Origin of the sequence: Caballeronia concitans (assembly GCF_001544615.1) — a bacterium.
Classification (GTDB): domain Bacteria; phylum Pseudomonadota; class Gammaproteobacteria; order Burkholderiales; family Burkholderiaceae; genus Caballeronia; species Caballeronia concitans.
Map to the genome: position 1 here is coordinate 229,914 of NZ_FCNV02000004.1, position 195,808 is coordinate 425,721.

Genomic DNA, 195,808 nt, shown 5'->3' on the forward strand with positions numbered 1-195,808 from the left:
GACTGGCCCGCGGATATTCGCGCCCGCATTCTCGAAGTACAGGAAAAGGCCGGCTTCGTGCCTAACGTTTTCTTGACGCTCGCGCACAGGCCCGATGAATTCCGCGCGTTTTTCGCGTATCACGATGCGCTCATGCTCAAGGAAGGCGGGCTCACCAAAGGCGAACGCGAGATGATCGTCGTGGCGACGAGCGCAGTGAACGACTGCCTTTATTGCGTGGTCGCGCATGGTGCGATTCTGCGCATCTATGAAAAGAATGCGCTTCTTGCGGACCAGGTGGCGGTGAATCATCGCAAGGCGGATATCACGCCGCGTCAAAAGGCCATGCTCGATTTTGCGCTCAAGGTGTGCCGCGCGTCGGGCAGTATCGGCGATGCCGACTTCGCCGCACTACGCGAGCACGGCTTCAGCGATGAAGACGCGTGGGACATCGCCGCCATTACCGCATTCTTCGGCTTATCGAATCGCATGGCCAATGTCATGTCGATGCGGCCGAATGACGAGTTCTATCTGATGGGGCGGCTGCCCAAAGAGGCGAAGTAAAACCCTCCTCTGCCTGAAAGACTGAATTGTTAAAGAGACTTATGCGTCACTGCAATTCGTCGGCGCGATGCGCGACTGACCGTTAGCTGCGTTTCGCCAAGATACGCGCTCTTTCCGCGATAAACTGCTCCAGCCGACACCGATATAAAACAACTCGAATGCGCCTGCCTCCGCTCAAATCGATCATCGCGTTCGAAAGCGTCGCGCGGACCAAGAGCGTCAACCGCGCCGCCGACGAACTCGGCCTGACGCCATCGGCGGTCAGCCATCAGCTTGCGAATCTCGAAGGCATCGTGGGCCGCCCGCTCTTCACGCGGCTCGGCCGCGGCCTCGTACTGACGCCCACAGGCACGCAATATCTCGCGGACGTGACCGGCGCGCTGGCTGAACTCAATCGCGCGACGGAACGTGCATCGAGCGAAACGTCCGTTGAAATTCTGCGCATTCATTCGAGCCCGAGCTTCGGCCTCATGTGGCTGCTGCCGCGCCTCGCAGCGTTTCAGGAGGCCAACGGCGATATTCAGATGAACCTCGCGTGTTCGTATGAAGACGTGTCGTTCACATCGGGCTTTTACGATGTCGATGTCCGTCACGGCTATGCGCACTGGACCGACGTCGAAATCAAGACGCTGCGCCATGAAACCATCGCGCCGCTCGCGTCGCGTGAATATCTCGAGCGCTTTCCGGTTGCATCACCGGACGACCTGCTCGAACGACGACTGATCTTCTCGGAGTCGCCGCTCGTGCAATGGCAGCAGTGGTTCGGCAAGTTCGGTGTCGCCGCGAAACGCAAGGCGTTCGACTTCACGTTCGATCGTTCTTACATGTCAATTGAAGCCGCCGCGCTCGGACACGGCATCGCGCTCGAAAGCACCATGCTCGCCTCAGTGCATCTCGAACGCGGCTCGCTCGTGCCGGTATTCGGCCGCGAGTTCGCGATGGACGTCGGCGCGCATCATCTGGTTTACCCGAGCCAGAACGCGCAATTACCGCGCGTCGCGAAGTTTCTTGCGTGGATGGACGAGCAGATTGGCCGCCGCGCCGTCTGATAGCTGAAAAATTCTCAGCAATAGTTGAGGCGAACTGCGTTGATCGTCAGGTCGAAGCCAACGACACTGCGTCTACACCAGACAATCAACGGAGACAGCCATGTTGTTAGAGAATCGTGTAGTGATCGTCACAGGCGCGGCTTCGGCGCGCGGCATCGGCAAGGCCACGGCCAAGGCGCTCGCTGCACAGGGCGCGCGCATCGTCATTCTGGATCTGCGTGAAGCCGACGCTCACGCCGCCGCACGCGATATCGGCGAAGGCCACCTCGGCCTTGCCTGCGATGTCACCGACAAAGCCGCTTGCGTTGCCGCCGCGAACGCAGCCATCGAAAAGTACGGGCGCATCGATGCCCTCATCAACAACGCAGGCATCACGCAGCCCATCAAGACGCTTGAAATCAGCAGCGATAACTTCGATGCCGTCATCGACGTGAATCTGCGCGGGACGCTCTACATGTCGCAAGCAGTCATCGCACAGATGAAGAAGCAGCAGAGCGGTAGCATCGTGTGCATGTCGTCGGTATCGGCGCAGCGCGGCGGCGGCATCTTCGGCGGACCGCATTACAGCGCGGCGAAAGCAGGCGTGCTCGGCCTCGCCCGCGCGATGGCGCGTGAGTTCGGCGGCGACCATATCCGCGTCAATTCCATCACCCCCGGCCTCATTCAAACCGACATCACCGGCGACAAGCTCACGCCCGAGATGCGCGCGGACATCATCAAGGGCATTCCGCTCGGCCGGCTCGGCGATGCAGCGGATATCGCCAATGCATGCCTGTTCCTCGCAAGCGATCTGTCGGGCTATCTCACCGGCGTCACGCTCGACGTGAACGGCGGCATGCTGATTCATTGATGTTGCCCGGGCCCCTCGCTCGGGCGTTTCACGCGCACCCGGATGAACCGGGGCGCAACCCGCCGCATCATGGTAGGAGACACGCATGAAAACCAGACTCAACGCGCCGCATATCGCGGCCGAGCGTTCATCGTCGACAGACACCGCGACCTTCGAAGCGCAGACTTACGCAAAGGTTGGACGACGCCTCATTCCCTTTCTGATGCTGTGCTATCTCGGCGCGTATCTGGATCGCGTGAACGTGGGCTTCGCGAAACTGCAAATGCTGAACGACTTGCGCTTCTCGGAGACCGTGTACGGCATCGGCGCGGGCATCTTCTTTCTCGGCTATTTCCTGTTCGAAGTGCCGAGCAACGTCATTCTTCATAAGGTCGGCGCGCGCAACTGGCTTGCTCGAATCATGCTGACGTGGGCGGTCATTTCGGCTTCCTTCGTATTCGTCAAGTCACCCACGACGTTCTATGTATTGCGCTTCCTGCTCGGCGTCGCGGAAGCGGGCTTCGCGCCTGGCGTGATTCTTTATCTCACGTACTGGTTCCCTGCCGCGCGACGCGCGAAGGCGCTGTCCCTCTTTTTCATGGCGATTCCGCTCGCGGGCATCGTCGGCGGGCCGCTGTCGGGCTACATCATGCATGCGTTCCAGGGCGCGCACGGCCTTGCCGGATGGAAGTGGCTGTTCATGCTCGAAGCGTTGCCGTCGCTCGTGCTTGGCGTCGTGATCCTGTTCTATCTCGACAACGGCATTGCCGGCGCGAAGTGGCTCACGGATGCTGAAAAGGCGCTCTTGACGCGCAACGTGGAGAAGGACAGATCGCAGACGGTCGAGCATGTGTCGATCCGTGCGTTCATCGGCGATCGCCGTCTGTGGCTCATGGCTTCGATCTATTTCTGCGTCGTGCTCGGACAATACGGCCTCACGTTCTGGCTGCCGACGATCATCCGCCGCGCGGGTGTCGCGGACCCGCTGTGGGTCGGCATCTTCACCGCCATTCCGTATCTGTGCGCCATCGTGGCGTTGCCGCTGATCGGTGCGAGCGCCGACAAGCGCCGCGAACGCCGCCTGCATCTGGCCATTCCGATGCTCGTCGCCGCAGCCGGCTTCGCCACCTTGCCGATGCTCGGCAGCGTGGGCGCATCGATCATCTGCGTAAGCGTGGCCGCAGCGGGCATCCTGGCCTCATCGTCGCAATTCTGGTCCTTGCCGACCGCGGTGCTGGGCGGCATGTCGGCAGCCGCGGGCATCGCCGCCGTGAACTGCTTCGCCAATCTCGCGGGCTTCTTCTCGCCCGCCATCGTCGGCTGGCTCAACGATCTCACGGGCAAGTCCACTGCGGGCCTGATCTTCATCTCGACGGCAATCGTCGTGGGCGCGGGACTCGTGTTCCTCGTCCCGGCCAAGACCATTAATCGCTAAGCATTCCTATCATCTTCAAGGAGACACACATGAGCACACCCGTCATCGAGGAGGTGACGCTCGCCGAGCGCGCCTATCGCATTCGCCGCAACGCCCTTCTGATGGGCGAAGTGCAAGGTCAAGGCTACATCGGGCAGGCGCTCGATATCGCCGATGTCCTCGCCGTCGCTTACTTCGGCGCGATGAACTATCGCCCCGAAGATCCGGAATGGGAAGGCCGCGACCGCTTCCTGCTGTCGAACGGTCATTACGCAATCGCGCTGTACGCCGCGCTTTTCGAAGCCGGCATCCTTCCGCAAGACGAACTCGAAACCTATGGCAGCGACGACAGCCGCCTGCCGATGTCCGGCATGGCGAGCTACACGCCCGGCATGGAGATGTCCGGCGGATCGCTCGGACAGGGGCTCACGATCGCGGTCGGCCGATGCCTGGGCCTCAAACGCAAGCAGTCGAAGTCCTTCGTCTACACGCTGTTTTCGGATGGCGAGCTGGACGAAGGCGCGATCTGGGAAGGGCTGATGTCGGCGGCGCACTGGAAGCTCGACAACCTGATCGCGATGATCGACGTGAACAATCAGCAAGCCGATGGCCCATCGACGCAGATCATGGCGTTCGAGCCGCTCGTGCCGAAGCTCGAAGCGTTCGGCTGGTACGTGCAGCGCGTGAACGGCAACGACATCGACGCGGTGAAGGAAGCCTTCGACAACGCGCGCAATCTGAAGGAAGCGAAGCCGCGCATCATCGTGTGCGATACGAAGATGGGCTGCGGCGTGCCGTTCCTCGAACAGCGCGAGAAGAACCACTTCATCCGTGTCGATGCACATGAATGGAAGCTCGCGCTCGAAGCACTGAAAGCGGGCAAATAACTTTGCATGGGCACGAGCGGACTCGGGCCCACACAGGAGACAAGCATGAGCACTATCGAAAAGAAGCCGCGTTTGAAGACCTCGGCGATGATCGCATCGATTGCGGGCGAAGGACAAGTCACGCGTTCCGCGCCGTTCGGCCACGCGCTTGCCGAACTGGCGCGCACGAAGACGAACGTCATCGGCATGACGGCCGATCTCGGCAAGTACACCGACCTGCATATCTTCGCGAAAGAATTTCCCGAGCGTTACTATCAGATGGGCATGGCCGAGCAACTGCTGATGGGCGCGGCGGCGGGCTTCGCACATGAAGGCGCGCAGCCGTTCGTCACGACGTATGCCGTGTTCGCCACGCGCCGCGCGTATGACTTCATCCATCAGACCATCGCGGAAGACAATCTGGATGTGAAGATCGTCTGTGCATTGCCGGGCCTCACGACGGGCTACGGGCCGAGTCATCAGGCGGCGGAAGATCTCGCACTGATGCGCGCGATGCCGAACATGACCGTGATCGATCCGTGCGATGCGCTCGACATCGAGCAGATGGTGCCCGCCATTGCCGCGCACAAAGGCCCGGTCTATGCGCGTCTGTTGCGCGGCAACGTGCCCGCCGTGCTGGACGAATACGACTACACGTTCGAACTCGGCAAGGCGAAGCTGCTGCGCGATGGCGCGGATGTGCTCGTGATCGCGTCGGGCATCATGACCATGCGTGCGCTCGAAACCGCGAAGGCGCTCGAAGCGGATAACGTGGATGTCGCGGTGCTGCACGTGCCGACCATCAAGCCGCTCGACACCGAGACCATCATTCGCGAAGCGAGCCGTTCAGGCAGGCTCGTAGTGGTCGCGGAGAATCACACGGTCATCGGCGGACTGGGCGAAGCCGTCGCGACGACGCTACTGAGCGCGGGCGTCACGCCGGCTTACCGACAAATCGCGCTGCCCGATGCGTTCCTCGATGCAGGCGCGCTGCCGACGCTGCACGACCGCTATGGCATTTCGACGAACATGATGGCGAGCACCATCAAAGGCTGGCTCGCCTGATGCACTAACGCGCCCCACTGCGCGCGGACTTCTTACCGCGCGGCGCATCACGACCGACAGGCGCATTCGCGCCTGTCATCGCTTCCATCCAGGAAAGCGTATCGACGTAAGAAAGGAAGTGCTGAAGATACGCAGGCGATACTTCGCGCATCAACGCCAAAGACCGATGCACGAGGCTGCTCGAATTGAGTGGCCCCGCATTTTTCGGCACCTGTTCCAGCGATTCGCGCAACTGACGCTCCGCGCTGACCTTCGACCAAACCGCGCGAAAGAATTCGAGTAGTTCGGCGTGCGAAGCGTATGACGCCGCGTGGTGCGTCATGTCGTCGAGCAAACGCGCGAGCGGTGTCTTGTCGGCCTGCGCTTCATGTGTACGCGCAGCGGCTTCGACCTCGCGCGCATAGTCTTGCATGAGCGCTGAAAGCCTTGCATCGATGATGCGCCGCGCTTCGCCTTCATGCGTCATCGCGCGGCGCGCTAAAGCGTCGATCAACGCGAAACGCACGGGATTCACGCGATCTTCGCCGCGTGCACGCCATGCATCGATGATCGCGTTATCCATGCCGCTTCACCGGTGCGTTCGTCGGACGCGGCACCGGCGATATCTCCACGCGACGATTCTTCGCGCGGCCTTCGTCATCGGCGTTGGAACTCACCGGCTGCTCCGAACCGAAGGCGGCCGCGAATACCGACGACGGCGGCACGCCCGCATCGATCAGCGCGCGCGTGACGGTCAACGCGCGCTTCGCCGACAACTCCCAGTTATCCGCGAAACGGCGATTGCCTTCGCGCACTTGCTGGTCGTCGGCGAAACCGCTGACCATCAGAATCTCTTCATGCGACCCGAGGTACGCGGACAGCGGCCCGGCTAGCGTCTTCAAGAGATCGCGTCCCTGCGGCTGCAACTGGTCCGAATTCAACGCGAACAAGACGCTGCCGCTAATGCCGATGCGCCCGTTCACCAGCGTCACGCGCCCCGACGCGAGCGGTCCCGCGAGCGCCTCTTCGAGTGTCTTGCGGCGCTGCGTTTCCTGCTGCTTTTCCTTGACGGCCTGTTCGAGCTTCGTGGACAACTGCAATTGCACGCCGATGACCGCGACGAGAATCAGCACGAACGCGCCGAGCAACACCGACATCAGGTCCGCGAACGCGGCCCAGATGGGCGCGGCGGCTTCGGCGCCGACATCGAGTTCGTCGTTCATTCGCGCGCTCCCGCCAGCTCGCGTTGCGCCGCGATCTGCTGCAAGTTCTCGATGATCTGCTTCTGCGACATCATGCTGAGATCGATCACTTCTCTCGCCTGCGCGACGTAATACGCGAGCTGTTCGTCGCTGCGTGCGAGCGTCTTGTCGAGCGCGGTTTCAATGCGCTGCAGATGCGCAACGAGCGTCTCGTTCGATGCGCCGAACGCATCCACCGCGGCGCCGAAGGCTTCGCCGAGACTCGCCACTTCCACCGCGCTGCCCGTGATGTGCGCGGCCACCGCGCCGATCTTCCCGCTCTCGGCTTCGACCTTCTCGGTGAACTGCGTGCCCGCGCGCGTGAGCATGTCGGCGGACGTCGCGACAAGCGCATCGATCGCCACGCGCTGTTCGTTCGACGCATGATTGACCGCATCGAGCAGCGTCTCGACGGTGGCGAGCAAGCGGCTGCGCTCGTCGAGCATCGCGGTGTCGCGGATCATTGAATCGGAGAGCTTCTGGCGCAATTCGGCGATGACTTCCGCCGCGGCCTTCGGCGCTTCGGATGCGGCCTGCACGAGCCGCTCGATTTCGGCGATGGTGCCGCTCGCGTGCGAACGCGCTTCCTCGGACATCTCGCGTGCGGTGCGTGCGAGCGTCTCCAGAATCTCGCGCTCACGCTGCTCGGCCAGCGCGCCCGACTGCTGCCATTCCTCGCGCAATGTCGCGGCCATCGCGGTGAGCGCGTCGGTCCATGCCGACAGGCGCGCTTCGTTGGCCGACGCCGCGTCCGTGCGCAGCTTCGCGTGGGCGTCGTCGATCGAACGCAGCAGCGAAGCCGAATGCTGTTCGAAGCGCTGCGCGGCGGCGTCGAGTGCGTCGCGATGCTGCATGGCGAGTTGCTCACCCGAGCGCTGTTGCTCGGTGAGTGCGTTGCGCCATGCGTCCGACATGCCCGCCGACGTGCTTTCGAGCCGCGACGAAAGCGCATCGAGCAGATGCGTCGAGCGTGCTTCGATGCTCGCGGCGAAGCGATCCAGCGATGCGCCCGCTTGGCTTGCGAGCGCGGCGCTCGTCTCATCGTGCTTCTCGACCGACTGACTCAATGTGTCCGCGATCTTCGCGACCGAAGCGTGCAGTTCGCCCGACACATCGTTCAAACGCGCGGCGACGTTATCGACGAGATTCGTCGAGCGTTGCTCGAATGCGAGTGCGAAGCCATCGAGCGATGCGCCCGCCTGCGTGACGAGCGCGGCGCTTGCCTGTTCGTGCTTTTCAAGCGACTGCCCGAGCGTATCCGCGACCTTCGCGACCGATAAGTGCAATTCACCGGAGACATCGTTCAAACGCGCGGACACGTTATCGACGAGGCTCGACGAGCGTTGCTCGAATGCGAGTGCGAAGCGATCCAGCGACGCATCCATCTTGCCGACGAGCGATTCGTTGGCCGCCTGATGCCCCGCCAGCGAGCGGTTCCAGATGTCCGCGACATTCGCCGTCGAGGCTTCGAAGCCGCTCGACAAGCCATCGAGTTGCCGCGCCACCGCGTGTTCGATGTTCGCGTGCAACGAAGCCGTTTCGCGCGCGATGCCGTCCATCGTCGCCTGCATGACGGGCTGCAATGCGGCGCTCGCGGCGCGCGCGCTGTCGGCCACGCTTTGCTTCAACGACAGTTCCACCGACGTCGCCAGCCGCCGATACGCCGTCTCCGTGTTCGCATGAAACGCGGTCTGATTCGCGACTTGCCGCTCGTTCGCGGCCACGCTTTGCTGTTCGATGGCGGTCATCATCGCGTTGAGACGATCGACCAGCTTCGGCATGATCTCGGTCTGACGTTGCAACAGCCTGAAGCTCTCCTCGCGCTGATGCGACTGCGTGAAAGTGCGCAGCGTCGTCGCGATCTTTGCGTCCAGCGCCTGCGCGACGTGCAGCCTTTCGCGTCGGCATAGCGTGGACAGCAGGCCCAGCATCGCCGATGTCGCGACGCCCGCGATCGACGTGCCGAACGCAAAGCCAAGCCCCGTCACCGGCGCGGCGAGCGATGCGCGGATCGCCGCGAGATCGGTCGAGCTTTCGAGCGCCGCGCCCGTGCCGCGCAGCGTCGCGACCATGCCGAGCAGCGTGCCGAGCATGCCGAGCAGCACGAGCAGACCCGCGAGATACGGCGCGAGCGCCGGTCCGGGCAACGCAATGCGCTCGCCCTCGATGCGCAGACGCACCGCATTGCGCAGGCTCGCGGGCACCTGATCGAGCCACACGCCGAGGCTTTTCGGCGCACTCGTCGATTGATCGATGGCAACGGCGAGCGCCTGCGTCGTCTGTTGGTAACGCTGCAATTCCCACGCGCCTGCGAGATAGCACGCACCGATCACGAGCGTGACGGCGAACGCGAGCGCGTTCGAGCCGATATAACCAATGGCAATACCGCAGACGGCCAGCAGGCCCGCCAGGAAGACGGCTAGATTCAGAAGATATCGGGGCATAGCGTTCAGTGAGCGGCTTGACACGCCGCGAGCAAACCTTCGACCGGTTGAAAACGTACGTCCAGTTCAGCGAGCAGGACGCTTTGCATGTCCTTCTCGAATGCGTCCAGCCATGCGGACGGCGCGCCCTCGGCTTCCTGCGCGCGGCGCATGCGCTCGAAATGCTTGCCGAGCAGCGCGGGCACTTTCGCGAACAGCGTGCGCTCGCGGGCGAAAAGCGCCTGCTCCATCACGGCATCGACGACAGCCAGCCGCGCCGTGCGATCCGACTTCGCGGCCAGCACCGCGCGCAGCCGGCCGCGCAACGCGCCGATGTCGGATTCCATCGTCTGTTGCAGGGACAGATAACGCTGGCGATACACCGCGTAGTCGACCGGCACCTCGACGATCGGCGTCTGTACCGGCGCACGATGCCGCGCGGGCGCGGCCGTCTTCGCCGGAGCGATGGCGTTCGCGAGCGACGCGCGCACGCGCGCGCAGGCCTCGCGTTGCGCGGCCCCTGCGGATCGCGCGCCGGAGATGGCGGGCGGATCGCCGCTGAGCGCGGTCGAGAGCGCGATGGCGTCGGTCCAGCCGAGCCACTGGCTCAGCCGGTCGGACAGCGACGCGCCGGGTTCATCGACGTCGAGATCGGCAAAGCGCGCCAGCAGGCGCACGAGCGCCGGGCCGCTGGCCGCCGTGCGCTTCCTGGATTGCACGATTTCACCGGAGGCAAAAACCCGCTAGTTTACACGGCCATGACCTGCTGCCTAGATTTGAGGCGGATTCGTCATAGTTTGAGCATCGCCGATGCCGCATTCCTCACGCTACCGTCCCATCCGACATGATCCGACGCCTCCACCCCGCCGATGCCGCCGCCTTCCGCGACATCCGTCTCGAAGGCCTGCGCCTTCACCCCGCCGCCTTCGGCGCTTCCCACGACGATGAAAACGCGCAGCCGCTCGACTGGTTCGCCGCGCGCATCGCGGATCACGCGGTGTTCGGCGCGTTCTCGGGCGCGGAAAATCTTGAAGGCGTCGCGGGGCTGATGGTGCCGGCCGCCCGCAAGACGCGCCATAAGGGCGTGCTGTGGGGCATGTACGTGCGGGAAAGCGCGCGCGGGTCCGGGCTCGCCGCCGCGCTGCTCGGGCGGGTGCTGGAACATGCGGCGAGCGTGGTCGAAGAGGTGAAGCTCGAAGTGTCGCCGGACAACCGCGCCGCGATGCGCCTGTACGAAGCGGCGGGCTTCGGCGTCTATGCGCGCGAGCCGCGTGCGCTGAAGATAGGCGACGCGTACCACGACTCCCTTTTCATGACGCTGCGCCTGACGCGCCCCGACGACGCGCACTGACTGATGCGCGCACGCAATCTTTTAGGAGTTAACTGGTTCGTTAGAATCGTTCGAACGCGTAGACTTCGCGTGGGTTTGAAGCACCCAACTCAGTGTCCTAGTCACACACTGAATTCGCCCCGCGCAAGCGGGGCATTTTTTTTCGTACACCTTTCAAATTTCCTTCCGTGCATCAGCGCCCGAACGCCTCCGTCTCGACCTGCTTGCCCAAGAGAAATGCATCCGCGACGATGCCGAGCGGCCTGACATCGACATCGCTTTCCTTCGCTGCAATCAGTTCGTGGAAGCGCTCGTACAGCGCGGGATACTCGCGCTCCGGTCCGAGCGCAATCTCTTCCCCCGCGATGGATAGGCGCTTGCCGCCTTCGCGGATCGAAAGGCGGCCCCCGTCGGTATCGACGTCGATCGCCCATTCTTCGACCGGACCGTGGCGCCAGTCGAACACCGCGCGCACCGGCGCACCGTTCGTATCGACGCAATCCAGCTCGGCGGCGATGGGCGTCGCGGTATCGCGCGGAATGGTGAGCGTGGCGGCGCGCAGCGCGATTTCGCGCGGCAGGATGCGCGTCACGATCGACAGCGCATTGATGCCGGGATCGAACACGCCGAGGCCGCCCGGCTCCCAGATCCACTGCTGGCCCGGATGCCAGCGGCGCACGTCCTCTTTCCAGCGCACTTCGACCGCGCGCACGTTGCCCGCTTCCTTCGACGCGAGCCACGCGCGCGCCGGTTCCACCGCGCTCGCCGCGCGCGAATGCCAGCTCGCGAAGAGCGTGACGCCGCTGGATCGCGCGATATCGTGCAACGCTTTCACTTCGCTGACGCTTGCGCCGGGCGGCTTTTCGAGCATCACGTGCTTGCCCGCGAGCAGCGCCGCGCGGGCCTGCTCGAAGCGCACTTGCGGCGGCGCGCAGAGCGACACCGCATCCAGCGACGACTCGGCGGCCAGCAACGCGTCGATGTCCGCGTAGTTGCGCACGCCGTCGACGGTCGCGTTGCGGCTCGCGCACGCGACGAGTTCGAAGCCCGGCTGCGCGCCGATCGCGGGAAGATGCTGGTCCCGCGCGATCTTGCCGATGCCGACGACGGCGAGCGTATAACGCGATGTCATAGCCGATGATCTCCGTGCGCAGGTCAGTGCGAATGACGCGGCACTTCCGCGCCGCGCTTGCCGACGAGAAAGTCCAGATCGCAGCCTTCGTCCGCCTGCAGCACGTGATCGACATAAAGACGCTGATAGCCGCCATCGCCCCACACTTTGGGCGGCACGTGATCGGCCATGCGGCGCGCGAGTTCTTCTTCGCTGATGTCGAGATGCAGCGTGCCGGCGTCGCAATCGAGTTCGATCCAGTCGCCGTCGCGCACGGCGGCAAGCGGCCCGCCCGCCGCCGCTTCGGGCGCGACGTGCAGCACCACCGTGCCATACGCGGTGCCGCTCATGCGCGCGTCCGAAATGCGGACCATGTCCTTCACGCCCTGACGCAGGAGCTTCGGCGGCAGGCCCATGTTGCCCACTTCGGCCATGCCCGGATAACCCTTCGGCCCGCAGTTCTTCATGACGAGCACGCAGTCCTTGTCGACATCGAGCGATTCATCGACGATGCGCTCCTTATAGTGCTCGAGGTTCTCGAACACGACCGCGCGCCCGCGATGTTTCAGCAGCTCGGGCGTCGCCGCCGACGGCTTCAGCACCGCGCCGCGCGGCGCGAGATTGCCGCGCAGCACGCGGATGCCGCCATCGGCGATCAAGGGGTTGCTCAGTTCGCGGATGACTTCGTCGTTGGTATTCGGCGCCGTCTTCACGTTCTCCCAGAGCGTCTTGCCGTTGACCGTCAGCGCGTCCGGATGCGGCAGCAGGTTCGCTTCGCCGAGACGCCGCAGCACCGCCGGCAAACCGCCCGCGTAATAAAACTCTTCCATCAGGAAGCGGCCTGAAGGCATCAGATCGACGATGGTCGGCGTATCGCGGCCGATGCGCGTCCAGTCTTCCAGTTCCAGCGGCACGCCGATGCGCCCCGCGATCGCCTTCAGGTGAATGACCGCATTGGTCGAGCCGCCGATCGCGGCGTTGGTGCGGATCGCGTTCTCGAACGCTTCGCGCGTCAGGATCTTCGAGAGCGTCAGCCCTTCGAGCGCCATTTCGACGATGCGAATGCCCGACATGTGCGCGAGCACGTAGCGGCGCGCATCGACGGCGGGAATCGCGGCGTTATGCGGCAGCGACGTGCCGAGCGCTTCGGCCATGCACGCCATCGTCGATGCGGTGCCCATCGTGTTGCACGTGCCCGCCGAGCGCGACATGCCGCCTTCCGCCGACAGGAACTGATGCAGGTCGATCTCGCCCGCCTTCAGCGCTTCGTGCAGTTGCCACACCGCCGTGCCCGAGCCGATGTTCTTGCCGTCGAGCTTGCCGTTCAGCATCGGCCCGCCCGTCACGACGATAGCGGGCACATCGCAGCTTGCCGCGCCCATCAGCAACGCGGGCGTAGTCTTGTCGCAGCCGGTGAGCAGCACGACGGCGTCGATCGGATTGCCGCGAATCGCTTCTTCCACGTCCATCGCCGCGAGATTGCGCGTGAGCATCGCGGTCGGACGCAAATTCGATTCGCCATTGGAAAACACCGGGAATTCCACCGGGAAGCCGCCGGCTTCGTACACGCCGCGCTTCACGTGCTCCGCGATCTTGCGAAAGTGCGCGTTGCACGGCGTGAGTTCGGACCATGTATTGCAGATGCCGATGACCGGCCTGCCATCGAACTCATGGTCGGGGATGCCCTGATTCTTCATCCAGCTTCGATACATGAAGCCGTTCTTGTCGGCGGTGCCGAACCATTGTTGTGAGCGCAGCTTGGGCTTCGAGGCCGACATGTAGGGTGTCCATTTTCTGAAGTCGATCCGGCGAAGTCTATGAGACCGCGTGATAATCTGCCAATGAAATGTTCGACGTTTCCGATACACGAATCGGCATTCGTGCAAACCCCTAGAAAACCGCTAGATGTTGCTGAATTCGAGTCCCTGGTATGTCCGCAACCGGCTGAAGACGCGGCAACTGATGCTCCTCGTCGCGCTTGCGGACGAAGGCAATATTCATCGCGCGGCGGCGGTGCTTCATATGACGCAGCCCGCCGCGTCCAAGCTCTTGCGTGAACTCGAAGAGACGCTCGGCGCGACGCTGTTCGAACGCGAGCCGCGCGGCATGCGTCCCACGCTTTATGGCGACGCGATGGTTCGTCACGCGCGCGCCGTGCTCGGCAGTCTGGATCAGGCGCAGGAAGAGTTGATCGCGTTGAAGTCGGGGCGGCTCGGGCATGTGGCCGTCGGCGCGATCACGTCGCCGGGCGTGCGCCTGTTGCCCGCGGCGGTCGCCGCCGTGAAGCGCGCGCACGCGGATATCCGCGTATCGGTCGAGATCGACGCGAGCAACGTGCTGCTCGAACGGCTCGCGCAAGAGAAGCTCGATGTGGTCATCGGCAGGCTCTCGGCGGAGCATGACAAGCTGCGGCTGCGTTACGAGCCGCTCGCCGGCGAGCCGGTGCGCGCGGTCGTGCGTACGGGGCATCCGCTGCTCGCGGGCCCTGCGCTCACGCTCGCCGATGTCCAGCCGTGCGCGTGGCTCGTGCCGCCTGCGGGCAGCGTGCTGCGGCATCGCTTCGAGTTGATGTTTCAGCGCGCGAGTCTCGCGCCGCCGTCGAACGTGGTCGAGACGGCCGCGATTCTTTTCATCACGCGCCTGCTCGAACAAAGCGACATGATCGCGGTGCTGGCCGAGGACGTCGCGCTCTATTACGCGCGTCACGGCATCGCGCAGATGCTTCCTTTGCCGATGGATTGCCAGATGGACGACTTCGGCATCGTCACGCGCGCGGACGGCTTGCCCACGCCCGCCGCGAACGTGATGATCGATGCATTGCGCACGACGGCGCTCGCCGTCTATCAGGACGAAGCGCGCTAACGGCCGGGCTTCGCATCGAGCAGCGGCGTGAGAATGGCATACGCCGCGCTCACGCGCTCCGCGTTCGGGATGTTCTTGTTCGCCAGCATCACGATGCCCACATGCCTGCCCGGCACGAACGCGACGTACGTGCCGAAGCCGTTCGTCGAGCCGGTCTTGTTGATCCACACATCGCCGCGCGGCGCTTCAGGCGGATCGAAGCGCTCGACCGGTTTCGCATCCAGCGCCATCGAGGACGAATTGCCGTCGAGCAAATCCTGCAATCGCGCGGGATACGCATACTGCTCCCAGATGAGGTCCTGCGTCATCTTTCCGGCGCGGAAGTACCCGGTATGCGTCGCGTTGATCGCGCGTTGCAGCGTGGCGTCGATATTCGCGGCATCGTTCATGTTCGCTTGCAGAAAGCGCGTCATGTCCGCAATGCTCGCCTTCACGCCATACGCTTCGGACGAGAGCACGCCCGGCCTCATGCGAATCGGCGCGCCGTCTTTCGTGTAGCCCTGCGCATAGTCCTTCATGCGCGCCGCCGGCACCTGGATATAAGCGTTCGTCAGACCGAGCGCGGGAAAGAGGCGCTGCTGCATGAGCGCGTCGAAGTCCTGCGCCATGCTCTTCGCGGTGATCAGCCCCAGCATGCCGATGCCCGGATTCGCGTACGTGCGATACGTGCCCGGCGCATGACGCGGCTTCCACGACTTCAAGTACTGCATGAGTTGCGCGTCGTCGTGGATGTCGTCGGGCACTTGCAGCGGCAGGCCGCCCGGCGTGTGCGTGCCGAGTTCGAGGAGCGTCACGTCGTCGCCGAACGGCGTGCCGCGCAGTTCGGGCAGATGCTTGCTCACCGGATCGCTCAGGGAAAGATGGCCGTTCAGTTGCGCGTATTCGGCAAGCGTCGCGGTGAAGGTCTTGCTGACCGAGCCGAGTTCGAAGAGCGTATTGCGCGTGACGGGCTTCTTCGTCTCCTTCGACGCCAGCCCGTAGCCGAACACGCGTGTCTCGCCATTCGCGACGATTCCCACCGCCATGCCCGCGATGCCGTCGCGCTGCATCAAGGGCGTGATCGCCGTATCGACGAGATGTTTGATGTCGTCGCGGGGCGGGACGGTTGCCTGGCTAAAGACCGGGATCGAACAAGTGGAAAGGATGGCGGCCGCCAACAGGTGCAGCGTACTGAGCTTCATCGGTTGAATCCTTCATGGTGCAGGTGATAAACGACGCGGAAGGATTCTATTGGACGAGACGCATCGAAACATCCGCCGGTGGCATTGCGCTTTCTGCCGTCGCAGTGGCGCCAACGCTATCTGCGCGCCCGCCGCCGCCCCGCCGACAGGTCATCCACCAAAGGCACCGATGAAAACAGCAGCAGCATCACCGCGAGCGGGACCGTCGTCATGAAGCCGAGATGCGCGAAGCCTACCGCGCCGGCAAAACCGCCCGCGACGAACATGCCGAGCAGCGAAGCGAGCAGGCCGAGACGCGCATGATTCGCGCTCACATATCGCGCGTCGCCACGCGCCACGCCACGGTTCCAGTAAAGACTCTTGCCCAGCTCGATGCCGATATCGGTCACGAGCCCCGTCACGTGCGTGGTTCTGATCTCGGCCTTCGACATCTTCGTGATCATCGCGTTCTGCAGGCCCATCACGAAGCACAGCAGCGCGACCGTCGCCGGCACGTCCCACACGCGATGCGTCTCCAGGTTCGCGCCGAGCATCCCGAACACGAGCAGCAGGCAGGCTTCGAGCAGGAGCGGCGTGGCGAAGACGCTCTGCGCGTCGCGCTGCCGCCCCCAGTTGATGAGCAGCGCCGACGTCGCCGCGCCGAAGAGGAACGCGAGCACCGCGCCGATCGCGGAGAACACGAGCGCCACCTGACCGAGCACGAGGTTGTCCGCGACCGACGACACCAGCCCCGACATATGCGACGTGTACTGTCCCACCGCGAGGAAGCCGCCCGCGTTGGCCGCGCCCGCGACGAACGCAAGCGCGCAGCCGAGGCGGCGATTGGCGGAATGGGTGCGGCTCGGCGAGGTCAGGCCCCTGAGGTAGCTGATCGGCATGGCTGGCCCGGCGGGATGGTCGAATCGGCAAGATATCACGACATTGTTTTCAACTGCGCCGGTCATCGCACGACACATTGCAACACTTGTCGAAAACCCCAATTGAATAGGACGCTAACGAATGAATAGCCGCTATAATCCCGGCCCATGATTTCCCTCGATCTCTTGCGCCGTTCCGTCAGCAGCGCGCTCGTGCTCGCCGCGCGCCGCTGGCGCCGCACGAGTCACGACGTGCTCGCGTCGTATGGCGTGTCGGAAGCGTGCGCCATGCCGCTGCTCGTGGCCAACCGGCTGGGCGAAGCGGTGCGGCAGGTCGTGCTCGCGGAGCGCGTGGGAATCGAAGGACCGTCGCTCGTCAGGCTGCTGGATCAGTTGTGCGCGGCCGGCCTCGTGCGCCGCGACGAAGACCCCGAGGACAAGCGCGCCAAGACCATCACGCTCACCGACGAAGGCCGCGCCGTCACCGCGCGCATGGAAGAGCGGCTCGTCGCGCTGCGCGCGCGCGTCCTGAAGGACGTCAGCCGCGAAGATCTCGAAACGACACTGCGCGTGCTCGACGTGTTCAACGCATCGCCCGATGCGTCGGGCGGCAAGCGCAACCACAACGCTCCATGAACTTTCCGTCGGCACGCGAATGGCTGTTCTCCACGCGGACCTTCGCAGCCGCGATGATCGCGCTTTACATCGCGCTTGCGCTCGAACTGCCGCGCCCGTACTGGGCCATGGCCACCGTCTATATCGTCTCGAATCCGTTCGTCGGGGCGACGCGTTCGAAGGCGCTGTATCGCGCGCTCGGCACGATGATCGGCGCGTCGGGCGCGGTGCTGATCGTGCCCCCGTTCGTCGAATCGCCGTTCTTCTTCAGCGTGCTCGTCGCGCTATGGACGGGCACGCTACTCCTCCTCTCGATGTTCGACCGCACCGCGCGCAGCTACGTCTTCCTGCTCGCGGGCTACACGCTGCCGCTGATCGCGCTGCCGGCGGTCACCAATCCCACCGCCGTGTTCGATCTCGCGATCTCGCGTACCGAAGAGATCACGCTCGGCATCGTGGTGGCGAGCATCGTCGGGACGGTGTTCTTTCCGAGCCGTCTCGCGCCCACGCTCGTCGAGCGCACCGACGCCTGGTTCCGTGACGCCGCCTTCTATGCGAGCGAAACGCTGTCGGGCCGGCTCGCGGGCGCGCAGGTTTCGGCCGCGCGACAGCGTCTGGCGACGACCGTCAACGGCCTCGAAGTGCTGCTCAGCCAGTTGACCTACGATCACACGCGTCCCGATATCGTGCGCCGCGCGCGTGCGTTGCAAGGCCGCATGCAGATTTTCCTGCCGCTGATTTCGTCGCTCGCCGATCCGCTCATCGAACTGATCGAGAAGCGCGGCACGCATCCCGAAGGCCTCGAGGCGCTGCTCTCCGATGTCGCGAAGTGGGTCGCGCTGCCCGTTCCGAAGGCGCACGATCCCGCCGAATCCGAGCGCGAGCCCGATGCCTTGCGCGAGCGCATCACGGCGATGCGGCCATCGGCTGAAGCGCTCGCGAGCGTCGATGGCGCGCTGCTTTCGAGCGCGCTGTGGCGTCTGTCTCAGGTGGTCGATCTGTGGCGCGACATCCGCACGCTGCGCGCCGCGATCCTGCACGACGAGCACGACTGGCGTCCGCGCTTTCGTCACTGGCGGCTCGGCGGCACCGAGCGTTTCTTCGACCTGGGCATGATGCTGTTCGCGACGGCGGTCGCGGTGGGCGCGATCATCGTCGCGTGCGTCTTGTGGATCGAATCCGGCTGGGCCGATGGCGCGAGCAGCGTCGCGCTCGCCGCCGTTGCGTGCTGCTTCTTCGCCGCGCTCGACGAGCCCGCGCCGCAAGTGTTCACGTTCTTCCGCGCGACCTTCATCAGCGTGGCGCTCGCGGGACTTTACGTGTTCGCGGTGCTGCCCCACGTGCACGACTTCGCGATGCTCGTCGTGATCTTCTCGGTGCCGTTCATCGCCATCGGCATTCTGATTCCGCGCCCGCGCTTCACGCTCATCACCATGCTCGTCGCGGTGAACACGGCGACGTTCATCAGCATTCAAAGCGCCTACGAAGCCAATTTCTTCGTCTTTCTCAACAGCAATCTCGCGGGCCTCGCCGGTCTTCTTTTCGCGTTCGTGTGGACGCGCGTGACGCGGCCCTTCGGCTCCGAACTCGCGGTCGCGCGGCTCACGCGCTCGGCATGGCGAGACATTGTGGTGAGCGCATCGACGGCGACGCTCGCGGACCAGCGCAATCTGTACTCGCGCATGCTCGACCGTCTGATGCAGGTGCTGCCGCGTCACGCGAGCACGGACTCTCACAAGCATCCTTCCATCGAGAGTTTTCGCGATTTCCGCGTCGCGCTGAACGCGCTCGATCTGCGGCGCGCGCAACGCAAGCTCACGCTCGACGTGCAGTCTTCCATCGACGATGTGCTCGCCGGCGTGCGCGCGTACTTCGAGGAATGCATCGCGCGGCGGCATCGCCAGCCGGTGCCGCCCGCGCTCGTGCATACGATCGATGCCGCCGTCGCGCGCGTCGCGGCGCACACCATCGAAGAGGCCGGCAAGCATGCGCAAGCCGCGCTGCCGGGCGAACGCCTGTTGCGCGATACGCTGCACGCGCTCGTCGGCATGCGCCTCTCGCTGCATCCGCCCGCAACGGAAACGCAGCCGAATGCACGCGGCGGCGCGCCTCGCGAGGAGCCGGCGTGATGTTCACTCAACTTTCGTCACGGGACCTCTTCGCATGATCGGCGAAATCGACATTCTCGGCGTGTTCGTGCCCGCGGTGCTCGTGCTGATGTTCATCGCCTATCTGCTGAATCTGGCGATCCGCACGGTGCTCGCGCGCATTGGCTTTTATCGCTTCGTGTGGCATCGCTCTGTTTTCGATCTCGGCATCTATGTTCTGGTGCTGGGCTTTGTCGTCATCGTTTCGCACCGGCTCATCACGTGAAAAAAACCTGGTTCTCCATCGGGCAGATCTTGCTCACGCTCATCGTCGTCGCGATTGCAGCCGTCGTGCTGTGGAAGCTGGTCGATTACTACATGTTCGCGCCCTGGACCCGCGACGGCCACGTGCGCGCCGATGTCATCCAGGTCGCGCCCGACGTGTCCGGTCTCATCACCGACGTCAAGGTCATCGACAACCAGCAGGTGAAACGCGGCGACGTGCTCTTCGTGATCGATCAGGCGCGCTACACGCTCGCGCTGCGCAACGCCGAAGCTACCGCTCAACAGCGCCGCGCGACGCTCGATCAGGCGCGGCGCGAAGATGCGCGCAACCGGGCGCTCGGCAATCTCGTCGCGCGCGAAGTGGTGGAAGAGACGCAGGCGCGCGTGCAGACGGCCACCGCCGCGCTCGCCGATGCGCAAGTCGCCATCGATACCGCGCGCCTCAATCTGCAGCGCACCGAAGTCCTGAGTCCGGTCGACGGTTATCTGAACGATCGCGCGCCGCGTGCCGGCGAGTTCGTGGCGGCGGGGCGCGCGGTGCTGTCGGTCGTCGACATGCATTCGTTCCGCGTCGATGGCTACTTCGAGGAAACGAAGCTGCATGGCATCGATATCGGCCAGCCGGTGGACATCAAGGTGATGGGCGAGCCGAACATTCTGCGCGGTCACGTGCAGAGCATCGTCGCGGCGATCGAGGACCGCGATCGTCAACAAAGCCCGAGTCTGCTGCCGAACGTGAACCCCGCGTTCAGTTGGGTGCGGCTCGCGCAGCGCATTCCGGTGCGCGTGACGCTCGACGAAATTCCCGCCGACTTCCGCATGATCGCGGGCCGCACGGCGACGGTGTCGGTGCGCGGCATCGGGCCGTCGATCGGACGCAGCACGCCCGCGAGCGACGTGCCGGCAGCGGCCACCGCGCCCGCATCGCCGGTGCCGGCGCATGTTCCGGGCAATACGCCGGCTTCGGGCGCATCGCAATGAAAGGCATCGCACGCATGAACACGCAACGCCTCGGCCTGACGCTGGTTGCGTCGATGCTCGCGCTCGGCGGCTGCATGACCGTGGGCCCCGACTACAAGGTGCCCGAAGGCGCGGCCGTCAACGCGCCGTATGCGAACGCGCCGATCGATGGCGCCGCCGATGCGCCCGTCACGCCAGGCACGGCGCCCTCGAAGTGGTGGCGTCTATACGACGATCCCGCGCTCGACGAACTGGTGAGCGAAGCGCTCGTGTCGAATGCGGACTTGCGCGTGGCCGCCGCGAACCTCGCCCGCTCGCGCGCCGAAGTGGACTTCGCCAGCCGGCAGGGCGGCTTTTCCAGCAAAAGTTCGGTTGCATTCCAGCGCGCGCAGGAATCGGCGGAACAGTACTTGTTGACGGAGAAGCTGCCGGTCGTGAACGAAGGCGCGCTCGAACTGAGCGTCTCGTATGAATTCGATCTCTTCGGCAAGCTGAAGCGCGGCATCGAAGCCGCCGTCGCCGACGACGAAGCCATTGAAGCCGCCGGCGATCTCGCCCGCATCACCGTCGTGGCCGATGTCGTGCGCGCGTATGTCGAATCGTGCTCGGCGGCGGAAGAACTGGGCATCGCGCAGAAATCGCTCGAACTGCAACGGGAGCGCGTGCGGCTCGCGACGCGGCTGCGCAATGCGGGCCGCGGCAATCAGTCCGAGGTGACGCGCGGCGTGACGCAATCCGAAACGCTCGCCGCCGATATCCCGCGATACGTCGCGCGCCGCCGCGTGGCGCAGTATCGGCTCGCGATGCTGCTCGCGCGCGCGCCGTCCGCGTTGCCGCCCGCCGCGCTCTCGTGCAAGCGGCTGCCGAAACTGCGTCAGCCGATTCCCGTCGGCGACGGCGCCGCGCTGCTCAAGCGCCGGCCCGACGTGCGGCAGGCCGAGCGCCAGCTGGCGGCATCGACGGCGCGCATCGGCGTGGCGACGGCGGCGCTGTATCCGTCGGTGAGCTTCGGCGCGTCGGTGGGGTCGGTGGGGATCGCGGAAGACCTGTTCGGCGCGGCGACGAATCGCTGGGCGTTCGGGCCGCTCATCAACTGGAACTTTCCGATCAACGGGCAGCGCGCGCGCGTGCGGCAGGCGGAAGCGGCATCGGGCGGCGCGCTCGCGCGTTTCGACGGCGTCGTGCTGAACGCGCTGCGCGAAACGCAGAGCAGTCTCGCGACGTATGCATCCGATACGGCCCGCGCCGACACCTTGCACACCGCGTACCGGTCGGCGGTGGAATCGGCGGACGAGACGCATCGGCTGTATTCGGCGGGGCGCGAGTCGTTCATCGCCGATCTCGATGCGACACGCACGCTCACGAGCGTCGCCGCGCAAGTGGCGGCGGCGGACGCGCAGGTCGCGGTGGATCAGGTGAATCTGTTCCTCGCGCTCGGCGGCGGTTGGGAACGCGATGAGGACGTGGCGCGGACAAGCGGCAAGTGAGGCTCACCCCGCGAGCTTGCGAATCACCGTTTCCAGCGGCGTGTCGCCCTTCACGATCTCCGCGCCGCGCCCTTCGAAGTCGATCCATCCTTCGTTGAAGCCGTCGAGCATGCGGATGCGCGGCATCGGATGCTGCATGCCTTGCTGCTCGAAGAGCGCACGCCAGCGCTCGCGCGGCACGGCCTGCGCGCGCACGGGCCTGCCGAGCACGGCTGAGAACGCGCGGGCGATATCGTTCGGGCTCACGCGCCGCGGCCCTTCCAGTTCGACGATGCGCGTGCCTTCCCACTCCTCCTGAAGCAGCTTCGCCGCGATCTTGCCGATGTCTTCGGTCGCGACCATCGGAATCGCGCGATCGAGCGGCTGCAGGAACGAATGCACGACGCCTTCATCGCGCGCCGATTGCACGTCCCACGCGCTGTTTTCCATGAACCAGCCGGGACGCAAGAACGTGACGGGAACGGGCTGCGCGCTGAGCGCGTGCTGAAGCAGCGTGTGCTGCGTCAGCAGATTCTCTTCGACCGCCTGTGCGCCGATGGTCGACAGACACACGATCTTGCGCGGCCTCGCACGCGAGATAGCCGCGACGATGGCATCGATCATTTCACGCGCTTCCGGAAAGCCCGGCGCGGGATCGAATTGCGGCGGCAGCAGCACGAACACGCCTTCCACGCCTTCGAAGGCTTGCGCGAGCGCGTCGGCATCGGTCATCGTGGCGAGCGCGACGTCGCAGCGCGCCGACCACGCTTCGCCCTTCTTCGCATCGCGCACGACGGCGCGCACACGTTGACCTGCTGCGAGCAACGCATCGGCGAGCGCGCCGCCGACCTGTCCGGTGATTCCTGTGATGGCATACATGCTTCATTCCTCCGTGTCGTGACGCCTCGCATCGTAGGACGCCGCGTTCGCGGAAGAAATGACGCACGCGTCATGACATTGATGACGCGGGGTCAGGAATCGCGATGCAACGCATGCAGGATGTTCGCCGCCGCGCGCGCCGCCACTTCGCATCCGAGGACGATATGCGTCTCTTCCGTATCCTCGATGAAGTCGTGGCTCACGCCGCCGATACTCGGCACGAACAGCATGCACGCGGGCACATGATGCGCGATGACCTGCGCATCGTGCGACGCGCCGCTCGGCATGCGCTCCCATTGACCCGGCGCGAGCGCTTCGGCGGCATCGGCGAGATGCGTCTGCAACGCGTGGTCCATCACGACGGGCTGCTCCGGCGGCTCGCTCGCGATGATCTCGACGCGCACGCCGGCCTTCGCATTGAACTCGTCGATAAGCGTGGCGAGCGCGCGTTCCATCGCTTCGAGGCGCGCGGCGTTCGCATCGCGGAATTGCAGGGACATGTCCGCGCGGCCAGGCACGACGCTGAACGAACCCGGATCGAGATCGATGCGGCCCACGGTCCACACCGTGTCGGCATCGGCGAGCGAGGCGAACGCATCGTTCATGCGCGCGATGAACGCCACGAGCGCCGCGCCCGCATCGCGACGAATATGCATCGGCGTGGTGCCCGCGTGATTGCGCTGCCCGGTGAAACGCAGCGTGAGTTCGCGTATGCCGACGATGGTCGTCACCACGCCGATCGACTTGCCGCCCGCTTCGAGCCGTCCGCCCTGCTCGATATGCGGCTCCAGATACGCCTTGTGCCGCGTCGTGTCGATGCGAACGCGCGGCGCATCCGCGATGCCCGCCTGACGCAACGCATCGGCGAGCAACGTGCCTTCGCGGTTGCGCGCGTGACGGATCGCATCGTCGACGGAATCGCCGACGAAGCTGCGGCTGCCGAGAAAGCCCGCGAACGTGCCTTCTTCATCGATCCACGATGCGACGTCCACCGCGAGATGCTTCGTCGCGTCGCATTCGGCGAGCGCACGCGCAATCTCGATGCCGAACATCACGCCCAATGCGCCATCGAGCCAGCCGCCCGTGGGCTGCGTGTCCGTGTGAGAGCCGATGAGCAGCGCCGGCCCCGCGTTGCGCGAGCGGCCGAACACGTTGCCGACGCCGTCGATGGACGCGTCGAGCCCCGCATCGCTCATGCGTTCGGCAAGCCAGCGGCGCGCTTCCAAATCGATGGGCGACAGCGACAGCCGGACCACGCCCGGTCCCGTCGCGCCGAAACTGCGCAGTGTCTTGAGGTCGTTGAGCAGGCGTGTCGGGTTGATTTTCGGCATGAGGGTATCGGTCGATTGGTGTAGACGCGTAGCTTACACGCCCGCGCAATGCGAAAAGCCCCTGGAAACAGGGGCTTTTCACATCGACACAAAGAAACGGATGGCTTCAGGTCACCGGCGCCGGATTGAACAGCACGAGCGCGTTGTGCAGCTTCAGCGCCTCGGCCTTCGTCTGCTTCTTGCCGCTCGCGACATCCAGCATCATGCGGAAGAGTTCCCAGCCCACGTCGCCGATGGTCGCTTCGCCGGTCGCGATGGTGCCCGCGTTCACGTCCATCAGATCGTGCCAGCGGCGCGCGAGATCCGAGCGCGTCGCCACCTTGATGACCGGCACTTCCGCGAGGCTGTACGGCGTGCCGCGCCCCGTCGTGAACACGTGAATATTGATGCCCGCAGCCAGTTGCAGCGTGCCGCAAATGAAGTCGCTCGCGGGCGTCGCCGCGTAGATCAAGCCCTTCTGCTTGACCTTCTCGCCCGGCGACAGCACGCCCGAAATGGTCGAACTTCCCGACTTGACGATGGAACCCATGGCCTTCTCGACGATGTTCGACAGCCCGCCCTTCTTGTTGCCGGGCGTCGTGTTCGCACTGCGGTCCGCGCCGCCGCGCTTCAGATAATCGTCGTACCACTGCATCTCGCGGATGATCGCCGCCGCCACTTCGCCATTCGCGGCGCGCGCGGTGAGCTGCGCGACGCCGTCGCGCACTTCGGTCACTTCCGAGAACATGACGGTCGCGCCCGCGCGCACGAGCAGATCGGTCGCGAAACCCACGGCCGGATTCGCAGTGAGACCCGAGAACGCATCGCTGCCGCCGCACTGCACGCCCACGACGAGATCCGAAGCCGGACACGTCTCGCGGCGGCGATTGTTCAGCCGCTTCAGATGCGTTTCGGCCATGCGCATGATGGAATCGATCATCGACTGGAAGCCGACGTGCCCCTCGTCCTGCAACACGACCGCTGCGCCGTTGTCCTCGGCTTCCATGTCGCCGATATCCGCGATCGCGTCGTCCACGGCGGCCGCCGCGATCGGAATGGTGCCGGGCGGCATCAGGCGCTCGGGCTGCAGCTTCTCGCAGCCGAGGCTCACCATCATCACTTCGCCGCCGAAGTTCGGATTCAGCGCGATATTGCGCACGGTGCGGATGGGGACCATCGCGTCGGGCGCGTCGATGGCCACGCCGCAGCCGTACGTGTGGCCGAGGCTCACGACGTCATCGACATTCGGGTAACGCGGCAGCAGTTCCGCCTTGATGCGGTCGACCGCGTGCTGCACCACGTCCGCGACGCATTGCACGGTCGTCGTGATCGCGAGGATGTTGCGCGTGCCGACGGTGCCGTCCGCGTTGCGATATCCCTCGAACGTGAAGCCTTCGAGCGGCGACGTGTCCGGCGCCTTGATGGTCGCGATCGGCAGGTCGTGCAACTCGGGCGGCGTCGGCATGCGCAGCACATGCTCGTTGATCCAGCTGCCCTTCGGCAGCGCCTTCAACGCATAGCCGATGACCACGTTGTAGCGGATGACCGCATCGCCTTCCGCGAGGTCCGTGAGCGCGACCTTGTGGCCTTGCGGCACGCGCTCGCGCAGGACGAGGCCATCGGAAAAAGTGGCGCCTTCGCCGAGGCCGCCGTCGTTCACGACGATCGCCACGTTGTCCTCGGGATGCACGCGAATATAAAGCGGGGGCTGATTCATTCCTGACAATCCTTGGGCGCTGTTAAAGCGGACTTCGAGAGTTATGTCATCCTACAACATAGCGATCGGCTTGTGCTCGGTATTTACCCTCGACTTTGCAGACAAGTCCTAGATTCGCTTGTCCGTTACCGCACCATGTTGTACGATGACCTATAAGCGTTGCATCCGCCGGACGCTCCTCAACGAGACACTCAAATCATGACGACACCGCAAGAACTCAAGCAAATCGTTTCCGAAGGCCTGCTTTCGTTCCCTGTGACCGACTTCGACGCACAAGGCAACTTCCGCGCCGATACCTACGCCGAGCGCCTCGAATGGCTCGCGCCCTACGGCGCGTCGGCGTTGTTCGTGGCGGGCGGCACGGGCGAGTTCTTTTCGCTGACGCAACCTGAATATTCGCAGATCGTGCGCACCGCCACCGAAGTGTGCCGAGGCAAGGTGCCGATTCTCGCGGGCGCGGGCGGCCCGACGCGCACGGCGATCGCGTTCGCGCAGGAAGCCGAGAAGAACGGCGCGCAAGGCATCCTGCTGATGCCGCATTACCTGACCGAAGCATCGCAGGAAGGCATTGCCGCGCACGCCGAGCAAGTCTGCAAGGCGGTGCCGAACATGGGCGTCATCATCTACAACCGCGCGAATTCCAAGCTCAACGCGGACATGCTGGAGCGCCTCGCGGACCGTTGCCCGAACCTGATCGGCTTCAAGGACGGCGTCGGCGAAATCGAAGCGATGGTGACCATCCGCCGCCGCTTAGGCGACCGCTTCTCGTACCTCGGCGGCCTGCCGACGGCGGAAGTCTACGCGGCGGCGTACAAGGCGCTGGGCGTGCCGGTGTATTCGTCGGCGGTGTTCAACTTCATCCCGAAGACGGCGATGGACTTCTACCGCGCGATCGCCGCGAACGATCACGAAACCACGGGCAAGCTGATCGACGAGTTCTTCCTGCCGTATCTCGCCATCCGCAACCGCCGCGCGGGCTATGCGGTGAGCATCGTGAAGGCGGGCGCAAAGCTCGTCGGCCACGACGCGGGTCCGGTGCGCGCGCCGCTCACGGATCTGACCGAAGAAGAAGTGGGCCAGCTGGACGCGCTCATCAAGAAACTCGGCTCGCAATAAGCGACGCACGACGCATCGAGCACCGTAACGGGCGCGCAGACAGGTAGACGCGCCCGCATCGAAAGGGCCGCTCGCGCGGCCCTTCGCGCATCAGAGCCAGAGAGACAGGAGGAGTCATGTCGATGAGCCGCGCCGCCCATCCCGCCGACGTCATGAAGCGCACGAAGGTGCGATACGTCATTCTGTTGCTGATCTTCGCGATCACGACGTTCAACTACGCGGACCGCGCCACGTTGTCGGTGACGGGCGCGGCCATGCGCGCCGAATTCGGTTTCGACGCGATCCGCATGGGCTACATCTTCTCGGCTTTTAGTTGGGCGTATGTGCTGTCGCAGGTGCCGGCAGGCTGGCTGCTCGACCGCTTCGGCGCGCGCCGCGTGTATGCGGCGAGCATCTTCCTGTGGTCACTTTTCACGCTGCTGCAAAGCGCGATCGGCGTGCTCGGCAGCGCGGCGGCGGCGGTCAGCGCGCTGTTCGCGCTGCGCTTCATGATGGGCGCGGCCGAAGCGCCCGCGTTTCCGGCCAACGCGAAGGTCGTCGCGAGCTGGTTCCCGACGAAGGAACGCGGCACGGCATCGGCTATTTTCAACTCGGCGCAGTACTTCGCCGCTGTCGTGTTCACGCCGCTCATGGCGTGGCTCACGCATGCGTTCGGCTGGCATCACGTGTATATCGTGATGGGCATCGCAGGCCTCATGCTCGCCGTCGTCTGGCTCTCGGTGATGAAGCATCCCGCCGATCACCCGAAGGTCAACCGCAACGAACTCGAATACATCGAGCAGGGCGGCGGCCTCGTGCGCGGTCATCAGCGCGCGCGTTCTTCGAGCGATGCCGGTAACGCGAACGCGGTCGGCTGGCCCGTCGTGCGGCAACTGCTCACGAACCGCATGTTGCTCGGCGTGTATCTCGCGCAGTACTGCATCAACGTGCTCACGTACTTCTTCCTGACGTGGTTCCCCATCTATCTCGTGCAGGCGCGTCACATGACGATTCTGCAAGCGGGACTCGTCGCGTCTCTGCCGGCCATTTGCGGCTTCTCCGGCGGCGTGCTGGGCGGCGTGCTGTCGGATTCGCTCATCCGGCGCGGCCACTCGCTGACCGTCGCGCGCAAGGTGCCGATCGTCGGCGGCATGCTGCTGTCGTCGTGCATCATCGGCTGCAACTATGTGAACACGGACTGGATCGTGGTCGCGCTCATGTCGCTCGCATTCTTCGGCAAGGGCATCGGCGCATTGGGCTGGGCCGTGGTCGCGGACACGTCGCCGAAGGAAGCCATCGGTCTCTCCGGCTCCATCTTCAACATGTTCGGCAACATCGCGGGCATCGTGACGCCGATCGTGATCGGCTATCTCGTCGCGAAGACGGGTTCGTTCAACGGGGCGCTCGCGTTCGTGGGCGTCAATGCGCTGATCACGGTGTTCAGCTATCTCGTGATCGTTAAGAAGATCGAACGCGTGCAGTTGCGCTGAAGCGCTTCAATGCAAAGAAAGAGGCGGCCTTTTCGGGCCGCCTCTTTTACGTCGATGCTCAGTCAGCGATCACATCGATCTTCAACGCCTCGCCGCCCGCGACGATCTCCAGCAGGCGATCCACATTCGGATGCGCGCCCGGTCGATTGCGCGCATCGGCGGTATGTTCGGCGAACACCGCGAGGCCGTGCTCGGCGGCTTTCGCGTCCAGCGTGCCGAAGGCCTGCTTCAGATAGTGATACACCGCAAGCGAGCCTTGTTTTCCCGGCTTGTTTTCGATGCTCGCGACAACTGCGCCCGTGCCGTCGATGAGATCGATCCGCTCGATGCCGTCGATGGAAGGCAATTGGGCAAGGTTATCCTTGAATATGTTGGTCGGCTGAATCATGAAGCACACTCCGCGTTTGATAGTCGTCTGTCGAGGCGGGGTATCTTAAACGATGAGCCGGCCGTATCGCGGAATGGAAAGCCATTCAGCCGCAACAAAAAACGGGCGGCATACGGCCCGAAAGCCGCATGGGGGTCATGAGGAAACGCTTTCGCCTCTGACGGCAGCCAATCATCACATGCGATCCACCGCCATCACCGCGTCCGCGAACGCCTTCGGCGCCTCTTGCGGCAAGTTATGCCCGATGCCGCCGCCCACATCGACATGGCGATACTTGCCCGTGAACTTCTTCGCATACGCCGAAGGGTTAGGATGCGGCGCGCCGTTGGCATCGCCTTCCATCGTGATGGTCGGAACGGTGATCGGCGGCGCCGCGGCGAGGCGCTTCTCCAGCGCGTCGTATTGCGGCTCGCCTTCCACGAGTCCCAGACGCCAGCGATAGTTGTGTATGACGACCGCGACGTGATCCGGATTGTCGAACGCTTGCGCGGAGCGCTCGAACGTCGCATCGTCGAAATGCCATTGTGGCGATGCGGTCTGCCAGATCAGCTTCGAGAACTCACGCCGATTCGCTTCATAACCCGCGCGGCCACGCTCGGTCGAGAAGTAAAACTGATACCACCACGCGAACTCGGCCTTCGGCGGCAACGGCGCGCGATTCGCCTCCTGGCTGCCGATCAGATATCCGCTCACCGACACGAGCGCCTTGCAGCGTTCCGGCCACAGCGCGGCCATGATGTCCGCCGTGCGCGCGCCCCAGTCGAAGCCCGCGATGAGCGCCTTCTGAATGCGCAACGCATCCATCAGCGCGATGATGTCCACCGCGACGACCGCCTGCTGACCGTTGCGCGGCGTATCGGCGGAAAGGAAGCGCGTCGTGCCGTAGCCGCGCAAGTAAGGCACGATCACGCGATACCCCGCCGACGCGAGTATCGGCGCGACTTCGGCGAAGGCATGGATATCGTAGGGCCAGCCGTGCAGCAGGATCACCGGCGGGCCGTTCTCCGGACCGGCCTGCGCATAGCCGATATCGAGCGTGCCCGCGTTGATCTGACGAATCTCACCGAACGACGATTCCGCATTCGTCGCGCGTGCCGACTGCGCGCGCACGAGGCCGCTGAACCCCAGTTGCATGACGCCGATGCTGGCGACCGTCGCGCCCAGCAAGCGCCGACGCGATGCGTTGATTGAGTCAGTCATGATGCGTCTCCCGATGAGCGTTTCGATAGCGTTCATATTGGCCGCATCGAACCGTGCGAGCAAGAGCAACAAAGTTCACGTATCGTTGCTTGGTGAGCAACGCATCGACAACAGAGGATTGCCATGCGCGAAATCAATCAGCAGCGTCTGCGCTACTTCAACGAGGTGCTCGCGCACGGCACCATTCGCGGCGCGGCAGATCATCTGAACACGTCGCCATCCGTCATCGCGCGGCAAATCAAGCTGCTGGAACATGAACTCGACACGACGCTCTTCGACCGCGAAGCGCGCGGCGTGCGGCCGACCGAAGCGGCGTTTCATCTGCTCGAATTCTGGCGTGGGTATCGGTCGCAACAGGAGAAGCTCGAAGACCGGCTGCACGCGTTGAAAGGGCTACAGCAGGGCGATATCCGCATCGCGGTCAGCGAAGGTTATGTGGACACGCTCGTCGACGATGTGCTCGCGCCCTTCTGCGCGCAATATCCCGGATTGAATATCGCGGTAGACATGCTCGCCGTCGATGACGTGATCGACGAAGTCGCGCAAAGCCGCGCGCATATCGGGCTGGCGTATAACCCGCCGCCGCATCCGCGCATCGAGATTCGCGCGAGTTCCGCGCAGCCCGTGGTGGTGCTCGCGCGGCGCGATCATCCATTGGTCGCGCGCCGCGGCGCGATACATATCGGCGATCTGCTCGACCATCCGCTCGCGCTGATGCCGCCTTCCTTCGGCATCGGCCATGTCGTGAAGATGATCGAGATGACGGACAACATCGCCATTCGCGCGACGCTCACGACCAACTCGCTTTCGGCATTGAAGCGGATGGTGAGCGCGGGCAACTTCGTCACGCTGATCGGTGCGTTCGCGGCTTATCGCGAGATTGCGAGCGGCGAGATGAAGACCGTGCCGATTGCGCATCCCGTCCTCGAGAATACGCATGCGCGCGTCCTCGTGAAGGCGGGCAGACCGCTCGCGGCGGGACCGCATGAGCTATTGCAATGGATGTTGGATCGCATGCCCATGTTCAGCACGCGCGATACGCCCAGGAAGAAGCGGCGGCGATAGCGCGCCGTGCTTTCAGCGCACGGTTTCCGCTTCCGCACAGCCGATCTGCTCCATCAACGTATCGAGCGCGACGGGCCGCGCACGCAGGAAGCCCTGCATCTTGTCGCAGCCTGCTTGCCTGAGATGCTCGAGTTGCTCGCGCGTCTCGACGCCTTCGGCCACCACGGTCACGCCGAGCTTGTGCGCGAGATCGATCACGCCTTCCACGACGGTTCGCATCATCGCGTCGGTGGCGATGTTGTCGACGAACGACTTATCGAGCTTCAGCACATCGGGCCGGAAACGCGCGAGATAGCTGAGACTCGAATAGCCGGTGCCGAAATCGTCGATGGCAATGCGCACGCCCATTGCGCGGATGCGGGCGAGCACTTCCTGCGCATCGTCGATATTTTCGATTAATGCGGACTCCGTAATTTCCAGGGTGATGCAGCCCGAATCGATGCCGCATCGCTTCATCGCATGCAAGAGCACGGACACGAGACGCGGATCGCGGAACTGCTTCGGCGACACGTTCACGGCCACCGAGCGCACACCGGGCGCGGCCACCGCGAGACGGCCGGCCGCCTGCACGGCTTCGCGAATGATCCAGTGTCCCGCTTCGACAATCAGCCCGCTCTCTTCGAGCACCGGCACGAACTCGCCCGGCGCAATGAGTCCGAGCTGCGGATGATCCCAGCGCAGCAGCGCTTCGACGCCCGCGAGCGCGCCCGTCTCCACGCAATATTGCGGCTGATAGTGCAGCAGGAAGCGGTTGCCGCGAATGGCGTCGTGCAGCTCGGACTCGAGATGCGCGCGCGCCAGATCGCCCTTTTCGCTTTCGCCGAACACGCGAAACGCGTTGCGTCCGGCGCGCTTCGCGGCGTACATCGCCATGTCGGCGCTGATGAACAGGTCCTCGGGCGTGCGGCCATGATCGGGATAGAGCGCCACGCCCGTCGAGCAGGTCATGGTGACGGTGCGGCAACCCACCTTGATCGGACGATGACACGCCACCGCAAGGCGCCTGCACGCGCGCTCGATGCGTTCCTGGTCGAAGCGGCCCGGCAAGATGACGGTGAATTCGTCGCCGCCGGGGCGTCCCGCCACCGCGCCTTCCGGTATTGCTTCGGCGATGCGCGCCGCGATCGCCTTGAGCACGGCATCGCCTGCGCTGTGGCCCGCGGTATCGTTGATGGACTTGAAGCGGTCGATATCGATGAACAGATATGCGAACGGCTCGCCCGATGCGCAGCGTTCCACGAGCGCATCGGTCATGGCGTTGCGGTTGCGCAGGCCCGTGAGATTGTCGATGTTCGCCAGCCGATGCAATTCCTGCAGACGCATGCGCTCGTCGGTGGCATCGACGCAGACGCTCACCACGCGCGACACCGCGCCGTCCTCGTTCACCGGATAGATGTCCGCGCGCACCCAGCGCGTGCGTTCATCGGGCAGACATAGACGGAAGTAGCTCTGCGAAGGCGCGCCCGTGTTCACGGCTTCGCGCATCTTGCTGCGCAGGCTCGGGAAATCGTCGGCATGCACGCGCTGCATCCACGCGGTCTTGTCGGCTTCGAGCGCGGCCACCGGCATTTCCCACATGCGCTCGAATGCGGAACTCACGTGAAGCAGTTCGCCGAAGTCATGCGTCGTGGTCCAGAAGACGGCATCGACGTGATCTTCCATGTCTTTCTGCACGCGCGCATTGCCGCGCAGTTCTTCGATGAGCGCGACTTCCGCCGTGATGTCGCGCGACTTGCACAGCACCGAGACCACGCGGCCCGCTTCGCCATAAACCGGCGCGAAGCTCGACGTCCACCATTTGAGCGAACCCGTCATGGTTCGGTACGCGCCCGAAAACGAGGTCGATTCACCCGCCTTCGCGCGTTCGAACGCATTGCGCGCATCGGGGACGTCCCAGGTGGCGATCCAGTCCATGCCGACGATATCGCGCGCGCACGACGCATCGATCAGCTTGCGGCCCACGTCCGAGATGCACACGACGCGGCCGTCGAGATCGAGCAGCTTGAGGCAGTCTTCCGCGATGGAAAGCAGTCCGTTCGAAAGCTGTTGCGCGGCGAAGATCTGCCGCCGCCATTGAAACATCTGGTGAATGAGCGTCATCCCGGCGGCCACTGCCGCGCCGAGCAGCACGTTCCAGGGCAGCGGCACGAACGGCGTCATCAACGCGACGAGCGCGACGCCCAGGATGGGCAGTGCGAACGCGTCGAGGCGGCGCACGCATGCAATGTACGGAAATCGCCAGGCGACCGTTTCGCCGATCGTCCCGAGAAAATCGCTCGCTCTCTCCTGCACCGCTTTTATTCCTTTCCGACGTGATCCACGTGAAGCGCCTTGGTGCTTATCGGCGGTGTCGGGAAAGTCTTTAGCGGGACGGTTTCAATGCATCGAGCGCCGCCGCCTTGAGCGCCGCCGCGATTTCCTTGGCGAGCGCTTCCGCGCGATACGGCTTGCTCATCAGCGTCACGTTGCTGCGCAGGACGCCGTCGCGCGAAATCACGTCGCGCGTGTAGCCGGATACGTATATGACCGGCACCGGGCGGCGCTGCGCGAGCGCCCATTCGGCGAGATCGGCGCACTTGACCTTGCCCGGCATCACGACATCCGTGAGGATCAGATCCACGCCGATACCGCTTTGGAGCACGCTCATCGCGGCATCGCCGTTGGACGCCTTGAGCACCGTGTACTGCATCGCTTCGAGGATCCCGACCGTCGACGAAAGTACGGCAGGATCGTCATCGACGACGAGCACCGTTGCGCCGCCCGTGACCGTCGCGAGCGCGCTCTTCACGGCGGGCGCGGCTTCGTCGGCGAAACTGCGCGGGAAATAGAGCTGGATGGTCGTGCCCGCGCCGACCGTGCTCGATATGTCGATATGCCCGCCCGACTGCTTCACGAAGCCGAACACCATGCTGAGGCCGAGGCCCGTGCCATGACCTTCCGGCTTCGTCGTGAAGAACGGCTCGAACGCGCGCTCGAGCACGTCGGCGGGCATGCCCGAGCCGGTATCGGACACGGACAGGCGCACGTATTCGCCGGGCGACAGATCGAGACCGGCGCAGGCGGCTTGATCGAGCACGTCGTTGCTGCACGCGAGCGTGAAGCGGCCGTCGCCGCGAATGGCGTCGCGTGCGTTGATCGCGAGATTGAGCAGCGCGTTTTCAAGCTGATTCCGATCGACGCAGAAATTCCACGGATCGTTCACGATCTTCGTCTCGATCAACACCGACGCGCCCACGGCGTGCTGCAACAGCTCGCGCATTTCATCGAAGAGCCGCCGCGGATTGATGACCACGGGCGACTGCGGCTGCCTTCGCGCGAATGACAGCAATTGCGACGCGAGCTTCGCGCCGCGCTGCACGGCTTCCATCGCGGCGTTCAGTCGAAGCGGCACGCGCGGGTCCGTGGGCGGCAGATAGCGCAGCAGTTCCAGATTGCCGCTGATGGCCTGCAGCGTGTTGTTGAAGTCGTGCGCGACACCGCCGGTCATCGCACCGAGCGCTTCCATCTTCAGGCTTTGACGCAACTGCGCCTCCACCGCGACGCGCGCGGCGACCGCCTCGGATATCTTGTCTTCGAGCCCGCGCGTGAGTTCCTTGAGACTTTCTTCCGCGATCCGCCGATCATGAATATCGATGATCACGCCCGGAAAGCGCGACGGCTGCCCGTGTTCGTCGTAGTCGCAGCGGCCGGTCGCGAGAATCCACGTCCATCCGCCGCCAGGGGCGCGAATGCGATATTCCGCCCGATACGGCACGCCTTCGCGCACGGTGCGCTCGATGAGCGCGCTCACATGCGGAAGATCGACGGGATGCACGGTGCCGAGCGCCGCTTCGAGCGGCCAGCCTTCTTCCAGTTGCTCGGGCGGAACGGCGAAGGTGCGGGCGAACCGCCCGTCGCCGCGAACGCGGTTATTCGGAATGTCCCACACGAAGAGGCCGAGCACCGCGCCGGAATTGAGCGCGAGATGCAGGCGTTCGTTGGCGTCGGCGGCCACGGCCTCCGCTTCCGTGCGGCTTTGTTCGAGCATCACGCGCTCGGTCGTTTCGACGACGATCGCCAGCACGCCGAGCGGCACGCCTTCACTGGATGCAACGGGGCTGTAGTGCAGATCGAGCCACACTTGCGCGGGCTTGTCGCCGCGTTCGAGCATGAAGTCGATGTCGTGATAAGACAGCGCTTCGCCGCGCAACCCCGTATCCACCACGTTGCGATTGAACGCCGCGCCTTCGGGCCACGCTTTTTCGATCGGCATGCCGAGTATGGCGGGATGCCGCGGGCCGGAAAACGCGGCGTAGGCGTCGTTGTAGAGCAGCGTGCCTTCCTTGCCCCACAGCACGGCCATCGGCAACGCATTGCGCAATATGATCTGCACGACGGAGGTGAGCGCTTGCGGCCATTCGTCGATGGAACCGAGCGGCGTCGTGGTCCAGTCGAAGCTGCGAATGGCGCGCCCCGCCTCGCCGAACCATGAGTCGAATGTCGGGTGATCGGAAACGTTCAAAATCAAAAGCCGGCCCTTATGCTGAGAAAACCATCGCACGCGGTCTCACCATTCGAGCGATTCGAGCGATGCGCGCCAGTTCGTCAGCATAAAGGCTAATTCCGCGTCGCGCGACAGGATGTGTTGCGTCGTCTCGCCCGCGGCACGCATCGCTATCGACGGCTTCCGCGCGTCACTGCGCTTTGGGCTTTCGAACGGCGCGCACTTTCCCCGTTCGGCCGCCGCCGCAAAAGAAGCGGTCCGCGCCGTCCGATTCGAGTCCCGACACCGCGACGCCCTCCGGCATGTCGAGGCGTTCGATGACTTCCCCGGTGCGGGCATCGATATGCCGGATGTCGCTTTCGTCGCCTTCCCACGTTCCGTGCCACAGTTCGCCGTCCACCCACGTCACGCCCGTCACGAAGCGGTTCGATTCGATGGTGCGCAACACCGCGCCGCTCGCGGGATCGATCTGATGAATCCGCCGCTCGCGATATTGCCCGACCCACAGCGTGCCTTCGCCCCACGCGAGTCCCGAGTCGGCGCCGCCGCCCGGCGCGGGAATCGTCGAAAGCACGCGACCTGTTTCGGGTTCGATCTTCTGGATGCGATCCTCGGCGATCTGATACAGATACTCGCCGTCGAAGGCCGTGCCCGCATGCGCCGGCACGTCGATCTTTCGTTGCAGCGCGCCGCTCTCGGGGTCCAGCGCGTTGAGCGTGTCGCCGGCGGCGAACCACACGGCGTGGCCATCGTAGGTCAGGCCGTGCACGGCTTCCACTTCGGGAAAAGGCCCATATTCACGGATGATTTCTGCTTTCGCGTGTTTCATGTGTGTGTCCTCGCTCGTTTGCATCGGCTCGATGCATGAGTCGATGCTAGCCGCTCGCGAGATCGGCGGGGAGTAACAAGGCCGTCGCGAATCCGGGCATCGGCGGCATGGGCGGCATCATCCAGCGGCGGGCGCGGCCGCGTCCGAACGATTGCACCTTGCCCGCCGATGCGAGTCCTTCGAGCGCGCGCTGCACCGTGCGCTGGCTCGCGTTGAGCGCCAGCGCGAGCGCCGAGCTGGACCACGATTCGCCATCGGAAAGACACGCCAGCAGCGATGCGTGATCGTCATCGACGGGACGCGCCAGCACCGCAACCGTCTCTGCATGACGCGGCGCGAGCGCATAGCCATCGCGTGTTGCATGCACGCCCGCGAGCGGATGCAACACGGTCCGCAGGCGGCCCATTTCCACGCGAAGCCGCGCGCGATGCGTCTCGTCTGCATGCCGGATGCGAAACGCGCGGGCGATCAGCGCGTCGCGCGGGGTATCGGCGGGCCACGCTTCGGCAAGCATGCGCACAAGCGTGAAGAGCACGGGACGCCGCGTGAGCGACACGAGCGCATGCGCGTCGCGCACGACGTTGCGGCATGCATCGACAACGAGCGCATTCGATGTAAACAAAGCCTCGACATCGTCGAGCGAGAGAAGCCACGTTTCGCCACGAACGATGACCCGCGCGGCGGGCATATCGAGACTGCGCGATGCGCTCTCCACTTCGGCGAGGAGCGCGGGAATGGCGGCATGGTGCGCGGCGGCTCTTGCACGCATGAGCGCGATGCGCGCGGCCTTCGTCTGCACGCGACGCATCGCGATGCCCGCCGCCATCAGTTCATGCGCGGCAAGCAACGCGGGCGGCAGCGGCGCGGTATCGATCGCGGCGAGCCTGTGCGCGGCCTCGTCGATACGGCCGATCAGCAACGCGCGCCGCACTTCGAGATAACGCGCATGCGCCGCGTTGATGTGATCGCCGTGGGCGTCGAGCGTCGCGCGCGCGTGATCGAGCGCCTTCGCGCGCCATGCAAGCTCGCGCGACGCCAGCGCGATCTCCGCTTCCGCGACGACGCATCGCGCACGCGCCACCGCTTCCTTCGCGCCGAATGCGCGCGCCGCGCTGCGGACGAGCACCTTCGCGCGCCCGAAGTCACCGAGCTGCGCCAGCGCGATGCCGCGTAACGCGAGCGCGGGCGCATCGTTGCGCAACGCGACGCGATTCAGCGCGCCGAGCGGATCACCGGCCGCGAGCGCGCGCGCCGCCGCCGTGATCAACGAGTCCATGCGAATCGCGCCACACTTGTCACTCCCCGCGTCGAATGCGTCGCACTAATCTAACACCATGCATCGCGATGTCATTTCACACGACGCACACTGACGCATAACGGAGGCATACCCATGACGACTCATCTCACCGGAACGCGCGAGGACTGGCTGGGCGCGCGGCTCGATCTGCTCAGGGCGGAAAAGGAACTCACGCGCCAAAGCGACGAACTCGCACGGCAACGGCAGAATCTGCCATGGGTTCGCGTCGACAAGGCGTATCGCTTCGATACCGAAACGGGCAGCGCCACGCTCGCCGATCTCTTCGGCGGCCGCTCGCAACTGCTCGTTTATCACTTCATGTTCGGGCCGGACTGGAGCGCGGGATGCCCGTCGTGTTCGTCGATCGCGGACAGCTTCAACGGCTTCGCCATTCACCTCGCGCATCACGATGTCGCGCTGTGGACGGTATCGCGTGCGCCCATCGAGAAGCTCGCGGCCTACAAGAAGCGCATGGAATGGACGTTCCCGTGGGCGTCCGCGCATGACGGCGAATTTAACTACGATTTCAACGTGTCGTTCACGGAAGCGCAGCAACGCGCGGGCGATATCGAATACAACTACGCGCGCGGCACACACGCGATGGACATGAAAGACGCGCCCGCGCCCGTCAAGGCATTCGCTGCCGATTGCGGCACCGACGCGCCGAGCTTCACGCGCGACCGCCCCGGCATGAGTGCGTTCGCCCGGGAAGACGGCGTCGTGTATCACACGTATTCGGCGTACGCGCGCGGACTCGATGCGCTATGGGGCATGTATCAATGGCTCGATCGCGCGCCCAAGGGCCGCAACGAAACGGGCAACTGGTGGAAGCGGCACGACGAGTACGCGAAGTAAATAAACGAACGATCGCTTCTCTCATGCGTTCGTCTACGTGTTTCCCTGTATTCATGTGGCTCGCGCGGCTGTCGATATGCCTGAAGTCCGATGGATTCCATCGGCCGCGCGCCAGGCGCTGCATCGCAGCCGGTGCGAATACGACGCGATGCAGCCACTTCGGGGATGACATGTTTTCGACTATCAAAGGCCGGCTGGCGTTGGCCATGACGCTGCTGAGCGCGCTGCTGATTGGAATCGGACTGGTCGGCCTCATCGGCATGACGCAGTCCAACGCGGTGACGCACGCGCTCTTCACGCACGAAATGCCGAGCGCGGTGTCCATCGGCAATGCGGAGATGTTCATGGCGCGCGAGCGTCTCTGCTTCGACCGCGCGGCATTGAACCTCGGCACGAGCGCGGCGGAAGACGCCATCGCCCGTGGCGCGCTCATGCGCAAGACATCCGACGATGCGTGGTCCACCTACGCCGCGCTTCCGCAAGACGCTGAAGAGAAAGCGGTCGCGGACAAGTTCAACACGCAGCGCATCGAGATGCAGAAGCTGATCGATCAAGGCTACGCCGATGTGCGCGCGAAGGAACAGGACAAGGCCACCGCCGATGCGAGCGCCATGCAGGTTGCGTTCAACGAACTGGCGAAGACGGGCGTCGCGCTGCGCAAGTTGCAGTTCGAGACGGCGCAGAAGGCATTCGACGAAGGGCAAGCGCAGTTCCAGATGTTCCGCACGGCAAGCATCATGGCGATCCTGTTCGGCGTGGCGGCGGCGGCATATTCGTGGGTCTCGCTGCGCCGGCGCATCGCGCGTCCGCTCGATGCCGCGCTTGCGCAGTTCAGCGCCATCGCATCGGGCGATCTTCGCCGCGACGTGAACGTCACGTCGAACGATGAAATGGGCCAACTGTTGCGCGGCCTTTCGACGATGCAGGCGAGCCTGATCGAAACGGTGCGTTCGGTTCGCTCGGGCAGCGAATCCATCGCTTCCGCGACGAAGCAGATCGCGGCGGGCAATATCGATCTTTCATCGCGTACGGAAGAACAGGCATCGGCGTTGCAGGAAACGGCGTCGAGCATGGACCAGCTCACGGGCACCGTGAAGCAGAACGCCGACAACGCGCGGCAGGCGAGCACGCTCGCGGCCAACGCTTCCGAGATCGCGGCCAAGGGCAGCCATGTCGTGTCGCAAGTGGTCACGACGATGGGCGAGATCAATCAAAGCTCGTCGAAGATCGCGGACATCATCACGATCATCGAAGGCATCGCGTTCCAGACGAACATTCTCGCGTTGAACGCTGCAGTGGAAGCGGCGCGCGCGGGCGAGGAAGGACGCGGCTTCGCAGTCGTGGCGGGCGAAGTGCGGTCGCTGGCGCAACGCTCGTCGGCGGCGGCGAAGGAGATCAAGGAACTGATCGATACGTCGGTGGAACGCGTGCAGTCGGGCAGCGCGCTCGTGGATCAAGCGGGCCGCACGATGCACGACATCAGCGGCGCGGTGCAGCGCGTGACGGACATCATGGGCGAGATCGCGGCGGCATCGGAAGAACAGAGCAGCGGCATCGATCAGGTTGCGCGCGCGGTCACGCAAATGGATAAAGTGACGCAGCAGAACGCGGCGCTCGTGGAAGAAGCGGCGGCGGCGGCGCAATCGCTGGAAGATCAGGCGGCGGCGTTGCGCACGGCGGTCGAGACGTTCCGCCTGCAGGAGGCTTGAGTTTCTCGCGTCGATGTCGGCCCGCGCTTGAGCATGAAGCGCGGGCCTTTTTGCTTTAGAGCGCCGCTTCCATGCCGTATCGATGTTTCACTGCATCGGCATCGGGTTGAGACATGAAGTGCAGCAAGGACTTTGCGCCTCGCGGCGCGCGCGCATTCGCGCAGACCGCGCCTTCGAACACCGTCATCGCCTGAATCTCATTGGGCATCGAACCGATCACGTCGATGCCATCGACGCCGATCAACTCGCTCGTCTGCTGAAACCCGAGCGCCGCTTCGCCACGCGCGATCAACGCGCCCACGCCGACACCCGGCGGCGCCTGCACGAGACGCGATGCGATCGTTCGCGCGATACCCCATCGCTCGAAGAGGCGCATCAGGTGCGCGCCGCTCGGTCCCGTCGAATAGCCGATGCTGCGCGCGGCCAGCACCGCATTGCGCACGGCGGCTTCGGTATCGACAGAAGGACGCGATGCCCCCGCCGCCACGGCGATTGCGATGCCCGATCGCGCGATGCCCACGCGGCTCGCCGCATCGACGCGCCCTGCCGCTGCGAGCTTGGCGATCGCATCGGCGGCGAGCACGACGATGTCGAACGCTTCGCCTTCTTCCACGCGACGCGCCGCCGCCACGCCGCCCACCGATTTGACCGTCACGCGCTGCCCGAAGCGCTGCGTATAGGCATCGGCGAGATCGTTGAGGACGTGACGCGTCGCCATCGACGATATGACCGTGATGGCCTCATGTGTCTCGTTCATCGCGCACCCGCTCAGTCGATATAGCGCAGGCCCGCGCGTTGCAACGGCTCGCGCATGCTGTACATGTCGAGGCCGAGCACGCCGCTCGCTAACTTCGCGCGCTTCTCTTCTTCGAGCGCCTCGCGCGCGACGGCTTTTTCAAGCACTTTTTTCGCCGATGCCGACGGCACCACGACGACACCGTCATCGTCCGCCACGATCACATCGCCCGGCGTCACGAACGCGCCCGCGCACACAACGGGAATGTTCACCGAGCCGAGCGTGGCCTTCACCGTGCCCTTCGACGAGATCGCTCGGCTCCACACCGGAAAGCCCATTTCGGTGAGCACGCGCACATCGCGCACGCCGCCGTCGATGACGAGCGCCCGCGCGCCACGCGCCTTGAAACTCGTCGCGAGCAGGTCGCCGAAGAATCCATCGGTGTTGTCGGTCGTGCAGGCAGCCACGACGATATCGCCCGGCTGAATCTGCTCGGCCGCGACGTGCAGCATCCAGTTGTCGCCCGGTTGAAGCAGGACCGTTACCGCGGTGCCGCTCGCCTGCGCGCCCGCATAGATGGGCCGCATGTAGGTCTTCATCAGGCCGACGCGGCCCATCGCTTCATGCACCGTCGCCGAGCCGAGCGCGCCGAGCTTCGCGGCTGCGTCGCCATCCGCGCGATCGATGTTGCGATACACCACTCCGAGTTCGTACATGGTCACCGTCCCTTTGCCTTGAGCGCCACATCGAGCCGCGGATACACGCGGCGTGCGTTGCCTTCGTAGATCTTGTAGCGCGCTTCCGGCTGCATCGATGCAGCTTCGATATAGCGCTTCGTGTCGTCGAAATAATGTCCCGTTTCAGGATCGATGCCACGCACCGCACCGATCATCTCGCTCGCGAACAGAATGTTGTCGACGGGAATCACGCGCGTGAGCAAGTCGATGCCCGGCTGATGATAGACGCAGGTGTCGAAAAACACGTTGTTGAGCAAATGATCCTTCAGCAACGGCTTTTTGAGTTCTTGCGCGAGACCGCGAAAGCGTCCCCAGTGATACGGCACCGCGCCGCCGCCATGCGGAATCACGAAACGCAACGTGGGGAAATCGCGGAACAGATCGGACGTGAGGCATTGCATGAACGCGGTGGTGTCGGCGTTCAGATAATGCGCGCCCGTCGTATGAAAGCACGCGTTGCAGCTCGTGCTGACGTGGATCATCGCGGGGATGTCGTACTCGACCATCTTCTCGTAGATCGGATACCAGTAGCGGTCCGAGAGCGGCGGGCTCGTCCAGTGTCCGCCCGAAGGGTCCGGGTTCAGATTGACCGCGACATTGCCGTATTGCTCCACGCACTTCACGAGTTCGGGAATGCACGTCGATACATCGACGCCGGGAGTTTGCGGCAGCATCGCCGCCGGAATGAAGTGATCGGGAAACAACTGGCTCACGCGATAGCACAGCTCGTTGCATATCGCGGCCCACGTGCTCGACACTTCAAAGTCCCCGATGTGATGCGCCATGAAGCTCGCACGCGGGCTGAAAAGGGTGAGGTCGAGACCGCGCTCGCGCATCAGCCGCAACTGATTGCTTTCGATGGACTCGCGCAGTTCGTCGTCGCCAATGCTGAGTTCCGATACGCGCGGCATCTCCGATGGATTCTTGATGCCAGCGATCTGCCGGTTGCGCCACGCTTCCAGCGCCTTGGGCGCGGTGGTGTAGTGGCCGTGTATGTCGATGATCATTCGAACTCCGTACTAATGTGCGACGGTCGTCTGCGGCGCGGTTTCGCCCGCGCGGCCGCGTTGTGCGACGAGAATGGCAATGGCTGCGAGCGTCGCGGGCACGGCGAGCATCGCGAGGATCGCGCCGAACTGCCAGCCGAGGCCGAGCAGCGCGCCGCCGAACGCCGAACCGAAGATGCTGCCGAAGCGGCCCATGCCGAGCATCCAGCTCACGCCGGTTGCACGCGCGACCGTCGGATAGCGGTTCGGTGCGAACGCGTTGAGTCCGGTCTGTGCGCCGCTCATGCAGAAGCCCGCGGCGAACACGAGCAGCGCAAGCGACGACGACAGCGCGCCGATCCACGCCAGCCCGAGCACGCACAGCGCGCCGCCGAGATATGCCGCGCTGATGACGGGCGCAGGCCGCACGCGGTCCATGATCCAGCCGACCACAATCGCGCCGATCGTCCCGCCGATCTGGAACATCGCCGTGATATTGGCCGCTGCGGACACGGTGAGGCCCGCGTCCTTCATCAAGGTCGGCAGCCAGCCGGTCAGCAGATAGATCACGAGCAGGCCCATGAAATACGTGACCCAGAGCGCCGCCGTCAGCACGCCGTAGCCATGCGAGAACAGCACGCCGATGGGCTTCTTCGTCGGCAGCGGCGGCTCGTTCGAGACGAAGATTTCATCGCCATTGAAGCGCGCGCCGCATACGCGTCCGAGCACCTTGCGAATCCGTTCCTGCGTCGCGCCGCGCACCGCAAGCAGACGCGCCGACTCGGGCAGCAACCAGAGTTGCAGCGGGATCAACGCGAGCGGCAACGCGCCGCCGAAGATGAGCACCGAGCGCCAGCCATGCACCGGAATCAGCCATCCCGCGACGAAGCCGATCAGCGCGGAACCGAGATTGAAGCCCGTGAACATGATTGTGATGAGCAGCGCGCGCTTGCGTTGCGGTGCGTACTCGGAGAGCAGCGTCGTCGTGTTGGGCATCGCCGCGCCGAGGCCGATGCCGGTCAGCACGCGCAATATCGCCATGCTCATCGGCGACGTGGTGAACGCGGTCGCGATGGTGAACACGCCGAACAGGAACACCGATGCGATCAGCACGCCCTTGCGTCCTATGCGATCCGATGCCGGTCCCGCCGCCAATGCGCCGATCACGAGACCGATGGGCGCCGCGCTCATCACGAGACCGAACGCGGGCCGCGAGATATGCCAGTCCGCGATGATCGAAGGCGCGATGAAGCCCATGATGGCCACGTCCATGCCGTCGGCGGTGACGACGAGAAAGCACAGCGCCACCAGCAGCCACTGGTAGGCGGAGATGGGCCGCTCGTCGATAAAGCTCTTGATGTCGATGGTTCTACCGCTAGTCATGTGTGTCTCCGTCCCTGTATGTATGTTTTATTCCTTGCCCTTCTCCGCCTTGTCCCAGTCGAGCTTGCCCGCGCCCTTGCCCGCGACCGAATACAGCGCGCCGGGTGCGTTGCGGGTCCGCTGGAATGCATCGAGCGTTTCACCGCGCATGGCGGCATAGATATGCAGGTTCGATACGCCCGTCACCGCGCCGAGCTTCTCGAGCATGAAGAAGATGACGCCGTAATGCAGCAGCGCGCGCCAGTCACGTCGGCGGATCATGTCGCGCTCTTCTTCGCTCAAGCCCGCCGCTTCGAAACTTTCGTCGGCGTCCTTCTGAAAGGCTTCGCGATGCGCGGGCTCGATCATGCGATGCAGATAATCGTTGATGCGATACGCGCGCACCGCCGTTTCGATATCGAACGGATACGTGCCTTGCAGCTTCTCGACATCCGTGAGTTGTTCCGCCATGCGCTGACGATGTCGCTCGATGATCGCGGGCTTCGTCTCGCTGTCTTCGCCTTCGTAGATGGCGGTCGCGATGCCGGCCATCGAAGGCAGGTAGTAGCTGCGATGCTTGCACACGACATTCGACGACAACGCGCCGCGCATCGTGAGCCACATGATCACCTCAGCGCCTTCATAGCCGCCCAACTCCGCATATTCCGCGAGCGTCATGTCCGCGAGCTGCTCGGGATCGCGCTCGAAGAGATCGAGAAAACGCGCGTCCCATTCGGTATTGTTGAAGCCGGCGCGCTCGCCGTGCACCTGATGCGAGAGGCCGCCCGTGGCGAGAATCGCGACCTTGATGTCTTCCGGGTAGCTTTCGATGGCGCGACGCAGCGCACGGCCGAGCTTGTAGAAGCGGCGCGCGCTCGGCATCGGCAATTGCAGCACGCCCATTTGCAGCGGCACGATGCTGACGGGCCACTCGGGTGTGTGCGGGCACAGCATCGAAAGCGGCGAGAAGCAGCCGTGATCGAGCGGCTTGTTCTGGAAGAACGACATGTCGAACTCGTCCGTGACGAGCGACTTGCCGATGTGCGCGGCGAGTGCCGGATGGCCCTTGATCGGCGGAAGATCGCGCGCGCCGCCGCCTTCATCGGCGACATGCCATTCGGGACCGACGCCCAGCGCGAACGCCGAGTAATGGTCGAAGAAGAACGACGTGACGTGATCGTTGTAGATGGTCACGATCACATCGGGACGCTTCTCTTCGATCCAGTCCGCGAGCGGCGCGAAGTTCTTGAAGATCGGCGCCCATACGGGATCGTCGCGCTTGTTCTTGTCGAATGCGAAACCGATGGTCGGCGTGTGCGAGGCGGCAATGCCGCCGATGATGCGGGCCATGTTCAGATGCTCCGTGAGATGCCGGGCGATGAGGCGCTCGTCGACTGCACGCGGCCCGGTTCGTTGCGAAAACTTGAGCGGACGATACGGCGTGCGCCGCATGCGCGGAACTGCGCGTAAACCATGAGGCGATGCGAGTGCGACGGCATGCGGAATGATGGATCGTTGCCGGTGGCGGCTTGGCGGGCGGGGACGGCGCGTCGCGCGCCATTCTTTCCGATAAACAAAACAGATGGCCGGACAAAAAGGACGCAAGCGGAAGGCAAGCGGCACGCTCGTGCATGCATCGATGCGCGAGTCGGCGTATCGTTCCGTTAGCGCAAGAGAACGACAACCGGACCACTCCACGATATGAACCATTCCCGCCGCAGTTTCATGGTGCTGACGATGGGCGCGGGCGCGTCGCTATGGCTCGCGCGCGCGAACGCGGCCCCGCATTTGAGCGAAGCCGATCCGGCGGCTGTGGCCGTCGGCTATAAGGAAGACGCCGCGAAAGTGGACAAGGCGAAGTACCCGAACTTCGCGGCGGATCAGACGTGCGCGAATTGCTCGCTGTTTCAGGGCAAATCCACCGATGCCTGGGGCGGATGCACGCTATTCAGTGGGAAGGACGTGGCGGCGAAGGGATGGTGTGCGTCGTGGACGAATATGTAGGAGCGGTGCGCCTCAACGCACCGAATACCCCACGAATCGCCAGCTTCTGTCCGCATCGAGAATGAACGTCACGACTTCGCGCGACGGCCGTTGCGGCTGGCTGAACTGCGTATCGAATGTGACGCTCATGAACCATCCCGCGGGCATGTTGCCCGTGCCGTCGAAGTGCAGATGCTTCACGCCCATCGGCATGCGCATGCCCGGCGTGCCGAGCGTCGCGCGATCCCGCGAAACCTTGCTCACGAAGTCCTCGCGCGCGATGACCCGCTTCGCCACGTCGGACGACGCATCCCACACATCGCCCGCCTCGTTCTGATCGATCAGCTTCACGATCGTCGCCGCCATTTCCGCGATATCCTGATCCTGCTTGTCGAGGCCCGCCTGCTGCTCGCGCGTGAGCGACGGCGCCGGCCCAGTCTGCGGCACAGGCTGCGCCTGACAGGCGATGCAGAACGACATCGATGAAATCCCGCTCAACCACAGTTTCGTGCTCGTTTTCATGGTGCATTCATGATGTGTTTCGATAGCGCGGATTGTAGGCCGCGCTTTTTCGAGACAGTCAGAAATACTGACTTTCGCAAGACGGACTCGCGCACGAACCGACCCGAGGATCACGAACATGCGACTCGTCGACTGGAATATCCAATGGGGACGCGGCGTGGATGGCCGCGTCGATCTGCCGCGCATCGTGAGCGAGGCCAAGGCGCTGCACGACTTCGACGTGCTCTGTCTGCAGGAAGTCACGCGCGGCTTTCATGAAAGCGAGGAAGCGGGCGGGCTCGCGGGCCGCCCGAGCGCCGATCAGTTCGCCGAGCTGGCCGCGCTGATTCCGGGCGCGACCGTCATCGAAGGCATCGGGTCCGATCTTCCGCCGATGGGCGCAGGCCTCGCGCGCCGGCAGTTCGGCAACGCCATCGTCAGCCGTCTGCCCGTGCGGCAAGTGCTGCGCCATTCGCTGCCGTGGCCCGCCGATCCCGCGAAGCCGTCGATGCTGCGTATCGCGCTCGAAGCGGTCATCGAAACGGATGTCGGCCCGGTGCGCATCATCAGCACGCATCTGGAGTTTTATTCGGAGATGCAGCGTCTCGCGCAAGTGGCGCGGCTGCGCGAGTTGCACAGCGAAGCGTGCGCGCATGCGCGCAGGCCGTCGAAGCCCGAGAATCCGGCGAGTCCGTTCGCGGACACCGCGCGGCCCATGTCCGCCATCATCTGCGGCGACTTCAATAGCGCGTTCGAAGGCTCCGCGTATCGCGCGATGCTCGAACCCATCGCCGATGCGCCATCCTTCGTCGATGCATGGACCTGCGCGCATCCGGACGAGCCGCGCGCCGCGACCGTCGGCCTCTACGATCACGAGCAGTGGGCCGACGGTCCGTTCGCGTGCGACTTCATCTTCGTCACCGACGATCTGAAGCCGCGCATCGTCGGATGCGAGGCCGATCAGAAGAGCCGGTCATCGGACCATCAGCCGATGTGGCTCGAACTGCGTTAGCCCTCGCGCGACAAGCCGTAGACCGCCTGGAGCACCGCCGCGCGCGCCTGGCCCAGAATCATGCCGCGCCATGTGTCGTCGTCGATATAGAACGCCGCGCGAATCTGTCGGCGGATGCCGGCCTTCAACGCGTCGGGCGCGTCGGCGTGATGGCGCAGCCACACATCGGCGCGAAGCATGTCGAGCATGTCGGTGAGCGGCACGGTGCCGTATTCGATCGCGATCGCCGCGTTCGACGCATGCGGGCACGTCTGCGACAGCACATCGAGCAGCGGCCCGGCGACATCCGCCGCGATGGACGTGCCGTCGAGCGGGCTCGTCACGTCCGCGCCCCACCATCGCCTTGCACGCGCGAGATCGCCGACGTTGATCTTCGCGCCGAAGCCGCTCGGCCCGAGTCCCGTATGAAAATCGATCCAGCCGATGGCCGCGCAATGCTCGCCGTAGTCGGCGAGAATCTCGCGCATCGTGCGCGTGCTCCATGCCGTTTCGCTGCCGCCGTAGAACATGCCTTCGGCGTGCGTGTACTGGCCCGTCGTCACCGCTTCCTGATACGCCCACTGGCCGCGCGTATCGATATAGTCGCGGATCGCGGCGACGTTCGCTTCATCGGGCGGCCATGTCTCCGGTATCAGCAAGCCGTGCAGTTCCGCATAGCCCGCGTTCTGCCGCAAGGGCGCGTCGAAATCCACGCTGTTGCGATTCAGATCGACGTTGCCCTCTGTCGTGCGGCTCAGGTACGAAAAGCCATACGGGTTGATCGCATGCACGAGCAGGAGCGCGACGCCGAGCTTGTCGAGCAGCGCGGGCAACGCGTCGTCGTGAAGCAGCGCGATCTGCGCGCCCGAGCCGCAAAAGCCCTCGACACCATGCGTCGCCGATGTCAGCACGAGCATGCGCTTCGCATCGGCCGGCCCCATGCGCACGATATCCGTCGCGAGCGTTTCGCCTTCGAGTCCGCTTATGTCAGGCAGCACGCGCGTGTCGACAGCGAGCTGGCACAGGGCGGCGGCATCGATGAAACGCTGGCGTGCATCGAGGTATGAGGAAGAGAAGTACGTCGTCATGTTCGTCGCTCACGCACGCGAGAGAAACTTCTCGACGAGCTTGACCCAGTACGTCGATCCGAGCGTCAGCACGTTGTCGTTGAAGTCGTAGCTGCTGTTGTGGAGCATGCACGGCCCGAGGCCATGACCATGATCGCGATGCGCGCCTTCGCCATTGCCGATGTATCCATAGCAGCCGGGACGTTCGAGCAGCATGAAGGAGAAGTCTTCCGCGCCCATGGTCGGATCGACGTTCGTGTTCACATGATCGACGCCCGCGACTTCCTGCATCACGCCGAGCGCGAACTGCGTGTCATCGTGCGTGTTCACGGTCGGCGGATAGTTGCGCACGAACTTCACTTCGGCCTTGCATCGATACGCCGCCGCCGTCGCCGCGACGATCTCCTTCATGCGGGTCTCGATGAGATCGAGCACATCGACGGAAAACGTGCGGACGGTGCCCGCGAGCGTCGCGGTCGTCGGAATGGCGTTGACCGCGTGGCCCGCCTGCATCTTCGTGATGGACAGCACGGCGGCATCGATAGGCCGCTTGTTGCGCGTCATGATGCTCTGCAAGCCCGTGCCGATCTGCAGCGCGGTGAAGACGGGATCGACGCCATCGTGCGGAATCGCGGCATGCGAGCCGATGCCTTCGATATGAATCTCGAACTCGTTGCTCGATGCCTGCGTCGCACCGACGCGCGCGCCCATGTTGCCCGCGGGCATGCCCGGCCAGTTATGCAGCGCGAAGACGGCATCGACGGGAAAGCGCTGAAAGAGGCCATCTTCGATCATGGCTTTCGCGCCGCCGCCGCCCTCTTCTGCCGGCTGGAAGATGAACACGACGGTGCCGTCGAAATCGCGATGCTTCGAAAGATATTGCGCGGCGCCGAGGAGCATCGCGGTATGGCCGTCGTGGCCGCACGCGTGCATCTTGTTCTCGTGCTTCGATGCATGCGCGAACGTGTTCGATTCGGGAATCGGCAACGCGTCCATGTCCGCGCGCAAGCCGATGGCGCGCTTGCTCGTGCCTTTCTTCAACACGCCGACGACGCCCGTTTTCCCGAGTCCGCACGTTACCTCGATATCCCAGCTCTCCAGCTTCCTCGCGACGAGTTCGGCGGTGCGCGCTTCTTCGTAGCAGAGTTCGGGATGCGCGTGAATATCGCGGCGAATGGCTTTGAGTTCGTCTTGCGACTGGGCGATCTCGGGAATGATCGGCATGCTTTCCTCTTGGTGGATGAGTGACGGGCCTGACGTTGAAGCATTGTCGATGGCCGTAATTCACAGCGAAAGCTGATATTTCTTGTCCGTGACTTAAGGAAACCTCATGCATCGCGCGCGACGTCGGCGGCTCGCGAACGCGCGCGAATGCTTTCCTGCACCACGCGCATGACCGCGTGACGATCGTGGATCTTGCGCTCCAGCATGCCGACGACGCGTCGCGGCGTGTTCTTCGCGAGCGGCATCACGACGAGCGCCGGATCGCTCGCCCACGACCCGTATTCGAGCAGCGGCACGACGGAGACCCCCGCGCCCTGCCGCACCAGTTCCACGATGACTTCGAGCGAATTGAGTTCGAGGAACTCGCTGACGGTGAGGCGGTTATGGCGCAACGCGCGATCGATCAGCGCGCCGGTGCGCTGCGCACGATCGAAGCGCAGAAAGGGGCCGCTCGCGAGCATGTCGGCGGCATTCGCATACGCGCGTCCCGACGAGCCGACGGCCACGAGCGGCTCCGAATAAAGCGGCGTCCAGTTGAGGCTCGCGGGCGTCTTGCCCGCCATTTCGACGATCACCGCCGCGTCGATCTCGCCTGCCTCGACCTGCGGCGCGAGCGCGAGCGCCTTGCCCGTGAAGAGCCGCACATCGAGCCGCGGATACTGTCCTTTCAGTTCGGTAACGACGGAAGCGAGCGCGCCCATCGCGGAATCCACGGCGCCGATGGAAACCGAGCCGGCGATTTCGTCGTCGAGACCGGTGAGACGCATGCTGTCGTACAGCGCGACGATGCGCTCCGCCTGCGGCAACACCTGCTTGCCGATACTCGTCAGCCGGTTCGTGCGTCCGACGCGATCGAAGAGCGGCCGCTTCAGGTCGTCTTCGAGCGATTGCATCTGCATGCTGACCGCCGCCTGCGTGAGCGCGACCTTTTCGGCGGCGGCGGCGAAGGAGCCATAACGCGCCACGGCAATGAAGGTGCGCAGAAAGCGAATATTGCTCATGACGTGCCTAGGGATTACCCGACGTTGTATTCAGGTTTCCTTGAGGTTTCCTTGAATGTCAGTTCAGAAATTCTATATTTTCTTAATTTATTCCGGCGTAGTCTTTGCATGTTGTCGTAACGGAAAGCGCGAAAACGAACGCGCGATAAAACACACTCTCTCGGAGTCTTTTCGATGAGCACCGTACTACCCGCATCGCACGCCGCTGCCGACAACGCCGCGTCCAATCTATCGGGCCGACGCGCCATCGTCGTTTCGACCATCGGCAATGCGCTCGAATGGTTCGACTTCATGGTGTACGGCTTCTTCGCGGTCATCATCTCCAAGCTGTATTTTCCCGCCACCAGTCCCACCATTTCACTGCTCGCGACGTGGGCCACGTTCGGCGTCGGCTTTCTCACGCGGCCGCTCGGCGGCATCGTGCTCGGCGCGGTGGCGGATCGCGTCGGACGCAAATCGGCGCTCACGCTCACCATCTCGCTGATGGCGGTCGGCATCGCGATCATCGCGTTCGCGCCGACTTATGCGGCCATCGGCGTCGCCGCGCCCTTGCTGATGCTGCTCGGCCGCCTGATCCAGGGCTTCTCTGCCGGCGGCGAAGTGGGCTGCGCAACGGCGTTTCTCGTCGAGTATGCGCCCGCCAACAAGCGCGGCTACTTCGGCAGCTACCAGATGGTCGCGCAGGCGGCGGCAAGCCTCGCGGGATCGTTTTGCGGCGCGGTGCTCACGCGTTCGCTGAGCCCGGAAAGCCTCAATAGCTGGGGATGGCGCGTGCCGTTCGTGCTCGGCTTGCTGATCGTGCCGGTCGGTCTCTATCTGCGCTCGAAGCTGGATGAATCGCCGGTGTTCGTCGAAAAGGCGCAGAAGAACGAACTGACGTCGAGCCCCATCCGCGATACCGCGACCAAGCACTGGCTGCCCGTGCTCGCGGGCCTGGGCCTCACGGTGTTCGGCACCATCGGCACGTATATCTTCCTGCTCTACTTGCCGACGCATGCCACGCGCGTGCTGCACATGGCGCTCACCGACGGCCTCATCAGCTCGACGATCGGCGCGCTCGTGTATCTCGTGTGCTGCCCGGTGTTCGGCAGACTGTCGGATCGCATCGGCCGCAAGAAGATCATGGCGACCGCGCTCGCGCTGTCGTTCCTGACCGCGTATCCGATCTTCGCGGTGCTGACCGCGCATCCGAGCCTGCCGATGCTGATCGTCTGCCAGGCGCTGCTCATGAGCTACCTCGGCATGTATCAGGGCTGCTATCCGGCGTTCATCTCGGAGCTGTTGCCGTCGAGCGTTCGGTCGACGGGCATCTCGGTCAGCTACAACATCGCAGTGATGATCTTCGGCGGTTTCGCGCCGGCCATCGTGCAATGGCTGACGATGACCACGGGCGATGCGCTTTCCATCTGCTACTACGTGATCTTCGGCAGCGCCGTCGCGCTTCTGACCATCATTCCGCTGCGCGACCGCTATAGCGAAGCGCTGCGCTGAGCGTCATCGCGTTTTCATCGTTGAAAGCCGCGCCGCCTTCGGGTGGCGCGGCTTTTTGTTTCGGCGTGGCGTGCGAGAAGTTTTTGAGCGCTTAAGGCCGGGTTAAGAATGAGACCGTACTCTGAAGCCTGACCGACCCACCCCTCCTTCCGGCCGCGCAAGCGGCCCTTTTTTTTCATCGACGCGATGTCCATGCTCCTGCGCCTTCTGCTGGTCCTGATCGCGCTCTCCGTTTTCACGACGGCCGGCGTCGTCGTGCTCTCGCTGGTCGCGCGCCTCGTGTTCGCGCACTAGGGCTTGCGATTCGCTCAATCGCCGAGAAAGCGCACCACGTTCTTCAACGGCTCGCGATCGCTTGCGAGCCGGTTCTCCGGCTGCGACCAGTCCGCGTATCCGAGGCTCATGCCGCATACCACGGTCTCGTGCTCCGGCAGCGTCAACTGTTCGGCAATGATGCGGTGATATCGATTGAACGCCGCCTGCGGACATGTATCGAGCCCGAAGGAACGCGCCATCAGCATGACGTTCTGGATGAACATGCCGTAGTCGAGCCACGAGCCGCGCTCCATCGTGCGGTCGGTGGTGAAGATGATGCCGACGGGCGCGCCGAAGAACGCGAAATTGCGGCCCATCTGCGCGTGCATGCCTTCCTTGTTCTCGCGCGTGAGGCCGAGCAGCGAATACAGCCCGATGCCGAGCGCGCGCCTTCGTTCGATGAAAGGCGATGTCCACGTGCGCGGGTAATACGCGAATTCTTCTTCGTGCTCGCGGTCGGCGGCGGGATTATTGAATACGTCGAGAATCGCGCGCGATAGCGCTTCTTTCGCATCGCCCGTGAGCACATGGACTTTCCACGGCTGGATGTTGCTGCCCGACGGCGCGCGGCATGCGCTTTCCAGTATCGCTTCGAGCGTCGCGCGTTCGACGGGATCGGGCAAGAACGCGCGGATCGAGCGGCGCGAAGCGATGGCATCGGCAACGTTCATGTTTTGCAGTGGAGAAATAGGCAAGGCATCAACGCTACCATGCTCAGGCATGCTTCGTGCCCCCAACGTTTCGTCGTGAATTCGCCTGGCCGTCATCTGTGAAAGATCGGCCACGTCTGCCTATACTGGCTGAGTGTCATCGCCGCAACGCCACGCTTCAACGCACCAACGCACCACGCGTCAACGCTTCATCGCATCTTCGCCTCTCTAAGTCCCGCCGCATCCGCAGCCTCGCGCCGCGCGTTGCGCCATTGAAGGAGATTGCTCGATGCAACATCCCGTTCCCCAATCGACTCCCACGCGCGCCGATAAACCCACAACGAACCGGCTCGCAGACACGCAAGAAGCAAACGGCAACGCGCACGCTGCCGCCGACGTGCTCGCGCCGCCCGCCGCGAAGACAGGCGACGCGAACGCCAGCGTCACGCTGACAATCAACGGTCAAAGCCACACGCTCTCGCTCGATCCGCGCACCACGCTTCTCGATGCGCTGCGCGAGCACGTGCATCTCACCGGCACCAAGAAAGGTTGCGATCACGGGCAATGCGGCGCATGCACCGTGCATGTGAACGGCCGTCGCGTGAACTCGTGCCTGTGCCTCGCCGCCGCGCACGATGGCGACGCGATCACGACGATAGAAGGCATCGGCGAAGTGGACGCGCTGCATCCGATGCAGGCGGCGTTCGTCGAATGCGACGGCTTCCAGTGCGGCTATTGCACCGCCGGCCAGTTGATGTCCGCAGTCGCGCTGCTCGACGAACCCATCGGCGCGAGCGACGACGACGTGCGCGAAGCGATGAGCGGCAATCTGTGCCGCTGCGGCGCGTATCAGAACATCGTCACGGCGATCCAGTCCGTGCGCGGCAAAGAATAAGGAGCGCGCCATGGACATGTTTCAGCTTTCCCGCGCGCGCGATCTGCCCGACGCGATCAAGGCCGGCGCATCCGCGCATACCGCGCAGCAAGGCGCCGAAGTGCGCTTTCTCGCGGGCGGCACGACGCTCGTCGATCTGATGAAGCTCAACGTCGAGCGGCCCGTGCGTATCGTCGATATCAACCGGCTGCCGCTCGGCGAAATCGCGGCGACGGACGACGGCGGCGTGCGCATCGGCGCGACGTCGCGCAATTCGGATGTCGCGCATCATCCGCTGATCCGCGAGCGTTATGCGGTGCTTTCGCAGGCGCTGTTGTCGGGCGCGTCCGTGCAGTTGCGCAACATGGCGACGACCGCGGGCAATCTGCTTCAGCGCACGCGTTGCGTCTATTTCCGCGATACCGCGTCGCCGTGCAACAAGCGCGAGCCGGGAAGCGGCTGCTCCGCGATCGGCGGGGCGAATCGCATGATGGCGATTCTCGGCACGAGCGAAGCGTGCATCGCGAGCAATCCGTCTGACATGAACGTCGCGCTTGCCGCACTCGAAGCGACCATTCACGTGGAAGGCACGAGCGGCAAGCGCGCGATCGCGTTCGACGACTTCCATCTGCTGCCCGGCACGACGCCCGATCGCGAGCACGTGCTCGAAGCCGGCGATCTCGTCACGCACGTGACGCTGCCGCCGCCGGTCGTTGGCGCGCGTTCCGTGTATCTGAAGCTGCGCGACCGCGCATCGTATGAATTCGCGCTCGCTTCGGCGGCGATCGTCGTCGGCGTGAAGGACGGCCGCATCGCGTATGTTCGCGTGGGGCTGGGCGGCGTCGCGACGAAGCCGTGGCGATCGCGCGAAGCCGAGAAGGAACTGCAAGACGCCGCGCCCGAAGAAACCGCGTTCCGGCGCGCCGCCGACGCCGCGCTCGCCGACGCGAAGCCGCAAAGCGAAAACGGCTTCAAGGTGGAACTGGCGAAGCGCTGCATCGTGCATGCGCTCACGCTCGCCACGCAGGCATCCTGAACCGAATCGAGGAACGCATCCATGTCCACCGCGCCCGACATCAAGCCGTCCGCCAACGGATTCATCGGACGGCCTCAATCGCGCATCGACGGGCCGCAGAAGGTCTGCGGCCGCGCGACGTATACATCCGACGTCGATTTGCCCGGCATGCTGTACGCGGTGCCGGTCGGCAGCACCATTGCGAGCGGCAGGATCACGTCGCTCGAATTCGCCGCCGCGCAAGCCATGCCCGGCGTCAAGCTCATCCTGCATCGCGGGAACGTGGGGCGGCTGTATCGCATTCCGGCCAATTCGTTCGAAGACGGCTATGTCGACGAACAGCGTCCGCCCTTCGAGGACGACGTGATCCGCTATTACGGCCAGTACGTCGCGTGCGTGGTCGCGGAGACGTTCGAAGCCGCGAGCGCGGCGGCGGCTGCGATCAAGGTCGGCTATGAGGTCGCAAAGCACGACGTCAGCGCGACGCTCGCGCCCGACCAGGAATCGAAAGTCCAGAGCGAACGCGGCGATCCGGCCGGCGCATTCGACAGCGCGCCCGTGAAGATCGACGAGACCTATGTGACGCCGACGGAAACGCACAATCCGATCGAACTGCACGCGACCGTCGCGCATTGGGACGGCGACAACTACACGTTCTACGAGACGAGCCAGGCGGTGGCGAATCATCGCGGCACGCTCGTGCAGATGCTCGGCGTGCCGAAAGAGAAAGTGCGCGTGATTTCGCGCTTTCTCGGCTCCGGCTTCGGCAGCAAGCTGTGGATGTGGCCGCATTCGCTGCTCGCCGCCGCCGCGACGCGTCAGACGGGCCGCCCGGTGAAGCTCGTGCTGAGCCGCAAGATGATGTTCCAGAACGTGGGGCATCGGCCGGTGACGCAGCAGCGCGTGCGCCTCGCCGCCACGCAGGACGGCAAGCTCACGTCCGTGCAGCACGACTTCCTGAACCATGCGGCGCTCGCCGACGAATACACCGAAGATTGCGGCGAAGCCACGCCGCACATGTACAGCACGGCCAATCTACGTGTGACAGGCGGCTCGGTGAAGCGCAACGTCGGTTCGCCCACGTCGATGCGCGGCCCCGGCGCGGTGCCCGGCCTCTACGCGCTGGAATCGGCGATGAACGAGCTTGCGCTCGCGCTGAAGATGAATCCGGTCGAACTGCGGCTGCGCAACGAGCCGGGCGTCGACGAAAGCAACGGCTTGCCGTTCTCGTCGCGGCATCTGGTCGAGTGCCTGAAAACCGGCGCGGAGAAGTTCGGCTGGTCGCGACGCACGCCCGAAGTCGGCTCCATGAAACGCGATGGCCTGACGCTCGGCTGGGGCGTCGGCGCGTGCAGCTGGCCGGGGCTGCGCTTTTCGGCGGAAGCGATCGTCGACCTGCGCGCGGACGGCACGGCGCGCGTCGTGTGCGGCACGCAGGACATCGGCACGGGCACGTACACGATCCTCGCGCAGCTCGTCGCGGAGCAGACTGGCATCGCGCTCGACAAGATCGAAGTCGGCCTCGGCGATACCGCGTTGCCCATCGGGCCGATATCCGGCGGATCGGCGGCGACGGCATCGGTGGTGCCGGCGGTCTCGGATGCGACGCGGGCGGCCATCGGCATCGTGTTGTCGCGGGCGAGCGCGGCGGAAGGGTCGCCGCTGGCGGGCGCGAAAGCCGAGGAGCTGGCGTTCAGCGGCGGGCGGGTGCATCGCAAGGGCGAATCGCCGGAGGGCGGCGTGCCCTACACGCGCATTCTCGAAGCGGCGCGGATGCACGCGGCGTCGGGCAGTGCGAGCGCGAAGGGCGGCTTCGACGATCCGCTCAAGAAGGACTGGTCGATCCACTCCTACGGCGCGCATTTCGCGGAAGTCACGTGGGAACCGGCGACGGCGCGGCTGCGCGTGAGCCGCGTCGTGACGGTGATCGACGGCGGCAAGATCCTGAATCCGCGTGCGGCGCGCAATCAGATAGAAGGCGCGGTGGTGATGGGCGTCGGCATGGCGTTGTTCGAACATACGTCCTACGACGAGCGCTCCGGCGCGCCGGTCAACAGCAGTCTCGCGGATTACGTCATCGCGACGAATGCGGATACGCCGAAGCTCGATGTCACGTTCCTCGATCATCCCGATACCGTGTTCAACGAGCTCGGCGCGCGGGGAATCGCGGAGATCGGGCTGGCGGGGATTGCATCGGCGATCACGGACGCGGTGTATCACGCGACGGGCGTTAGAGTGAGGAAATTGCCGGTGATGATCGAGGATCTCTTAGCGAATTAAGAGCGTGCGTGGGTCCGGCCTTTCGAGGCGAAAGGCCGGATTTTCGTGCTCGCGCGCTATGCTAGACTCGATCGGTGTCCGCGCTACGCAATTGCACATTCCGCCATGAAACCCTCCATCGCACTCCAGGCTCATCGCGACGATATTCGACGCGTCGTGGAAGCGCATCGTGCGTCGAATGCGCGTGTGTTCGGGTCCGTTGCCCGCGGCGACGATACGGAAGACAGCGATCTCGATCTGCTGATCGACCCGACGCCACGAACCACGATGCTGGACATCGGTGCAATCCGCCACGAACTGCGCACGTTACTCGGCGTCCCAGTCGACGTCCTCACGCCTAACGCGCTTCCGGATCGTACGCGTGAGGTGATCATTGCCGGAGCCATTCCGGTATGAGTCGTGACATCCAGACTTTGCTCGAGTACCTGGATCACGTCCTTACCGCAATTCGGCGTATCTCGCGTTACACCCAAGGAATGGACGAGGCGGCTTTCCTCGAGGACGAATTAATTCAGGACGCGGTTCTTGGCAATCTGGAAAACGTCGGCGACGCATGCAAAACATCCGGCGGCATTTTCCTGACTTCGTCGCAAAGCATCGAGACGTCCCTTTCTCAGCCGCTTACGAAATGCGCAATGCCATCGCTCACGGCTACCACAAGGTCGATATGAGCGTCATCTGGACGACCGTGGCGGAAGATCTGCCGGCCATGGAAAGCCAGTTCGAAGCGCTCGCCGCCGAAGCGAAACATCTCGGCGACTAGTTGCCGTTCGCCGTCCCCAGGCACACCGCTTGCAGGCCGACGCGATGCAATTCCCCTCCCATTCCGCGCTACCATACTCCCCAGCCCCCATCCCTATGTAGCAGCAATCAGCCGGAGTGCCCATGAACGAAATGATTCAACAACACGGCCTCAAGGTCGCCGCGAGTCTCGCCAAGTTCGTCGAAGAAGAAGCCATTCCCGGCACGAACGTCGATGCCGCATCCTTCTGGAAGGGATTCGATGCCATCGTGCACGACCTCGCGCCGAAGAACCGCGCGCTGCTCGCCGAGCGCGACCGCCTTCAGACCGAACTCGACAACTGGCATCGCAGCAACCCCGGCCCGGTGCGCGACCTGCGCGCGTATCGCAAGTTTCTGGAAGACATCGGCTATATCGTGCCCGCGCCCGCGCAAGTGCAGGCGATCACGGCCAACGTCGATCGCGAAATCGCCGAGCAGGCCGGGCCGCAGCTCGTCGTGCCGCTCTCGAATCTGCGCTATGCGCTCAACGCGGCCAACGCGCGCTGGGGCAGTCTCTACGATGCGCTCTACGGCACCGACGCCATCGACGACAGCGACGGCGCCGAACGCACCGCCGAATTCAACCCGAAGCGCGGCGCGAAGGTCATCGCGTATGCGCGCGCGTTCCTCGACGACAACGCGCCCCTCGCGCACGGCTCCCACGCCGATGCCACGAAGTACAGCGTCGAGCGCGGCCAGCTCGTCGTCACGCTGAAGGACGGCAAGAGCAGCCTCGCCAATCCCGAACAATTCGCCGGCTTTCAGGGCGATGCAGCCGCGCCCAGTGCCGTGCTGCTCAAGCACAATGACCTGCACTTCGAGATTCAGATCGACGCGAATCATTCCATCGGCAAGACGGATGCCGCGCACGTCAAGGACGTGCTGATGGAAGCGGCGGTGAGCACCATCATCGATTGCGAAGACTCGGTCGCCGCCGTCGATGCCGCCGACAAGACGCAGCTCTATCGCAACTGGCTCGGCCTGATGCAGGGCCAATTGTCGGAACAGGTCACGAAGAATGGCAAGACGTTCACGCGCAGCCTGAACGCGGACCGCGAATACACCGCGCCGGACGGCGGCACGCTCAAGCTGCATGGCCGGTCGCTCCTGTTCATCCGCAACGTCGGGCATCTGATGACGAACCCCGCCGTGACCGATCGCGACGGCAACGAAATTCCCGAAGGCATCCTCGATGCCGTGATGACGACGCTCGGCGCGCTGCACGATCTGAAGAACAAGATCAACTCGCGCACCGGCTCCATCTATATCGTCAAGCCGAAGATGCACGGCCCTGCCGAAGTCGCGTTCTCGGACGAGCTGTTCACGCGCGTCGAAGACCTGTTCGGCCTGCCGCGTCACACGATCAAGATGGGCATCATGGACGAGGAGCGCCGCACGAGCGTGAACCTGAAGGCGTGCATCGCGGCAGCGAAGGCGCGCGTCGCGTTCATCAATACGGGCTTCCTGGACCGCACCGGCGACGAAATGCATTCGTCGATGGAAGCCGGCCCGATGATGCGCAAGGGCGACATGAAGTCGTCGGCGTGGATCGGCGCGTACGAGCGCAACAACGTGCTCGTCGGCCTGAACACCGGCTTGCGTGGCCGCGCGCAGATCGGCAAGGGCATGTGGGCGATGCCGGACCTCATGCACGCGATGCTCGAACAGAAGGTCGCGCATCCGAAGGCCGGCGCGAATACCGCGTGGGTGCCTTCGCCCACCGCCGCGACGCTGCACGCGCTGCACTACCATCAGATCGACGTGCAGCGCGTTCAGCAAGAGATGGAAAGCATCGACTATGAAGGCGTGAAAAACGAGCTGCTCGACGGACTGCTGACGATTCCCGTCGTCGAAAAGGCAACGTGGTCGGAAGACGATATCCGCGACGAGATCGAGAACAACGCGCAGGGCATTCTGGGTTACGTGGTGCGCTGGATCGATCAGGGCGTCGGCTGCTCGAAGGTGCCGGACATTCACGACGTAGGCCTGATGGAAGATCGCGCGACGCTGCGCATTTCGAGCCAGCACATTGCGAACTGGCTGCGGCATGGCATCGTGACGGAAGAGCAGGTGCGATCGACGCTCGAACGCATGGCGGCGGTCGTCGACCAGCAGAACGAGGCCGATCCGTACTATCGCCCGATGGCGCCCGCGTTCGATAGCTCCTACGCGTTCAAGGCCGCCTGCGCGCTCGTCTTCGAAGGACGCACGCAGCCGAACGGCTACACGGAACCGCTCCTGCACAAGTTCCGGCTGGCCGCGAAGGAAACGATGTAACCCTCACGGCGCACGCGGCGGCGTCGCGCTGCCGCGTGCGCATCGAAGCGCTATTGCTCCGACCACAGCTTGCCCGCGGTCGCCCAGTTCTCGCGCTTCACGTCCGTCAGGATGATGTCCACCGAACCCGGCTCGCAGCCGAGCGTCTCGCAGGTCGTGCGCGTGATCGCCTCGACGAACTTGCGCTTCTCTTCCACCGTGCGGCCTTCGAAGAGCTGGATGTTGAAAGTCGGCATTGCGTTGATTCCTCCGAGTGAGTTCTAGTCACGATAAGACGGGTCGATGCGCGCAAGCTTTCGCAGCAGCGCGGGCCATTCGAGCGCGCCTTCGATAGCATCGCCGTCGTGCAATTGCGCCGCCGTGCGCGTGACGACTTCCGGCGTCGGCACGATCATCTTCCCCACGCCCGCCAGCGCGCGCAGTTGAATATCGCATGCCTTGACGAGCATATCCATCAGCACGTAAGCCTCCGCGATGGTCCGCCCGAGCGTCAGCGGCCCGTGATTGCGCAGAAGCATCGCGCGATGCTCGCCGAGACTCGCGATGAGCCGCTCGCCTTCCGCACGCGAAAACGCGAGGCCTTCGTAATCGTGATACGCGAGATGGCCGTGAAAGCGCATCGCGTGCTGAGAGGCCGGCAGCAGGCCGTGCGGCTGCGTCGATACCGCGATCGCCTCGCGCACGTGCAGATGCATCACGCACGCGGCGTCGGCGCGCGCGGCATGGACGGCGGCGTGCAGCGCGAAGCCGGTCGCGTTGACCGGATGGGCGCTTTCGCCGATCACGTTGCCGTCGATATCGATCTTCACGAGATTCGATGCTGTCACTTCGTCGAACGCCAGCCCGAACGGGTTGATGAGAAAGCGCCCCGGCTCGCCCGGTACGCTCGCGGAAATGTGCGTGTAGACGACATCGTCCCAGCCGTTCAGCGCGACGAGCCGATACGCCGCCGCCAGATCGACGCGCGTCGCGGTTTCGGCGGCCGAGCGCGGCCCGCTTTCGCCGATCCTGCGCTCAAATGTGTGGGTGAACGACATGCGAGCCTCCTCCTTTCGATGATCCTTCGACGCGCCGCGCGACAAGCATCGTCGCCCACGACGCGAGCACGAACGGCGCGGTGAGCGCCGCGATGCCGGCGCAATCCGCGATGCGCTCGATCGCCACCGCCAGCGCGATCGCGACGAACGCGTAGCGCGCGCCCTGCGGTGCGATGGCAAGCGCCGCGAGCGCCGCATTGAAGCCACACGCGCCCGAGAGCAACACGGCGTCGCTCGTGCCGCACAGCCCGTGCAGCGCCGCGCCGAGCGCGCTGCCCGCGAGCGCCCAGCCCGCGCGTGCAGGCCGCGCGGCAAACAAGCCCGCCGCGATGAACGCGCCCGCGACCGCGCCGGATGCGAACACGATGGGCGCGAGGCCCGCGAACGCGGACATCGTCAGCGCGGCGACGCCTGCCCGCACCGGCCCGAGCGCGCCGACTTCGCCGCGATCGGCGAGCAACGGCATCCAGCACCAGGTGACGATGATCGCCGGGCTCGAAAAGATCGGCAAGTCGCGAAGCGAAAGCGCGCGCGTGAGCGGGCTGGCGAGCAGCGTCGCGAACATCGCCGCGACGATGGCGACAGCCGTCGCCTGCGACGCATCGCGGATGAACGTGAACGCCGCCAGCGCAGCGAGCGCGCCGTTGAAGCCGTAGAGGTCCTCGCGGATGACGAGGGAATCGGCGGAATCGGTGATGACCGTGATGACGTTGCCGACGATCGCGCCGATCACGAGCGCGCACGCGAGGCGCGGGCTCGCGCAGAGCACGCCGGCGAACAGCAGCGCGCCGGTCGCGGCGTTCCGCTGAAGAACGATCTGCCCGATCGCGCGCGCGAAGCTGCGAAGCTGAGCGCCGAAAGCGGCGTCGGAATGAAGAACGGTGGACACGCGCGGCGGCAACGCTTGAGGAAGCCGCCAGCATAGGACAAGCCGCGCGCGCCGTGCGACGCGGGGCCGTATAGCGGGTATCGGAGGAAAATGCGGAGGTGAAACGAAAACAGCCGCGCGGCGGCGGCTGTCTGGCTGTTTAGTTGAACGCCAGCGGCATCATCGTGGACCCGTCGATGGTCGCCGTCGCGTAATTCAGGTCGGAACCCATCTTGACCAGTTCCGTGACGTTTTCACGGAAGTTCGGATGTTTTTCCCACGTGATATAGCTGGCATCGACCACGGCCGACAGCGTGAGCAGCGTAAAAGCGATCTTTTCGAGAATGACGTAACGGGTGCGCATGACAGTGAATCCAGAATTTGCCGCACATTGTAACAAAGACTAGGGGTTTTCCCTAGTCTTTTGTTGCGATGCCGCAAACTGAACTGCGCGCTCCGCTTACATCGACGCTTCCAGTATCGCCGCGTAGTCCTCGCTCGACGCATCGCGCGGATTCGTCTTGTGGCTGTGATCCTTCAGCGCCCCGGCGATGATCCGCGGGAACAGATCGCGCGTCACGCCCAGTTCCGCGAGGCCGCGCGGCAGACCGAGCGTCGCGGTCATGGTGCGGATGGCGTCGCCCACGTCGTCGCCGGAAGCGAGGCCCATCGCCTGCGCGATGCGCGCGAGCTTGCCTTCTTCCTGCATCGAAGGCGCGCTGCTGTTGAACGCGATCACCGCCGGCAGAAAGATGGCGTTGAGCGTGCCGTGATGCAGCCTGGGATTGATGCCGCCGAGCGAATGGCTCAGGCTGTGCACGCAGCCGAGGCCCTTCTGGAACGCGAGCGCGCCTTGCATCGACGCGCTCATCATGTTCCAGCGCGCGGCGCGGTCGGAGCCGTCGCGGGTTGCGCGCTCGATGTGCCGCCACGCGCGCCAGAGGCCGTCGAGCGCGATGCCGTCGGCGGGCGCGTTGAACGCCGGCGCCATGAACGTCTCCAGACAATGCGCGATGGCGTCCATGCCGGTCGCGGCGGTCATCATCGGCGGCAGGCCGAACGTCAGTTCCGGATCGCAGATGGCGACCTTCGGCACGACATGCGGAGAAATCACGCCGACCTTGCGGCCGTCGTCGAGAATCAGGATCGCGCCGCGGCCCACTTCGCTGCCGGTGCCGGCCGTCGTCGGAATGGCGATGACCGGCGCGGTCTTCGCCGTGATGCGCGCGAGGCCGCCTTCGATCACCGCGAAGCTTTGCAGCGGGCCTTCGTGCGTCGCGCAGACGGCGACGCCCTTCGCCAGATCGATCGACGAACCGCCGCCCGCCGCGATCACGCCGTCGCAATCGTTCGCGCGATACAGCTCGACCGCCGCGCGCACGGCGGCTTCGTTCGGGTTGGGCGGCGTGGCATCGAAGACGGGCGCGGCGAAGTTCGGGCCGAGCGCATCGATAACTTTGTCGAGCAGGCCGGCCGCGCGGATGCCCGCATCGGTCACGATCAACGGACGGCGAATGCCGAAGCGCTCGCACTCGCCGGCGAGCAGGCGCACCGCGCCGTAGTCGAACTGAATCTGCGTGATGTAATTGATGAGAGCCATGATGGAATGACGGAAGGTTATATCGCGTGGCCGAGTATACGGACGCATTCCGGTCCGCGATACTGACGGCGTGTGATAAGGGTATAACTTTCTCTCAAGCCATATCGGCTGAACCGCTCATGACGCCATCGCTCAATTCGATTCTCTCGCGCCTGCACGTCAGGCAGTTGCGCCTGCTCATTGCGTTGGAGGAACGCGGCTCGCTGCTCGGCGCGGCGAAGCAACTCGCGCTCACGCAGCCGGGCGCGAGCAAGGCGCTGCATGAAATCGAAACGACGTTCGGCACGCCGCTTTTCGTGCGGACGCATCGCGGGCTGGAGCCGAACGCGGTCGGGCATTGCGTGATCCGTTATGCGCGGCTCATTCACACGGATATCGCGCATTTGCGGGAGGAGATCGTCGGCATCATGCGCGGCTATGGCGGGCGCGTGTCGGTCGGCGTGATCATGGGCGCGGTCCCGCTCGTCACGGATGCGATCACCGCTGTCAGCGCGCGTCAGCCGGAAATGTCGGTGGAGATCGTCGAGGATACGAGCGCGACGCTGCTCGGCCTCATCGACGCGGGACGGCTCGATGTCGCCGTGTGCCGCACGACCGTGAGCCAGACGCCGTATCTGTACGACAGCGTCGTCGTGCAGCAGGAGACGCTTGCCGTGATCGCGAACGTCGATCATCCGCTCGCGAAGCGGCGGCGCGTCGCGCTGAACGATCTGGCGAAGCATCGCTGGGTGGTGTATCGCGCGAATATGCCGATGCGCCTTCTGCTCGAGCGCGAATTCCACGACGCGGGCTTGCGTTTTCCCTCGCATTTGCTCGAAACGACATCGGCGTTCGCGACGCTCGCGCTTCTGGAAAAGAATCCGTCGCTCGTGGCGCTCGTATCCGTAGATGTCGCGCGCTTTTGCACGGCGCATGGCGTCGTGTGCACGCTGCCGCTCGCGTTCACATCGAAAAGCGAGCCTTATGAGATGGTCACGCGCCGCGACGCGCAGCTTTCGGCGGGCGTGCGGCTGTTGATGGACGAGATCGTGGATGCGGGGCGCAACGCGGCTTAGAACACGAAGCGCGCCGCCTTTCTCTCAGAAAACATCCCTGCTAGAGTGCCCGTCGATACGCCCGCGTCAGGGCGTCGTTGATTGAAAAAGGAACTCATAAACATGGTTAGCATCCCTTCCCAACGGCCCTCGGCCGCCTTCGTCGTCGCGTCGTGGGGCGCATTGTGCGCGGGCTTCGCCGCCTATCTGGCCGGATTGTGGAACGCCGGCATGCAGTTGAACGAAAAAGGCTATTACTTCACCGTGCTCGTGTTCGGGCTTTTCGCCGCGATCTCACTGCAGAAGACGGTGCGCGATCGCGTCGAAGGCATTCCCGTGACGAAGCTGTATTTCGGCCTCAGCTGGATTGCGCTCGTGCTGGCAATCGGTCTGCTTGCCGCCGGTCTTTTCAATGCGACGCTCGCACTGAGCGAAAAGGGTTTCTACGCGATGTCCTTCGGGCTCGCGCTGTTCGGCGCGATCGCGGTTCAAAAGAACACGCGCGACATTCAGGCCGCTCCGCGGGCAAGCGTGGAATCCGAAACAGTTTGATTGCCGGAATGCGCGCAAACGTTTGATCAACGAAACAAGCGCGCCCATCCCCTCTCCGCTATAAAGTTCGATTCTTTCATTCCGTTATCCGATGTGTTGAGCAACTGTCCCTAAGGCCGAGCATTTGCTCGGCCACTGCACATCGCGAACATGGACCTACAGACCGAATCGTTCACCCTCCCGCGCGGGCGCGCGGCGACGTGGTTGCTGCACGCGGGCCCGGACATTCCGCGCGCCATCCGCGTCGCGCTCGTAGGCAGCCTGTTCGGCACGCTGCCGATCTTCGCGGGCGGCGTGTTCAACACCATCGGGGTCGCGTGGGTGCTCCAGACGCGGCATCCGTCGTTCGCGTTCGATATCTGGCTCGCGCTCGAAGTCGCCGTCTGTCTCGCGCGGCTCGCCGTGCTGATCGTCGCGCGCCGCCGCGCCCGCGCCGGCAAATCGACGCTCACCGATACCTATGTGCTCCTCGCGCCGCTCTGGGGCGCCACGGTCGGCTACGGCGCGCTCGTCAGCGTGCTGTCCGGCGACTGGGTAGCCGCGACGCTCTCGTTCCTCTCGGCAGCCGCGATGGTCGGCGGCATCTGCTTTCGCAACTTCGGCGCGCCGCGTCTCGTCGCGGCGATGATCTTTCTGTCGCTCGGGCCGTGCTGCATCGGCGCATTGCTCTCGGGCGAGCCGACGCTGCTGCTCACGCTGCTGCAAATCCCGTTCTATCTCTTCGCGATGAGCGCCGCCGCGTGGCGTCTGAACGGCATGCTCGTCTCGACGATGAAAGCCGAACAGGAAAACGACCGCCGCGCGCGCCACGACGAACTCACCGGTCTCCTGAACCGCGCCGGGCTGTTCCAGGCGGTGCGCTATCGCATGCTGCACGGCCGGGCGCACGATCGCGCCTACGACGCGCTGCTCTATCTCGACCTCGACGGCTTCAAGGCGATCAACGACGCCTGCGGCCATGAAGTCGGCGACACGCTGCTCGCGCTCGTCGCGCGCCGGCTGCGGCATCTGACGGGCGACGACGCGCTGGTCGCGCGGCTCGGCGGCGACGAGTTCGTGATCGTCGCGCCGCCGAGCATCGATCCGCTCGCCCTCGCGGACCTGCTGGTCGTCGAGCTGGGCAAGCCGTTCCATTGTGAAGGCGACGGCGCGCTGACGATCGGCGCGAGCATCGGCATTGCGATGTTCGATCGCAATCACACCGAACTCGACGGCGTGCTGCGCGACGCGGACAACGCGCTCTACGCCGCGAAACGCTCGGGCAAGAGCCGATGGGTTGCCGCGAGCGGCAGCGAAAGCGCGCAGCAGGCATCGGGCGAAACAGCGCTCGCCTGAATCGGAAATTATTCGTCTGAATGATTATGCACGCCGAGTCGTTATTACCGGATTTATGTGGACCTAAATCCTTTCTTCAGCACTGCTTTCCTGCTGTTTCGTCGACGCGTCGACAAAAATTGCATGGTCTGTTTTAAGCAAACGTTTGGCGTTCTTTTGTGTTCAAATTAGGGCAAATAAATACCGCGATAATCGTCGCAATCCAAACTTCCGCCTCGATCGATGCAAAAAAGGGCCATGCGCTTTCAGTACGAGACTTCAACCGCGGATAAAAGATTCAAGGCCCATCCGAAACGTCAGGCTCATTTCCAGCGATGGTTCGCCACGTTCGCGAGCCTCGCCCATTCCCGGCTGCCGCTGCCGGAGTATCTGCAGAAAGTCACCGATACGCTGCGCGAAGTGGCGGGCGTCGCGTCGTCCGTGATCGAATGGATCGACGGCGACGAACTCGTTTATCGCGCGGCGAGCGGCGCCGCTGCGCGCCACGTCGGCACGCGGCTGCCGGCCGCCGGCAGCCTGTCGGGGCTGTGCATCACGCGGCAGGAAGCGCTCGTCAGCCGCAACACCGCGAACGACCATCGCGTGGACCGCGCGGCGTGCCAGGCCGTCGGCGCGGCGTCGATGGTGGTCGCACCCGTTATCTATGAAGGCCGGTCGGTCGCGGTGCTGAAGCTCATGTCCGGCGAGCCGGAACAGTTCGGCCAGGCGGATATCGCAATTCTCAACGCGTTCTGCGCGTGCATCGCGGAAACCATCGCGCGGGAAGAGATCGCGCAGGAAAACCGTCAGCTCCTCGAACAGAACGCGACCGTCAGCGCGACGTTGAGCATCGAATCGTCGCTGCGGGTGGAATTCGAGAAAAAGCTCGCCGACGCGCTGCGCCGCCGCCGCACCGTCCTCGACAATGCGCACGTCGCGTTCGTGTCCATCGACGAAGCCGGCCTGGTCATTTACTGGAACGAGGCCGCGACGCGTCTTTTCGGCTGGCGTCCACAAGAAGTGATGCATCAGGAGCTTGCACAATTCATCGTGCCCGAGCGGCACCGCGCCGCGCATCGCGCAGGGCTCACGCGCTATCTGGCGACGGGCGAGGCGCGCGTGATCGATACGCGCGTCGAACTGCCCGCGCGCCGCCGCGACGGCACGGAGTTCGCCGCCGAGCTGACGATCAGCGAAGTCTGGTACGAGGGCCAGCGCCAGTTCACGTGCTTCATCCACGACATCACGGACCGCCTGCGCGCGACGGCGGCGAACCATCGCCTGCGTCTTCTGATCGATTCGGTCAGCGATTACGCGATCTACATGCTCGATTCCGACGGCATCGTGCGCTCGTGGAACGAGGGCGCGAGCGCGCTGTACGGCTACACGGCGGAAGAAGCGATCGGCCGGCATTTCGCGCTCTTCTACACGCCCGACGAAGTCGCCCGCCACCGCCCCGGCGACACGCTCGGCCGCGCGAGCGAGCACGGCCGCGTCGAGCTGGAAGGCTGGCGCGTGCGCAAGGACGGCTCCGAGTTCTGGGCGCGCGCGACGCTGAGCGCGCTGCCGAACTCCGATGGCAGCGCGCAGGATTTCGTCGCGATCACGCGTGACATGACCTCGCGCCGCCGCCTCGAAGAACTGGAAGCGTCCAGCCGGCGCATGAACGAATTTCTCGCGCTGCTCGGCCACGAGTTGCGCAATCCGCTCGCGCCCATCCGCAACGCGGTGAGCATCCTGAAACTGAAGGCGTCCGACGACGCCGACGTGGTCCGCAGCCGCCAGATCGTCGACCGGCAGCTCGCGCATCTGACCAAGCTCGTCGACGATCTGCTCGAAGCGGGCCGCGTCAGTTCGGGCAAAATCCGCCTCGCGACCGGTATCGTCGATCTCGCGGACGTGGTGCATCTCAGCGCCGAGGCGAGCCAGCCGTCGTTCGATGCGCGGCAGCAGCGTCTCGTCGTCGAGGACGGCGCGGGGGCGGTCAGCGTCAACGGCGATTCCACGCGGCTCGTGCAGGCGCTCAACAACCTGCTGAACAACGCGTCGAAGTTCAGTCCGCCCGGTTCGACCATCAGGCTGGAAGTCGGCGCGCGCGGCGGGACGGCGCTGTTGCGCGTGATCGACGAAGGGCGCGGCATTTCCGCCGATGCGCTCGGCGCCGTGTTCGATCTCTTCGTGCAGGAGCATCCGCCGGGCGCGCATGCCGACGAAGGCGGCCTCGGCATCGGCCTGACGCTCGTGCGCGCGATCGCCGAGCTTCACGGCGGGCACGTCGAGGCGAAGAGCGACGGGCCGGGCAAAGGGAGCGTGTTCAGCCTGTGGCTGCCGCTCGCGCAGGCGAGCGCGCCGGGCGCGCCGAAGCCGGCGGCACCGGGCGCGCCGGCGGATCGGCAACTGGAAGTGCTCGTCGTCGACGACAACCGCGATTCCGCCGACAGCATGACGCTCGTCGTCGACATGCTCGGCCACGCCGCGCGCGCCGCGTACGACGGCAAGGAAGCGCTGCATCTGTTCGACGAGCGCCGGCCCGACGTGGTGTTGCTCGATCTGTCGATGCCGGGACTCACGGGCTTCGACGTCATTCGCGGCATACGCGAGCGCGTGCGCGCCGACGGCGGCGCGCACGTCATCGTCGCCGCGATGACCGGTCTCGGTTCCGACGAAGACATCGCCCGCACGCGCGCCGCCGGCTTCGACGCGCATCTGACCAAGCCGGTCGACCTGAGCGAAGTCGAAAAGGTCCTGACGCTGGCGTCCCGATAACGAACCGCAGCGCTACCGCGCGTCCACCTCCGCGCGCTCCACGGTCACGCTGCCGCGCTGCATGAACCGCTCGACGGCGGCGGCATCGGCGAAAGAATCCGTCACGAGCGTCCAGTCGCGTTCGAGCGGCGTCCAATGCTGCTGGCTCGCGCGCTCCAGCTTGTCCGATGTCACCAGCACGAACACGCTCGCCGCCTGCGCGACGATGCACTCCTTCAGAAACGCCTGCTCCGCCGTCGCTTCGCAAAGCCCACGGCCCGCGACCACGCCGTCCGCGCCGAGAAACGCCTTGTCGAACGTGAGCCGCGACAGCGCAACCTGCGCGATCGGCCCGAGCGTGCTCATGCTCGACGGCCGCACGTCGCCGCCGATCAGCGTCACGCGCACATCCGCAGACGCGAGCGCGCTCACCGCCAGCAGATTGTTCGTGATGACCTGAACCTCCTTGCGCCCCGCGAGGCAGCGCGCGAGCGCGGCGGTCGTGGTGCCGCCATCGAGAAAGAGCGTGTCGCCGTCCTGCACGTGACGCGCCGCTGCCCGCGCGATGGCTTCCTTCTGCTCGCGAAAACTCTCGCGCCGCGTATCGAGCGATTCCTCCGGCTCGTGCGCGCCCACCGACGCCGCGCCGCCGTATGTCCGCACGATGCGGCGTTCGTCGGCGAGCGCGCGCAGATCGCGGCGCACGGTCGCCTCCGACATGCCGAAGTGCTCGCAGAGCGCGGCGACATCGTTCATGCCGGAGAGCACGGCTTGCAGCATCGCCTCGCGGCGTTTCTCTACTTTCATGCGGTTCCTGTCGATGGGCGTGGCGCGGCGTGCATGCCTGTGCGCGGCGGGCCGCCAAGTTTATCGAATCGCGCGGCGATTCCGGGCGCGCGCGATGCTGGATCGCTCGCTAACGGGGCGGCGAGCGCGCCCATGACCGAATCGATCATTGCACGCGCATTGCGCTGCGCGGTTCGATCAGTGTAAACGCGCACATAGCGGCAATTGCGCGCGGTTCGATCAAACATTACACTAGCGATTGATCGAACCGATCATTTTTTTGATCGAAACGGCAAAAAACTCTTCCGGAGACACCACATGGCCCAGATTCCAATCAAGCGTGCGATCGAGCGCGTACCCGGCGGCATGATGATCGTGCCGCTTCTGATCGGCTCGCTGATCGCAACCTTCCTGCCGGGCATGCCGAAGTTCTTCGGCTCGTTCACGAACGCGCTCTTCACCGGCGCGCTGCCGATCCTCGCGGTGTTCTATGTGTGCATGGGCGCGGGCATCGATGTGAAAGCCACGCCTTATCTGCTCAAGAAAGGCGGCGCGCTCTTCATTACGAAAGTCGGCATGGCGATTCTCGCGGGCATCGTCCTCGGACATTTTCTCGGCGAGCAGCCGATCAGCTCCGGCATGTTCGCGGGCATTTCGACGCTCGCCGTCGTCGCCGCGATGAACGACACCAACGGCGGCCTCTACATGGCGCTGATGGGCCAGTACGGACGCAAGGAGGATGTCGGCGCATACACGATCATGTCGCTCGAATCCGGCCCGTTCCTCACGATGGTCACGCTCGGCGTCGCGGGCCTCTCGGCGTTTCCGTGGCCTACGCTCGTCGGCAGCATCCTGCCGCTCGCCGTCGGCATGCTGCTCGGCAATCTCGACCGCGACATGCGCGACTTTCTCGGCCGCGCGGTGCCGGTGATGATTCCGTTCTTCGCGCTCGCGCTCGGCGCGGGCCTCGATCTGCACAAGGTGTGGCAGGCGGGCCTGCTCGGCATCGGGCTGGGACTCGCGGTCGTCGTCGTCACCGGTATTCCGCTCTACATCGCGGATCGTCTGACGGGCGGCACCGGCGTCGCGGGCGCGGCGGCGGCCAATACCGCAGGCAATGCGGCGGCGGTCCCGGCGCTGATCGCGGCGGCGAATCCGGTCTACGAGGAAGCGGCGAAATCCGCGACGCTGCTAGTCGCGGCATGCGTGGTTGTGACGTCCATCGTGACACCGATCCTCACCGCGGCAATCGCGAAGCGCGTCACCGCCCGCAGCGACGCCCGCGCCGCGCTGGATTCGACGGCGAAGCGCGGAGCCGCTCAATGACGGCAATGAACGCGATGAACGCGAAGTCCACGAGCATGTTGATTCTCGCCGACGATCTCTCCGGCGCCGCCGACTGCGCGATCGCGTTCGCGGCGGCGGGCCGCAAGACGGTCGTCACGCTGGACCCGAACGCGCCGGACGAAGGCGCGACGGTCATCGCCGCCGACACCGACACGCGCCGCCTCTCCCCCGCCGATGCGGCCGCCCGCGTCGCCGATGCGTGCCACGTACTGCGCGCGCCGGGGCGGCATCTGTACAAGAAGATCGATTCGACGCTGCGCGGCAACTGGACCGCCGAAGTCGCGGCGCTCGCGCGGCTCGCGGGTCCGGCGATCGTCGCGCCCGCGTTTCCGGCGACGGGCCGCGCGGTGCGCGAAGGCGTCGTCTTCGTGAACGGCGTGCCGCTCGAAGAGACCGAAACCTGGCAACTGGAACACGCGGGATGCGACGCGCGCCTGGGCGCGATGCTCGAAGCAGCGGGCCTGAAGACCGCACACATTTCTCTCGCGACGCTGCGCGACGCGCCGCAATCGCTCGCGGCAAGAATCGCGGCGGCGGCGGCGGAAGGCATCGGCGCGCTGATCGTCGATGCCGAAACCAGCGACGATCTCGCCGCGCTCGCCCGCATCACGGCATCGCTCGATACGCCTTTCTTCTGGGTCGGCTCGGGCGGCCTCGCGCGCGAACTCGCCGCGCTGCCCGATCTCTTCGATGCGCCCGCCGCAATCACCGCGCGCCCCGCATCGGCGGACGTGGCGCACGGGCCGGTGCTCGCGCTCGTCGGCAGCCTCTCGGCGGTGTCGGAGCGGCAATGCGCGATGCTGCGCAGCGAAGCGGGCATCGCGGAACTGATCGTGCCGCCCGCGGTGCTGCGCGACGGCGCGCGCCATTCGGCGTGGGCGGCGTGGGGCGACGACATCGGCCAAAGGCTGCGCGGCGGGCATGACCTGATCGTGCGCATCGGCCGCGACGACGCCTTCGATCCCGCCGAAGGCGCGCATCTCTCGAACGCGCTCGCCGCCCTCGTCGCGCCGCACTTCGACGCGCTCGGCGGCCTGATCGCGACCGGCGGCGAAACGGCCCGCGCGATGCTCGCGGCGGCGAACGTCGGCAGCCTCGAACTCGTACGCGAAATCGAAGCCGGCGTGGCGCTCGGACGCGCGACGACCACCACGAACACGACGAACACGACGAGCGCCGCGAACGGCGCGGCCATCGTCACGAAAGCCGGCGCATTCGGCAGCGAGCACGCGCTACTCGGCGCGTACCAGCACTTGCGCGGCGCGCACGGCGTCGCTGAAACGCCCGCCGCCGCGCTCAAGAACGACGCCCGCGAAACCTCAATCTGAACGAACGACCATGACCAACTATCTTCCCGTAATCGGCATCACGATGGGCGACGCGAGCGGCGTCGGCCCGGAAATCGTCGTCAAGAGCCTCGCGCACGAAACCGTGTACCAGCAGTGCCGCCCGCTCGTGATCGGCGATGCGCGCCGTCTCGAACGCGCCATCGAAATCACCGGCGTGCGCGCGACCGTGCGGCGCATCGAGGACGCATCGCAGGCGCAGTATCAGCCGGGCGTGATCGACTGCATCGACCTCGAACTCATTCCCGACGATCTGCCGTTCGGCCAGCTGTCGGCGGTTGCCGGCGACGCGGCGTATCGCTATATCGCGCGCGCCGTCGAACTGGCGCAGGCGAATCAGATCGACGCGATCTGCACCGCGCCGCTCAACAAGGAAGCGCTGCACGCGGGCGGCCACAAGTTCCCCGGCCACACGGAAATGCTCGCGCATCTGACGGGCGTGGACGAAGTGTCGATGATGCTCGTCGCGCCGAAGCTGCGCGTGATTCACGTGACGACGCACATCGGCATCATCGACGCGATCCGCAAGATCGAGCCGGGTCTCGTGCGCCGCACGATCGAGCGCGGCAACGCGACGCTCGTGAAGGCGGGAATCGCGAAGCCGCGTATCGGCGTGTGCGGCATCAATCCGCACGCGGGCGAGAACGGTCTTTTCGGCTACGGCGAGGAAGAAGAGAAGATCATCCCGGCCGTGAAGGAACTGCAGGAACAGGGGCTCGACGTGACCGGTCCGCTGCCCGCCGATACGCTGTTCTATCGCGCGGGGCGTGGCGATTTCGATCTCGTCGTCGCGATGTATCACGATCAGGGACACGGGCCGGTGAAGGTGCTGGGCCTCGAAGCCGGCGTCAACGTGACGGTCGGGCTCGACGTGATCCGCACGTCGGTCGATCACGGCACGGCGTTCGATATCGCGGGCAAGGGCATCGCCGACGAAGGCAGCCTGCTCGAAGCGCTGCGTCAGGGCGCGGAACTGGCGACGCGGCGCGCTTAAGGCGCATCGCCTGAGCGGGCGCGCTACGGGCGCGAGGCGGGACATCACATCGATTCGGCGCGACAATGCCGCATCTCCCCCGCGATGCGCCCGCCGACCATGCCCGCCTCCATCGACACGCTAAGCCGTCTCTGGCGACTCGCCGGCCTGCCCGGCGACGCCCTCTCCTTCATCGATCTTCCGGGGCACGACCCGGTCTTTCCCTCGACATTCGCAGTCGGCACGGCGGCGCAATCGACCGTCGCCGCCGCCGCGCTCGCCGCCTGCGAGCTGGCGCACATTCGCGGCGCGCCGCGCCAGCGCGTGTCCGTCGACATGACGCACGCGGCGGTCGAATGCACCGGCCACTTCACGCTCGACGGCCATCCGCCCGACATCTGGGGCGCGTTCTCGGGCCTCTACCGTTGCGCCGACGGCTACGTGCGCATCCATGCCAACTTCGAGCATCATCAGGACGGCGCGCTGCGCGTGCTCGGCCTCGATCCGCGCACCGCGAAGCGGGAAGACGCCGCGCGCGCCCTGCTCGACTGGCGCGCCGCCGATTTCGAGGATGCCTGCGCGCAACGCGGTCTCGTCGTCACGATGCTGCGCACCTTCGACGAATGGGACGCCACGCCGCAAGCACGCGCGATCGCCGCGCAGCCGTTGATGACGATCACGCGCATCGGCGATGCGCCGCCGCGTGCGTTGCCGCCGCTGTCGGCAAACGATCGGCCGCTGGCCGGCGTGCGCGTGCTCGACTTCACGCGCATTCTGGCCGGGCCGGTCGGCGGGCGCGCGCTGGCCGCGTACGGCGCGGACGTCATGCTCGTGAACTCGCCGCATCTGCCGAATATTTCCGCCATCGCCGATACGAGCCGTGGCAAGCGCTCCGCGCATCTCGATCTGCACGACGAACACGCGCGCGCGACGCTGTGGCGTCTCATCGACGAAGCGCACGTGTTCTCGCAAGGGTATCGGCCGGGCGGACTCGCGGCGCTCGGCTTCGGGCCGGAAGCGCTGGCGGAGCGTCGGCCGGGCATCGTGTATGTGTCGCTGACGGCGTATGGCACAGAGGGACCGTGGGCGGATCGGCGCGGCTTCGATTCGCTCGTGCAGACCGCGATGGGCTTCAATGCCGCCGAAGGGGAAGCGGAAGGCGCGGGAAAGCCGCGTCCCTTGCCGATGCAGATGCTCGACATGGCGAGCGGCTTTCTGATGGCGTTCGGCGCCGCCGCCGCGATGTGGAAGCAGCAGCGGGAAGGCGGCAGTTGGCACGTGGAAGTGTCGCTGGCGCAGACGGGGCACTGGCTGCGCGGGCTCGGACGAATCGATGGCGGATTGCAAGCCGCCAAGCCCGATTTCGCGCCTTTCATGGAGCGGCAGCCGTCCGGCTTCGGCGAACTCGACGCGGTGCGCCCGAGCGCGCAGTTCGCGCGCACGCCGGCGCGCTACGAGCGGGCTTCCGAGCCGCCGGGAACGTCGGATGCGCGGTGGTGATTGCTTGCGGTTTTACGTGGCGGACCCGCGCTTCTTCTTGCCCACGTTGAAGTCGATGGCCGCGCGAACGAGCGCTTGCAGGCCGCGCGCATCGACCTCGTCGCCTTCGAAGTAATCGATCGCGCGTCTCGCGTTGCCTTCCAGCCCCGCGTTGAAGAGCTTGCCGGGATCGGCGAGCATCGCGCCGTGCGCGAACGTGAGCTTGACCTTGCCCTTGTGCGCGTTGGCGACCGCGATCATGCCGTCGCGATACCACACCGGGCTTCCCATGTACTTCCATTCCTCGACGATCTGCGGATCCGCCGCCAGGATGGCTTCGCGCACGCTCGCGAACGTCGCGCCGCGCCAGTCGGTCAGTTCCGCGATCATCTGGTCGATGCGTTGCGACGCGTCCATCGTCAGGCCGCCACGGGTGAATCGACCGGATCGATTGAACCGGCGGCATCGACCTCGACGGGCACGCGCCGCGCGAGCGCGCACATCAACTCGTAGCCGATGGTGCCGGACGGTTCCGCGACCTCATCGACGCGCACCTGATCGCCCCAAAGCTGCACGGACGAACCGATGCCCGCCGCCGGGCACGGCGTCAGATCGACGGTGAGCATGTCCATCGAGACGCGCCCGACGAGCTGCGTCCTCACGCCATCGATCGCGATGGGCGTGCCGGCCGGCGCGTGACGCGGATAACCGTCCGCGTAGCCGCACGCGACCACGCCGATACGCATCGCGCGATCCGCCGTGAAAGCGCGCCCGTAGCCGATGGTCTCGCCCGGCGCGAGCGTCTGCACGCCGATGATGCGGCTCGACAGCGTCATCGCCGCAGCGAGCGGCAGGCCCGCGATGTGCCGCGCGCTGCCCGTCGGCGACGCGCCATAGAGAATCGTGCCGGGCCGCACCCAGTCGCGATGCGCGCGCGGATGCCAGAGCACCGCCGCCGAATTCGCGAGCGAACGCGTGCCGGGAAGTTCGCGCGTGGCCGCGTCGAATTCGTCGATTTGCCAGTCGATGCCGCCATCGTCCGCGTTCGCGAAGTGGCTCATCAGCCCGATCGCGCCGACCGACGCCATGCCCGACGCCCGCCGCCATGCTCGGCTGTAGGCGTCCGGACGGAAGCCGAGGCGGTTCATGCCGGAGTTCATCTTGAGTTGAATGTCGATGGGCTGACGCGGCTTCGCGGTATCGAGCAGGTCGAGTTGCTCGTCGCAATGCACGGTCACCGTCAGCCGGTATCGATCCGCGATCTCCACGTCACGCGCCTCGAAGATGCCTTCGAGCAGCAGCACGGGCTTCGTCCAGCCGAGTTCGCGCACGCGCACGGCTTCGTCGAGATCGAGCAGCGCGATGCCGTCGGCTTGTGCGAGCGCCGGATAAATGCGCTCGATGCCGTGACCGTAGGCGTTCGCCTTGATCACCGCCCACACGCGCGACGACGTCGCCGTGCGCCTCACAAACTCGATGTTGCGGCGGATGGAATCGGGATGAATGCGCGCGGAAATCGGGCGGGGCACGGGTGGTCTCCTGTTCGGCTCGTTATCTGGTCGATTCCGGCATCGTATCGAGTCGAAGATAGTTCTTGTTATTTAATTCGACGCGTTTTTTAGTCGAAACGACTGTCCGGCGACGCTACCGCGCCAGCAGCCCGAACACCGCCACGCCACTCTTCGTCCCCACGTACACCCGGCCGTTCGCGATCGTCGGCGTGATGAACTTGTTGCCCGGACCGAACTGATCGCGCGCGCCCGCCTGGTTGCTGTCGTAAAGCGTCCGCGAGAGATTCGACGCGTCGTACGCGTGGAGCGCCGCGATCGTCCCGTTCTGCGCCGCCCAGACGATGTCGTTCGCCGCGCCGTTCGCCGATATGCTCGGCGTCGCGCCCGGAGAGCCGAACACGTTCGGCGTCCTGCTCGTGGGCGTGGCCGAGAGCCGCGCGTTCGTGATCGTGAACGCCTTGATGCTGTCGCCGACCGCGCCGAAATACACCGTGCCATTGAAGTACGCCGGCATGCCGAACATCGGGCCGCTAATCTGCCCGACGAGTTCCTGATAGATGTGATCCGCGTTCGAATCGAACTTGCCCATCGCATCGCGATCGACGACGTAGATCACCGCGTTCTTCCCCGCCCCCAGCGCGAGATGACGCACCGTGCCGGTGGCGTCGGCGAGATCGGGCAGCAGTAGCGCGCCGCCAGAGCCGAGATCTTCGTCGGCGTTCGACTGCTGCACCGTGTTCGACGGCTCGAAGTAATCGGTGACGGCGAGCGCCGGCGTCGTGCCGAGCTTCAGGAAACCGTTGCCGAAGTTGCCGTGGATCGGCATGTCCTGCGCGTTCAGCGTGGGATCGAAGGTGCCGTTGGCATCGAGGAAATAGATCGACGCGCCGTCCGATGCGAGACCCGCGCCGCTCATCCAGATCGAACCCATCTGACCGTTCGGCGTCACGTTCAGCACGCTCGCCTGCTTGAGCGTGGCGGCGTCGTAGCCCATCACCCAGCCGGTGTAGGGCATGAAATCGCAGTGCGATGTCCACGCGGTATAGATGATGCCGTTCAGCAGCAAGAGCGACGCGCGTTCGGCGTACTGCCCCGGATCGAACACGACGCGCCCGTTCTGGCTGGCCGCGCCCGTGCCCGGGTACGAAGCGGCGATTTCCGTCGGCCCGCCGAACAGTTCCGCGCCGGTCGCGATGTCGAGCGCGTGAATGCGCTGGTGATAGCGGCCCGCGCCGTCCTTCGACATGCCGACGACGTACATCGCGCCATGCGGGCCGCGCGTGCGGTCGATGACCGGCGTGGCGGTGATGCCGATCGTCGGCGTGATCTGGCCGCAGCCGTGGTCGTCGCTCGGCGATTCGCCGCTGGCGAGCGTGGTCGCTTTCCAGAGCGTCGCGCCGGTATCGGCGTCGAATGCATAGATGTTCGCGCTTTCGGTCGCGACGTACAGCACGTTGTGCGTGCCGCCCGCGATCGACACGTTCGCGAGGAAAAGCGGCTGCGCGTCGACGGCGCCATCGACCGGATAGACGGCGAGCTTGCCGAACGTCGCCGAGTTGACGTTCGCGGGCGTGAGCACGGTTTCCGCGAGCTGCTGCCCGGTGCGGGCGATGTCGTTGTGATACGTGGCGACGTCCATCGGATTCGTGACGGCCACGGGGCTCGATGCCGGCGCCGGGCTCGATGCACCCGATGCACCCGAAGCACCCGATGCCCCCGATGGACTCGACGCGGCCGGCGGACTCGACGCGCCCGCCGTCGCCGTGGTGCCCGAAGAGGAAGAACTGCTGCCGCTGCATCCACCGGCGATAGCGATCGCGGTCACCGTCACGAACAGCAGCGAAAGCAGAACGGTACGACCCGAGAGATGCGTTTTCATGTGCATTCCCCTCCTCCGGACCTGCGCGTCGCCATGTGGCGCAAAGCATTTTGCTGCGGCGCGTCAAGCGTGTTACTATAGGGAAACTACCTAGGTAGTTAACCTAGTCTCCCTAACAATCAAGGACTTCCGCCATGGGAATGATCGTTTCTCTCTTTTCGATGCTGGCCGCCGCCGCCCGCGATGCCATCGACGCCCGCGCACGCGTAAGCGCGCTGATGGCCGAGGCGTATCGCCAATCGATGTGAATCGTTCGGGGAAGCTGAACAGCTCGCCGCCGTAAGCGAACGAAAACGCAGCAAGCAATATTCCGCTAAGAAAGGGAAAGAGCGAATGCGTTGTAGAACGCAGCCGTCAGGACGGCCTGGGCCATTGTCCGCCGTGGACCGTCGCCGCATAGGTGCCTGAAAGCAGCGCGGCTTTCAGATCGCGTCGCTCGGAGAAGCGCGGCGCGTCGAACCAAAGCAGGAATTCATCGCGCCAGAAGGCCCAGGCGGTTTCGTCGAAGTCGAAGTCTTCGTCGATGCAGCCGTTATCGCGCAGATACGCCCCGACCACTTGCGTGCCGTTCCAGTACGCAACGGCCACATCGGTCAGATCGGCGGTCATGCCGCGCGGAAGGTCGCGGAGCAGCATGGCGACGTGCGCCTTGAACGATGCGAATTCGGTCGGTCTCATCGCGTGCTCCGCCTCAAAAAGTGCGTTGTAAGTCGATGCGGCGCGCGTCGTAAGCCCACAGCCATCAGCCGAACGCGCCCTTGTTCAAGTCTTTCTCGAACATGGCGACCCAGGCGGTGCCGTGCCCGATGCGATACTCGCGCTCTTTCAATGTCGAGCGCCGCACGATCGTGACGTGTCCCTGCAATGGATAGACATCGTCCACGACATCGGATTCGCCCGCTTCCTGCACGAGAAAATCGCTCGCATCGATACGATGCCGCGCGAGGATGGCCAGAAAGTCCGCTTTTTCGTCCGGTGCGATCACTGACATGGCGGCCTCCACGATCGAACGCTGCTGCATTCAAGGTAGCACACGCGCGCGTGAACGGTGAAGCCGATTGAGCGCACATGCGCGTCACGGCACGCTCGTCCGCGCTGCACGCAAATTGCTCTCGTTTGCGCAAAGATCCATTGGGAGATACGAGCCGATGAAGACGCCGACATTCCGCCGCGCGCTGCTCTTCGCAGCCGTGATCGCGTGCGCGCACGCCCACGCCGACGATGCCGCATGCGGCGTGCTGCAAGGCGCGTCGGGCAATGCGCTGACGTTGCGCGAAGGCGAGCGCGCCGACCTCAGGCAAGGCGACAAGGCCGTGCACGGCGCGCTGCATGTGTATCGGGATGGCGCGGTGTATCGCGTGTACTGGCAGCCGGACGGAAGCCCGGAGCAATACGTGCTCGCGAATGCGGGAGAAAACAGCGTGCGTCTCGTTTCCACGCCGCCGCGCGGTGCGAAGGTGGACGCGGGACCGGGCACGCTGCCGCCGCAGCAAGTGCTGTCGTGTCCCGCGTTATGACGTAAAGCAGACGTAAAGCGCGAAGTGCGTGGCGTTACTTCGCGAGCACCTTGCCGATCGCATCGGCGACCGTCTGCACGTTGCTGTCGTTGAGGCCCGCCACGCACATGCGCCCCGAGCGCAGGATATACACGCCGAATTCCTCTTTCAGCCGATCCGCCTGTTCCGCGACGAGACCCGTGTACGTGAACATGCCGCGCTGCTTGACATAGCGCGTGAGCATTTCGCCGCGCACGTGGTCCTTCAGGCCGTCGTGAATGGCCTGGCGCATGCGCGCAATGCGCTGACACATCGCCGCCAGTTCTTCGCGCCACGATTGCGCAAGCTCGGGCGTCGTCAGCACCTTGGTCACGATCTTCGCGCCATGCGTCGGCGGATTGCTGTAGTTCGCGCGCACCGCGCTCGTCAACTGGCCGAGCACGCGATCGGCTTCGGCGGCATCGTCGCAAAGCACGTGCAGGCCGCCGCAACGCTCGCCATACAGCGAGAAATTCTTCGAGAACGAATTCGCGACGAAAGCCGGCACGCCACGGCGCGCAAGCTCGCGCACGGCGAACGCGTCTTCATCGAGGCCCGAGCCGAAGCCCTGATACGCCATGTCGACGAACGGCAGCAGATCGCGCGCTTTCAGCACGTCGATGATTTTCACCCATTGCGCTTCGTCCAGATCGACGCCCGTCGGGTTATGACAGCACGCATGCAGCAGCACGACGCTCTTCGCGGGCAACGCGTCGATGGCTCCGAGCATCGCATCGAAACGCAGGCCGCCGGTGGCTTCGTCGTAATAGGGATACGTGTTCACTTCGAAGCCCGCGCGCTCGAAGATGAAGCGATGGTTCTCCCACGTCGGATCGCTCACCCATACTTTCGAAGCCGGAAAGTAGCGCTTGATGAAATCCGCGCCCACTTTCAGCGCGCCCGATCCGCCGAGCGTCTGCACGCTCGCGATGCGGCCCTGCGCGCGCGCCGGGCAATCCGCGCCGAACACGAGCGCCTGCACGGCGTCGCGATAATGCGCGAAACCGGCCATCGGCAGATACGGCTTCGGGCCGAGGTCCTTCAGAATCGAAAGTTCCGCTTCGCGCACGGCCTGCATCACGGGCAGGCGGCCGGCGTCGTCGAAGTAGATGCCGATGCTCAGATTGACCTTGTTCGTGCGCGGGTCCTTCTGGAAGTTTTCGTTCAGCGAGAGGATCGGGTCGCCGGGGTAGGCATCGATATGTTCGAACATGGTGTCGGAATCAGGCGATAAGCAGGAGGAAGAATCACCGGGACGGCACGCGGCGAGTATCGCCCGTGTCATCGCCCCGACTTTTGAGATAGTAGCCGATTCCTAGAACCACGAGCCAGAGGGGGATCAGGTACACGGACAGGCGCAGCTCGGGCGTTTCGTACATCACCCACACGATGCCCGCGACGAACGCCAGGCAAAGGTAGTTGGTGAGCGGATAGCCGAGGCTTCTGAACGACGTGGTCACGCCGCGCTCGCGCTTGTCGCGGCGGAACTTGAGGTGAATGATGCTGATCATCGCCCAGTTGATGATGAGCGCCGTCACCGCAAGCTCCATCAGCAGTTCGAACGCGCGGCCGGGAACGAAGTAATTGATGAGCACGCACGCGCCCGTGACGACGGCCGAAACGAAAAGCGCGGCGAGCGGAATGCCGCGCCGGTTCGCGCCGCCCAATGCGCGCGGTGCGTTGCCCTGTTGCGCGAGACCGTACAGCATGCGGCTGCTCGCATAGACGCCGCTGTTGTAGACCGACAGCGCGGCGGTCAGCACGATCACATTGAGCACGTTCGCGATGTACGTGCTGTTCATCTCGCGGAAGATGAGCACGAAGGGGCTGCCGCCCGTCGCCACCTTGTCCCACGGATACAGCGACAGCAGCACGCCGAGCGCGCCGATATAAAAAATGAGGATGCGGTAGATGACCTGATTCGTCGCGCGCGGAATGCTGCGCGACGGATCTTCCGCCTCCGCCGCCGTGATGCCGACGAGTTCCAGCCCGCCGAACGAGAACATGATGACGGCCATCGACATGACGAGTCCGCTCACGCCATAAGGAAAGAAGCCGCCGAGCTTCCACAGGTTCGTGACGCTGGCTTGCGGCCCCGCGTGGCCGGATATCAGCAGATAGCCGCCGAAGAGAATCATGCCGACGATCGCCGCGACCTTGACGAGCGCGAACCAGAATTCGAGTTCGCCGTACGACTTCACGCTCGTGAGGTTGATCGCGTTGACGATGACGAAGCACGCGAGCGCCGATATCCATGTCGGCAAGCCCGGCCACCAGTACTGCATGTAGATGCCGACCGCCGACAGTTCCGCCATGCCGACGAGAATATAGATGGCCCAGTAGTTCCAGCCCGAGACGAAGCCCGCCGCGCGGCCCCAGTATTTATCGGCGAAGTAGCTGAACGAGCCGGCGACGGGTTCGTCGACGACCATCTCGCCCAGTTGCCGCATGATGAAAAACGCCATGAGCCCGGCGATCGCGTAGCCGAGCAGCGCCGATGGCCCGGCGAGCTTGATCGTCTGCGCGACGCCGAGAAAGAGTCCGGTGCCGATCGCGCCGCCGAGTGCGATCAGCTGGATGTGGCGGCTCTTGAGTCCGCGCCTGAGCGATTCTGCTTCGGGCTGGGTTGCCGTCACGTGGGTATTGCCTGAAACCATTTCGATGCCTGCCTTTACTGCACGGTCCGCGCGTCGCCGCGACGCCCGCCGCCGCACCGTCTTTCAAAACGCACGAAGTGTTGTTTTTTTGCGCGACGCGTTCATCGCGCCCCGCAAAACACCGCTTCGCTTCCCGTTCCGCCCGGACCAAAGTCTGGGATTTTACCGTCCCGCCGAGCGCAAAGCCTTGTCGCGTGGACGTTTTCGCCCGTTCCGGCAGGTCGGCGGCGCGTCGATGCGGTCAAGAGCGGGAATTGACGCCCAAATCGGGGCTTTTTCGGGGAATTGAGTCGGGGACCCCGCGCGCAAAATCCGTTCATCCACTCAAACGGGGAAGCGCCATGTTCCAGACGATGCAACACAACGCCACGCCGCATCACGTCGCCAATCTGACTGCCCAGGCGCATATCGGCGCTGCCGCGTCCGAAGCGGAACTGTTGGCGCAGCTTCAGGCGGCATCGGACAACGTGCTGCGCCTCGCGGGCGAAATGACCGCCCGCCCCGACTTCGACGCAGCCGATTCCCTCGCCGAGCAACACGCGCTCGCGCAACGGCTGATCGGCCAGTTGCTCGCCATGCCTGCATCGCAAAGCTAAGACATCAAGCAAAACGCATCGGACCAGGAAGAACGAAATGAACTACTTGACCATCATCGGGGTTGTGTGGACGGTTTGCGCGATTTTCGCGGTGCTGTTCATCCGTGGCGCGACCGTGCAGGACAAGAAGCCGGCGCGCGCCGTGCAGATCCGCGAGCGCGCGAGCTCGAACGTCGCCGGCGCCGCGAAGGAAGTCAGCCGCGCTTCGTAAGCGCCGCTTGCGCGACGCATCGCCGGGTTACTGAATCGCGGATGCCGCCGCGCGCAAGCCGAGAAGATAGCTGTCCACGCCGAAGCCGCAGATCTGGCCCTTCACGACTTCGGCGAATACCGAGACGTGGCGGAACGGCTCCCGCGCATGAACGTTCGACATGTGCACCTCGACGATGGGCACCGTCAGAATGGCGAGCGCGTCGCGAATGGCAATGCTGTAATGCGTCCACGCACCCGCGTTGATGACGACGGCATCGACCTTTTCGGTGAACGCCTGATGGATGCGCGCGCACATCTCGCCTTCGATGTTCGTCTGATAGCACTCCACTTCCACGCCCAGTTCCTTGCCGAGCGCGCCCAGCTGCTCGTCGATCTGCGCGAGCGTCGCGGTGCCGTATTGCTTGGGATCGCGCTTGCCGAACATGTTGAGGTTGACGCCGTGCAGCGTCAGAATCTTTGCCATGGTGGGTCCTTGAATGTGGATGCTGCAGGCCAGGTAATCGACAGATTCTGCAGTCCACGGCGCGCCATGACAATAGCTTCGCCCCGGGCTCCTTCTCGCGGCCCGCGCCCCGCCGCTATTTGTACTGCGTCTCCTGCGCGGCGTGCAGCATGTCGCGAAGGTCGATCAGGTCGACGCGCAGCAGCGCGGTGAAGGTATCGACGTCCTCCTCCCACTCTTCCGATTCTCTCAGCACCGTGCGCAATTCCTCGCACTGGTCGTACATCATCGAAGGACCGAGCACCGCGAGGCCGCCCGCCAGCTTGTGCGCCCAGCCGCGCAGTTGCTCCATGTCCTTCGCGCGGCAGATGCCGTCGAGCGCGGCGATGTCTTCATCGATCTGCGGGAGGAGATCGTGCCTATACGCGGCGGGAACCGTCGGGAAGCGGGACGGCATGTTTTCGTCCGCAGCGTCGGCGGCGCGCGGGTTCGCGTCCGAAGCGGCGCCTGCTTCCTTCGCGCTCGCGGCCTGCAGCACGCCGGCCAGGACCGAAAGCGGCAGCGGCTTCGTCAGATAGTCGGTGAAGCCGCGCGCGCGGCCGGCTTCCACGTCCTGCGTGCTGGCGCTCGCGCTGACGGCATAGATACGCATCGACGGGTCGCGCGCACGCGCTGCCGCGAGCAACTCGGCGCCCGACATCTTCGGCATGTCCATGTCGGTCAGAACGATATCCACGCGATTCTTGCGCAGCAGTTCCAGCGCCTCCTCGCCATCGGCGGCTTCGAGCACGGTCGCGCCGAGCGTCAGCAACTGATCGCGCAGCAGCCCGCGATTGAGGCGGTTGTCTTCCGCGATGACGACCGTCGGCCCTGACTTCGCCGCGGCCTGCATGGCGGGCGCGCTGGCCGCGTCCGGCCGCGCCGTCGCGCGCTCGCGTCCCTCGATGATGCCGACCGCATCCATGAATCCCTTCACGCTGAAAATGCTCACTTCGAGCACGCCGTCGCCCCAATGCACCGGAACGAGCGGCCCGTCCTGCGTCATGCGGATCATGCGCGTCTGATCGGTCCAGATCGATTCGATTTCCTGCTCGGTGAATTCGTCGGTGGCGATCAGGTAGTCGCAGCCGTCCGTCGATGCCATGCTCGCCTGCGAAAGAAACGTGAGCACGCTGCGATCCGGATCGTAGAGATTCTCGAACCATTCGCGATACTCGCTCGCGCGGCAGAGGATGGCCGGCCTGCCGCCGAGCATGAAGGCATCGCTGGCAGCGCCTGGTGCATCGACGGCGAGCGGCAACGACACCTGAATGCGCGTGCCGACGCCCTCGGTGCTGTCGAGCGAAATGCGGCCTTTCATCAACTGGCAAAGCCGCACGCAGATGGACAGTCCGAGCCCGTGCCGCGCGATTGCGTCAGGCGATGCGCCTCGCCCTGAATGAACGGCTGAAAGAGCGTCTCGCGCTGCGACTCCGGAATGCCGATGCCCGAATCCGCGACGCTCAGCTCCAGCGCGCCATCGACCCAGCGCGCACGCACGACGACCTTGCCCGAATACGTGAACTTGAGCGCGTTGCCGAGCAGGTTGTTGAGAATCTGCGAGACGCGGATGGGATCGAAGAGCAGTTTCGCGGGACAGGACCGGTCGATCACGACGAAGAGCCGCAATCCCTGCCGGTTCGCGAGCGGCGCATGCGCGATCATCACGCGCACGACGAGATCGTGTATCGAGCCCCACTCCTGGAAAAGCCGCATTTCGCCGATATCCATCTTCGAAAAATCGAGGACATCGTTCACGACTTGCAGCAGCGCGTTCGCTGATGCCTGCATCGCATGGACGCGCGCCTCCTGCTCGGCGGCGAGCGGCCCGAGCGCGACGAGTTCCAGATTGCCGACGAGCGACGATAACGGCGTGCGGATCTCGTGGCTCATCGAAGCGAAGAAGCTCAGCTTCGCCTTGGCGGCGGCATCGCTCGTGTCCTTGGCCGCGCGCAGCAGGCGTTCGACTTCGTGATGCTCGCTGATGTCGGCGATCGCGCAGAACAGGACATCCGTGTTGTTCACCACCGCCGACGCGTACGAGATCTTGAGATGCAGCACGCCGTCGTCTGGCTTGGCGAGCGAATATTGAAGCTGCCGGATCAGCGTCTCATGGCCCTTGTCCGCCGGCGCGATGCCGTTCGCTTCGAGCGCCTCGCACAGTCCGGCGGGCAAGCGCATGGATGCATCGGAGAGCCCGAGCATCGAACTCGCGACCTGATTCGCAGCGATGACGCCGAAGTCCGTGCGCAAAGCAATGCAGAGGCCCACCGGCGTCGCGTGCACGAGCAGGTGATTGAGAATCTCGCGCTCCACCGCGCGGCGCGCCTGCTCATAGTTCGGCGTGAGGAAACGGAAGTTCCAGTAGCGATACATCGCGAGCAGCATGGCGACAAGCACGCCGGTCACGAGCACGATGATCGACAGATCGACGCGCTTTACCGCCAGCTCCTTGTTCAAGGGCAGCGCGGCAATGATGTGTCCGACGCCCAGCGCGAGCGGGTCCAGCCGCGCGCCCCATCCACGGCCGGGCAGCCAGTGGAAAGCGCCGGGTTGCGCGCTTGCGAGGCTCCGATTGACATACCGGGTGTATTCGGTGTCGTCGCCGCCGAGAACATGGCCATCTTCACCGAAGATCGCGATCTGCGATCCGAGCGATTCCGCCGTCACGTAGCGCAGCGCGCGGTCCAGAAGGATGCGCGTGAAGACGAATCCCACGGGCGTGTCGTCGCGCGCGACCACCATGAACATGATGATCGTCGGCTTCCCGAAACCGATCGATGGTGGCGCGACGAACCACATGACCCGCCGCGCGTGCGCCGCGTCGAGCGGCTTGATGCCGTGCGTGTTCATGTAGATCTTCGCAAAGCCGGCGAGTGCGGCCAGTCTTTGTTCCGGAGGGACCTTGTCGTCGACATTGACGAAGAAGGAGAAGCCGTGGGACACGCTGCCATCGAAGGATACGTACTGCAGGATGGGCGGCGTGGATTCTTCCGGGATCATTTGCCGCGCCGCATTGCACGCGGCAAGAAGCACCGGGTCTTGGCGATCGACGGGATAAGGCTGGCAAGCAGGCTTGCCGCTCACGCCCGCTTCGTTGGCCTTCGACGGACCCGCGCCCGCTTCGAGCAGCGCAGCGCCGGTATTGAGCATGTTGTAGCGGCTGAAGATGGAGATGTTCACGCCGCGCATCGCTGACTGCACCAGCTCCTGCTCGGATCTCAGCACGGAACTGAACATGAAGACCGCCGTGGCGGCGGCCGCGCAGATCGCGACGAAGATCAGGAGACCGACCGCCATCGCGAAGATGCGCCGTTCCCGTTTGAGGTTGTTCTCCAGCATCCGCAGCATCTGCAGAGGAGAATTCTGCGATGCGGCGAAGAAACGCTCCATCAGGCGAGACCTGTCTTGGCAGCGTATTTGACGAGGTCCACGTGGTTCTCCACGTGCAGCTTGCGCATGGCCGAGCGCTTCTGCGTGGCGACCGTCGGCACCGACCGGTTCAGCGTGCGCGCAATTTCCGTCACCGAAAGCCCTTGTGCGAAGAGGCGCACGACTTCCAGCTCGCGCGGCGAAAGCGGCTGTTCGCGTGCGAGATCCTTCGAGGTCGCCCCTTCACGCGCGAGACGAAGTTGAATCTTGGGCGAAATGATGGTTTCCTTCGTTGCGAGCGCACGCATGCTGATCTGCGCGAGTTCGCTCGCCGGCTCTTCCTTGCTCACGATGGCCGCGACGCCGAGCTTGCACAACTCATGGAACATGCCGCCGCTCGTCATCATGGTGAGAATCACGAGCGGCACGCGCGGATACGACCGGCGCAGCCGGCTCACGAGGCGCAGGCCGTCGAGTTCGATTTCTTCGTCGCCTTGCATGACGAGATCGGTGATGACGAGATCGGCCGGTTCCTTTTCGAGCACGCGAATCAACTCCGCGCCCGAATTTACCGTCGCGATGATTTCATAGCCGGGGAGCTTGGAGAACTGGTCGGAAACAGCCAGAAGAACGATGGGGTGGTCATCGGCCAGCACCACGCGAACAGTGCGGATTTGCCCTTTCATGGATACGCCGTCGCTCGAGCCTTCGATGTCCGCACCGGAAGACGAAACAGAAGCGCGGCTTGCTGCGGAAAAAGCAATCGACGAACGGACCGGCTCATCAGCACGTCTCCCGCACGCATAGAGATAGCCAGAATTTATTCTAGGATAGGACGGATTGCCTTGAAAGACTAACTGCAGCGCTTTTGAATATGCCCGCCGGGCGCCCTGGTCAAGAACTCTTTTCATTCCGGTCTTCACAATAGGTTCTACTCGTGGAGCCGCCCAGACACAGCGGCCCTCCTTCGCTGCGGCACAGGTTGCATTGCATCTGCATCTCATTGCGCGAGGCGTCGTTGTCATCAATGTCTCTGCAATAAGCCTTCGTCTGTCCGAACTCATGAAGCGGCATGGACATCGCGCACCGGTCCCGGGCTGTCTTGTAGCGATTGCTCTGCGTGAACAGGATGCAAGTGACTAATAACATACATGCGACGAACGCGATGGAAACAGCCAGCACGATGCACGACCGCGACAGTCCCACCGCGAAAGCCGCGAGGATGATGAAAGACATCGCGAAGAACACCGGCACCAGCACGAGCGAAGCGATTCCCAAGGATTCCGGTGATTGCTGAACGGCCTGGCGTACAGAACGGAACAAAGACATACTAGGCACCCGAAAGATGATGACAAGCGCCTCTCGCGGCTGCCTGTCTGCAGAAGCGCATTGCAATTAATGCGGGAACGAAGACTCGAACAGCAGTCGACCGCGACGCGGAAATGAGTCCGTTAGCTTCGACTGCCCGATGTTAGTCGTCACATCAGGACCGATATATCGAAGAACGTCTATAAGCGTCTGCCTGCGCGATCGCCGCCGCCTTTCCCTCCTGCCGTTGGTGCTCTCCACGAAAAAGCCGCCCTAAGGGCGGTCAAAAAGCCGTTTGGCATGAGCAGCCCGCGCGCATGAGTTTTAAACGCGAGTCATGGCTGATGTGGTCTTCAGGTGACACATTTAACCGCTTAGGCTAACTGAATTATGCCTTTCAGCATGCTTTTAGGGATATAAACGGAATTTGATTAGCGTCACCGGACGAACTCCTTCTCGAATGCGGGAAATCCTGCAAACACGAACTCCTGCTCATAAAAAACTAAAAAGCGAAACCCAAATCGCGCATGGGAAAACAATTCTTTCCGCGAAACGTTCCCGAGCCGTTCGTCGATGAAAGCGGCACGGGAACATCGAGTAAGGCTGCGCGAATTACGCCGTCACCGCGCGTTGTGCCTTCTCCATGACCGCCTGGCGCATATGGCCCGCAAGGCGCGCCACGACTTCCGACCAGTCGCAGCCGAAGCGGCGGCGGAAGAGCCGCATCGTCGGATACCACGGACTGTCTTCGCGCGTGTAATGCCAGCGCCAGTCGCCATACGAAGGCAGCATGAGCCACACGGGCTTGCCCATCGCGCCGGCGACGTGCGCAACGGACGTATCCACCGTCAGCACGATATCGAGCGCCGCGATTGCGCTTGCGGTTTCCGCCATCGTGTTGAGACCGGGGCCGATGTCATGGAAGTTGCGATAAAGCTGTCCGTAGCGCGCGGCTTCGTCGGCGCCCGCGCCTTTTTGCAGGCTGAAGAACTCGACGCCGCCGAGCTTGACGAGATCGTCCAGCACGCCGAGCGACGGCAGCGAGCGCTGGCTGTCGTTCTCATGCGTCGGATTGCCCTTGAACACGATGCCCACCTTCAGCGTACCGCTGTTCGTGACGTCAAACGCGGCAAAATTGGGCCAGTAGCCGCCATTGCGTGTATCGATCGCGACGCCTTCGCCTGCAACGGAGGTGCCGGTGATATTCAACGTCCCGTGACCGCTCACATTGTTCGTGGTCTTCCAGAAGCCAACGCCGGGACCATTCGTGGACGTCCCTTGGATATTGAAAGTGGCATTGTCCGTGACGTTCACAGCGACTGCGCTGACCGGGTAACCGATGGACCCGACCGACACGCCGCCGGCGTTCATGCTAGTGCCGGTCACGTCGAGGGTCGCGTTGTTGAATACACTCACATGCGCCAGACCCTGGAAACTAGAGGTACCGAATTGAACACCGTATCCCTCTGTGGACGTACCCGCGACCGTCATCAGGCCGGCCGTCTGCGTCAAGTTGGAATTCTCACCGAAACGAACGCCGACATACGAGTTCGATGATCCGTTCACGGTCAGCGTACCGCTGCCGACCTTCGTGAAGTTTCCGCTGATAACGACACCGTCGCCTATACTGGCGAAACCGTTGATCGACCCGCCGCCGACATTCAGCACGTTGTTCAAAGCGACGCCGTTGTCCGACTTGCCCGTGGCATCGGCATTGACCGTCAGATTGCCGCCATTGAGATCGATGGTGCTGTTCGATTGCTGCCAGACATGACCAGTGGTGCTGCCCATGGCCGCCGTCAGGTTCACGTTCAGCTTGTTCGATGTCGACGTGATGTTGCCCGCGAGCGTGATGTCCCCATTGGCCGCCAGCGTCAGGGTCGCCGCCGCGCCGCCGCTCTTCACGATGTCCGCGCCTTGCGTCTGCGTGATGGTGCCCGTCGCCGCACCCGAACTCGCCGTCGTGATCGTCACGTCCGTGCCCGCGTTCAGCGCGTTGCTGATGGTCGCGTTGTTCACCGTCGCGCTGTCGTTCGAGCCGCCGCTGAAGCCGCTCGTCACGCCGCCGCTGTAGCCCGAATCCGCGTTTCCGCTGATCGTCACATTGGTCGGATCGATCAGCCATTCGCCGGCCTTGCCGTTCGGCGCCGCCGCGCTCACCGCGCCTTGCACGTCGAGGCTATGGCCCGACGTTTCCACGAAGCCGCCGTTGCCATGAGCCGAGCCCGCGCTGATCCGCGCGCCCATGTCTACTTGCGTGTAGTTCGCGAACTGCACACCGTCTTGCAGCATGCCAGCCGCCGACGTGCCGTTCAGCTTCTTCAGGCTGTCGCCACCGATGATCACCTTGCCGCCCGCCGCATCGCCGCTCGCGTCGATGCTTGCGTTGCCGAACACGCCCACGCGATCGCCCGACAACACCACCGTGCCGCCCACGCCGCCTGCTGCATTGTTCGATGCATCGATCTTGCCGGTCACGGCGACATCGCCCGTGTTGCCGGCATCGGCCACGACCGTGCCTGCGCGCACCACGCCCGACAGATTCACCACCGTGCTGAGCAGCGTGTTGGTGCCGCGTGCGGTCAGCAGCACCGAGCCGTTATCGGCCTTGATCGTGCCGCTGTTTTCCACCAGCGCGTTAGCCGTGGCGTTGGTCAGCGTCAACTGAATGCCCTGGCCGTTCGGCAGCGCGACCGTCGCGCTATCGCCCGCGGCGAGCACCACCTGGCCGCCTTGTGCCGTGTTGATCGAACCCGTGTTACGGACTTGATCGCCGACGAGCGTCACATAGCCCTGTGCCTGAATCGAGCCGTCGTTCACGACGCTCGCATTCGTGCCCGTCGAGTTCAGTTGCAGCGTGCCGCCGGCCATGAACGCATCGGGATTGATGGCCTTTGTCGTCGCCAGCAGCGAGCCGACGTTCACCACCGAACCCTTGCCGAACAGCACGCCGTTGGCGTTCTGGATCAGCACCTGACCGTTAGCCAGCAGCGAACCTTGAATATTCGATGCACCGCCGCCCGAGACACGATTCAGTGCCTGCGATTGCGCGTTCGGCTGGTTGAACTGGACCGTGTTGCCCGCGCCGACGTTGAACGAGTTCCAGTCGATCACGGTGCGCTGGCTACCCTGATTGATGGTCATCGTATTGCTGTTCTGCGAGATCGACGCCTGACCGGCGGTGACCTGGCCGCCCGTCGGCAGCGCTTGCGCGAAGCTGACGCCGGGCTGCGTCGCGAGCATGGCGGCGGCGAACGCCGTCAGCGCGGAAACAACGCGAAATCCTTCAACAGCACCTGTTTCGGATGACGAGCCTTCACCGGGCGCCTTGCCCTGGCTGACGACGTCTTCAGCAACAGCGACCAACATTCCAAGTCGCTTGCTAAACACGCGACGAAATCTATTCTGATTCGTTAGAAATTTACCTGCGAAGAAATGACAGACATTCCGAACTGATGGCTCAGTGCGGAACCGACGCGCCGGAGCGCAATCTCCATGAAGCAGCGCGGAAGGCTCGACGGCCTTGACACGCCTGGATTCGACGACGCCCTTTGCGGTCTTCTCTTGACAAGCCCTGGCTCTGCAGAAAGACTTCGCGCGCCGATGACGTTCGTCGTCGCGATCACCCTTCAGCCAGGACAGCTTTTCGAATCCAGGGTCGGATGCTAAAAAGCGAAATACAGCGTCGATATAGACGAAGTTCGAAACGGTCCGATATGCGAAATGAACGCCGTGAAATTCAGAACAATCAGTGGTGACGTGGCGTCATCGTGACGAGCCGGCAACGATTAGATAAGAAAACTTCTAATCCAGCGGTCGTCGATTTGAGGAGTTTGGAATGCCGATCCGTCGAAGGAGAGATGACGGACGTTAAGCCGGCGAGATGCATCGTTTTTAGATTTTTTCTTATTGATCCGACGTTGGCGTACGCAACGCCAACAGTAAGTCCGCGCTGGTAGAGCGGTAAATCGAAGCGCGTCAAGCAGCAGCAATGAAATCAGCCGCTGCTCGCGTCGCGCTGAAACTGAATATCAAGCCGACCGCAGTTCGTTTCCGGAAGCTGACCGGTCAAGCCAAAGCCCGTGCCCTACCGCGAACCGGTACATCTCCGATTCCCCGGAGAACCCGAGACGCCTGCACGCTTCCGTGCGCTGCGCGCTGATGGTATTGACACGCCGATGCAGCAACCGAGCCGTTTCACATACCGACAATCCACACAGCATCAGGCCGGTCACTTCCATTTGCCGCCGCGTGAGCGACGTGAACCGCCGGTACGCGGGCAGCGCGCCGAATTCCTGAAGCGATGCCCGGGCGATCATCGACAAATAGCGTTCGCCGTCTGCCAGCGCGCGCACCGCCGCCAGCACTTCATGCATCTCGTCGCGCTTGCTCACGATTCCCGAGACGCCGCGTTGAACGAGGCTGCCTACGAGGAAAGGATCGTCGAACTCGCTATAGACGAGCAAAGGCACGTCCGGAAATTCGCTCGATACCGACGCGAGGAAGCGCCAGCCGTCGAGCCCTTCGTCGCCCGGCATGGAATAATCCGTGAGGACGACATCGCACTCGGACGCACCGAGCATTTTGATTAATTCACTCGGGCTTGTTACTGCACCCGATACGTCGAAACCAGCGTCTTCCAACGTCTTACGGAGTCCGCAAAGCACGAGCGGATGGTCATCGACGATGGCAACCTTGATCTGTCGCATCTCTTATCTCCTGACAGGCCCAGCGAGGCCCCTCATCAACTGGCTGTCGCAGGTCTCAGCGCCGGCCCGGCCGCACCGCGATGCGTGAGGCGAAAGACGATGAGTATTCACTGCCACGTCGTCACGGCGGCATGAATGGAGATGCCTCTTCAGTACGCTGCAATCGCGTATGTTTTCTTCGTGACTTGTATAGACGATAAGGCGGACGCATGACACCGTCATATAGAACGATGTCGAAAACCCAGTTCGAAGGCGAAAGCCGGCTTCGTGCCGATAGGGAAATTAGTGACTTGGCGGCGATGGACGCGCGCCAACGAGCGACTTCTACATACCCGATAGGACTAGCAGAAATCCATAGATGAAATTCTAAAGTGGCAGCGGGCGTCGAAAGTCACGCGGGCAACGACGGCTCGGCGAATGCATCGGCTTGCGCGGACTGCTCGATGAGCCATTGCGCGAGCTTCGCGGGCGGCAGCGGCCGGCTCAGATGAAAGCCCTGCGCGAGATCGCACCCGAGCGCGTTGAGGCGCTGCATCATCGCTTCGTTCTCCACGCCTTCCGCCACCACCTTCAGCCCCATGTTGTGTCCGAGGTCGATGGTCGATCGCACGATGGTCTCGTCGTCCTTGTGATGCGTCATCCCCATCACGAACGACTTGTCGATCTTCAGCTCATCCACCGGCATGCGCTTCAGATACGAGAGCGATGAATAGCCGGTGCCGAAGTCGTCGATGGAAAGGCGGATGCCGAGCGCGTGCAGACGGTCGAGCGTTTCGATCGCGTGATTCGGGTCGTCCATGATCGCGCTTTCGGTGATCTCTATCCACAGGCGGTCCGGCGCGACGCCGTGCTTCTCGAGCAGGCCCTGAAACATCTCGGGCAACGAGGACAGAATCAGCTCGCGCGCCGACACGTTCACCGAAACGGCGAGTTCGATGCCCTCTGCCCGCCACGCGGCGCATTGCGCGAGGGCCTTGTCCGCGACCCAGCGCGTGATGGTCTTGATATAGCCGGTCTGCTCCGCGAACGGAATGAACTGGTCGGGCGAGACGAAGCCGCGCGTCGGATGATCCCAGCGCACGAGCGCTTCCACATGCGTCACGCGATGTGTCGCCAGGTCCACCTTCGGCTGATAGTAGAGCGTGAGCTGATCGTGCTCGACGGCCTGCCGCAGTTCGCCCATCAGCGAAAGACGCTCGGCGCTGTTGTGATCGTGCCGCGCGTCGTAGAGCGCGTGGCCGAGGTTCGCGCGCTTGGCCGCATACATCGCGATATCGGCGCGGCGCAACAGCACGTTCATGTCCGTGCCGTGCTCCGGATATATCACGATGCCGATGCTCGCGCCCACATCGACGAGTTGCCCTTCGATGGTGATCGGCTCTTCGAGCGCACGCAGCATGCGCGCCGCCACGACGCGCGCCGCCGCGAGATCGCCTTCGGGCAGCAGCACCGCGAACTCGTCGCCGCCCAAACGCGCGACCGTATCCGTCGGCCGATGCAGCGCCGCGCGCAAACGCCCGGCGACTTCGCACAGCAGCAGGTCGCCGATCGGATGCCCGAGCGTGTCGTTCACGAGCTTGAAGCGGTCGAGGTCCATCATCATCACGGAGAGCGGGCGGCGGCTTCCGCTGGCGGCGACGATCGCATGTTGCAGGCGGTCGTTGAAGAGCGCGCGGTTCGGCAAGCCCGTGAGCCGGTCCATATACGCAAGCTCGGTGATGCGGCTCTCGCGTTCGACAATGCCTTCCTGCATCTGATTGAACGCGCTGGCGAGTTCACCGATCTCGTCCTGATGCCGGATCTCGATAGGCCCGCTGTAGTCGCCATGTCCGACGCGCCGAGAGAACTGCGCGAGCGCCGCGAGCGGTCGCGTGACCGAGCGCGCCGTCAGCACGCTGCCGACGATCGACACGATCACGCCGAGCATCGTGATGAGCAGAAGCGCCGACTGCAATCGACGAAACGGCGCCAGCGCCTCTTTGAGCGAACGATCGAGCAGCACCGCCACGGTGCGCCCTTCCGAATGCAGACGCACCATGCGCGTCGCGTAACCGTCGTCCGCGAGCTGCGCCTGATCCTTCAGCCTGACGCGCGACGCTTCGGGCAGCGAGCTTGCCACGACATCCCATCGGTCGCGCTCGTCCACGGTCAGGAACGACACATCGAGCGATGTGAGCGAACTCATTTCGCGCGCGAGGACGTCGTCGATAGCGAAGCCCATCACGACCCACGCGATGACGATCGGCGCCTTCACCGGCACCGCGACGAGCTGATACGCCTTGCCGCCGATCATGCCGAACGACGACGCATCGCCCTTCTGCGCCACCGTGCGTATGAGGTGCGGGAACGGGAACGCCATGCCTTCGTGCGCGGCGCCGTCGGTATCGGCGATCAGCTTGCCGTCGAGATCGACGAGCATCACCGCATCTGCATGAATGCGGTCGCCGTGATTCTGCAACGCGGACGCGACGGTCTTGCTGTCGTGCGTCGCGACCGCCTCGCGAAAGCCGAAGTCGGACGCGGCCACGCTCGCCGCCTGCGTCAACTGCTGGCTATTGCTGCGCAGCACTTGCCCGAAGACGCGCTCGGCCACGGACAACTGCTCTTCCGCGTTCTCGTGCGCATTCTTCAGGATGACTGAATTAATCACGATGTAAGCCGCAGCCTGCGCGAGGAGCATCAGAACGACGAACACGAGCGCGATGCGCGCACGCAGGCTGTGAAGGCGCATGCTATTCGGCGGCCTTGAGTTGCAGCGCGAACTTCGCCGACGAATCGGCGGCGGCGGTGATCTTCTGCGTCGGCTGCGCATTCGGATCGCCGAGGCGGGAGTGCCAGGCGGTCAGCTTGAGCGCATCGGCGGGCAAGTTGTCGATGACGGCCACACCCTTCGCATCGGTCTTCGCGAACCAAGGCGTATCCACGATCAGCAGATACGACACCATTTCGTCGTGAATATTGCAGCCCATCACGACGAGGCCGGGCTTGTCGAACACGACGGGATTCGCCGGAATGCCGTGATACAGGTTCAGCTCGAAGCGCTTCGCGGGCGAGAACGAATACACGTCATGCTCGATGTTGTCGCGGTTCGGAAACGTCACCGATGCGCCCGTCTGCACGACCGAAACGAGCGGCACGAAGCGCCGCTTCACCTGATCGATGATCGCGCCGGCGGGCTTCGTCGCGGGCGGCTTGCCGGTCACGGGCATCGCGTAGACGACGGCGTCGGGCACGGGCGCGCCCGCCTGATCGACGACCTGAACGCGCACGCTCGCCGCCTGCGCAAGCGATGCAAAAAGCGCCATAAAGGGCACGAGGAAAAACTGAAGGGGCTTCATCATTCACGGTCCTGCACATCGCGGTACATCGGCGCGAGTTTCGCGAGCAGCTTGTTTTGCGCATGGAACGGCACGCCGTTCTTGTCCATCGCCGCCTGCAGGTCTTCGACGAGCGCATTGAACGCCGCGCGGTCGATGTTCTGCCCTTCGTGCGTGCGCTTCATCGGGCGGCCGGTGTAGACGCACGGACCGTCGAGCAGCACGCACAACTGCTCGACGAGCTTCGGCTTGATGCGGCGGATCGGCGCGTTCTCGAAGTACGGCGCGGTACGCGGATCGACGATCACGGTGGCGTACATGTCATCGACGATGCGCGCAAGCCCTTCCTTCTCCCCGAACTGGCGATACAGCGCGTTGTCTTCCGCGTGCGCGTTCGCGCTCATGAACGCGGTGAGCATGACGGCGAGCGCCGCGTGCCGAATGGTCGTCGTCATCATCAGAACCCCGCCTGCAAGGACACGTAGAGGCCGCGCTGATTCCTGATCGTCGCGATGTCGCCTAACGCGACATACGCAGCCGTCAACGAGACGTGCTTGTTGGGCGCCCACGCGATGAACGCGTCGTACGCATCCTGTTCGCGGGCAAAGGAAAGGTTATCCGGCTTCGTACGATATTCGCCGCCGATCGCGATGTTCTTCGTCAGCAAGTACGCCACCGACGACTCGAACTCCGGCTTGTACGCGTTCGACTTGTCGCCGCCGAAGCCGAGCAAGCCGAACTGGTTCGCCTTCGTGAAGCGCAGCGTGCCGTTGAGCAGCAGGCTTTGCGCGAGCAGCAGCTTGGTCGCGGACAGATAGAAGTCCGTGCCCGAATTGCTCGCCGCGCCGATCGCCTTCAGCACGCCGCCCTCTTCGTTGTGCTTGAACTGGATGCCCGCGGCAATCTGCGGCATCCACGTGTCCTGATCGAGCACGGCGTCGCCGATGAGCCGCACTTTCAGCCCGAAGATGTTCTGGTTGAACGCGTAGCCTTCGCCGAGGCCGAGCTTCGCGCCGGCATCGCGCGTATCGAAGCGCTGGCGCGCAAGCGATAACTCGACGCGGTTTGCCACGCCCACGGTCAAGCCCCACGAGCCGAGCGCGTAGTCCTGCGTGTGGATATAGGTGCCGTGAACGTTCGCCCCGAGCTGGCTCGCGGTGCCGTATCCGCCGATCACGGCCCACGGCGCGAGGCCGCCGCCGGCCGCGCCTTCAATCTGGGATACGCCGCCCGTGAGCAGCAGCTTGCCGCCCGTGAGCGGGAGTTTCGGCAATTCGGGCGCGTCCGGAACATCGTCGGCCAGCGCGAACGGTGAATGCGCGACGAGCGCGGCCACCGCGCAGGCCAGGCTCGCGGTCTTGCGAAATGAATACATTACGTGGATGGGCTCTGGAAACGGGTCCGTGAGAATTCCCGTTCGCCACTGGGAGTGTCGCGTGTCGTGACTGACGACTCCGCGGCGAGCCTGGCGCTTGGGGACGGACGCGGCGATCTTGGCCGCGACCCTTCATCCACGTGTATACGGCGGCGCTCGTCGAAACTTGATAGAGGCCGCGAGGCGGGCGTTACGGCTTGGGAATGCGGATACGGCTGATCATCAGCGAGCCGGAAAGCGCATAGACGAGCACGAGCGGATGCAGCGTGAAGCCAGCGATACGCCATTCGCCGAACCAGAGCTGCGGCCCGATTGCACCGAACCAGGCGGCGATGCCGAGCATGAGCACGATGGCGAACGATGTCGGAATGGGCGTGCCCTCGAAGTGCGTGACCTTGCCGCTTCCGCCCGACATCTCTTCGGTCGTCACGTTGTAGCGCGCGAGACGCGACACGCCGCACGCGACGAAGTACGCGAGCATCACGCGGTCGTAGAGGCCGCGCATGCCGCATCCATAGCCGATGATCGCCGGCGCGACGCCGAACGAGATGACGTCGGCGAGCGAATCGAGTTCCTTGCCAAGCAGCGACGCCTTCTGACGCCACCGCGCGATGCGCCCGTCGAGCACGTCGAAGACGAGCGCCGCGAACACCAGCGCGCACGCCAGATAGATATGCAAGACGTCGGAGTCGTCGATGTAGCTGATCGTCGAGAACAGGGCGCCCGTTCCGCAGATCGCATTGCCCAGCGTGAACCAGTCGGCGAGATGGAAATCGCGGATCATCGAGAAACGTTTCATGCTTGTTGTCTTTGCAGTCTTGGCTGTCGTTGCATTGGATTCGGGCGGCGCCGAGCACCGGCGGCCGCGGGACGGATCGAGTCTATCATCACGCCCCGCCGGCATCGCGTGCCGCAAGAGTCGGACCGCGTCAGTCGATGGCCTCGCCGTTACGCAGCACGCGCGCGTCGGCGAGCGCTTCGGGCGGCATCATCCGCGTGTTCACGCCCATCATGGGACGATCGCGGTCGACCGCGCGCCAGTGCGTCACGCATCCGCACGACGCGCAGCGATGAAACTCCAGCCGGCGCGCGCCCCACATATAGATGTCGGTCGGGCCGCAATCGGGCGCGAAGTCCACGCGCGACGGATGGTAATAGGCCCAGCGCGCGCCGTATCGGCGGCAGAGGGAGCAGTCGCAGTCGTTCACTTCGTCCGGGGCGGCATCCACGGTGAAGCGCACCGCGCCGCAATGGCAGGAGGCGTCGATCATGAGACGGTGCGAAGCTGGGCTTCGATGGCGGCTTTGTCGATGACGGACCACACCTGCACGATCTTGCCGTCGCGGAATTCATAGAACACGTTCTCGGCGAAGGAGATGCGCCTGCCGTCGATATCGAGTCCGAGGAAATCGCGCGTCGGCGTGCAATCGAACCACAAGCGGCTTGCGACGAATGGCGGATCGGCGGCGAGCAGTTGAATGTGAAAGCGCAGGTCGGGAATGTGCCGGAAGTCGCGTTCGAGCATTTGCCGATAACCGGAAAGGCGAAGGACGTTGCCGTTGTGCGTGACGTCGTCGTGTACGAACGTGCCGAGCATCGGCCAGTTCTGTTCGTTGAGGCAGGCGATATAGCCGCGATAGACGCCGGCGAGGTCGGTTCTTTCCATATGAACGGTCCTTTGCGTGGCAAGGCTCGTCCGTATGGTCGCACAATCGGTTCGTCGCGCGCACCGCCTCTGCATTCGGCCGAAGCGGTGCGCGTGAGCCGGTTATCAGCCTTCGATCTTCGACATGACAGCCGTCGCGGGATCGTAGCGATAGCCCTTCTGCGCGAGTTGCTGCGCGATCTTGTCGCCGATGACGCGTTGCTGCGCCTCGCGGAACACCAGTTCGTGATCGGGCTTCAGGCGTTCGAGTTCGGTCGAAAGACGGCGCAACAGCGCGACTTCGCCGGTGCTGCGGGCATCGATGAAGAGAATCTTCTCGTTGGCCACATCGAGGCGCTGCTTGAGGTCGCGCGCATACGTGACCCACTGCTCCGCGTTGGCGCGCAGCTCGTCGTAGGCTTTCGCGTGCGTCTGGGCCTGAGCCGAAATGCGGCGCTGCAACCCGGCAAGCTCCTCTTCCCTGGCTGCTGCGGACGTCTGCAACGCGATCTTGCTATCGCGCAACTCTTCCCTCGCGGCGGCTTCGCTCTTCTCGCGCTCGGCAAGCTGTTCCGCGAGACGCGCGGCGTGCTGCTGCGCCTCGTCCGCGCGATGCCCGGCGGCGGCGGCGTCCTCGGACACACGCGCCAGTTCGGCTTGCGCAGCGGCCTTTTCCTCGCTGACGGCGTTGAGCTGAGCGCGGGCGTCGTCGAGTTCGCGCGTGACGCGGTCGATCGCTTCCTGTCCCGCCGATGCCCGCGCGCCATGCGCCGCGCTCGTTTCGCGCTCCGTCGCGAGTTCGGTTTCGAGCGACGCGACGCGCGTGCGGCTTTCATCGATCTGCGCGCGCGCTTCTTCGAGTTCGCGCTTCACGCGCTGCAACGCTTCTTCTTGCGCCGATGCATCCGCGTGACGCGCCGCATTCGCCTCGCGTTCCGTTGCGAGTTCGGATTCGAGCGACGCGACGCGCGTGCGGCTTTCGTCGTTCTGCGCGCGGACTTCTTCGAGTTCACGTTTGACGCGCTGCAACGTTTCCTCTTGCGCCGATGCATCCGCTTGACGCGTCGCATTCGCCTCGCGTTCGGTGGCAAGCTCGGCGCGCGCCGCCTGCAGTTCGGCTTCCAGCGCCGCGATGCGCGCGACGCTCTCCGCCGCTTCCTGCGACGACCGCTCCGCCAGTTGCGATTTCGCCGCGTGTTCTTCGCGCGCTTCGTCCCGCTCGCGAGCAACGCGCTCGATCTCGTCGCGCTTCGCCGACAACTCCGCGTTCAGCGCTTCGCGCGCCTTGCGCTCTTCGTCGAGCGACATGCGCGCGGCGGCCAGCACGGCATCTTGCGTCGATGCGCGTTCCGCGAGTTCCGCCGCGCGCGCCTGCGATGCCTCGGCGCGCTCGGTGGCGCCGGCAAGCTGCGCCTGCAGGCGCGCGACCGTCTCCTCGGACGCACGCAGCCCGGACGTCAGTTCGTCGTGCTGGCGGCGCACGTCGGCGGCGGCGTCTTCGGCCGTCTGATAGCCGGCGAGCGCTTCGTCGCGCTCGGCCAGCGCCGTTTCGAGCCGCTTGCCCAGCAGATCGGCGCGCTGCGCGATGGCGCCGTGCGCCTCGTCCCACGACGCCTTCCTGAGCCGGTGCGCGGCGTTCATCAGCGCATCGGCGAATTCCTGCGGCATGTCCGCCGAAAACTGCGCGGCCGGCATGGCGGGCTCGCGGGCGTCGCGCCAGCGCTGCAAGGCTTGCGCAATCGACACGGCCGAGCCGCGACGCAGCTCCGACCAGACGGTGACGGGGGAAACCGGTCGCCCTTCGTCGCTCAGACGTTGGGCAATCGAAATGACTTCTTCATCGGTGATGGTGTCTGCTTCTGTAAACATAAGCGCCTCGAGTTACAGGCATCGGGCAAGGTGTGCCGGACGAAAGGAGGGATTATCCAACAAGTTGGCATTGCTTCCCGAATTTCGCCCGATGAAAGCGCCCGCGTGCCGCAAACCGCAACGATGCCGACCGAAGCGGCCTCAGTCCGCGTCCTTGTCGAGCAATCTCGAACGCGCCGCTTCGATCGACTGATGCAGCTTCGCCTGCAGCGTTTCGCGCGGCGGCAGCACGGTCAGATATTCCGCCACGTGAATGCCGCTCTTGTTCAGCTCCAGCAGTTCGATCTGCTCCTGCTTCTTTCCCGCACACAGGATGATGCCGAGCGGCGGCAACTCGTCCGGTTCCTGTTCGTGCTTCGCGAGCCAGCGCAAATAGAGTTCCATCTGGCTCTTGTATTCGGCCTTGAACGCGCCGAGCTTCAGTTCGATGGCAACGAGCCGCCGCAGCTTGCGGTTATAGAACAGAAGGTCGATGTAGAAATCGTCCTCGTCGATCTGCAAGCGCTTCTGCCGCGCGACGAACGTGAAGCCGGCGCCAAGCTCCAGCAGAAATTGCTCCATCTCCCGAAGAATCGCGTCTTCGAGATCTTTTTCGAGGTAATGGTCGTTGAGCCCGAGAAAGTCGAGGACGTAGGGATCTTTCAGAAGGGTTTCGGGTGCGACGCGCCCTTCGTCGCGCATCACGGCGAGATCGTGCGCAATGGCGCCTTCCGGCTTGCGGGAGATGGCGCTGCGCTCGAACAGCATCGAATGGATGCGCTCCTGCAGCTGCCGCGACGACCAGCGCTCGACGCGCGCCAGTTCAATGTAAAAGTCGCGCTTGAGCGGGTCGTCTATATAGATGAGCGTCTTGAGATGCGTCCAGCTCAATTGTCTCCGCACTGCGGAGACACTTTCCTCGTCGGCGAAGACTTCGGCGAGCCGGATGCAATGGCGCAGTTGCTTGTCGCTCCAGCCGCGTCCATAACGCTCGCTGAGTTCGCGCGCCAGCGTCGCGACGATCTGGCGGCCGTATTCCGCGCGTGCGCCGCGCAGGACTTCCGCCCGGACGCGGTTGCCGACTTGCCAGTAGAGCAGCGTCAGTTCCGCGTTGACGGCGGCGGCCGCGCGTTCGCGGGCTGAATCGATCAGCCGCCTGACTTCGTCGAAGAGCGATGAAGGAATGAGGTCGGTCATATTGGACGTTGGGATCGGCGGCGATGAATGTCTCCGCGCCGCGGAGACAATTGCCCGCGCGGTGCGTTGCATCGCGCAAAAGCCGATCGTAGCGCAAAGCGCCGTCCTCAGAAGCCGGGCGACGCCCCCGCGCCGTCGCGCCAGTCGGATCGCGACACCGTGCCCGTGCCGCCCGCCGCGCGCCCGAGAATCGCCCGCGTGCCCGGCGTCACCGACATCGTCGCGAGCTGCGAGAGTTCGACCCAGCGCACTTCCTCGATTCCCGCACGCACGTTCGCACGCGGACGGACCTCAGGCGGAATCGCCACGCGAAAGACCTGATGCATGTGATGCGCCGACACATGCTGCCACAGGAACGCAGCCGCGTTCGCTTCGACGCACGTTTCCTCGTGCAGTTCGCGAATGGCGGCGGCCATCGCCAGTTCGCCGGGGCGCAGATCGCCGCCCGGCAGAAACCACGGGCCGCCGCGCTCCTTCACCAGCAGCACTGCGCGATGACGAACCAGCAGCACCGTTGCCCGAACCCTCATGCCCCCGTCTCCAATATGAAATGCCGCGCCGATGTGCAAACGCGTGCGGCGGTGTCTGCCAGCGCCACGCGCCCTTATGGTCAAATTCTTGTAACGCATAAAGGGCGCAGGGCGCAATCGGTTACACCGCTATTTCGGCATATCGAATGCGAAGTTGAGGGGTTTCGTCGTGCTATCGAATGGTATGACGTTTGATGCTGCGTCAGAGATATTCGACGTTGCCGTCCACGCTGATTGCCTGCCCGGTCACGTTGCGCGCCGCCGGCGATGCGAGGAACAGCGTCATGGCGGCGATGTCGTCGACCGTGACCATGCGGCGCAGCGAGATGCGCTTCAAATAGTCGTCGCGCATTTCGTCGAACGTGATGCCGAGCGATTCCGCGCGGGCCGCGATCACGCGATTCATGCGCTCGCCTTCCACGACGCCGGGAAGAATCGCGTTGACGCGGATATCGCTCGGGCCGAGTTCGACGGCCAGCGACTTCACGAGTCCGACGATCGCCCATTTCGTCGCCGCGTAGGGCGTGCGAAACGCATAGCCGAGCCGCCCCGCCACCGACGCCATCGCGATGATGCCCGCGCGATCCGACGTCTCCTTCAGCACCGGAACCGCGCGGCGCAGGAAGTAGAACTGGCTGTTCAGATTCGTCGTGATCGTGCGTTCCCATTGCGCCGGGTCCATGTCCTCGACCGCGCCCGTCGGCCCCGCGATGCCCGCGTTGTTCACGAGCAGATCGAGTCCGCCGAGCGCGCGGCGTGCATCTTCGATGACCGCATCCACCTGTCCGATGTTCGCGACATCCGCGACGCTCGCGTGCAATCGCGGCTGCGCGGCCTTGGCCTGCTCCACCGCCGACGCATCGACGTCGCAGATGAAGACCTGCGCGTCCGCCTGAATGAACGCCTCTGCAATCGCCGCGCCGATACCGCTCGCCGCGCCGGACACGACCACGCGCAGTCCCGGCGCGGGCTTCAATAGATCGAACGTGTTCATGCTTCTTCCGTTGAATGGCTGCGCGGCGTCACAGCGTCATGCCGCCCGATGCCTCGATGACCGCGCCGTTGATATAGCTCGCTTCGTCGCTAGCGAGAAACGCATAGATGTTCGCGATTTCCTCCGGCTTGCCGAGGCGTCCGAGCGGCACTTGTGCGCGCATTTTCGCGAGGACGTCGTCGGGAATCGTGGCGAGGATCGGGGTATCGATGAAACCCGGCGCGACCGCGTTCACGCGCACGCCCTTCGGCCCCAGTTCGCGGCTCCAGGTCTTCGTGAAGCCGATCACGCCGAACTTCGCGGCCGCGTAGTTGGTCTGCCCGAAGTTGCCGTAGATGCCGACCACCGAACTCGCGTTCAGGATCACGCCCGAACCCTGCGCGACCATGTGGTCCGCGACCGCCTGCGTCGCATGGAACACGGCGCGCAGATTCACGTCGATGACCGCATCGAACTGTTCGATCGTCATCTTCTGCAGGCGCGCGTCTCGCGTGATGCCCGCGTTGTTCACGAGCACGTCGATTCTTCCGTGACGCTCGCGCACCGTCGCCACCATCTCGTCCACGCGCGCGCGATCCGACATGTCGATGCAAAACGCGCTCGCTTCACCGCCCGCTTCATGGCCCGCTTCACGGCATGCATCGGCGACGCGCGTGAGCGCATCGTGGTTCAGATCGCACGCCGCGACGATCGCGCCTTCGCGTGCGAACTTCAATGCCGTCGCCGCGCCGATGCCCTGTGCCGCGCCCGTGATGATCGCTACTTTTCCCTTTAGCCGCATTGTCTCGACCTTCTTGTTGTTGATGGATTCATGAATGCGCGCCCGCCGCCGCGCCGACCGCCGGCCGCGGAGCCGCCTCGCGCCGGATCGCGCGAGCAAGCAAGGGTACCAGCAGCAGGCCGAGCACCGAAGCGGCGACGATCACCATGAAGCCCGAATCGCTGCGGCCCGTCGCCGTTTCGGTCATGCCGAAGAGATACGGTCCGACGAATCCCCCGATCAGCCCGATCGTGTTGATGAACGCGAGCCCCGCCGCGGCCTGGATGCCTTGCAGACGCTTCATCGCGATGGCCCAGTACGAGGGCAGCACCCCGCCCGCGAAGAACGCCGTCACCGCGAGAAGCACCATGCGCGCCACCGGGCTTGCCGTCGCGACGAACGCGCATGCGCCCGCCACGAGTCCCGCTGTGAGCACGCCGAGATACATGCAGTCGTTTCCATATCGACGATGAATGCGCGGAAGCACGAGCACGCCCAGCAGGAAGCCGACACCCACGCTGCTCGACAGCAGGCCGACGATGAACGGCGTCTTGACGTGCATCTGCTGGATCATCGCGGGCGTGAAGAAGTACAGCCCGACAAACGCCACCTGATTCAGAAAATAGATGAGGCCGATGAGCACGGTCGTCGGACGCTTGAGCGCGGCGATCCAGTCGGCGGACGTGAGTTCGGGATGACCGTGTGCGTCGATCACGGCGCGCTGCTCCAGCACATCGATTTCATTCTTCGCGAGCCAGCGCGCATTGCGCGGACGTTCGGGCAGCTTGAAGAACAGCACCACGCCGACGATGATGCTCGGAATGCCTTCGATCATGAACATCCATTGCCAGCCGTGCAGCCCGCCGATGCCGCCCAGTTGCATGAGCGCGCCGCCGAGCGGGTTGCCGAGCATGAGCGCAAGCGCGGGCGCGGTGTAGATCCAGCCCACGGCAACGGGCCGGTCGTTCGGCGCGAACCACAGCGTGACCATGTACATCAACGCGGGAAAAAGCCCGGCTTCCGCGATGCCGAGCAGCACGCGCAGCACATAGAACGACCACGGGCCCTGCACGAACATCATCGCGGTGGAGAGAATGCCCCACGTCACCGCGATGCGCGCGATCCACCGTCGCGGTCCCACGCGATGCGCGGCCAGATTGCTCGGCACTTCGAGCAGCGCATAGCCGATGAAGAAGATGCCCGAGCCGAGTCCGAACGCCGCCGCGCTGATGCCAACATCGACCGCGAGTTGCGCTTTCGCGAGCGCGACGTTCGTGCGGTCGAGGAACGACATGAAGTAGATCGCGCACATCAGCGGAATGAGGCGCAGCATCGCCTTGCGTGTCGCGATGCGGTGAGTTTCGTCGATCGATAGCGATGTCATGGTGTCTCCATATGTGTCTTTATCGTTATGTCGATGTCACGTCATGGCGTGGCATTAAGGCGTGACTTCAGGGCGTCACTTCGTGGCGGCCCTTGAGGCCGAGCATGGCGCGCACTTCGTCGGGCGTCGCGATCTCGAACGAAAGCTCTTCGAGAATCCGCCTGATCTTGCGCACCTGCTGCGCATTCGATTCGGCCTTCACGCCCTTCGCGATATACACGCTGTCTTCGAGTCCGACGCGCACATTGCCGCCCATGATCGCGCTCATGGTAACGAGCGACATTTGATGACGGCCCGCGCCGAGCACCGAGAAGTGATAGTTGTCGCGTCCGAAGAGGCGGTCCGCGGTCGAACGCATCACGGTCATGTTCTCCGGGTCCGCGCCCATGCCGCCCAGTATCCCGAACACGGACTGAATGAAGAACGGCGGCTTCACGAGCCCTTCATCGACGAAATGCGCGAGATTGTAGAGATGCCCGAGGTCGTAGCACTCGAACTCGAAGCGCGTGCCCTTGCCGCCGAGTTCGAGCATGATGTGCTTGATGTCCTTGAAGGTGTTGCGGAAGATCATGTCTTCCATGCCTTCCACATAGTCCTTCTCCCAGCCATAGCGCCACGACTGAATCTTCGCGGCGACCGGATGAATCGAGAAGTTCATCGAGCCCATGTTGAGCGAGCACATCTCCGGCTGCGCGAGCAACGGATACGCGAGGCGTTCGGCAAGCGTCATGCGCGTGCTGCCGCCTGTCGTGATGTTGATGACGGCATCGGTCGCTTCGGCGATTTCCGGCACGAACTGGCGGAAGATCTCGGGGCTCGGCGTGGGGCGTCCGTCTTGCGGATCGCGCGCGTGAAGATGGATGATCGCCGCGCCGGCCTCTGCGGCTTCGATGGCCTGCGTGCGGATATCGGATGGCGTGAGCGGCAGATACTCCGACATCGACGGAACGTGCGTGGCCCCTGTGACCGCGCACGAAATGATGACCTTGCGGCCTGTGGTATTCATCTGGCGTCTCTCTATGTCCAATGTACGTGCCGCGTCCGGATTCCCGCGCGGCATCTTGTGAGAGCGATATTAGTGGGATAGCATCCGGCCCGTAAGGTCATTTTCGGACAGGCGCGAGTCCCCGGAGGACAACGCCAAGAGCACGCAAGAGCAACGCAAACAGCACGCGAAGAGGATGCCGTGGCCACGAGCCGCCCGCCGTATAACGAGCGCATGTACGCGCCATACAAGATCGCCGCGCTGGTGGAAGTGCTGGCGGAACAGGGCATCGCGCCCGCCGACAGTCTGCGCGGCACCGGCGTGAATCCCGATCAGATCTACGATGCCTCCGTGCTCACGTCGGTCGCGCAATATGCAACCGTATGCAGGAACGCGGTCTCGCAATCATGCGATCCCGCCACGCCGTTCAAGGTCGGCATGCGGCTGCATCTTTCCGCATACGGCATGTATGGCTACGCGCTCATGTCATGCCTTTCGCTGCGCGAGTACTTCAAGCTGGGCGTGAAGTATCACAGTCTCGCGACGCCCACGGTCACGATCGAATGGACGGAGTATCCGGACCGCATGGTGTGGACGTTTCCGGATGCGTTCGTGTCGAGCCCGTCGCGCGAGTTGCGCGAGTTCATCATCGAGCAGCAATACACGCAGCATGTGACGCATCTTCAGGATGTCGCCGGCAGCGCGTGTCCGCCGGTCAAGGCGTGCTTCTCGTATCCCGCGCCCGCGCATGCGGACATTTATTCGCAATATCTGGGTTGCCCCTGCTTCTTCGATCAGCCGCAATGCGAGCTCGTCTATGACAGCGCGATACTCGACCGCAAGCCGCAACTCGCACACAAGCTCACGGCCACGCTGCTGCAGGAAACATGCGACAGGCTGATCGGCCAGGCGAAGACATCGACCGGCGTGGCCGGCGAGGTCTATCAGATTTTGATGAGCACGCCCGGCACGTTCGCCGGCATGGAAGCAGTGGCGCAGTCACTGCACATGACGACGCGCACCTTGCGGCGGCGTCTCGAAGCGGAAGACACGTCGTTTCTCGCCATCGTGGATGACGTGCGCCGCTCGCTCGCGCTGGAGTATCTGAAGACGACGAAGATGAGCACCGACGATATCGCGATGCTCCTCGGCTTCAGCGACGCCGCCAACTTTCGCCGCGCACTGAAGCGCTGGACGGGCAAAGGTCCGGGCGAATTGCGGCGTTGAAGCGCCGGTACGCTGCTGCCGAAGCGCTCGCGCTCGCTGTCTTGCAATCGAACGGCTCGATGGTGCGCGCGGCTATGGTTCTCGTGTTCATACAGACTCCGATGTTCAAGTGCATTCCACACCCGAATCTCCGCCGACACCGGACTCATTTGCGCACACCTGTTCGATTCGCAGCCCGTTTCATATGGACGACGAAACCTCGATTGGTTAGATGGAATGAGGGATACGGACAAACACGGATAAAGGCGCGCTTGCCGCCACGACGCGGAATAGATTAGGCATACGCACGTTATTCAATTTCGTCAGAAAAATTTCACTCGCGACGTCGAACCGCGGGCCGCAATGTGGCCTTCCGCGCATACCGGAAAAAAGCAGGCTGATACGGTTTCACCACGCGCAATTCTCTCTCACGCATCCGGGTTGCGATCCTCTGCTTTCCTTATGAACGATCTTGGAAAGCCCTAACAGCATGTCTGCCCAATCCGTTTGAGCCAACCACACGCGCCGGGGCCTGCTTAACATGATTTCCAAAGTCAAAACGTATGACGAAGCCGTTGCGGAAAACGGCGACGAAATTCCGTTTGCTTCGCTAATCGATACAGTCATCAACCATCGCGTGCTCATTGCAATGGTGGTGACGTTCACCCTGCTGCTCGGCGCCGCGTATGCCTATCTGAGTCCGCCCATCTTTCAGTCCGCGATTCTCATCAAGGTCGAGGACAACAAGGACGTATCGAATTCGCGTCCCGGCGATCCGTTGAGCAACATGCTGCCGACGCTGGACGATCGTTCGTCCGCTGAAGGCGAGATGCAGGTGATCGGCTCGAAGCTCGTCGTCTCGCGCGCCGTCGATGCGCTCAAGCTCTATATCAGCGCCTATCCGCGGCGCTTTCCGGTGATCGGCAACCGGCTCGCGCATCACGACGGCCAGCTTTCGGAGCCGGGACTCTTCGGCTTCGGCGACTACGCGTGGGGCGACGAGTCCATCAGCGTTCCCGACTTCGACGTGCCGCGCCAACTGGAAGGCGTGAAGTTCACCGTGACCGCACGCAAGGACGGGCAATATGAACTGAGCAATGCCGCGCTCGGCACGCCGGTCGTCGGCACCGTGGGCGAAGTGCTGCTCGTGCAGACCTCGAAAGGTCCGGTGCGGCTGCTCGTGACCTCGCTGAAAGGCAATCCAGGCGTCGGCTTCGATGTCGTTCATTACTCGCGGCAGTTGACCATCGACGCGATTCAGAGCCAGTTGAAGATCACCGAGCAGGGCAACAAGTCGAGCGTGCTCAAGGTGACGCTCGAAAGCGCGGACCCCGTGCAAGTGGCCGCGACCATCAACGAGATCGGGCGTCAATATGTCAGGCTCAACGGCGACCGCAAGGCGGTGATCGCGGAGAACTCGCTGACCTATCTGCAGCGGCAGTTGCCCGTGCTCAAACGTCAGATGGAAGACGCGGAGAATGCGTACAACTCGTATCGCGACAAGAACGCGATGCTGGATACCGACGAAACGAATCGCCTGATTCTGAAGCAGACCGCCGATGCGAACGCGCAACTGCTGTCGTTGCGTCACACGCGCGATGACCTGGCGACCACGTTCTCCAACGCGCATCCGAGAATCACGTCGATCGACAAGCAGATCGCGGCAACCGAGCAGTTCCTGGCCAAGCTGAACGACCGCACCCGTTCCATGCCGATGGAAGAGCAAGGCGCGCTGCGTCTCTTGCGCAACGTCCGCGTCAGCACGGACCTTTACACGGCGCTGCGCAACAACATCGAAGAGATGATGCTGATCAAGGCGGGCAAGGCGGCGTCCGTTCAGTTGATCGATACCGCCGACGTGCCCGAGCTGCCCGTGAAGCCGATCAAATGGCTCGCGTTCGCCATTGCGCTCGCGCTGGGGCTCTTCCTGGCCGTGGGCCTTGCGATGCTGCTCGACCGCATCTTCCGAGGCGTGACCGACACGCAAGAGATCGAGATCGAAACGGGCCTGAGCGTGTTCGCGACCATTCCGCAGAGCGCGCGTCAGCCTGCGCTTTCGAGCGTCGTCAACGGCACGGCGCCGCGTCAGGCCGTGCTCGCGGCGCAGTTCCCCAAGGACCCGACGGTCGAAGCGTTGCGCATCCTGCGTTCGGCGCTGCAGTTCACGCTCGTCGGCGCGCGCAACAACGTCGTGATGATCGCGGGGCCGCTGCCCGGCGTCGGCAAGTCGTTCCTTTCGGCGAATCTCGCCACGGTGCTCGCATCGGGCGGCACGCGCGTGCTTCTCATCGATGCGGACCTTCGCAAAGGCTATCTGCATCGGCAATTCGGCATCGAGCAAGGGCCGGGACTCGCGAACATTCTGCTCGGCACGCATACGCTCGATGCCTCGATTCATCGCGACGTATTGCCGAATCTCGACGTGCTGCAAGGCGGTCCGTATCCGACGAGTCCCGCCGAGCTGCTGTTGGGCGCGAAGTATCGCGAGGTGATTCAGGAAGCGTCCTCGCTGTACGACATCGTGCTCGTCGATGCGCCGGCCGTGCTCGCCGTATCCGATGCGGGCGCGATTGCGCCGGCGGCAGGCTCGATCTTCCTCGTGGGCCTTTATGGGCAAACGCGCGTGGGCGAAATCAAGGAGTCGATGAAGCGGCTCAATCAGACGGGCGCGCGCGTGACCGGCGTGCTGCTCAACGGCGTCTCGCTGCATACGGCGAACAAGGCGCTTGCAGGACGCTACGGCAGCAGCGCTTACGTCGCGCATAACTACGAATCCACGCCGGAATAAGCGTCGAATAAGCGTCGAATAAGCGTCGAATAAGTGTCGAATAAGCGCAGCATGCGCAGTCGAAACACACGGCGGTATCCGCCCTTCGCGTTGCTTCGAGACTGGAGAGATCTTCATGCGTTCGCTTACTGATCAAAAAATTGCCGTGATCGGCCTGGGCTACGTGGGCCTGCCGCTCGCCGTCGAATTCAGCAAGCATCATGCGGTGGTGGGTTTCGATGTGAACCGTCATCGCATCGACTCGCTGCGCGAAGGACACGACGCGACGCTCGAAGTCGCCGACGAGGAACTGCGCGCGGCGCAATCGCTCGTCTTCACCGACGAGCCCGCGGCGCTCAAGGACTGCACCGTGTTCATCGCGACCGTGCCGACGCCCATCGATCGCCACAAGCGCCCGGACCTCGGCATGCTGTTGCGCGCAAGCGAAACCATCGGTTCGGCGCTCAAGCCCGGCGATGTCGTGATCTACGAATCGACCGTCTATCCCGGCGTGACCGAGGAAGAATGCGTGCCCGTGCTCGAACGCGTGTCGGGCTTGCGCTTCAATGTCGATTTCTTCGCGGGCTATAGCCCCGAGCGCATCAATCCGGGCGACAAGCTGCATCGCCTGCCCGACATCAAGAAGGTCACGTCCGGCTCGACGCCCGAAGTGGCCGACGCCGTCGACGCGCTCTATCGCCAGATCATCACGGCGGGCACGCACAAGGCCAGCAGCATTCGCGTGGCCGAAGCGGCGAAGGCTATCGAGAACACGCAGCGCGACGTGAACATCGCGCTCGTCAACGAGCTGTCGATCATCTTCAACAAGATGGGCATCGACACCGAAGCCGTGTTGCTCGCGGCGGGCACGAAGTGGAACTTCCTCAACTTCAGGCCGGGACTCGTGGGCGGGCATTGCATCGGCGTGGATCCGTACTATCTGACGCACATGGCGCAATCCATCGGCTATAACCCCGAGATCATTCTCGCGGGCCGCCGGCTGAACGACAGCATGGGCAGCTATGCGGTCTCGCAACTCGTCAAGGCGATGACGAAGGCGCGCATCTATATTCCCGGCGCGCGCGTGCTCGTGATGGGTCTCGCGTTCAAGGAGAACTGCCCCGACATGCGCAATTCGCGCGTCGTTGATATCGTCAACGAACTGAAGCAATACGGCACTAACGTCGACGTCTACGATCCCTGGATCTCGCGCGAAGACGCGTTCCACGAGTACGGCATCCAGCCGATCGAGGCGCCAGCCAAAGGCATGTACGACGCGATCGTGCTCGCGGTGTCGCATCGCGAGTTTGCCGAGATGGGTGCGGACGCGCTGCATGCGTTCGGCAAGGACCAGCATGTCGTGTACGACCTGAAATATGTGCTGCCCGCCGATGCAAGCGATCTTCGCCTGTGATCGCTGCTCATGACACGCTCGCGATCCGCGCTGGAGAACCCGATGCCCGACCGATACGAATCCGTGTGCGAAGCATTGCGCGCGCATCCGCAAACATGGCTGATCACCGGCGTGGCGGGCTTCATCGGCTCGAACCTGCTGGAAGCGCTGCTATCGCTGGATCAGCATGTGGTCGGCCTCGACAACTTCGCGACGGGACATCAGCGCAATCTCGACGAAGTGCGCGGGATTGTCGGTGATAAGCAATGGCGGCGCTTTCGCTTCATTGAAGGCGACATCCGCAACATGGACGATTGCCGCGCCGCGCTGCATGGCGTGGATCACGTGCTGCACGAAGCCGCGCTCGGTTCGGTGCCGCGTTCGGTGCGCGATCCCATCGCAACGCACGACGTGAATCTCAGCGGCTTTCTCAACATACTGTGCGCCGCGCGCGATGCGAAGGTCCAGAGCTTCACGTATGCGGCATCCAGCTCGACTTATGGTGATCATCCCGGCCTGCCGAAAGTGGAAGACCGCATCGGCCAGCCGCTTTCGCCCTATGCGGTGACGAAGTACGCCAACGAACTGTACGCATCCGTGTTCGCGCGCGCGTATGACTTTCATGCGACCGGGCTGCGCTACTTCAATGTGTTCGGCAAGCGGCAGGACCCCGAAGGCGCGTATGCAGCGGTCATTCCGAAATGGACCGCCGCGCTCATCGAAGACGAGACCATCACCATCAATGGCGATGGCGAAACGAGCCGCGACTTCTGTTTCATCGACAACGTGGTGCAGGTGAACATTCTTGCGGCCAAGGCGGCGCAGGAAGCAAGGGGACAGGTGTACAACGTCGCGGTCGGCGACCGCACGACGCTCAGGCAGTTATACGAAGAACTCAAGCGGGCACTCGCGAGACATGGGATCGAGAGCCGCCGGGACGCCGTGTACGGGCCGTTCCGCGCGGGGGACGTGCGCCATTCGCAAGCCGATGTGTCCAAGGCCGAGCAGCTGCTCGGTTATGGGCGCAAGGTAGTCTTCGCGGACGGCATCGAAAAGGCCATGCCGTGGTATATCCGCTTCCTTTCCGAACAAGCTGACCGCGAGCCAATCAGCGCATCCGCGCTTTCGGCCGCACGCAGCGGGACATGAGGCAGATGCGTTGATTTCCCAATTCGCTGCACTGAGAGACCGTCTTCTGCAGCTTCACCCCGATCATCTGCGCGCGGCGCGCGGCATGGCGAGGGTGGCCATTTTCGTTCTGCTCGGGCGATGCGCGGGCGCGGCCAAGGAGATGGTCATCGCGTATCGCTACGGCATCAGCAACGTGGTCGATGCGTATCAGATCACGCTGACGCTCGTCTCGTGGCTGCCCGCCGCATGCTCGGCCGTGTTCGCCATCGTGCTCGTGCCGATGTTCGTCGATCTGCGCAGGGAGTCCGTCGAGGAAGAAACGCGCTTTCTCGGCGAACTGGTCGCATGGGCGATGCTCGTCGGCCTGATGTTCACGGCGATCATCTATCTCGTCTGGCCTTATGTCCTGCACTTCATGGCGGGCAATCTGTCGGCGCAGACGCGGGACATGGCGCATCACATGATGGTGGTGATGGCGCCCATCGGCGTGCTCATCATGGTGGTCACCGCTTACTCCACGCGCCTGCAATCGCGCGAACGCCACATCGCGACACTGCTCGACGGCCTGCCCGCCGTCATGACGCTGCTGCTCGTTCTCTTCGTCACCGACAAGACCGCGATGGTGCCGCTCATGTACGGCACGCTGATCGGCTATATCGCGCTCGTGCTCGTGCTGTGGCCGCTCGCGGGCAAGGTCGACGGCAAGTACAGCCGCCTGAGCCTCACGTTCACCTCGCGCCGCTGGCAGCCCATCTATCACGCGGTGCGTGTGTTCATGCTCGGGCAACTCGTGGTGTGCTGCTCGCCCGCACTCGATCAGTATTTCGTCGCGCATCTGGGCGATGGCGCCGTCGCCACGCTCGGCTATGCGAACCGCGTGTTCGGCTTGCTGTTGAGCATGGGCGCGCTTGCCATCGCGCAGGGCACGCTGCCGGTGCTGTCCGACATTCTCGGCAAGGACGACATCAACCGCGCGCGCCACACTGCGTTTCTGTGGTCCCTGATGGCGCTCGGCGCGGGAGCGGTGGCCGCGCTCATCACGTATCCGCTTGCGCCGTGGATCGTCGAAGTGCTGTTCCAGCGCGGCGCGTTCACCGCGCAGAACACCGTGCTCGTGGCCGACCTCATGCGTTATGCGCTGGTGCAGTTGCCGTTCTACTTCGCCGCGCTCGTGACGATGAACCTGCTCTCGGTCGAGGGCCGCTACAAGGACATGGCTATCGTGACCGCGCTCGGCTTCGCGGTGAAGGTGGTCGCCAATGCGGTGCTCACGCGCTGGATCGGCATGCCGGGCGTGCTCGTCGGAACCGGCATGATGCACGCGACGGTGTTCGTCGTGTCGATGATGATCACGCGGCGGGTGCCGCCTGCAAATCTCACGGGAGGACCGGTTCGATGAACATCACGCTGCTCGTGAGCTCGATGGGAAGCGGCGGCGCCGAGCGCGTCGCGGCCACGCTCGTCAACGCATGGAGCGAACGCGGCGACAACGTCACGCTCGTCGCCACATACAGCCGAAAGCGCGCGTGCTTCTACGCGCTGTCGGACAAGGTGCGCTTCATCCATCTTGCCGATCGCGTCGGCAAGAGACGCGTCGGTGTGATCGGCTATGTCGAACGCCAGTTGGCCTTGCGCGCGTTTATCCGCGAAAGCCGGCCGGATGTCGTTGTCTCGTTCCTCTACAACGTGAACGTGGCGAGCGTGCTCGCGACGGTCGGCCAGCGCGTGCCGCTCATCGTGTGCGAGCACAACGATCCTTCCGCCGATGGCCGCTCGCCGTTCTGGAATCTGGCGACGCGCATCGCCTATCCGTATGCCGACGCCGTGACGGTGCTCACCGAGAACGTCGTGAAGCCGTTTCGCGCGATGATACCGCGCGTGCGGCACATGGCGGTCATGCCGAATCCATTGCCGCCGGAACTGTTCTCGCAACCCGCGCCCGCTGCGAGCACGGACGCGCGCATGCGCCTCGTTTCGTTCGGGCGGCTGCATCCGCAAAAGAACTACGGATTACTTATCGATTCGTTTGCGTCCATTGCGAAGCGTTTTCCCCAATGGGATCTCACCATATGGGGCGAAGGCGCGGAGCGCGCGGCATTGCAGGCGCGGATCGACCAACACGGGCTGAACGAGCGCGTGTTCATGCCGGGCGTGACCAGCGAACCGTGGATGGAAATGCGGCGCGCGCAGGCTTTCGTGATGTCGTCGCGCTTCGAGGGCTTCGGGCTCGCGCTTGCCGAGAGCATGGCGCTGGGCGTGCCGGCGGTGGCCGTCGATTGTCCGAGCGGTCCGCGCGACATCACACGCGATGGCGAAGATGCGCTGCTCGTGCCGCCGAACGATCGCGACGCGCTCGCCGCCGCATTGACGCGTCTCCTCGGCGACGAAGCCCTGCGCGCGGAACTCGCACGCAAAGGCGCGGAGTCGATTCGCGAGCGATACGCCGTCAGCGCGATCCTTCGCCTATGGGACGACCTGTTCGCACACATCGGCGTCTGCACGGCCGATGCGCAACAACCCGTGAAGCATCGCGTGCGGAATCATCAGCGTCAGGCGCTTTGACAGGAGATGCGGGCCATGAACAAAGTCATCCTCTTCGCCAACACGGACTGGTATCTCTACAACTTCCGCCTGTCGCTCGCTTATCGTTTGCGCGACATGGGCCATGAAGTCGTGCTCATCTCCCCGCCCGGCGAATACGGCCCGCGACTGCGCGAACTCGGCTTTCGCTGGCATGCAGTGCCGATGATCCGCCGCAGTCTCAATCCTCTTCGCGAACTGAATCTCGTGCTATGGCTCGCGCGCCTCTTCCGTGAAGAACGGGCCGCGCTGGTGCATGGCTTCACCATCAAGAGCGCGGTTTACGGATCGCTCGGTGCGAAGCTCGCGGGCGTGCCGGCGCGCGTGAACTCGGTCGCGGGCCTCGGCTATGTATTCACCAGCCGCGATCTCAAGGCGCGCATGTTGCGGCCCGTCGTGCGCCGCGTGCTGCGTCTCGCACTCGATGGCGACGGCTGCGCGCTCATCCTTCAGAATCCCGATGACGTGCAGATGTTCAAGACAGCGCGTCTTGTCGATGAAAGCGCCATCCATCTGATCAAGGGCTCGGGCGTGAACTGCTCGCGCTTCAAGGCGCGTCCCGCCGATGCCCCGCTCTCGCGCGAACCGCTGCGTGCGCTGCTTGCTGCGCGCATGCTGTGGGACAAGGGCATTGCCGAATTCATCGATGCAGCCCGCGCGCTCAAACGCGAGGGCCGCTCCATTCGCTTCATTCTCGCGGGGATGCCGGATGCGGGCAATCCCGCGTCGATCGAACGCGCGACCATAGAAGGCTGGGTGGCGGAAGGACTCGTCGAATGGCGCGGCCACGTCAGCGACATGCCCGCATTGCTCGCTGAAACCGACGTGATGGTGTTGCCGAGCTATCGCGAAGGCCTGCCGAAATCGCTGATCGAAGCGGCCGCGTGCGCACTGCCGCTCATCACCACCGATGCGCCCGGCTGCCGCGAGGTCGTCAGCGTGAACGGTGAGGACGGCCTGATCGTGCCCGTGCGCGATGCCGTCGCGCTCGCGAATGCACTGCGTCTTCTCGACGACGACCGCGCGCTCGCGCGCAAGCTCGGCCTCGCCGCCCGCGACAAGGCGTTGCGCGAGTTCGACGAAGCCATCGTCATCGACAGGACGCTCGGCGTCTATCAGACGCTTGCGCCCGCGCATCAGGCGGCGCCGTCGTCGGTCGGTATCGCGCGGTGAAGATCGTTCACGTCATCACCGCGCTTCCGGCCGATGGCGCCGAGATGCTGCTTTACCGGCTGATACGCGCATCGCGCGGCAGCGGCGTGAGGCATGCGGTGATATCGCTGTCGTCGGAAGACACGCTCGCTGCGCGCATCCGCGAAGCCGGGGCCGAGGTGCGCATGCTCGGCATGCGCCGCGGCATGCCCGGCCCCGCGAAGTTCATGACGCTCGTGCGCTGGCTCGACGAACTCGATCCGGATGTCGTGCAAAGCTGGCTCTATCACGGCGATCTCATCGGCGGCCTCGCGCTTCACGCGATGAACGCGACGCGACGCCTGCGCGGTTCGCGTGCGCCGCGTCCCGCGCTCGTCTGGGGCATCCATCATACGGACCTGCGTTCAACGGGCAGCAGCCGAATGACGCGCTGGGTCACGAAGGCGTGCGCGATGCTGTCCGCGCGCGTGCCGGATGCCATCGTGTGCTGCGGCGAAGCGGCCATGCAATCGCACGTTCAGGGCGGCTATTGCGCCGGGAAGATGACGGTCATTCCCAATGGCTTCGAGCTGGATGTCTGCAAGCCGATGCCGCTCGCGCGCGAGCACTTGCGTCGCGATCTCGGTTTCGATGCGGATGCGCCGGTGGTCGGCATCGTCGGGCGATATCACGCGGTAAAGGACTACCCGAACTTCATTGACGCGATGCGCCGCGTGCTCGACGTGTTGCCGCAATGCCGCTTCGTGATGGCGGGCCGCGGGCTCGATCACGACAACGGCGAACTCGTCGCGCGCTTGCATCACGCGGGCATTACGCACGCCGCGCGGCTGCTCGGTGCATTGGAGCATCCCGAGACCATGCTCGCCGGGCTCGACGTGTTCTGCCTGTCCTCGCGCAGCGAAGGCTTGCCGACTGTCGTGGGCGAAGCAATGGCGTGCCGCGTTCCATGCGTCGCCACTGATGTCGGCGACACGGCGTGGCTCATCGGCGAGACAGGAACAGTCGTGCCGCCCGGGAACGCGGAAGCACTGGCGCACGCACTGATCCATATGTTAAGGATACCTTCAGAAGAACGGCGCGCGCTCGGCCTTGCCGCGCGCGAACGCATCGAGCGTATCTTTTCGATCGAAACGAGTTGGCGACGCTATGAAGAAACGTACGTGAGCACGATGAACACGCAACGCAAATCGACGCACGATTGCGTCGGGTTCAAACAGACAGACTGAGGATTGCGATTCGTGTGTGGAGCGCAGTACGCAATGCTATTGGGACTGCATAATTTGCACAGGCAGAGTCATTTGTGATGACCCGAGCGCGATGAATGGCCCGCTTCTTTCGGCTTCAGTTCGTCCGACTTGTGCATGCGGCCGCGCACGCCGCTAAAGACGCCAGGCGAACGCTCGCCGTTGCCTTCGTCGCTGTCCGTGCCGCGCCGATGCCGCCGCCGCGAAGGCAGCAGCACGTCGGCCACCGCCAGCAAGGCGAGCGCAACGACAGCGAAAAACGCTATCGTGCCGACAGTAATGGCGAAGTCCATTCCCTCTCCAGACGAATCGACGCTGGGGTAATCCCGCAGCCGGGGTTACTTAGAGCAGCATCCATGCCATTAGTTTTCGGCATTTTCAGCCGAAAGTTAAGGGGCAGTACAGGTGATTGGCAGAAAAAGACAGTTGCATGCACAAAAGGGCTGCCTTCGCGGGCAGCCCTTTTGCCGTCAGCCGGAAACCGCCTGGCTTAACGCGTGTAAGTCATGTTCGTCACTTCGACCGCCGGACCGGCGTTGTCCCAATCCGTCTTGCTGAAGCCGAGCGCCGAGTGCATGTACACGGGGTTGTCGCTGCTGATATGGCCCGTCACCGAATAGCCGTTCAACTGCAGACCGCCGACCGCGTACGCCACGTGATACGAAGCGTTATCGCGGTGGTTGGTGATGTCGACCGTCACGGCCTTGGCGACCGGGCCGGGCAACGCGCCGAGATACACGAGAATGCCGTAGCGGCAGTTGTTCGTGGTCGGGCTGATCACCTTGATGTTCGACAGCACCGCGTTGTTGTCGTTCGGCTCGATATCGAGACCGGCCGAAGGCATCGTGCCCTGCGTGTTCGACCACGTCGGCGTGTCGAACGTGATGTTGCTGCCGCTCGTGATCGTCGCGCCCTGGCGACGGCAACCGTCCGCCACGTGCTTCGTGATGGTGATGGCGTTGCTCGGCGTCGTGAGCGAGTGATACGAGCTTCCGATGTAGATGCCGTCGCCCCAGCAGTTGATCGTCGTCGGCGAGGTGATCGTGGAGTTCGTCGCGCCGGCAATCGAAATGCCCATGCCCTGGCCGCCATCGTTCGGATCGTTCGTCGCGGAGTTGAGCTCCTTGCTGCCGTCCAGGTACGCGTTCTCGATCTGAACGTTGTTCACGTCCCACAGACGCAGAATCTGATAGCTCGCCGTGTTGTGCGCGAGCAGCTTGATCGACGCGCCGCTCGCGAAACGCAGGTGCGAGTTCGTGCGCAGATCGAGGCCTGCTGAGTCGATGCGGACCTTGCCCGAAATCAGCAGGATTTTGCCGACGGAACCGTCGATGGCCTTCTGAAGCGCCGCGCGGTCGTTGGTGACGCCGTCGGCCTTCACGCCGAACGTGCTGGCGTCGACCGTGCCGGCCGACGAGGTTGCCGCTGCTTGGGTGGACGATGCGACCGGCGTGCTCGACGCAGAGGTGCTCGACGCGGCCGAGGTGGTTGCGGCCCCGCCGCGGCGCCAGCGCTTGTCGGTGGCGGCGAGGTCGTCGGCGCTGCCGCCGCCGCACGCGGCCAATGCCACGGTGCCGGTGCCGGCTGCGAGAGCCGTCAGGAATTTGCGGCGGGTGAAAATCGGGTTTTGGTTTAGTTCAGAAGAAAGCAGATTGTTTTTGATAAAAGGCATTGTGCTTGACGTTATTGATAGGCGACTGGGAAAAAGAAATGTCCGTCGGGACCGCAAAATCGGACGAAGGCAAAGCCGTTCAACCGGGGCAATAAAACGCCCGAAGCATTTTGGTCACGAGATGCCGGTCAAACTTACTTCATAACGCAGACTAACGCTTGCGGGTAATGGCATGTAATACCGATACCGGGTTCGAATGATACACACCGTGGTATGACAATTAAGATTGTTTCGTAACGCGATGTAACTAATTAGCGGGGACAGGTGTGAATAGCGAGAACGTACGTTCTCCGTATCCCAAGCGGAGCGCGGGATTCGGGAAAACGCTTGCTTATTGATCGGACGATTTAAAAAAAATCGTCGAGAGGGGAAATAAGGGTTGTCGTTGCTACCGAACGACAGGTTTCACGTATGAAGAAAACCGCATTTATTGCTTGAATTATTCTTCCGATTATTGATATGGCGCGCCGATTATATTTTTATTGGCGCGCTTTCGCTTTCATTTGTCTACGACGTCATTTCCGCATTACCGCGCCGCATTCCCGCGCGAATTGCCGCGAGTTTGCTGATACCGTCGTTCATGACGAAAGCCACGCGCCCCCACGACGACTTCGCGATCTGCACGCTTGTCGCCGTGGACACATTGCCCTTGCTCCAGTACGGCTTGAACGTCTCCGCGCCGGCGCCCAGATCGAAGTCGAACCGGTTTTCGATCGCCCAGCGCACCCAAGCCTCGATGCTGATCGCGCCGGGCGCGAACTTGCCGAACGCCCGGTCGAAGCCGGTCATCACACCGAGCATGATTCCCTGGCCGAGTCCGACCATGTTCGCGGCGATTGGCACGCCGTCCAGCACAAGGACCATGATCCGCGAATAGGGTTTTCCCTCGCTATCGGCGGGATGATTCGCCAGCGCGACGAGATAATCGCGAAACGCCTGCGAATAGAGCCACGCGCCCTTCTTGTCCACGCGCTCGGCCCAGCCACGCTTGCATTCGAGCATCCAGTCGACCATGCGTGCGTTTTCGTCCGCGTCGTCGGGACCGAGCACGCGCATCTCGACCTTCCCCTGCCGCTCGAGCCGCCTGAGCAGCGCGCCCGGCTTCTTGCCCGACAGCGTCCCGAGCGGAGCCGCGAAGCTCTCCCAATCCTTCTCTTGCGACAGGCGCGCGATGGCATAGGGATGCGCCTTCGCCGTCATCAATCCTTCATGCGCCATTGCGAGCCGATAGAGCGCACTGTCGTGATCGAGATACGGCAACAGGAAGATGTCGGCCGGGCAGCGTTCGAGCGCCGCGCGCCAGATCGATTCGATCAGTTCAACTGAATCATGTTCGGGGTCGACGAGCACGGTCGTGTAGTCCGCCGATTCGGGGCTCAATGGACGCATCACGGTCCAGAGCCGATTACGCGAACGAACGAGCGGCCACACCGCGATGAGCCGCTCGCCGCGATGAACCGCGATGATGCGAAGCGACCGGCCCATCGGCTTCGCCACGCATTCCCAACTGAGCCGGCACGTCACGAATGACTCGTGATGCCGCCCCCGCGCGCGCCGCCACAAGGCTTGCCATTCGTCTCCGAGCGCATGGAATTCATCTGTCGTTTCGATGATGTCGATACGTGTGGCTGGTGCGATCATGAGAATCTCTGCGACGGCACATGGTTTGCGATGGCTTGCGCATCGAGCAGTTCACGCAAGCTACATCGTTCGTGAATAGACATCATTTGGCTGTCCTTCGCTTGGCGCATCTTGCATCGCGAAGCAACTGGCGCAACGTGCGATGCCGTACAGTGGTGCACTCGATTGCTCATTTACGCTCCGGTAAACCCTTGTAATAAGTCGCCCGACGTATTCTCTTGACATCGTCGAAATCATGCATCACCTCTTCTGACTCACGCCGCCGACTCCGCGTCTGTCATTCCGTCGCGCCAGCCATTGGACGCTGTCGGCCGCGTGCTAACGCCCGTGCTGAAGTTTTGCAGCGCACATTAAACGCATAGCGAACTGCATCATGAACCAAGTTGCGAGGCACAATGAATAACGAATGTTTTTCAGCAGGCTCTTCAACTGTCGCGATCAAACCCAAGCCCGCGAAAGGCAAACAGAATAAAGCCAAGGAAAATGTCAAGATCGCCGTGACAAGCGACGTGAAGCCGCAAGGATTGACTGCACGATCGATCTTTCATGAACCGTGGTGGCTCGAGGCGGCAACCGACGGTAAATGGGATGTCGTCGAAGTCAGACAGGGCGATGAAGTCATCGGTGAAATGCCTTATATGCTGGAGCGTAAAGGCATATGGCGAATATCCGAATTGCCGTCGATCACGCGCACGCTCGGTCCTGTCATCAAACCGCAACGCGCGGGCAGCAGCGAGCGCGAATGGTGTTATCGCATGGAGATTGCGAGTCAGCTCGTGGCGAAACTCCCGTCGTGCGCGCACTTTCATCAATTGATGGACACGCGCATGTCGGAAGCCGAGGCCATTGCGTTCTCGCTGCATGGCTATGATGTTTCCATCGGCTATACGATGGAGATTCCCCCGGACCGCACCGAAAGCGAAGCGTGGTCGGCCTTGCGTCGTAACACGCGCAACTGGGTGCGCCGCGCGACCGAGCGTCTCGCGATACGGGAGATACCGAACGCCGATGCCTTCGTCGACTTCTACGACAGCAATCTCGCCGTTCGCAAACGCAATAACGTGTATGGCTCGACCATCATGCGACGCGTGCTCGGCGAAGTGCGCAAGCGCAACGCAGGCGTGATGCTCGGCGCGTTCGACGAAGACGGCGCGCTCGTTGCCGAGACCGCGCTCGTGTGGGACGACCGTGCGGTGTATTACCTGTTGTCCTCGCGCCGCCCGGATGCGCACGGCGGCGCCATCAGCCTGTTGATCTGGGAAGCCGCGCGGATCTCACGCGAACGCAAGCTGATCTTCGATCTCGACGGCATTTCGACCGCGGCCATTCTCGAATTCCTGTCGGGCTTCGGCGGGCGGCTCGTGACGCGCTATGAGATCGAACGCATGCGCGCGGATTACGGCGCGCTGCGCAGAGTGCTTCGCGGCGAGAGCATGGCGAGAAAGACGGGCGCGAAACGTCTGCGCAAAATGCCCTCGGAAAAGACCTGAACTCGACTTCGTCATCGATGGTTCATGCTTTTACCGTCGATGACGAACTGCATCGCACAAACTTGCTGCCGATGAAATACGCGTATTCGCCTTCGTGATAGCGCATGAGATAGAGCCACCAGCGCAAATACCATCGCGCCCGCGCCGGCGAACGCGAGCCGTCTGCGATCGCCGCATAGCCGCATAGCCGAATGACGATGAGCAACAGCGCGGGTATCGCGCTGTCCCACAGCATGCGAACGCTCGTCTAGCGGATCAAGCGCAGCCCCGTCACCACGACAGCGGGACCGCGCTTGTCATAGTCCACGCTTTCCACCGAAGCGAGCCGCGAATCGACCCATACGGGCGAACGGCTTTCCACGCGGCCTTTGACAATAAAACCCTTTGTATCGAGACCTGAAACGCTGAAGGCATTATCGGTCGAACCTTCATCGCGATGACCGCTAATCGTTATATCGACACGCTTGGCAAGCGGCCCCGGCATTTCAGCGAGAAAAACGAGAATGCCGATTTTGCAGCGGCGCGTAACGGGATCGACGATGCGGACATTTTCCAGCACGTCGCGATTCGAATTCGGCTCGATATCCAGCCCCGCCGACGGGGCGGTGCCTCCGATGTTTTCCCACACGCCGCGTTCGATCACGATATTTCTGCCGCTGATAATGGACACGCCCTGCCGCCGGCAATTGCTCGCATGGTGATCGACGATGCGAATATCTTCGGGGGCCACGTACTGCGCGCGATAACTGTTGGCGATATACACGCCATCGCCCCAGCAGTTGATGGTCGTGGCGGATTTGATGGTCACGTTCGTGCTGCCCGCGATCGAAATGCCCATGCCGTAGCCCTCGTCGCGGCGCTTCGGCTGCGCGGCATTCAGATCCTTGCTGCCGTCGAACGTGCCGCCTTCGAGCACCACGTTGGTCACGTCCCAGATGCGGATGATCTGGTAGAACGGCGTGTCGTGTGCAAGCAGCTTGATGGACGCGCCGGAGTCGAAACGCACGCGCGTTCCGCTTCGCAGATCCAGCCCTTTCGCATCGATGCGGCAACGCCCGCTGATGACGAGCGTCTTGCCGACGGATTCATCTATCGCAGTCTGAAGCCTTACGCGGTCGTTGCTCGTGCCGTCGCCCTTCACGCCGAACGTGCTGGCGTTCACGGTCTCCGCGGCGTGAAGCGGCTTCGAAGCGAGGGTTTCCACCAGCGCGCCGAGCGCAATGAGCTTGAGCGCAATCCTTCTTTTTCGCATGACGCGGCGGGCTCCTTGATGCGTCGTTTGGATACATCGAATGAAATGTGAGTTCTCAAACTTATACGCGATCCGTGTCCCGTTACGCTACCGCGCAACGCACCTTTTTTCGTTAGGTTACCGATGAAACCGCTTGATCTGATCAGGAGCGATCTCTACCGCTATGCAGGCTCCTCCGATACGGGAACGCTCGTTCGCAAGTTCATTTCATCGGAAGGATTCAACTATTCGGTGTGGTTCCGTCTTGCGTCGGCCAGGCCGCACGGATTTCTTGGCGGACTCCTCAAGATCATTCTGCGCCGCAAGCAGCGCCAGTTCGGCATCATCATTCCGGCGGGCACCCAAGTGGGACCGGGGCTCTTTATTGGGCATTTCGGCAATATCGTGATCAACGAGACCGCTGTCATAGGGGCGAACTGCAATCTCTCGCAAGGCGTGACCATCGGTTCCAACGACGGTAAAGCGGCGACCATTGGGGATAACGTTTATATCGGGCCGAATGTATGCATCGTCGAACACGTGATAATCGGCGATTCAGTGACGATCGGCGCGGGCAGTGTCGTGACGTCGAATGTGCCGGCCAACGTGACGGTGGCGGGCGTGCCCGCGCGCGTCGTGAGCGATGACCTCGCGCGCAATCGCGAAGGCCGATACGTGCTGCGCCGATGGAATGCGTGACCATTATGTGATTACCGCGTTAAAGGGGTCGTCATCATGCCGACACACGCGGTGTATGCCATCGCTCGAAAGCACAAAAGAAGGCTTGTGAGAGCAGCCAATTCTTAGCGGCTACGCGGCCTAGCCAACACTTCATCAACAAAAAAACGTGCCATCCAAAAGGCATGTCGCGCGATGATATTCGGACTCCCAACGTGATTGGGATAAGCGGGATATCCCTGATTAATCATAAAAAAAGACTCAGGAATAAATAGGGTTATCGCGCGTTTTACGGGCTACGTATCCGTGTTTCGCTTCGACGCAGTGGCTTGATCGAAAGACTCGAGGGCCGAGTCATCGGCCCGCATGTACGGCATTGGCTAATTAATTCTGATTCCGATCGACCGTCCGCGCTGTTGACCATGAGCACACGACAATGCTGAATCTCGCCCTCGGCTGCCTGACATCGTTTTGTCTGACACTTTGGATCGTGAAGCACACGAGCCGTGCCGGTTCGCGGTGGCTCGACACGGATCTCACCGGAGTCCAAAAGATGCACGCGGTGCCCGTCCCGCGCGTCGGCGGCGTTGCGATCATGGGCGGAACGGGTATCACTTTCGTCGTGGGCGGCGTCTTCGACGGCAATCCGCTCGGCGATGCCTTGCTGCTCTTCGGCTGCGCCGCGATTCCGTTCGTCGCGGGATGCGTGGAAGACGTGACCAAGCGCGTGAGCCCGCGCATTCGGCTTCTCGCCGCGATGGCCGGCGCGATCTGCGCGGTCTATGGGCTGAACGCGGTGCTCGGCCGCGTCGACCTGCCTATCGTCGATCGCGGTCTCGCGCTCTTGCCGGTGGCTATCGGCCTCACGGTGCTCACGGTGTCGGGCCTGACCAACGCCATCAATCTGATCGACGGCATGAACGGCCTCGCATCGGTATCGGCCATATTGATCTTCGGTTCGATCGGCTATGTCGCGCATCAAGTCGGCGACTGGCTCATCATGAGCGTGGCGCTGACGATGATCGGCACCATTCTCGGCTTTGCGGTGTGGAACTATCCGGGCGCGGCGATCTTTCTCGGCGACGGCGGCGCGTATTTCATCGGCTTTCTCATGGCCGAGCTGCTCGTGCTGCTCATTGCGCGGCATCCGAACGTCTCCGCGTGGTATGCGGCTGTCGTCGCGATTTACCCGCTATTCGAAACGATCTTCTCGATATACCGGCGCAAGTTCGTGCGCGGGCGGCCCGTCAGCGAGCCGGACGGCGTCCATCTGCATACGCTGATCTATCGCCGCATTGCGCTGCGCGGCGCCGACTATCGCGATTTGCGTCAGCGCAGCCGCCGCAACGCGCGAACGTCGCCTTATCTGTGGGCGTTGTGCGCCGTGGGCGTCGTGCCGGCTTCGTTCTTCTGGAATCAGCCGGTCGTGCTGTTCGCAACGGACATCGTGTTCGTCGGCGCTTACGTGTGGTTCTACGCATGCATCGTCCGATTCAAGACGCCGCGCTTCCTGCTCGGCCATTCGTCGATCACGCCGCCGGCCACGTCGCAGGAAACGCGTCGCTAAAGCCGAAGAAGCGGCGCTTCAGAGCGTCGCTTCGATCGCGCTTGGCGCACGATCATTCGCGTGATGACGTACGCCGATCGCGCACAGCTCTTCCATGTTCAACGAGACGAAGCCGTATCGCTCGCGAAGAAAGACGTAATGCGCCGCGATGCGCTCGACGAACGCGATATTCTGCGCGGTATCGCGCCCGAAATTATGCGGATGCCACCACAGGTGATAAAGCCGCTTGTGAATGGCGGCATGCGTCATGGCGTCCTTGATTCGCTTGAGGCGCAAATCGTCGAGCATCGCAGCGCGGCGCCTGAACGGCCTTAAAAAACTGCTCGCCGGAAAATTGAACGGCATCGCGCGATAGCAGTCTTCGAGCGCATGCGTGTTGTGGCCCGATACGCTCACGTAAGCATCGAGCAGGCGGCTCGCGCGCTTGAAGCGGCTCTGGCCCGCTTTGTCGGATGCCGCATAAGCCTGTCCGTGCTGCGTGCCGCGATAACAAAGAATGCCGAAGCGGCTGAGCACGGCGAGATAAGCGTCGTTGCATTGGTTGCGCGGAAACACGATGCTTTTGATCTCGATGCCCGCGCGCCGGGCCACTTCCACGGCGCATTCCAGGTCTGCTTCGAACTCGCGCACGCCCTGCCCCTCTTCGAGACAGTAATAGTGCGAATACGTGTGCGTGCCGACGGCCTGCCCCGGCGCTTCCTGAATCAGCGCGATTAACTCCGGCGCGAAGTGATAAAGCGGATCGAGGCTTTGCGCGGCATCGATATAGTCATACGGCGATATGCCCGGCCGCTTATAGTGCGGACGCACGCGCGGCAGGCTGGCTTTCAGTTCGGCGATATCGTGATGAAACATGAAGCCCACGGTCGCCCAGGTCGCGTGAATGCCGCTTTTGCGAAAGACGTCCAGCATCTGCGGAATGGCGCGCCGCCCGCCGCGCAGATTCTCGCCATAGCTTTCGATGGTCCGCGTCTCCCGCACGCCCCAGAGCAGTTCGAAGTCCAGCGAGACGGTGAATACGCCGTGGTCGAATGTCATGTGTCGGCCTGATCGATGGAAATGCGGACGGTGCCTGTTCCGAACGGCATCGGTCATGTTCGCTCATTTTCGTGCACGCGATGGTGGGCTACCGCACCGTATGCCGCGTATCGGCATGAGCGCGCTGTGCACGGCCGCGCGATGCGGATACAGTGGCGCTACCGCGCATGTCACGCCTATCGACGATGAACGAAACCTTCAACAGCTTCACCGATTCCGAACGCAACGCCGTCTATCGCGCCATCGCGCAACGCCGCGACATGCGGCACTTCGCAAGCGATCCCGTCGCGCCGGACGTCATGCAGCGGCTCATCGACGCCGCGCTGCACGCGCCGAGCGTCGGCTTCATGCAGCCGTGGCGCATCGTGCGGATCACATGCAAGGACGTTCGTGCGCAACTTCATGCGGCGGTGGAACGCGAACGGATGCTCACCGCAGATGCGCTCGGCGAGCGCCGCGACGCGTTCATGAAGCTGAAGGTGGAAGGCATGCGCGAATGCGCGGAAGTGCTCGTGATGGCGCTGATGGATGGCCGCGAACATCACGTCTTCGGGCGCCGCACGTTGCCGGAGATGGACCTCGCGTCCGTCGCCTGCGCCATTCAGAACATGTGGCTCGCGGCGCGCGCGGAAGGCATCGGCATGGGATGGGTGTCGCTCTTCGATCCGCGCGAGATCGCCGAGCTGCTTGCCATGCCGCCGGGCGCGCGGCCGGTCGCGATTCTGTGCATCGGGCACGTCGAACGTTTCTATGACGCGCCGATGCTCGAAACGGAAGGCTGGGCGAAGCGCCGGCCGCCGGAGGAATGCGTCTTTGAAAACCGGTGGCCGACGAAGTGAGCGTCAGCAGGCCGTGGGCTTGAGGCGCTCCACTTCGAGACCGAACAGCGGACGCAGCCGCGTGCCCAACACGTTGCCGAAGAACGCGGCGACGAGCCACAGCCAGCCGTGCAGACTGCCCGACACGATGCCGCTGAAATACGCGCCGATGTTGCATCCGTACGCGAGCCGCGCGCCATAGCCGAGCAGCAGACCGCCGACGATCGCCGCGACGAGCGAGCGCATCGGCACGCGCCATACCGGCGCATAGCGGCCCGCGAGCGCGGCGGCGAGCATCGCGCCGAGCACGATGCCGATGTCCATCACGGAAGTGACGTCGTGCGAGATCGGCGCGGCGAGCGTGGCCGCGTTCGGCTTGCTCATCCAGTACGGCCAGCTTGCCACATCGACGCCCATCGCCGATGCCGCCTTCGCGCCCCACAACGCAAACGCGGAAGTCACGCCCCACGGCCGCCCGGACAACGCGAGCGTCGCGAAGTTGAGCACGGCGAGCGCGAGCGCGCCGGCCAGCAGCGGCCACGGCCCATGCAGCCACGGCGACGTATGCGCGGGCTGCACATGCGCCGCGACGAGCTTGCCGTGCCGGCGCTTTTCGACGACCACGGTCAACGCCGCGATCAGCGCGAAGACAATCCAGTTGAGCGCGAGCGCGGGCGCGAGTCCCATCGACTTGACGAGCGAGACGGGTTTCAGCGAAGGCAACGCGGTCCAGAACGGCATGTGCGCGGTCGCGATCACCGAGCCGAGAATGAACGCGGCGAGCGTCACGATCATGCGCGTGCTGCCGCCGCCGACCGTGTACAGCGTGCCGGACGCGCATCCGCCGCCGAGTTGCATGCCGATGCCGAACATGAACGCGCCGACGATTACGGACGTCCCCGCCGGCGACACGAGCCCGGTCACCGGCGTGCCGAACAGCGAGCCTGCCGCGAGCGCGGGGAAGAACAGCGCGACGCCCACCGCGAGCATCAGCATTTGCGCGCGCAGGCCCGCGCCGCGGCCATCGGCGATGAACACGCGCCACGCGGACGTGAAGCCGAACGCCGCGTGATAGAGCGCGACGCCGAGCAGCGCGCCGACGACATAGAGCGCCGCCTGACGCACGCTCGCGGTTTGCGCGAGATACAGCGCGCCCGCGACGATCAGGAGCGCGGCAACACCGAGCGGCTTCGGGTTGATGTCGCTGCGGCGAGGAAGAGAGGTCGTGAAATCGGACATGGCGTTTCTGCTTTAGGGGGTTGGGTTAACCCCGATATTGTCCGATTTTTGAGAGAGGATTGCTTGCGGACGCGCGGGGCACCGGTTTTGGCAGCATTGACCGTTCCGCGCTTACCGCTTGCCCGCTCCGATCGCCTTCGCGTAGCCCGTCAACTCCAGATATCCCCGGCCTTTCTGGCCGGCGCTTTGCGCATCGCCCGTCACCGTGACCGCGCCTTCCCAATACAGCGCGCCGGTCGATTCGCGCGAGTCCAGTTCCTGATCGTCGATGAGCGGCGCCAGTCGCCAGCGCATGCCGCCGACGCGTACCGTCATCGCGACCGGATACGCCGTGTTCGTGCGCGGCGAGCGCCACTCGCGCTCCGGCGTGAATTCGACATCGCCCGGGCCGAATTGCGTCGTGCGGCCGTCGCGCGAACGCAGCGCGGCGTGCGCCCAGACCGCGCGGCCATCGCGGGAGCGGACCTTGAACGCCATCAGCGCGGAGCCGTCGTCCAGATTCGCGCCGAGCCAGTCCCAGCCCGCCGCATCCGCCGAGAGCAACGTGCTCGACCACTCGTGATCGAGCCACGCGCTGCCGGCCACATCGACCGTTTCGCCTTTGCCCGACGCCGACGGCCGCGTCACCTTCCCGCTCACCTGCAATTGCGGCTCGCTGTAGTAATAGCTCGCCTGCTGCGGCTGCGGACCCTTGCGCGAATAGCCGCGCTCGCCCTGGATCATCGGCGGCTGCGTCGGCGCGAAGACGAGATGGAGCGCGAAACCGGCGGCATCGGCATCGACGGCGTAGCGGCCATCGGCTTCGCGGACCATGCGCCAGGCATCGAGCTTCACGTCGGTATTGCCGCTGTTCGCGTAGGCCAGCCCGAAGCCCTGCCGCGCGATGTTCTGATCGTGCACGAGCCGGCCATACGCGGGATCCGACAATGCCGCGTGCGCGACGATCAGTTGCGACGGATCGAACGCGCCCGCGCCGTCGCCCTTGCCGGTATTCGAGCGAAAGAACGTGATCTGGAAACCGAGCGGCTTCTTGTCCGGCGTCTCCAGCCAGCCGGTCGCGTACCACCATTCCGTGCGATACGCCGGATGCGCGCCGCTGTCCTGCGGCCAGTCGATCGCGCGTCCCGGCACGACCGCCGCGAACTGCGGCTCGGCGGCGAATGCCGTCGGCATCGAAAGAAGCGACATCAGCATGATGAGCAACGCGCGCATCACCAGTCCTCCCGCACGGCGCGCACCGCATCGACGGAGACGGCGCGCCGCCCCGCCAGCACCGCCGTCGTACACGACGACACGAGCATCACGCAGCCGATGACGAGCAGCAGGGTCCACGGAATGTGCAGCGACATCGTCCAGTGGAACGATTGCGGATTCACGATGAAAACGAGGATCAGGCTGATCGCGAAGCCGAGCACGCAACCCATCGCGATGCCGAGCATCGTCAGGAGTCCGCCTTCGGATGCGAGCAGCGCGAGAATCTGCTTCTTCGTGACGCCGACATGCCGCAGCATGCCGAACTCCCGCGAGCGCGCGAGCGTCTGCACCGAGAACGTCGCGGCCACGCCGAAGAGACCGATGACGATCGCCACCGCTTCCAGCAGATAAGTGACCGCGAAGCTGCGATCGAAGATGGTCAGCGTGCGCGCGCGGATATCGCCCGGCTGCGAGAACTCGAGCGCATCGCCGAAAGGCAGCTTCTTCAACGCCGCGATGACTTGTCCCGCCGATACGCCCGCGCGCAACGTGATGGCGGCATCGGTCGCGCCCATGTCGCCCGTCAGCCGCCGATAGTCGGAAAGCCGAATCTGCAGCGCGCCCGTCTGCCGCACGTAATCGCGCCAGATGCCCGCGACGACGAAGTGCTCGCCCGCGCCGCCGATCGGCAGCGTGAGCCGTTGCCCCGTGCGATAGCCGTAGAGATCGGCCATCGCCTCGGACGCCCACACGGGCGTTTCGTCCGCGCTCCACGCTTCGGGCGGCAGCGTCGCGCCGGTCATCTGGAGCATCGCGCCCGGGTCCGCGCCGTCGATCTCGCGGGCGATCAGCGCGACGGGCGGCTTCGATGCATCGAGCGTCACCTGCGATGCGCGCGAGAACGCCGCGTGCGCGACGCCCTTCGTCGCCACGATCCGCGCCTGCTGGTCCGGCGTGAGGCCGCCCGTGTCGCCGCTCGCGGCCACGCGCGCGTAGACATCGGCGGAAAGGAGATGCTCGAGCCAGTTCTCGACCGACAGGCGAAAGCTCGCCACCATGATCGCCATCGCGACGATCAGCGTGAAGCTCGACAGCACGCCGCCCATTGCAATGGACGCCTGCCCCGGCGCGTTCGCGAGCCGCGCGAGCGCGAGCGTGGCGACGGCGCTTCGGCCGCGCTCGCGGCGCAGCCACGCGTAGCTCGCGCTCGCCGCGCCGAACATGATGGCCGTGAGACGCGGCATCAGCGCGATCCCGCCGATCAGCAACAGCGCGACGGACGCGTAACCGGCGAAGGGCGCATCGTCGATGGGCGGCGACTGCGTGAGCGCCGCGCCGACGGCGAGACAAAGAAGCGCGGGCCACGGCGTCGACAGCGGCGAGAGCGCGGCTTCCTCGCTGCCCGCCTTCAACGCGGGCGCGGGCCGCGCGCGCGCCGCTTCGAACGCGGGGACGAGCGTGCCCGCGAGCGCCACGCCGATGCCGAGCGCGAGGAAGACCGCCGTCGATATCGGCTCGAATCGCACGCGCGGCTGGACGCCGGGGAAGTATCCGCCGCCGAGATCGCTGCCGAAAAAGCGCAACGCGATGGCCGCGACCGCGAAGCCCAGCGCGATGCCGAGCACCGCGCCCGCCACGCCGAGCAGCGCGCCTTCGAACAGGATCTGGCGCACGAGATGCCCGCGCGTCATGCCGAGCACGCGCAGCATCGCGAATTGCGCGCGGCGGCGCACGACGCCCGCAGCCTGCGTCGAAAAGACGAGAAACGCGCCCGTGAACAGCGCGACGAGCGCCAGCACGTTCATGTTGATGCGATACGCGCGCGAGAGCCGGTCCGTGCGGCTTTCGATGTCGCGCGTCTCGGCCACGACGATGCGCGCGCCGAGTTCGTCCTGCAGCGCGAGCCGGAACGCTTCGCGATCGACGCCGCGTGCGAGTTGCAAGTCGATGCGCGTCAGTCTGCCCTGCATGCCGAAGCGCGACTGCACTGCCGCAATGTCCATCACGCCGATGCGCTGCCCCGGCAACGCCCGCACGACGCCGCCCGCCACGCGCAGCGGCACCGGCGACGTGCCGTTCTGCAATTCGACCTTCAGCCCGACGCCCGTATGCAGCCATTGCTGCGCGGCGGGCGAGAGAAAGATCGCATCGTCGGACAACACGTCGAGCGGCGCTTGCGGCGACGGCACGCCGGTCAGATCGGGCGCAATGCGCTTCGCGCGAAACACGTCGATGCCGAGCACCTTGAGCGGCGCGGTCTGCTTCGGCACGGCGACGTCCACTTCGAGCACGGGACTCGCCACCGCGACGCCCGCGCGCATCGCGAGCATCGGATAAAGACGCTCGTCGATGAACGGCTGCACGCCGCGCACCTGAAGATCGGCCTGGCCGGAGAGACTGCGCGCGGCGGCGGAGAATTCGTTGAACGCGGCGCTGTTGATGAGCTGCACCGCATAGCCCAAGCCCACGCCGAGCGCGATCGTCACGATGGCGACGAGCGCGCGTCCGCGATGACTGCGCCATTGCGCGCCGAGCAGCCAGCGCGACAGCATCCGGTGAGCGGCGACGCGCGCCGTCATCGTGCGCGCGCTTCGTTGAACGCGGCAAGCGATGCCGCTTCGTGCAGCGTGCCGTCCGCGAGAACCAGCACGCGGTCCGCGAACGCGGCTGCCGCTTCCGAATGCGTGACCATGATCGCGGCCGCGCCGGTCGCCTTCGTTTCGGCGCGCAGGAGCCCCAGGATTTCGTGCGCGGTTTGGGGATCGAGATTGCCGGTGGGTTCGTCGGCGAGGATGAGGCGCGGCCGATGCACCAGCGCCCGCGCGATCGCCACGCGCTGCAGTTCGCCGCCCGAAAGCTGACGCGGCAGATCGTCCTGACGATTGAAGAGGCCCACTGCGGCGAGCATGCCGTGCGCGGGCGTGATCGGCAGGCCATTAAGCAGAAGCGGCACGGCGACGTTCTGCACGAGCGTCAGATGCGGCAATACGTGAAACGCCTGGAACACGAAGCCGAGCTTCTCCCGACGCGTCCTGGTGGCGGCTTCGTCGCTCAACCTGGAGATGGACACGCCGTCGATCAGGATTTCGCCGCCGTCGGGGGCGTCGAGGCCGGCGATGAGATTGAGGAGCGTGGACTTGCCGACGCCCGAATCGCCCATGATCGCAATGAACTCGCTCGATCCGAGCGTGAAGTCCAGGCCCGCGAGGATGGTTCTGCCAGGACCAAAGCTCTTATGAAGGCGGCGGCATTCCAGGGCGGGGCGGGTCATAGGCAGGCGCGTTCCGGTGTCCTCAGGGTGATGCCTATTATGCCTAGGTGTTTTGTCTATTGTTTCGTCTGTTGTTTCCTCGGACGTAGCGAGTCTCGTCCCTTCGCGGGAAGCGAACGGTCGTGTGCTTCGTAATGTTTTATTCAGGATTCCGTTCTTTGCTCATCAACTCCAATCGTCCATATCGTGCTTGATGCTATGGCGATTCGCGATCAACGTCTCCACGCTCGGCTCGTTGTTCATCGCGCGCTGGATGGCGAGCTTCGTGGCTTCGTAGTTCGTGCGATACATGTCCTTCTTGTCGAGATTCGCATCCGTTACGCAGCGCGGGTCGATCCAAACGAGGCTGATGATGCACAGTTCGTTCGCCTGATCCTTCGGCAGAATGCCTTCGATAAGACAATCGACGATCGCATCCGCAGTCGCGGACTGCACCACTCCGCCGAAGAGGTCGATGGTCGCCATGTCCTTCAGCGTGACCTTCGGGACGATCATCGTCGCGGGCCGGACCATCTGATTGCACGCGCGGATGGCGAACATCGCGGTATGGCCTTTCGACTGCGCCATCATGTTCGCGAACGCATGGCCGACGGGCCCGTCGACGCGGCCGATCAGGATTTCAGGCATGGCGTCGGTGGCCTGGCCGGGCGCGGCGAAGACGGTGGCTTCGCCGGCGCGGAAGGTGAGGTCTTGGGACATGGGTGTGGCTCCTCGGGTTCGGTCAGATCAAACCGGGAAGCCAAGGCAAGGACGATGCCATGCGCAAACGAGCGCGCAACGAACGTGAAAGGCGCGATGCTGAGCCGCGCGCGTGACACTTTGTTCTGCACAGTGCGTCGTCAGCGAGAGATCGATAACGCAGTGTTCAGCGCGGGCCGGTGCCTTCCGCCGACCGGTCCCAACCGAACGCCTGCACGCCCGTCACCGGCTGATCCACGGCGACGACGCCGCAAATCTCTCCGGGCATCGGCAGCACGAGTCCATGCCACGACGACGAATCCGCGCCCGGCTCGCCGCGCTCGGCGCGCGCTCTCGCGCGGCGCGCCGCCTCCGCAACCGCAGCAGGCGCGCCCTGCACGCCCGGCGCCTCGATGCTGAGCCCGATCCCCACGTTCGCCGCCGCCACCGCGACCACGATCCAGATGCCCGAGTACGACACATCGACGCCCAGACTGCGTTCGCCGCTCGCGTCGCGGACGACGAGGCGTTCGTCCGGCGCATCTTCCACGCGCACTTCCTGCGGACGGCAGGCGAACATCTGCGATACGACGAGCCGCAACGTCGCGCGCGCGACGCCGAAGCGCCGGCCGATCGATGAATTCGGATAAAGCCGCGCCCGTCTGCGCTCGGCAATGCTGAGCCAGCTGCCGATATTCGATGCCGATGCAAAGCGGAATTCGCTCGTGACGAGCCACAGACAGACTTCGCCCTTTTCGGGCACGCGATCGACGGTGCGCGACTTGGCGAGATCGTGGAAATGCCAAGGCAGGTTGTCCGCCAGTTCGAGCGGAAGGCCGGTGGAGTCGTCCATCACGTAGTCGTTCCCAGCGAAACGGCGGCTTCACACGGCATGGCGGCGCTCCTTGCGATTATTTTGACGTTGTGCGTCCCGAGCGGGCAAAGGACGATTTTCCGGAGCCGATCCTTAACAAATGCTTAGGCGCATCGGAAACATCCGAAATCGTTTGCGGAGAAGCCCTTACGGGTCATTCCGGAGTTGATCGCATCTCACACACACCCTCAAAAATCCTCGATTCCTTCGCCGTGAAGCGCCGCCGCAGAATGCCGCATCCACCAACGGAGCCGACCTTCGACGACAGAACGTCATTCAATCCCGATAAAGCGCACTCGCCATATAACGGCGCTGCAGGTCGCCCAGAACGGCTGCCAGGATCGCGCTGACGGGCAGTGCGAGCAGCACGCCGAAAAAGCCGAACAACTGGCCGAATGCGAGCAGCGCGAAGATCACCGCGAGCGGGTGCAGCCCGATGCGGTTCCCCACGAGTTTCGGCACGAGAAAACAGCTCTCCAGGATCTGCCCGGCTCCGTACACGGCGGCGACCGCAGCGAGTCCGTACCATCCGCCAAACTGAAGCACGCCGGCGATAAGGGCGAGCACCAGCCCCAATGCGAAGCCCACGTATGGAATGAAGACCGCGAAGCCGGTGAAGAGTCCGATCGGCAACGCGATCTCGACACCGGTCATGCTCAACGCTATCGAGTAGAAGACGGCCAGCAGCGCCATCACCACCAACTGGCCGCGCAAGTATTGCGAGAGCATACGATCCATCTCGGTCACCAGACGCCGGACGTTGGCAACCCACCGTCGCGGCACGAGGCTTTCCATGCGCGCGAATATCTGATGCCTGTCGTAGAGCTGATAGAAGAGCACGAGCGGCACCAGCACGAGGTTGCTCACTACGGGCAGCACGATGTCGGTGCCCGTGCGCACGTAGCGCCATGCAGCGACCACGACGGTCTGACCGTCTCCGATCGTGTCGCCCGCCAGTAGATGGCGGACTTCCGCGAGGTCGAGCGAGTAGCTGATCCCCAGCAGTGCCAGACGTGGCTGCAGGCACGCGTTCAGGTTCGCGACGAACACGGGAATGTTCCTCGCGAGTTGTGGTCCCTCCTTGTGCACGACCGCGAACACGAGCAGCGGCAGCAACGTCAGGACCAACGCGAAAGCGAACATCATCAGCAACACCGCAACTGCACGTGGCACGCGCTGGCGCACCATCCATTCGACGCCCGGTTGCAACACGTACGCGATGAGCGCACCGAGCAGGAATGGCGTCAGGACCGGGCGCAAGATCCATAGAAGAACACCGAGCGCAGCCGCGATGGCGCCCCAGGCAAGCGTCTGACGCTGATAGGAAGTGAGAGTCATGGTGAAACGTCGGCCATCGGTAGTCGCGATCAATGCGCCTGCGAGGTATCCGCAATACGCGTCGGTCTGGGCGCTAGCCAGATCGCGAGCGCCCCGATCACGAAGCAACACGCGATGTCGAAGAACAACTGGTTCGTGGCGAGCATTACCGCTTGGGACTCGACCATGTTGCTGATCTGCGCCTGCGCCTGATGCACGCTCCACCCCGAATGCGTCAGGGTGGCCGCATAGTGACCGGCCTGATCCACGAGGCCCGACAACTCCGCGCGGTTGTATTTGGTTTTGTCCTCCCACAGCGTATTGACGAGCGACGTGGCGATCGCCCCGCCGAAGGTCCGGCAGAAGTTCATGAGCCCCGCCGCCGACGCAGTCTCCGGCTCGTCGACGCTGCTCAAGCCGAGGCTCGTGACCGGCACGAAGAACATCGGCAGGCCGATGCCCAGCAACAGCAGCGGCAACGCCACCTGCCAGAAGTCCATCGCCGAATTGTTGTGCGTGCGGTAGAGCGTGACCGAGCCGAGCCACATCACACCGCAGAACACGAGCCAACGCGGGTCGGCCTTGGTCGAAAGCCGCGCGGCGATCGGCGCCACGATGACCGCGAAGATGCCGGTCGTGGCCGTCGCGTACCCGGCCCACGTCGCCGTGTAGCCCATATTGCTTTGCAACCACAACGGCGTGAGCACCGTGGCGCCGAAGTACGCGCCGAATGCCAGCGACACGGTGAGCACGCTCGCGGCGAAACCGCGATGGCGGAACACGCGCAGATCGACGACGGGGTTGCGCTCAGTCAGTTCCCAGATGAGAAAGGCAATGAAGCCGAGCACCGCAATCACCGCGAGCACGCGAATCTCCATCGAGCTGAACCAGTCCTTGTCCTTGCCTTCGTCGAGCATGATCTGCAGCGCCGAGACCCAGATGACGAGCAGCGCGAGACCGATCGCATCGATGCGCGTGCGTATCGTCACGGTCTCGTAACGCTTGACGAGCAGCCACCCGAAGTAACCGCAGATCAACGCAACCGGGACGTTGATGAAGAAGATGTACGACCAGTGGTAATCGTCGCAGATGATGCCGCCCAGCACGGGACCCATCACGGGCGCGATGAGCGTCGTCATGCTCCACAGCCCCAGCGCGACGGCGGCCTTCTCTTTCGGGAAAATACGCAGCAGCAACGTTTGCGACAGCGGCATGAGCGGGCCGCCCGCGAGCCCCTGAAACACGCGAAACAGCACGAGCGTACCGAGCGATGTGGCCATGCCGCACAGCGCCGAACAGACCCCGAACATGACAAGCGCCGTGATGAACACGCGCACCGTTCCGAAGCGGCTCGCGAGCCAGCCTGTCAGCGGCACGGTGATCGCTTCGGCTACCGCGTACGACGTGATCACGTAGGTCCCCTGGCTCGTCGAAGAGCCGAGAGCACCGGAAATGGTCGCCACCGAAACGTTGGCGATGGTGGTGTCCAGCACCGCGACGAAGTTGGCCGCGGCGATCATCAACGCCGCGACGATCAGCATGGGCCCGCTCAGCGGCGGCAACGAGATGTCGTTGACCTGACTGGTAGACATGGCGTCGTATCCTCAGTGTGCGGGGGCGTCGTTGCCGCCCTGCGTGTCGACAGTCGCTTCCATCGACAGATTGATGCCGAGCGGATGCGCACGAAGTTCGGCCGGATCGAGCCTGACGCGCACCGGAAGGCGCTGAACGACCTTGATCCAGTTGCCGGTTGCGTTCTGCGCGGGAATCATCGCGAACGCGGAGCCGGAACCGCCCGCGAGACCCGAGACCGTTCCGTGATAGACGACCTTGCTGCCGTACAGGTCCGACTTCAGTTCGACCGGCTGACCGATACGAACCTTGCCGAGTTGCGTCTCCTTGAAGTTGGCATCCACATACACCGATTCCAGCGGCACGACCGACATCAACGACGCGCCGGTCTGCACGCGCTGACCGATCTGCACCTGGCGGCTCGCGACGACGCCGTCGACCGGCGCGCGCAGCACCGTGCGCTCCAGATCGACGCGTGCCTGATCGCGCTTCGCGCGGGCGAGCAGCACTTCCGGATTGGTCTCGACGGTCGTGTCCGCGATCAGCACCTTGTTCGCCGCAAGCGATCCGATTGCCGCGTCGCGGCTCGCCTTCGCCTGGGCCGCCGCGGCGCGGGCCGCGTCGAGCGCCGCCTTGGCCGTGGAGAAAGCGGCTCGCGCGTTGCTCAGTTCTTCGCCGGATACGCTGCCGGTATGGCTCAGCACTTCGCGACGTTGCAGATCGATCGCCGCGCGGTCGAAGTCGGCCTGCGCCGAGGCGATCTGCGCGGCCATGCGCGTTTCCTCGGCTGCGCGCGCATTGACCTGCGCGGCGAGTTCGGTGCCGGTCGCAACATAGCCGCGCACCTTGCGCTCGGCGCGGCCCAGATCCGCTTCGGCCTGCGCCAGCGCGATCTTCGCGTCGGTGTCGTCGATCACGGCGAGTACGTCGCCTCGATGAACCCGCTGCGTGTTCACGACCGGCACGCTCTTCACGATTCCGCTCACGGCCGGCGTGATCGATGCCACTTCCGCCGCGGTGTAGGCGTTGTCCGTCGAGACATAACGCGATGCAACGAAGTGCCAGTAGCCCGCAAAGCCGAGGCCGCTCACAGCAATCGCGCCGGCGAAGAGCGCGAAGAGCTTCTTGCGCCTGGAAGGAGGCGCGTCGGCCTGAGCATGAGCGCCGGTATCAGCGGGCGCTGCGGCTGCGGAAGGCGAGTCGGGCATCAGAGACTCTTTGTTCTTCAGGAGCTGGGTTTCAGACATGATCGTGATCCTTGGAGTCAGCTTTGCTTGTTGGGATGGCCGTCGTCGTTCGCGCTCGCCACGCTGGCCTGGAAGCCGCCGCCAAGCGCGCGCACGAGGGCGACATCGAGCGAGAAGGTGCGGGAGCGGATATCGGCGAGCTGGCGCTGCGCGGATGTCATGGTGTCGGCGGCGTTCAGCACTTCTATGTATCCCGCCAGCCCTGCGCGATAGCGGTCGAGCGCCACTTGATGCGCTTGCGACGCAGCGTCATACGCGGCTTGCGCGGCCTGCAGGCGGTCGCCCAGCGCGCGTTTGCTCGCGGCGACGTCGGCCACGTCGTGCAGCGCCTTGGTCAGCGTTTCGTCGTAGTTCGCGACGGCCTCGTCGTACGTCGCCCGCGCGCCGCGCAGTTCGCCGCGCAAGCGTCCGCCGTTGAAGATGGGCAACGTGACCGCAGGCCCGAAGTTGCCGACGAGTGAACCGGAATTCGTGAGCATGTTCAGCCCGAGCGACTGAAAGCCGATCATCGCGCCGAGGTTGACGTTCGGATAGAAGCCGGCCCGCGCGACGTCGATCCGTTTGGCCGCTGCCTCGACCCGCAGGCGCGCGATGACGACATCCGGGCGGCGGCCCAGCAGACCCAGCGCAAGATTCGAAGGCATGCCGGCTGGCTGAGTGAGATCGACGGCCGGACGCGCGATCCGCAAGCCCCGGTCAGGACCAGCGCCCATCAGCGCTGCGATCTGATTGCGCTCGAGCGCAATGGATTCGTCGAGTGCGAGCAAGTCGGCCTGCGCGCTTTGCTGCTTCGACTCGGCTTGCTTCACGCCCGCCTGCGTTTCGAGTCCGTTCGCGAAGCGTTCTCTGAACAACTGCGCGGATTCGGTGCGCACCTGCAATGCGGCCCGCGCGCTGTCGCGTTCGGCAAAGAGCCGCGCGAGGTCGGCATACGCTGCGGCAATCGACGTAGATAACACCATGCGGGCCTGCGCAGCGTCGGCGCGGGCGGCTTCCAGTTCCGACGTCGCCGCGGCGAGCGCCGCGCGATTCTTGCCCCCAGAAGTCAATTTCGTAGTTGAAGTTGAGTTCGGCGCTGCCGTAAGGACGCCATCCGTGAGGCACGAACTCGGACGGGATGCCGTTGTTGTAGCTCTGCTTCTGCTTTTCGACCGAGCCCTGCGCGTTCACTTCCGGCAGCAGCGCGGCACCTGCTACTTGCGCCGACGCCTCCGCGTTATGCAGGCGGGCCTGAGCGGCGGCTAGTGTCGGCTCGTCGTTGAGCGCTTCCGCGATCAGGCCGTTCAGTTGCGAGTCGTTGTAGCCGACCCACCATTGATCCCTCGGCCAGACGGCTGGAGTGCCGGCCTCTTTGCCGGCGTCCGCGCCGAGCGTCTGTGCCATCTCGTACCGGCCGATGTCCTTCGTGACCGGCTTCTCCGGCATGTCAGGCAACTGCGCGCACGCGCTCGCCACCATCGCGAAGGCCATCGCGACGGCCACCTTCATTGGCATGGCTCGACTTCGAGTTTCCGTGATTGCTTGCATCGTCCTTACTCCGCATCGCTCATTTCGATACTGAACAGTCTAGTTATGCATAAAACGGTTGTCAACAAAAACAAACCGTACGGTTCAGATATGGTAGATTGATGACATGGAAGACAGCGTCGGCTGCGGGCGGAGTCCGCGCGCCGTGCCGTTGCATCACCGTTCAGACGGAGGGAATTGACAATGAGAGTGAAGACAGAAGAAAAGCGGCAGGCGATCATCGACGCCGCGTTCCAGGTATTCAGCGAAGTAGGATTCGAGCGAGCGTCGATGTCCGAGATCGCCGCGCGGGCAGGCGGATCCAAGGCCACGCTTTACAGCTATTACGAGTCGAAAGAAGTGATGTTCGCCGACGTCATGATGGCTGCGGCGGAGGAAGCGAAAGTGGCGGTCGAGTTGCTCAAGAGCGCCGCGCCCGTGCGGGAAACGCTGCTGAAGTTCGGCAAGCACTATCTGGCCGCGACACTGACGCCGCAAGTCATGGCGGTGCGCCGTCTCGCTCATCACGAAGGCGGCCGATCGACCGTCGGCGCCCTCTTTTATGAACGCGGACCCAAGCCCGCCTGGCAGTTGATGACCGACTTCCTGCAACGCGCGATCGAGGCCAAGGAACTACGCAATTGCAACCCGGAGGTCGCGACCGCGCATCTGCGAAGTCTGTATGAAGCGGAATTGCTGGAGCCGTGCCTCGTTGGCGCGCCCGCGGATACGAGTGCTCGCAACATCGCGAAGGTCGTTCAGAGAGCGGTCGATGTGTTTCTCGCCGCGTACGGTCCGACGAAGAAGGGCGACGCCGAGTAGGCCGTCACTGGCCGCGTTCGACGCCCAAGCGTGGCGTTGTGGAGCGACCGGGCTCGGCGAGCGCACGGCAGCGAAGCAAAGCCGGGCATGATTTCGCCGACGGCGCTCAATCCGGCTTCAGCTTGCGCCAAGTGCATCGTCCACGAGCGGCAGAGGACGCGTGGCAATCTTCTCTGCCTCAGCGCGCTTGAGCCCCAAAGTCTGGAGCAGCATCGCAGCCGTACGTTCAGGGAGATGCTCTCCGCTGAAGCCAAGCTCCGCCAGCACTCGCGCGCGTGGCGATGCGGCACGCGTTCTGACGCGATTCCGTCAATCGGCGTAATCAGGAAGGCCGTTCCAGTGAATAGCCGAACGGCCTTCGTGCATATCGGGGCGCTTCAATGCAGCGGAATGCAGATTGCTGCCCTTGCGCGGTGACGCCGCCTCATCGGCGATCGCAAACGAACAGGAGCATCGCATGGCACAGACACCCGCTCTCTTCACCCCCGCGCGGCTGCGCGGCCTCGAACTCGCGAACCGCATCGTCATTGCGCCGATGTGCCAGTACTCGGCCGAAGACGGCTGCATGAACGACTGGCATCTCATCCATCTCGGGCAACTGGCGCTGTCGGGCGCGGCGCTGCTGACCATCGAGGCGACGGCCGTGCTGCCCGAAGGCCGCATCACGTGGGCGGATGTCGGCCTATGGAACGATGAAACCGAAGCCGCCATCGCGCGCACGCTCAAGGGCATTCGGCGCTGGTCCGACATGCCGATCGCGATCCAGCTGAGCCACGCGGGACGCAAGGCATCGACGGAAGTGCCGTGGGAAGGCGGCGCCCAAATTCCGCCCGATGACCCGCACGGCTGGCAAACCGAAGCGCCATCGGCGGTGGCGTTCGAGGCGAACGAAACGCCGCCCGTCGAGCTGGATCGCGCGGGATTGCAGCGCATCCGCGATGCGTTCGCCGCGTCCGCTGCCCGCGCCGCGCGGCTCGGCATCGACCTGATCCAGCTTCACGCGGCGCATGGTTATCTGCTGCATCAATTTCTGTCGCCGCTTTCGAACCGGCGCGACGACGAATACGGCGGCTCGCTCGAAAACCGGATGCGCTTTCCGCTCGAAATTTTCGATGCCGTACGCGCCGCGTTCCCCGAAGATCGCCCGGTGACGATTCGCGTGTCCGGCACGGATTGGGTCGATGGCGGATGGGACATCGAGCAGACCATTGCGTTCGCGCGGGCGCTGGAGGCGCGCGGCTGCGATGCGATCCACGTATCGAGCGGCGGCCTCGATCCCGCGCAGCAGATTCCCGTCGGGCCGAGCTATCAGGTGCCGCTCGCGCGCGCGGTGAAAGCCGCCGTGAAGATGCCGGTGATCGCGGTGGGGCTGATCACGGGCATCGAGCAGGCGGAAGGCATTGTCGGAACCGGCGACGCCGACATGATCGCGCTCGCCCGCACCGCGCTCTACGATCCGCGCTGGCCGTGGCACGCGGCAGCCGAGCTCGGTGCGCACGTGCGCGCGCCGAAGCAGTACTTGCGCTCGCAGCCGCACAAGTACCGGGATTTGTTCGAAGAGGATTGATGCGCGCCACTCGCCGACGCCACGGCGTGCTATTTTTAAAGCGTCGCGCGTGGATGTCCGAAGCTGCCGCCATCATGAGTCAAGTCCGCTATCCGCTCGGACCCGACGATCGGGTGCATCTCCTCTGCTGGCTCACGTGCGGCTTTCTCGGCGCGTACTACCTCGAAGGCGCGTGGCCCGATCCGTCGTTTCAGGTGCGCGCGGCGCATCGGTGGCTGGAGCGGCATCAGCGCGCCGCCGACTGGATCGAGACCGCGAAGCTGTCGGTGAAGGCGCAGGCGCTGGCATCGCGCTTCTCGTCGATGCTCGATACGGACGCGGGCCGCCGCGTGATCGAGCAGATCATCGAAGGCGACGAACTCGATTACGACAGCGTGCTGGTGCAGCGCATTCACAGCGCATGCGTGATCGAATTGACGGAGCGGCGGCGGCCTTCGCGCTAGGCGGCGCATCCGCACGCGAGACGCGCCGCCATCGTGCATCGGGACCAAAAGCGAGTCACGGCGTCGGCGGCGTCCCCAGATCGCCCGCGCTCGCGCGTTGCGCATCGAACACGATCCGCCGCGACTCGGCATCGTAGCGGCACACCACGCGCGCGCCTTCCGCGATATCGCCTTTCAGCAGTTCCTTCGCCAGTTCGTTCTCGATCAACTGACGAATCTGCCTGCGCAACTCGCGCGCGCCGAACTCCGGCCGATACCCCGCCTCGGCCAGATGCGCGATCACGGATTCGTCGAATTCCAGCGCGATATCCTGGCTATGCGCCATGCGCTTCACCTGCTCGAGCTGAAGCCGCACGATATGCCCGATCTCGTCGCGCCCGAGCGATTTGAACAGGATGATGTCGTCGATCCGATTCAGGAACTCCGGCCTGAAATGCTGCCGCAGCACGCTCATCACGCCGCTTTGCAGCGATGCGTCCGCGTCCGTGTCGGTGCTCGTGAAGCCGAGCGTCGCGCGCCTTTGCCCGGCGATCACGTCCGAGCCGAGATTGCTCGTCGCGATGATCAGCGTGTTGCTGAAATCGACGACGCGTCCCTTGCCGTCGGTGAGGCGGCCATCGTCGAACACTTGCAGCAGCACGTTATAGACGTCCGGATGCGCCTTCTCGATCTCGTCGAGCAGAATCACGCTGTACGGACGGCGGCGCACGCGCTCGGTCAACTGCCCGCCTTCCTCATAGCCGACATAACCCGGCGGCGAACCGATCAGCCGCGCGACGGCGTGACGCTCCATGTACTCGCTCATGTCCACTCGCAGCATCGCGTCTTCATCGCCGAACACGACGCCCGCGAGCGCCTTCGCGAGTTCGGTCTTGCCGACGCCCGTGGGCCCGAGAAACAGGAACACCGCGATCGGCCGGTTGCGCCCTTGCAGGCCGGTGCGCGCGCGGCGCACGGCATCGCTGACGGCGGTGACGGCTTCGTCCTGGCCGATCACGCGCTCGTGCAGACGCGCTTCCATGTTCAGCAGACGCTCGCGCTCCTGCTCGGTCAGTTGCGTGACGGGAATGCCCGTCAGCGTCGCGACGATTTCCGCGATCTGCGTCACCGTCACGTTCGACGTGTTCGTGCCGATGCGCTTCTTCCATTCATCGGTGCCTTCGGTGAGTTCCTTTTCCTTCGCGGCGATTTCCGCATCGAGCGCATGCGCGCGATCGAACTGCTTGCGCGACGCCGCATAGTCCTGCTCTCGCCGCAATTGCGCGAGTTCGGATTCGAGTTCGAGAATCGCGGCGGGTCGCGACGTGGCCGAGAGATTGACGCGCGCCGCCGCCTGGTCGACGAGATCGATCGCCTTGTCCGGCAGGAATCGCCCGGTGATATAGCGATCCGACAGTTCCGCCGCGCCGACGATGGCGTCGTCCTGAATCGTCACCTTGTGATGCGCTTCGAGCCTGTCGCGCAGGCCGCGCAGAATGTTGATGGTCTGCGCGACGCTCGGCTCCGCGACCAGCACCGGCTGAAAGCGCCGCTCCAGCGCCGCGTCCTTTTCGATGTGCTTCTGATATTCCGCGAGCGTCGTCGCGCCGATCAGGTTCAATTCGCCGCGCGCCATCGCGGGCTTGAAGACGTTCGCGATATCGAGGCCGCCTTCGCCGCCGCCCTGCCCCGCGCCGACGATCGTATGCACTTCGTCCACGAAAAGCAGGAGCGTTTCGCGGTTCGCGGCGATTTCATCGACGATCTGCTTGATGCGCTCTTCGAATTCGCCGCGATACTTCGCGCCCGCGACGAGCGAATTCACGTTCAGTTCGATGAGCCGCTTGTCGCGCAGCGATTCGGGCACGTCGCCGGTAATCATGCGCTGCGCGAGCCCTTCGACGACCGCCGTCTTCCCGACGCCCGGCTCGCCGATCAGCACCGGATTGTTCTTGCGACGGCGCGCGAGCACTTCGACCATCGTTTCGATTTCCGTCGCGCGGCCGATCACCGGATCGAGATGGCCTTCGCGAGCGAGCGCGGTCAGATCGCGCGCGAACTTGTCGAGATGCGGCGTGCGCGAAGGCGGTCCTTCGCCGCGCGGCGGACCGCCCGCGCCGACCGTCTGCGCGGTTTCGCGGCGCAGCGTCGCGGTATCGACGCTCATCTTGCGCAGCAGATGCCCCGCGAAGCTGTCCGGCACTTCGGCGAGGCCGATCAGCAAGTGCTCCGGCGCGACATAGCTATGCCGCAGCTGCCGCGACGCGATGAACGCGCGATCGAGCGCGCTCTTCAGACGGGGCGACACGCGGATCATGCCGTCGGCGGGCGGCGTGCCGCCTTCGCGGCGCTGCGCGGTCGTATCGATGACGTTGCGCAATTCGGCCGGATCGATGCCCATGCCCTGCAGCATCGTCCCGATGGCGGGGTTATCGGCGAGTTCGTAAAGCAGATGTTCCGTATCCACTTCCGGGCGGCCGAATTGCGCCGCGCGTTCGGCCGCGCGCATCAGCATTTCCTTCGCGCCGTCGCTCAGATAGCGTTCGAGTCCGACGCCTTCCGCGCCCGTCGCGCGTTCCGCGGGCGCCTGCTCCGGCGCGACGGGCTGCTCGGGCATGCCGCCCATGAACAGCGCCTCGAACGGCGAAAGCGCGCGCTGGTGCCGCGTCAGTTGCGCATAGTGGAAGTCGCAGACATCGAGCACGTGCCGGCGGCCTTCGCGCAGCACCGCGAGCCGCACGGTGGCCGGCCGCGCGCCGCATATATCGCACATATGGGCCATTGTGGGATTCCTGTTCCGTGAGGAGAAACGGATGGCCGCGCCGGCGTTGCGCATTGAACGCGGCGCGCGTCGATTGCTTTTGACGGCGTGCTATCAAGACCTGATCGATGAGCGCCCGCCGCGCGGGCGTCCATCAACTCAAGGCTTCAATACGACCTTGATACATCCATCTTTCTTGTCGCGGAAGGTCTCGTACATGCCCGCGCCTTCGGACAGCGGCACGGTATGCGTGATCACGAACGAAGGATCGATCTGGCCTTCCTGAATGCGGTTGAGCAGATCGCCGCTCCAGCGATTCACATGCGTCTGCCCCATGCGCCACGTGAGCCCCTTGTTCATCGACGCCCCGAACGGAATCTTGTCGATGAGTCCGCCATACACGCCCGGCACCGAAAGCGTGCCCGCCGGACGGCAAACATAGATCATCTCGCGCAGCACGTGCGGACGGTCCGTTTCCAGCATCACGGCCTGCTTCGCACGGTCGTACATGGCGTCGATGGAGCGCGTCGCGTGCGATTCCATCCCGACCGCATCGATACATTTCTCCGGACCCTTGCCCTGCGTGAGATCGCGCAGACGCTCCACCACGCTCTCGTCCTTGAAGTTGATGACCGTGGCCCCGCCCGCGCGCGCCATTTCCAGACGCTCCGGCACCCAGTCGATCGCGATCACCTGCTTCGCGCCGAGCAGCACGGCACTGCGGATCGCCATCTGGCCGACCGGACCCGCGCCCCAGATCGCGACCGTGTCCGTCGGTTCGATGTCGCATTGCACCGCGGCCTGCCAACCGGTCGGGAAGATGTCGCCGAGAAAGAGCACCTGCTCGTCGGTGAGGCCGTCGGGAATCTTGATGTGCGTCTTGTCGGCGAACGGAATGCGCACGTACTCGGCCTGTCCGCCGGGATAGCCGCCTGTCAGGTGCGTATAGCCGAAGAGTCCCGCCGTGGTATGGCCGAAGAGCTTGTCGGCGACATCCTTGTTGCGGTTGCTGCGCTCGCACACGGAAAAGTTGCCGCGGCGGCACTGGTCGCATTCGCCGCATGTGATGGTGAACGGCACGACGATGCGGTCGCCCTTCTTGAGCGCGCTGTTCTCCCTGCCCACTTCGACCACCTCGCCCATGAACTCGTGGCCCATGACGTCGCCCGATTCCATGCCGGGCATGAAGCCATCGAAGAGATGCAGGTCCGAACCGCAGATTGCACACGTCGATACCTTGATGATCGCATCGCGTGGATGTTCGATCACCGGGTCGGGAACCGTCTCGTATCGAATGTCCTTCTTGCCCTGCCAAATCAGCGCCTTCATTGCTTGCCTCCTGCTCGGGTGGATGGTCGCGTCGCGCGTGATGCATGCGAGCGGATCGGCCGGAGGCATGAAGCACGCCGGCACAACCGCCTTGCGTTTCAAGCAACGCGTGTTCCGCGCCTTCGAACGGCGAACGCAATGAGCGCAATGCTTGCAGGCGAAAGGCTGCGCGGGAAATGCACGCACGTGCGCGCGTACAGCGCTGCGCGTTCGCTATGACAAAAATTCGACGCCTACGCTTGATTTCCTCGTTGATCGCATGAAGAAGCGCGAGCACCATCATCGTTGCGATTTCGACGCACGCGGCGCGTCGAAATCGTGCACACTGCGACGTTTCGCGCGCATCCAATCGCGATGGCGCGGCTTCTTTCAGACGATGATGGACAACACCACCACCGCACACATCAACGAACCGGGCGCCGTCGACGCATCCGCTTACGCCGAATGCGCCCGCGAGCCCATTCATATTCCCGGCGGTATCCAGCCGCACGGCGTGCTCATCAGCGTGGACGCTGAAGGCGTCATCCTGCAGATCAGCGGCAACATCGAACCGGTCGCGCGCATGTCGCCGCACGCGTGCATCGGGCAGCCGCTCTCTATCCTGCTCGGCGAGCACACGAGCGAACGCGCGCGCACGCGGCTTCACGAACTCACGCGCGACGGCGCCGCCATTCACGTCGGCAACGTGAACATCGAAGGCTGGGCGCATCAGGGGCCGCTTGCAATCGTCGTGCATCGGCATGAAGGGCTGCTCTTCGTCGAAGTCGAGCCTGCGCAGGACACGGCCGACGTCTTCTCGACGATGTATCCGCTGGTGCGCACCTTCGTCACCGAAGTGCAGTCCATGCGCACGGTCGAGCAGATCTGCCAGTTCGCGGCGACGGAGATTCAGCGCATTGCGGGCTTCGGGCGCACGCTCGTCTATCGGTTCGATGAAGAAGGTCACGGCCACGTGCTCGCCGAAGCCATCGAGCCGGGCTATCCGTCTTACCTGAATCAATACTTTCCGGCCTCGGATATTCCGGCGCAGGCGCGCGAGCTGTATCGGCGCAACCCGATTCGCCTCATCTCCAACGCGAACTACGAAGCCGCGCCGCTCGTGCCGCCGCTGCATCCGCAGACCGGCCGGCCGACCGATCTCACGTATGCGTCGTTGCGCAGCGTGTCGCCCGTGCATCTGCAATACATGCGCAACATGGGCACGCTCGCGTCCATGTCGATGTCCATTCTCGTCGACGACAAGCTGTGGGGCCTCATCTCGTGTCATCACGCGACGCCGCGTCTGCCGCCCTTCGAAGTGCGCACGGCATGCGAGCACGTCGCGCAGATCGTCTCGCTGCAGATCGAAGCGCGCGAGACGCAGGCCGAAGCGCAATACCGGCTCGAATTGCGGCACATGCTCTCGAAGCTGCTTTCGTCGATGGCCAATACCGACAGCTTCGTCGAAGCCCTCGTCAACGATGCGCCCGACCTGCTCGGCTTCACGCGCTCGTCGGGCGCGGCCGTGATCTTCGAAGGGCGCACGTCGCTGATCGGCGTGACGCCGAGCGAGCAGCAGGTGAGCGCGCTCGTCGACTGGCTCGACAATCAAAGCGAAGACGTGGTGATGTCGGATCGCGCATCGGAGGAATGTCCGGTGCTGAAGGACGCGGCGGATATCGCGGGTTTTCTCGCGGTATCGATCTCGAAGATTTATCGCAACTACGTGGTGTGGTTCCGGCGCGAGGTCGTGCAGACGATCGAATGGGCGGGCGATCCGCGCGCGAAGCTCACAGGACTCGCCACGTCGCTTTCGCCGCGCGTGAGCTTCGACACATGGACCGACGTGGTACGCAATCGCTCGTTGCCGTGGCGCGCCGCCGAACGCGAGATCGCGCTGGAATTCCGCGCGGCGGTGCTCGGCATCGTGTTGCGTCGCGCCGAGGAAATCGCGCAGCTCGCAACCGAACTCGGCCGCGCGAATCACGAACTGGAAGGCTTTTCATACACCGTGTCGCACGATCTGCGCGCGCCGTTGCGGCATGTCGTGAGCTTCGCGGACCTGCTGCGTCAGATCGACGGCGACAAGCTCTCGGATCGCGGGCGCGGCTATCTGGATCGCGTGGTGACGTCCGCGCGATTCGGCGGGCGTCTCGTCGACGACCTGCTCTCCTTCGCGCAACTCGGGCGGGCGGCGCTGCGTCCGCACAAAGTGGACGTGCATGCGCTCGTGCATACCGTCATTCAGAACGATATCGAGGAGCAAAGCTCATCGCGCGTGCATTGGTCCGTCGATGCGCTGCCGTCCATCGAAGGCGATCATGTGTTTCTGCACGTGGCGTTTGCGAATGTCATCGCGAATGCGGTGAAGTTCAGCGCGCCGCGCGAGAAGCCGGCGATCGAAGTCGGCGCGTATGAAGGGACCGGCGAGCTTGCCGGGCACGAGGTCTACTTCGTGCGCGACAACGGCGTGGGCTTCGACATGCGATACGTCGACAAGCTCTTCGGCGTGTTCCAGCGCCTGCACGTGAACGAGCAGTTTCAGGGCACGGGCATCGGGCTTGCGAACGTGCGGCGGATCATCGAACGGCACGGCGGCAAGGTGTGGGCCGAAGGCGTGCTGGATCAGGGCGCGACGTTTTTCATGGCGTTGCCGAAGCAGTTCCGTCCGGAAAGCGGCGTGCGGCGCGATACGGCCGCGTCCGCGCTTGCAAGGCTTGCGGCGGGCACGGGCGGCACGGGACACGACATCGAACAGCTCGTGAAGCGCTCGCAGCAGGACAAGAAGTAATCGCTCGATGCTGCAAAGACAAACGGCCGCGATCTTGACGATCGCGGCCGTTTTTGCTTCTTGGGAAGCGTGACGCTTAGGTAACGCTTAGATGACGCTTAGAAGCGGTGACGCAGACCCACCGTCGCTGCGACCTGATTCTGCGTGGTCGAAGGCGACAGCGTGTTGATCATCGCGACGTTCGCGCCTGCATCGCCCAGCTGACCCGACGCATGCTGGTACACGCCTTCGACGTACACGTCCGTGCGACGCGACAGCGAGTAGTCCGCTTGCAGCGACACGGTGTGCCACTTCGGATCGCCCGAACCGTTCGAACCGCTCAGCTTGCCGTCGGTGTACGTGTACGCGGCATCGAGGCTCAGTGCCGGCGTCAGCGCGTAGCGGCCGTTCAGTTCGAAGTTGTTCAGATGCAGGTTCGTGCCGGTCGGAATCGTGAACGTCGCACCGCCTTGCGATGCCGCGATCAGGTTGTCGTAGTGCGTGTTCGTCCACACGAAGCCGACCGTCGCCGGGCCGTACGTGTAGTTCAGGCCCGCGCCGAACGTGCGCTGAAGATCGGCGGTCAGGTTGGTCTTGTTGCCTTCACCCGCCGACACCGCGCCGCCCGCGTTGCCGTTACGCGACGTGTTCGTCTGCAGGTACGCTGCGGCGAAGTTGAACGGGCCGTTGCTGTACGATGCGCCCGCGCTCCATGCGCGGTTGTTCGCGAACTGGCCAGCCTGATTGCTGAAGCCGTACAAACCGCCGAACGTGAAGCCCGCGTAGTTCGCGCTGCGATACTTGACCGAGTTCTTGACCGAGATCGAGTTGTCGAGGTTGTCGTTGTCGAGCGGGTGCGCGCTCAGGTTGTTGCCGTAGCCTGCGCCTGCGTCGGAGAGCGGCGCGAGGAAATCGACCATCGAATCATATTGACGGCCGAGCGTCACCGTACCGAACTGATCGCTCTTCAGGCCGACGTACGCCTGACGGTTGAACATGCCGTTGCCGTTGAAGCCGCCGTTGTTCAGGTCGAAGCCGCTCTCCAACCTGAAGAGCGCGTGCAAACCGCCGCCCAGATCTTCGCTGCCGCGCAGGCCGAAGTACGTATCCGAAACGGAACCGCTGCCTTGTTGCCAGTTGCTATGGCCGGCCGAGTTGTTGGTGTACACGAGGCCCGCATCCAGCATGCCGTACAGGGTGACGCTGCTTTGCGCTTGTGCCGATGCAGCGAAGGCGCCGAGCACGCCTGCGACGAGGAGAGTTTTTTTCATGGTTGCTATGTGTCCTTTGTAGAGCAAAGGCTTCTCGAGGCGATGCATCTCTCTGCCTCGGGAAACTGGACACACTTTATGTGACTGCTTCAATCGCGTCGCCCCGTTTCAGCAAGATTCGTCGGAAAGAATGTATTGCTGAAACTGGAATGGCAGTAGTCCGAAGTTTTATAGTGCTTTATGGTCAGACGTTTAGCGCCTTCGAGGCATTCTTTGAAGCGCTTTTCGTGTTGCAGAAGGGCGACGCGATTCAAGCGGATTATGGAGAAGTGCCTTGCGGCTCATGGTCTTAATGGCGCTTCCGAGGCTTGCTAATCTACGCTCCGTCTGATGTCTTGACTCCGAGTAGCAGCCTGAGGACATGGGGCGGTCTCGCGAGAGGAGACCGCCCCGCATCGTCACCGATGCGTTCCATGTCACGTCACGCTGCCGGATCGAGCTTGACCTTGATCCAGCCCGGCTGCCGCAGATCGAACGCCTTGTATGCGTCGATCACGTTCATCATCGGTTCGCGCACCGTGAGCACGCGAAGCGGATCGAACGATCCGTTGCTCACGCGTTCAATGAGCGCCGGCGTAATCGCGCGATGATTGCAGTTGCCCATCTTGATCGTGAGGTTCTTGTTCATCGCGATGCCGAGCGGAAAGAACCGGTCGTTGGGCGGATACACGCCTATCACGCCGAGCGTGCCCGCCTTCGCGAGCGCGTTCACGGCCCAGTCCAGCGCTTGCGTGGGCGCATTGCCGGGAATCCAGTTGCCGCCATCGACGTTGCGTTCCGGCGTGACGGTGCGGCTCTCCTGTTCCGCCTGCTTCGTCTGTTCTTCCGATGCAGCCGGCCCGCCTTCGGGATGCACCGCATCGACGCCGACTGCATCGATCGCGCGGTCCACGCCGATGCCGTTCGTGAGTTCGAGTATCGCCTTGACGGGATCTTCCTGATCGAAGTTGACGGTTTCCGCGCCTTGCGCGCGCGCCATGTCGAGCCGGTCGTTCAGTCTATCCACGGCGATAACGCGCCCCGCGCCGAGCATCCACGCGCTTGCAATCGCGAACTGGCCCACGGGTCCCGCGCCGAACACCGCGACCGTATCGCCTGGCCTTACTTCGGCGAGTTGCGCGCCGAAGTAGCCGGTAGGAAAGATGTCGGAGATGAGGATCGCGCGATCGTCATCGACATTGTCCGGCAGCTTGATGAGACTCGCGTTGGCGAGCGGCGTGCGCGCATATTCCGCTTGCAGTCCGTTGATCGGCCCGGTCGATTTCGGTCCGCCGAAGAACGCGGTGCCCGCGGACGGTCCGTTCGGATTGGCGAGGTCGCATTGCGCGGTGTAGCCCGTGCGGCAATACGAGCAGCATCCGCACGAGACGGTCGATGGAATCAGCACGCGATCGCCTCGTTTGAGATTGCGCACGCCTTTACCGACTTCCTCGATCACGCCCACGCCTTCATGGCCGAGTATGGTGCCGGGCACCATGCCCGACAATGTTCCGCGCACCATGTGCAGATCCGTCCCGCATATCGCGCTCGATGTGAGGCGCACGACCGCATCGTGATCGTGCTGGATCGAAGGGTCCGCTACGTCATCGAGCGAGATGTTGCCTACGCCGTGAAATACGACTGCTTTCATTGTCCGGCTCCTGTGATTGCGTTGATCAAACGTCGGCAGCAACGCGCGCGCCCGCTTGGCCGGGCATAGCGGTTGCGTGCTTTCGAGGCGAAATCACACCTTCCTGATAGGAGCGCACCATGAACAAGTACACGAGAGAAGGCATCAAGGAACAGGTGAAGGGCTGGGTCGATACGGCCGTCGGCACCGTTACCGGCAACGAAGACCGCAAGCTCAAGGGTGATGTCGAAATCACCAACGGCGCGAATCGCAAGGACTACGGCGATCAAAAGGAGAACATAGAAAAGGGCGTCGAAGATCCGGGCGAGCCGACCAACACGTAAGTCGGCCCTGTCCCTTCTTCTTCAACGCATCACGCCGCGCGCTTCACGTAGCGCGCGATGAAGGTGCGCATCTCGTCGTCCGGGAAGCGCACTGCCACACGATCTCCGCTCACCATCTCGACCGTGCCTTCGCCATAACGACGCACGCGCACGCGATCGCCCTCATTGAATGCTTTCGTTTTGCGTTTGATGTTCGCGTCTTCGTTCGCATGTTCGTGCGACAGCGCGTGTTCGCGCACCTCGCGCGGGCTTTCCATCACTTCCGGCGGATGCAGGCAGTTGTCGCATGAGCCGCACGCGCCGCCTTCCAGTTCGTCGTCGGGCGCCTCGTATTCGACTTCGGCTTCATGCGTGTGCGCATTGCCCGCATCCGATGCGAAGTAGTCGAGCAGCATGCGCCAGCGGCATCGCGCGCTTTGCGCATAGCCGATCATGCGTTCGAGCACCGCGCGGTCGCGCTCGGCGCGGGCGGCGTAGCCTTGCGCGGCATCGTCGAGTTGCAGGATGGCCTTTCCATCGTCGATGAGTTTCAGCCCGCCGCGACGCGTGCGCCGTGTCACGCCCATATCGTTGAGCAGCGTCGCCGCGACGCGCAGCTTGTTGACACCGACTTGCGGCAACGCTTCACGCAAGCGGTCCATCGGCTTTTCGACGGTTTGAGCCGCGTTCTCGCGCGCAAGGTCGCGCACGGTCTCGGCCACGCGGCGTATCGTTTCCGCGCTGGGATAGCGCCCGCCCAGAAAGAATTGCTGGACCTGCTTGTCCTTCAGTTCGAAAAGCAGAATGCATTGCGCGGCCTCGCCATCGCGGCCCGCGCGCCCTGCTTCCTGATAGTACGCATCGAGGCTGCCCGGCACTTGTGCATGCAGGACGAAGCGGATGTTCGGCTTGTCGATGCCCATGCCGAATGCGTTCGTCGCCACCATCACACGTACGTCGTCGGCCATGAACGCGTCCTGCGCTTCGCTCCGCGCGTTCGCCGAGAGCTTGCCGTGATAGCGCTCCGCCGCGACGTCCGCTTCGACGAGCGCGGCATGCAGCGACTCGCATTCAGCGACCGTCGCGCAATAGATGATGCCGCTGCCTTCGAGCGTGCGCGCCAGTTCGACGGCGCGCGCTCGCTTGTCCTCAGGGTTCGTCAGCTGTTCGACCGCGAAGTGCAGGTTGTCGCGATACACGCCCGTGTGAATCACCTTCGCGTGACGCATTTGCAGTTCGCGCACGATATCGTCGATGACCGAAGGCGTGGCCGTTGCCGTGAGCGCGAGCACGGGCGGCCTGCCGAGCGTCCTCACCGCGTGAATCAGTTCGACATACGCGGGCCGAAAATCATGGCCCCACTGCGAGATGCAATGCGCCTCGTCGATAACAACCAGCGGCACCGATGGCATGTCCTTGCCTGTGAGCGTCGCGGTGAATTCGGCATTGACGAGACGCTCCGGCGTGACGAAGAGAATGCGTATCGCGCCGGACGTGACCGCTTCCATCGCCTCGCGTTCTTCGGTGGCCGAGAGCGTGCTGTTGATGACCGTCGTTGCCACGCCGGCTTCGATGAGCTTCACGGCCTGATCGCGCATCAGCGAAATGAGCGGCGATACGACGATCGTCATGCCATCGAGCTGCAATGCGGGCAACTGATAGCAAAGTGATTTGCCTGCGCCTGTCGGCATGACCGCGAGTGTGTCGTTGCCGTCGAGAACGCTGCGTATGACCTGATCCTGTCCGGGACGTAAATGTGGAAAGCCGAAGACCTTGCGTAGCGCGTTTTCGAGTTCGCGGTCGAGCGGTCTGCGGGCGCGCGCAATGGCACTGTGTGTTTTGTCGTTCATGTATGTCGGTGGGTGTCGCCGCGCCTTGGTCTTTCCCATGCTTCGTTCAAACGATGAGCTTACGTCCGCGTTTAAAAACGATTCGCATTTGATTAAGACATTCGTGGTGTCGATAGAGGTGCGCTCCTCAAGCAAGCAGCAGACCCAGCAACCGCGATGGAAGAAACAACAAGCGGCATGCAAAGTTTGCGCGTTGCAACGTTAAGCACCGCACCGACCGATGCGCTCAGATCAAAAACCCGAGCAACTGCGCAACGGGCGAACAAGTGCACAGCCCCGTGTGGCGGGTGTTACGGCACGGTCGTTTCAAACCGATACATCTTTTACGGGCGGAAAGGGTCGAATGGTATGAGCCTTGCTGTTATCTTCGCTTCTTGAATCCAGCCGGAAGAATCACGATGAGAAGCATTGACGCGACAAACGCTCCCGACTCACGACAGCGCCGACCGGCGCAACTCGCGGAAGGGGAGCTGAAACATCTGGAATCGATCCTGGCGTGCTTCGTCGAAGGCAGCATCGAACCGGGACGACTGCCCACGAAGTACTGGGACATGCGCGTCGCGCAACTCGATAGCGATTACGAACTCGTGCCTTCGCAAAGTCATCGCGTGGCATCGCTGCAGCGCAAGCTCGCCCTTCTCGATGCCGCGCTCAATACCGCCTCGGCCGCCGCCGACGCGCAGGAACGACAAAACAGGCGCGTCGCCGCCTGATCAAAGCGCGAGCGCTCGCATCGACGCTCGGCTCGCCACACTCCGTCCGGATCGCCCTACTTTGCTCGCCGTATGATGGCGTGTGCTTCGCTCGCCGCAATGTCGGCGCGTAGCTCGGCCCATTTGCCGAGCAGCGAAGAATCGTTGGTCAGGAAATACGGCGCATCGGCCCAGGCGGGTGCTTTCGCATCGGCATGGGCGATTTCGAACACGCGCATGTCTTCGTCGTCGCATGCGCCCATGCTCACGAGCTCGCTGAACGAATGCACGTCTTTCAGCGTGACGTCGTAGATGGCCACGCTGTTCAATACCGCGATCACCGTTTTGCCGATGCGCGATGCAGCCTCGCGGCTATCGGCCATGACGAACGCAATGCCTTCCACTGGCGTCGCCAATGTCACGCGAAAGAGCCGCGATTTGCATTCGTCACTGAGCTGGGTGGTCATGGTCGGTGTCGGCGCCGAGAGAGACGCGCGTTTCTGTTGAGGAGCGACGGCTTGAGCAAGCGGCGATCCCGCGTCGCTGACGAACGACGATTCGCCGCCTCGGCCAGTCTTTGTCAGTTATAGCATTGCCGGCCGGCATCGGCGTGACTCGCGATCGAATGAGATCAGTCGCACAGCACGATGGCCGCGTCTCTTCGTTCGATGGTGAGATTGACCGAACGCGCGCCGAGCGGCCGCGTGCGATGCCGCGTGCCCGCGGGCACGGTAAGCATTTGCCCCGCGCGCAACGGCACGGCGCGGTCATCGAGATCGATCACGAGCGTGCCTTCGATGACGATGAACGTTTCGTCCGAGTCCGGATGGAAGTGCCATTTGTAAGGCGCGTGCATCACGCTGATGTGGATGTCGTGATCGTTGACGCTCGTAATCACGCGATTCATGTAGCCATCGCGTACCGCGCCCGCGATGGCTTCGGGAGTGATGGGCTGGATCATCGTCGGCTCCTTTCAAAAGAGCAGGCTAATCCGGCGCGCATCGAGCGGCAAACGAATCGTTTTGGCGTGTATGTGAGGCGCTTTCACATCGCGCTGGCCGAGGTCATCGCGCCGCCTTCGACGCCATGCATCACCGCTGCGATGTTTCCAACAGCCGGCTGCACATAGACGGGCGGCGGCGCATCGAGCGGCAGCGGCGCGGGGCCTGAATCGGTTGCCTGCGGATACACCGGCACCGGAGGCGCGCTTTGTCCGCTCGACGCGACCGGAAAGAGCGGCCCGCCCACGATGCCCACGCCGATGAACGGATGCGCTTCTGCCACCGTCACGAATCCCGCGCTGAGTGCGAGCGCCAGTGCGATATGTCGAATGGTCTTCATCTCGTTCTCCTTGAGGGCTGCTGCCCGGTTCGTCGATGAAACCATTTTGCAGCGCGAGAATGAGCGAAGAATGAGGGCGCGTCAGAAGAGTTCGGTGGAGAGCGGAAGCAGGCTCGTCCACTTGACTGCGGTGCGCCGCTCGATGCCGTCGTCGTGAATGGAACGAATCATCACACGCTCGCCGCGCGCCTCTCCCAATACTTCCACGATGCGGTTACGATAGCGCGCGAGCGTGCCTCTCGGTAGCTTGCGCGGCTCGCGTGTCTTGCGGCTCGCGCTCCTTCGGACGAATACGGCGTGCATGGGCGTGACGGCGATGGATGACGTGCCATCATAACGATGCCCGCGCCCGCGCTCAAACGACAATCCCTCAATACTGCGACCCGCCACACCATGCGCCGAACCATTGTCCGCAATTCGCCCGTTCATGGCCGGGGCGTGTTCGCCCTCGCCGATCTGCCCGCGGGCGCCATGCTCTTCGAATACAAGGGGCAGCGTCTTTCGTGGAAGGAAGCGCAGCGCGCGTACGAAAAGTCCAACGCGGAAGACGGCCACACCTTTTTCTTCGGACTGGACGATGGCCGCGTGATCGACGGCGCGCGCGGCGGAAACTCGGCGCGCTGGCTCAATCACAGTTGCGCGCCGAATTGCGAGGCAGAGCAGGAAGGCGAGCGCGTATTCATCCGCGCTATCCGTCCGATCGGCAAAGGGCAGGAGTTGTTCATCGACTATCAGCTGACGGTCGAAGGACGGCGCACGGCGGCGCTCAAACGGCTCTATGCCTGCCGATGCCAGGCGAAGCAATGCCGGGGAACGATGCTGTCGGACGGCTGAGCGTTCATCGTTCGAGCGCCTCGGCCACGAGCGGCGCTACCGCTTTCCGATACATCCCCGCCAGCTCGCGCGCGCGATGCCTAAGCGCATCGCGGTTCGCGTCGAGTGCGTCGCGCATCGCCGGTGCGAGGTCGTCGATCGGCACCATGTGCGGCATGTGCTCGATCTCCCACGTCTGAGCGTACGCGGCCTGCTTGCCGACACGCATCGTATCGTCCGAACGAACGATGTTCACGCGCGGCAACGCATACGCCATCGCGACGATGCGTCCATGCAGGCTGCTGCCCCCGAACCCCGCGCTGTGCGCGATGAGCGCGCAGATGTCCCACACGTCGAGCGAACGAAAGACCGTCACCTCGCGATGACGCATGCGCGCCGCGAGGCGCTCGTACACGGCGATGTCGTCGTGCCACGTCGCCGCGCCCGCGCGGAACAGCGCGATGCCGAAGCCGCTCGACGCCGCGAGCGCATCCAGTTGATGCGCAAGGCGCGCGAGCGTGGCGTCGTCGCCGAAATCCGCGCTGCATTGAACCGCGACGTAGCCGCGCGGAAACGCGCGCCGCACGCTGGCGACCGCATCGCGGCTCGCGTGCGCGCGAATGCGATCATCGAATAGCTCCGCAACGATCGACACCGAATCGGGCATCAGCCGCGCCGCGACGCCGGCCGCTTGCAGTGCGTTTTGCGTGTGCATGTCGCGCACGCCGATGAAGTCGGCAGAGCGGAGTTTCGTCAGGACTTCGGCGCGAAACCCGGCGTCGCGTGAATCGAGCATGACGCCGCCGATGGCGTTGCAGCATATCGACGACGCTCCCGCGAACGTCTCGCGGCCGACGATGTACGGCGCGAGCGCGTCGGTATGAAGCGTCGCGCGTGCCCATGCGCGGCGGTCGTCGGCCCGTGCGCCGTGACGCGCGATGCTCGCTTGCGCGTCTTCGGGCCGCGTGAGCATCACGGCGGCTTCCCAGGCGTCGCAGGTCAGCACTTCGCCGCCCGCGTGAATGACGCCGACGGGCGCATCGCGCCAACGCGCCGCGAGCGAGGCCAGCGCCACGACGTGGTGACCGCCGCAGTCGCGCAGATCGCGCGCGGCGAGGCCGGCGAAGACCGGCTGCGCATCGGGACGATGCTCGCGCAGCAATCGCGCGATAACGTGCGCGAAGAGGATGTCGCCGAAGTTGTGCCGGTCGAATGCGCCGAAAACGATGATGGGCCGCCGCGCGAGCGCGCGAGCCGAAGCGTTGGGCAAATGGCCTCCTTAATCAGCGATTCAATCTCCACCGGAACGCGGACGCGCGATCAAAGCGTCACGCGCGTCACCCCGCCGCTCAATAGCAGGCAAACGCGCTCGCCGGCGTAGAACATCTGTCCATCGTCGGCCTGGGTGATCGCGCGCAGATCGCCGTTGGCGAGCCGCACCGTGATCTCGACTCCGTGATGACGGTCGAGCCGCCCTTGCACTTCATCGCCCCGCGACGGCACCCGCCAACCCGCCGATCACGCCCGTCAAGAGCGAGCCATGTCCGTGCCCGAACGCGCTTCCCGCGACCGCGATGATCGACTTGCTCATGATGTGCTCCTCGCCTTCGGATGTGTAGGAAGGCATCGTAGCCACGCCGAATGAGCGCGTAACGAGGACGGCTGCGCGGCCGGCCACGGAACGCGCGAACGCCTGTCTCATCGACAGTCGGAAATAACGGCCGCATCCGTCGCCGGGCGTTGACGAAAATGATTCGCACAGCGCTTACAACGCGCGATTCGTATCCTAAGATTCTTCTCACCGCAGGCAGCGGCAGGACAGGCACGCGTCGGCTCGACCGCCGCAGCCTCGGCGAAAGTAGTCGTGTTGTTCGAAAAAAGAGCTTTCCCAAGTGTCAATAACTGGAGACAACGAATGAACGCAACTTTCAGGCTTTTGCCGTTGGCCGTCGGCGCGATGCTCGCCTGCCTGCCCGCCGCCCGCGCGGCGCAGGACAACGTCAACACGCTGTCGAACTTCCGGCAGACGGGCAACACGCAGCCAGCCGAGACCATTCCCCAGACCGGCAAGACCGCCGACGCGCTGCGCGACAACCTCAAGCAGATCAAGCTGCCGCCCGGCTTCAAGATCGAGCTGTACGCCGTGGTGCCCGAGGCGCGGCACATGGCGATCGAGCCGTCGACGGGCGTCGTGTTCGTCGGCACGCGGAAGAATCGCGTGTGGCAGGTGACGGATCGGACGAAGCAGCGCGTGGCAAGCGATGTCGTGCAGTTTGCGTCGTCGGTGTCGTTCAAGGTGCCGAACGGCGTGTGCTTCTCGCCCGACGGCGTGCTCTACGTTGCCGAACAGAATCGCGTGCTGGGCTTTCCCGCCGCGCAGTTCTTCGGCGAGGGCGGGCCGGACGTGGCGGCGGCCGTCGTCGTGCCGCAAGGCAAGCTGATACCGACGCAGTTCGAGAGTTTCAACCACGGCGCGCGTGCGTGCCGCGTCGGACCGGACAAGAAGCTGTACATCGCGCTCGGGCAGCCGTGGAACGTGCCGCCGAAGGACAAGCTCGCGGAGTTGGACCGCAACGGGCTCGCGGGCATCATCCGCATGGATCAGGACGGCAAGAACCGCGAAGTCTATGCGCATGGCGTGCGCAATTCGGTCGGTCTCGACTTCAATCCGAAGGACAAGACGCTCTGGTTCACGGATAACCAGGTCGACGGCATGGGCGACGACACGCCGCCCGGCGAACTGGATCACGCGACGAAGGCCGGCGAGAACTTCGGCTTTCCGTGGTACGGCGGCGGCAAGGTGCGCACGGCGGACTACAAGGATCAGAATCCGCCGGCGGGCGTGGTGTTCCCGCAGGTCGAATACGCGGCGCACGCAGCGGACCTCGGCATGTCGTTCTATACGGGCAAGATGTTCCCGCAGAAGTATCAGGGCGGCATCTTCGTGGCGGAGCACGGCTCCTGGAACCGCACGAAGCCGATCGGCGCGCGCGTCATGTACACGCAGATCAAGGAAGACGGCACGGCCGGCGAGACCGAAATCTTCGCGGAAGGCTGGCTCACGGAGAGCGGCGAGTACATGGGCCGTCCGGTCGATGTGCAGGTGCTGCAGGACGGGTCGCTGCTCGTTTCGGACGACTACGCGGGCGCGATCTACCGCATTTCGTACTCGGGGGCGAAATGAAGCGCGCGGCGGTCGCAGGCGCGCTCGCCTGCGTCCTGCTGACGCTTTCGCACGCGTCGCTCGCTGCCGGCGATGCCAAGGCGGGACGCGCGAAGGCGGCGCAGTGTCAGGCGTGCCACGGGCTGGACGGAATCTCGAAACTGCCGGAAGCGCCGAATCTCGCGGGGCAGACGGAGGAGTATCTGGTGAAGTCGCTCAACGATTTCCGGTCGGGCGCGCGCCAGAACGAGTTGATGTCGGTGGTGGCGAAGGGCTTGTCGGATGCGGATATCGCGAATCTGGCGGCTTACTATCACGGCCTCGGGAAGCAGTGACGGGGTTCCGGCGCGTGTTGCCGGGCGACTTCGAATTTTTTCGGGTAAACGCTTGACTTGGTGGACTAAGGGTTTATACTAGCTCTTGTCTCCTCCATGTCTCAACCGATGTGGATTCAAGCCCGCTCACTGAGCGGGCTTTTTTTTGGGCTTGTGGTTTGTCGGCTTAGGGCGTCCGCAGTCCCACGTTCAATCCCTTGGTTGTCCACAATTTTAGTGGGCAAGCATGTGGATATCCTGAGCATCGCTGGGCCAACGCGTTGATCCGAAACGTGTTTCCCGTCCGGTGCGTGTGGCGTGCGGGTCGTTCAGTCGACGACCTCATCGAAGTTGAGATCGGCCCCATGAACGCCGCCCGCGCCCTCCTTGTCCACAGAAAAAGTGGAATACCCTGTGGATATCCGTCTAGCCAACCGCCTAACGCGTTGATCGCAAAGCACTAACCGCCCGCGCCGCACAACGCGCCCGCTTCGGCCGGCGGCCGTTAATGGGCTTGAGGCGCGCACGACGCCAGCATCGCGCCCACGCGATGAATCTCCGCGCCGATCATCGTTTGCGGCGCGGTCACCGCGTCGAGTTCTTCAGCCGCGGAGCGCGGCAGCGCAAACGCAATCGTGCCGGCCGCGACCAGCGCCACGATCATCGATAAGAACCAGGAAAAGACGTACATCGCCGGCACCTCGCAGGAAACTCGTCGTCTGGATCGGCGCTCGCGAACGTCAGCGCCTGATGTGCAGAGTAGAGCCCCGCAGCCGAGCAGACAGCCCCGCGGAAGGAGGGACTTGAAGGAGGGAATCAGCGCATGTCCGGCGCCGGAACCGGCGATACGCCTTGCGCCCGCGCCGCGTCGTCCTGCGCGCGCATCGCGCGTCGAAAGCCTTCGCGTTCGCGCAGCCGCGTCCAGTATCGGGCGATGGAATCGGCGAATCGCTCGCTCAAGCCTAGATGTTCCGCGAGCATCAGCGCATAGCCGACGGAAATGTCCGCCGCCGTGAAGCGCCCCGCGCACAAGAAATCCTGGCGCTCGAGCAGCGGCGCGAGCGTGCGCAGCCGCGCGTGAAACCACTTCGCGTAGTCTTCGGCGACTTGCGGCTGCCTGCGCTCCGGCGGCTCGAAATGCGTGTAGCGCAGAACGAGCGTCTGCGGAAACGTGAGCGTCGCCTCGCCGAAATGCAGGAAGTTGAGATAGCGCCCGAAATCTGCTTCGTGCGGCGCGACATCGAGCGCGCCCGCCGAATACCGCGCCGCCAGATACTGGCAGATCGCCGCCGATTCCGTCATGAAAAGCGCATCGTCCTCGAAGGCGGGCACGGTGCCGAGCGGATTCACATCGAGATAAATGCGCGCCATCATGCGCGGCGGAAACGGCAGCATTTTCAGCGCGTACGGCACGCCGATTTCCTCCAGCGCCCAAAGCGGCCGGAACGACCGCGCGCTCACGCAATGATGCAGCGTAATCACGCCGCTTCTCGCTGTCGAGGATTCACGCGAGCCACGACGGCTTGCGCTTCTCGAGGAAACTGCGCACGCCTTCGCGTCCTTCGTCCGATGCGCGGATGCGCGCGATGCGATCGGCCGTATCGGAGATGAGCACGTCGTCGATGGCGCGGTCCGCGAGTTCCACCACCAGCCGCTTGCACTCGCGCACCGCGTTCGGACTGTTCGACGCAATGCTCGCCGCGATGCCGTCGACGGTCTGATCGAGCGCATCGCTCGCGACGACCTGATGCACGAAGCCGATGCGCGACGCCTCGGCCGCATCGAAGCGCTCGGCGCTCACGAAGTAACGATGCGCGGCGCGCGCGCCCATCGCGCGGATCACGTATGGCGCGATCGTCGCGGGCATCAGGCCGAGTTTCGCTTCGGACAGGCAGAACTGCGCCGTGTCGGCGGCGACGGCGATATCGCACGCGGCGACGAGGCCCATGCCGCCCGCGTAGGCATCGCCCTGAACGCGCGCGATCACCGGCTTCGCGCTCGTGTAAATGGTGTTGAGCATGGTCGCGAGGCCGAGCGCGTCCGCGCGATTTTCGGCTTCCGTGAAGCCCGCCATGCGCTTCATATAGTTGAGGTCCGCGCCCGCGCAGAACGCGGGGCCGTTCGCGGCGAGCACGATCGCGCGCACGCTGGCGTCGTCATTGAGCGCGCGGAAAGCGGCGGTCAGTTCGACGATAGCCGCGTCGTCGAACGCGTTGCGCACGTCCGGGCGATCGAGCGTCACGCGCGCGACAGGACCATCGACCGCGAGCTTCAGGCGTTGCAGGTTCATTGCGTCGCTCATGCTTTTCGTCTCCATTGGCGCGTCGCTTGAGCATCGCTCACGTTTCGCACGCGCCGTGTGTTCATCAGCGTTCAGTCTCCACGATAACCGCTCGCATCGTCAACTTCATCGCGTGAGCGCGACTCACACGACGCGCTCGGATCGTTCCCATCCATCATGTCACGAAGCCGGCGCCCGCGAACGCAATATACTCAGCTATATTACGGTGCTCGCATGGCCGTCGCGCCGTCCATCCAATAACAACGAGGCTTCAGATGAAGAAAGGTTTGATCCGCACGATGCTTTCCGCCGTGCTCGGCTTGGCGTGCGCGTTCGCGTTTGCTGGCGAAGTGCAGGTCGCGGTCGCGGCGAACTTCACCGCGCCGGTGCAGGCCATCGCCGCGGACTTCGAGAAGGACACGGGCAACAAGGTCGTCGCGTCCTACGGCGCGACCGGCCAGTTCTATGCGCAGATCAAGAACGGCGCGCCCTTCGAAGTGTTCCTCGCCGCCGACGACACCACGCCCGCCAAGCTCGAAACCGAAGGCATGACCGTGCCGGGCAGCCGCTTCACCTACGCGACGGGCGCGCTCGCGCTGTGGTCCGCGAAAGACGGCTACGTCGATGCCAACGGCGACGTGCTCAAGAAGAACGGGTTCACGCATCTCGCCATCGCCAATCCGAAGGCCGCGCCCTACGGCCTCGCCGCGACGCAGGCGCTCGACAAGCTCGGGCTGACGCAAGCGGTGTCGTCGAAGATCGTCGAAGGGCAGAACATCTCTCAGGCCCAGCAGTTCGTCGCGACGGGCAACGCGGAACTCGGCTTCGTCGCGCTGTCGCAGATCTACAGGAACGGCAAGATCACGAGCGGCTCGGCGTGGATCGTGCCCGCATCGCTGCACGAGCCGATCAAGCAGGACGCGGTCATTCTTCAGAAGGGCAAGGACAATCCGGTCGCGAAGCAATTCACCGATTATCTGAAGGGCCCGAAAGCCGCGGCGGTCATCAAGTCCTTCGGCTATCAGCTCTGATCCGGCCATGCCGATCGATTCCGCCGATCTTCAAGCCATCGCGCTGACGCTCGAACTGGCGTCGCTGACGACGGCGCTCTTGCTCGTCATCGGCACGCCGATCGCGTGGTGGCTCGCGCGCACCGCGTCGCGCTGGAAGGGCGTCGTCGGCGCGGTCGTGGCGCTGCCGCTCGTGCTGCCGCCGACGGTCATCGGCTTCTATCTGCTCGTGCTGTCGGGGCCGAACGGTTTCGTCGGCAAGCTCACGCAGGCGGCGGGCATCGGCTTGCTGCCGTTCACGTTCGCGGGACTCGTCGCCGGTTCGGTGCTGTATTCGATGCCCTTCGTCGTGCAGCCGCTTCAGAACGCATTCGAAGCGATGGGCCGCCGCCCGCTCGAAGCCGCCGCGACCTTACGCGCGGGTCCGTGGGACACGTTCTTCGCGGTGGCGTTGCCGCTTGCGCGGCCGGGCATCGTGACGGCGGCGATTCTCGGCTTCGCGCATACCGTCGGGGAATTCGGCGTCGTATTGATGATCGGCGGCAATATTCCCGGGCGCACGCGCGTGGTCTCCGTGCAGATCTACGACCACGTCGAAGCGCTCGAATACGCGCAGGCGCACTGGCTCGCGGGCGGCATGGTGCTGTTCTCGTTCGCCGTTCTTCTCTTGTTGTATTCGACGCGCCGACCCGCCGCCGTTCATGTCTGAACTCATCTCATCCCACGCGGCGCTCGACGGCGCGAAGAACCGCGACAAGGCGAAAGCCATCGAAGCGCGCTTCGTCGTCGAACAGGGCGGCTTCACGCTCGATCTCGACCTGACGCTGCCGGGACGCGGCATCACCGCGATCTTCGGCGATTCCGGTTCCGGCAAGACGACGGTTCTGCGCTGCCTCGCGGGCCTCGCGCGGCCGAAAAAAGGACGGCTCGTCGTCAACGGTGAAGTCTGGCTCGACACCGATCGCCGCATCTTCCTGCCGACGCACAAGCGTCCGCTCGGCTACGTCTTTCAGGAAGCGAGCCTCTTTCGGCACTTAAGCGTGATGAAGAACCTGCGCTTCGGGCTGGACCGCGTGCCGGCCGCGATGCGCCGCGTCGATCTGATGCACGCGGCGGACCTGCTCGGCATCGCGCATTTGCTCGATCGCATGCCGGCCGGGTTGTCGGGCGGCGAGAAGCAGCGCGTGGGCATCGCGCGGGCGCTTTTGACGAGTCCGCGACTGTTGCTGCTCGACGAGCCGCTCGCATCGCTCGATCAGAAGCGCAAGCTCGAAATCCTGCCGTATCTCGAACGCCTGCACGATCAACTCGACATTCCGATGCTCTACGTGAGCCACGCGCCCGAGGAAGTCGCGCGGCTCGCGGATCATCTCGTGCTGCTCGACGGCGGTCGCGCGATGGCAAGCGGGCCGATCACCGAAACGCTCGCGCGGCTCGATCTGCCGATGGCGCTTGCCGACGATGCATCCGTCGTGCTCGAAGGCGTCGTCGCCGGTCACGACGCACGTTACCAGCTCTTGACGCTCGCGCTGCCCGGCGCCCGCGCGACGCTGACCGTGCTCCACGCGCCGGCCGACATCGGGCAGACAATGCGCGTCGCCGTGAAGGCGCGCGACGTGAGCCTCATCACGGGCGAGCGCGGCGAAACGCACAGCAGCGTGCTGAACGTGCTCGCGGCGACCGTCGTCGCGATCGCGGCGGACACGCATCCGTCGCAAGCCGTCGTGCGGCTGGACATCGACGGCTCGCCGCTGCTCGCGCGCGTCACGCGCTATTCGCTGGACCGGCTGGGGATCGCGGTCGGCATGCGCGTGTGGGCGCAGGTCAAGGCCGTGTCGCTGCTTGCCTGAGCGCGAGGTGCTGCAGCAGCGTGATGGTCTTGCAATCGACGATTTCGCAAGCGGTCTTTCGTCGCGATTCCATTCTTCATTCGAGCCTTCTCCAATCAGTTTTCCGACGACAGCGCCGTCACCCTGGCTGTCGATTATTACGGGGTAACGCGCCGAAAAAAACATCGGGCGCGATGTAATTGAAATTCTTTCGCAACTGGCATAGCGTTGAAAAATGCGCCGGACGGGGTTCGAGCGGGAGTCCAAAATTCCCTGCGAAGAAGCAACGGCGCGGGAATTTTTCTGGAGAACGTCGTGAATCGCCTCAAGGCTTTCGTTGCGGTGTCGGTGCTCGCCTCGGCGGGCGTGGCCGCCACCGCGCATGCATACGGCCATGTCGGAGTGTGGGTCGGCGGGCCGCTGTATTACCCGGTCGCGCCCGTGCCGTATTACTACTATCCGCCGCCGCCCGTCGTGGCCGTGCCCGCCGCGCCGACCACGTATGTCGAGCAGGGCCAGCCCGCCGCCGCGCCCGCGCAGCCGAGCGGCTCGTGGTACTACTGCGACGGATCGCGCACCTACTACCCGTATGTGAAGGAATGTCCCGGCGGATGGCGCGAAGTGCCGGCGCAGCCGCCGCCCTCGCCTTCGAACTAAAAAACGCAGTCATGACAAAGTCACTTTCATGAATTATCGAAGGCTCGTTATTCTTCTTTCGCTTACCGGCCTGGCCGCGTGTACGGTAATGCCCACCGGACCCAGCGTGATGGCGCTACCCGGATCGAGCAAGACGTTCGATCAGTTCCGCGCCGACGACGCCTCGTGCAGGCAGTTCGCCTTCCAGCAAGTCGGCGGCGTCAGCGCGGATCAGGCAGCGGCGAACAGCGCGGTCGGCAGCGCAGTGGTCGGCACCGCGATCGGCGCGGCGGCGGGCGCGGCGTTTGGCGGCGGATCGGGCGCGGCCATCGGCGCGGGCGCGGGGCTGCTCACGGGCAGCGCGGTCGGCGTCGGCGCGGCGCAGACATCGGGATACGGCGTGCAGCGCCGTTACGATTACGCGTATCTCCAGTGCATGTACGCCGCCGGCGACAAGGTGCCGGTGTACGGCCCGATGCGCACCGCTCCGCCGAACGGCGCGTATTCCACGCCGCCATTGCCGCCGCCCGGCATTCAGCCGCCGCCGCCGTCGAGTTGACCGGGCGCGAGTGGCGGCAATCGTCAGTGACGCGGATCGTTGGCGGGACGCGAACGCGGATGCACCGGGGCGACGAGTCCCGGTGCGACGAGCAGCCCGATCACCCAGCCGATGTAAAACCGCAGATCGCTCCAGAACTCCGCTCTCTCGTAGACGCGAAACGCCTGGACGTGCGCGAGCCACAGCGCCGTCTGCAGCAAGCCTGTGAGCACGAGCCACGTCAGCGCGATCACGCCGGTCGCGCGGGCGCAGCGTTCGAACGTCGACGCATCCCACTGTTGCCGAACGATCACGCAGCCAGCGAGCAGGATCAGCATCGCGGGGATGAAGCTCGTGACGAGCACGCGCGCTTCCCACTCGAACATGACGCCGCATAGCAGCCCGACGACGACCGCGAATATCGCCGACGGCCACGCGATCCACGCCGGACCGCGCGCCGCGAGCCACGCTATCGTGATGACGAACGGCAGCGCCGCCCATTGCAGCGCGAGCGCCACGGCTTTCGCGAGGTTCTCGCTCGCCTGCTCGTTCGAATGGCTCGCGGCGACATACACGGTGATCGCCTCGTGCACGCACACCGCGACGAACGCGAAGCTCAGCGCCTCACAGGCGGCGAACGCCGGCGATTTGGCTGCGCGTTCATGCGCGGCATCCGAGGCGAGGCCGCGCACGCGCTCGAGCACCGGATCGACGAAAAACGCGAGGATCGCGCCGATCAGCAGCGCGGCGGCGGCATCGGTGAGCGAAAAATGTCCGAAGAGAGAGAACAGGCCTTGCCAAAGAAACTCGGGCGCGGCGGCGCAGATGGCCACCCACAACGCAAAAAAGAAGCCGTTCGATGCACGTCTGAGCGGCATGGCCACCTCGATGCGGGTTGAACCTCAGCTTCCCTCGGGCAACGCCGCACCCGCCACGCGCGCGGCGATCGCATCGCGCACGCGCGCGAACAGGTCGGCGGGAATGTCGAAGCATTCGTACGCGAGCGCTTGCGCCACGGTCACGACTTTCAGTTCCTCGTAGCGTCGGCCGCTGCCGATCATCGCTTCGAACGCATTGGCGCGCGCGTTGATTTCGATCGGATCGGCGTTCACGAGCAGCACCGCGTGCGCGAGCACCGCATAGTGCGGCGTGTCGCCTTCATCGGGCCGAAGCGGCACGCGTCGCCAGTACTGCGCCGTGCCTGCCATCTTGCGCGCATCGCCGCCGGGGCCCCACGCGAGATTGAAGCGCCCGTCGCAGAACGAGCCTTCCACGGCCTGATAGTGCGTGAGGACGCCGAGCGTATTGAGCGCATCGGCGAGGATGCCGCACAGGTGCAGATAGACCGGCTCGGCGAGCGCGCCCATCGTCGCGCGAACGGGGTAGGCAAGGCTCAGATTGAGGATGCCGGGACCTTGCGGCACTAGTCCGCCGCCCGACAATCGCAGCCAGACGGGGCAGCCGCGTTGCGCGAAGGTGGCGCGGGCGTCGGCGAGCGGCGCGTATCGCTGATAGCTGCGCGGCACGATCAGCGATACCGGCGCGGACCACAGATGCGCGACGGCATGGCCCGCGCCGGCGCGCGCGAGAAGCGCTTCTTCGGCGTCGAGCGGATCGCCGGGAAGCGAAGCGGGGTCGAGCAGTTCGAAGGGCATGGGATGGATGCTTGGCCGCGCCGCCATCGACGCTATGTCGCATGGTAGCGAAGAACGGCGGCGGCGGCCAAATGCGCGACGGGGCGTCAGCCTTCGGCCCGCTTGACATGCTCCTTCAACAACGCGTTGACGTCATTCGCCTTTTCCATCTGGCTCATGTGGCCGGCGTCGTCGAAAACACGCACGGTCGCGTCTTTCGGTGCGCTTTGCGCGTGCGCCGCCGGAATGATGCGATCCTGCGCGCCCCAGATCACGAGCACCGGCTTGCCCGCCGACGCCGCCTCGCGCCCCGGCTGCGCGCCCTGCTTGCCGCCCGCGAACAGCGCGCCACCGAGCGCGGTCAGCGCTTCGCTGACGCCGTCGAGCCGCTTGTACTTCAGCAGATCGTCGAGCATCTGGCGGCTCACGAGTTCCGGATTCGCGAACAGCAATTCGACGACCGGCTTCAGCTCGCGACGCGACTGCGCGCTGACGAAGCCGTCCGTGTACGCGTTGTTGATCTCATCGCCGAAACCGGCCGGCGAGATCAGCGCGAGCGATTGCACGCGCTCCGGCGCATCCACGGCCAGTTGCGCCGCGATCCCGCCGCCCAGCGAATGCCCGACGAAATGCGCGCGATCGATGCTCACCGCGTCCATGAAGCGCGCGACGAACTGCGCCAGCTCGGGAAGCGTCGTGCCGGCCAGGCGCGGCGTCGATTGTCCGTGCGCCGGCAAATCGAGCGCGAACACGCGGTTATGGTCGGCGAGCGCATCGAGATTGAAGAGCCAGTTGTCGAGATCGCCGCCGAAGCCGTGGATGAACAGCACTGCGGGCCGGCTCGCATCGTCGCCGCCGCGCGACGCGTAGCGCACGCGGATGCCGTCGACATCGACGAAGTGATACGCCGACGCCGCTTCCTCGCCCTCGCCTTCTTCATCGGCGGGCGTGACGTACGACGACACGTAGGCGTCGATATCCGCGTCGCTCACTTCGGCCGGCGCGAGCACGCCGAGCAGCGCCTTGACGGGCAGCGTGTCACCCGCCGACGCCACGCGGCGCCGGAGCAAGCCCGCGTCCGGCGCTTCGACCGCGTTGGCGATCTTGTCGGTTTCCACGTCGAGAATCGGCATGCCGACGGTGATCTGCGCGCCCTCTTCCACGAGCCACTCGTTCACCGTGCCTTCCTTCATCGACAAGCCCCATTTGGGCATCACGATTGGAGTGATTGCGCTCATCAGTGCTTGCCTCCTTTCAGGGTCTTGCGGGCGGCGTCGGCAATCTGCGCGGCGCTCGGAATGTACAGGTCTTCGAGCGTCGGCGAGAACGGCACCGGCGTATGCGGCGGCGTGACCATTTCGATGCCCGCCTTCAGCGCGCCGAACGCCTGTTGCGCGACCTGCGCGGAAATGTCGGTGGCGATGTTGCAACGCGGATTCGCTTCATCCACGACGACGAGCCGCCCCGTGTTCTCCACCGTTTCGAGCACGGTGTCCATGTCGAGCGGCGACAGCGTGCGCAGATCGACGACTTCCGCTTCGATGCCCTCCTTCGCGAGCATCGACGCCGCTTCGAGCGCGCGATGCACCATCAGCCCGTACGTGACGATCGACACATCCTTGCCGTCCCGCACGATGTTCGCTTCGCCGAACGGAATCGCGTACGAGTTCTCCGGCACTTCGCCCTCGAAGCCGTACAGGTTCTTGTGCTCGCAGAAGATGACGGGATCGTTGTCGCGAATCGCCTGGATCAAGAGGCCCTTCGTGTCGTACGGCGTCGACGGGCACACGACCTTGAGGCCGGGAATATGCGTGAAGATCGGCGTCAGCATCTGGCTGTGCTGCGCCGCCGCGCGAAAGCCCGCGCCGACCATCGCGCGGATCACGACGGGCGTCTCCGCCTTGCCGCCGAACATGTAGCGGAACTTGGCGGCCTGATTGAAGATCTGGTCGAAGCACACGCCCATGAAGTCGATGAACATCAGCTCCGCGATCGGCCGCATGCCGCACGCCGCCGCGCCGATCGCCGCGCCGACGTACGCGGATTCGGACAGCGGCGTGTCGAGCAGCCGGTCGCCGTGCTTCGCGTACAGTCCCTTCGTCACGCCGAGCACGCCGCCCCACGCGTCTTTCTCGCCGTCCGCGCCTGCGCCGCCGACGATATCCTCGCCCAGCACGATCACGCTCGGATCGCGGGTCATTTCCTGATCGATGGCTTCGTTGATCGCCATCTTCATGCTCAGTTTGCGGGCCATGATGGTTGTCTCCTTGTGGTCGGCGTTTTAGTAGCTCACGTAGACATCGGTGAGCAGATCGGCGGCGGTCGGCTGCGGCGCGTCTTTCGCTTCCTGCACCGCGCGGTCGATCAGCGCGGCGACTTCGCGGTCGATCGCATCGAGTTCGCCGGGAGAGATCACATCGGCGTTCGTCACGGCCTGCGCGAACTTTTTGAGGCAATCCTTGTTCGAGCGGATATCGTCGAGTTCGCCCGGCGCGCGATACGTCTGCGCATCGCCTTCGAAGTGGCCGTAGAAGCGGATCATCTTGCATTCGAGCAGCGCCGGGCCGCCGCCTTCGCGCGCGCGGCGGATCACTTCGCCCGCGGCTTCGTGGACGGCGAAGAAGTCGGTGCCATCCACCGTCACGCCGGGAATGCCGAAGCCCGCCGCGCGGTCGACATAGCTGTCCACCGCCGTGCCGTACTCGCGCGCCGTCGATTCCGCGTAGCCGTTGTTCTCGATCACGAAGATCACCGGCAGATTCCACACCGCCGCGAGATTCATGCTTTCGAGGAACGTGCCCTGGTTGGACGCGCCGTCGCCCGTGAACGTGATGCCCACTTCGCCCTTGCCGCGAAACTTCGCCGCGAGCGCCGCGCCGCAGATGAGCGGCGCGCCCGCGCCCAGAATGCCGTTCGCGCCCATCATCCCTTTCGACAGATCCGCGATGTGCATGGAGCCGCCCTTGCCGTTACACGAGCCGCCTTTTTTGCCGTAGATCTCCTTCATCATCGCGACCGGATCGACGCCCTTCGCGATGCAGTGTCCGTGGCCGCGATGCGTGCTCGCAATGCGGTCCCCATCGTTCAGGTGATGCATGATGCCGACGCCCGCCGCCTCCTCGCCCGCGTACAGATGCACGAAGCCGGGGATGTCGCCACGTCCGAAATCGACGTGCAGGCGCTCTTCGAAATCGCGGATCGTGCGCATCTTGCGATAGACCGCCAGCAACTCGTCCTTCGACAAGGGCAAGCCGCCCGCATGCTGTTGCGACGCTGTCATCTCTGTCTCCTTTCGGCTGGTTGAACTACGGTGCATGGCTCACGCATGAGTCCGGCGCGCGCCGCGTAACGCATGCACGCGGCGACGTCGATGCTTCGGAACGCGTTTTCGCGCAGGGTGATGGTCACTTCGTCGCCGGTGCCGAAGGCAAGCTCGCGTTCGCCGTCGAGCGCGACGATGCCTGCGCGCTGCTTCACGCGATGCGGCACGCCGTCGGTCAGGCGCTGCCAGTTCGCGATCGGCACGGGTTCGGTGAGGCCGGGCGCGATCGGCGCGTGAAGATCGAATTCGCCGTGGCCGGGCGCGGCGAGTTCGACGGCGAGGCCGCCCGGCTCGTGACGCCCGAGCGGTTCGAGCAGCCCCGCAATCGCCGACATGCCGATGGCCTGCGGATCGGCATACGACACGTACACGGCGGCGAGCGTGTCGATCTTCCAGAGCGCCCGCGCGCCGACGAAATGCTCGTGCGAGATCACGGCGTCCACGAGCGCGATGTCGTGACGCACGACGCCGTTCGCATCGCGAATGTCGATGTCGAGCCGCTTGTTCTCGACGAGCGCCTCGCCTGCCGGAATGCGGCCGGTTGCGTACAAGCCTGTCGCGAGTCCGGAGATGGTCGGCTCGCGCATCTCGGGAAACGCGTTGTTCGTGCCGGTCGAAAGGCCCGCGAGCGGCACCGCGCCGCATTCGCGCACGACCGCGCGATGCGTGCCGTCGCCGCCGAGCACGATGAGCGCATCGGCGCCGGCGTCGCGCATCATGCGTGCGGCGCGGAACGTATCGTCGACGCGCGCGGTCACGGGCATGTCGAGGAAATCGACGGCGGGCAGCGTGGCGTCGGGGCCTTGCCGCCGCGCGAGATGGCGCTGGAGCATGACCTTCAGGCCTTCGCGGTCCGGCATCATCATGACGCGCGGCACGCCGCACGCCGCCAGCGACGAGAGAATCCGCAGCACGATATTCACGCGGTCCGCGAGCTGCAGACTGTTCGCGTTCGCGATCACGCGGCGAATGTCGCGCGCCGATACAGGATTCGCGATGATGCCGACGAGCGCCGGCCCGGCCTTCGCGCTTTCACGCATGCCTGTGTCTCCTGAATGCATTGGAATCGTTGTGGCGCGGATTAAGGCAAGGGGTATGCCAATGCGCCCGCAGCGCGACTAGCCGTGCAGAAGCGCCGATTGCCGCGCGTTCGCGTGACAGGTGTCACAGCGCAGGTGTATCGCGAAGGTGGACAGGCGTATCGGGCGGCTAACGTGACGCGTCGCGCTGATTCGGCGAGCGGATGCCATACCGCTCCATTCGCCGATAAAGCGTCATCCTGCTCACGCCGGTCTGCCGCGCGACCGCGCTCAGGTTCCAGCTCGCCGCGCGCAGGTACTGCATCAGCAGCATGCCCTCGGGCGGCAGGCGATGCGGGTCGAAGTCATCGAAGACAGGCGCGGATTGATGCGCGACCGGCGCGGGCGCGGGCGAGGATGCGCCGAAGCCTTCGGGCAGATCGTCGATGTCGATCAAGCCGTGCGCGCACACCGCGCGCGCGTATCGCAGGACATTGCTCAGCTCGCGCGAATTGCCCGGCCACGCATGCCGATGCAGCCGCTCGCGCGCCGCCGGCGACAGCGTGACGCCGCCGCGTGCAGTATCGGCATCGGCATCGAGCAGCGTGCGGATCAGCCAGTCCAGATCGGTGCGCTCGCGCAGCGGCGGCAGCGTGAAGCGCGCGCCGTTCAGCCGATAGTAAAGGTCTTCGCGGAAGCGGCCTTCGCGCATCAGTTCATCGAGCGAATGATGCGTCGCCGAGATCACGCGCACGTCGACCGACACGGGCCGCGACGCGCCGATCGCGAGCACTTCGCCTTCTGCCAGCACGCGCAGAAGACGCGATTGCAGTTCGCGCGGCATGTCGCCGATTTCATCGAGAAAGAGCGTGCCGCCGTCGGCTTCCTGAATCAGCCCGCGTTTTCCCTTCGCGCCCGCGCCCGAAAAGCTGTTCGGCAGATGCCCGAACAATTCGCTTTCGATCAGCGTCTCGGGAATCGCCGCGCAATTCACCGCGACGAACGGCCCCGCGCGCCGCGCACTCGCGCGATGCAGTGCCTTCGCGAAGTATTCCTTGCCGCTGCCGGTCTCGCCGTTGACGAGCAGATTGATCGGCGAATCGACGAGCTTCGCGGCGCGTTCGAGCTGGCGCGTGAGCGCGGCGTCGCCGCCGGATAGCGCGGCGAGCGGCGCGGGAATCTGGATGGCGCGGCTGGCGTTCGTGTTCGCGCTCGCCGTCGATGTCGGCGTGAAGCATGGCGCGGGCGGCATCACGCTGAGATAAAGCAGCGCGCCGCTTTTCGCGAGCGGCAACGCGCGCAACTCGCTCGGGCGCGAATACACGAAGCGCCCGAGGTCTTCGACGCGCGCCTCGAAGAGCGCATCGAAGCGCACGCCGATCAGCGACGCCGCCGGTTCGCCCGGCGCGATCGGCCGCCCTATTTCCGCCGCGAGCATTTCGTGCGCGCGGCGATTGTGCCCGGCGATGCGCCCGGTTTCATCGAGCGCGATCAGATATTCCGGATCGACATCGACGAATTCGGGCGACGTATGCAGCTTGAGAATCCAGTCCTGCCGATGCGCCCGCAGAAAGTTCGCGTTCTCGATATGCCCCGCGTAGATCCGCACGAGCTGCAACGCGAGATTCTGGCTGTCGCGCGGCTGCGGCGACGAGAGCGCGGAAATGTCGAGGATCGCGGCGAGCGCGCCGCGCGAATCGAAGAGCGGCGCGGCGGTGCACGTGAGCGGAATATGCGTGGCGTCGAAATGATCGACCTGATGCACGGTCAGCGCCTGGCCCGTCGCGAGCGCGGTGCCGACCGCGCACGTGCCCGCGCCGGTCTCGCTCCACTCCGCGCCGAGATAAAGGCCCGCGCGGCGCAGCGCGGCGTCGGTGCTGGCGTCGCCGATATAGTCGACCGTGACGCCGAGCGCATCGGTCAGAAGCACGACATAGCCCATGCCCGCGACCTGCCCATACAAGGTCTGGAGGCCGTGCCGCGCGATGCGCGCGAAATCGTCGATGCGCTGCTGATGCTCGCGCAGCCGCGTGTGCGGCAGGATGCGCGCTTCCTGCATCCGCGACGGATCGAGCCCGTACTGATGCACGCAACGCCGCCACGAACTCTGGATGATCGCGTCGTGCGCGCGCGCGGGCGCCAGCATCTGCGCCCGCGTGGTCGCCGCGACGACCGCCTCGATGTGCTCGCGTTGCCGCATGTCCATCGTGCTCTCCTTGAGTGTCTCCTTCCGACGCGTCTTTTATTTTGCGTTGTTGCGTCGTTTGCGCCGCTCGATGTCGGGAAAACACGGGGCAGACCGGCCCGCGCGCGGCGTCTTTCAGGCCATATGATGCTCGAATCGGCAAGACGAGTCATTCGCCGGGCTTGCTGCAGTGCGGCACCGGCGCAAATACAAAACGATTACGGATAAGGAGACGACCGATGACGAAGATCGCCTATGAGGACTTCGAGCGACAGGTGGTGCAGCATCACCTCATCAAGGGCAATGTGTACGAGAACGGCGCGGCGCTCGTCGACCGCGCGAACCGGTGGATTGCGGAGCATCGCATCGACGTGTTGAACATCGAAAGTCTCTCGACCTTCGGCGCCGGCGACGATACCAGCGTCAGCCATTGGTACTCCGGCATTCGCGTCTGGTATCGCACCGAATAGGGCCGCGCCGAAAACGCTTAGCCGCGTCCGACGAACGGCATCTTGGTCGCCATGACGGTGTGGAACAGGACGTTCGCCTCGAGCGGCAGATTCGCCATGTAAAGCACCGACTGGCCGACGATCTTCACGTCCATCATCGGCTCGATGGCGATCTCCCCGTTCGCTTGCGGCACGCCGCGCGACATGCGTTCGGACAGCTCGGTCAGCGCGTTGCCGATATCGATCTGGCCGACCGCGATGTCGTGCTTGCGGCCATCGAGCGAGGCGGACTTCGTCAGTCCGGACACCGCGTGCTTGGTCGCCGTGTACGCCGCCGAGTTCGGACGCGGCGCGCTCGCGGAAATCGAGCCGTTGTTGATGATGCGCCCGCCCTTCGGCGTCTGCGCGCGCATCGTGCGGAAGGCTTGCTGGAGGCAATAGAACATGCCGTTCAGATTGACGTTGACGACGCCTTGCCATTGCTCGGGCGTCCAGTCTTCGAACGGCCCCGGCGGATTGCTGACGCCCGCGTTGTTGAACAGCAAATCCACGCGCCCGAAGCGTTCGACGGCAGCCGCGAAAAGCTGCTCGACCGATTTAGGATCGGCGACGTCGGTCGGCACGGCGAATCCGCGATCGGCCGCGCCGGACTCCGCGACGACGGCTTCGAGGGGCGCCGCGCGCCGGCCCGCGAGCACGACGGACCAGCCGTCGGCGAGCAGCGCGAGCGCCGCCGCGCGGCCGATGCCGCTGCCCGCTCCCGTGACGATTGCAATGCGTGAAGAAGTGTTGGTTGCCTCGGGCATGTCTCCGTTCTCCTGTTTGCGTGAGCGCGACACGTCGCGCCCCGTTGGCTTGATTGCGATCGGGAGAACATTATCGACGAAAAGCCTTGCAGCGCCGTTTCAATGGCTGCTGGACGCTTCCGCCTGCACGGTGCCCGCCGTGTTGCGCATGTGGCTGCCGTCGCAGAACACGGCGGTCATCAGCATCGGCACGACTTCATGGACGACAGCCGTGCTGCCCGCCTCGCGCACGCGCGCTTCGACCGAGTCCTTCGAGCCGAGCACGACCACGCCGTATGCGGAATCGTTGATCGGCTTGCCTTTGCCCTGTTTGAACATCGCGTCGCCGTGTTCGTAGCCGAGCACCGCGTAGACGCGAAAGCCGTACGCGGTGAGATTGCTGTCGTGCGTCGGCTTGAACGCGTTGATCGAATTGGCTTCGACGCGCATCGGGCTTGCGTCGATCGAGCCATCGTCGACGAGCGGCGCGATGAACCGATGCGCGCTCGACTGGCAGTCGAGCTGACGTTCGAGCGGATGCGCGTGGCACAGACCGGGCGACACTCCGCCGGCCACGGCAGCCAGAACGGTGAACCTTGCGAGAGGAACGGTTTTCATGGCGTCGGCACGACAACGGTGGTTGGGGTTCATGCAATGCATCGCAAGTGCATGCAATTCGCGCGCCAGCGAGACGACCGCTTTGAAGATTCGACGCCGTCGAAAATGGCCGGTCGATCGTCGCAGGCATTTACTACAAATGGGCGTGTAGCGGCATCGGCGTTCCGGCCCCGAAGTCGTTATATTGAGCGATTCATTCACACCGGATGCCCTCATGCCCACGCTCTCCGATTTTCCGATCAGCCGTAAATGGCCCGCGCAACATCCCGAGCGCATTCAGCTTTATTCGCTGCCGACGCCCAACGGCGTGAAGGCGTCGATCATGCTCGAAGAGACGGGGCTTCCGTACGATCCGCATCTCGTGCGTTTCGATGCAAACGATCAGATGTCGCCCGAATTCCTGTCGCTCAATCCGAACAACAAAATTCCGGCGATCATCGATCCGAACGGGCCGGGCGGCGAACCGCTCGCGCTTTTCGAATCAGGCGCGATTCTTATCTATCTGGCGGACAAGAGCGGCCAGTTTCTGCCGCGCGACCCGGCGCGCCGTTATGAAGCGATTCAATGGCTGATGTTCCAAATGGGCGGCATCGGCCCGATGTTCGGACAAGTCGGCTTCTTTCATAAGTTCGCGGGCAAGGAGTACGAAGACAAGCGTCCGCTCGCGCGGTATGTCGCGGAATCGCAGCGGCTGCTTGGCGTGCTCGAAGGACGCCTCGCCCGGCGCGAGTGGATCATGGGCGACGAATACGGCATCGCGGATATCGCCGTGTTTCCGTGGGTGCGCAATCTTGTCGGTTTCTACGAGGCACGCGATCTGGTCGAATTCGATCGGTTTGCTAACGTTCAGCGCGCGGTCGATGCCTTCGTCGCGCGTCCGGCGGTGCAGCGCGGGCTGGCCATCCCGAAGCGGGATTGAGATCGCGGGCGATTGGTGGTATCGGACATGCGGGGTTAAGCGCGTGTTTGTGCCTCCTACGCGATCCGGCGCAGCCGTTTCGCACGCGAGTTGAAACGCGTTTCGTATCAAGGAGTTGGGGCGGTGTTGCTCAGGATATCCACATGCTTGTTCAACTTTTCTGTGGATAACGGCGCGTTCGTCTGCGGCTTCATGCCCCGGTTTTTTGACAAGCGGACAGAGCGCGCGTGACGGGTTCACAATGAGCGATCACGCGCGCAAATCGCTCGGCGGCCGAAACACGTTTTACATCAACGCGTTGGCTCGACGATGCTCAGGATATCCACATGCTTGTTCAGACTTTCTGTGGACAACGCGCGAGTCCCCTTGCGATGCATTCAACGGATGCCGACGTCATGACCGCCCTTCCCTTCTCACGTATCGCCGGTCGCGGCTGCGCGCGCCGCACACGCACGCTCGCCGCCATCGCGCTGATCACCGTCGGCGTATCCATCCATGCGCAGGCGGAATGTCCCGGCTATGTCGAAACCGATGCCGGCAGCGCATTCGACGTGGCCGCGATCATCAAGGACAGCGGATCGCCGCAGACGGCGCTCGACCGGGTGCGAGGCGCCGTGTCGAAGATCAACGCGGGCGGCGGATGTTCGATCTTCGCCAACAAGCGAGCCTGCGAAGAAACGCTCGCGCTCGCCAGCAAGGCGATGGTCGCGCTGCAAGCGTGTTCGTCGGCATCGCCGCCCAAGAACGCCGCGCACGGCTGAAATCAGTGGACGAAAAAAAACGCGTGCTGCCCCGAAGGGCGGCACGCGTTTTCGATGCTACGAGACGCGGTTTCGACGATCAGCGATCGAGGAACGGACGCAGCTTGTCGGCGCGGCTCGGATGCATCAGCTTGCGCATCGCCTTGCTCTCGATCTGACGGATACGCTCGCGCGTCACGTCGAACTGCTTGCCCAGCTCTTCGAGCGTGTAGTCCGACGCCGTATCGATACCGAAGCGCATACGCAGCACCTTCGCTTCGCGCGGCGAGAGCGCGTTGAGCGCATCGTCGATTGCGGCGCGCATGTTGGCGTGCACGGCGGCATCGGCGGGCGATGCAGCGCCCTGGTCTTCGATCATGTCGCCGAGCGTCGCGTCGGCATCCTCACCGACCGGCGTTTCCAGCGACACCGGCTGCTTCGCGATCTTGAGAATGCCGCGAATCTTCTCTTCGGGCATTTCCATGCGCTCGGCCAGCACCGACGGATGCGCTTCCTGACCCGTCTGCTGCAGGATCTCGCGCGAAATGCGGTTCAGCTTGTTGATCGTTTCGATCATGTGAACCGGCACGCGGATCGTGCGAGCCTGGTCGGCCAGCGAACGCGTCACCGCCTGACGAACCCACCACGTCGCGTACGTCGAGAACTTCCAGCCACGACGATATTCGAACTTGTCCACCGCCTTCATCAGGCCGATGTTGCCTTCCTGAATCAGGTCGAGGAACTGCATGCCGCGATTGACGTACTTCTTCGCGATCGAGATGACGAGACGGAGATTCGCCTCGATCATTTCGCGCTTCGCCTGACGCATCTTCAGCTCGGCGGCCGTCATCTGACGGTTGATCTGCTTCAGTTGCTGCAGCGGCAGCGCGACGACGCCTTCGATGTCGATCAACTTTTGCTGTTCAGCCTGAATAGCCGGCAAGCTGCGCTCCAGCGACGCGCCGTACTGCTTCGAACCCGCTGCTGCACGCGACGTCCATTCGAGATCGGTCTCGTGACCGACGAACGACTCGACGAACTTCTCGCGCGGCATACCGCAGCGGTCGACCGCGATCTGCAGAACACGACGCTCGATTTCGCGCACTCGCGCAACTTGCTGCTGAACGTCGGCGCACAGGCGGTCGATGGTCTTCGCCGTGAAGCGGATCGAACCGAGTTCGCGCTGGATCTCGGCGCGAGCACGTTCGACGGCCTTCGCTGCCGTGGCGCCCGATCCCTTAGGATTGCTTGCCTGTTCGGCGAGGTCGCGCACGCGGGCGAAAATCTCGAGGCAATCGGCCTTCAACTGCTTCAAACGCGCTTCGTTCGATGCGCCGGAATCGCCGCCTTCGAGGTCGCTGTCGTCATCGTCGTCGCCGTCGGAGTCGTCGCTGTCCGTATCGATATCAGCGGACTCCGTTACTTCGGGAGCCGAAATATCTTCCTCTACCGCGTCGTCTTCTTTCAGGCCGTCGACGAGTTCGTCGATCTTCAGCTCGCCGGATTCGACGAGTGCCGCGTCCGCCAGAATGGTGCCGACCGTCGACGGGCACGCGGCGATCGCCTGGATCATCTCGTGCAGGCCGTCTTCGATGCGCTTCGCGATTGCGATTTCACCGGCGCGCGTGAGCAACTCGGTCGCGCCCATTTCGCGCATGTACATGCGCACAGGATCCGTGGTGCGTCCGAATTCCGAGTCCACGGTCGAGAGCGCGTTTTCGGCTTCTTCTTCCGATTGCTCGTCGGCCACGACCGCAGGCGCGTTGTCGCTCAGCAGCAGCGTTTCAGCGTCGGGCGCTTGCTCGTACACGGCCACGCCCATGTCGTTAAACGTGCTGACGATGGTTTCCATCGCCGCGGTCTGTGCGAAGTTGTCCGGCAGGTGGTCGTTGATTTCGGCGTGCGTGAGATAGCCACGCTCCTTGCCGAGTTGAATCAACGCACGCATCTGACGCTGACGCTCTTCGTCCTGCTCCGCCGTCATCACGACATCGGGCTGCATCGTGCCGGCCTGGCCTTTGCTCTTGCCCGCCTTGCGTCCTGCAGACCGACGCACCGGCGCGACGATATCCAGCTCCGAATCTTCCCGATCAAAACTTGCCATACTTTCTCCTCGACAGGTTTGCTCGGCGATGACAGGTCCCCGGAAGCGAGCGTGACGGCCCGCGTGACATCGATAACAGCTTCGACAACGGACGGCTTGCTGAGAATCGCATCGAGCAAAGCGCACAATCCACGCGTAGTACGTGCATTGCGTAAATTCCAAAGCGCCATCAAAGACGCAACCTTAGAGTATATCAGCGTTTGTTGCGACGCAGCAGGTTTATTTTCGTCTTGGTAATTACCCGAATGCGCGATCCATTCCGTCTTCGGCAAGGTGGATCGAAATGCGCTTTCGGGTCCTGAACGTCATGCCGCGTTTGGTGACGGTCCTGCTTCCCCATTCATCCCCCATGTTGTGCCCTCTCCGGCCTGTTTCAACCGCAATAAGCGTTTGAGCGCGTCGAGATTGCGCAAGGCGTGTCTAGCTGGCGCTGTTTCATTCGAGGGGCGGGGTTCGAGCGCAGGCATGGGCCGATGATCGTGCGATTCCGTTGCGGCTGCGTCCACCGGAACAATGCGACCGGCATCGAGCGCCGCGATGAAATCGCTGGCCCAAGCCCCTGCGTGTACGCGCGGGTGAGCTTCGTCACGATGATTGACGGTGATCGACTTGGCGTCGTCGGCGACGACGTAGTGGCGAAGTCCGTCATGGCTAACGAAGGCGCGCCCGGCGAGCGTTCGAGTTTCACGCTGGACATGCGCTTGGTGCGCAGAGACAGTTTCGCGTTCGACGATGTCTTGTTGCTTTGTGCGAACTCGATGAGCGAAGTCGACCGGCGCTCTAAGCAATGTGCGCAGGTAGCTGATCGGGTGCTTCGCCAGGCGTAGATGTTCCCATGTGGCTTCGACTACGTCGGAGAGTCGCTTTCCTTGGGACCTCGCCTCGCGCATGAGTTTGAAGACGAGGAACTCACGAAATCCCAGCGTGCAAAGGCGGTCCAGATCTGGCGGGAGGCGTCCTGGTTGTCTCTTTTGAGTAGAAGGGCTTAGATCCTTATATATAGCGCCGTCTGCCACCGTGACAGACGGTAGAGCCAAAGGAGTCGCCGCAGCGGAGCGCACGTCACCGTCCTGCGAGCGGGTGATCGCTTCATCCGACTGCATCGACGGTTCGACCAAGCCGAGAAGCGCCGCTGCCTTGCGCGTGAGATGGATGTATGCGCGACCGAAGAGTCCTGCGCCGCCGTAACGGCTCTGAGGCGGTCGAGTGATGAAACCCTCGGATTCCAGATCGTCGAGGCTGCGATAGAACGTGCGCATCGACTGGAGGGCGCGGCCGGTCAGCAATTCGCGGCGGGCAAAAATGGCGGCAAAGGGTCGTCCGGCGTCGACCGTTCGCGCTAGTGCGGCTAGAACGGCGCGCGCTCGAGCGGGAAGGGCAGAGACGTGGTTCGCGCGATGCGCTGCCCGGAAGATGATCCACGGCAGGTTGGATCGATCGCAAGCGTATTCGTCGAGCGCCTGCTGATCCTCATTATCGACGGTTGATTTGAAGTCTTGCGGGCGAGTTTTAACCTCGCCTGCAACGGAAAGTTGCGCGATATGCATGTCAAGTGCGTCCATTTCGAAAAATGGAGGACAAACGCTTGACTGCTAATCGCTATCCGCTAAACTTCGAGTTGTGGAGCTCGTGACCCGATTGGCGTCGGGAAGCGGACGGGCGATAAGCAGTAAAGCCCGAATTCAAAAGCCTTCGGTTGGCGCCGAAGGCTTTTGTCTTTTCAGAGTCAGTAGTTACATGGCTGCCTCGTTGTTTCTTCGTTGCTTACTCATTGATTTTTGAGGAGTTTCTACTAGAGCCATCGCGGGCTTAGTTCGACGAAGATGCTAAGCCTTTGATTCTTTGAGAAAACCTAGTAGAGCCTCAGTCTGACGCACTCTCGTCGATCGATTTGTTAATGAAATCTGCGATGCGCTGCGCCCAGGCCTCCGCCTCGCCTGCATCATTTTCGTAGAAACGGATGCCGACAACCCCGCTTCGGGCCGAAACCTCACACACCTTTCTCCTGCCCGCTCGGACGACCGTTGTTCTGGGCGCGGCCGCCTTGGGCTTTTCCGCCGCGAGGGCAACTGCTTTGTCTTGAGTAAAACTTTCGTCGCTAATCAAGCGATGGATCGCCTCGACGACTTTCTCTGACTTTCCAGCTTCCGTCAGCGCCGCGAGCTTCTGTGCGGCGTTGCTTCCAAGGCGCTCCGGCTTTTGCGCGAGCGCTTCCTTTGCAGCGTCGGGTAGAGCGTCGAACGAAAAGATGCGACTGACGTGGCTCTTGCTGAGGCCGGCGCTTTCGGAAATCTCGGCTCGCGATAGGCCGCTCAGCTCCTGCAGACGTTTGAAGTTCCAGTACTTCTCGAAGTCGGTAAGAGACGGCGAAAGTAGGTTCGAAAAGAACGCCGCGAACTCGATCTCGCCTTCTTCGATAGCGGCCACGTTCGCGCGAATCGTGGTCCGCCCGAGTTCGCGATAAGCTGCAACGCGGTTGTGCCCGGCGACGATCTCATAGCGGCCGTCCGACACAGGGCGCACCAGGATCGGTGTCGCGAGCGCGTGCTGCGCCAGATTGGCCTTCAACTCCTGAAATTGCTCGGCGGTCAGCTTGCGCCGCCTACCGTCTACCTCGACGAGCGCGTCGAGCGGCACTTCGAATGCCGCTCGCTGCTCGAGTTGCGCCTCCAGTTCCTTGATTCGCGTTTGCGCCGTGTTGATCCGATGTTGCGCATCCATCAACCTTCCGGGCGACGTGCGCGGCTCCGAATTAACGACGCGCTGAGTCGGCTCAGTCGGCTTATTGCCAATGTTCGCGGTCTTCGCGAGAAGTCTGTCCCCGATGCCCATTTATGCCTCCGCCTGATTCCACGCGCGAACGAACTGCGCGTCGAGATGTTCTGCGAGCCGGTCGAGCGGCTCCTTGAATCGGTTGTAGGCCGCCGTGCTGCCGTCGGGCTTCGACAGGTCATACACAGTCGACAGCTGCGCCGACGCGCCCTTGGGCACCGTCGATTCCGGAATTTCGAAGGGCAGTACGCGATCGCCGTATGCTTTTTGTAACCATCCCCTCACGACGCGCGAGACGTCATCGGACTTGGCTTTGGTCAGAATCACGTTGACGAAATCGAAGCGCTTTTGCTCGAGCACCCCGGGCAGCTTCTTGGCGATGTCCGCAAAGAGATGCCAGAACTGCGTCGAACTCGCGAAGTCCAGCGCTTCAGGCGGGCAGGGAAGCAAGATCGCATCGGACGCGAGGAGCGCGTTGATGGTCAGATAGCTGAGCGCGGGCGGGGTATCGATAACCACCGCGTCGTACTCCTCGGTCAGCGGCATCAACCCTTTACGCACGATTTCCCAAAACTCGAACGTGCTGTCGTTCAACACTTTGGCCGGAATCTCGAATTCGGCGTCGAACAGCGACGACGACGCCGGAATCAGATCGAGGTTATGCCAATACGTCTCTTGCACAGCGTATTGCAGCGTTGTCTGGTCGCCATAGATCAGCGGCAGGAGGGTCTGATCGTCTGATATTTCGGCGTCGGGCGCCCATCCGCAGAGTTGGGTCGTGGTGCCTTGCGGGTCGCAATCGATCACGAGGACGCGCCGGCCCAGCAACGTCAGCGCTTGGGCCGCCGATACCGCCGTCGTCGTCTTGGCAACGCCCCCCTTGAAGTTCGCGACGGTCACGATCCGTCCGCGTTTGCCCTCGGGCCGCCGGACGCGCTCCTTCGTGGCACGAACCCAAGTCAGCGCTTCTTCGAGCGTGAATTCCTTGCTTCGGCCCGCGCCCTTCGACGTTCCCGCAGGCAGTTCGCCCTTGGTGGTCAGGTACTGAAAGCGCTGCTTGTCGATCCCACACAGCGAGGCGACCTGCGCGCTCGTGAACGTCGGCGCGCTCTTGCGTGGATAGGGCTCCAGCATCGCGTCGCGGATCTGATTGAGAATGTCAGTGGCTTGGGCGGCCACCCCCAAGAGCGTTTCGATCGAAACGGATTGATCGACTTCGGGAAGCCGAGCGCTTAACATGGAGTTCGCAGTCACTGGCGGGCCTGGGTAAGCAAAAAATTCTTCGGTTTGTGGAAAACATACTGCAAACCGAAGAATAAACGGCCAACCGGTAAACCTCAAGTAAACTCTGAACTCTTTGTTGCGCGGCTGCAGGCGGTTTTACCTCGCGGCGTTCTCGTAAACATTCACATTAGGCGCAATCCCAGTCGACTTCAGCCGCAAGCGTGCTTCGCAGGAATCGCTCGACGCCGAGTAAACGGCTGGAATCTTCGCGTTCGAGGTAGAGCGCCGTAGTCGAATCGTCGGCGTGGCCGAGTCCTTTGCCTAGCTCGGATAAGTCCGCGCCGTGAGCAAGCGCATGAACCGAGTGCGTGTGCCGAAGCCAGTGTGTGCTGGCGCGCGCGAGACGTCGTCCGGCGCCGGGCGTCTGGGCTTCAGCCGCCGCGGCAGCATTCGCGAACACATTTTTGAACAGTCTACCGATCCCGTCGGGCGTGATGGCGCTTGTTCCGCGTGCCTGAGCGAGAATCGGCGTGCCCTCGGGACACTCGAGCGCACCCGGCAGACCCCGCAGCGCAAGATTGTCGTGCAGCAGTTCGACGACGACAGGCGGCAGTAGCACGGTCCGGACTGCACGCCGCCCGCTGGCCGATGCGACGCTTAGCCGCCATACCGGCGCGTCCACGCCGGACAATCGCCCGACGGAAAGCGCGTCCGTCGTAGCGGCGGCAAGTTCCGCCCGGCGCAGACCGGTGGCGTAGGCGAGGAGGAGCGCCAACCGGTCGCGATGCTCCGCAAATGTATAGTGCGGCCGCGTGACGGAAAGCAGCACCGTCCGCCACTGCTCGGCATCGAGCGTGCGATCTTGCGCGTCGAAGGTCGGCGGTGTCGCCACGCGCTCGTGGCCCGCGAAGGGATTCGTCGCCAGGTAACCGCTTTCGACGAGCCACTCGCACATCGCATTGAGAATCGCCCGAGCCGCTTCCCGGCTGCGATCGGAGAGCGGCCCGGCGAACGGCTTCCAGCCGGGAAGACACCGTTCGATTCGACCCCGCGCAATCCAGCGCTCCGCCGGTTGCGGGTTGGGCAGAAATTCGGCCAGATACGACGCGCAATCGTCCGAACTGAGCGATGAGAGCGGCTTCTCCTTTTCGACCAACGCCCAGAGCAGCAGTCTTTCCGCCTCCCGCCGATACGCTCGCCGAGTGTGATCGCTCGCCGAACGTGCGTCGAGCCAGGCGGTGAGGGCGCGCAAGTCGGTGCCGAAATTCGCGGCGACGGATTTCGTCGCACGATTCGTCCCCCGCGATCCATCGAACGCGGCGGGCACCCGCAACGCTTCAAAGGGGGCGATCTGGACCGGAACTGCATCCGTCGATGAGACCGGCAGCGTATCCGGCCGCCATTGCCGCCGCGGCACGAGCGCAAACGGCGAAAGCGTGTGCCGGAGCGGTTCTGCATGCAGCGTCAGCCAGTCGACGATCCGCTGCGCACCCTTCGGCCCGAGCCGTGGCACGGATGTGTACCAGCGATGGCGCCGTCGCTCGATCAACGCAATGAGATCCGCGATCGTCGTGAGCCCTGCCGCCGACAGACGCGCGGTCACGACCGGCTCGAACCATCCGTCGATCGGATGATCGGGCTTCGGATCCTGAACGAGGCTCGCCTCCATGCGGGCGAGCGCGTTCGCCTGCCGCCGACGCAGCCGCGCATTGCGCGCCGAGCGCCGGTCCGATGCCGCCGACGCGCCGTGCCGAAACTCCTCTTCATAGAGCGCGAGCAGTTCGGATTCGCCGTACACGCCGTCCGGATCGATGCGCTCGCGGAACGCCTCGAGCGTCGGTGCGTCCGAAGAGGCCGCGCCATCAGCAGGCGATGGAATGCTGCCCGGGCGCAGCCGAAGCAGATGTGCGGCTTCGACGTCCTGTGCGCGGCGGGCGAGAACCGAAAGCGTGTCCCGCAGGGCGGCGATCAGTCGTCGCGTCTTGCGGACGTCGGATCCGGCCTCGCCGTACGAAGCGTGGAGCTGCGCTTCCGAAACGCCGTCGAGGTAACCGCGATAGAGCGCGAAATGCTGACGCGTGAGCCGTCGCGGCGCACCGGTTTGCGCTGCATGGTCAGAAGGGCGGGTTGCCACCACGCGTTTTTTGTCTTTGATATCAGTCATTTGGCGCGAGGTTATCAAGTGCCGTCGAATTTGACAAGGTAAATCGATACATCTGATAAGAGCAATTATCAGCAATGCGCGTTCGGCGGACGCGCATTGCGCTCGCTTGAATGTTCGAAGCCTGCGGAGCATATTCGAGCCACCACAGGCGCACTCTTCAGGAGACACGTGCCGATGCGCGACCCCCGACGCCCCGCGTACAAAGAGCCGGGCAACGATGAATTCCGCCCGAGTCTCCCCGAGGTGTACGCGTCGGTGCGAGTGCCCGTCGGCGTCGGATGGATTCGACGCTTTCTCGCCTTCGCCGGCCCCGGCTACATGATTTCGGTCGGCTATATGGATCCCGGCAACTGGGCGACGGATATTGCCGGCGGCTCGAAGTTCGGCTACACCTTGCTAGCGGTCATCCTGTTGTCGAATCTGATGGCGATTCTTCTGCAGGCGCTCGCCGTGCGGCTCGGCGTCGCGACCGGCCGTGACCTCGCGCAGGCGTGCCGCGATCACTACTCGAAGCCGGTCAACCTCGCGCTGTGGATCGCGTGCGAGGCGGCGATCGTCGCGTGCGATCTCGCCGAGGTGATCGGCACGGCCATCGCGCTGCAACTGCTGTTCGGCATTCCGCTGATCGCCGGTGCGTTGCTGACGGCGCTCGACGCCTTCCTGCTGCTCCTTCTGGTGAACAAAGGCTTCCGCTTGCTGGAAGCGTTCGTGATTTCGCTGCTGGTCGTGATCGCGGTGTGCTTCACGTTGCAGATCGTCGCCGCGTCGCCGCCGATCACGCAGGTGCTGCGCGGTTTCGTGCCGTCGCCGCAAATCGTCGCGAATCGGGAGATGCTGTATGTCGCGATCGGCATCCTCGGCGCGACGGTCATGCCGCACAACCTGTATCTGCACTCGTCGGTGGTGCAGACGCGCGCTTACGGCAAGTCGATCGAAGCCCGGCGCGACGCGATCCGCTGGGCGACCATCGACAGCACCATCGCGCTGACGCTCGCGCTTTTCATCAACGCGGCGATCCTGATCGTCGCCGCCGCCGTCTTCCACGCGAACGGCCACAAAGACGTCGCGGAAATCGGCGATGCGTTCCATCTCCTGTCGCCGCTCCTCGGACTCGGGATCGCATCGACGCTGTTCGCCGTCGCGCTCCTCGCCTCGGGCCTCAACTCGACGGTCACCGCGACGCTCGCCGGTCAGATCGTGATGGAAGGCTTTCTGCGCCTGCGTCTGCCGAACTGGGCGCGGCGGCTGATCACGCGCGGGATCGCCATCGTTCCGGTCGTCATCGTCACGGCGATCTACGGCGAAAAAGGCACCGGCCAACTGCTCGTGTTGAGCCAGGTCATTCTGTCGATGCAGCTTCCGTTCGCCGTCATCCCGCTCGTGCGATTCGTGTCCGACCGCCGCAAGATGGGCGTTTTCACGATCAGCCGATGGCTCGCCGCGCTCGCGTGGTTCGTGGCGGGCGTGATCGTCGTGTTGAACGTAAAGCTGCTTGCCGATACGCTGCTCTTCTGACCACAAACGGGAGACGCGCGCCATGACCGGCACTTTCATCGACATCGCTCCGCGCGAGGGCGGCACGATCCGCGCCTACGCGGCCTGGCCGGCTCACGGTTCAGGTCCGGGCCTGCTGCTGTTGCACGACGCATCCGGTTTCGACGCCTTCATCCAGTCGACGGCCGACCGCTTGGCCGAGGAAGGCTACGTCGTGCTGGCGCCGGATCTCGCTGGCCGCGCGCCGAAGGGCGGGGGCGTGTCGATCGAAAATTTCGCAGCGATCGAGGACGCTCTTCGCGCGTTGCCGGAGCAGGCGGGCAAAGTCGGCGTGATCGGCTTCGGCGCGGGCGGCCGGCTCGCGACGCACGCGGCGGCGAACACGGACATCGACTGCGCGGTCGCCTACTATCCCGACAATCCCGACGCGTGCCTAAAGGACCTCGCCACGATCCGCTGCCCGATGGTCTTCCACTTCGCCGACGAGCAGCCGAGCGAGGCGTTCGCGGGCAAGCAACATATCGAGCGATACGTCTACCCCGGCTGCCGCGCGGGCTTCGCTCGGCCCGACAGTCCGCAGCACGACAAACCCGCCGCGCTGATGGCCTACTCGCGCACGCTCGCGCTATTGCGCCGAGTGCTCGGGCCGGTCTTCGACCTGAATCACTTGTGGGAGCAACACTGCTATTTCGAGTTCGCGACGCGCGATGTCGACGCCGTCATGCCGACGATGGTTGCCGAGCCCTACGTCAATCATGTGCCGACGATGACCGGCGGCGTCGGACACGATCAGCTCAAGCGCTTTTACAAGTACCACTTCGTCGATTCGAACCCGAGCGACACGAAGCTGATTCCGGTGTCGCGCACGATCGGCGCGGACCGCATCGTCGACGAGTTCGTGTTCTGCGCGACGCACGATCGCGAAATCGACTGGCTGCTGCCGGGACTCGCGCCGACCGGCCGCTATTTCGAGGTGCCGATGCTCGCCGTGATCCGCTTTCGCGGCGACAAGCTCTACAACGAGCATATCTATTGGGATCAGGCGTCGGTGCTGGTGCAGATCGGCGTGCTCGATCCGACCGGGCTGCCGGTCGCGGGGCGGCAGACGGCGCAAAAACTCATCGACGAAACTCGGCCGAGCAACACGTTGATGCCGAACTGGGCGTCGAGCGAAGGCAAGCCGATCTGACGCCGCCTATTTATGACTAACAATAACTGACAGGAGACAGTTGAATGACCGATGTGGCCCAGTGTCCCTTTCACGCGAGCGGACCTTCAGAAATCGCCGCGCCGAACGGCTGCCCGGTGAGCCCGCGCGCCGCCGACTTCGATCCGTTCAGCGACGGTTATCAGCAAGACCCGCCCGAATACGTGCGCTGGGCCCGCGAGCAGGAGCCCGTGTTCTATAGCCCAAAGCTCGGCTACTGGGTCGTCACGCGTTACGACGACATCAAGGCGATCTTTCGTGACAACCTCACGTTCAGTCCGTCGATCGCGCTCGAAAAGATCACGCCGACCGGCGCCGAAGCGAACGCGGTGCTCGCGTCGTACGGCTTCGCGCTGAATCGCACGCTCGTCAACGAGGACGAGCCCGCGCACATGCCGCGCCGCCGCGCGCTGATGGACCCGTTCACGCCCGAGGCGCTCGCGCATCACGAACCGATGGTGCGCGCGCTCACCCGCGAGTACGTCGATCGCTTCATCGACGAGGGCCGCGCCGATCTCGTCGATCAGATGCTGTGGGAAGTGCCGCTCACCGTCGCGCTGCATTTTCTCGGCGTGCCCGAAGAGGACATGGACACGCTGCGCGAATATTCGATCGCGCATACGGTGAACACGTGGGGCCGCCCGAAACCCGAGGAACAGGTCGAAGTGGCGCACGCGGTCGGCAAGTTCTGGCAGTACGCGGGCAAGGTGCTCGACAAGATGCGCGAAGACCCGTCGGGCGACGGCTGGATGCAATACGGCATCCGCAAGCAAAAGGACATGCCCGAAGTCGTCACGGACTCGTATCTTCATTCGATGATGATGGCCGGCATCGTCGCCGCGCACGAAACGACGGCGAACGCATCGGCGAACGCGATCAAGCTGCTGCTGCAACATCCCGACGCGTGGCGCGACATCTGCGAGGACCCGAGCCTCATTCCGAACGCGGTGGAAGAATGCTTGCGGCACAACGGATCAGTGGCGGCATGGCGGCGGCTCGCGACGAAGGACGTGACGATCGGCGGCATCGACATTCCGGCGGGCGCGAAGATTTTGATCGTGACGTCGTCGGCGAATCACGATCAGCATCGTTTCGTGGATGCCGACCTCTTCGATATCCGCCGCGAGAATGCGAGCGATCAACTAACCTTCGGCTACGGCGCGCATCAATGCATGGGCAAAAATCTCGCGCGCATGGAGATGCAGGTTTTCCTCGACGAACTCACGCGCCGCCTGCCGCACATGCGGCTGGCCGAGCAGCGCTTCACGTACGTGCCGAACACGTCGTTCCGCGGGCCGGAGCATCTTTACGTCGAATGGGACCCGGCGATGAATCCCGAACGCACGGATCCGTCCGTGCGCGAACCGCGCGCGGTGGTGCGCATCGGCGAGCCGTCGTCGCATGCGGTGAACCGCGCGGTGATCGTCGAGTCGGTGTCGGCGTGCGCGGAACGCATCGTGCGCGTGCGCCTCGTTTCCGCCGATGGTCGCCCGTTGCCGCGCTGGACGCCGGGATCGCATATCGACGTCGCGTGCGGCGACAGCGGCTTGTCGCGTCAATACTCGCTCTGCGGCGATCCGGCCGACGCGCACGCGTTCGAAATCGCCGTGCTGCGCGAAACGGAAAGTCGCGGCGGATCGGCGTGGGTGCACGACAACGTGAAGCCCCGCGCGCACTGGCGCATTCGCGGCCCGCGCAATCACTTCCGGCTCGATGAAACCGCGCGCAAGCTCGTGCTGATCGCGGGCGGCATCGGCATCACGCCGATCAGCGCGATGGCGCGTCGCGCGCGCGAAATCGGCATCGACTATGAAGTGCACTACAGCGGACGCTCCCGCGCGTCGATGGCGCTCCTCGACGAGATGCGCGCGCTGCACGGCGATCGCCTGCGCGTGTTCGTATCGGAAGAGGGCGCACGCAACGATTTCGGGGCCTTGCGCGTCGATGACGGCACGCAGGTCTACGCGTGCGGCCCCGCACGGATGCTCGATGCGCTCATTGCCGCGAGCGCCGCCTGGCCCGACGATGCGTTGAAGATCGAGCACTTCGAATCCACGCTCGGGACGCTCGACGCCGCGCGGGAACACGCGTTCGACGTCGAACTCAAGGATTCGGGCTTCACACTGACGGTGCCCGCGGACCAGACGCTGCTCGCCACGCTCCGGCGCGCGAACGTCGATGTCCAAAGCGATTGTGAAGAAGGGCTGTGCGGATCGTGCGAAGTGCGCGTGATCGAGGGCGAGATCGATCATCGTGATCTCGTTTTGACGAAGGGCGAGCGGCAGGGAAATCAGCGAATGATGGCGTGCTGTTCCCGTGCGAAAGGTATGAAACTGGTATTAGCGCTTTAATCGGGAATTGCAGTTCATGCAACGCAGGCGATGAATAGACTGATGGAACCGATTTCACGCCTGCGTCATATCCGCGTATTACACCCGTATTAATTGACGCAAACTTTATTAAGCGTATTTTCAATAGTCTGCGGCTTCGGGCAATCAACTGTGCGTTTCGCAGCAGCGCCGAGGCGTAACGTCGCAGCTTCGCATAACCTGCGCAATCCTCATATGGCCTGCACAATAAAAGATGCTCAAAAGCAACTGTATTGAACGGACGTTCGATCTTAGACGCATTTTTTCGCACGAAGGCGGCGGGAATTCTTACCATTCCTAGGGTTATTACCTAGAAATATGCAATTTTTTGTCGATGGTTTACGTTTAGAATTGGCATCAATTGGTGCGACGCACAAGCATCCGCGTCCATTAACTCTTCCAAGCTTTTATTACAGCTCCGCGCGGTATTCGCACGGATGGAGCTTTGCGCGCCGGTTTATTTGGCTCGTGTTTGACCTGAGAGACTTAATTAAAGGCCCATATAAATGGACCACGTACTTCGCTTGAAACCCGCAGTTACCGGCGTGTCCCGATGGGAATGCCGACATCGGCTGCTTCTTGATGCCGATTTTCAGAACGCGCCGTGAAAGCGGCGCGGCGCCGTCCGGGCAGACAGTCTGCTTCAGCCGTGCGCCCCCTCACGCCCCGCGCAGTGCGGGCCTCAATCCATGCGGAGCCGCGCTTCGTGCGCAATCGGGCCGGAACCGGCTTCGCGATGTTTCTGGTTGTTCGACGAGGATCAAACATGTCTGACGTAGTGATCGTATCGGCCGCGCGTACAGCGGTCGGCAAGTTCGGCGGCTCGCTCGCGAAAATCGCGGCGCCG

General features: G+C 64.1%; 176 protein-coding genes and 3 pseudogenes (1 of these 179 running past the window's edge). 72 read left to right on the top strand and 107 right to left on the bottom strand.

All coding sequences use genetic code 11. From position 1 onward, the window contains the following. The 6 genes from AWB72_RS13345 to AWB72_RS13370 all read left to right on the top strand — a co-directional run. A protein-coding gene (locus AWB72_RS13345; RefSeq protein WP_040052525.1) for a peroxidase-related enzyme crosses the window boundary here: on the top strand, positions 1-543 show its 3' portion. 45 nt of this gene lie to the left of the window's left edge; only the last 543 of its 588 coding nucleotides appear in the window; the start codon falls outside the window, past its left edge; the stop codon is at positions 541-543. 158 nt (positions 544-701) lie between these two features. Further along, positions 702-1,592, top strand: coding sequence for a LysR substrate-binding domain-containing protein (locus tag AWB72_RS13350; protein WP_040052526.1), 891 nt, complete (start codon positions 702-704; stop codon positions 1,590-1,592). A gap of 100 nt (positions 1,593-1,692) precedes the next feature. After that, on the top strand, positions 1,693-2,442 hold the full coding sequence (locus AWB72_RS13355) for an SDR family NAD(P)-dependent oxidoreductase (protein WP_040052527.1): 750 nt from the start codon (positions 1,693-1,695) through the stop codon (positions 2,440-2,442). Between the two features lie 85 nt (positions 2,443-2,527). After that, complete coding sequence (locus tag AWB72_RS13360) at positions 2,528-3,856, top strand: MFS transporter (protein WP_040052528.1); 1,329 nt, start codon at positions 2,528-2,530, stop codon at positions 3,854-3,856. A 29-nt stretch (positions 3,857-3,885) separates the two neighbouring features. Then, the gene (locus tag AWB72_RS13365) at positions 3,886-4,722 is read left to right on the top strand and encodes a transketolase (RefSeq protein ID WP_040052529.1); all 837 of its coding nucleotides are present in this window, start codon (positions 3,886-3,888) and stop codon (positions 4,720-4,722) included. Positions 4,723-4,767: 45 nt separating this feature from the next. Then, complete coding sequence (locus AWB72_RS13370) at positions 4,768-5,766, top strand: transketolase family protein (RefSeq protein WP_040052699.1); 999 nt, start codon at positions 4,768-4,770, stop codon at positions 5,764-5,766. A gap of 4 nt (positions 5,767-5,770) precedes the next feature. Here the strand turns inward: AWB72_RS13370 and AWB72_RS13375 are convergent, their stop codons facing one another. Genes AWB72_RS13375 through AWB72_RS13390 form a run of 4 tightly spaced genes read right to left on the bottom strand, consistent with a single transcriptional unit; the run spans position 5,771 to position 10,131 of the window. Further along, entirely contained in the window at positions 5,771-6,328 is a 558-nt protein-coding gene (locus AWB72_RS13375) for a DUF2894 domain-containing protein (protein WP_040052530.1), read from the bottom strand. After that, entirely contained in the window at positions 6,321-6,968 is a 648-nt protein-coding gene (locus AWB72_RS13380; RefSeq protein ID WP_040052531.1) for an OmpA family protein, read from the bottom strand. Before AWB72_RS13380 ends, AWB72_RS13375 begins: the two co-directional genes overlap by 8 nt. Further along, positions 6,965-9,430, bottom strand: coding sequence for a DUF802 domain-containing protein (locus AWB72_RS13385; RefSeq protein WP_040052532.1), 2,466 nt, complete (start codon positions 9,428-9,430; stop codon positions 6,965-6,967). The genes AWB72_RS13380 and AWB72_RS13385 overlap by 4 nt, the downstream gene beginning before the upstream one ends. Positions 9,431-9,435: 5 nt before the next feature. After that, complete coding sequence (locus AWB72_RS13390; RefSeq protein WP_040052533.1) at positions 9,436-10,131, bottom strand: DUF3348 domain-containing protein; 696 nt, start codon at positions 10,129-10,131, stop codon at positions 9,436-9,438. Positions 10,132-10,253: 122 nt separating this feature from the next. Here AWB72_RS13390 and AWB72_RS13395 point away from each other — a divergent pair, with 122 nt between their 5' ends. Further along, positions 10,254-10,760: a GNAT family N-acetyltransferase gene (locus AWB72_RS13395; RefSeq protein WP_040052534.1), complete on the top strand. Its 507-nt coding sequence runs from the start codon at positions 10,254-10,256 to the stop codon at positions 10,758-10,760. Positions 10,761-10,932: 172 nt separating this feature from the next. On the opposite strand, the gene AWB72_RS13400 is transcribed toward AWB72_RS13395, so the two are convergent. Next, on the bottom strand, positions 10,933-11,871 hold the full coding sequence (locus tag AWB72_RS13400; protein WP_040052535.1) for a Gfo/Idh/MocA family protein: 939 nt from the start codon (positions 11,869-11,871) through the stop codon (positions 10,933-10,935). Between the two features lie 23 nt (positions 11,872-11,894). After that, positions 11,895-13,628, bottom strand: coding sequence for an IlvD/Edd family dehydratase (locus AWB72_RS13405; RefSeq protein WP_040052536.1), 1,734 nt, complete (start codon positions 13,626-13,628; stop codon positions 11,895-11,897). Positions 13,629-13,758: 130 nt separating this feature from the next. On the opposite strand from AWB72_RS13405, the gene AWB72_RS13410 reads away from it, so the two are divergent. Beyond that, complete coding sequence (locus tag AWB72_RS13410; RefSeq protein ID WP_040052700.1) at positions 13,759-14,712, top strand: LysR substrate-binding domain-containing protein; 954 nt, start codon at positions 13,759-13,761, stop codon at positions 14,710-14,712. On the opposite strand, the gene ampC is transcribed toward AWB72_RS13410, so the two are convergent. Beyond that, positions 14,709-15,893, bottom strand: a complete 1,185-nt coding sequence (ampC, locus tag AWB72_RS13415; protein WP_040052537.1) for a class C beta-lactamase — start codon at positions 15,891-15,893, stop codon at positions 14,709-14,711. The two genes, AWB72_RS13410 and ampC, sit on opposite strands and share 4 nt — an antisense overlap. 116 nt (positions 15,894-16,009) lie before the next feature. Next, positions 16,010-16,771, bottom strand: coding sequence for a YoaK family protein (locus AWB72_RS13420; protein WP_040052538.1), 762 nt, complete (start codon positions 16,769-16,771; stop codon positions 16,010-16,012). A 147-nt stretch (positions 16,772-16,918) separates the two neighbouring features. Between AWB72_RS13420 and AWB72_RS13425 the strand changes: the two genes are divergently transcribed. From AWB72_RS13425 to AWB72_RS13445, 5 genes are read left to right on the top strand one after another with little or no spacing between them, the layout of a single operon-like run. Further along, complete coding sequence (locus AWB72_RS13425; RefSeq protein WP_052450072.1) at positions 16,919-17,386, top strand: MarR family winged helix-turn-helix transcriptional regulator; 468 nt, start codon at positions 16,919-16,921, stop codon at positions 17,384-17,386. After that, a complete protein-coding gene (locus tag AWB72_RS13430; RefSeq protein ID WP_040052539.1) occupies positions 17,383-19,494 on the top strand; it encodes an FUSC family protein in 2,112 nt (703 codons plus the stop codon). The genes AWB72_RS13425 and AWB72_RS13430 overlap by 4 nt, the downstream gene beginning before the upstream one ends. Positions 19,495-19,528: 34 nt before the next feature. Continuing rightward, positions 19,529-19,738: a DUF1656 domain-containing protein gene (locus AWB72_RS13435; RefSeq protein WP_040052540.1), complete on the top strand. Its 210-nt coding sequence runs from the start codon at positions 19,529-19,531 to the stop codon at positions 19,736-19,738. Next, entirely contained in the window at positions 19,735-20,718 is a 984-nt protein-coding gene (locus AWB72_RS13440) for an efflux RND transporter periplasmic adaptor subunit (protein WP_040052541.1), read from the top strand. The genes AWB72_RS13435 and AWB72_RS13440 overlap by 4 nt, the downstream gene beginning before the upstream one ends. 14 nt (positions 20,719-20,732) lie before the next feature. Further along, on the top strand, positions 20,733-22,184 hold the full coding sequence (locus tag AWB72_RS13445) for an efflux transporter outer membrane subunit (RefSeq protein ID WP_244285616.1): 1,452 nt from the start codon (positions 20,733-20,735) through the stop codon (positions 22,182-22,184). A 3-nt stretch (positions 22,185-22,187) separates the two neighbouring features. Here the strand turns inward: AWB72_RS13445 and AWB72_RS13450 are convergent, their stop codons facing one another. From AWB72_RS13450 to garD, 3 genes are all read right to left on the bottom strand, one after another. Next, positions 22,188-23,042 carry an NmrA family NAD(P)-binding protein gene (locus AWB72_RS13450; protein WP_040052543.1) on the bottom strand — a complete coding sequence of 285 codons (855 nt, stop codon included), beginning with the start codon at positions 23,040-23,042 and terminating at the stop codon, positions 22,188-22,190. Between the two features lie 92 nt (positions 23,043-23,134). Continuing rightward, positions 23,135-24,373 carry a Zn-dependent hydrolase gene (locus tag AWB72_RS13455; RefSeq protein ID WP_040052544.1) on the bottom strand — a complete coding sequence of 413 codons (1,239 nt, stop codon included), beginning with the start codon at positions 24,371-24,373 and terminating at the stop codon, positions 23,135-23,137. Positions 24,374-24,479: 106 nt separating this feature from the next. Beyond that, positions 24,480-26,069: a galactarate dehydratase gene (gene garD / locus AWB72_RS13460; protein ID WP_040052545.1), complete on the bottom strand. Its 1,590-nt coding sequence runs from the start codon at positions 26,067-26,069 to the stop codon at positions 24,480-24,482. Positions 26,070-26,267: 198 nt separating this feature from the next. On the opposite strand from garD, the gene kdgD reads away from it, so the two are divergent. Together kdgD and AWB72_RS13470 are read left to right on the top strand one after the other, a co-directional pair. Beyond that, positions 26,268-27,185, top strand: coding sequence for a 5-dehydro-4-deoxyglucarate dehydratase (kdgD, locus tag AWB72_RS13465; RefSeq protein ID WP_040052546.1), 918 nt, complete (start codon positions 26,268-26,270; stop codon positions 27,183-27,185). 116 nt (positions 27,186-27,301) lie between these two features. Continuing rightward, the gene (locus AWB72_RS13470) at positions 27,302-28,654 is read left to right on the top strand and encodes an MFS transporter (RefSeq protein WP_040052547.1); all 1,353 of its coding nucleotides are present in this window, start codon (positions 27,302-27,304) and stop codon (positions 28,652-28,654) included. A gap of 58 nt (positions 28,655-28,712) precedes the next feature. Here the strand turns inward: AWB72_RS13470 and AWB72_RS13475 are convergent, their stop codons facing one another. Together AWB72_RS13475 and AWB72_RS13480 are read right to left on the bottom strand one after the other, a co-directional pair. Continuing rightward, positions 28,713-29,042, bottom strand: coding sequence for a DUF2322 family protein (locus AWB72_RS13475; protein WP_040052548.1), 330 nt, complete (start codon positions 29,040-29,042; stop codon positions 28,713-28,715). A gap of 174 nt (positions 29,043-29,216) precedes the next feature. Continuing rightward, positions 29,217-30,242, bottom strand: a complete 1,026-nt coding sequence (locus AWB72_RS13480; RefSeq protein ID WP_040052702.1) for an alpha/beta fold hydrolase — start codon at positions 30,240-30,242, stop codon at positions 29,217-29,219. Positions 30,243-30,365: 123 nt separating this feature from the next. Between AWB72_RS13480 and AWB72_RS13485 the strand changes: the two genes are divergently transcribed. Then, the gene (locus AWB72_RS13485; RefSeq protein WP_040052549.1) at positions 30,366-31,307 is read left to right on the top strand and encodes a LysR family transcriptional regulator; all 942 of its coding nucleotides are present in this window, start codon (positions 30,366-30,368) and stop codon (positions 31,305-31,307) included. A gap of 12 nt (positions 31,308-31,319) precedes the next feature. Here AWB72_RS13485 and AWB72_RS13490 read toward each other — a convergent pair whose 3' ends face one another. From AWB72_RS13490 to AWB72_RS13505, 4 genes are all read right to left on the bottom strand, one after another. Beyond that, a complete protein-coding gene (locus AWB72_RS13490) occupies positions 31,320-33,599 on the bottom strand; it encodes an EAL domain-containing protein (RefSeq protein WP_040052550.1) in 2,280 nt (759 codons plus the stop codon). Between the two features lie 70 nt (positions 33,600-33,669). Further along, a complete protein-coding gene (locus AWB72_RS13495; protein WP_040052703.1) occupies positions 33,670-35,808 on the bottom strand; it encodes a hybrid sensor histidine kinase/response regulator in 2,139 nt (712 codons plus the stop codon). Between the two features lie 172 nt (positions 35,809-35,980). Next, on the bottom strand, positions 35,981-36,619 hold the full coding sequence (locus AWB72_RS13500) for a Vgb family protein (RefSeq protein WP_040052704.1): 639 nt from the start codon (positions 36,617-36,619) through the stop codon (positions 35,981-35,983). Positions 36,620-36,665: 46 nt separating this feature from the next. Then, positions 36,666-37,895 carry a hypothetical protein gene (locus AWB72_RS13505; RefSeq protein ID WP_040052551.1) on the bottom strand — a complete coding sequence of 410 codons (1,230 nt, stop codon included), beginning with the start codon at positions 37,893-37,895 and terminating at the stop codon, positions 36,666-36,668. Between the two features lie 114 nt (positions 37,896-38,009). On the opposite strand from AWB72_RS13505, the gene AWB72_RS13510 reads away from it, so the two are divergent. Then, positions 38,010-38,771 (top strand): DUF899 domain-containing protein, encoded by a 762-nt coding sequence (locus AWB72_RS13510; protein ID WP_040052552.1) that lies wholly within the window; start codon positions 38,010-38,012, stop codon positions 38,769-38,771. 170 nt (positions 38,772-38,941) lie between these two features. After that, the gene (locus AWB72_RS13515) at positions 38,942-40,480 is read left to right on the top strand and encodes a methyl-accepting chemotaxis protein (protein WP_087128137.1); all 1,539 of its coding nucleotides are present in this window, start codon (positions 38,942-38,944) and stop codon (positions 40,478-40,480) included. A gap of 55 nt (positions 40,481-40,535) precedes the next feature. Here the strand turns inward: AWB72_RS13515 and AWB72_RS13520 are convergent, their stop codons facing one another. From AWB72_RS13520 to AWB72_RS13540, 5 genes are read right to left on the bottom strand one after another with little or no spacing between them, the layout of a single operon-like run. Then, positions 40,536-41,237 (bottom strand): substrate-binding domain-containing protein, encoded by a 702-nt coding sequence (locus AWB72_RS13520; protein WP_087128120.1) that lies wholly within the window; start codon positions 41,235-41,237, stop codon positions 40,536-40,538. An 11-nt stretch (positions 41,238-41,248) separates the two neighbouring features. Further along, positions 41,249-41,932, bottom strand: a complete 684-nt coding sequence (gene ligK / locus AWB72_RS13525) for a 4-carboxy-4-hydroxy-2-oxoadipate aldolase/oxaloacetate decarboxylase (RefSeq protein WP_040052554.1) — start codon at positions 41,930-41,932, stop codon at positions 41,249-41,251. Between the two features lie 2 nt (positions 41,933-41,934). Continuing rightward, positions 41,935-42,960: an amidohydrolase family protein gene (locus AWB72_RS13530; protein WP_040052555.1), complete on the bottom strand. Its 1,026-nt coding sequence runs from the start codon at positions 42,958-42,960 to the stop codon at positions 41,935-41,937. Positions 42,961-42,972: 12 nt separating this feature from the next. Then, complete coding sequence (locus tag AWB72_RS13535) at positions 42,973-44,322, bottom strand: MFS transporter (RefSeq protein WP_040052556.1); 1,350 nt, start codon at positions 44,320-44,322, stop codon at positions 42,973-42,975. 27 nt (positions 44,323-44,349) lie between these two features. Then, the gene (locus AWB72_RS13540) at positions 44,350-45,651 is read right to left on the bottom strand and encodes a gallate dioxygenase (protein WP_040052706.1); all 1,302 of its coding nucleotides are present in this window, start codon (positions 45,649-45,651) and stop codon (positions 44,350-44,352) included. 351 nt (positions 45,652-46,002) lie between these two features. Here AWB72_RS13540 and AWB72_RS13545 point away from each other — a divergent pair, with 351 nt between their 5' ends. Beyond that, on the top strand, positions 46,003-46,305 hold the full coding sequence (locus AWB72_RS13545) for a high-potential iron-sulfur protein (RefSeq protein WP_040052557.1): 303 nt from the start codon (positions 46,003-46,005) through the stop codon (positions 46,303-46,305). Positions 46,306-46,317: 12 nt separating this feature from the next. Here AWB72_RS13545 and AWB72_RS13550 read toward each other — a convergent pair whose 3' ends face one another. Next, the gene (locus AWB72_RS13550) at positions 46,318-46,806 is read right to left on the bottom strand and encodes a DUF4019 domain-containing protein (protein WP_040052558.1); all 489 of its coding nucleotides are present in this window, start codon (positions 46,804-46,806) and stop codon (positions 46,318-46,320) included. Positions 46,807-46,924: 118 nt separating this feature from the next. Here AWB72_RS13550 and AWB72_RS13555 point away from each other — a divergent pair, with 118 nt between their 5' ends. Beyond that, on the top strand, positions 46,925-47,797 hold the full coding sequence (locus tag AWB72_RS13555) for an endonuclease/exonuclease/phosphatase family protein (protein ID WP_040052559.1): 873 nt from the start codon (positions 46,925-46,927) through the stop codon (positions 47,795-47,797). Here AWB72_RS13555 and AWB72_RS13560 read toward each other — a convergent pair. The 3 genes from AWB72_RS13560 to AWB72_RS13570 form a co-directional block, all read right to left on the bottom strand. Then, a complete protein-coding gene (locus AWB72_RS13560) occupies positions 47,794-48,864 on the bottom strand; it encodes a M14 family metallopeptidase (RefSeq protein WP_040052560.1) in 1,071 nt (356 codons plus the stop codon). The genes AWB72_RS13555 and AWB72_RS13560 overlap by 4 nt on opposite strands. Positions 48,865-48,873: 9 nt before the next feature. After that, positions 48,874-50,067 (bottom strand): M20 aminoacylase family protein, encoded by a 1,194-nt coding sequence (locus AWB72_RS13565; protein WP_040052561.1) that lies wholly within the window; start codon positions 50,065-50,067, stop codon positions 48,874-48,876. A gap of 104 nt (positions 50,068-50,171) precedes the next feature. Further along, positions 50,172-51,068, bottom strand: a complete 897-nt coding sequence (locus tag AWB72_RS13570; protein WP_040052562.1) for a LysR substrate-binding domain-containing protein — start codon at positions 51,066-51,068, stop codon at positions 50,172-50,174. Positions 51,069-51,242: 174 nt separating this feature from the next. Here AWB72_RS13570 and AWB72_RS13575 point away from each other — a divergent pair, with 174 nt between their 5' ends. Continuing rightward, entirely contained in the window at positions 51,243-52,559 is a 1,317-nt protein-coding gene (locus tag AWB72_RS13575) for an MFS transporter (protein ID WP_040052563.1), read from the top strand. Positions 52,560-52,573: 14 nt separating this feature from the next. On the opposite strand, the gene AWB72_RS28560 is transcribed toward AWB72_RS13575, so the two are convergent. Both AWB72_RS28560 and AWB72_RS13580 read right to left on the bottom strand, forming a co-directional pair. Continuing rightward, positions 52,574-52,753, bottom strand: coding sequence for a hypothetical protein (locus AWB72_RS28560; RefSeq protein ID WP_143754629.1), 180 nt, complete (start codon positions 52,751-52,753; stop codon positions 52,574-52,576). 114 nt (positions 52,754-52,867) lie between these two features. Next, positions 52,868-53,545, bottom strand: coding sequence for a nitroreductase (locus tag AWB72_RS13580; protein WP_040052564.1), 678 nt, complete (start codon positions 53,543-53,545; stop codon positions 52,868-52,870). A gap of 268 nt (positions 53,546-53,813) precedes the next feature. Here AWB72_RS13580 and AWB72_RS13585 point away from each other — a divergent pair, with 268 nt between their 5' ends. The 7 genes from AWB72_RS13585 (at position 53,814) to AWB72_RS13610 (ending at position 60,753) form a co-directional block, all read left to right on the top strand. Further along, a complete protein-coding gene (locus AWB72_RS13585) occupies positions 53,814-54,419 on the top strand; it encodes a (2Fe-2S)-binding protein (RefSeq protein ID WP_084593083.1) in 606 nt (201 codons plus the stop codon). A gap of 10 nt (positions 54,420-54,429) precedes the next feature. Next, the gene (locus AWB72_RS13590) at positions 54,430-55,434 is read left to right on the top strand and encodes an FAD binding domain-containing protein (protein WP_040052565.1); all 1,005 of its coding nucleotides are present in this window, start codon (positions 54,430-54,432) and stop codon (positions 55,432-55,434) included. Positions 55,435-55,455: 21 nt separating this feature from the next. Continuing rightward, positions 55,456-57,693 (top strand): xanthine dehydrogenase family protein molybdopterin-binding subunit, encoded by a 2,238-nt coding sequence (locus AWB72_RS13595; protein WP_052450073.1) that lies wholly within the window; start codon positions 55,456-55,458, stop codon positions 57,691-57,693. 105 nt (positions 57,694-57,798) lie between these two features. Beyond that, positions 57,799-58,089: a nucleotidyltransferase family protein gene (locus AWB72_RS13600; protein ID WP_040052566.1), complete on the top strand. Its 291-nt coding sequence runs from the start codon at positions 57,799-57,801 to the stop codon at positions 58,087-58,089. Between the two features lie 80 nt (positions 58,090-58,169). After that, positions 58,170-58,364: a ribonuclease HepT family protein gene (locus tag AWB72_RS13605; protein ID WP_280174569.1), complete on the top strand. Its 195-nt coding sequence runs from the start codon at positions 58,170-58,172 to the stop codon at positions 58,362-58,364. Continuing rightward, entirely contained in the window at positions 58,322-58,456 is a 135-nt protein-coding gene (locus AWB72_RS29675; RefSeq protein ID WP_280174568.1) for a HepT-like ribonuclease domain-containing protein, read from the top strand. The genes AWB72_RS13605 and AWB72_RS29675 overlap by 43 nt, the downstream gene beginning before the upstream one ends. 122 nt (positions 58,457-58,578) lie before the next feature. Beyond that, complete coding sequence (locus AWB72_RS13610; RefSeq protein WP_040052567.1) at positions 58,579-60,753, top strand: malate synthase G; 2,175 nt, start codon at positions 58,579-58,581, stop codon at positions 60,751-60,753. 50 nt (positions 60,754-60,803) lie between these two features. On the opposite strand, the gene AWB72_RS13615 is transcribed toward AWB72_RS13610, so the two are convergent. The 5 genes from AWB72_RS13615 to gbd all read right to left on the bottom strand — a co-directional run bounded on the left by AWB72_RS13615 (position 60,804) and on the right by gbd (position 64,258). Next, positions 60,804-60,989, bottom strand: coding sequence for a 4-oxalocrotonate tautomerase (locus AWB72_RS13615; RefSeq protein WP_008347661.1), 186 nt, complete (start codon positions 60,987-60,989; stop codon positions 60,804-60,806). Positions 60,990-61,013: 24 nt separating this feature from the next. Then, on the bottom strand, positions 61,014-61,790 hold the full coding sequence (locus AWB72_RS13620) for a class II aldolase/adducin family protein (RefSeq protein ID WP_040052568.1): 777 nt from the start codon (positions 61,788-61,790) through the stop codon (positions 61,014-61,016). Beyond that, positions 61,768-62,679, bottom strand: a complete 912-nt coding sequence (locus tag AWB72_RS13625; protein ID WP_040052569.1) for an urea transporter — start codon at positions 62,677-62,679, stop codon at positions 61,768-61,770. The genes AWB72_RS13620 and AWB72_RS13625 overlap by 23 nt, the downstream gene beginning before the upstream one ends. Positions 62,680-62,818: 139 nt before the next feature. Further along, positions 62,819-63,022 (bottom strand): hypothetical protein, encoded by a 204-nt coding sequence (locus AWB72_RS13630; RefSeq protein ID WP_040052570.1) that lies wholly within the window; start codon positions 63,020-63,022, stop codon positions 62,819-62,821. 96 nt (positions 63,023-63,118) lie between these two features. Then, complete coding sequence (gene gbd / locus AWB72_RS13635; RefSeq protein WP_040052571.1) at positions 63,119-64,258, bottom strand: 4-hydroxybutyrate dehydrogenase; 1,140 nt, start codon at positions 64,256-64,258, stop codon at positions 63,119-63,121. Between the two features lie 119 nt (positions 64,259-64,377). On the opposite strand from gbd, the gene AWB72_RS13640 reads away from it, so the two are divergent. The 4 genes from AWB72_RS13640 to AWB72_RS13655 all read left to right on the top strand — a co-directional run bounded on the left by AWB72_RS13640 (position 64,378) and on the right by AWB72_RS13655 (position 69,924). Beyond that, complete coding sequence (locus AWB72_RS13640; RefSeq protein ID WP_040052572.1) at positions 64,378-65,313, top strand: LysR family transcriptional regulator; 936 nt, start codon at positions 64,378-64,380, stop codon at positions 65,311-65,313. A 102-nt stretch (positions 65,314-65,415) separates the two neighbouring features. Next, on the top strand, positions 65,416-65,844 hold the full coding sequence (gene yiaA / locus AWB72_RS13645) for an inner membrane protein YiaA (protein ID WP_040052573.1): 429 nt from the start codon (positions 65,416-65,418) through the stop codon (positions 65,842-65,844). 150 nt (positions 65,845-65,994) lie between these two features. Then, positions 65,995-67,179, top strand: coding sequence for a GGDEF domain-containing protein (locus AWB72_RS13650; RefSeq protein ID WP_040052574.1), 1,185 nt, complete (start codon positions 65,995-65,997; stop codon positions 67,177-67,179). Positions 67,180-67,416: 237 nt separating this feature from the next. Then, the gene (locus tag AWB72_RS13655) at positions 67,417-69,924 is read left to right on the top strand and encodes a hybrid sensor histidine kinase/response regulator (RefSeq protein ID WP_040052575.1); all 2,508 of its coding nucleotides are present in this window, start codon (positions 67,417-67,419) and stop codon (positions 69,922-69,924) included. A 12-nt stretch (positions 69,925-69,936) separates the two neighbouring features. On the opposite strand, the gene AWB72_RS13660 is transcribed toward AWB72_RS13655, so the two are convergent. After that, the gene (locus AWB72_RS13660) at positions 69,937-70,710 is read right to left on the bottom strand and encodes a DeoR/GlpR family DNA-binding transcription regulator (protein WP_040052576.1); all 774 of its coding nucleotides are present in this window, start codon (positions 70,708-70,710) and stop codon (positions 69,937-69,939) included. 297 nt (positions 70,711-71,007) lie between these two features. Between AWB72_RS13660 and AWB72_RS13670 the strand changes: the two genes are divergently transcribed. The 4 genes from AWB72_RS13670 (at position 71,008) to AWB72_RS13685 (ending at position 75,855) form a co-directional block, all read left to right on the top strand. Then, positions 71,008-72,015 carry a 2-keto-3-deoxygluconate permease gene (locus tag AWB72_RS13670; RefSeq protein WP_040052578.1) on the top strand — a complete coding sequence of 336 codons (1,008 nt, stop codon included), beginning with the start codon at positions 71,008-71,010 and terminating at the stop codon, positions 72,013-72,015. Next, positions 72,012-73,364: a four-carbon acid sugar kinase family protein gene (locus tag AWB72_RS13675; protein WP_244285617.1), complete on the top strand. Its 1,353-nt coding sequence runs from the start codon at positions 72,012-72,014 to the stop codon at positions 73,362-73,364. The genes AWB72_RS13670 and AWB72_RS13675 overlap by 4 nt, the downstream gene beginning before the upstream one ends. Before the next feature lie 10 nt (positions 73,365-73,374). Further along, the gene (gene pdxA / locus AWB72_RS13680; RefSeq protein ID WP_040052579.1) at positions 73,375-74,376 is read left to right on the top strand and encodes a 4-hydroxythreonine-4-phosphate dehydrogenase PdxA; all 1,002 of its coding nucleotides are present in this window, start codon (positions 73,375-73,377) and stop codon (positions 74,374-74,376) included. Between the two features lie 99 nt (positions 74,377-74,475). Next, a complete protein-coding gene (locus tag AWB72_RS13685) occupies positions 74,476-75,855 on the top strand; it encodes a CoA transferase (protein ID WP_052450092.1) in 1,380 nt (459 codons plus the stop codon). Positions 75,856-75,867: 12 nt separating this feature from the next. On the opposite strand, the gene AWB72_RS13690 is transcribed toward AWB72_RS13685, so the two are convergent. From AWB72_RS13690 to AWB72_RS13710, 5 genes are all read right to left on the bottom strand, one after another. Then, positions 75,868-76,251 (bottom strand): DUF1801 domain-containing protein, encoded by a 384-nt coding sequence (locus AWB72_RS13690; RefSeq protein ID WP_040052581.1) that lies wholly within the window; start codon positions 76,249-76,251, stop codon positions 75,868-75,870. A gap of 2 nt (positions 76,252-76,253) precedes the next feature. Continuing rightward, positions 76,254-77,363 (bottom strand): alanine racemase, encoded by a 1,110-nt coding sequence (gene alr, locus AWB72_RS13695; RefSeq protein ID WP_040052582.1) that lies wholly within the window; start codon positions 77,361-77,363, stop codon positions 76,254-76,256. Between the two features lie 115 nt (positions 77,364-77,478). Continuing rightward, positions 77,479-79,224, bottom strand: a complete 1,746-nt coding sequence (locus tag AWB72_RS13700; RefSeq protein ID WP_040052710.1) for an outer membrane protein assembly factor BamB family protein — start codon at positions 79,222-79,224, stop codon at positions 77,479-77,481. Positions 79,225-79,578: 354 nt separating this feature from the next. After that, entirely contained in the window at positions 79,579-79,902 is a 324-nt protein-coding gene (locus AWB72_RS13705) for a hypothetical protein (RefSeq protein ID WP_040052583.1), read from the bottom strand. A 64-nt stretch (positions 79,903-79,966) separates the two neighbouring features. Then, a complete protein-coding gene (locus AWB72_RS13710) occupies positions 79,967-80,215 on the bottom strand; it encodes a hypothetical protein (RefSeq protein ID WP_040052711.1) in 249 nt (82 codons plus the stop codon). Between the two features lie 157 nt (positions 80,216-80,372). Between AWB72_RS13710 and AWB72_RS13715 the strand changes: the two genes are divergently transcribed. Then, positions 80,373-80,741, top strand: coding sequence for a hypothetical protein (locus AWB72_RS13715; protein ID WP_208863139.1), 369 nt, complete (start codon positions 80,373-80,375; stop codon positions 80,739-80,741). A 34-nt stretch (positions 80,742-80,775) separates the two neighbouring features. On the opposite strand, the gene AWB72_RS13720 is transcribed toward AWB72_RS13715, so the two are convergent. Together AWB72_RS13720 and AWB72_RS13725 are read right to left on the bottom strand one after the other, a co-directional pair. Beyond that, positions 80,776-81,972, bottom strand: coding sequence for an amino acid aminotransferase (locus tag AWB72_RS13720; RefSeq protein ID WP_040052584.1), 1,197 nt, complete (start codon positions 81,970-81,972; stop codon positions 80,776-80,778). Positions 81,973-82,006: 34 nt separating this feature from the next. Further along, positions 82,007-83,416 (bottom strand): amino acid permease, encoded by a 1,410-nt coding sequence (locus AWB72_RS13725; protein ID WP_040052585.1) that lies wholly within the window; start codon positions 83,414-83,416, stop codon positions 82,007-82,009. 341 nt (positions 83,417-83,757) lie between these two features. Here AWB72_RS13725 and AWB72_RS13730 point away from each other — a divergent pair, with 341 nt between their 5' ends. Then, on the top strand, positions 83,758-84,012 hold the full coding sequence (locus tag AWB72_RS13730; protein ID WP_040052586.1) for a hypothetical protein: 255 nt from the start codon (positions 83,758-83,760) through the stop codon (positions 84,010-84,012). Positions 84,013-84,049: 37 nt separating this feature from the next. After that, positions 84,050-84,223, top strand: a complete 174-nt coding sequence (locus AWB72_RS28900) for a hypothetical protein (protein ID WP_159459365.1) — start codon at positions 84,050-84,052, stop codon at positions 84,221-84,223. A 27-nt stretch (positions 84,224-84,250) separates the two neighbouring features. Here the strand turns inward: AWB72_RS28900 and aroQ are convergent, their stop codons facing one another. From aroQ to kce, 21 genes are all read right to left on the bottom strand, one after another. Next, complete coding sequence (gene aroQ / locus AWB72_RS13735) at positions 84,251-84,688, bottom strand: type II 3-dehydroquinate dehydratase (RefSeq protein WP_040052587.1); 438 nt, start codon at positions 84,686-84,688, stop codon at positions 84,251-84,253. A 115-nt stretch (positions 84,689-84,803) separates the two neighbouring features. After that, complete coding sequence (locus AWB72_RS13740; RefSeq protein WP_052450074.1) at positions 84,804-86,027, bottom strand: response regulator; 1,224 nt, start codon at positions 86,025-86,027, stop codon at positions 84,804-84,806. Beyond that, positions 86,027-88,099: a sensor histidine kinase gene (locus AWB72_RS13745; RefSeq protein ID WP_052450075.1), complete on the bottom strand. Its 2,073-nt coding sequence runs from the start codon at positions 88,097-88,099 to the stop codon at positions 86,027-86,029. The genes AWB72_RS13740 and AWB72_RS13745 overlap by 1 nt, the downstream gene beginning before the upstream one ends. Continuing rightward, on the bottom strand, positions 88,099-88,764 hold the full coding sequence (locus AWB72_RS13750) for a response regulator (protein WP_244285618.1): 666 nt from the start codon (positions 88,762-88,764) through the stop codon (positions 88,099-88,101). Before AWB72_RS13750 ends, AWB72_RS13745 begins: the two co-directional genes overlap by 1 nt. 208 nt (positions 88,765-88,972) lie before the next feature. Beyond that, positions 88,973-89,407 (bottom strand): hypothetical protein, encoded by a 435-nt coding sequence (locus AWB72_RS13755; protein ID WP_040052589.1) that lies wholly within the window; start codon positions 89,405-89,407, stop codon positions 88,973-88,975. A 591-nt stretch (positions 89,408-89,998) separates the two neighbouring features. Then, positions 89,999-92,755, bottom strand: a complete 2,757-nt coding sequence (locus AWB72_RS13760) for a two-partner secretion domain-containing protein (protein WP_040052590.1) — start codon at positions 92,753-92,755, stop codon at positions 89,999-90,001. A gap of 662 nt (positions 92,756-93,417) precedes the next feature. Beyond that, entirely contained in the window at positions 93,418-94,095 is a 678-nt protein-coding gene (locus AWB72_RS13765; RefSeq protein WP_084593086.1) for a response regulator transcription factor, read from the bottom strand. Between the two features lie 391 nt (positions 94,096-94,486). Continuing rightward, positions 94,487-96,826 (bottom strand): putative bifunctional diguanylate cyclase/phosphodiesterase, encoded by a 2,340-nt coding sequence (locus AWB72_RS13770; RefSeq protein WP_052450076.1) that lies wholly within the window; start codon positions 96,824-96,826, stop codon positions 94,487-94,489. A 1-nt stretch (position 96,827) separates the two neighbouring features. Next, complete coding sequence (locus AWB72_RS13775; RefSeq protein WP_244285619.1) at positions 96,828-97,436, bottom strand: methylamine utilization protein; 609 nt, start codon at positions 97,434-97,436, stop codon at positions 96,828-96,830. Then, the gene (locus AWB72_RS13780; RefSeq protein ID WP_052450077.1) at positions 97,433-97,870 is read right to left on the bottom strand and encodes a group I truncated hemoglobin; all 438 of its coding nucleotides are present in this window, start codon (positions 97,868-97,870) and stop codon (positions 97,433-97,435) included. The genes AWB72_RS13775 and AWB72_RS13780 overlap by 4 nt, the downstream gene beginning before the upstream one ends. Next, on the bottom strand, positions 97,870-98,787 hold the full coding sequence (locus AWB72_RS13785; RefSeq protein WP_084593088.1) for a DUF3034 family protein: 918 nt from the start codon (positions 98,785-98,787) through the stop codon (positions 97,870-97,872). The genes AWB72_RS13780 and AWB72_RS13785 overlap by 1 nt, the downstream gene beginning before the upstream one ends. Before the next feature lie 190 nt (positions 98,788-98,977). Continuing rightward, on the bottom strand, positions 98,978-99,586 hold the full coding sequence (gene pssA / locus AWB72_RS13790; RefSeq protein ID WP_040052592.1) for a CDP-diacylglycerol--serine O-phosphatidyltransferase: 609 nt from the start codon (positions 99,584-99,586) through the stop codon (positions 98,978-98,980). A 130-nt stretch (positions 99,587-99,716) separates the two neighbouring features. After that, positions 99,717-100,058, bottom strand: a complete 342-nt coding sequence (locus AWB72_RS13795) for a GFA family protein (protein WP_040052593.1) — start codon at positions 100,056-100,058, stop codon at positions 99,717-99,719. Beyond that, positions 100,055-100,453 carry an ester cyclase gene (locus AWB72_RS13800; protein WP_040052594.1) on the bottom strand — a complete coding sequence of 133 codons (399 nt, stop codon included), beginning with the start codon at positions 100,451-100,453 and terminating at the stop codon, positions 100,055-100,057. The genes AWB72_RS13795 and AWB72_RS13800 overlap by 4 nt, the downstream gene beginning before the upstream one ends. A gap of 105 nt (positions 100,454-100,558) precedes the next feature. Then, the gene (locus AWB72_RS13805; protein WP_040052595.1) at positions 100,559-102,301 is read right to left on the bottom strand and encodes a DNA-binding protein; all 1,743 of its coding nucleotides are present in this window, start codon (positions 102,299-102,301) and stop codon (positions 100,559-100,561) included. Positions 102,302-102,442: 141 nt separating this feature from the next. Next, positions 102,443-103,477: a PDDEXK nuclease domain-containing protein gene (locus AWB72_RS13810; protein ID WP_040052596.1), complete on the bottom strand. Its 1,035-nt coding sequence runs from the start codon at positions 103,475-103,477 to the stop codon at positions 102,443-102,445. 107 nt (positions 103,478-103,584) lie between these two features. Next, a complete protein-coding gene (locus tag AWB72_RS13815; RefSeq protein ID WP_040052597.1) occupies positions 103,585-104,007 on the bottom strand; it encodes an NUDIX domain-containing protein in 423 nt (140 codons plus the stop codon). A gap of 202 nt (positions 104,008-104,209) precedes the next feature. After that, positions 104,210-105,001 (bottom strand): SDR family oxidoreductase, encoded by a 792-nt coding sequence (locus AWB72_RS13820; RefSeq protein ID WP_040052598.1) that lies wholly within the window; start codon positions 104,999-105,001, stop codon positions 104,210-104,212. Positions 105,002-105,029: 28 nt separating this feature from the next. Beyond that, entirely contained in the window at positions 105,030-105,782 is a 753-nt protein-coding gene (locus AWB72_RS13825; protein WP_040052717.1) for a beta-ketoacyl-ACP reductase, read from the bottom strand. A gap of 28 nt (positions 105,783-105,810) precedes the next feature. Next, positions 105,811-107,145 carry an MFS transporter gene (locus tag AWB72_RS13830; RefSeq protein WP_040052599.1) on the bottom strand — a complete coding sequence of 445 codons (1,335 nt, stop codon included), beginning with the start codon at positions 107,143-107,145 and terminating at the stop codon, positions 105,811-105,813. Between the two features lie 67 nt (positions 107,146-107,212). After that, positions 107,213-108,151: a 3,5-dioxohexanoate:acetyl-CoA acetone transferase gene (gene kce, locus AWB72_RS13835; protein ID WP_040052600.1), complete on the bottom strand. Its 939-nt coding sequence runs from the start codon at positions 108,149-108,151 to the stop codon at positions 107,213-107,215. Between the two features lie 180 nt (positions 108,152-108,331). Here kce and AWB72_RS13840 point away from each other — a divergent pair, with 180 nt between their 5' ends. From AWB72_RS13840 to AWB72_RS13875, 8 genes are all read left to right on the top strand, one after another. Continuing rightward, positions 108,332-109,357, top strand: coding sequence for an AraC family transcriptional regulator (locus AWB72_RS13840; RefSeq protein ID WP_040052601.1), 1,026 nt, complete (start codon positions 108,332-108,334; stop codon positions 109,355-109,357). Positions 109,358-109,877: 520 nt separating this feature from the next. Further along, positions 109,878-112,124, top strand: a complete 2,247-nt coding sequence (locus AWB72_RS13845) for a polysaccharide biosynthesis tyrosine autokinase (RefSeq protein WP_040052602.1) — start codon at positions 109,878-109,880, stop codon at positions 112,122-112,124. Between the two features lie 115 nt (positions 112,125-112,239). Then, positions 112,240-113,517 (top strand): Vi polysaccharide biosynthesis UDP-N-acetylglucosamine C-6 dehydrogenase TviB, encoded by a 1,278-nt coding sequence (gene tviB, locus AWB72_RS13850; RefSeq protein WP_040052603.1) that lies wholly within the window; start codon positions 112,240-112,242, stop codon positions 113,515-113,517. 42 nt (positions 113,518-113,559) lie between these two features. Further along, positions 113,560-114,645, top strand: coding sequence for an SDR family oxidoreductase (locus AWB72_RS13855; RefSeq protein WP_040052718.1), 1,086 nt, complete (start codon positions 113,560-113,562; stop codon positions 114,643-114,645). 10 nt (positions 114,646-114,655) lie between these two features. Beyond that, positions 114,656-116,026, top strand: a complete 1,371-nt coding sequence (gene murJ / locus AWB72_RS13860; protein WP_040052604.1) for a murein biosynthesis integral membrane protein MurJ — start codon at positions 114,656-114,658, stop codon at positions 116,024-116,026. Then, positions 116,023-117,189: a glycosyltransferase family 4 protein gene (locus AWB72_RS13865; RefSeq protein ID WP_084593090.1), complete on the top strand. Its 1,167-nt coding sequence runs from the start codon at positions 116,023-116,025 to the stop codon at positions 117,187-117,189. Before murJ ends, AWB72_RS13865 begins: the two co-directional genes overlap by 4 nt. Positions 117,190-117,204: 15 nt before the next feature. Continuing rightward, the gene (locus AWB72_RS13870) at positions 117,205-118,380 is read left to right on the top strand and encodes a glycosyltransferase family 4 protein (protein WP_040052605.1); all 1,176 of its coding nucleotides are present in this window, start codon (positions 117,205-117,207) and stop codon (positions 118,378-118,380) included. Continuing rightward, a complete protein-coding gene (locus AWB72_RS13875; protein WP_040052606.1) occupies positions 118,377-119,585 on the top strand; it encodes a glycosyltransferase in 1,209 nt (402 codons plus the stop codon). The genes AWB72_RS13870 and AWB72_RS13875 overlap by 4 nt, the downstream gene beginning before the upstream one ends. Before the next feature lie 68 nt (positions 119,586-119,653). Here AWB72_RS13875 and AWB72_RS13880 read toward each other — a convergent pair whose 3' ends face one another. Both AWB72_RS13880 and AWB72_RS13885 read right to left on the bottom strand, forming a co-directional pair. Further along, positions 119,654-119,896 carry a hypothetical protein gene (locus tag AWB72_RS13880; RefSeq protein ID WP_040052607.1) on the bottom strand — a complete coding sequence of 81 codons (243 nt, stop codon included), beginning with the start codon at positions 119,894-119,896 and terminating at the stop codon, positions 119,654-119,656. 197 nt (positions 119,897-120,093) lie between these two features. Next, positions 120,094-120,984, bottom strand: coding sequence for a right-handed parallel beta-helix repeat-containing protein (locus AWB72_RS13885; protein WP_244285620.1), 891 nt, complete (start codon positions 120,982-120,984; stop codon positions 120,094-120,096). Between AWB72_RS13885 and AWB72_RS29405 the strand changes: the two genes are divergently transcribed. Beyond that, complete coding sequence (locus AWB72_RS29405; protein WP_244285621.1) at positions 120,962-121,420, top strand: hypothetical protein; 459 nt, start codon at positions 120,962-120,964, stop codon at positions 121,418-121,420. The two genes, AWB72_RS13885 and AWB72_RS29405, sit on opposite strands and share 23 nt — an antisense overlap. Positions 121,421-121,782: 362 nt before the next feature. On the opposite strand, the gene AWB72_RS13890 is transcribed toward AWB72_RS29405, so the two are convergent. Then, on the bottom strand, positions 121,783-122,916 hold the full coding sequence (locus AWB72_RS13890) for a GNAT family N-acetyltransferase (RefSeq protein ID WP_040052608.1): 1,134 nt from the start codon (positions 122,914-122,916) through the stop codon (positions 121,783-121,785). Positions 122,917-123,413: 497 nt separating this feature from the next. On the opposite strand from AWB72_RS13890, the gene AWB72_RS13895 reads away from it, so the two are divergent. Then, a complete protein-coding gene (locus AWB72_RS13895; protein ID WP_159459367.1) occupies positions 123,414-124,406 on the top strand; it encodes a GNAT family N-acetyltransferase in 993 nt (330 codons plus the stop codon). A gap of 22 nt (positions 124,407-124,428) precedes the next feature. Here AWB72_RS13895 and AWB72_RS13900 read toward each other — a convergent pair whose 3' ends face one another. Next, positions 124,429-124,641, bottom strand: a complete 213-nt coding sequence (locus tag AWB72_RS13900; protein WP_040052609.1) for a hypothetical protein — start codon at positions 124,639-124,641, stop codon at positions 124,429-124,431. Between the two features lie 12 nt (positions 124,642-124,653). After that, positions 124,654-125,658 (bottom strand): right-handed parallel beta-helix repeat-containing protein, encoded by a 1,005-nt coding sequence (locus AWB72_RS13905; RefSeq protein ID WP_040052610.1) that lies wholly within the window; start codon positions 125,656-125,658, stop codon positions 124,654-124,656. A gap of 123 nt (positions 125,659-125,781) precedes the next feature. Here AWB72_RS13905 and AWB72_RS13910 point away from each other — a divergent pair, with 123 nt between their 5' ends. Then, positions 125,782-126,336 (top strand): serine O-acetyltransferase, encoded by a 555-nt coding sequence (locus tag AWB72_RS13910; RefSeq protein ID WP_040052611.1) that lies wholly within the window; start codon positions 125,782-125,784, stop codon positions 126,334-126,336. 415 nt (positions 126,337-126,751) lie between these two features. Continuing rightward, entirely contained in the window at positions 126,752-127,882 is a 1,131-nt protein-coding gene (locus tag AWB72_RS13915) for an MraY family glycosyltransferase (RefSeq protein ID WP_040052612.1), read from the top strand. 18 nt (positions 127,883-127,900) lie between these two features. On the opposite strand, the gene AWB72_RS13920 is transcribed toward AWB72_RS13915, so the two are convergent. Further along, complete coding sequence (locus tag AWB72_RS13920) at positions 127,901-128,920, bottom strand: polysaccharide deacetylase family protein (RefSeq protein WP_052450080.1); 1,020 nt, start codon at positions 128,918-128,920, stop codon at positions 127,901-127,903. Positions 128,921-129,087: 167 nt separating this feature from the next. Between AWB72_RS13920 and bluB the strand changes: the two genes are divergently transcribed. After that, positions 129,088-129,759 carry a 5,6-dimethylbenzimidazole synthase gene (gene bluB, locus AWB72_RS13925; RefSeq protein ID WP_244285622.1) on the top strand — a complete coding sequence of 224 codons (672 nt, stop codon included), beginning with the start codon at positions 129,088-129,090 and terminating at the stop codon, positions 129,757-129,759. A gap of 3 nt (positions 129,760-129,762) precedes the next feature. Here the strand turns inward: bluB and AWB72_RS13930 are convergent, their stop codons facing one another. The 10 genes and pseudogenes from AWB72_RS13930 to AWB72_RS13975 form a co-directional block, all read right to left on the bottom strand. Then, on the bottom strand, positions 129,763-130,977 hold the full coding sequence (locus tag AWB72_RS13930) for a YeeE/YedE family protein (RefSeq protein ID WP_040052614.1): 1,215 nt from the start codon (positions 130,975-130,977) through the stop codon (positions 129,763-129,765). 111 nt (positions 130,978-131,088) lie between these two features. Then, a complete protein-coding gene (locus AWB72_RS13935; RefSeq protein ID WP_040052615.1) occupies positions 131,089-132,189 on the bottom strand; it encodes a lipocalin-like domain-containing protein in 1,101 nt (366 codons plus the stop codon). After that, positions 132,189-134,750 carry an FtsX-like permease family protein gene (locus tag AWB72_RS13940; protein ID WP_040052616.1) on the bottom strand — a complete coding sequence of 854 codons (2,562 nt, stop codon included), beginning with the start codon at positions 134,748-134,750 and terminating at the stop codon, positions 132,189-132,191. The genes AWB72_RS13935 and AWB72_RS13940 overlap by 1 nt, the downstream gene beginning before the upstream one ends. Further along, on the bottom strand, positions 134,747-135,442 hold the full coding sequence (locus AWB72_RS13945; protein ID WP_040052617.1) for an ABC transporter ATP-binding protein: 696 nt from the start codon (positions 135,440-135,442) through the stop codon (positions 134,747-134,749). The genes AWB72_RS13940 and AWB72_RS13945 overlap by 4 nt, the downstream gene beginning before the upstream one ends. Before the next feature lie 165 nt (positions 135,443-135,607). Then, complete coding sequence (fae, locus tag AWB72_RS13950) at positions 135,608-136,141, bottom strand: formaldehyde-activating enzyme (RefSeq protein WP_040052618.1); 534 nt, start codon at positions 136,139-136,141, stop codon at positions 135,608-135,610. Between the two features lie 166 nt (positions 136,142-136,307). Further along, complete coding sequence (locus AWB72_RS13955; RefSeq protein WP_040052619.1) at positions 136,308-136,973, bottom strand: 4'-phosphopantetheinyl transferase family protein; 666 nt, start codon at positions 136,971-136,973, stop codon at positions 136,308-136,310. 297 nt (positions 136,974-137,270) lie between these two features. After that, entirely contained in the window at positions 137,271-138,332 is a 1,062-nt protein-coding gene (locus AWB72_RS13960; protein ID WP_040052620.1) for an AI-2E family transporter, read from the bottom strand. A 29-nt stretch (positions 138,333-138,361) separates the two neighbouring features. Continuing rightward, entirely contained in the window at positions 138,362-139,903 is a 1,542-nt protein-coding gene (locus AWB72_RS13965; RefSeq protein ID WP_040052621.1) for a DHA2 family efflux MFS transporter permease subunit, read from the bottom strand. Between the two features lie 12 nt (positions 139,904-139,915). Next, positions 139,916-141,091, bottom strand: a complete 1,176-nt coding sequence (locus AWB72_RS13970) for an HlyD family secretion protein (RefSeq protein WP_167550959.1) — start codon at positions 141,089-141,091, stop codon at positions 139,916-139,918. 56 nt (positions 141,092-141,147) lie between these two features. Beyond that, a pseudogene (locus AWB72_RS13975) lies at positions 141,148-142,618 on the bottom strand (efflux transporter outer membrane subunit). A gap of 222 nt (positions 142,619-142,840) precedes the next feature. On the opposite strand from AWB72_RS13975, the gene AWB72_RS13980 reads away from it, so the two are divergent. Continuing rightward, positions 142,841-143,458, top strand: coding sequence for a TetR/AcrR family transcriptional regulator (locus AWB72_RS13980; RefSeq protein ID WP_040052623.1), 618 nt, complete (start codon positions 142,841-142,843; stop codon positions 143,456-143,458). A gap of 117 nt (positions 143,459-143,575) precedes the next feature. Here AWB72_RS13980 and AWB72_RS29410 read toward each other — a convergent pair. Further along, positions 143,576-143,740, bottom strand: a pseudogene (locus AWB72_RS29410) (TetR/AcrR family transcriptional regulator); the annotation flags it as partial. 175 nt (positions 143,741-143,915) lie between these two features. Between AWB72_RS29410 and AWB72_RS13990 the strand changes: the two are divergent. Together AWB72_RS13990 and AWB72_RS13995 are read left to right on the top strand one after the other, a co-directional pair. Then, positions 143,916-145,025 (top strand): NADH:flavin oxidoreductase/NADH oxidase, encoded by a 1,110-nt coding sequence (locus AWB72_RS13990; RefSeq protein ID WP_040052723.1) that lies wholly within the window; start codon positions 143,916-143,918, stop codon positions 145,023-145,025. A 74-nt stretch (positions 145,026-145,099) separates the two neighbouring features. Next, positions 145,100-145,468 (top strand): hypothetical protein, encoded by a 369-nt coding sequence (locus AWB72_RS13995; protein WP_040052724.1) that lies wholly within the window; start codon positions 145,100-145,102, stop codon positions 145,466-145,468. Between the two features lie 55 nt (positions 145,469-145,523). Here the strand turns inward: AWB72_RS13995 and AWB72_RS14000 are convergent, their stop codons facing one another. Further along, complete coding sequence (locus AWB72_RS14000; RefSeq protein WP_040052624.1) at positions 145,524-148,229, bottom strand: ATP-dependent Clp protease ATP-binding subunit; 2,706 nt, start codon at positions 148,227-148,229, stop codon at positions 145,524-145,526. Positions 148,230-148,367: 138 nt separating this feature from the next. Next, entirely contained in the window at positions 148,368-149,537 is a 1,170-nt protein-coding gene (locus tag AWB72_RS14005; RefSeq protein ID WP_040052625.1) for a zinc-dependent alcohol dehydrogenase, read from the bottom strand. Between the two features lie 379 nt (positions 149,538-149,916). On the opposite strand from AWB72_RS14005, the gene AWB72_RS14010 reads away from it, so the two are divergent. Further along, the gene (locus AWB72_RS14010) at positions 149,917-152,307 is read left to right on the top strand and encodes an ATP-binding protein (RefSeq protein WP_040052725.1); all 2,391 of its coding nucleotides are present in this window, start codon (positions 149,917-149,919) and stop codon (positions 152,305-152,307) included. 98 nt (positions 152,308-152,405) lie between these two features. On the opposite strand, the gene AWB72_RS14015 is transcribed toward AWB72_RS14010, so the two are convergent. Together AWB72_RS14015 and AWB72_RS14020 are read right to left on the bottom strand one after the other, a co-directional pair. Continuing rightward, positions 152,406-153,557, bottom strand: a complete 1,152-nt coding sequence (locus tag AWB72_RS14015; RefSeq protein WP_040052626.1) for a porin — start codon at positions 153,555-153,557, stop codon at positions 152,406-152,408. A 421-nt stretch (positions 153,558-153,978) separates the two neighbouring features. After that, positions 153,979-155,187, bottom strand: coding sequence for a zinc-dependent alcohol dehydrogenase (locus tag AWB72_RS14020; RefSeq protein WP_040052627.1), 1,209 nt, complete (start codon positions 155,185-155,187; stop codon positions 153,979-153,981). A 119-nt stretch (positions 155,188-155,306) separates the two neighbouring features. Here AWB72_RS14020 and AWB72_RS14025 point away from each other — a divergent pair, with 119 nt between their 5' ends. Beyond that, positions 155,307-155,510 (top strand): CsbD family protein, encoded by a 204-nt coding sequence (locus tag AWB72_RS14025; protein ID WP_040052628.1) that lies wholly within the window; start codon positions 155,307-155,309, stop codon positions 155,508-155,510. Between the two features lie 29 nt (positions 155,511-155,539). Here the strand turns inward: AWB72_RS14025 and AWB72_RS14030 are convergent, their stop codons facing one another. After that, positions 155,540-157,339 (bottom strand): RecQ family ATP-dependent DNA helicase, encoded by a 1,800-nt coding sequence (locus tag AWB72_RS14030; RefSeq protein WP_040052629.1) that lies wholly within the window; start codon positions 157,337-157,339, stop codon positions 155,540-155,542. 398 nt (positions 157,340-157,737) lie between these two features. Here AWB72_RS14030 and AWB72_RS14035 point away from each other — a divergent pair, with 398 nt between their 5' ends. Further along, positions 157,738-158,052 carry a hypothetical protein gene (locus AWB72_RS14035; RefSeq protein ID WP_040052630.1) on the top strand — a complete coding sequence of 105 codons (315 nt, stop codon included), beginning with the start codon at positions 157,738-157,740 and terminating at the stop codon, positions 158,050-158,052. 56 nt (positions 158,053-158,108) lie between these two features. On the opposite strand, the gene AWB72_RS14040 is transcribed toward AWB72_RS14035, so the two are convergent. The 4 genes from AWB72_RS14040 to AWB72_RS14055 all read right to left on the bottom strand — a co-directional run bounded on the left by AWB72_RS14040 (position 158,109) and on the right by AWB72_RS14055 (position 159,675). Continuing rightward, the gene (locus AWB72_RS14040; protein WP_040052631.1) at positions 158,109-158,498 is read right to left on the bottom strand and encodes a hypothetical protein; all 390 of its coding nucleotides are present in this window, start codon (positions 158,496-158,498) and stop codon (positions 158,109-158,111) included. Between the two features lie 164 nt (positions 158,499-158,662). Next, positions 158,663-158,992: a cupin domain-containing protein gene (locus tag AWB72_RS14045; RefSeq protein WP_052450081.1), complete on the bottom strand. Its 330-nt coding sequence runs from the start codon at positions 158,990-158,992 to the stop codon at positions 158,663-158,665. Positions 158,993-159,075: 83 nt separating this feature from the next. Then, positions 159,076-159,372 carry a hypothetical protein gene (locus tag AWB72_RS14050; RefSeq protein ID WP_040052632.1) on the bottom strand — a complete coding sequence of 99 codons (297 nt, stop codon included), beginning with the start codon at positions 159,370-159,372 and terminating at the stop codon, positions 159,076-159,078. 81 nt (positions 159,373-159,453) lie between these two features. Next, positions 159,454-159,675, bottom strand: coding sequence for a hypothetical protein (locus AWB72_RS14055; protein WP_040052727.1), 222 nt, complete (start codon positions 159,673-159,675; stop codon positions 159,454-159,456). Positions 159,676-159,765: 90 nt separating this feature from the next. Between AWB72_RS14055 and AWB72_RS14060 the strand changes: the two genes are divergently transcribed. After that, positions 159,766-160,206 carry an SET domain-containing protein gene (locus AWB72_RS14060; RefSeq protein ID WP_040052633.1) on the top strand — a complete coding sequence of 147 codons (441 nt, stop codon included), beginning with the start codon at positions 159,766-159,768 and terminating at the stop codon, positions 160,204-160,206. 4 nt (positions 160,207-160,210) lie between these two features. Here the strand turns inward: AWB72_RS14060 and AWB72_RS14065 are convergent, their stop codons facing one another. Further along, complete coding sequence (locus AWB72_RS14065) at positions 160,211-161,455, bottom strand: polysaccharide pyruvyl transferase family protein (RefSeq protein ID WP_052450082.1); 1,245 nt, start codon at positions 161,453-161,455, stop codon at positions 160,211-160,213. 50 nt (positions 161,456-161,505) lie between these two features. After that, a pseudogene (locus tag AWB72_RS14070) lies at positions 161,506-161,758 on the bottom strand (outer membrane lipoprotein); the annotation flags it as partial. A gap of 342 nt (positions 161,759-162,100) precedes the next feature. On the opposite strand from AWB72_RS14070, the gene AWB72_RS14075 reads away from it, so the two are divergent. Beyond that, a complete protein-coding gene (locus AWB72_RS14075; protein ID WP_087128123.1) occupies positions 162,101-163,369 on the top strand; it encodes a PQQ-dependent sugar dehydrogenase in 1,269 nt (422 codons plus the stop codon). Next, positions 163,366-163,683: a c-type cytochrome gene (locus AWB72_RS14080; protein WP_084593092.1), complete on the top strand. Its 318-nt coding sequence runs from the start codon at positions 163,366-163,368 to the stop codon at positions 163,681-163,683. The genes AWB72_RS14075 and AWB72_RS14080 overlap by 4 nt, the downstream gene beginning before the upstream one ends. A gap of 484 nt (positions 163,684-164,167) precedes the next feature. Here AWB72_RS14080 and AWB72_RS14085 read toward each other — a convergent pair whose 3' ends face one another. The 3 genes from AWB72_RS14085 to AWB72_RS14095 form a co-directional block, all read right to left on the bottom strand. After that, on the bottom strand, positions 164,168-164,353 hold the full coding sequence (locus AWB72_RS14085; RefSeq protein WP_040052635.1) for a hypothetical protein: 186 nt from the start codon (positions 164,351-164,353) through the stop codon (positions 164,168-164,170). Between the two features lie 125 nt (positions 164,354-164,478). Further along, a complete protein-coding gene (locus AWB72_RS14090) occupies positions 164,479-165,144 on the bottom strand; it encodes a glutathione S-transferase family protein (protein ID WP_040052636.1) in 666 nt (221 codons plus the stop codon). Between the two features lie 22 nt (positions 165,145-165,166). Next, positions 165,167-165,952 (bottom strand): enoyl-CoA hydratase/isomerase family protein, encoded by a 786-nt coding sequence (locus tag AWB72_RS14095; RefSeq protein WP_040052730.1) that lies wholly within the window; start codon positions 165,950-165,952, stop codon positions 165,167-165,169. Positions 165,953-166,218: 266 nt separating this feature from the next. Between AWB72_RS14095 and modA the strand changes: the two genes are divergently transcribed. The 5 genes from modA to AWB72_RS14120 all read left to right on the top strand — a co-directional run bounded on the left by modA (position 166,219) and on the right by AWB72_RS14120 (position 169,977). After that, positions 166,219-166,974: a molybdate ABC transporter substrate-binding protein gene (gene modA, locus AWB72_RS14100; protein WP_052450083.1), complete on the top strand. Its 756-nt coding sequence runs from the start codon at positions 166,219-166,221 to the stop codon at positions 166,972-166,974. 7 nt (positions 166,975-166,981) lie between these two features. Next, the gene (modB, locus tag AWB72_RS14105) at positions 166,982-167,662 is read left to right on the top strand and encodes a molybdate ABC transporter permease subunit (RefSeq protein WP_040052637.1); all 681 of its coding nucleotides are present in this window, start codon (positions 166,982-166,984) and stop codon (positions 167,660-167,662) included. Then, positions 167,655-168,803, top strand: coding sequence for a molybdenum ABC transporter ATP-binding protein (gene modC, locus AWB72_RS14110; protein ID WP_040052638.1), 1,149 nt, complete (start codon positions 167,655-167,657; stop codon positions 168,801-168,803). The genes modB and modC overlap by 8 nt, the downstream gene beginning before the upstream one ends. Before the next feature lie 294 nt (positions 168,804-169,097). Next, positions 169,098-169,439 (top strand): hypothetical protein, encoded by a 342-nt coding sequence (locus AWB72_RS14115; RefSeq protein WP_040052639.1) that lies wholly within the window; start codon positions 169,098-169,100, stop codon positions 169,437-169,439. A gap of 28 nt (positions 169,440-169,467) precedes the next feature. Next, positions 169,468-169,977 carry a glycine zipper family protein gene (locus AWB72_RS14120; RefSeq protein ID WP_040052640.1) on the top strand — a complete coding sequence of 170 codons (510 nt, stop codon included), beginning with the start codon at positions 169,468-169,470 and terminating at the stop codon, positions 169,975-169,977. Positions 169,978-170,000: 23 nt separating this feature from the next. On the opposite strand, the gene AWB72_RS14125 is transcribed toward AWB72_RS14120, so the two are convergent. The 7 genes from AWB72_RS14125 to AWB72_RS14155 all read right to left on the bottom strand — a co-directional run bounded on the left by AWB72_RS14125 (position 170,001) and on the right by AWB72_RS14155 (position 178,137). Continuing rightward, complete coding sequence (locus AWB72_RS14125) at positions 170,001-170,834, bottom strand: hypothetical protein (RefSeq protein WP_087128124.1); 834 nt, start codon at positions 170,832-170,834, stop codon at positions 170,001-170,003. Between the two features lie 24 nt (positions 170,835-170,858). Beyond that, entirely contained in the window at positions 170,859-171,611 is a 753-nt protein-coding gene (locus AWB72_RS14130; RefSeq protein ID WP_040052732.1) for a lipoyl protein ligase domain-containing protein, read from the bottom strand. Positions 171,612-171,697: 86 nt separating this feature from the next. Further along, the gene (locus tag AWB72_RS14135) at positions 171,698-172,828 is read right to left on the bottom strand and encodes an acetoin dehydrogenase dihydrolipoyllysine-residue acetyltransferase subunit (protein WP_040052642.1); all 1,131 of its coding nucleotides are present in this window, start codon (positions 172,826-172,828) and stop codon (positions 171,698-171,700) included. Then, positions 172,828-173,844: an alpha-ketoacid dehydrogenase subunit beta gene (locus tag AWB72_RS14140; RefSeq protein ID WP_040052643.1), complete on the bottom strand. Its 1,017-nt coding sequence runs from the start codon at positions 173,842-173,844 to the stop codon at positions 172,828-172,830. The genes AWB72_RS14135 and AWB72_RS14140 overlap by 1 nt, the downstream gene beginning before the upstream one ends. Before the next feature lie 27 nt (positions 173,845-173,871). Further along, positions 173,872-174,870 carry a thiamine pyrophosphate-dependent dehydrogenase E1 component subunit alpha gene (locus AWB72_RS14145; RefSeq protein WP_040052644.1) on the bottom strand — a complete coding sequence of 333 codons (999 nt, stop codon included), beginning with the start codon at positions 174,868-174,870 and terminating at the stop codon, positions 173,872-173,874. Next, a complete protein-coding gene (locus tag AWB72_RS14150) occupies positions 174,867-175,952 on the bottom strand; it encodes an ATP-NAD kinase family protein (protein ID WP_087128126.1) in 1,086 nt (361 codons plus the stop codon). The genes AWB72_RS14145 and AWB72_RS14150 overlap by 4 nt, the downstream gene beginning before the upstream one ends. A gap of 169 nt (positions 175,953-176,121) precedes the next feature. Continuing rightward, the gene (locus tag AWB72_RS14155; protein WP_040052646.1) at positions 176,122-178,137 is read right to left on the bottom strand and encodes a sigma-54-dependent Fis family transcriptional regulator; all 2,016 of its coding nucleotides are present in this window, start codon (positions 178,135-178,137) and stop codon (positions 176,122-176,124) included. A 218-nt stretch (positions 178,138-178,355) separates the two neighbouring features. On the opposite strand from AWB72_RS14155, the gene AWB72_RS14160 reads away from it, so the two are divergent. Further along, the gene (locus tag AWB72_RS14160; RefSeq protein WP_040052647.1) at positions 178,356-178,586 is read left to right on the top strand and encodes a hypothetical protein; all 231 of its coding nucleotides are present in this window, start codon (positions 178,356-178,358) and stop codon (positions 178,584-178,586) included. Positions 178,587-178,603: 17 nt separating this feature from the next. Here AWB72_RS14160 and AWB72_RS14165 read toward each other — a convergent pair whose 3' ends face one another. Together AWB72_RS14165 and AWB72_RS14170 are read right to left on the bottom strand one after the other, a co-directional pair. Continuing rightward, entirely contained in the window at positions 178,604-179,371 is a 768-nt protein-coding gene (locus tag AWB72_RS14165; protein WP_040052648.1) for an SDR family oxidoreductase, read from the bottom strand. 99 nt (positions 179,372-179,470) lie between these two features. Continuing rightward, a complete protein-coding gene (locus tag AWB72_RS14170; RefSeq protein ID WP_040052649.1) occupies positions 179,471-179,968 on the bottom strand; it encodes a hypothetical protein in 498 nt (165 codons plus the stop codon). Positions 179,969-180,182: 214 nt separating this feature from the next. Here AWB72_RS14170 and AWB72_RS14175 point away from each other — a divergent pair, with 214 nt between their 5' ends. Beyond that, positions 180,183-180,887, top strand: a complete 705-nt coding sequence (locus tag AWB72_RS14175; protein ID WP_040052650.1) for a glutathione S-transferase N-terminal domain-containing protein — start codon at positions 180,183-180,185, stop codon at positions 180,885-180,887. 395 nt (positions 180,888-181,282) lie between these two features. After that, positions 181,283-181,648 carry a hypothetical protein gene (locus AWB72_RS14180; protein WP_040052651.1) on the top strand — a complete coding sequence of 122 codons (366 nt, stop codon included), beginning with the start codon at positions 181,283-181,285 and terminating at the stop codon, positions 181,646-181,648. Between the two features lie 79 nt (positions 181,649-181,727). On the opposite strand, the gene rpoD is transcribed toward AWB72_RS14180, so the two are convergent. The 5 genes from rpoD to AWB72_RS14205 form a co-directional block, all read right to left on the bottom strand. After that, the gene (gene rpoD / locus AWB72_RS14185; protein WP_040052652.1) at positions 181,728-183,731 is read right to left on the bottom strand and encodes an RNA polymerase sigma factor RpoD; all 2,004 of its coding nucleotides are present in this window, start codon (positions 183,729-183,731) and stop codon (positions 181,728-181,730) included. A gap of 305 nt (positions 183,732-184,036) precedes the next feature. Continuing rightward, positions 184,037-185,278: a hypothetical protein gene (locus AWB72_RS14190; protein WP_052450097.1), complete on the bottom strand. Its 1,242-nt coding sequence runs from the start codon at positions 185,276-185,278 to the stop codon at positions 184,037-184,039. Between the two features lie 316 nt (positions 185,279-185,594). Then, positions 185,595-186,563: a ParB/RepB/Spo0J family partition protein gene (locus AWB72_RS14195; protein WP_040052653.1), complete on the bottom strand. Its 969-nt coding sequence runs from the start codon at positions 186,561-186,563 to the stop codon at positions 185,595-185,597. Next, a complete protein-coding gene (locus AWB72_RS14200) occupies positions 186,564-187,742 on the bottom strand; it encodes a ParA family protein (protein ID WP_040052654.1) in 1,179 nt (392 codons plus the stop codon). It abuts the gene before it with no gap. A gap of 172 nt (positions 187,743-187,914) precedes the next feature. After that, positions 187,915-189,891, bottom strand: coding sequence for a site-specific integrase (locus tag AWB72_RS14205; protein ID WP_084593093.1), 1,977 nt, complete (start codon positions 189,889-189,891; stop codon positions 187,915-187,917). A 174-nt stretch (positions 189,892-190,065) separates the two neighbouring features. Between AWB72_RS14205 and AWB72_RS14210 the strand changes: the two genes are divergently transcribed. From AWB72_RS14210 to AWB72_RS14220, 3 genes are read left to right on the top strand one after another with little or no spacing between them, the layout of a single operon-like run. Then, positions 190,066-191,406: an Nramp family divalent metal transporter gene (locus AWB72_RS14210; protein ID WP_040052735.1), complete on the top strand. Its 1,341-nt coding sequence runs from the start codon at positions 190,066-190,068 to the stop codon at positions 191,404-191,406. Positions 191,407-191,428: 22 nt separating this feature from the next. Next, a complete protein-coding gene (locus AWB72_RS14215) occupies positions 191,429-192,574 on the top strand; it encodes a dienelactone hydrolase family protein (RefSeq protein ID WP_040052655.1) in 1,146 nt (381 codons plus the stop codon). Positions 192,575-192,618: 44 nt separating this feature from the next. After that, positions 192,619-194,943: a cytochrome P450/oxidoreductase gene (locus AWB72_RS14220; protein WP_040052656.1), complete on the top strand. Its 2,325-nt coding sequence runs from the start codon at positions 192,619-192,621 to the stop codon at positions 194,941-194,943. Positions 194,944-195,808 lie beyond the last annotated feature (865 nt).

Bases quoted from the DNA above. Each gene is read 5' to 3' on its own strand.
- bluB (WP_244285622.1), top strand. From the start codon at position 129,088: ATGTCACGCCTATCGACGATGAACGAAACCTTCAACAGCTTCACCGAT.
- AWB72_RS13750 (WP_244285618.1), bottom strand. From the start codon at position 88,764: ATGAAAGGGCAAATCCGCACTGTTCGCGTGGTGCTGGCCGATGACCAC.
- AWB72_RS14210 (WP_040052735.1), top strand. From the start codon at position 190,066: ATGCGCGACCCCCGACGCCCCGCGTACAAAGAGCCGGGCAACGATGAA.
- AWB72_RS13775 (WP_244285619.1), bottom strand. From the start codon at position 97,436: ATGATGAAGCCCCTTCAGTTTTTCCTCGTGCCCTTTATGGCGCTTTTT.
- AWB72_RS14095 (WP_040052730.1), bottom strand. From the start codon at position 165,952: ATGAACCTGCAACGCCTGAAGCTCGCGGTCGATGGTCCTGTCGCGCGC.
- AWB72_RS28560 (WP_143754629.1), bottom strand. From the start codon at position 52,753: ATGGACATCGCGTCGATGAAAAAAAAGGGCCGCTTGCGCGGCCGGAAG.
- AWB72_RS14010 (WP_040052725.1), top strand. From the start codon at position 149,917: ATGGACAACACCACCACCGCACACATCAACGAACCGGGCGCCGTCGAC.
- AWB72_RS14220 (WP_040052656.1), top strand. From the start codon at position 192,619: ATGACCGATGTGGCCCAGTGTCCCTTTCACGCGAGCGGACCTTCAGAA.
- AWB72_RS14200 (WP_040052654.1), bottom strand. From the start codon at position 187,742: ATGTTAAGCGCTCGGCTTCCCGAAGTCGATCAATCCGTTTCGATCGAA.
- AWB72_RS13530 (WP_040052555.1), bottom strand. From the start codon at position 42,960: ATGATCATCGACATACACGGCCACTACACCACCGCGCCCAAGGCGCTG.
- AWB72_RS13890 (WP_040052608.1), bottom strand. From the start codon at position 122,916: ATGATCGCACCAGCCACACGTATCGACATCATCGAAACGACAGATGAA.
- AWB72_RS14160 (WP_040052647.1), top strand. From the start codon at position 178,356: ATGACGAAGATCGCCTATGAGGACTTCGAGCGACAGGTGGTGCAGCAT.
- AWB72_RS13690 (WP_040052581.1), bottom strand. From the start codon at position 76,251: ATGGACGCGTCGCAACGCATCGACCAGATGATCGCGGAACTGACCGAC.
- rpoD (WP_040052652.1), bottom strand. From the start codon at position 183,731: ATGGCAAGTTTTGATCGGGAAGATTCGGAGCTGGATATCGTCGCGCCG.
- AWB72_RS13920 (WP_052450080.1), bottom strand. From the start codon at position 128,920: ATGACATTCGACCACGGCGTATTCACCGTCTCGCTGGACTTCGAACTG.
- AWB72_RS14045 (WP_052450081.1), bottom strand. From the start codon at position 158,992: ATGATCCAGCCCATCACTCCCGAAGCCATCGCGGGCGCGGTACGCGAT.
- AWB72_RS13900 (WP_040052609.1), bottom strand. From the start codon at position 124,641: ATGCTGTGGGACAGCGCGATACCCGCGCTGTTGCTCATCGTCATTCGG.
- AWB72_RS13715 (WP_208863139.1), top strand. From the start codon at position 80,373: ATGAAGACGCCGACATTCCGCCGCGCGCTGCTCTTCGCAGCCGTGATC.
- AWB72_RS13905 (WP_040052610.1), bottom strand. From the start codon at position 125,658: ATGCGAAAAAGAAGGATTGCGCTCAAGCTCATTGCGCTCGGCGCGCTG.
- AWB72_RS14215 (WP_040052655.1), top strand. From the start codon at position 191,429: ATGACCGGCACTTTCATCGACATCGCTCCGCGCGAGGGCGGCACGATC.
- AWB72_RS14040 (WP_040052631.1), bottom strand. From the start codon at position 158,498: ATGACCACCCAGCTCAGTGACGAATGCAAATCGCGGCTCTTTCGCGTG.
- AWB72_RS13580 (WP_040052564.1), bottom strand. From the start codon at position 53,545: ATGAACGTTGCCGATGCCATCGCTTCGCGCCGCTCGATCCGCGCGTTC.
- AWB72_RS14125 (WP_087128124.1), bottom strand. From the start codon at position 170,834: ATGCCGCTCAGACGTGCATCGAACGGCTTCTTTTTTGCGTTGTGGGTG.
- AWB72_RS14150 (WP_087128126.1), bottom strand. From the start codon at position 175,952: ATGCGTGAAAGCGCGAAGGCCGGGCCGGCGCTCGTCGGCATCATCGCG.
- AWB72_RS13910 (WP_040052611.1), top strand. From the start codon at position 125,782: ATGAAACCGCTTGATCTGATCAGGAGCGATCTCTACCGCTATGCAGGC.
- gbd (WP_040052571.1), bottom strand. From the start codon at position 64,258: ATGGCTCTCATCAATTACATCACGCAGATTCAGTTCGACTACGGCGCG.
- AWB72_RS13350 (WP_040052526.1), top strand. From the start codon at position 702: ATGCGCCTGCCTCCGCTCAAATCGATCATCGCGTTCGAAAGCGTCGCG.
- AWB72_RS14145 (WP_040052644.1), bottom strand. From the start codon at position 174,870: ATGACAGCGTCGCAACAGCATGCGGGCGGCTTGCCCTTGTCGAAGGAC.
- AWB72_RS13795 (WP_040052593.1), bottom strand. From the start codon at position 100,058: ATGATCGACGCCTCCTGCCATTGCGGCGCGGTGCGCTTCACCGTGGAT.
- AWB72_RS13805 (WP_040052595.1), bottom strand. From the start codon at position 102,301: ATGTTTACAGAAGCAGACACCATCACCGATGAAGAAGTCATTTCGATT.
- AWB72_RS13595 (WP_052450073.1), top strand. From the start codon at position 55,456: ATGTCCACCGCGCCCGACATCAAGCCGTCCGCCAACGGATTCATCGGA.
- AWB72_RS13550 (WP_040052558.1), bottom strand. From the start codon at position 46,806: ATGAAAACGAGCACGAAACTGTGGTTGAGCGGGATTTCATCGATGTCG.
- AWB72_RS13545 (WP_040052557.1), top strand. From the start codon at position 46,003: ATGAACCATTCCCGCCGCAGTTTCATGGTGCTGACGATGGGCGCGGGC.
- AWB72_RS28900 (WP_159459365.1), top strand. From the start codon at position 84,050: ATGAACTACTTGACCATCATCGGGGTTGTGTGGACGGTTTGCGCGATT.
- AWB72_RS14085 (WP_040052635.1), bottom strand. From the start codon at position 164,353: ATGTACGTCTTTTCCTGGTTCTTATCGATGATCGTGGCGCTGGTCGCG.
- AWB72_RS14000 (WP_040052624.1), bottom strand. From the start codon at position 148,229: ATGGCCCATATGTGCGATATATGCGGCGCGCGGCCGGCCACCGTGCGG.
- AWB72_RS13600 (WP_040052566.1), top strand. From the start codon at position 57,799: ATGAAACCCTCCATCGCACTCCAGGCTCATCGCGACGATATTCGACGC.
- AWB72_RS14015 (WP_040052626.1), bottom strand. From the start codon at position 153,557: ATGAAAAAAACTCTCCTCGTCGCAGGCGTGCTCGGCGCCTTCGCTGCA.
- ligK (WP_040052554.1), bottom strand. From the start codon at position 41,932: ATGTACGAACTCGGAGTGGTGTATCGCAACATCGATCGCGCGGATGGC.
- kce (WP_040052600.1), bottom strand. From the start codon at position 108,151: ATGAATACCACAGGCCGCAAGGTCATCATTTCGTGCGCGGTCACAGGG.
- AWB72_RS14170 (WP_040052649.1), bottom strand. From the start codon at position 179,968: ATGAAAACCGTTCCTCTCGCAAGGTTCACCGTTCTGGCTGCCGTGGCC.
- AWB72_RS13820 (WP_040052598.1), bottom strand. From the start codon at position 105,001: ATGAACACGTTCGATCTATTGAAGCCCGCGCCGGGACTGCGCGTGGTC.
- AWB72_RS13570 (WP_040052562.1), bottom strand. From the start codon at position 51,068: ATGAGCAATATTCGCTTTCTGCGCACCTTCATTGCCGTGGCGCGTTAT.
- AWB72_RS13970 (WP_167550959.1), bottom strand. From the start codon at position 141,091: ATGCCCGACTCGCCTTCCGCAGCCGCAGCGCCCGCTGATACCGGCGCT.
- AWB72_RS13620 (WP_040052568.1), bottom strand. From the start codon at position 61,790: ATGTCGTTCACCCACACATTTGAGCGCAGGATCGGCGAAAGCGGGCCG.
- AWB72_RS13445 (WP_244285616.1), top strand. From the start codon at position 20,733: ATGAACACGCAACGCCTCGGCCTGACGCTGGTTGCGTCGATGCTCGCG.
- garD (WP_040052545.1), bottom strand. From the start codon at position 26,069: ATGAATCAGCCCCCGCTTTATATTCGCGTGCATCCCGAGGACAACGTG.
- AWB72_RS13470 (WP_040052547.1), top strand. From the start codon at position 27,302: ATGTCGATGAGCCGCGCCGCCCATCCCGCCGACGTCATGAAGCGCACG.
- AWB72_RS14175 (WP_040052650.1), top strand. From the start codon at position 180,183: ATGCCCACGCTCTCCGATTTTCCGATCAGCCGTAAATGGCCCGCGCAA.
- AWB72_RS13655 (WP_040052575.1), top strand. From the start codon at position 67,417: ATGCGCTTTCAGTACGAGACTTCAACCGCGGATAAAAGATTCAAGGCC.
- AWB72_RS13765 (WP_084593086.1), bottom strand. From the start codon at position 94,095: ATGCGACAGATCAAGGTTGCCATCGTCGATGACCATCCGCTCGTGCTT.
- AWB72_RS13420 (WP_040052538.1), bottom strand. From the start codon at position 16,771: ATGCCGATCAGCTACCTCAGGGGCCTGACCTCGCCGAGCCGCACCCAT.
- AWB72_RS13515 (WP_087128137.1), top strand. From the start codon at position 38,942: ATGTTTTCGACTATCAAAGGCCGGCTGGCGTTGGCCATGACGCTGCTG.
- AWB72_RS13590 (WP_040052565.1), top strand. From the start codon at position 54,430: ATGGACATGTTTCAGCTTTCCCGCGCGCGCGATCTGCCCGACGCGATC.
- AWB72_RS13745 (WP_052450075.1), bottom strand. From the start codon at position 88,099: ATGGAGCGTTTCTTCGCCGCATCGCAGAATTCTCCTCTGCAGATGCTG.
- AWB72_RS14025 (WP_040052628.1), top strand. From the start codon at position 155,307: ATGAACAAGTACACGAGAGAAGGCATCAAGGAACAGGTGAAGGGCTGG.
- AWB72_RS13610 (WP_040052567.1), top strand. From the start codon at position 58,579: ATGAACGAAATGATTCAACAACACGGCCTCAAGGTCGCCGCGAGTCTC.
- AWB72_RS13955 (WP_040052619.1), bottom strand. From the start codon at position 136,973: ATGGACGACTCCACCGGCCTTCCGCTCGAACTGGCGGACAACCTGCCT.
- AWB72_RS13675 (WP_244285617.1), top strand. From the start codon at position 72,012: ATGACGGCAATGAACGCGATGAACGCGAAGTCCACGAGCATGTTGATT.
- AWB72_RS13510 (WP_040052552.1), top strand. From the start codon at position 38,010: ATGACGACTCATCTCACCGGAACGCGCGAGGACTGGCTGGGCGCGCGG.
- AWB72_RS13585 (WP_084593083.1), top strand. From the start codon at position 53,814: ATGCAACATCCCGTTCCCCAATCGACTCCCACGCGCGCCGATAAACCC.
- AWB72_RS13730 (WP_040052586.1), top strand. From the start codon at position 83,758: ATGTTCCAGACGATGCAACACAACGCCACGCCGCATCACGTCGCCAAT.
- tviB (WP_040052603.1), top strand. From the start codon at position 112,240: ATGCGTTCGCTTACTGATCAAAAAATTGCCGTGATCGGCCTGGGCTAC.
- kdgD (WP_040052546.1), top strand. From the start codon at position 26,268: ATGACGACACCGCAAGAACTCAAGCAAATCGTTTCCGAAGGCCTGCTT.
- AWB72_RS14075 (WP_087128123.1), top strand. From the start codon at position 162,101: ATGAACGCAACTTTCAGGCTTTTGCCGTTGGCCGTCGGCGCGATGCTC.
- AWB72_RS13880 (WP_040052607.1), bottom strand. From the start codon at position 119,896: ATGGACTTCGCCATTACTGTCGGCACGATAGCGTTTTTCGCTGTCGTT.
- AWB72_RS13640 (WP_040052572.1), top strand. From the start codon at position 64,378: ATGACGCCATCGCTCAATTCGATTCTCTCGCGCCTGCACGTCAGGCAG.
- AWB72_RS13475 (WP_040052548.1), bottom strand. From the start codon at position 29,042: ATGATTCAGCCGACCAACATATTCAAGGATAACCTTGCCCAATTGCCT.
- AWB72_RS13800 (WP_040052594.1), bottom strand. From the start codon at position 100,453: ATGGAAAGAACCGACCTCGCCGGCGTCTATCGCGGCTATATCGCCTGC.
- AWB72_RS13725 (WP_040052585.1), bottom strand. From the start codon at position 83,416: ATGGTTTCAGGCAATACCCACGTGACGGCAACCCAGCCCGAAGCAGAA.
- AWB72_RS14080 (WP_084593092.1), top strand. From the start codon at position 163,366: ATGAAGCGCGCGGCGGTCGCAGGCGCGCTCGCCTGCGTCCTGCTGACG.
- AWB72_RS14055 (WP_040052727.1), bottom strand. From the start codon at position 159,675: ATGCACGCCGTATTCGTCCGAAGGAGCGCGAGCCGCAAGACACGCGAG.
- AWB72_RS13435 (WP_040052540.1), top strand. From the start codon at position 19,529: ATGATCGGCGAAATCGACATTCTCGGCGTGTTCGTGCCCGCGGTGCTC.
- AWB72_RS13370 (WP_040052699.1), top strand. From the start codon at position 4,768: ATGAGCACTATCGAAAAGAAGCCGCGTTTGAAGACCTCGGCGATGATC.
- AWB72_RS13930 (WP_040052614.1), bottom strand. From the start codon at position 130,977: ATGTCCGATTTCACGACCTCTCTTCCTCGCCGCAGCGACATCAACCCG.
- AWB72_RS13685 (WP_052450092.1), top strand. From the start codon at position 74,476: ATGCCCGCCTCCATCGACACGCTAAGCCGTCTCTGGCGACTCGCCGGC.
- AWB72_RS13405 (WP_040052536.1), bottom strand. From the start codon at position 13,628: ATGTCGGCCTCGAAGCCCAAGCTGCGCTCACAACAATGGTTCGGCACC.
- AWB72_RS13605 (WP_280174569.1), top strand. From the start codon at position 58,170: ATGGACGAGGCGGCTTTCCTCGAGGACGAATTAATTCAGGACGCGGTT.
- AWB72_RS13960 (WP_040052620.1), bottom strand. From the start codon at position 138,332: ATGACTCTCACTTCCTATCAGCGTCAGACGCTTGCCTGGGGCGCCATC.
- yiaA (WP_040052573.1), top strand. From the start codon at position 65,416: ATGGTTAGCATCCCTTCCCAACGGCCCTCGGCCGCCTTCGTCGTCGCG.
- AWB72_RS14165 (WP_040052648.1), bottom strand. From the start codon at position 179,371: ATGCCCGAGGCAACCAACACTTCTTCACGCATTGCAATCGTCACGGGA.
- AWB72_RS13565 (WP_040052561.1), bottom strand. From the start codon at position 50,067: ATGCCGATCATTCCCGAGATCGCCCAGTCGCAAGACGAACTCAAAGCC.
- AWB72_RS14050 (WP_040052632.1), bottom strand. From the start codon at position 159,372: ATGAAGACCATTCGACATATCGCACTGGCGCTCGCACTCAGCGCGGGA.
- AWB72_RS13560 (WP_040052560.1), bottom strand. From the start codon at position 48,864: ATGACGACGTACTTCTCTTCCTCATACCTCGATGCACGCCAGCGTTTC.
- AWB72_RS14035 (WP_040052630.1), top strand. From the start codon at position 157,738: ATGAGAAGCATTGACGCGACAAACGCTCCCGACTCACGACAGCGCCGA.
- pdxA (WP_040052579.1), top strand. From the start codon at position 73,375: ATGACCAACTATCTTCCCGTAATCGGCATCACGATGGGCGACGCGAGC.
- AWB72_RS13845 (WP_040052602.1), top strand. From the start codon at position 109,878: ATGATTTCCAAAGTCAAAACGTATGACGAAGCCGTTGCGGAAAACGGC.
- AWB72_RS14205 (WP_084593093.1), bottom strand. From the start codon at position 189,891: ATGACTGATATCAAAGACAAAAAACGCGTGGTGGCAACCCGCCCTTCT.
- AWB72_RS13360 (WP_040052528.1), top strand. From the start codon at position 2,528: ATGAAAACCAGACTCAACGCGCCGCATATCGCGGCCGAGCGTTCATCG.
- AWB72_RS13395 (WP_040052534.1), top strand. From the start codon at position 10,254: ATGATCCGACGCCTCCACCCCGCCGATGCCGCCGCCTTCCGCGACATC.
- pssA (WP_040052592.1), bottom strand. From the start codon at position 99,586: ATGAAACGTTTCTCGATGATCCGCGATTTCCATCTCGCCGACTGGTTC.
- AWB72_RS13785 (WP_084593088.1), bottom strand. From the start codon at position 98,787: ATGTATTCATTTCGCAAGACCGCGAGCCTGGCCTGCGCGGTGGCCGCG.
- fae (WP_040052618.1), bottom strand. From the start codon at position 136,141: ATGTCCCAAGACCTCACCTTCCGCGCCGGCGAAGCCACCGTCTTCGCC.
- AWB72_RS13830 (WP_040052599.1), bottom strand. From the start codon at position 107,145: ATGACATCGCTATCGATCGACGAAACTCACCGCATCGCGACACGCAAG.
- AWB72_RS13375 (WP_040052530.1), bottom strand. From the start codon at position 6,328: ATGGATAACGCGATCATCGATGCATGGCGTGCACGCGGCGAAGATCGC.
- AWB72_RS13995 (WP_040052724.1), top strand. From the start codon at position 145,100: ATGAGTCAAGTCCGCTATCCGCTCGGACCCGACGATCGGGTGCATCTC.
- AWB72_RS13940 (WP_040052616.1), bottom strand. From the start codon at position 134,750: ATGACGGCGCGCGTCGCCGCTCACCGGATGCTGTCGCGCTGGCTGCTC.
- AWB72_RS14180 (WP_040052651.1), top strand. From the start codon at position 181,283: ATGACCGCCCTTCCCTTCTCACGTATCGCCGGTCGCGGCTGCGCGCGC.
- AWB72_RS13555 (WP_040052559.1), top strand. From the start codon at position 46,925: ATGCGACTCGTCGACTGGAATATCCAATGGGGACGCGGCGTGGATGGC.
- AWB72_RS13630 (WP_040052570.1), bottom strand. From the start codon at position 63,022: ATGCGCACCCGTTACGTCATTCTCGAAAAGATCGCTTTTACGCTGCTC.
- AWB72_RS13945 (WP_040052617.1), bottom strand. From the start codon at position 135,442: ATGACCCGCCCCGCCCTGGAATGCCGCCGCCTTCATAAGAGCTTTGGT.
- AWB72_RS13770 (WP_052450076.1), bottom strand. From the start codon at position 96,826: ATGCGCCTTCACAGCCTGCGTGCGCGCATCGCGCTCGTGTTCGTCGTT.
- AWB72_RS13780 (WP_052450077.1), bottom strand. From the start codon at position 97,870: ATGATGACGACGACCATTCGGCACGCGGCGCTCGCCGTCATGCTCACC.
- AWB72_RS13935 (WP_040052615.1), bottom strand. From the start codon at position 132,189: ATGCGCGCGTTGCTCATCATGCTGATGTCGCTTCTTTCGATGCCGACG.
- AWB72_RS14130 (WP_040052732.1), bottom strand. From the start codon at position 171,611: ATGCCCTTCGAACTGCTCGACCCCGCTTCGCTTCCCGGCGATCCGCTC.
- AWB72_RS14155 (WP_040052646.1), bottom strand. From the start codon at position 178,137: ATGGACATGCGGCAACGCGAGCACATCGAGGCGGTCGTCGCGGCGACC.
- AWB72_RS13705 (WP_040052583.1), bottom strand. From the start codon at position 79,902: ATGAGACCGACCGAATTCGCATCGTTCAAGGCGCACGTCGCCATGCTG.
- AWB72_RS13870 (WP_040052605.1), top strand. From the start codon at position 117,205: ATGAACAAAGTCATCCTCTTCGCCAACACGGACTGGTATCTCTACAAC.
- AWB72_RS13660 (WP_040052576.1), bottom strand. From the start codon at position 70,710: ATGAAAGTAGAGAAACGCCGCGAGGCGATGCTGCAAGCCGTGCTCTCC.
- ampC (WP_040052537.1), bottom strand. From the start codon at position 15,893: ATGAAGCTCAGTACGCTGCACCTGTTGGCGGCCGCCATCCTTTCCACT.
- AWB72_RS13855 (WP_040052718.1), top strand. From the start codon at position 113,560: ATGCCCGACCGATACGAATCCGTGTGCGAAGCATTGCGCGCGCATCCG.
- AWB72_RS13455 (WP_040052544.1), bottom strand. From the start codon at position 24,373: ATGCCGAAAATCAACCCGACACGCCTGCTCAACGACCTCAAGACACTG.
- AWB72_RS13425 (WP_052450072.1), top strand. From the start codon at position 16,919: ATGATTTCCCTCGATCTCTTGCGCCGTTCCGTCAGCAGCGCGCTCGTG.
- AWB72_RS13740 (WP_052450074.1), bottom strand. From the start codon at position 86,027: ATGAAAGGCCGCATTTCGCTCGACAGCACCGAGGGCGTCGGCACGCGC.
- AWB72_RS13535 (WP_040052556.1), bottom strand. From the start codon at position 44,322: ATGACTAGCGGTAGAACCATCGACATCAAGAGCTTTATCGACGAGCGG.
- aroQ (WP_040052587.1), bottom strand. From the start codon at position 84,688: ATGGCAAAGATTCTGACGCTGCACGGCGTCAACCTCAACATGTTCGGC.
- AWB72_RS13710 (WP_040052711.1), bottom strand. From the start codon at position 80,215: ATGTCAGTGATCGCACCGGACGAAAAAGCGGACTTTCTGGCCATCCTC.
- AWB72_RS13865 (WP_084593090.1), top strand. From the start codon at position 116,023: ATGAACATCACGCTGCTCGTGAGCTCGATGGGAAGCGGCGGCGCCGAG.
- modA (WP_052450083.1), top strand. From the start codon at position 166,219: ATGAAGAAAGGTTTGATCCGCACGATGCTTTCCGCCGTGCTCGGCTTG.
- AWB72_RS14140 (WP_040052643.1), bottom strand. From the start codon at position 173,844: ATGGCCCGCAAACTGAGCATGAAGATGGCGATCAACGAAGCCATCGAT.
- AWB72_RS13500 (WP_040052704.1), bottom strand. From the start codon at position 36,619: ATGAAACACGCGAAAGCAGAAATCATCCGTGAATATGGGCCTTTTCCC.
- AWB72_RS13700 (WP_040052710.1), bottom strand. From the start codon at position 79,224: ATGAAAACGCATCTCTCGGGTCGTACCGTTCTGCTTTCGCTGCTGTTC.
- AWB72_RS13380 (WP_040052531.1), bottom strand. From the start codon at position 6,968: ATGAACGACGAACTCGATGTCGGCGCCGAAGCCGCCGCGCCCATCTGG.
- AWB72_RS13575 (WP_040052563.1), top strand. From the start codon at position 51,243: ATGAGCACCGTACTACCCGCATCGCACGCCGCTGCCGACAACGCCGCG.
- AWB72_RS13650 (WP_040052574.1), top strand. From the start codon at position 65,995: ATGGACCTACAGACCGAATCGTTCACCCTCCCGCGCGGGCGCGCGGCG.
- AWB72_RS13365 (WP_040052529.1), top strand. From the start codon at position 3,886: ATGAGCACACCCGTCATCGAGGAGGTGACGCTCGCCGAGCGCGCCTAT.
- AWB72_RS13990 (WP_040052723.1), top strand. From the start codon at position 143,916: ATGGCACAGACACCCGCTCTCTTCACCCCCGCGCGGCTGCGCGGCCTC.
- AWB72_RS13915 (WP_040052612.1), top strand. From the start codon at position 126,752: ATGCTGAATCTCGCCCTCGGCTGCCTGACATCGTTTTGTCTGACACTT.
- AWB72_RS13615 (WP_008347661.1), bottom strand. From the start codon at position 60,989: ATGCCGACTTTCAACATCCAGCTCTTCGAAGGCCGCACGGTGGAAGAG.
- AWB72_RS14190 (WP_052450097.1), bottom strand. From the start codon at position 185,278: ATGCATATCGCGCAACTTTCCGTTGCAGGCGAGGTTAAAACTCGCCCG.
- AWB72_RS13400 (WP_040052535.1), bottom strand. From the start codon at position 11,871: ATGACATCGCGTTATACGCTCGCCGTCGTCGGCATCGGCAAGATCGCG.
- AWB72_RS13485 (WP_040052549.1), top strand. From the start codon at position 30,366: ATGCGCGAAATCAATCAGCAGCGTCTGCGCTACTTCAACGAGGTGCTC.
- AWB72_RS13385 (WP_040052532.1), bottom strand. From the start codon at position 9,430: ATGCCCCGATATCTTCTGAATCTAGCCGTCTTCCTGGCGGGCCTGCTG.
- AWB72_RS14060 (WP_040052633.1), top strand. From the start codon at position 159,766: ATGCGCCGAACCATTGTCCGCAATTCGCCCGTTCATGGCCGGGGCGTG.
- AWB72_RS13670 (WP_040052578.1), top strand. From the start codon at position 71,008: ATGGCCCAGATTCCAATCAAGCGTGCGATCGAGCGCGTACCCGGCGGC.
- AWB72_RS14135 (WP_040052642.1), bottom strand. From the start codon at position 172,828: ATGAGCGCAATCACTCCAATCGTGATGCCCAAATGGGGCTTGTCGATG.
- AWB72_RS13430 (WP_040052539.1), top strand. From the start codon at position 17,383: ATGAACTTTCCGTCGGCACGCGAATGGCTGTTCTCCACGCGGACCTTC.
- AWB72_RS14020 (WP_040052627.1), bottom strand. From the start codon at position 155,187: ATGAAAGCAGTCGTATTTCACGGCGTAGGCAACATCTCGCTCGATGAC.
- AWB72_RS13755 (WP_040052589.1), bottom strand. From the start codon at position 89,407: ATGTCTTTGTTCCGTTCTGTACGCCAGGCCGTTCAGCAATCACCGGAA.
- AWB72_RS13760 (WP_040052590.1), bottom strand. From the start codon at position 92,755: ATGTTGGTCGCTGTTGCTGAAGACGTCGTCAGCCAGGGCAAGGCGCCC.
- AWB72_RS14005 (WP_040052625.1), bottom strand. From the start codon at position 149,537: ATGAAGGCGCTGATTTGGCAGGGCAAGAAGGACATTCGATACGAGACG.
- AWB72_RS13965 (WP_040052621.1), bottom strand. From the start codon at position 139,903: ATGTCTACCAGTCAGGTCAACGACATCTCGTTGCCGCCGCTGAGCGGG.
- modB (WP_040052637.1), top strand. From the start codon at position 166,982: ATGCCGATCGATTCCGCCGATCTTCAAGCCATCGCGCTGACGCTCGAA.
- AWB72_RS13720 (WP_040052584.1), bottom strand. From the start codon at position 81,972: ATGTTCGAACATATCGATGCCTACCCCGGCGACCCGATCCTCTCGCTG.
- AWB72_RS29675 (WP_280174568.1), top strand. From the start codon at position 58,322: ATGCGCAATGCCATCGCTCACGGCTACCACAAGGTCGATATGAGCGTC.
- AWB72_RS13815 (WP_040052597.1), bottom strand. From the start codon at position 104,007: ATGAGGGTTCGGGCAACGGTGCTGCTGGTTCGTCATCGCGCAGTGCTG.
- AWB72_RS13980 (WP_040052623.1), top strand. From the start codon at position 142,841: ATGAGAGTGAAGACAGAAGAAAAGCGGCAGGCGATCATCGACGCCGCG.
- AWB72_RS13540 (WP_040052706.1), bottom strand. From the start codon at position 45,651: ATGGCCCGCATCATCGGCGGCATTGCCGCCTCGCACACGCCGACCATC.
- modC (WP_040052638.1), top strand. From the start codon at position 167,655: ATGTCTGAACTCATCTCATCCCACGCGGCGCTCGACGGCGCGAAGAAC.
- AWB72_RS13505 (WP_040052551.1), bottom strand. From the start codon at position 37,895: ATGGACTCGTTGATCACGGCGGCGGCGCGCGCGCTCGCGGCCGGTGAT.
- AWB72_RS13480 (WP_040052702.1), bottom strand. From the start codon at position 30,242: ATGACTGACTCAATCAACGCATCGCGTCGGCGCTTGCTGGGCGCGACG.
- AWB72_RS14030 (WP_040052629.1), bottom strand. From the start codon at position 157,339: ATGAACGACAAAACACACAGTGCCATTGCGCGCGCCCGCAGACCGCTC.
- AWB72_RS13355 (WP_040052527.1), top strand. From the start codon at position 1,693: ATGTTGTTAGAGAATCGTGTAGTGATCGTCACAGGCGCGGCTTCGGCG.
- AWB72_RS13810 (WP_040052596.1), bottom strand. From the start codon at position 103,477: ATGACCGACCTCATTCCTTCATCGCTCTTCGACGAAGTCAGGCGGCTG.
- AWB72_RS13825 (WP_040052717.1), bottom strand. From the start codon at position 105,782: ATGCGGCTAAAGGGAAAAGTAGCGATCATCACGGGCGCGGCACAGGGC.
- AWB72_RS13520 (WP_087128120.1), bottom strand. From the start codon at position 41,237: ATGAACGAGACACATGAGGCCATCACGGTCATATCGTCGATGGCGACG.
- AWB72_RS14120 (WP_040052640.1), top strand. From the start codon at position 169,468: ATGAATTATCGAAGGCTCGTTATTCTTCTTTCGCTTACCGGCCTGGCC.
- AWB72_RS13450 (WP_040052543.1), bottom strand. From the start codon at position 23,042: ATGTATGCCATCACAGGAATCACCGGACAGGTCGGCGGCGCGCTCGCC.
- AWB72_RS14195 (WP_040052653.1), bottom strand. From the start codon at position 186,563: ATGGGCATCGGGGACAGACTTCTCGCGAAGACCGCGAACATTGGCAAT.